193 protein-coding genes, 7 tRNA genes, 1 other RNA gene and 7 pseudogenes (2 of these 208 cut by a window edge) are annotated in these 230,686 nt (G+C 41.1%); 156 read left to right on the top strand and 52 right to left on the bottom strand.

Annotated features, from left to right (window positions below; genetic code table 11):
* The 4 genes from recN to barA form a co-directional block, all read right to left on the bottom strand.
* Positions 1-1,581 carry the 5' portion of a DNA repair protein RecN gene (gene recN, locus H5114_RS01710; protein WP_182722032.1) on the bottom strand. Its footprint begins 78 nt before the window's first position, so only the first 1,581 of its 1,659 coding nucleotides appear in the window; it begins with the start codon at positions 1,579-1,581; the stop codon falls past the left edge of the window.
* Positions 1,582-1,708: 127 nt separating this feature from the next.
* Positions 1,709-2,677, bottom strand: coding sequence for an AEC family transporter (locus H5114_RS01705; protein WP_182722031.1), 969 nt, complete (start codon positions 2,675-2,677; stop codon positions 1,709-1,711).
* Positions 2,678-3,029: 352 nt separating this feature from the next.
* On the bottom strand, positions 3,030-3,626 hold the full coding sequence (locus H5114_RS01700) for a YjaG family protein (protein WP_124017589.1): 597 nt from the start codon (positions 3,624-3,626) through the stop codon (positions 3,030-3,032).
* Positions 3,616-6,474 carry a two-component sensor histidine kinase BarA gene (gene barA / locus H5114_RS01695; protein WP_182722030.1) on the bottom strand — a complete coding sequence of 953 codons (2,859 nt, stop codon included), beginning with the start codon at positions 6,472-6,474 and terminating at the stop codon, positions 3,616-3,618. The genes H5114_RS01700 and barA overlap by 11 nt, the downstream gene beginning before the upstream one ends.
* A gap of 102 nt (positions 6,475-6,576) precedes the next feature.
* Between barA and rlmD the strand changes: the two genes are divergently transcribed.
* The 13 genes from rlmD to rpoS all read left to right on the top strand — a co-directional run bounded on the left by rlmD (position 6,577) and on the right by rpoS (position 20,876).
* Positions 6,577-7,941: a 23S rRNA (uracil(1939)-C(5))-methyltransferase RlmD gene (rlmD, locus tag H5114_RS01690; protein ID WP_182722029.1), complete on the top strand. Its 1,365-nt coding sequence runs from the start codon at positions 6,577-6,579 to the stop codon at positions 7,939-7,941.
* Between the two features lie 192 nt (positions 7,942-8,133).
* A complete protein-coding gene (gene relA, locus H5114_RS01685) occupies positions 8,134-10,341 on the top strand; it encodes a GTP diphosphokinase (protein WP_182697896.1) in 2,208 nt (735 codons plus the stop codon).
* A gap of 107 nt (positions 10,342-10,448) precedes the next feature.
* Positions 10,449-11,270, top strand: a complete 822-nt coding sequence (gene mazG, locus H5114_RS01680) for a nucleoside triphosphate pyrophosphohydrolase (protein WP_124017585.1) — start codon at positions 10,449-10,451, stop codon at positions 11,268-11,270.
* Positions 11,271-11,384: 114 nt separating this feature from the next.
* Entirely contained in the window at positions 11,385-13,022 is a 1,638-nt protein-coding gene (locus H5114_RS01675; RefSeq protein ID WP_124017584.1) for a CTP synthase, read from the top strand.
* Positions 13,023-13,296: 274 nt separating this feature from the next.
* A complete protein-coding gene (gene eno / locus H5114_RS01670) occupies positions 13,297-14,598 on the top strand; it encodes a phosphopyruvate hydratase (protein ID WP_182722028.1) in 1,302 nt (433 codons plus the stop codon).
* Positions 14,599-14,698: 100 nt separating this feature from the next.
* Positions 14,699-15,001, top strand: coding sequence for a cell division protein FtsB (ftsB, locus tag H5114_RS01665; RefSeq protein WP_124017582.1), 303 nt, complete (start codon positions 14,699-14,701; stop codon positions 14,999-15,001).
* 62 nt (positions 15,002-15,063) lie between these two features.
* Entirely contained in the window at positions 15,064-15,762 is a 699-nt protein-coding gene (gene ispD / locus H5114_RS01660) for a 2-C-methyl-D-erythritol 4-phosphate cytidylyltransferase (RefSeq protein ID WP_182722027.1), read from the top strand.
* A gap of 63 nt (positions 15,763-15,825) precedes the next feature.
* Positions 15,826-16,305 carry a 2-C-methyl-D-erythritol 2,4-cyclodiphosphate synthase gene (gene ispF / locus H5114_RS01655; RefSeq protein WP_124017580.1) on the top strand — a complete coding sequence of 160 codons (480 nt, stop codon included), beginning with the start codon at positions 15,826-15,828 and terminating at the stop codon, positions 16,303-16,305.
* 28 nt (positions 16,306-16,333) lie between these two features.
* Positions 16,334-17,407 carry a tRNA pseudouridine(13) synthase TruD gene (gene truD / locus H5114_RS01650; RefSeq protein ID WP_182722026.1) on the top strand — a complete coding sequence of 358 codons (1,074 nt, stop codon included), beginning with the start codon at positions 16,334-16,336 and terminating at the stop codon, positions 17,405-17,407.
* 3 nt (positions 17,408-17,410) lie between these two features.
* Positions 17,411-18,160 (top strand): 5'/3'-nucleotidase SurE, encoded by a 750-nt coding sequence (surE, locus tag H5114_RS01645; RefSeq protein ID WP_182697901.1) that lies wholly within the window; start codon positions 17,411-17,413, stop codon positions 18,158-18,160.
* Positions 18,157-18,792 carry a protein-L-isoaspartate(D-aspartate) O-methyltransferase gene (locus H5114_RS01640; protein WP_182722104.1) on the top strand — a complete coding sequence of 212 codons (636 nt, stop codon included), beginning with the start codon at positions 18,157-18,159 and terminating at the stop codon, positions 18,790-18,792. Before surE ends, H5114_RS01640 begins: the two co-directional genes overlap by 4 nt.
* A 101-nt stretch (positions 18,793-18,893) precedes the next feature.
* Positions 18,894-19,826 (top strand): peptidoglycan DD-metalloendopeptidase family protein, encoded by a 933-nt coding sequence (locus tag H5114_RS01635; RefSeq protein WP_404948306.1) that lies wholly within the window; start codon positions 18,894-18,896, stop codon positions 19,824-19,826.
* A gap of 78 nt (positions 19,827-19,904) precedes the next feature.
* On the top strand, positions 19,905-20,876 hold the full coding sequence (rpoS, locus tag H5114_RS01630) for an RNA polymerase sigma factor RpoS (RefSeq protein WP_124017576.1): 972 nt from the start codon (positions 19,905-19,907) through the stop codon (positions 20,874-20,876).
* A 465-nt stretch (positions 20,877-21,341) separates the two neighbouring features.
* Here rpoS and mutS read toward each other — a convergent pair whose 3' ends face one another.
* Positions 21,342-23,924 carry a DNA mismatch repair protein MutS gene (gene mutS / locus H5114_RS01625; protein WP_182722025.1) on the bottom strand — a complete coding sequence of 861 codons (2,583 nt, stop codon included), beginning with the start codon at positions 23,922-23,924 and terminating at the stop codon, positions 21,342-21,344.
* Positions 23,925-24,209: 285 nt separating this feature from the next.
* Between mutS and recA the strand changes: the two genes are divergently transcribed.
* From recA to H5114_RS01565, 12 genes are all read left to right on the top strand, one after another.
* A complete protein-coding gene (gene recA, locus H5114_RS01620) occupies positions 24,210-25,274 on the top strand; it encodes a recombinase RecA (protein WP_124017574.1) in 1,065 nt (354 codons plus the stop codon).
* A gap of 782 nt (positions 25,275-26,056) precedes the next feature.
* Positions 26,057-28,681, top strand: a complete 2,625-nt coding sequence (gene alaS, locus H5114_RS01615; protein WP_182722024.1) for an alanine--tRNA ligase — start codon at positions 26,057-26,059, stop codon at positions 28,679-28,681.
* Between the two features lie 457 nt (positions 28,682-29,138).
* Positions 29,139-29,336, top strand: coding sequence for a carbon storage regulator CsrA (gene csrA / locus H5114_RS01610; protein ID WP_011636538.1), 198 nt, complete (start codon positions 29,139-29,141; stop codon positions 29,334-29,336).
* 923 nt (positions 29,337-30,259) lie between these two features.
* Positions 30,260-30,351 (top strand) — tRNA-Ser (locus H5114_RS01605).
* A 22-nt stretch (positions 30,352-30,373) separates the two neighbouring features.
* A tRNA-Arg gene (locus H5114_RS01600) sits at positions 30,374-30,450 on the top strand.
* 27 nt (positions 30,451-30,477) lie between these two features.
* Positions 30,478-30,554, top strand: a tRNA-Arg gene (locus H5114_RS01595).
* A gap of 27 nt (positions 30,555-30,581) precedes the next feature.
* Positions 30,582-30,658 (top strand) — tRNA-Arg (locus H5114_RS01590).
* A gap of 8 nt (positions 30,659-30,666) precedes the next feature.
* Positions 30,667-30,758, top strand: a tRNA-Ser gene (locus H5114_RS01585).
* A gap of 71 nt (positions 30,759-30,829) precedes the next feature.
* Positions 30,830-30,906, top strand: a tRNA-Arg gene (locus H5114_RS01580).
* A gap of 601 nt (positions 30,907-31,507) precedes the next feature.
* Positions 31,508-31,750 (top strand): OadG family transporter subunit, encoded by a 243-nt coding sequence (locus tag H5114_RS01575; protein WP_124017572.1) that lies wholly within the window; start codon positions 31,508-31,510, stop codon positions 31,748-31,750.
* A 13-nt stretch (positions 31,751-31,763) separates the two neighbouring features.
* Complete coding sequence (gene oadA / locus H5114_RS01570; protein ID WP_182722023.1) at positions 31,764-33,548, top strand: sodium-extruding oxaloacetate decarboxylase subunit alpha; 1,785 nt, start codon at positions 31,764-31,766, stop codon at positions 33,546-33,548.
* 9 nt (positions 33,549-33,557) lie between these two features.
* The gene (locus H5114_RS01565) at positions 33,558-34,688 is read left to right on the top strand and encodes a sodium ion-translocating decarboxylase subunit beta (RefSeq protein WP_124017570.1); all 1,131 of its coding nucleotides are present in this window, start codon (positions 33,558-33,560) and stop codon (positions 34,686-34,688) included.
* A 288-nt stretch (positions 34,689-34,976) separates the two neighbouring features.
* On the opposite strand, the gene H5114_RS01560 is transcribed toward H5114_RS01565, so the two are convergent.
* Entirely contained in the window at positions 34,977-36,224 is a 1,248-nt protein-coding gene (locus H5114_RS01560; protein WP_182697907.1) for a dicarboxylate/amino acid:cation symporter, read from the bottom strand.
* Between the two features lie 566 nt (positions 36,225-36,790).
* On the opposite strand from H5114_RS01560, the gene H5114_RS01555 reads away from it, so the two are divergent.
* The 6 genes from H5114_RS01555 to H5114_RS01530 all read left to right on the top strand — a co-directional run bounded on the left by H5114_RS01555 (position 36,791) and on the right by H5114_RS01530 (position 44,550).
* Complete coding sequence (locus tag H5114_RS01555; RefSeq protein WP_182697908.1) at positions 36,791-37,219, top strand: YqaA family protein; 429 nt, start codon at positions 36,791-36,793, stop codon at positions 37,217-37,219.
* Between the two features lie 58 nt (positions 37,220-37,277).
* Entirely contained in the window at positions 37,278-40,133 is a 2,856-nt protein-coding gene (locus H5114_RS01550) for a pitrilysin family protein (protein ID WP_182722022.1), read from the top strand.
* 312 nt (positions 40,134-40,445) lie between these two features.
* On the top strand, positions 40,446-42,089 hold the full coding sequence (gshA, locus tag H5114_RS01545) for a glutamate--cysteine ligase (protein ID WP_371696918.1): 1,644 nt from the start codon (positions 40,446-40,448) through the stop codon (positions 42,087-42,089).
* Positions 42,090-42,092: 3 nt separating this feature from the next.
* Positions 42,093-42,527: a hypothetical protein gene (locus tag H5114_RS01540; protein ID WP_182697911.1), complete on the top strand. Its 435-nt coding sequence runs from the start codon at positions 42,093-42,095 to the stop codon at positions 42,525-42,527.
* 74 nt (positions 42,528-42,601) lie between these two features.
* The gene (locus H5114_RS01535; RefSeq protein WP_124017565.1) at positions 42,602-43,219 is read left to right on the top strand and encodes a hypothetical protein; all 618 of its coding nucleotides are present in this window, start codon (positions 42,602-42,604) and stop codon (positions 43,217-43,219) included.
* 152 nt (positions 43,220-43,371) lie between these two features.
* Positions 43,372-44,550 (top strand): methyl-accepting chemotaxis protein, encoded by a 1,179-nt coding sequence (locus H5114_RS01530; protein ID WP_182722021.1) that lies wholly within the window; start codon positions 43,372-43,374, stop codon positions 44,548-44,550.
* A gap of 100 nt (positions 44,551-44,650) precedes the next feature.
* Here the strand turns inward: H5114_RS01530 and purK are convergent, their stop codons facing one another.
* Positions 44,651-45,736 carry a 5-(carboxyamino)imidazole ribonucleotide synthase gene (purK, locus tag H5114_RS01525; RefSeq protein ID WP_124017563.1) on the bottom strand — a complete coding sequence of 362 codons (1,086 nt, stop codon included), beginning with the start codon at positions 45,734-45,736 and terminating at the stop codon, positions 44,651-44,653.
* Positions 45,736-46,227: a 5-(carboxyamino)imidazole ribonucleotide mutase gene (gene purE / locus H5114_RS01520; protein WP_182697914.1), complete on the bottom strand. Its 492-nt coding sequence runs from the start codon at positions 46,225-46,227 to the stop codon at positions 45,736-45,738. Before purE ends, purK begins: the two co-directional genes overlap by 1 nt.
* A 403-nt stretch (positions 46,228-46,630) precedes the next feature.
* On the opposite strand from purE, the gene H5114_RS01515 reads away from it, so the two are divergent.
* From H5114_RS01515 to H5114_RS01500, 4 genes are all read left to right on the top strand, one after another.
* A complete protein-coding gene (locus H5114_RS01515) occupies positions 46,631-48,442 on the top strand; it encodes a VWA domain-containing protein (protein WP_182722020.1) in 1,812 nt (603 codons plus the stop codon).
* 90 nt (positions 48,443-48,532) lie between these two features.
* Entirely contained in the window at positions 48,533-49,081 is a 549-nt protein-coding gene (locus H5114_RS01510) for a sigma-70 family RNA polymerase sigma factor (RefSeq protein ID WP_182722103.1), read from the top strand.
* Entirely contained in the window at positions 49,078-49,860 is a 783-nt protein-coding gene (locus tag H5114_RS01505) for a hypothetical protein (protein ID WP_182722019.1), read from the top strand. The genes H5114_RS01510 and H5114_RS01505 overlap by 4 nt, the downstream gene beginning before the upstream one ends.
* 167 nt (positions 49,861-50,027) lie before the next feature.
* Entirely contained in the window at positions 50,028-53,324 is a 3,297-nt protein-coding gene (locus tag H5114_RS01500) for a S41 family peptidase (RefSeq protein WP_182722018.1), read from the top strand.
* 91 nt (positions 53,325-53,415) lie between these two features.
* On the opposite strand, the gene H5114_RS01495 is transcribed toward H5114_RS01500, so the two are convergent.
* Positions 53,416-53,853, bottom strand: a complete 438-nt coding sequence (locus tag H5114_RS01495; RefSeq protein WP_124017558.1) for an OsmC family protein — start codon at positions 53,851-53,853, stop codon at positions 53,416-53,418.
* Between the two features lie 457 nt (positions 53,854-54,310).
* On the opposite strand from H5114_RS01495, the gene H5114_RS01490 reads away from it, so the two are divergent.
* Both H5114_RS01490 and pulA read left to right on the top strand, forming a co-directional pair.
* Positions 54,311-57,301 carry a TonB-dependent receptor gene (locus H5114_RS01490; RefSeq protein WP_182722017.1) on the top strand — a complete coding sequence of 997 codons (2,991 nt, stop codon included), beginning with the start codon at positions 54,311-54,313 and terminating at the stop codon, positions 57,299-57,301.
* Positions 57,302-57,586: 285 nt separating this feature from the next.
* Positions 57,587-61,924, top strand: a complete 4,338-nt coding sequence (gene pulA / locus H5114_RS01485; RefSeq protein ID WP_182722016.1) for a pullulanase-type alpha-1,6-glucosidase — start codon at positions 57,587-57,589, stop codon at positions 61,922-61,924.
* A gap of 68 nt (positions 61,925-61,992) precedes the next feature.
* On the opposite strand, the gene H5114_RS01480 is transcribed toward pulA, so the two are convergent.
* The gene (locus tag H5114_RS01480; RefSeq protein WP_182722015.1) at positions 61,993-62,643 is read right to left on the bottom strand and encodes a DsbA family oxidoreductase; all 651 of its coding nucleotides are present in this window, start codon (positions 62,641-62,643) and stop codon (positions 61,993-61,995) included.
* Positions 62,644-63,068: 425 nt separating this feature from the next.
* Here H5114_RS01480 and hpf point away from each other — a divergent pair, with 425 nt between their 5' ends.
* The gene (gene hpf, locus H5114_RS01475) at positions 63,069-63,425 is read left to right on the top strand and encodes a ribosome hibernation-promoting factor, HPF/YfiA family (RefSeq protein WP_011636558.1); all 357 of its coding nucleotides are present in this window, start codon (positions 63,069-63,071) and stop codon (positions 63,423-63,425) included.
* 171 nt (positions 63,426-63,596) lie between these two features.
* Here hpf and H5114_RS01470 read toward each other — a convergent pair whose 3' ends face one another.
* Positions 63,597-64,319 carry a YebC/PmpR family DNA-binding transcriptional regulator gene (locus H5114_RS01470; protein WP_124017554.1) on the bottom strand — a complete coding sequence of 241 codons (723 nt, stop codon included), beginning with the start codon at positions 64,317-64,319 and terminating at the stop codon, positions 63,597-63,599.
* Between the two features lie 401 nt (positions 64,320-64,720).
* Between H5114_RS01470 and H5114_RS01465 the strand changes: the two genes are divergently transcribed.
* Positions 64,721-64,966 (top strand): TIGR02922 family protein, encoded by a 246-nt coding sequence (locus tag H5114_RS01465; protein ID WP_182697920.1) that lies wholly within the window; start codon positions 64,721-64,723, stop codon positions 64,964-64,966.
* Between the two features lie 89 nt (positions 64,967-65,055).
* Here the strand turns inward: H5114_RS01465 and H5114_RS01460 are convergent, their stop codons facing one another.
* Positions 65,056-65,652 (bottom strand): TetR/AcrR family transcriptional regulator, encoded by a 597-nt coding sequence (locus H5114_RS01460; RefSeq protein WP_124017552.1) that lies wholly within the window; start codon positions 65,650-65,652, stop codon positions 65,056-65,058.
* 145 nt (positions 65,653-65,797) lie between these two features.
* Here H5114_RS01460 and H5114_RS01455 point away from each other — a divergent pair, with 145 nt between their 5' ends.
* The 4 genes from H5114_RS01455 (at position 65,798) to H5114_RS01440 (ending at position 69,381) form a co-directional block, all read left to right on the top strand.
* Complete coding sequence (locus H5114_RS01455) at positions 65,798-66,841, top strand: alkene reductase (protein ID WP_182722014.1); 1,044 nt, start codon at positions 65,798-65,800, stop codon at positions 66,839-66,841.
* A gap of 247 nt (positions 66,842-67,088) precedes the next feature.
* Positions 67,089-68,411 carry a leucine-rich repeat-containing protein kinase family protein gene (locus tag H5114_RS01450; protein WP_259395214.1) on the top strand — a complete coding sequence of 441 codons (1,323 nt, stop codon included), beginning with the start codon at positions 67,089-67,091 and terminating at the stop codon, positions 68,409-68,411.
* Positions 68,412-68,594: 183 nt separating this feature from the next.
* Complete coding sequence (locus tag H5114_RS01445) at positions 68,595-68,786, top strand: CopG family transcriptional regulator (RefSeq protein ID WP_101085561.1); 192 nt, start codon at positions 68,595-68,597, stop codon at positions 68,784-68,786.
* Between the two features lie 250 nt (positions 68,787-69,036).
* Entirely contained in the window at positions 69,037-69,381 is a 345-nt protein-coding gene (locus H5114_RS01440; protein WP_011636566.1) for a zinc ribbon domain-containing protein YjdM, read from the top strand.
* A 717-nt stretch (positions 69,382-70,098) separates the two neighbouring features.
* On the opposite strand, the gene H5114_RS01435 is transcribed toward H5114_RS01440, so the two are convergent.
* The 3 genes from H5114_RS01435 to H5114_RS01425 form a co-directional block, all read right to left on the bottom strand.
* The gene (locus H5114_RS01435; RefSeq protein WP_310736379.1) at positions 70,099-70,428 is read right to left on the bottom strand and encodes an HNH endonuclease; all 330 of its coding nucleotides are present in this window, start codon (positions 70,426-70,428) and stop codon (positions 70,099-70,101) included.
* A 53-nt stretch (positions 70,429-70,481) separates the two neighbouring features.
* Positions 70,482-71,021 carry a hypothetical protein gene (locus H5114_RS01430; RefSeq protein WP_182722012.1) on the bottom strand — a complete coding sequence of 180 codons (540 nt, stop codon included), beginning with the start codon at positions 71,019-71,021 and terminating at the stop codon, positions 70,482-70,484.
* Positions 71,022-71,350: 329 nt separating this feature from the next.
* Positions 71,351-72,214 carry a hypothetical protein gene (locus H5114_RS01425; RefSeq protein WP_182722011.1) on the bottom strand — a complete coding sequence of 288 codons (864 nt, stop codon included), beginning with the start codon at positions 72,212-72,214 and terminating at the stop codon, positions 71,351-71,353.
* A gap of 693 nt (positions 72,215-72,907) precedes the next feature.
* Between H5114_RS01425 and H5114_RS01420 the strand changes: the two genes are divergently transcribed.
* Complete coding sequence (locus tag H5114_RS01420; protein WP_182722010.1) at positions 72,908-73,435, top strand: hypothetical protein; 528 nt, start codon at positions 72,908-72,910, stop codon at positions 73,433-73,435.
* 551 nt (positions 73,436-73,986) lie between these two features.
* Here the strand turns inward: H5114_RS01420 and ssrA are convergent.
* Positions 73,987-74,342, bottom strand: a transfer-messenger RNA (tmRNA) gene (gene ssrA / locus H5114_RS01415).
* Positions 74,343-74,487: 145 nt separating this feature from the next.
* The gene (gene smpB, locus H5114_RS01410; protein ID WP_124016830.1) at positions 74,488-74,976 is read right to left on the bottom strand and encodes an SsrA-binding protein SmpB; all 489 of its coding nucleotides are present in this window, start codon (positions 74,974-74,976) and stop codon (positions 74,488-74,490) included.
* A gap of 249 nt (positions 74,977-75,225) precedes the next feature.
* On the opposite strand from smpB, the gene H5114_RS01405 reads away from it, so the two are divergent.
* Together H5114_RS01405 and H5114_RS01400 are read left to right on the top strand one after the other, a co-directional pair.
* Complete coding sequence (locus H5114_RS01405; RefSeq protein WP_124016831.1) at positions 75,226-75,663, top strand: SRPBCC family protein; 438 nt, start codon at positions 75,226-75,228, stop codon at positions 75,661-75,663.
* Positions 75,653-75,988 carry an RnfH family protein gene (locus H5114_RS01400; protein WP_124016832.1) on the top strand — a complete coding sequence of 112 codons (336 nt, stop codon included), beginning with the start codon at positions 75,653-75,655 and terminating at the stop codon, positions 75,986-75,988. Before H5114_RS01405 ends, H5114_RS01400 begins: the two co-directional genes overlap by 11 nt.
* 303 nt (positions 75,989-76,291) lie before the next feature.
* Here H5114_RS01400 and H5114_RS01395 read toward each other — a convergent pair whose 3' ends face one another.
* Complete coding sequence (locus tag H5114_RS01395; RefSeq protein ID WP_124016833.1) at positions 76,292-76,795, bottom strand: outer membrane protein assembly factor BamE; 504 nt, start codon at positions 76,793-76,795, stop codon at positions 76,292-76,294.
* A 307-nt stretch (positions 76,796-77,102) separates the two neighbouring features.
* Here H5114_RS01395 and H5114_RS01390 point away from each other — a divergent pair, with 307 nt between their 5' ends.
* The 6 genes and pseudogenes from H5114_RS01390 (at position 77,103) to H5114_RS01365 (ending at position 86,939) form a co-directional block, all read left to right on the top strand.
* Positions 77,103-77,939, top strand: a complete 837-nt coding sequence (locus H5114_RS01390; RefSeq protein WP_182722009.1) for an SAM-dependent methyltransferase — start codon at positions 77,103-77,105, stop codon at positions 77,937-77,939.
* 329 nt (positions 77,940-78,268) lie between these two features.
* Positions 78,269-78,481 (top strand): hypothetical protein, encoded by a 213-nt coding sequence (locus H5114_RS01385; protein WP_124016835.1) that lies wholly within the window; start codon positions 78,269-78,271, stop codon positions 78,479-78,481.
* Positions 78,482-78,487: 6 nt separating this feature from the next.
* Entirely contained in the window at positions 78,488-80,236 is a 1,749-nt protein-coding gene (locus H5114_RS01380; RefSeq protein ID WP_182722008.1) for a GGDEF domain-containing protein, read from the top strand.
* A gap of 1,691 nt (positions 80,237-81,927) precedes the next feature.
* A complete protein-coding gene (aceB, locus tag H5114_RS01375) occupies positions 81,928-83,580 on the top strand; it encodes a malate synthase A (RefSeq protein WP_124016837.1) in 1,653 nt (550 codons plus the stop codon).
* Between the two features lie 91 nt (positions 83,581-83,671).
* Positions 83,672-84,988, top strand: coding sequence for an isocitrate lyase (gene aceA / locus H5114_RS01370; protein WP_182697954.1), 1,317 nt, complete (start codon positions 83,672-83,674; stop codon positions 84,986-84,988).
* A gap of 496 nt (positions 84,989-85,484) precedes the next feature.
* Positions 85,485-86,939: pseudogene (locus tag H5114_RS01365) on the top strand (HDOD domain-containing protein).
* 124 nt (positions 86,940-87,063) lie between these two features.
* Here H5114_RS01365 and H5114_RS01360 read toward each other — a convergent pair.
* From H5114_RS01360 to H5114_RS01345, 4 genes are all read right to left on the bottom strand, one after another.
* Entirely contained in the window at positions 87,064-87,669 is a 606-nt protein-coding gene (locus H5114_RS01360; RefSeq protein WP_124016839.1) for a nuclear transport factor 2 family protein, read from the bottom strand.
* 45 nt (positions 87,670-87,714) lie between these two features.
* A complete protein-coding gene (locus H5114_RS01355; RefSeq protein WP_182722007.1) occupies positions 87,715-88,539 on the bottom strand; it encodes a M90 family metallopeptidase in 825 nt (274 codons plus the stop codon).
* 345 nt (positions 88,540-88,884) lie between these two features.
* A complete protein-coding gene (locus H5114_RS01350; RefSeq protein ID WP_182697957.1) occupies positions 88,885-89,298 on the bottom strand; it encodes a CopG family transcriptional regulator in 414 nt (137 codons plus the stop codon).
* A complete protein-coding gene (locus tag H5114_RS01345; RefSeq protein WP_182697958.1) occupies positions 89,258-90,004 on the bottom strand; it encodes an AAA family ATPase in 747 nt (248 codons plus the stop codon). The genes H5114_RS01350 and H5114_RS01345 overlap by 41 nt, the downstream gene beginning before the upstream one ends.
* 430 nt (positions 90,005-90,434) lie before the next feature.
* On the opposite strand from H5114_RS01345, the gene H5114_RS01340 reads away from it, so the two are divergent.
* Positions 90,435-90,647 carry a DUF3820 family protein gene (locus H5114_RS01340; protein WP_041413444.1) on the top strand — a complete coding sequence of 71 codons (213 nt, stop codon included), beginning with the start codon at positions 90,435-90,437 and terminating at the stop codon, positions 90,645-90,647.
* 192 nt (positions 90,648-90,839) lie between these two features.
* On the opposite strand, the gene H5114_RS01335 is transcribed toward H5114_RS01340, so the two are convergent.
* The 3 genes from H5114_RS01335 to H5114_RS01325 form a co-directional block, all read right to left on the bottom strand.
* On the bottom strand, positions 90,840-91,337 hold the full coding sequence (locus H5114_RS01335) for a GNAT family N-acetyltransferase (protein ID WP_182722006.1): 498 nt from the start codon (positions 91,335-91,337) through the stop codon (positions 90,840-90,842).
* Between the two features lie 57 nt (positions 91,338-91,394).
* Complete coding sequence (locus H5114_RS01330; RefSeq protein WP_124016844.1) at positions 91,395-91,697, bottom strand: NrfJ; 303 nt, start codon at positions 91,695-91,697, stop codon at positions 91,395-91,397.
* Between the two features lie 555 nt (positions 91,698-92,252).
* Positions 92,253-93,989, bottom strand: a complete 1,737-nt coding sequence (locus H5114_RS01325; protein WP_124016845.1) for a bifunctional UDP-sugar hydrolase/5'-nucleotidase — start codon at positions 93,987-93,989, stop codon at positions 92,253-92,255.
* 178 nt (positions 93,990-94,167) lie between these two features.
* Between H5114_RS01325 and H5114_RS01320 the strand changes: the two genes are divergently transcribed.
* The 9 genes from H5114_RS01320 to H5114_RS01280 all read left to right on the top strand — a co-directional run bounded on the left by H5114_RS01320 (position 94,168) and on the right by H5114_RS01280 (position 103,383).
* Positions 94,168-95,289, top strand: coding sequence for a bifunctional tRNA (adenosine(37)-C2)-methyltransferase TrmG/ribosomal RNA large subunit methyltransferase RlmN (locus tag H5114_RS01320; RefSeq protein WP_124016846.1), 1,122 nt, complete (start codon positions 94,168-94,170; stop codon positions 95,287-95,289).
* A 31-nt stretch (positions 95,290-95,320) separates the two neighbouring features.
* On the top strand, positions 95,321-96,106 hold the full coding sequence (pilW, locus tag H5114_RS01315; protein WP_182697961.1) for a type IV pilus biogenesis/stability protein PilW: 786 nt from the start codon (positions 95,321-95,323) through the stop codon (positions 96,104-96,106).
* Positions 96,106-97,068, top strand: coding sequence for a RodZ domain-containing protein (locus H5114_RS01310; RefSeq protein ID WP_182722005.1), 963 nt, complete (start codon positions 96,106-96,108; stop codon positions 97,066-97,068). Before pilW ends, H5114_RS01310 begins: the two co-directional genes overlap by 1 nt.
* A gap of 31 nt (positions 97,069-97,099) precedes the next feature.
* Entirely contained in the window at positions 97,100-98,215 is a 1,116-nt protein-coding gene (gene ispG, locus H5114_RS01305) for a flavodoxin-dependent (E)-4-hydroxy-3-methylbut-2-enyl-diphosphate synthase (RefSeq protein WP_124016849.1), read from the top strand.
* A gap of 96 nt (positions 98,216-98,311) precedes the next feature.
* Positions 98,312-99,586, top strand: coding sequence for a histidine--tRNA ligase (gene hisS / locus H5114_RS01300; protein ID WP_124016850.1), 1,275 nt, complete (start codon positions 98,312-98,314; stop codon positions 99,584-99,586).
* Positions 99,587-99,612: 26 nt separating this feature from the next.
* Positions 99,613-100,233 carry a tetratricopeptide repeat protein gene (locus H5114_RS01295; protein WP_124016851.1) on the top strand — a complete coding sequence of 207 codons (621 nt, stop codon included), beginning with the start codon at positions 99,613-99,615 and terminating at the stop codon, positions 100,231-100,233.
* Positions 100,234-100,245: 12 nt separating this feature from the next.
* Positions 100,246-101,481: an outer membrane protein assembly factor BamB gene (gene bamB / locus H5114_RS01290; RefSeq protein ID WP_124016852.1), complete on the top strand. Its 1,236-nt coding sequence runs from the start codon at positions 100,246-100,248 to the stop codon at positions 101,479-101,481.
* A gap of 103 nt (positions 101,482-101,584) precedes the next feature.
* Positions 101,585-103,051 (top strand): ribosome biogenesis GTPase Der, encoded by a 1,467-nt coding sequence (gene der / locus H5114_RS01285; protein ID WP_011636594.1) that lies wholly within the window; start codon positions 101,585-101,587, stop codon positions 103,049-103,051.
* A gap of 122 nt (positions 103,052-103,173) precedes the next feature.
* Positions 103,174-103,383 carry a DUF3565 domain-containing protein gene (locus H5114_RS01280; protein ID WP_182697964.1) on the top strand — a complete coding sequence of 70 codons (210 nt, stop codon included), beginning with the start codon at positions 103,174-103,176 and terminating at the stop codon, positions 103,381-103,383.
* A 16-nt stretch (positions 103,384-103,399) separates the two neighbouring features.
* On the opposite strand, the gene H5114_RS01275 is transcribed toward H5114_RS01280, so the two are convergent.
* A complete protein-coding gene (locus H5114_RS01275; RefSeq protein WP_182722004.1) occupies positions 103,400-103,801 on the bottom strand; it encodes a hypothetical protein in 402 nt (133 codons plus the stop codon).
* Positions 103,802-103,936: 135 nt separating this feature from the next.
* Between H5114_RS01275 and H5114_RS01270 the strand changes: the two genes are divergently transcribed.
* From H5114_RS01270 to H5114_RS01240, 7 genes are all read left to right on the top strand, one after another.
* Positions 103,937-104,503 (top strand): cytochrome b/b6 domain-containing protein, encoded by a 567-nt coding sequence (locus tag H5114_RS01270; protein WP_182722003.1) that lies wholly within the window; start codon positions 103,937-103,939, stop codon positions 104,501-104,503.
* 131 nt (positions 104,504-104,634) lie between these two features.
* A complete protein-coding gene (locus tag H5114_RS01265) occupies positions 104,635-105,144 on the top strand; it encodes a TlpA disulfide reductase family protein (RefSeq protein WP_124017011.1) in 510 nt (169 codons plus the stop codon).
* Between the two features lie 4 nt (positions 105,145-105,148).
* Positions 105,149-105,388: a DUF4266 domain-containing protein gene (locus tag H5114_RS01260; protein WP_124016856.1), complete on the top strand. Its 240-nt coding sequence runs from the start codon at positions 105,149-105,151 to the stop codon at positions 105,386-105,388.
* The gene (locus H5114_RS01255; protein ID WP_182722002.1) at positions 105,379-106,677 is read left to right on the top strand and encodes a DUF3570 domain-containing protein; all 1,299 of its coding nucleotides are present in this window, start codon (positions 105,379-105,381) and stop codon (positions 106,675-106,677) included. The genes H5114_RS01260 and H5114_RS01255 overlap by 10 nt, the downstream gene beginning before the upstream one ends.
* A 77-nt stretch (positions 106,678-106,754) precedes the next feature.
* Complete coding sequence (locus H5114_RS01250) at positions 106,755-107,633, top strand: FAD:protein FMN transferase (RefSeq protein ID WP_182722101.1); 879 nt, start codon at positions 106,755-106,757, stop codon at positions 107,631-107,633.
* 6 nt (positions 107,634-107,639) lie between these two features.
* On the top strand, positions 107,640-108,299 hold the full coding sequence (locus tag H5114_RS01245) for a response regulator transcription factor (RefSeq protein WP_124016858.1): 660 nt from the start codon (positions 107,640-107,642) through the stop codon (positions 108,297-108,299).
* 78 nt (positions 108,300-108,377) lie between these two features.
* On the top strand, positions 108,378-109,775 hold the full coding sequence (locus H5114_RS01240; RefSeq protein WP_124016859.1) for an ATP-binding protein: 1,398 nt from the start codon (positions 108,378-108,380) through the stop codon (positions 109,773-109,775).
* Positions 109,776-109,871: 96 nt separating this feature from the next.
* Here H5114_RS01240 and H5114_RS01235 read toward each other — a convergent pair whose 3' ends face one another.
* The 4 genes from H5114_RS01235 to H5114_RS01220 all read right to left on the bottom strand — a co-directional run bounded on the left by H5114_RS01235 (position 109,872) and on the right by H5114_RS01220 (position 113,869).
* Positions 109,872-111,371: a DUF3300 domain-containing protein gene (locus H5114_RS01235; protein WP_182722001.1), complete on the bottom strand. Its 1,500-nt coding sequence runs from the start codon at positions 111,369-111,371 to the stop codon at positions 109,872-109,874.
* 142 nt (positions 111,372-111,513) lie between these two features.
* The gene (locus tag H5114_RS01230) at positions 111,514-112,842 is read right to left on the bottom strand and encodes an ATP-binding protein (protein WP_182722000.1); all 1,329 of its coding nucleotides are present in this window, start codon (positions 112,840-112,842) and stop codon (positions 111,514-111,516) included.
* Positions 112,835-113,518, bottom strand: a complete 684-nt coding sequence (locus H5114_RS01225) for a response regulator transcription factor (protein ID WP_124016861.1) — start codon at positions 113,516-113,518, stop codon at positions 112,835-112,837. Before H5114_RS01225 ends, H5114_RS01230 begins: the two co-directional genes overlap by 8 nt.
* Positions 113,519-113,521: 3 nt before the next feature.
* Positions 113,522-113,869, bottom strand: a complete 348-nt coding sequence (locus tag H5114_RS01220) for a PepSY domain-containing protein (RefSeq protein ID WP_259395203.1) — start codon at positions 113,867-113,869, stop codon at positions 113,522-113,524.
* A gap of 292 nt (positions 113,870-114,161) precedes the next feature.
* Here H5114_RS01220 and H5114_RS01215 point away from each other — a divergent pair, with 292 nt between their 5' ends.
* Positions 114,162-115,043 (top strand): choice-of-anchor H family protein, encoded by an 882-nt coding sequence (locus H5114_RS01215; protein ID WP_259395202.1) that lies wholly within the window; start codon positions 114,162-114,164, stop codon positions 115,041-115,043.
* 106 nt (positions 115,044-115,149) lie between these two features.
* Positions 115,150-115,827 carry an OmpA family protein gene (locus tag H5114_RS01210; protein ID WP_182721998.1) on the top strand — a complete coding sequence of 226 codons (678 nt, stop codon included), beginning with the start codon at positions 115,150-115,152 and terminating at the stop codon, positions 115,825-115,827.
* 66 nt (positions 115,828-115,893) lie between these two features.
* Here the strand turns inward: H5114_RS01210 and H5114_RS01205 are convergent, their stop codons facing one another.
* Together H5114_RS01205 and xseA are read right to left on the bottom strand one after the other, a co-directional pair.
* Positions 115,894-116,631, bottom strand: coding sequence for a hypothetical protein (locus H5114_RS01205; RefSeq protein WP_182721997.1), 738 nt, complete (start codon positions 116,629-116,631; stop codon positions 115,894-115,896).
* Positions 116,632-116,673: 42 nt separating this feature from the next.
* Positions 116,674-118,014, bottom strand: coding sequence for an exodeoxyribonuclease VII large subunit (gene xseA, locus H5114_RS01200; RefSeq protein WP_182697971.1), 1,341 nt, complete (start codon positions 118,012-118,014; stop codon positions 116,674-116,676).
* Positions 118,015-118,132: 118 nt separating this feature from the next.
* Here xseA and guaB point away from each other — a divergent pair, with 118 nt between their 5' ends.
* From guaB to tadA, 5 genes are all read left to right on the top strand, one after another.
* Positions 118,133-119,605: an IMP dehydrogenase gene (guaB, locus tag H5114_RS01195; RefSeq protein ID WP_124016866.1), complete on the top strand. Its 1,473-nt coding sequence runs from the start codon at positions 118,133-118,135 to the stop codon at positions 119,603-119,605.
* A 103-nt stretch (positions 119,606-119,708) separates the two neighbouring features.
* Positions 119,709-121,286 (top strand): glutamine-hydrolyzing GMP synthase, encoded by a 1,578-nt coding sequence (gene guaA, locus H5114_RS01190; protein ID WP_124016867.1) that lies wholly within the window; start codon positions 119,709-119,711, stop codon positions 121,284-121,286.
* A 644-nt stretch (positions 121,287-121,930) separates the two neighbouring features.
* Positions 121,931-122,470: a hypothetical protein gene (locus H5114_RS01185; protein WP_182721996.1), complete on the top strand. Its 540-nt coding sequence runs from the start codon at positions 121,931-121,933 to the stop codon at positions 122,468-122,470.
* Complete coding sequence (locus H5114_RS01180; RefSeq protein ID WP_182721995.1) at positions 122,470-122,799, top strand: hypothetical protein; 330 nt, start codon at positions 122,470-122,472, stop codon at positions 122,797-122,799. Before H5114_RS01185 ends, H5114_RS01180 begins: the two co-directional genes overlap by 1 nt.
* Positions 122,800-123,045: 246 nt before the next feature.
* The gene (gene tadA, locus H5114_RS01175) at positions 123,046-123,567 is read left to right on the top strand and encodes a tRNA adenosine(34) deaminase TadA (protein WP_310736378.1); all 522 of its coding nucleotides are present in this window, start codon (positions 123,046-123,048) and stop codon (positions 123,565-123,567) included.
* A 305-nt stretch (positions 123,568-123,872) separates the two neighbouring features.
* On the opposite strand, the gene mltF is transcribed toward tadA, so the two are convergent.
* Positions 123,873-125,297 (bottom strand): membrane-bound lytic murein transglycosylase MltF, encoded by a 1,425-nt coding sequence (gene mltF / locus H5114_RS01170; protein ID WP_182721994.1) that lies wholly within the window; start codon positions 125,295-125,297, stop codon positions 123,873-123,875.
* A 355-nt stretch (positions 125,298-125,652) separates the two neighbouring features.
* On the opposite strand from mltF, the gene purL reads away from it, so the two are divergent.
* The 4 genes from purL to cydX all read left to right on the top strand — a co-directional run bounded on the left by purL (position 125,653) and on the right by cydX (position 133,475).
* A complete protein-coding gene (purL, locus tag H5114_RS01165) occupies positions 125,653-129,534 on the top strand; it encodes a phosphoribosylformylglycinamidine synthase (protein WP_182722098.1) in 3,882 nt (1,293 codons plus the stop codon).
* A 1,101-nt stretch (positions 129,535-130,635) separates the two neighbouring features.
* Complete coding sequence (locus H5114_RS01160; RefSeq protein WP_124016871.1) at positions 130,636-132,192, top strand: cytochrome ubiquinol oxidase subunit I; 1,557 nt, start codon at positions 130,636-130,638, stop codon at positions 132,190-132,192.
* Positions 132,193-132,207: 15 nt separating this feature from the next.
* Positions 132,208-133,347, top strand: a complete 1,140-nt coding sequence (gene cydB, locus H5114_RS01155) for a cytochrome d ubiquinol oxidase subunit II (RefSeq protein ID WP_124016872.1) — start codon at positions 132,208-132,210, stop codon at positions 133,345-133,347.
* Positions 133,348-133,364: 17 nt separating this feature from the next.
* Positions 133,365-133,475 (top strand): cytochrome bd-I oxidase subunit CydX, encoded by a 111-nt coding sequence (cydX, locus tag H5114_RS01150; protein ID WP_124016873.1) that lies wholly within the window; start codon positions 133,365-133,367, stop codon positions 133,473-133,475.
* Between the two features lie 538 nt (positions 133,476-134,013).
* Here the strand turns inward: cydX and H5114_RS01145 are convergent.
* A complete protein-coding gene (locus H5114_RS01145) occupies positions 134,014-136,020 on the bottom strand; it encodes a methyl-accepting chemotaxis protein (protein WP_182721993.1) in 2,007 nt (668 codons plus the stop codon).
* A 375-nt stretch (positions 136,021-136,395) separates the two neighbouring features.
* Here H5114_RS01145 and H5114_RS01140 point away from each other — a divergent pair, with 375 nt between their 5' ends.
* Positions 136,396-136,554, top strand: a complete 159-nt coding sequence (locus H5114_RS01140) for a hypothetical protein (protein ID WP_220492411.1) — start codon at positions 136,396-136,398, stop codon at positions 136,552-136,554.
* 83 nt (positions 136,555-136,637) lie between these two features.
* On the opposite strand, the gene H5114_RS01135 is transcribed toward H5114_RS01140, so the two are convergent.
* Together H5114_RS01135 and H5114_RS01130 are read right to left on the bottom strand one after the other, a co-directional pair.
* Entirely contained in the window at positions 136,638-139,706 is a 3,069-nt protein-coding gene (locus H5114_RS01135) for an efflux RND transporter permease subunit (protein ID WP_182721992.1), read from the bottom strand.
* Positions 139,703-140,824, bottom strand: a complete 1,122-nt coding sequence (locus H5114_RS01130) for an efflux RND transporter periplasmic adaptor subunit (protein WP_182721991.1) — start codon at positions 140,822-140,824, stop codon at positions 139,703-139,705. The genes H5114_RS01135 and H5114_RS01130 overlap by 4 nt, the downstream gene beginning before the upstream one ends.
* A gap of 244 nt (positions 140,825-141,068) precedes the next feature.
* On the opposite strand from H5114_RS01130, the gene H5114_RS01125 reads away from it, so the two are divergent.
* Both H5114_RS01125 and H5114_RS01120 read left to right on the top strand, forming a co-directional pair.
* On the top strand, positions 141,069-141,719 hold the full coding sequence (locus H5114_RS01125) for a TetR/AcrR family transcriptional regulator (protein WP_182721990.1): 651 nt from the start codon (positions 141,069-141,071) through the stop codon (positions 141,717-141,719).
* A 106-nt stretch (positions 141,720-141,825) separates the two neighbouring features.
* The gene (locus tag H5114_RS01120) at positions 141,826-142,770 is read left to right on the top strand and encodes a DUF6268 family outer membrane beta-barrel protein (RefSeq protein WP_124016886.1); all 945 of its coding nucleotides are present in this window, start codon (positions 141,826-141,828) and stop codon (positions 142,768-142,770) included.
* A 123-nt stretch (positions 142,771-142,893) separates the two neighbouring features.
* Here the strand turns inward: H5114_RS01120 and H5114_RS01115 are convergent, their stop codons facing one another.
* Together H5114_RS01115 and H5114_RS01110 are read right to left on the bottom strand one after the other, a co-directional pair.
* Positions 142,894-143,340 carry an LPP20 family lipoprotein gene (locus H5114_RS01115; RefSeq protein WP_182697980.1) on the bottom strand — a complete coding sequence of 149 codons (447 nt, stop codon included), beginning with the start codon at positions 143,338-143,340 and terminating at the stop codon, positions 142,894-142,896.
* Positions 143,337-144,047, bottom strand: a complete 711-nt coding sequence (locus H5114_RS01110) for a FlgO family outer membrane protein (RefSeq protein ID WP_182721989.1) — start codon at positions 144,045-144,047, stop codon at positions 143,337-143,339. Before H5114_RS01110 ends, H5114_RS01115 begins: the two co-directional genes overlap by 4 nt.
* A gap of 268 nt (positions 144,048-144,315) precedes the next feature.
* On the opposite strand from H5114_RS01110, the gene H5114_RS01105 reads away from it, so the two are divergent.
* From H5114_RS01105 to H5114_RS01045, 13 genes are all read left to right on the top strand, one after another.
* Positions 144,316-145,524 carry a flagellar assembly protein FlgT gene (locus H5114_RS01105; RefSeq protein WP_259395201.1) on the top strand — a complete coding sequence of 403 codons (1,209 nt, stop codon included), beginning with the start codon at positions 144,316-144,318 and terminating at the stop codon, positions 145,522-145,524.
* Between the two features lie 69 nt (positions 145,525-145,593).
* Positions 145,594-145,669 (top strand) — tRNA-Arg (locus H5114_RS01100).
* Between the two features lie 214 nt (positions 145,670-145,883).
* Complete coding sequence (locus H5114_RS01095) at positions 145,884-146,786, top strand: hypothetical protein (protein ID WP_182721988.1); 903 nt, start codon at positions 145,884-145,886, stop codon at positions 146,784-146,786.
* Positions 146,787-146,903: 117 nt separating this feature from the next.
* The gene (locus H5114_RS01090) at positions 146,904-147,092 is read left to right on the top strand and encodes a helix-turn-helix domain-containing protein (protein ID WP_182721987.1); all 189 of its coding nucleotides are present in this window, start codon (positions 146,904-146,906) and stop codon (positions 147,090-147,092) included.
* A complete protein-coding gene (locus tag H5114_RS01085) occupies positions 147,076-147,348 on the top strand; it encodes a hypothetical protein (protein ID WP_182721986.1) in 273 nt (90 codons plus the stop codon). Before H5114_RS01090 ends, H5114_RS01085 begins: the two co-directional genes overlap by 17 nt.
* Positions 147,348-147,626: a hypothetical protein gene (locus tag H5114_RS01080; RefSeq protein WP_182721985.1), complete on the top strand. Its 279-nt coding sequence runs from the start codon at positions 147,348-147,350 to the stop codon at positions 147,624-147,626. The genes H5114_RS01085 and H5114_RS01080 overlap by 1 nt, the downstream gene beginning before the upstream one ends.
* The gene (locus tag H5114_RS01075) at positions 147,619-149,457 is read left to right on the top strand and encodes a replication endonuclease (RefSeq protein WP_182721984.1); all 1,839 of its coding nucleotides are present in this window, start codon (positions 147,619-147,621) and stop codon (positions 149,455-149,457) included. The genes H5114_RS01080 and H5114_RS01075 overlap by 8 nt, the downstream gene beginning before the upstream one ends.
* Positions 149,458-149,576: 119 nt before the next feature.
* Complete coding sequence (locus H5114_RS01070; protein ID WP_182721983.1) at positions 149,577-150,056, top strand: hypothetical protein; 480 nt, start codon at positions 149,577-149,579, stop codon at positions 150,054-150,056.
* Between the two features lie 68 nt (positions 150,057-150,124).
* Positions 150,125-152,164, top strand: a complete 2,040-nt coding sequence (locus tag H5114_RS01065) for an ATP-dependent endonuclease (protein ID WP_182721982.1) — start codon at positions 150,125-150,127, stop codon at positions 152,162-152,164.
* Positions 152,161-153,846 (top strand): UvrD-helicase domain-containing protein, encoded by a 1,686-nt coding sequence (locus H5114_RS01060; RefSeq protein ID WP_182721981.1) that lies wholly within the window; start codon positions 152,161-152,163, stop codon positions 153,844-153,846. Before H5114_RS01065 ends, H5114_RS01060 begins: the two co-directional genes overlap by 4 nt.
* Before the next feature lie 119 nt (positions 153,847-153,965).
* Positions 153,966-154,229 (top strand): YHYH domain-containing protein, encoded by a 264-nt coding sequence (locus H5114_RS01055; RefSeq protein ID WP_182721980.1) that lies wholly within the window; start codon positions 153,966-153,968, stop codon positions 154,227-154,229.
* 190 nt (positions 154,230-154,419) lie between these two features.
* Complete coding sequence (locus tag H5114_RS01050) at positions 154,420-155,037, top strand: DUF6988 family protein (protein ID WP_182721979.1); 618 nt, start codon at positions 154,420-154,422, stop codon at positions 155,035-155,037.
* 18 nt (positions 155,038-155,055) lie between these two features.
* On the top strand, positions 155,056-155,655 hold the full coding sequence (locus H5114_RS01045) for a hypothetical protein (protein WP_182721978.1): 600 nt from the start codon (positions 155,056-155,058) through the stop codon (positions 155,653-155,655).
* An 8-nt stretch (positions 155,656-155,663) separates the two neighbouring features.
* Here the strand turns inward: H5114_RS01045 and H5114_RS01040 are convergent, their stop codons facing one another.
* Positions 155,664-156,968 carry a site-specific integrase gene (locus tag H5114_RS01040; protein WP_182721977.1) on the bottom strand — a complete coding sequence of 435 codons (1,305 nt, stop codon included), beginning with the start codon at positions 156,966-156,968 and terminating at the stop codon, positions 155,664-155,666.
* A 692-nt stretch (positions 156,969-157,660) separates the two neighbouring features.
* Between H5114_RS01040 and H5114_RS01035 the strand changes: the two are divergent.
* Together H5114_RS01035 and H5114_RS01030 are read left to right on the top strand one after the other, a co-directional pair.
* Positions 157,661-158,852 (top strand): annotated as a pseudogene (locus tag H5114_RS01035) (IS4 family transposase).
* Positions 158,853-159,155: 303 nt separating this feature from the next.
* A pseudogene (locus H5114_RS01030) lies at positions 159,156-159,344 on the top strand (IS4 family transposase); the annotation flags it as partial.
* Positions 159,345-159,408: 64 nt separating this feature from the next.
* Here H5114_RS01030 and H5114_RS01025 read toward each other — a convergent pair.
* The 10 genes and pseudogenes from H5114_RS01025 to H5114_RS00980 form a co-directional block, all read right to left on the bottom strand.
* Entirely contained in the window at positions 159,409-160,440 is a 1,032-nt protein-coding gene (locus H5114_RS01025) for a radical SAM/SPASM domain-containing protein (protein ID WP_182721976.1), read from the bottom strand.
* Between the two features lie 42 nt (positions 160,441-160,482).
* Positions 160,483-161,541 carry a putative sugar O-methyltransferase gene (locus H5114_RS01020; protein ID WP_182721975.1) on the bottom strand — a complete coding sequence of 353 codons (1,059 nt, stop codon included), beginning with the start codon at positions 161,539-161,541 and terminating at the stop codon, positions 160,483-160,485.
* Positions 161,542-161,565: 24 nt separating this feature from the next.
* Positions 161,566-162,651 (bottom strand): FkbM family methyltransferase, encoded by a 1,086-nt coding sequence (locus H5114_RS01015; RefSeq protein ID WP_182721974.1) that lies wholly within the window; start codon positions 162,649-162,651, stop codon positions 161,566-161,568.
* The gene (locus H5114_RS01010) at positions 162,644-164,185 is read right to left on the bottom strand and encodes a class I adenylate-forming enzyme family protein (RefSeq protein ID WP_182721973.1); all 1,542 of its coding nucleotides are present in this window, start codon (positions 164,183-164,185) and stop codon (positions 162,644-162,646) included. Before H5114_RS01010 ends, H5114_RS01015 begins: the two co-directional genes overlap by 8 nt.
* Before the next feature lie 8 nt (positions 164,186-164,193).
* The gene (locus tag H5114_RS01005; RefSeq protein WP_182721972.1) at positions 164,194-164,445 is read right to left on the bottom strand and encodes an acyl carrier protein; all 252 of its coding nucleotides are present in this window, start codon (positions 164,443-164,445) and stop codon (positions 164,194-164,196) included.
* A gap of 23 nt (positions 164,446-164,468) precedes the next feature.
* Positions 164,469-165,533: a pseudaminic acid synthase gene (gene pseI / locus H5114_RS01000; protein WP_182721971.1), complete on the bottom strand. Its 1,065-nt coding sequence runs from the start codon at positions 165,531-165,533 to the stop codon at positions 164,469-164,471.
* An 11-nt stretch (positions 165,534-165,544) separates the two neighbouring features.
* Complete coding sequence (locus tag H5114_RS00995) at positions 165,545-166,675, bottom strand: Gfo/Idh/MocA family protein (RefSeq protein ID WP_182721970.1); 1,131 nt, start codon at positions 166,673-166,675, stop codon at positions 165,545-165,547.
* Position 166,676: 1 nt separating this feature from the next.
* Complete coding sequence (gene pseG, locus H5114_RS00990; protein WP_182721969.1) at positions 166,677-168,323, bottom strand: UDP-2,4-diacetamido-2,4,6-trideoxy-beta-L-altropyranose hydrolase; 1,647 nt, start codon at positions 168,321-168,323, stop codon at positions 166,677-166,679.
* On the bottom strand, positions 168,324-169,022 hold the full coding sequence (gene pseF, locus H5114_RS00985) for a pseudaminic acid cytidylyltransferase (RefSeq protein ID WP_182721968.1): 699 nt from the start codon (positions 169,020-169,022) through the stop codon (positions 168,324-168,326).
* Between the two features lie 484 nt (positions 169,023-169,506).
* Positions 169,507-169,781, bottom strand: a pseudogene (locus tag H5114_RS00980) (hypothetical protein); the annotation flags it as partial.
* A 506-nt stretch (positions 169,782-170,287) separates the two neighbouring features.
* On the opposite strand from H5114_RS00980, the gene tnpB reads away from it, so the two are divergent.
* From tnpB to H5114_RS00900, 18 genes and pseudogenes are all read left to right on the top strand, one after another.
* Positions 170,288-170,557, top strand: a complete 270-nt coding sequence (gene tnpB, locus H5114_RS20695; protein WP_182722096.1) for an IS66 family insertion sequence element accessory protein TnpB — start codon at positions 170,288-170,290, stop codon at positions 170,555-170,557.
* Positions 170,558-171,117: 560 nt separating this feature from the next.
* On the top strand, positions 171,118-171,384 hold the full coding sequence (locus H5114_RS20405) for a hypothetical protein (protein WP_220492422.1): 267 nt from the start codon (positions 171,118-171,120) through the stop codon (positions 171,382-171,384).
* A complete protein-coding gene (locus tag H5114_RS20400; RefSeq protein ID WP_220492410.1) occupies positions 171,273-171,896 on the top strand; it encodes a transposase in 624 nt (207 codons plus the stop codon). Before H5114_RS20405 ends, H5114_RS20400 begins: the two co-directional genes overlap by 112 nt.
* A 135-nt stretch (positions 171,897-172,031) precedes the next feature.
* A complete protein-coding gene (locus H5114_RS20395; protein ID WP_220492409.1) occupies positions 172,032-172,244 on the top strand; it encodes a hypothetical protein in 213 nt (70 codons plus the stop codon).
* Between the two features lie 93 nt (positions 172,245-172,337).
* A pseudogene (locus H5114_RS00965) lies at positions 172,338-173,028 on the top strand (IS1595 family transposase); the annotation flags it as partial.
* Positions 173,029-173,114: 86 nt separating this feature from the next.
* A pseudogene (locus H5114_RS00960) lies at positions 173,115-173,615 on the top strand (transposase family protein); the annotation flags it as partial.
* Between the two features lie 115 nt (positions 173,616-173,730).
* Positions 173,731-174,875, top strand: a pseudogene (locus tag H5114_RS00955) (IS3 family transposase).
* A gap of 639 nt (positions 174,876-175,514) precedes the next feature.
* The gene (pseB, locus tag H5114_RS00950) at positions 175,515-176,516 is read left to right on the top strand and encodes a UDP-N-acetylglucosamine 4,6-dehydratase (inverting) (RefSeq protein ID WP_182721967.1); all 1,002 of its coding nucleotides are present in this window, start codon (positions 175,515-175,517) and stop codon (positions 176,514-176,516) included.
* Positions 176,517-176,530: 14 nt separating this feature from the next.
* Positions 176,531-177,697, top strand: coding sequence for a UDP-4-amino-4,6-dideoxy-N-acetyl-beta-L-altrosamine transaminase (gene pseC / locus H5114_RS00945; protein WP_182721966.1), 1,167 nt, complete (start codon positions 176,531-176,533; stop codon positions 177,695-177,697).
* On the top strand, positions 177,697-178,383 hold the full coding sequence (gene pseF, locus H5114_RS00940; RefSeq protein WP_182721965.1) for a pseudaminic acid cytidylyltransferase: 687 nt from the start codon (positions 177,697-177,699) through the stop codon (positions 178,381-178,383). The genes pseC and pseF (H5114_RS00940) overlap by 1 nt, the downstream gene beginning before the upstream one ends.
* A gap of 3 nt (positions 178,384-178,386) precedes the next feature.
* The gene (pseG, locus tag H5114_RS00935) at positions 178,387-179,916 is read left to right on the top strand and encodes a UDP-2,4-diacetamido-2,4,6-trideoxy-beta-L-altropyranose hydrolase (protein ID WP_182721964.1); all 1,530 of its coding nucleotides are present in this window, start codon (positions 178,387-178,389) and stop codon (positions 179,914-179,916) included.
* A 25-nt stretch (positions 179,917-179,941) separates the two neighbouring features.
* The gene (gene pseI, locus H5114_RS00930) at positions 179,942-180,988 is read left to right on the top strand and encodes a pseudaminic acid synthase (protein ID WP_182721963.1); all 1,047 of its coding nucleotides are present in this window, start codon (positions 179,942-179,944) and stop codon (positions 180,986-180,988) included.
* Positions 180,989-181,034: 46 nt separating this feature from the next.
* Positions 181,035-181,655, top strand: coding sequence for a pseudaminic acid biosynthesis-associated methylase (locus tag H5114_RS00925; RefSeq protein ID WP_182721962.1), 621 nt, complete (start codon positions 181,035-181,037; stop codon positions 181,653-181,655).
* Between the two features lie 66 nt (positions 181,656-181,721).
* The gene (locus tag H5114_RS00920) at positions 181,722-184,214 is read left to right on the top strand and encodes a 6-hydroxymethylpterin diphosphokinase MptE-like protein (RefSeq protein WP_182721961.1); all 2,493 of its coding nucleotides are present in this window, start codon (positions 181,722-181,724) and stop codon (positions 184,212-184,214) included.
* A gap of 289 nt (positions 184,215-184,503) precedes the next feature.
* Complete coding sequence (locus tag H5114_RS00915; protein WP_182721960.1) at positions 184,504-185,805, top strand: motility associated factor glycosyltransferase family protein; 1,302 nt, start codon at positions 184,504-184,506, stop codon at positions 185,803-185,805.
* Positions 185,806-185,864: 59 nt separating this feature from the next.
* On the top strand, positions 185,865-186,062 hold the full coding sequence (locus tag H5114_RS00910; protein WP_182721959.1) for a hypothetical protein: 198 nt from the start codon (positions 185,865-185,867) through the stop codon (positions 186,060-186,062).
* Between the two features lie 78 nt (positions 186,063-186,140).
* Positions 186,141-186,620 carry a DUF2947 domain-containing protein gene (locus H5114_RS00905; RefSeq protein ID WP_182721958.1) on the top strand — a complete coding sequence of 160 codons (480 nt, stop codon included), beginning with the start codon at positions 186,141-186,143 and terminating at the stop codon, positions 186,618-186,620.
* A gap of 161 nt (positions 186,621-186,781) precedes the next feature.
* Positions 186,782-187,342 (top strand): chalcone isomerase family protein, encoded by a 561-nt coding sequence (locus tag H5114_RS00900; RefSeq protein WP_182721957.1) that lies wholly within the window; start codon positions 186,782-186,784, stop codon positions 187,340-187,342.
* A 132-nt stretch (positions 187,343-187,474) separates the two neighbouring features.
* On the opposite strand, the gene H5114_RS00895 is transcribed toward H5114_RS00900, so the two are convergent.
* The 3 genes from H5114_RS00895 to flgA form a co-directional block, all read right to left on the bottom strand.
* Positions 187,475-187,960 carry a flagella synthesis protein FlgN gene (locus H5114_RS00895; protein WP_124016901.1) on the bottom strand — a complete coding sequence of 162 codons (486 nt, stop codon included), beginning with the start codon at positions 187,958-187,960 and terminating at the stop codon, positions 187,475-187,477.
* Between the two features lie 99 nt (positions 187,961-188,059).
* On the bottom strand, positions 188,060-188,392 hold the full coding sequence (flgM, locus tag H5114_RS00890) for a flagellar biosynthesis anti-sigma factor FlgM (protein ID WP_182697998.1): 333 nt from the start codon (positions 188,390-188,392) through the stop codon (positions 188,060-188,062).
* Positions 188,393-188,465: 73 nt separating this feature from the next.
* On the bottom strand, positions 188,466-189,173 hold the full coding sequence (gene flgA / locus H5114_RS00885; RefSeq protein WP_124016903.1) for a flagellar basal body P-ring formation chaperone FlgA: 708 nt from the start codon (positions 189,171-189,173) through the stop codon (positions 188,466-188,468).
* Between the two features lie 384 nt (positions 189,174-189,557).
* Here flgA and H5114_RS00880 point away from each other — a divergent pair, with 384 nt between their 5' ends.
* The 40 genes from H5114_RS00880 to H5114_RS00685 all read left to right on the top strand — a co-directional run.
* The gene (locus tag H5114_RS00880; protein WP_124016904.1) at positions 189,558-190,478 is read left to right on the top strand and encodes a chemotaxis protein CheV; all 921 of its coding nucleotides are present in this window, start codon (positions 189,558-189,560) and stop codon (positions 190,476-190,478) included.
* 65 nt (positions 190,479-190,543) lie between these two features.
* Complete coding sequence (locus H5114_RS00875; RefSeq protein ID WP_124016905.1) at positions 190,544-191,377, top strand: protein-glutamate O-methyltransferase CheR; 834 nt, start codon at positions 190,544-190,546, stop codon at positions 191,375-191,377.
* Positions 191,378-191,512: 135 nt separating this feature from the next.
* Positions 191,513-191,911: a flagellar basal body rod protein FlgB gene (gene flgB, locus H5114_RS00870; protein ID WP_124016906.1), complete on the top strand. Its 399-nt coding sequence runs from the start codon at positions 191,513-191,515 to the stop codon at positions 191,909-191,911.
* Between the two features lie 2 nt (positions 191,912-191,913).
* Positions 191,914-192,330: a flagellar basal body rod protein FlgC gene (flgC, locus tag H5114_RS00865; protein ID WP_124016907.1), complete on the top strand. Its 417-nt coding sequence runs from the start codon at positions 191,914-191,916 to the stop codon at positions 192,328-192,330.
* Between the two features lie 23 nt (positions 192,331-192,353).
* Positions 192,354-193,139, top strand: coding sequence for a flagellar hook assembly protein FlgD (gene flgD / locus H5114_RS00860; protein WP_182721956.1), 786 nt, complete (start codon positions 192,354-192,356; stop codon positions 193,137-193,139).
* 60 nt (positions 193,140-193,199) lie between these two features.
* Positions 193,200-194,579: a flagellar hook protein FlgE gene (gene flgE / locus H5114_RS00855; RefSeq protein ID WP_182721955.1), complete on the top strand. Its 1,380-nt coding sequence runs from the start codon at positions 193,200-193,202 to the stop codon at positions 194,577-194,579.
* Between the two features lie 250 nt (positions 194,580-194,829).
* Positions 194,830-195,573 (top strand): flagellar basal-body rod protein FlgF, encoded by a 744-nt coding sequence (gene flgF, locus H5114_RS00850; RefSeq protein WP_124016910.1) that lies wholly within the window; start codon positions 194,830-194,832, stop codon positions 195,571-195,573.
* A gap of 11 nt (positions 195,574-195,584) precedes the next feature.
* A complete protein-coding gene (flgG, locus tag H5114_RS00845; RefSeq protein WP_124016911.1) occupies positions 195,585-196,373 on the top strand; it encodes a flagellar basal-body rod protein FlgG in 789 nt (262 codons plus the stop codon).
* A 9-nt stretch (positions 196,374-196,382) separates the two neighbouring features.
* Positions 196,383-197,057, top strand: coding sequence for a flagellar basal body L-ring protein FlgH (gene flgH, locus H5114_RS00840; protein WP_182698003.1), 675 nt, complete (start codon positions 196,383-196,385; stop codon positions 197,055-197,057).
* Positions 197,058-197,067: 10 nt separating this feature from the next.
* Entirely contained in the window at positions 197,068-198,165 is a 1,098-nt protein-coding gene (locus tag H5114_RS00835) for a flagellar basal body P-ring protein FlgI (RefSeq protein WP_124016913.1), read from the top strand.
* A 17-nt stretch (positions 198,166-198,182) separates the two neighbouring features.
* On the top strand, positions 198,183-199,310 hold the full coding sequence (gene flgJ, locus H5114_RS00830; protein ID WP_165870113.1) for a flagellar assembly peptidoglycan hydrolase FlgJ: 1,128 nt from the start codon (positions 198,183-198,185) through the stop codon (positions 199,308-199,310).
* On the top strand, positions 199,310-201,223 hold the full coding sequence (flgK, locus tag H5114_RS00825) for a flagellar hook-associated protein FlgK (protein WP_182721954.1): 1,914 nt from the start codon (positions 199,310-199,312) through the stop codon (positions 201,221-201,223). The genes flgJ and flgK overlap by 1 nt, the downstream gene beginning before the upstream one ends.
* Before the next feature lie 10 nt (positions 201,224-201,233).
* Positions 201,234-202,436, top strand: coding sequence for a flagellar hook-associated protein FlgL (gene flgL / locus H5114_RS00820; protein WP_182721953.1), 1,203 nt, complete (start codon positions 201,234-201,236; stop codon positions 202,434-202,436).
* Between the two features lie 80 nt (positions 202,437-202,516).
* A complete protein-coding gene (locus H5114_RS00815; RefSeq protein ID WP_182721952.1) occupies positions 202,517-203,365 on the top strand; it encodes a flagellin in 849 nt (282 codons plus the stop codon).
* A gap of 233 nt (positions 203,366-203,598) precedes the next feature.
* Entirely contained in the window at positions 203,599-204,444 is an 846-nt protein-coding gene (locus tag H5114_RS00810; protein ID WP_182721951.1) for a flagellin, read from the top strand.
* 113 nt (positions 204,445-204,557) lie between these two features.
* Positions 204,558-204,962 (top strand): flagellar protein FlaG, encoded by a 405-nt coding sequence (locus tag H5114_RS00805; protein ID WP_182721950.1) that lies wholly within the window; start codon positions 204,558-204,560, stop codon positions 204,960-204,962.
* Positions 204,963-205,047: 85 nt separating this feature from the next.
* Complete coding sequence (gene fliD, locus H5114_RS00800; RefSeq protein ID WP_182721949.1) at positions 205,048-206,412, top strand: flagellar filament capping protein FliD; 1,365 nt, start codon at positions 205,048-205,050, stop codon at positions 206,410-206,412.
* A 14-nt stretch (positions 206,413-206,426) separates the two neighbouring features.
* Positions 206,427-206,753, top strand: a complete 327-nt coding sequence (locus tag H5114_RS00795) for a flagella biosynthesis chaperone for FliD, FliT (RefSeq protein ID WP_182721948.1) — start codon at positions 206,427-206,429, stop codon at positions 206,751-206,753.
* Positions 206,754-206,759: 6 nt separating this feature from the next.
* Positions 206,760-207,164 carry a flagellar export chaperone FliS gene (gene fliS, locus H5114_RS00790; protein WP_182721947.1) on the top strand — a complete coding sequence of 135 codons (405 nt, stop codon included), beginning with the start codon at positions 206,760-206,762 and terminating at the stop codon, positions 207,162-207,164.
* Between the two features lie 1,217 nt (positions 207,165-208,381).
* Positions 208,382-209,812, top strand: coding sequence for a sigma-54-dependent Fis family transcriptional regulator (locus tag H5114_RS00785; protein ID WP_182698011.1), 1,431 nt, complete (start codon positions 208,382-208,384; stop codon positions 209,810-209,812).
* A 169-nt stretch (positions 209,813-209,981) separates the two neighbouring features.
* On the top strand, positions 209,982-211,202 hold the full coding sequence (locus H5114_RS00780) for a HAMP domain-containing sensor histidine kinase (protein ID WP_310736374.1): 1,221 nt from the start codon (positions 209,982-209,984) through the stop codon (positions 211,200-211,202).
* A complete protein-coding gene (locus tag H5114_RS00775) occupies positions 211,195-212,544 on the top strand; it encodes a sigma-54 dependent transcriptional regulator (RefSeq protein ID WP_182721946.1) in 1,350 nt (449 codons plus the stop codon). The genes H5114_RS00780 and H5114_RS00775 overlap by 8 nt, the downstream gene beginning before the upstream one ends.
* Before the next feature lie 243 nt (positions 212,545-212,787).
* Positions 212,788-213,129 carry a flagellar hook-basal body complex protein FliE gene (gene fliE / locus H5114_RS00770; RefSeq protein ID WP_124016924.1) on the top strand — a complete coding sequence of 114 codons (342 nt, stop codon included), beginning with the start codon at positions 212,788-212,790 and terminating at the stop codon, positions 213,127-213,129.
* A 71-nt stretch (positions 213,130-213,200) separates the two neighbouring features.
* Entirely contained in the window at positions 213,201-214,880 is a 1,680-nt protein-coding gene (fliF, locus tag H5114_RS00765; protein WP_165870119.1) for a flagellar basal-body MS-ring/collar protein FliF, read from the top strand.
* The gene (gene fliG, locus H5114_RS00760; RefSeq protein WP_124016926.1) at positions 214,873-215,919 is read left to right on the top strand and encodes a flagellar motor switch protein FliG; all 1,047 of its coding nucleotides are present in this window, start codon (positions 214,873-214,875) and stop codon (positions 215,917-215,919) included. Before fliF ends, fliG begins: the two co-directional genes overlap by 8 nt.
* Before the next feature lie 136 nt (positions 215,920-216,055).
* Positions 216,056-217,234 (top strand): flagellar assembly protein FliH, encoded by a 1,179-nt coding sequence (fliH, locus tag H5114_RS00755; RefSeq protein ID WP_182721945.1) that lies wholly within the window; start codon positions 216,056-216,058, stop codon positions 217,232-217,234.
* Positions 217,215-218,555 (top strand): flagellar protein export ATPase FliI, encoded by a 1,341-nt coding sequence (fliI, locus tag H5114_RS00750; protein ID WP_124016928.1) that lies wholly within the window; start codon positions 217,215-217,217, stop codon positions 218,553-218,555. The genes fliH and fliI overlap by 20 nt, the downstream gene beginning before the upstream one ends.
* A gap of 5 nt (positions 218,556-218,560) precedes the next feature.
* Positions 218,561-219,013, top strand: a complete 453-nt coding sequence (gene fliJ, locus H5114_RS00745) for a flagellar export protein FliJ (protein WP_182721944.1) — start codon at positions 218,561-218,563, stop codon at positions 219,011-219,013.
* A gap of 295 nt (positions 219,014-219,308) precedes the next feature.
* Complete coding sequence (locus H5114_RS00740) at positions 219,309-220,904, top strand: flagellar hook-length control protein FliK (protein WP_182721943.1); 1,596 nt, start codon at positions 219,309-219,311, stop codon at positions 220,902-220,904.
* 90 nt (positions 220,905-220,994) lie between these two features.
* Positions 220,995-221,519 (top strand): flagellar basal body-associated protein FliL, encoded by a 525-nt coding sequence (fliL, locus tag H5114_RS00735; RefSeq protein ID WP_404948337.1) that lies wholly within the window; start codon positions 220,995-220,997, stop codon positions 221,517-221,519.
* A gap of 29 nt (positions 221,520-221,548) precedes the next feature.
* On the top strand, positions 221,549-222,577 hold the full coding sequence (gene fliM, locus H5114_RS00730) for a flagellar motor switch protein FliM (protein WP_182698016.1): 1,029 nt from the start codon (positions 221,549-221,551) through the stop codon (positions 222,575-222,577).
* Positions 222,578-222,587: 10 nt separating this feature from the next.
* Positions 222,588-222,971 carry a flagellar motor switch protein FliN gene (gene fliN / locus H5114_RS00725; RefSeq protein WP_124016933.1) on the top strand — a complete coding sequence of 128 codons (384 nt, stop codon included), beginning with the start codon at positions 222,588-222,590 and terminating at the stop codon, positions 222,969-222,971.
* An 85-nt stretch (positions 222,972-223,056) separates the two neighbouring features.
* Positions 223,057-223,458 carry a flagellar biosynthetic protein FliO gene (gene fliO / locus H5114_RS00720; protein WP_371697198.1) on the top strand — a complete coding sequence of 134 codons (402 nt, stop codon included), beginning with the start codon at positions 223,057-223,059 and terminating at the stop codon, positions 223,456-223,458.
* A gap of 14 nt (positions 223,459-223,472) precedes the next feature.
* Entirely contained in the window at positions 223,473-224,219 is a 747-nt protein-coding gene (fliP, locus tag H5114_RS00715; RefSeq protein ID WP_404948336.1) for a flagellar type III secretion system pore protein FliP, read from the top strand.
* A gap of 12 nt (positions 224,220-224,231) precedes the next feature.
* On the top strand, positions 224,232-224,501 hold the full coding sequence (fliQ, locus tag H5114_RS00710; protein ID WP_124016935.1) for a flagellar biosynthesis protein FliQ: 270 nt from the start codon (positions 224,232-224,234) through the stop codon (positions 224,499-224,501).
* Positions 224,502-224,504: 3 nt separating this feature from the next.
* Positions 224,505-225,308, top strand: coding sequence for a flagellar biosynthetic protein FliR (gene fliR, locus H5114_RS00705; RefSeq protein ID WP_124016936.1), 804 nt, complete (start codon positions 224,505-224,507; stop codon positions 225,306-225,308).
* A 9-nt stretch (positions 225,309-225,317) separates the two neighbouring features.
* On the top strand, positions 225,318-226,451 hold the full coding sequence (gene flhB / locus H5114_RS00700; protein ID WP_124016937.1) for a flagellar biosynthesis protein FlhB: 1,134 nt from the start codon (positions 225,318-225,320) through the stop codon (positions 226,449-226,451).
* 137 nt (positions 226,452-226,588) lie between these two features.
* Positions 226,589-228,688, top strand: a complete 2,100-nt coding sequence (flhA, locus tag H5114_RS00695) for a flagellar biosynthesis protein FlhA (RefSeq protein ID WP_182721941.1) — start codon at positions 226,589-226,591, stop codon at positions 228,686-228,688.
* 29 nt (positions 228,689-228,717) lie between these two features.
* Positions 228,718-230,103, top strand: coding sequence for a flagellar biosynthesis protein FlhF (flhF, locus tag H5114_RS00690; protein WP_182721940.1), 1,386 nt, complete (start codon positions 228,718-228,720; stop codon positions 230,101-230,103).
* Positions 230,104-230,107: 4 nt separating this feature from the next.
* On the top strand, positions 230,108-230,686 hold the 5' portion of the coding sequence (locus H5114_RS00685) for a MinD/ParA family protein (protein ID WP_124017021.1). 303 nt of this gene lie beyond the right edge of the window; the window shows 579 of its 882 coding nt (coding positions 1-579); the start codon lies at positions 230,108-230,110; its stop codon lies beyond the right edge, outside the window.

The raw sequence follows: 230,686 nt of genomic DNA, 5'->3' as shown, positions 1-230,686 counted from the left end.
CACCCGTTGCTCTTTATCCAAGGCCTGCATGGTCGTTTCTGTGTTGCCACCCTTATTAAATTTATTCACAAACATGTGCTGATGACCATTACCCGCAACTTGCGGCAAATGGGTGACGCATAACACTTGGGTCGACTCGCCAAGACTGCGTAACATGCGTCCGACGACAGAGGCTGTTGGACCTGAAATACCCACATCAACTTCATCAAATATTAATGTTGGAGTGGCAACTTTTTTCGCCGTGATCACTTGAATCCCCAATCCAATGCGCGATAGCTCACCGCCAGAGGCGACTTTTGAGATCGGTTGCAATGGTTGTCCTGGGTTAGTGGTCACCATAAACTCAATGTTATCGCAGCCATTAACTGAAATGTTGTGCGGATTATGATTAATCTGAATGGTAAACTTACCCTTAGGCATGTTGAGTTCATGAATAGATTGAGTGACTAACTTATCTAATTCCTTGGCATAACGGCTGCGGCTTTGACTGAGTTTTTGTGCATTGGTTAGATAAGCATTTCTGGTGTCTGCAAGTTGTTGTCTTATTTCATCTAATTTAGTTTCATCGTCAGCAAGTTCGGCTAATTCACTCATAAGCGCTTGATGATGTAGCGCTAGCTTGTCAGCACTCACATGATGCTTACGTGCCAATTGCATTGCCATTGATAGGCGTTTTTCTAAATAGGCGAAATGTTCAGGATCAAGCTCTAAACTACTTAAATAACTCTCAATTTCGCTAGCGCTTTCTTGTACTTGAATTAATGCATCATTGATCATAGTGCTAATCGGGCTAAGTGATTCATCGTAGCCTTGAAGCGTATCAGCAATAGTGGCCACTTTATTGAGTAGTGATTCGATATTAGCATCATCATTTTCGGTCAATAAATGCAAGCCCGCTTGGCAACGTTCAATTAGATCTGTGCCATTGGCTAAGCGTTTGTGTTCTTGTTCTATTTCATCAAACTCATCTAAGCCTAAGTTGAATTCATTAAGCTCTTCAACTTGATATTGGAGTAACTGTTGACGAGAAATACGCTCATGCTGAGCTTGCTCAAGATCCTTCAGCTCGTTTTCAACTTGCTTGCAGCGTTGGTAGCTGGCACTGACACTATCGAGTAGTAGTCTGTGATTTGCATAGTTGTCGAGTAGGTTTAATTGATGTTCGCTTTTGAGCATAGCGTGATGAGCATGTTGGCCGTGAATACCAATCAATAACTGGCCGATGGCTTTTAATTGTGTCACAGGAACTGGATTACCATTAATGTAGGCTCTTGAGCGGCCATCACTGCTAATGGTTCGACGCAATATGCATTCATCTTCAGCATCGAGATCGCTATCTTCAAGCCAACGTTTAGCTAAAGGCACATCGACAAGGGTAAACCTTGCACTCACTTCGGTTTTGCTGGCGCCAGGTCTGACAGTATTGGCATCACTACGATTACCAAGACATAACCCAAGTGCATCGATTGCAATCGATTTACCTGCACCAGTTTCGCCGGTGATGCTTGTCATACCGGCTTTAAAATCGAGTTCTAAAAAACGCACGATAGCAAAATTATTGATGCTGAGTTGGCAAAGCATAATGAATTCCTGTCAATAAACGACCAAACCACTGTATTGATAAACAGTATATACTGATTTTATATACAGTAAAGTGGTTGAGGTAAAATTATTATTGACTATTTTATCGTCGAGAGTCGGTTGAACATTAAGCAATGGATTTTAAAAGTGTTTCTATTATAGGCAAACTGATAAAGGTGATTAATGTGCCATATAAAATCCCTTGAGCACTTCCATTGGCATTAATTTGGTATCGTTCAGCCAACAGATATACGCTTGCTGCCGTTGGTAAGGCTGCTAAAAGTACTCCCATAATCAGTAGTTGATGCTCTACGCCAAAGAATTTGAGTAATCCAAAGGCAATCAAGGGCTGAACAAATAACTTGAGTAAGTTAATGAAACTGAGTTCTATTATAAGTCCGAGACTGAACATTTTTGCGAACGATTGATGTCGTAACGCTTTAGCAAGTACCATTCCGATGGCAAATAGTGCACAAGGGCTTGAGGTATTGCCTATTTGATGCAGTACTAATGCCAGACTCTCTGGTAAGGTAATATGCAATGCCGATAGGCTGATACCAATGACGCTGCCCAGTACAATCGGATTTTTGCATAGTGCATTCGCCATGATGACGATGGCATGATCAGTTGATTTTTTGTCACGGCTGGCCAGTTCAATAGAGACCAAGGCAAAGGCAAACATAAACACCGACAGTAAGCTGGCAATGGCAGCGGCAACTAAGGCGATCTTGTTACCTGGGAATAACAAGCTCAGTAATGGAATACCAATAAATGCAGTATTGCCAAAGGTGGCATTTAAGGCGCGCATTGCCGCAACGGTTTGCTGCTTAGGTTTGCGCCACAATGACACAGCAATCACCAATGCATAGGTAATGATCATCGCCAAACTAAAGCCACCAATAAAGCCCCATTGAATAATGTCTTCAATGCGTGTTTCAGCTAATACAATCAGTAAAATTGCCGGAAAGGCAATGTAGTAGACAAATTGATTGAGGATCAGATCGGTGTCGGCTGGCAAAAATCTCAATTTTTGTACAATACTGCCAAGCAGCATAATGATAAATACAGCGATTAGCGGGGTAAGAATACTGGACATCCCACGCAATTCCTTAACAAAATGACAATATGGTCACTTTACTGCGTTTTGCTAGGAGGATGCAATTAGGCTAAAGTTAAACGAGTGTTTATTTTTTACTTTTGGCTCAAACTGACCTGTAATACTTTTGCTGATGACAATATTTCAAGTTCAGTAAAAATGCACTTACTGGATTCAACCCAAAGAAAGAGCCTATTTGCACCAGATAACTAACGATTAAGGTACAATTATCGGTTTTTTATCAGGCTGGATAAAAATGAAACTGTGATAAAAAATTTCATGGCGTGACACTCAATAAAAAGCCTGAATAACATCAGGCTTGGTTGTTTATTGGCAGTATCGGAGTCAGCCCCTATAGACTAATGCCAATATTAGACACACCGGCTTCGATAATCTCTTTACGTAAACCTTTAACCAGTTCGCTGGTGATTTCTGGGTTAGCTTCGATAATGTCGAGTAACATGCCTTGTAGTTCTTTTTCTTCTTCCATTACTGGGTGCGAAAATACAAATTCATCAAGTTCTTCATCCATTAATGATTCATCACTAATTGCTTCAATGTAATTTGCTACAGTGCTTGATGATAACTTACTAATATTAGTAATATCTTCTTCAATTTTCCCGTCTATTGCACCCATTAGCGTTGCAATGGCTACTGCTGCATCCATGGCAGGGTAAGCACCATAGGCTTCAAATTCACTAGGATCTGGAGTATTTTCATCAAGGCGTTGTAAATGCACGTCAATATTGAACTTAAGTTTTTTGTCATACTGGCTTTGCCACAGTAACTCTAAGGCTGTACTGAGCACCTGCGGTTGGCCAAATTCACACACTTCAGAAAATAATTGGTAGTTAGGCAACATTCGTTGGCACAATGCTAAAGCAAAAAGCTGCTTCTGAGGTAACGATAACGCTTTTAGGCGTTTGAAAAAACCGGATTTACTGGTCATGGGGTATATCCACTGATAGCTGGTTTATGACTTGATTTGCTGCTGATTCTACCTTAGTTAACTCATCAAGTAACTCTAGTATTTCAGGTTCTAAGTCATCAATGGCAATTTTATGCTTTAATGCTGACTCAATATCCCGGCACAGTTTTTGTGTAGTAGGTACACCGCAATAACATGTTGCGCCATGCAGTTTATGCACCGCTTGCACAAGTACCTCAGCATTTTTTGCAATTAATGCCTCATTAATCGTTGCGGTGGTTTCAGGTAATGAGTTAACTAGCATCTTTAACATGTCTAATGCTAAATCTGTTTTTTGATTGGCCTGGGTTAAACATAAATCCCAATTGAGCACATGAGTATCAAAATGGGTGAATTTCGGTTTAATTATCCATCGACTGATAACGCTTTTTAGTGACAGTTCATCAATAGGTTTGGGAAGGAAACCATCCATACCACTGGCTAATATGTTCTCACGTTCTTCTGCAATAGCATGTGCAGTAACGGCAATAATCGGCGTATTTCGATTGAGAGATCCTGAACGAATTTGTTTGGTTGCGGTAATGCCATCTGTGCCTGGCATTTGAATATCCATAAAGATTAAGTCAAACACTTGTGTGTTTGCTTGTTTTATCGCATCCGCGCCGTTATTGACTGTGACCACATTATCGACCAACTCTTTGAGTAAGGTATCAATTAGCTTTAGGTTAGCCATATTGTCGTCAACGGCTAATACGGATGCATTTTGGCGTTTGCTAATCTCATGGTTTATTTGTTCAGGTAAAGCCACTAAGGTTGACGGCATTGGAGGATAGATTAAATGATGTGCTAGGGTAAAATCGCTAACCGGAGTGTTGAGCAATACATCTGCATTGACTTTTAGTACATTGATTATCATGTCTTGGTCTAGACAGTCATGCAATAAAATAAGGCAATCAGTATGCTGTCTGGCTTGTTGTAACAAATGAATAAAGGCTGCGTTGTCTGCAAACCCATGACAGCTAATGATGATGTAATCAAACTTGCTGTTTTTACTTTGTAAAACCGATGTCAGGTTTTCGGGATTGGCAACACTAGTGATAATTAATTGCCATGACACTAAGCGACGGTTAAGAGTGTCGCGAGTTAATTCTCGTGGTTCATACAATAATACTGATTTATGTTGCAATACATCCACTGGCAGCACTTCACCAATTTCAAATTGACTGATCCCCAGTGGTAAAATAAACCAAAAGTTTGAGCCTTTATCGGGCGCAGAGGTAAAGCCTATTTGGCCGCCCATTTGGTTAATTAAGCGTTTGGTAATGACTAAACCTAATCCAGTGCCACCAAAGCGGCGAGAAATTGATGAGTCTGCCTGGCCAAATGCCTGAAATAGATACTCTTGCTGACTTTCATCAATGCCAATACCGGTATCAATAACTTCGCAGCGTAAGGTAATATTATCGTCGTCCTGACCCACTAAGTGGATTTTGAGTATCACACTGCCTTTGTCGGTAAATTTGATGGCGTTACCGACTAAGTTGGTAATAATTTGACTCACTCTCATGGCATCACCACTGACGCTTTCAGGAACATTGGCATCGATATCAATGACTAATTCTAGGCCTTTTTCTTGAGCACTTCCGGCAATAATGGTCAAGGTTTCGGTAAGGGTTTCACGCAATGCAAATGGCATTTTCTCTAATACCATTTTGCCGGCTTCTAGTTTTGAGAAGTCGAGAATGTCATTGATAATCCCTAATAAATTACTCGCACTGCGTTCAATAGTTTTAATGTAGTCGAGCTGGCTGGTATGCAATGGCGTTTTTAACAGCTGTCTTGCAAAACCTATGACACCATTAAGTGGGGTACGAAGCTCATGCGACATGTTAGCTAAAAATTCTGATTTTATCCGGCTTGCTTCAAGCGCTCGTTTCTTAGCTATATCGAGTTCTACGTTCTGAATTTCAATTTGTTCAAGGGTTTCGCGTAAATCTGAGGTTGCTTGATCAATATTTTGCTGCATTTCATCGTGGTATTCAGACAATGATCCTGCCATTGCATTGATACCCCGTTTAAGCAGATCGAGCTCGCCAATCAGATTTCCTTCAAGGCGAGTATCGAGTTTACCTTCACGAATTTTGGCAACAACTCGCACCATTTCGGTAATGGGGTAGTTAACGTATTTGACTAAACGGAAAGTGAAAAATAAGTTAAACTGTACGCCAATCAACACAATAATAAATGCGGCAATTGCTGCTCTATGTTGTTCAAGCAGAGCGTTTTCTTTGTTTAATAATACCGAAATATAGCCGAGTATTTTTTCTTGTTGGTTGTTGTAAATCGGCGCAATCATGCCATTGTTTGCCGAGGCATTATCGGTATTAGTGTCATTCTGGCGATTGATGTTGGCAACTGGTTTTAGTTCTAAGCCAGTATGAGATATTATTGGCACTCGAATGACTAAGGTATCGCCAATGGTTTCATGCTCTGTTCCAACCAAGTTAGCCAAAGGTTGCTTATAACGCATGGTTTCAAAATCTTTATGATAGTGCGATGTCACAAAGAGTTGGTTTTTGGCATCAAAAACAGCGATGGAGAGGATCAGGGATGCATTGTTTATCTGTGAGGCGGCGAGTAAAAGTTTAGTTGATTCACGGTCTTGATTAATAATGCCAAATTCACTGGCAATCGCTAACGGTTCGACAATGTTACTGCCTTTTTCAATTAAGGTTTGTTCCAATTCATAAAAGCGGTTTATCGTGAAATAACTTCCAAGTAGAATACCCACGACAATAGTGGGTGCTAACGCAAGTACCAGAACCCAAGAGCGTAGGCTGTATTTGGTCATATTGTTGGCACTTTTCATGTTTGTTAGGTATGTCCCTGTTACTTAATCGCGATTATTGCGTCTAGATTGCCAGAGATGGCGCACTCTTGACTAGTTTTTTATTCAATACCTGAGGCCGAAATGGCACAATTTTTCCAAGCTAAACCGAACAAATCTAAGCAATTATCAACAAAACTAAGCCTCAGTGTGACTCAACTTGACCATTTAGGTGCAGGTATAGCGCAGCATCAAGGCAAAGTGGTGTTTATTCCTGGTGTGTTGCCTGGCGAAACGGCAACAGTGCAATTTGTGGAACAAAAGAAAAGCTACTCTAAAGCTAAGTTAATCGCGATTGAGCTTGCATCTGCTCATCGAGTCAAACCTCATTGTCCGCATTATTATGAATGTGGCGGCTGTGATTTACAGCACATGGACACACAAGCTCAGCGCGAACATAAACAAACGACCTTAGTCGACCTTATGAGTAAATCATCGACTACTTCAGCGATTGAGACCGATGTTGTCGCAGCTCCTATCGTGGGTGACAGTTGGCATTACCGTCGACGCGCTAGACTGGCAACATTATTTGATAAAAACACTCGCCGGTTGCAGTTGGGGTTTCGCGCAGCCAATAGCAATAAAATTGTTTCTATTCAGCAGTGTCCTGTATTAGCAGAGTCTTTATCGGCACTAATTACGCCATTTGCGGTGAATTTAAATCAACTCAAAGCGCGGTCAAGTTTGGGGCACGTTGAACTCACTCAAGCGGATAACGGTAATTTTGCAGTATTAAGAGTGACGAAAGTGTTACCCGCGTCAGATATTCGTTGGTTAACGGGTTTTGCTGAGAAACATCAAGTTAACTTATTATTGCAAGATGATGCCGGTCAATTGACCCAATTATATCCCTTGTTACAAACTGATGATGCGGTGACGTTACCTTATTACCACCTTGCGCAGGAGTCGGTGCGTTGTTCGTTTACCCCGGGTAATTTTGTGCAAGTTAACGGCGCGATTAATCAGAGCATGGTAGATCAAGCTATTGCGTGGTTAGACCCTCAGCCAGGCGAGCGCATTTTAGATTTGTTTTGTGGTGTGGGGAATTTCAGCTTACCTTTGGCATTGAAGGCTGCTGAGGTTGTCGCTGTTGAAGGTGTGCCTGAAATGGTACAACAAGCTAAACAAAATGCTATCGACAATAAACTGGATAACGTCACTTTTTATCATGCAGACTTAAGTGCTGATTTATCGACGCAACCCTGGCTGGGGAAAATTGATAAACTGTTACTTGATCCTGCCAGAGCCGGTGCCTTCGAAAGTTTACAATGGTTACAGAAAATGCAACCTAAGAAAGTGGTCTATGTTTCATGCAATCCGGCAAGTTTAGCTCGCGACAGTAGTGTATTATTAGCTAATGGTTATCGTATTGCTAAAGTCGGATTAGTGGATATGTTTCCACAAACACATCATATTGAAGCCATGGTATTATTTGAATTAGATAAATAAACAGGCCGTTTTAGCGATATCGGAACTTAGGTATGCTAAAAATTTGTTCAACTAAACGCGATTAAATTGACAAACGTATGTAGAGCTTCAAGATAGGTCGTTTAGTTATTGTTAGCGCCATACAAACACAGTTTTACATGTGGCAATATGGTTGAATGTCTGTCAGTCGGTCATGCGGCTAAGGAAGGGTTCATGGTATCTGTTCGCGAAGCACATTTTAACACGCAAGCATTCCAATTAGATGAGTGGGTCGCTCGATATCTCGACGACAAAGATGATGCTCAGAAATTATTATTATTGATCCAGCAAGTTGAGGCCTTACCGGTTAAAAACAAGCTGGCTCATACAGAGTTGCTTGCGCGCGCTCGCGAAATGATTGAGATTTTAGCGCCGCTGAATATGGACATCGAAACCCTCCAAGCTGCGGTGTTATTTCTGCTACTCGATGCAGGTGTGCTCAATGAAGAGCAAATTGTAGAGCAATACGGTGAAAATCTTGCAAAACTTGTTGCCAGTGTTGTCACCATGAATGCTATCGGCGCGTTAAAAGTCAGTCAAAACTCTCGTGATGCAGAACCGCAAATCGATAACATCCGCAAAATGCTATTGGCTATGGTTGAAGACGTGCGCGCTGTGGTCATCAAATTGGCTGAGCGTGTATGTTTGCTTCGTGCGGTTAAAAACGCCGATGAAGAAACTCGAGTATTGTTAGCCCGCGAAATTGCCGATATTTATGCACCATTAGCTAATCGTTTAGGTATTGGTCAGCTCAAGTGGGAGCTGGAAGATATATCTTTTCGCTATTTGCATCCAACGGTTTACAAAGACATTGCCAAACAATTAGATGGTAAACGCCTTGATCGTGAAGTGTTTATCGACAAATTTGTGACTCAATTACAACAACGCTTAGACAGTGATGATATTCGCGCCAAAGTGTACGGTCGTCCTAAGCATATCTACAGTATTTGGCGCAAGATGAAGGGCAAAGATCTCAAGTTTGATGAGCTTTTTGACGTTCGTGCCGTACGTATTGTCACTGAAAGATTACAAGATTGCTATGGCGCATTAGGGGTTGTGCATGATCTTTGGCACCATATTCCTCGTGAGTTTGATGATTATGTCGCCAATCCAAAACCGAATGGATATCAATCGATTCATACTGTAGTTGTAGGCCCAGAAGGCAAAACAGTAGAAATTCAAATTCGTACCGAAGCAATGCATCAAGATTCCGAGCTTGGGGTCGCTGCGCATTGGAAATACAAAGAAGGTGCGAGTAACAGTAAGCAAACGGGTTACGAAGAAAAAATTAACTGGTTGCGTAAAATTCTGCAGTGGCAAGAAGATGTCGCCGAAAGCGGTAATTTAGTTGATGAAGTCCGCAGCCAAGTATTTGAAGATCGAGTTTATGTATTTACCCCAAGTGGTGAAGTGGTTGATTTACCTTTAGGCTCAACCGTGCTTGATTTTGCTTACTATATTCACTCGCAGGTGGGGCATAAATGTATCGGCGCTAAGGTTGATGGCCGCATAGTTCCCTTCACTTACCAAGTGGAAACGGGCGAGCGGATTGAGATTATCACTTCAAAAACGCCTAACCCTAAACGTGATTGGCTCAATCTTAATTTAGGCTATATCAAGTCGTCACGTTCACGCTCAAAAATTCAACACTGGTTTAAGCAACAAGATCGCGACAAAAATATTGCTGCGGGTAAGGAGATGCTTGAATCTGAATTGGCCCGCGTTGGCTTAAAAATCAAAGATGCCGCGGTGGCGGTAGAACGTTTTAATTTAAATTCAATGGATGACATGTTGGCAGCCATCGGTGGCGGCGATTTGCGCTTAAACCAAGTGGTTAATTTCACTGACACCAAAATTCGTAAGGTCGCTGACACAGACGAAAATTTACTTGAAGACATCATCAAGAAAGCGTCACATAAACCTAAAAAATCGAGCAAAGGCCAAGTTGAAGTTAATGGTGTGGGTAATTTAATGAGTCATATCGCTCGTTGTTGTCAACCGGTACCTGGTGATGAAATTTTTGGATACATCACTATGGGGCGGGGAATTTCAGTGCACCGCAGCGATTGCGAGCAAGTCAAAGAGTTAATGCGTGCTCATCCTGAACGTAGCGTCGATGTGATTTGGGGCGAGAACTACTCTGGTGGTTATCGAATTCGCGTTAGGGTGCTATCACATGACCGTAGTGGTTTGTTACGTGACTTAACCACAGTGCTGGCAGCTGAAAAGTCTAACGTGATGGCCATGAGTTCATCATCAGACGTGAAAACTCAAACCGCAACGGTAGAAGTTGAACTTGAGTTGTACAACTTAGACGGTTTATCACGGATCCTCGCCAAGTTATCCCAAGTTGATGGCGTGATTGAGTCGCGCAGACTTTAGTTAACAGACGTTAATTCGCAGATAATCAAGACACAGATAATCACATTATCGCGATCAAGGCACCTCTAACGAAGGTGCCTTTTTACTTATTCAAAGAGGACACTATCGTGGCAGATATTCAATCGTTATTGACCATTATGCAGCAATTGCGCGACCCTAAATCAGGGTGTCCGTGGGATCTTGCCCAAGACTTTACAACGATAGTGCCTTTTACTTTAGAAGAAGCTTATGAAGTGGTGGATACTATTGAGCGCAAAGCATGGCAGGAATTACCTGATGAACTGGGTGATTTATTATTTCAGGTGGTGTTTTATTGCCAATTAGGCCAAGAGCAAGGCATGTTCAACTTTGCCACAGTGATTGAGCGTATTAGTGATAAGTTAGTTCGTCGTCATCCCCATGTGTTTGGCCAACCAGAAACCCAAGCACCTGCGGCAATCACCAATACCGATGATTTAAGCCAAGCCTGGGATAAATTAAAAGCCTCAGAACGTCAGCAAAAGCAACTGCATTCCGCTTTAGATGATATTCCTCATGCATTACCGGCACTCAGTCGAGCACGAAAAATACAACATCGAGTGGCAAAAGTGGGGTTCGATTGGGCCGAGCTTGAGCCTGTGGTGGCTAAAATACATGAAGAAATCGATGAAGTACTGGTAGAAGTTAATCAACGACATCAAGATCCTGATTTTTACCAACCGAGAATTGTCGATGAAATGGGCGATTTATTGTTTGCAGTGGTCAATCTTGCGCGCCACTTAAAGGTTGATCCCGAGCAAGCATTGCGTCAAGCCAATCATAAATTTGAACGGCGATTCAGAGGGGTTGAACAATGTGTTGCCCTAAGTGGAAAACCAATAGAGCAACACAGCTTAGAGCAATTAGACCACTACTGGAATCGTGTAAAACAACACGAAAACATAAATTAAGCTAAAATTAGCGCGTTTAAGTTTGTCGAAACGAGGTGGCTTTGCTATAATATCGCCCCGTCCTAGTGCTTTCTTACAAGCACGTTTATTCCAACACAATTTCTCAGGTTCAGCATGACTACAAGGTATATCTTCGTTACTGGTGGCGTTGTTTCATCACTAGGTAAAGGCATTGCAGCGGCTTCGCTCGCAGCAATTTTAGAGGCGCGTGGCCTCAATGTAACCATTATGAAACTTGACCCCTATATTAACGTCGATCCGGGTACCATGAGCCCGACTCAGCACGGTGAAGTATTCGTGACTGAAGATGGCGCTGAAACCGATCTTGACTTAGGTCACTACGAGCGTTTTATTCGCACTAAAATGAATCGTCGTAATAACTTTACCACTGGGCGTATTTACGAAGAAGTGATTAGTAAAGAACGCCGTGGTGATTATTTAGGCGCAACTATTCAGGTTATTCCTCACATTACTAACGCGATTAAAGAAAAAGTGTTAGCCGGTGGAGAAGGCCATGATGTTGCGATTGTGGAAATCGGTGGCACGGTAGGTGATATCGAATCATTACCTTTCCTTGAGTCTATTCGTCAATTAGGTGCAGAGCTAGGACGTGAACGCACTCTATTTATGCATTTAACCTTAGTGCCATTCTTAGGCGCTGCGGGTGAAATTAAAACTAAGCCTACGCAACACTCTGTTAAAGAGTTACGTTCTATTGGTATTGCTCCAGATGTGTTGGTTTGCCGTGGCGACCGTGCTATCCCTGCGAATGAAAAAGCAAAAATTTCGTTATTCTGTAACGTTGAAGAACGTGCAGTTATTTCGTTAAAAGACGTTGATAGCATCTATAAAATCCCAGCGCTATTGCGTTCACAAGGATTAGATGACTTGGTCATCAAACGTTTTAATTTAGAATGTAACGAAGCTGATTTGTCTGAGTGGGAAAATGTTATTTATCAAGAAGCCAATCCAAATGGTGAAGTGACTATTGGTATGGTTGGTAAATATATTGAATTACCTGACGCTTACAAGTCGGTTAACGAAGCCTTAAAACATGCAGGCTTGAAAAAACGCGTGACAGTGAACATTAAGTACATTGATTCACAAACCGTTGAAGCTAAAGGCGAAGAAGTATTACAAGGACTGGACGGTATTTTAGTCCCAGGCGGCTTTGGTGAACGGGGTGTTGAAGGTAAGATTTTTGCTGCCAAATTTGCCCGTGAAAACAACCTACCGTATTTTGGTATTTGTTTAGGTATGCAAGTGGCATTAATTGAATTTGCTCGTCATGTGGCTGGTTTAGAAGGCGCACATTCAACTGAATTTAACTCGCAAACACCTCATCCAGTAGTGGGGTTAATTACCGAGTGGATTAACGAAGAAGGTGATGTTGAAACGCGCCATGAGTCTTCTGATTTAGGTGGCACTATGCGTTTAGGTGCTCAGTTATGTCATTTGAAACAAGGAACTAAAGCCGCTGAAGCCTACAAGGCTACAACTTGCGTTGAGCGTCATCGTCACCGTTACGAAGTCAACAACAACTATATTGAGCGTCTTGAAAAGGCCGGTTTAGTGTTTAGTGGTTTATCATCTGATCGTAAATTGATTGAGATGATCGAGCTACCAAATCATCCATGGTTTGTGGCAAGTCAATTCCATCCGGAATTCACTTCAACCCCACGCGACGGTCATGCATTATTTGAAGGGTTTATTGCCGCTTCTTATGCGTATCAAAAACGCGATATCGCTTAATGAACTAGCCGCTAATGCATGCATTAGCGGCTTTTTTATGCAGGATACTTGCGTTAGATCAAATAATAGCCTCAATCTTGTATCACAGTAGTCAAAACTAAGTTGATGCAAAGTCTAATTCGATTTATCCTAAGTGATATTCGAATTTAAATTACAAAACTGAAAGTTATATACCAATAAGTCTGCTGTTTTTAGTGTTGTATGTATTTTTATTGGTATTAACTTTTTATTTCTTTTAATTTTTTAATTTACTTACACAAAGTACGAGGGAATTATGGCTAACATTATTAAAGTGATTGGTCGCGAGATTATGGATTCTCGTGGTAACCCAACGGTTGAAGCAGAAGTGCATTTAGAAGGCGGTTTTATCGGTATGGCTGCAGCGCCATCTGGCGCATCGACCGGTAGTCGCGAAGCTTTAGAACTTCGTGACGGCGACAAAGCGCGCTACCTAGGTAAAGGTGTTCTTAAGGCTGTTGCCGCTGTTAATGGCCCAATCGCAGAAGCGTTAAAAGGCAAAGATGCATTGGCTCAAGCTGAACTTGACCAAATCATGATTGACTTGGATGGAACAGAGAACAAAGCAAAATTTGGCGCGAACGCGATTTTAGCAGTGTCTCTTGCTGTTGCTAAAGCGGCTGCTGCGGCTAAACACGTTCCTTTATATGCTCACATTGCTGACTTAAACGGTACTCCAGGTGTTTACTCTATGCCTCTTCCAATGATGAACATCATCAATGGTGGCGAGCATGCTGATAACAGCGTTGATATCCAAGAGTTTATGATCCAGCCTGTTGGTGCTAAGACGTTCCGTGAAGGCTTACGTATGGGCGCAGAAGTATTCCACAGCCTAGCTAAAGTATTAAAAGCTGACGGTCACTCAACTGCTGTTGGTGATGAAGGTGGGTTTGCACCTAACCTAGCCTCTAACGAAGCGGCTCTAGCGGCAATTAAAGTTGCTGTTGCCAACGCCGGATATGAGTTAGGCAAAGACATCACCTTAGCGATGGATTGTGCTGCATCTGAGTTTTACGACAAAGAAGCAAACATCTACGATCTTAAAGGTGAAGGTAAGAAATTTACTTCTGAAGAATTTAACTTCTTCTTACAAGGTTTGACGCAACGTTACCCAATCGTTTCTATCGAAGACGGTCTTGATGAGTCTGACTGGGATGGTTTTGCTCACCAAACTAAACTAATGGGCGATAACATCCAATTAGTCGGTGATGATCTATTCGTAACCAATACCAAAATTCTTAAGCGTGGTATCGATAATGGTATTGCTAACTCTATCCTGATTAAATTCAACCAAATCGGTACATTAACTGAAACTTTGGCTGCAATTAAAATGGCTAAAGATGCAGGCTTTACGGTTGTTATCTCTCACCGTAGCGGCGAGACAGAAGATTCAACGATTGCTGATTTAGCTGTTGGTACCGCGGCAGGTCAAATCAAAACCGGTTCACTAAGCCGTAGTGACCGTGTTGCTAAATACAACCAATTGCTGCGTATTGAAGAAGCTTTAGGTTCAAAAGCACCGTATAACGGTCTTAAAGAAGTCAAAGGCCAAGCATAATATTTTTGCTTTAGCTTAAAAAGGCCACCACTTGGTGGCCTTTTTTGTTGTACTATAACAGTCATATTTTCTAGGGGTTACTTCGACATAACTTAATATTATGAAACAACTAATATTTTTATTGATTTGTTTATTATCACTTTTACAGTACCGGCTTTGGCAGGGCGATAACAACTTTTCAGAATATGTCGTCTTGCAAACGCAAATCGCGGCGCAAGAACAAAGTAATGACAAGCTTGTTGCTCGAAATCAAATCCTTAAAGAAGAAATTATTGATTTAAAAAGTGGCACAGAAGCCATTGAAGAACGTGCCCGTAACGAGTTAGGTATGGTTAAAGAAGGCGAGACGTTTTATCGAGTTGTAGGCAGTGAGCTGCGTGAACGCAACCAATTTAATCGTTAACCTTATGTGGTACTGCAGGTATAACCCTCAATCATATTACTTTCAATCTTGGTACTGCTAATATGCGCAACAATCCTCGTTCTATTATTGCTATTGTGCCTGCTGCAGGTATTGGTAGCCGCATGGGTGCTGACAAACCTAAGCAATATTTAATGCTTGGTCAACAAAGTATTCTCGCTCATACATTAGATACATTATTCGCTCATCCTGAAATAGAACAAGTCATTGTTGCATTGCATCCACAAGATCATTATTTCAGCCAATTACCGCAATCTCAGCATCCTAAGTTAATCCAAGTTGTGGGTGGTGGAGAGCGTGCCGACTCAGTTTTAGCCGCATTAGACTATGTTTATAGTCATCATCCAGACGCGTGGGCGCTTGTCCATGATGCCGCCAGGCCTTGTGTTACCCTAACCGATATCAGTCGATTAATTGAGTCTGTAAACATTTATCCTCAAGGCGCTATTTTGGCGGCACCGGTTCGTGACACCATGAAGCGCAGTGATGCCAGTGGTCATATTGTTAATACTGTCGATCGCACCTTGTTATGGCATGCGCTCACCCCACAATTTTTCCCAGCATCAATTTTACGCCGCCATTTATCAGCAGCATTAGCGGCGCAGGCCCCTATTACAGATGAAGCCAGTGCTATGGAATGGGCTGGTGTTATGCCGGGGTTGGTCAGTGGTCGGGTGGATAATATTAAAGTGACTCATCCAGATGATTTACAATTGGCAGTTTTGTTTATGTCACAACAATAAATTTAACAGATTTAGCTCGAGTCGTTAATATCACCTGATAGTCAGTTAACGTAAGGTTTTGAAATGAATATTCGTATCGGTCATGGTTTTGATGTACACAAATTTGGCGGTGACAGCCCGCTTATTTTAGGCGGGGTGACGGTGCCTTATGAAAGTGGGCTGATAGCTCATTCTGATGGTGATGTCGTTCTGCATGCTATTAGCGATGCCATATTAGGTGCGATGGCATTAGGCGACATAGGTAAACATTTTCCTGATACCGATGCTAATTTTGCTGGTGCAGATAGCCGAGAGTTATTGAAACATTGCTATCAACTTGCACTGCAAAAGCAGTTTGTTTTAGGTAACCTCGATGTGACTATTATTGCGCAAGCACCTAAAATGGCGCCTCATATTGAAGCGATACGTCAGTGTTTAAGTGTCGATTTACAAACCGATATCGATAATATTAATGTAAAAGCGACGACCACCGAAAAACTTGGTTTTACTGGGCGTAAAGAAGGCATTGCCGTTGAAGCTGTTGTGTTGATGAAGAGCCAATAACCTAAAAATATATAGAGAGTTCTGTCACATGAAAGAATTACATTACCTATTTGGTAAACCAATAAGCCAAGCTGATTTACGTACCCATAACAGTGATTTTATTGTCCAAGAAATTTTGCCTTTTACGCCAACTGGCGAAGGTGAACATCATATGCTCCACGTGCGCAAAAATGGCATGAATACGGTTTATGTTGCTGAGATATTAGCTAAATTTGCTAAGGTTCATCCAAAAGAAGTGACTTATGCTGGCCAAAAAGACAAAAATGCCATTACTGAACAATGGTTCGGGATCCGCATTCCTGGTAAAGAAACACCAGAGTGGGCTCAGCTAAATGATGAAAAGCTAACGATTTTATCGAGTAGCCGTCATAGCAAAAAACTGCGTATAGGCGCATTACTTGGCAACCGGTTTGTGCTGACATTACGAAATATTACTGATGCTACCGATGTTGACATGCGTTTACAGCAGATTGCTAAACTGGGTGTGCCTAATTATTTTGGTGAACAACGTTTTGGCCATGATGGTAAAAACCTTATCTTAGGCCGACAAATGCTCAGTGGTGGTCGAAATATAAAAGATCGTCACAAACGCAGCATGTATTTATCGGCTGTGCGTTCCAATATATTTAACCAAGTGGTGTCATTTCGCCTCGCCAATCATCATATCGAGACATTAACAGGCGATTGTGTGATGTTAGCCGGCAGTAAAAGCTATTTTACTGTGGAAGCTTGGGATGCCGTTCTGACAACTCGTTTAGCAGAAAAAGATATTCAACTTGCAGCACCATTGTGGGGCAGGGGAACACCATTAGCACAAGGTGATGCATTAGCAGTAGAAATGATGCCGTTAGCCGAATTTTCAGCTGATCTTCAGGGGCTCGAAGAAGCGGGTTTGACACAAGAAAGACGGCCCTTATTGCTTGAACCTCAAGGAATGAAATGGCAATTTGACGCCGATACGCTAACACTTGAATTTATATTACCAGCAGGGAGTTATGCTACATCAGTGCTTCGTGAACTGGTTGATTATCAAGATGTCCAAGAGTCACAGCGAAAAGTGATGGTTGCAGATCAACAAGCTAAAACAAATGAAGAGTGTTAATGAATGATTAATATTTTAGTCAGTAATGATGATGGTGTTAATGCACCCGGTATTATTGCGTTAAGCCAGGCACTGAGTGAGTTTGCGCAAGTATTAACGGTTGCACCTGATCGTAATTGCTCGGGAGCAAGTAACTCATTAACCTTGACTAATCCATTAAGAATTAATAACTTAGATAACGGCAGTATTTCTGTTAATGGCACACCCACAGACTGTGTCCATCTTGCGATTAGGCAGCTGTGTGATGTCGAGCCCGATATCGTGGTTTCTGGTATTAATGCCGGAGCGAATATGGGCGATGATACCTTATATTCTGGTACTGTTGCAGCAGCCATGGAAGGGCGTTTTTTAGGTTTACCCGCTATTGCTATATCACTGGCTGGTAAATCACTCGTTCACTATGATACCGCTGCAATTTATGCCGTGAAAATCGTAAAAGGTTTATTGTCTCACCCAATTAGCCGCGATCAAATTTTAAATGTTAATGTTCCTGATTTGCCTTTAACACAAATTAAAGGGATTAAAGTCACCCGTTTGGGGGCCAGGCATAAAGCTGAAGGTATGATAAAAACCCAAGATCCAGCGGGTAAAGATATATACTGGCTCGGGCCAGTTGGCAGTGAACAAGATGCGGGTGATGGAACTGATTTTGGTGCAGTCGCAGCAGGTTATGTTTCGATAACTCCGCTAACCGTTGACTTAACAGCATACAATCAACTTGATGGATTAGCCGATTGGATAATAAAAATATGACCCGGGTAGCGTCAACATCAGCACTTAATTTGGCCAAAAAGTTGGCGGAGGCAGGAATTAAAGATCCTGCAGTATTGCATGCTGTCGCGACTACACCACGAGAGATGTTTCTTGATGGTGCGCTAGCTCATAAAGCCTATGAAAATACCGCGTTACCTATAGGGCAGGGACAAACTATTTCACAGCCTTATATCGTTGCTAGAATGACAGAGCTGTTAATGCAGCACCAACCTCAAAAAGTGCTCGAAGTTGGTACAGGATCAGGATATCAAGCTGCCGTTTTAGCGTCATTAATTCCTGAGCTCTGTACTATTGAGCGAATAAAGGCATTGCAAATACAAGCTCGGCAACGTTTAAAGCGTCTCGATTTACATAATGTGTCATTTAAATACGGTGACGGTTGGCAAGGTTGGCCAAATCGCGGTCCATTTGATGGCATTATGGTGACTGCTGCTGCGGCAACAGTGCCTCAAGCCTTGCTTGAACAATTAGCTGAACATGGAGTCTTAATTATTCCTGTTGGAGAAGATATCCAACAATTACTCAAAATTACCCGTATTGGACAGTCATTCCAATCTGAGATTATCGAGGCGGTTAAATTTGTGCCGCTTGTTAACGGAGATTTGGCGTAGTCAATTCGACATAGTTGAGTTTTGGTTAGTGAACAAATGTTCGTTTGGAATAAGCTTGTTTTAGCTTAACAATCATGTATTTTTCTCTGTAAGGATTTTGTTTGATGAATACCGGTTGGCCAAACTTTATGGTCTTAGCAATTATGCTCACAGGATGCAGCTTTCAAGCAGATCGTCCTGCGCCGGTTGACAGTTTATCATCAAAAAATCATGGACCTCGTTACCACAAAGGGTCATTAAAAACCGATAAATATAAAGTACAGCAAGGCGACACCCTTTATTCAATCGCTTGGGGAGCTGGACGCCATTTTGCCGAAGTTGCTCGCTTGAACCATTTATCGGCTCCTTATACTATATATCCTGGCCAAATACTTCATTTAGCGGCCAAAAGTAATCGTCCAACGCCAACTGTTCGTACCCCTCAAACTCAGGTTGCTTCTGTTCAAACTCAAGCCATTAATAAGCCATATATTGCCAGTTCAATTGGTTCAAAATCAGAAACAATAAAGTCAGTAGTCACTTCAAAGCCAGGCACAGCAGCTGTTTCAAGCAGAACGAAAAAAGAGCTTGATCACAAAGTCAAGCCTGCGTATTCTGTAACAACTACCCAACAAACAATTAACCAAAATACAAGTGGTTCTGTCGCAAATTTACCACAACAAGTTCAATTATGGCATTGGCCAGTTAGAGGTCGGATAATCGGGTATTTTTCGGCTTCAGAACAAGGCAATCAAGGTATTAAGATTGCAGGTAATCGCGGTGATATTATTAAAGCCGCTGCAGATGGGAAAGTCGTGTATGCAGGTAATGCACTGCGCGGATATGGCAATTTAGTGATTATCAAACACAATGATGATTTTTTAAGTGCTTATGCGCATGCTGACACGATAGTGGTTAAGGAAAGGCAATATGTGACGGCAGGTCAAACAGTTGCAAAAATGGGCAGTACTGGGACTAATCAAGTTATGCTTCACTTTGAAGTGCGCTTTCATGGTAAGTCTGTCAACCCATTACGATATCTACCTAAACAGTAATTGTTTAGCAACATAAATAACGGAGGATAAGCGAGTGCAGTAGATTAAATAACATAAATTAGGTTTGGGAGAGCAATTATGAGCCGCAAAAATAATACTGCTTCAGCAGAATGTCTTGTCGATCTAGCTAAACAACCACCAGAAGTTGCAACCGATGATGCTAATTTGGTGCAACAACTCGATATTGAAGAAAAAGTCCAAGATGACTTACAGAAAAATTTAGACGCCACTCAATTATATTTAGGTGAAATAGGTTTTTCCCCGCTACTAACAGCAGAGGAAGAAGTATTTTTTTCACGTAAAGCCCTCAAAGGCTGCGAAAAATCTCGCAACCGCATGATAGAAAGTAATCTCCGTCTTGTCGTTAAAATTTCCAGAAGATATAACAACCGCGGATTAGCGTTGCTCGATCTTATTGAAGAAGGCAATTTAGGTTTAATTAGAGCGGTGGAAAAGTTCGACCCAGAGCGTGGTTTCCGTTTTTCTACTTACGCGACATGGTGGATCAGACAAACAATTGAACGGGCAATTATGAATCAAACCCGCACCATTCGCCTGCCTATCCATATAGTTAAAGAATTAAATGTTTACTTACGCACCGCAAGACAGCTGGCGCAAAAACTTGACCACGAACCGACTGCAGAAGAAATTGCAGAAAAGTTAGATGTGTCGACGGGTGATGTCAGTCGCATGTTGAAACTAAATGAACGAATTACTTCTGTCGACACACCACTGAGCGGCGATAATGAGAAGGCTTTATTAGATGTTATTGCTGATGACGATTCAGTAGGCCCGGATTATCGGGTGCAAAATGAAGACTTATCGAATTCGATAGTTGGATGGTTAAATGAGCTTAATACTAAACAACGTGAAGTACTGGCGAGACGCTTTGGTTTGCTTGGATATGAACCTTCAACGTTAGAGAATGTTGGTGCTGAAATTGGTTTAACACGTGAACGTGTGCGTCAAATTCAAGTGGAAGCGCTTAAACGTTTAAAAGATTTATTGGGCGCTCAAGGGCTTTCTGTTGAAGCATTATTCAGAGACTAATGGACAGTGAACGTTTACTGTCATAACTAAGTTACTGTCATAATTAAGTTACTGGTGATTAATTAATTTAACTTGAATCATTTGTGATAGCTAAATTTTGGATAACGTTAACTTAAGCTATTGTTGATATGCGGGTAAAGCCTATATGAGAGATTACTTTTTGCTCATGTGTTTAGGTTTATCCCGACAATCAATACCAACGTGATTGATGTGATTGTGATCGATTGCTCACTATTCGATATGACAATTTAAGCTCAGTTCAGCAACTTGTTAGAAAGACAATCCTATTGTCTTTAGCCTATTTTATGCCTGTCTCACTCCCTCGGTACGTTTATCCTTTTGATGCAGTATATTGCTAACAGCTAATTATTAGCGGGTTTGCGTCAGTTAATTGTAAATATTAAATGGAAGTCTCTGCAGACTTCCACCGTTGTTATCGTCGCGAATAATAACTAGCACTATTTGTTAGCTCGCGTTGTTTAAGCGCTTCAATTCATATAAATAATCTAATGCCTGTTTAGGGGTCAAATCATCAGGATTAATTAGTGCTAACTTTTCCAATACTGCTGATGGCTCTGGCATTGGTGGTAATAAATTCATACTCACTTGAGCCTGATTATGTTGTGGTGAACTCATATCCCTATTTTCAAGTTGATGTAGCTTTTGTTTTGCCGCCTTAATGACCGCAGCGGGAACCCCGGCTAGCGCCGCGACTTGTAAGCCATAACTTTTACTTGCCGCACCTTCTTGCACTGAATGCATAAAGGCAATGGTGTCGTCGTGTTCTATTGCATCTAGGTGCACATTCATTACTGATGGTAACAGCTCTGGCAGTTGGGTGAGTTCAAAATAATGAGTGGCAAATAATGTCAGTGCACTGACATTTTTCGCGAGATATTCTGCAGCAGACCATGCCAGCGATAAACCATCATAGGTTGAAGTACCGCGGCCTATCTCATCCATTAACACTAAACTGTTTGCGGTCGCATTATGCAAAATATTAGCCGTTTCGGTCATTTCAACCATAAAGGTGGAGCGACCAGATGCTAAATCGTCTGATGCGCCAATACGGGTGAATATCCGATCGATTTCACCAATTTGAGCTGAGTCAGCAGGAACAAAACAGCCTATGTGTGCCATTAATGTAATCAGTGCCACTTGACGCATATAGGTTGATTTACCGCCCATATTAGGGCCAGTTACAATAAGCATTTGCCGTTTAGGTGTTAATACCACAGGGTTAGCAATAAATGCCGCTTGACTGACGCGCTCTACCACAGGATGGCGTCCAGCATTGATATGAATACCAATATCCTGCGTCATTTGTGGACATTGATAATTAAGGGTTTCTGCACGCTCGGCAAAATTACTTAATATATCTAATTCAGCCGCTGCGCTGGCAAACTGTTGTAACTCTTGTAATTTAGGTAGCAATAAGTCAAAGAGCTGTTCCCACAGTTGTTTTTCAAGTGCGAGCGCTTTGCCCTGGCTTGAGAGCACCTTTTCTTCGTATTCTTTTAATTCTGGAGTGATATAACGTTCGGTGCCTTTAAGGGTTTGGCGACGTTGATAACTCAGTGGTACTCTATCAGCTTGTAAACGGCTGACTTCAATGTAGTAACCATGGACGCGGTTATAACCTACTTTTAAAGTGTTAATTCCAGTTTGCTGTTTCTCGCGAGCTTCAAGTTCGACTAAATAATCACTTGCGCCTTCACTTAACTTACGCCATTCGTCTAATTCATTATTGTAGCCCGTTCGGATTACGCCACCGTCACGAATTAATACTGGCGGATTATCAACAATTGCGCGTGCTAATAAATCGTGTTGTTCTGGAAACTCACCCAATAATTGAATTAAAGCTGTCAATCTTGGTTGTTGGCATACGGCTAATGTTTGTTGAATTTCAGGTAGCAGTGCTAGCGCTTGCTTTAAACGTGAAAAATCACGAGGTCTGGCGCTACGCAGTGCCAAACGAGCCATAATACGTTCAATATCGCCTAAAACCTTCAGCTGCTCATGTAGGGGTTGATATATATCTTGCTCAATCAACTCGCTTACGGCGTTATGGCGATATTGAATCGTTTGTCTATTTCGAAGTGGCTCATGGATCCAGCGTTGTAACATGCGACTGCCCATAGGCGTGGCAGTATTATCGAGTACCCACGACAGGGTATTTTCACGCCCACCAGATAAGTTTTGCGTTAACTCTAAGTTACGTCGCGTCGCGGCATCTAAAATAATGGATTCAGATTGGTTAAAACGCACAATCGAATTAATATGTGGCAGTGCCATCTTTTGCGTATCTTTGACATACTGCATTAAACAACCTGCAGCTTGTAATGCCAAGCGTGCATCACTAATACCAAAGCCATGTAAATCTTTGGTACCAAATTGACCAAGCAGTAAATTTACGCAAGTATCATAATCAAATTCCCACTCTGGACGGCGACGAATACCTTTCATATTATTGATTAATAACATGTCAGTAAAATCTTCACTGTAGAGCAACTCGGCAGGATTAGTACGTTGTAATTCAGCTTCTAGTGCTTCACGAGTGGGTAATTCAGCAACCACAAAACGACCTGATGAAATATCTAAGGTAGCGTATCCAAAACCGTTTTTACCTTGATAAAGCGCCGCCAGTAAATTGTCGTGTTTTTCTTGAAGTAAAGCCTCATCCGTTAAGGTACCAGGAGTCACAATGCGTACGACTTGACGCTCAACTGGGCCTTTTGATGTCGCAGGATCACCAATTTGCTCACAAATGGCTACAGACTGGCCAATATTGACTAGTTTAGCTAAATAGCCTTCCACAGCATGATAGGGGATTCCAGCCATTGGGATAGGATCGCCGCCGCTTTTTCCGCGAGCAGTAAGTGAAATCCCCAGCATTTCAGAAGCGCGCTTAGCATCATCGTAAAACAACTCATAAAAATCACCCATTCGGTAAAACAATAACATATCAGGATGGGCCGCTTTTAAGCCTAAATACTGACGCATCATCGGGGTGTGTTTTTCTAAATCGCTGGTATCAATCACTGTCATTATGAACACTTCACTATTAATCAATCTTAGGACGTAAATCTTATGAGGTTAATCTTAACAATATTTGCCCCTAGGGTATAAATAGATTCAAACAAAAAAGTATATGGAGATAAAATATTGATGTAAAAAGGCAATTCACTAAGGTTTAAAAAAAATTGCCCTCAGCACTTGATACTGTATGACTATACAGTATACTGATGAACATAATGAAATGGTTTACATCATTTCACCTAAGTCAAAATAGCATTTTACTAAACGTATTGAATGCCTTAAGAGGGTTTTATAATGAAGGTTGATCCAAACAAAGAGAAAGCGCTAGCCGCCGTATTAAGCCAAATTGAAAAGCAATTTGGTAAAGGCTCAATTATGAAGTTGGGCGAAGATCGCACAATGGATGTTGAAACTATCTCTACCGGTTCGCTTTCATTGGACATCGCACTTGGTGCGGGTGGTTTACCAATGGGACGTATCGTTGAGATTTACGGCCCAGAGTCATCAGGTAAAACCACATTAACTCTTGAAGTGATTGCCGCAGCGCAACGCGAAGGTAAAACCTGTGCGTTTATTGATGCTGAACATGCTCTTGACCCAATTTATGCCAAAAAGCTAGGCGTAGATATTGATAACTTACTTTGTTCACAGCCAGATACAGGCGAACAAGCACTAGAAATTTGTGATGCGTTAACGCGTTCAGGTGCGGTAGACGTAATCGTTGTCGATTCTGTTGCAGCATTAACACCAAAAGCAGAAATTGAAGGTGAAATTGGTGATTCGCATATGGGCCTTGCTGCGCGTATGATGAGCCAAGCGATGCGCAAACTTGCGGGTAACCTTAAGCAATCAAACACACTGCTTATTTTTATTAACCAAATTCGTATGAAAATTGGTGTAATGTTTGGTAGCCCTGAAACGACCACAGGTGGTAATGCACTTAAATTCTACGCATCTGTTCGTTTAGATATTCGTCGTACCGGTGCGATTAAAGATGGCGATGAAGTCATCGGTAATGAAACTCGCGTTAAAGTGGTTAAAAATAAGATTGCAGCTCCATTTAAGCAAGCTGAATTCCAGATCCTTTATGGACAAGGTATTAACCGTACCGGCGAACTAGTTGACTTAGGTGTTGCACACAAGCTGGTTGATAAAGCCGGTGCTTGGTACAGCTACAAAGGCGAAAAAATTGGTCAAGGCCGTGCCAATGCTGGTAAATTTTTGACTGAAAATCCAGCTATTGCCGATGAAATTAATATCACTCTTCGTGGCATGTTATTGAATGGTGGGGCTAACTCATCAGACTCAACCACTGAAAGTGATGAGAATATTGACCTTGAAACAGGTGAAGTATTCTAAATTAGCCAGTCATATTTATCGCGGTAGCGCTTCTGCGCGCCGCGAAAATTCCCGCCATAGAGTCGCCTCGTTACACGCACTCACCATCTTTTACACTCACCATATTTTAAAAGCCATCCAGTCTAAATGTTGCAGATAATGGCAAACTCAGAGCCTTTTAAGTGACACTTGTCATGCACAATGGCTAATCTTGCCAGCTATAGTCAACACCGCTTTAAGCAAAAAAATATCTAAAGCCTTTAACACCCTTGGTATGCATTTATTTGTGTTTGCTAATGTTAAGGTGATTGAATCATTTTTAAGTAAAGTTGGGTACATTGAGAAATGTACGGCGACAAGTTGCTCTATCAAATGTCGGTTAGGCTAAATAATATCCTTTTTAATAACATCCTTTTTAATAACATCCTTTTTAATCACATTATTTCTTATCACATCACGATTGTGCTGATTACCAGACTCGCCAAAATGTTAACTATCTTGGTTTCTTATGCGTTTGATTTGGTTGCTTATCAGATTGATTAGTCAAATTATGTCCTAGCTATGATCAACGAGCTTATTTATAGACAAGATAGAAATGCATATTCCGCTTAAATAATCAGTGGATTGAGTTCGCTATCTCCGTCGTTATCGGGCCAGTAGATCGTTATTCTATCGATTTTGTCGAGATTATAATCAACTGACTCAACTCGCTTCTTTCGACAAATTCAGTATATAATGCCTACATTTACTAGCTTGCATATCAAGCTCGTTACTTTTGTATTTTCTCTATTCAGGGCCATTTCATGTTTCAGACTACAGCAGAGTTAAGAAGTGCATTTTTAAAGTACTTTGAAGATAACGGACATCAGGTTGTTGATAGCAGCTCGCTCGTTCCCACTAACGACCCAACACTGTTATTTACCAATGCGGGTATGAATCAGTTTAAAGATGTGTTCCTCGGTATGGATAAGCGCAACTATAGCCGAGCAACAACATCACAACGTTGCGTTCGTGCTGGTGGTAAACATAACGATTTAGACAATGTGGGTTATACCGCTCGTCACCACACTTTTTTTGAAATGTTGGGTAATTTCAGTTTTGGCGATTATTTTAAAGAAGATGCGATCCGTTTTGCATGGACCTTTTTAACTGAAACCCTCAAGCTGCCAAAAGATCGCTTATGTGTCACCATTTATGAAACAGATGACGAAGCCTATGAACTTTGGACGCAAAAAATTGGTGTTGCACCTGAAAATATGATCCGTATTGGTGATAATAAAGGTGGCGCGTTTGCGTCTGATAACTTCTGGCAGATGGGTGATACCGGACCTTGTGGCCCATGTAGCGAAATTTTCTATGATCATGGCGATCATATCTGGGGTGGTCGTCCTGGTACGCCTGAAGAAGACGGCGATCGCTTTATTGAAATCTGGAATATTGTATTTATGCAATATAACCGTCAAGCCGACGGTGAAATGTTGCCATTGCCTAAACCTTCGGTTGATACAGGTATGGGCATTGAGCGTATTGCAGCAATTATGCAAGGTGTGCATTCAAACTACGAAATCGATATCTTTAAACAACTCATCGCAAAAACGGCTGAAATTATTGGTGTATCTGATTTAGAAAATAAATCATTACGGGTTATTGCTGATCATATACGTTCTTGTGCATTTTTAATTGCCGATGGGGTTATGCCATCAAACGAAGGCCGTGGTTATGTATTGCGTCGTATTATTCGTCGCGCAGTTCGTCACGGTAATAAGCTTGGTGCTACCGATGCATTTTTCTATAAGTTAGTCCCAACACTCATTAGCGTTATGGGTGATGCAGCTAATGGGTTAAAACAAACACAAGCCATTGTTGAAAAAGCCTTAAAAGCAGAAGAAGAGCAGTTTGCTCGTACACTTGAGCGTGGCTTAGTGATTTTGGATGGTGCGCTAAATACGCTACAAGGTAATACTTTAGATGGTGAAACGGTATTTAAACTGTATGACACTTATGGTTTTCCAGTTGATTTAACCGCTGATGTTTGTCGTGAACGTGATATTAATGTTGATGAAGCAGGCTTTGAAGTCGCAATGGCGGAGCAAAGAAGTCGCGCACAAGCCGCAGGTAACTTTGGCGCAGATTATAATAGCCAATTAATTATTGATGCAGAAACCGCATTCAGTGGTTATACCGAGTTAACTGGTCAGCCTAATGTGATTGGTTTATATGTTGACGGTAAAGCGGTTGATACTGTGGTTGCCGGTCAAGATGCCGTTGTTGTGCTAGATAATACGCCATTCTATGCAGAGTCCGGTGGACAGGTGGGCGATAAAGGTCAACTGACAGCTGAAGGTTTACTGTTTATTGTTAACGACACGCAAAAGTTTGGCCCTGCTATTGGTCATGAAGGTCAATTAAGCCAAGGCAAATTAGTTATTGGTCAGCAGTTAATTGCGCAAGTGGATCAAAATTTACGTCATCGTACTCAGTTAAATCATTCCGTCACTCACTTACTGCATGCTGCATTACGTCAAGTGTTAGGCTCGCATGTGTCTCAGAAGGGCTCATTAGTTAACCCTGAGCGCTTACGTTTTGACTTTGCTCATTTTGAAGCGGTTAAAGCTTCAGAGTTAAAAGCGGTAGAAGATCTAGTCAATACTCAAATTCGCCGTAACCATGAACTTTGCACCACTGAAATGGCCATTGACGAAGCTAAAGAAAAAGGCGCCATGGCATTATTTGGTGAGAAATACGATGACCAAGTCCGCGTGGTGACTATGGGGGATTTCTCTATCGAGCTATGTGGTGGTACTCATGTTGGCCGTACTGGTGATATTGGGTTATTTAAAATCACTTCTGAGGGTGGTATTGCTGCCGGTGTGCGTCGTATTGAGGCTGTCACAGGTATCGCAGCAATGGCTTATATTGCCGATCAACAAGCAGTATTAGATGAAGCTGCGCAATTACTTAAATCAGACAGTGCTTCAGTTGTGGCTAAGTTAAAAGCCCAGTTAGATAAAGTGAAGCAATTAGAAAAAGATTTGTCGCAGTTAAAAGATAAGTTAGCTGCAGCAGCCAGTGCCGATATGGCGGGTGATGCAGTCGACATCAATGGGGTTAAGTTGTTAGTTAAGCAGCTTGATGGCATTGATCCTGGTTCACTTCGTGGTTTACAAGATGAGCTGAAACAAAAGCTTAAATCTGCGATTATTGTCTTAGGTACGTCTAAAGACGGTAAAGTTAACTTAATTGCTGGTGTCAGCAATGATTTAACTAAAAAAGTTAAAGCGGGTGAGTTAGTGGCAATGGTCGCACAGCAGGTTGGCGGTAAGGGCGGCGGACGCCCAGATATGGCTCAAGCGGGTGGTACTCAGCCTGAGAATTTAGCCGCCGCATTAGCCTTGGTTGCACCTTGGGTAAACGAACGTTTAAGCTAATTAAATCTGTAAATTAACGATTTATCGGCAATTGAGTCATAAAGTCTACTATATGCAGCTTTATGACTTGAGTGCTATCAGTAGATTTGGCATAGTGAACTAACTTGCTAACAGTAAAAGCGTTTAAAAGGATTACCAGTGTCAGACAATGCTTTTTTTTGTGCTCAAGTGTAGTACTCTGATTTGGTATTTGTTTTTCCATTGCTAGCGTTTTTGTTATTGGTTTGCCGTATTGGATTGTTTAACCAGCGAGTCGTATCGTGAATGTGATTAATTGACGGTTAACCTCGTTTCAAAAGATGAAAATCATCAAGTTTTATGATTTCTTAAGAGAATATGCTTTATAAACCGACGTATTCAGAAATTGATACTATGATTTTATGTAAAGCAGACCTTATAATGAGCGCATATTACGGATAAAGCGTGTTATGCAGATTGAACTTAAAGGAGCAGTCGAATGCTAATTTTGACTCGTCGTGTAGGCGAAACATTAATGATCGGTGACGAAGTCACAGTTACTGTGTTAGGTGTTAAAGGTAACCAGGTACGTATCGGTGTCAATGCACCTAAAGAAGTCTCTGTTCATCGTGAAGAGATCTATCAACGTATTCAGTCTGAGAAGTCAGGTACCCCTTCTGAAGGTGGTAATTACTAAGTTCGAGCATATTTGATCGATATCAAAAAGTCAGCATTTGCTGACTTTTTTGTTTTCTGCATGTGAGATATTTCTGGCGGTTAAACAGGGCGGTTAAGTTTATATCCAGTATGGTTAGTCAAAGCGCTGCATATTATTTAAGTTAAGGCTTACTCGCATCTGTGTACCACAGCAGAGTGATTATATTGATAATAGATAGCCCATTCTCAATATACGGGCGAAGACTAAATACAGGAGCGCTCAGGCGTGTTAGTTGCCCTTTCTTCAACGACGAGCCCAATCCGTTATCGTAGTGATCCAATAGGAGGATGCCTATTCTATGTTGCAAAGCAAAATGTTTTGCCTCTTGGCTAACCCTCCAGACGAGGTTGAAGTATTAGCTCTACGCGAGTGATATTAAAAACAGCCTCCATGGCTTTGATTAAGACCTTGTTAAAGTATTTTACTGACACTCTAATATGAGCATTGGAAATCGCTTGGTTTTATTGTGTTGAGTCAGCATTAATCTATCTCAAACGATTTGCCCTAGTTGAGCTGGCATTAAGTGGTCAATTATCGTTCAGATTATCAACTACATAAAAAATACTTAAACCGTTCATGTTAATCATTATGGTCACATTAATTATGACAAATGGCCTGGCGAAATTTTAATCTTCAAAACCTCGTCTAAGTTAGTTAATTGATATGCTGATAATGTCGTTTGTAAAAAAAGTTTTTTATCGCTAAATTTCTAACAGACTTAACAGCGAGATAATGAGATTAAGGAAGATTATTTAAATCAATTTTCACTGAAAAGAACACTGTTTTTGTGACTATTTGAGTCTATTATCCCCAATGTGCTTAAAAACACTCCAAATGAAGTTAGGTTTCCTAAAAAGGGTTTGACTTATTTTCATCAAACAGTAATATGTGCGCCAAGAAACGGAGAGGTGGCCGAGTGGCCGAAGGCGCTCCCCTGCTAAGGGAGTATGGGCTTTAAATCCCATCGAGGGTTCGAATCCCTCCTTCTCCGCCATTTCTTACAATAGATATACGATGCGGATGTAGCTCAGCTGGATAGAGTACCTGGCTACGAACCAGGCGGTCGGAGGTTCGAATCCTCCCATCCGCACCATTATCTATTATAGTGTTAAACATGAATGCGCGTGTAGCTCAGCTGGATAGAGTACCTGGCTACGAACCAGGCGGTCGGAGGTTCGACTCCTCCCACGCGCACCATTCATGTTTCACTAAAACCCAATTTATGCGCGTGTAGCTCAGCTGGATAGAGTACCTGGCTACGAACCAGGCGGTCGGAGGTTCGACTCCTCCCACGCGCACCATATATTGCGGAGAGGTGGCCGAGTGGCCGAAGGCGCTCCCCTGCTAAGGGAGTATGGGCTTTAAATCCCATCGAGGGTTCGAATCCCTCCTTCTCCGCCATTCATTAAGTATAGTTAGCATTTTAATGCTAACTACAGCGATACTGATGAATGGCATGTTGTAACGATTTTGCGCGTGTAGCTCAGCTGGATAGAGTACCTGGCTACGAACCAGGCGGTCGGAGGTTCGACTCCTCCCACGCGCACCATAATAAAAAAGCCCTGCATTATTGCAGGGCTTTTTTTATGGTTCATTTTTAGACTATTTTCTTATCCACGCCTAAGCCCTTTATCAACAAAAGCTGATATTTACATCTTTATTCACTTATCTCCCAAGTCGTGATTTGTTATTCATTTTATCAAGCTGTTAAATCAATAAAATATGACTCATATCGTTGTTCTTATCATGGTTTTACTAATTTAAAGCTTATTAAGCGAAATTCATTGATGATTTAATAAATTATGCCTGTATTTATTGAGATTTATTGATCCAACCTCATCTAATATCACTAATTTGGTAAGACCAATTTACAAAAAGATAGCATTGTGGCGCTAATTTGTTTATATTTTGTGACGGTTTTTTGGGTTTTAATCTCAGTTTGCAGTTTTACCATGAAAATACAACTTCATTGAATACGCGTTCAACATGAATATTTATGCTTTATTGAATAGTTGATGCGCTTTATGTAATCGTTAACGGTGTTCCTGTCTTGGTGCAGGTTTGTGATATTGCACCGCGATCGCGCATTAGCGCACGATACATAATAGCCAGCGTGATAGTTTGATGTTTAATAGAAAAAGTGAGGACACATGACATCGATATCAGAGCAGTTATCTGATGCACTTGGCATTATGGTAATGGGCATGGGCTTAGTATTTATTTTTTTGAGTATCTTAATCATTGGTATTGGCATTGTTGCCAAGCTTTTTCCTGCACCTATCGAGGAGCCTGTCACTGGGCCAGCAACGACAGGTTGTGCAAAAACCGTTGGGATAGATCCTAAGTTGGTTGCCGCTATCACTTCTGCGATACATCAATACCGCGCAAAATAATTTTGGAGTCATTATGATCAAGCCGTTAGCATTAACCGATGTTGTCCTGCGTGACGCACACCAATCAATACTCGCAACACGTTTACGTATTGACGATATGTTACCTATTGCACCACTGTTAGACAAAATAGGCTTTTGGTCTCTTGAGTCATGGGGAGGGGCCACATTTGACTCTTGTATTCGCTATTTAGGTGAAGACCCTTGGGATCGCATTCGTGAACTCAAAAAAGCTATGCCTAATACCCCGCAGCAAATGTTGCTTCGAGGCCAAAATTTATTAGGTTATCGTCATTATGCCGATGATGTTGTTACGCGTTTTGTCGAACGAGCGCATACCAATGGCGTCGATGTCTTTCGTATTTTTGATGCGATGAACGACGTGCGTAATCTTGAAACCGCGGTTAAAGCGGTTAAAAATGTTGGCGGTCATGCTCAAGGAACAATTTCTTTCACTACTAGCCCAGTTCATTCTGTTGATACTTGGGTCGATATGGCAAAGCGTTTAGAAGATATGGGCGCTGATTCATTATGCATTAAAGACATGGCTGGTTTACTTAAACCGATGCAAGCTTACGATCTGATCAGCCGTTTAAAATCGCAAACCGACCTAATGGTGTCGATGCATTGTCATGCAACAACGGGCCTGAGCACGGCTACATATCAAAAAGCCATTGAAGCAGGTGTTGATGTGCTCGATACCGCTATCTCTTCAATGAGCCAGACTTACGGCCACAGCGCCACCGAAACCTTAGTGGCTATGGTTGAAGATACTGACAGAGCAACCGGTTACGATATGGTATTGCTAGAAGAGATTGCCGCTTACTTTCGTGAGGTGCGTAAAAAGTATGTGCGTTTCGAAGGTGCATTAAAAGGTATCGACTCACGTATTTTACGCGCTCAAGTGCCTGGTGGCATGTTAACCAACATGGAAAATCAATTAAAAGAGCAGGGCGCTGCTGATAAAATGGATGCCGTGCTTGAGGAGATCCCGCGGGTGCGTGAAGACTTAGGATTTCTTCCATTAGTCACCCCAACATCACAAATTGTTGGTTCGCAATCGGTGATTAACGTATTAATGGGCGAGCGTTATAAGTCCATGACCAAAGAAACCGAAGGCGTGTTAAAAGGCGAATACGGTGCGACGCCAGCGCCGGTTAATGCTGAGCTTCAGGCTAGAGTGTTAAAAGGCGAGCAGCCTATTACTTGTCGGCCGGCAGATTTGATTGCACCCGAACTCGACAAACTACGTAATGAGTTAGCTGAAATATCTGCAGATCAAGGTATCTCGTTAGCTGAAGACGTTGACGATGATGTAATGACTTACGCCTTGTTCAATCAAATTGGTCTGCAATTTCTTAAAAATCGCGGTAATCCGGATGCATTTGAACCTATACCAAGCGCCGACGATCTTAACGTTAAAGTCGATAGCGGCCCTGCAACGTATCGCGTCAATGTAGAAGGTCAGCATTTTGTCGTCGAAGTCAGCGAAGGAGGGGAAATAAGTCACATTGCGCCAGCTTCCGCTTCAGCCGCGCCAGCAGTTGCAACGCCAACTCAAATTGCCTCACCGCCTGCAGGCGAGGTTAAGTGCACTATGGCTGCGCCATTATCGGGTAATATTTTTAAAGTGCTAGTGAGCAATGGTCAAGCGGTAACAAGCGGTGAAGTGATCATCATCCTTGAAGCAATGAAAATGGAAACTGAAATTCGCGCTCAACAAGATGGTGTTGTCACTCAGTTAATAGTTAAACAAGGTGACAGCGTAACCGTAGGTTCAGCATTGTTATCATTAGCATAAGAGGTCGAGATGGAAGGATTATTGGCCTTTTGGGCAGAAACGGGTATCGCTAACTTTACTGGTGGCCAACTGCTAATGATGGCTGTTGGTTGTTTGTTATTATTTTTAGCAATAATGAAAGGTTTTGAACCGTTATTATTATTACCCATTGGATTTGGGGCAATATTAGCCAACATTCCTAATGCCGGCTTTACTGATGAAGGTGGTTTATTATTTTACGCTTATCATGTTGGGATCGAGACTGGGGTGTTCCCGTTGCTCATCTTCATGGGTGTCGGTGCATTAACTGATTTCGGCGCACTAATTGCTAACCCTAAAACGCTACTACTGGGTGCGGCTGCACAATTTGGTATTTTTGCCACCTTGCTCGGTGCTATTGCCTTAAATTGGGTGCCTGGGTTTGAGTTTAGTATGCAAGATGCTGCAGCCATTGCGATTATTGGTGGTGCAGACGGTCCAACGGCGATTTTCTTAGCCTCTAAACTCGCGCCAGAATTGTTAGGGGCAATTGCTGTTGCTGCATATTCATATATGGCACTCGTGCCGCTTATTCAGCCGCCAATTATGAAACTGCTCACGACCAAAGCCGAGCGTGAAATCAAAATGGAGCAATTGCGTGAGGTCAGTAAGAAAGAGAAAATTATTTTCCCACTGATGGTGCTTGGTTTAACCATTTTGTTTTTACCCGCGGCAACGCCCTTAATTGGCATGTTCTGCTTGGGTAATTTAATGCGCGAATCTGGCGTGGTTGATCGTTTATCAAAAACAGCTCAGAACGAGTTAATCAATATAGTGACGATATTTTTAGGTCTAGCCGTTGGGTCTAAGTTATCTGCGGATCAATTTCTTCGTATAGAAACGTTAGGTATTTTAATCCTGGGGGCGGTTGCATTCAGCATTGGTACCGCTTCTGGTGTATTGATGGCTAAATTAATGAGTAAGCTTTCTGGTGGAAAAATTAATCCACTTATTGGTGCCGCTGGGGTTTCTGCCGTGCCAATGGCTGCCCGTGTGGTTAATAAAGTTGGTTTAGAGGCTAACAACCAAAACTTCTTGCTGATGCACGCGATGGGACCTAACGTTGCCGGTGTTTTGGGCAGTGCTGTCGCTGCTGGTGTGTTATTGGCTGTTTTGGGCTAAAGCGTCTATTTTCTGCTTAAGCAGACTCATCGAAATGCAGCCTAAATCTTAATGGCTTTAGGCTGTTTAGTGAGTCTACTAAGTTGATTTGATTCGTCTGTTTACTGTTGATTATTATGGGGATGGTGGGATTAAAATGGTCTAATTTTGCTTAGCTTTTTTAATCTTTAAAGCGGTTACTGTGGTATTTAGTCGTACGAAGAGAGATTTGTCTTTGCAATTAATAGCAATAAGCCAGCACGATAAAGTGCTGGCTTATTCATTTATACAATATTGTTTTCGGTGTTATTAAGCTGTTTGTTCAATTGGCTTGTCATCCGAGTAAAACTGTTCAACATCAAGCTGACCTTCGCTCTTACCAATAACAACCGCGGTCATCATGTCGCCAGTGACATTCGTTGCCGTGCGGATCATGTCAATAATACGGTCAATAGCCGCAATAAAGGCGATACCTTCAAGTGGTAAGCCTATTACGCCTAATGTCACAGTTAACATCACCATCGCGCTACCTGGCACACCTGCGGTACCGACAGAAGCAACCGTTGCCGTGACTGCAATTAACATATAGTCGGTCATGTCGAGCGGGATACCGTAAATTTGTGCAATAAAAATGGCGGCAATCGCAGGGTAAATACCACCACAACCGTCCATGTTCATTGTTGCGCCCAAGGGTAATACAAACGCACTGTATCGTTTTGATACGCCCATCGCCTCTGAACAACGGGTACTGGCAGGTAAGGTTCCGAAACTTGATGCAGTACTGAAGGCTACGATTTGCGCTGGCATGGCTTTACGGAAAAATTGCACAGGACTTAACCCTGCAGCAAACTTTACTAACCCGCCGTAAACAAAAATGATATGGATGAGTGCGGCAATATAAATCGCCATAATAAACTTACCTAATGGTAATAATGTGCTCAAACCATACTCACCTACAACCCACGCCATTAGGCCAAATACGCCAATTGGTGTCAGTTTTAGCACCATACGGGTTAATTGAAACATCACTTCAGCACCAGCTTCAATAACGTTCTTTAACGGTGCGGCTTTTTCGCCGACTGCATTAATGGCAATACCAACTAGCGCGGCAAATACGATGATTTGCAACACATTGCCATCAGCTAATGATGCAAACGGATTGACTGGGATCATGTTGAGCAACACTTGGGCGAAGCCTGGAATATCACGCTCGCGCACCTCTGTTGTGGCTAAAGCAAGATTGCCGCCCATATCGATCAGACTGCCGACCGTTAAGCCAATAAATGAAGCAATTGTGCCGGTAAACATAAACATGGCTAACGTTTTAAAGCTTAAACGCTTTAAATTACCCTGCGAGCCTAGAGAGGTAATGCTGACCACAATGGCACAAAATACTAAAGGCGCGACCAGCATTTTAATGGCACTAATAAACAAATCACCCAGCGGTTTTAACATTATCGCCGATTCGCCTAATCCGACACCTGTGAGTGTGCCTAAAACAAAGCCAGCAATGACTTTCTGCCAAAAAGGGATGCGTTTGAGGGTTTGCAATATCATGAAAGTTCCAAATTATGTCATTATGGCGCTACTCAATTTGAGTAGACAAGGTCGTTGTGCGAGACTCATTATGTTTATTAATGAGTTATGAATTACTAAAAAGTTAACCCCTCTATTGGCGACATCGTGCGATATTACTGGCTAGTCTTTAAAAAAATAGCCGGTATTAACGCTTAATAACGATCAATTAAATTCGTTAAGGTTAATAAATATTAATCGTATTGTATGAAGTGATCGAATGACAAACAACGTTATTTTATTATAACTTATAAGAATAAATAAATTTGTTATTATAACTTTAAGTATTTCACTCCCTATTAACGTATTTGCATGATAACGACTTTAATTTTGTCAGTTTAGTCAGAAAAGCTTGCGTTTTTTGCGTAATTCATCGTTTTACCACTAGGGTGTTTAGGTCAATATCTTGGCCTGAGATACATCATTTTAAGATTGATGCACCGGATCTTGAGCGAGATATGTTGGGCTTACATTCATATTAAAGGCTCAATAAAAATAAATTGAATAGTGAACATAATGAAACTATTAATGAGTATTAAGGTCTATTGATGACAAATTTATGGTTAATGTTCAGCGGTGCGTTTTTAGCCGCCACCTTACTGCCTGGTGGCTCTGAAGTCTTACTGGTAGCTTTACTTAATCAAACCCCCTCTTCATGGCTTGAATTATTGATACTGGCTAGTATCGGAAATACACTCGGGGCGATAACCAGTTATGGTCTTGGTCGAGCAGGGCGATTAGCCAAAAATCCTCAAGATATTCAAAGCCGACAATATCGTTATGCGCTTGCGTGGATAGAAAAATATGGTACGTGGGCGTTACTGTTATCTTGGTTACCAATAATTGGTGATTTATTATGTTTACTGGCTGGATGGCTTAAAATTCCTATTGTGCCGGCATCATTTTTTATGTTTGTCGGTAAGCTTATCCGTTATAGCCTCATAGTGTTACTGGTGATGTATTCGGTCGATTTTTGATAGCCATTATCTGTGTAACCGTCATGGTTATATTTGTTATAAAAGGAAGGAATCAGTTTTGAAACTAAATGTAAATAAATGGATACTGGCTGCTGCCATCAGCGCAGCGTTGAGTGGTTGTGCATATAACGCTCAGCAAGCATCGAGTTTACCCCAAGGTGTCACCTTAATCGAAATCGCGACCCCGCAAGAAAACCAAGTGAGTATTCCCTATAAAAAATATCAGTTAGCCAATGGTCTAACGGTTATTTTACATCAAGATAAGTCAGATCCTTTGGCTCATGTCGATGTGACTTATCATGTGGGATCGGCGCGAGAACTAGCAGGGCGCAGTGGTTTTGCCCATTTATTTGAGCACATGATGTTTCAAGGTTCACAGCACGTTGAGGATGAACAACATTTTAAAGTGGTGACCGAAGCGGGCGGAACATTAAACGGCAGTACCAATACTGATAGAACCAATTACTTTGAAACGGTTCCGAGTAACCAGTTAGAAAAAATGCTGTGGTTAGAGTCGGATCGTATGGGTTTTTTACTGCCAGCGCTCACCAGCGAAAAATTTGAGGTGCAACGTGAAACCGTTAAAAATGAGCGCGCTCAGCGCATCGATAACCGCCCTTATGGTCGTTTGAATGAACGTTTTAACCAAGCATTCTATCCTGCGAGCCATCCTTATTCATGGCCTGTTATTGGTTGGCCAGACGACTTAGATCGCGCCACAGTCGATGACGTTAAACATTTTTTCCAACGTTGGTATGGACCTAACAATGCCACCTTAACCATTGGTGGTGACATTGATGAAATGCAAACATTGGCGTGGGTGAATAAATATTTTGGGGAAATTCCAGCGGGACCAGTCGTCAAGCCTGAAGCGAAAACCATGGTCACATTGGATAAAACTCGCTATATCTCGATGGAAGATAAAGTACACCTACCGCTTATTTACGTCGGGTTTCCAACCGTTTATGCGCAGCACAAAGACGAGGCAGCCCTCGATTTACTGGCTAATATTCTTGGCGGCGGTAAAACATCACTGATTTATAAGAATTTAGTTAAAGATGGCTATGCAGTGCAAGCTGCGGTCAGTCATCCATGCCAAGAGCTGGCCTGTCAGTTATCACTTTATGCAGTGGCCAATCCCGCTAAAGGTGGCAGTCTTGCCGATCTTGAAACTCGAATTAATCAGACTATCAATGAGTTTGAACAACGTGGCGTAACCGACGATGACTTACAAAAAGTGAAAGTGCAGTTCGAAGCCAATACTATTTTTGGTATGCAGAGTGTGGCCGGTAAAGTGTCCACCCTTGCTGCAAACCAAACCTTCTTTGGTCAGCCTGACATGGTGGCATCTGATTTAGCTCGTTATGCTAACGTCACCAAAGCCGATGTGATGCGCGTTTTCAATACTTACATTAAAAACAAACCCATGGTGGTGATGAGTATTGTCCCTGAAGGGCAAACGCAATTGATTGCTCATGCAGATAATTTTATACCAAGCACTATGCCTATTGCACAAGAAGCGGTCACAGGATTAACCAACATCACTTTTGCAAAGTCTTCATTTAATCGCAATAAAATGCCTTCATCTGCTGCCGCACCTTTGTTAACCGTTCCGCAATTGTGGGACAGCAAGCTTGCCAATGGCATCGAAGTGATGGGCACTGAAAGTGATGAAACCCCAACCGTTGAACTGCTTATTTATCTTGATGGTGGTCATCGATTAGACCCAGCTAACAAAGCCGGTTTAGCAGAATTAACTGCATCTATGCTTAATGAGTCAAGCGAGCTGCGAAGCAGTGAAGATTTAGCAGGCGCGCTTGATATGCTTGGGTCATCCATTAGCTTTGGTTCCAGTGATTCACAAAGTTATATCAAGGTATCGAGTTTGACCGAAAATCTTGATGCTACGCTGGCACTGGTTAAAGAGCGTTTGTTTAGTCCTGGTTTTGTTGCCGCTGATTTTGAACGGGTTAAGCAACAACAATTGCAAGGCTTACAACATCAGCTGTCCGATGCTAACTATCTCGCTAGCACGGGTTTTTCTGCTTTGTTGTATGGTGAAAATAGTCCGTTGGGCATAAGCAGTGATGGTACGATTAACACCATATCAGCATTAACTCTTGATGATGTGAAGCAGTTTTATCATCAGCAGTACAGTGCCGGTAATGCTCAGATAGTGGTGGTATCAGACTTAAGCCAGCAGCAGATCATGCCGAAGTTGTCGATGTTTGCTCAGTGGCAAGGTGAGGCAACGCACTTTGCTGCATTACCTGCATTGCCAACCCACCCTAAAAATATTATTTATTTGATTGATAAACCGGGTGCGGCTCAATCGGTTATTAATATTGGTCAGGTGTCGTTACCCTATGATGCTACCGGTGATTTCTTTAAAGCCTATTTGATGAACTACCCATTAGGTGATGCGTTTAATAGTCGAGTTAATCTAAATTTACGTGAAGATAAAGGTTACACCTATGGTGCTCGCACTCAATTTAGTGGTGGTGAAGATACCGGTAAATTTATGGCTTATGCAAGTGTGAGAAGTGATGTCACAGGCTTATCTTTGGCTGAGTTTGTCAAAGAAATTAACGCTTACCAAGCGTCAGGTATGACAGACGAAGAAAGTGCCTTTATGCGCAGTTCAATTGCCCAAAGCCAAGCATTAGAATACGAAACACCGTATCAAAAAGCGGGCTTTTTAAGAATGATCCAACGCTATCAGTTAGCTCAAGATTTTACGGCTGAGCAAGACCAAATCGTCAACAGTATTTCGACGGATGAACTAAATAAATTGGCCAGTAAGTTACTTAATATCAACGATATGGTTATGTTGGTGGTGGGAGATAAAACCACAGTTGAACCGCAACTAAAAGCGCTAGGATATCAGGTTGAAATGGTCACGCTTGCTGACTAGTTGAACACTTGTTCCTAATAGGGTTAACAGTCGCCTTGAAATAAGTTAATGTTAACCCTATATAGATATAGCCCAAGCTATTTTAAAATAGGTTGGGCTATATCGTATGCTTTAATCGTAATATCATTCTGTGTCGGTTAATGAGTGAATAGCAGAGAATGTTTAAGGATCCATTAACGGTGACATAGAGTGTTGCCGTTTTTAATTTCACCCTCATAAACACGCTAATTATACTGAGTTACACTTTTTTCGCGTTTTCAGTAATAATCTCGTTTATTATCAGGTCCAGCTGTTTACTCGCAATGCGAATCCATAAAAGAGAGTAGTAAATTGAAGTCTTTCAATGAAAAAGTCGAACACTTAAGCGACACTCAAGGCCGTGAGGCTTTATTGGGCATGTCACGTGGTATTGAACGTGAAGCATTGCGTATTGATGAAAATGGCCATCTAGCACAAGACGAACACCCAAAAGCGCTTGGTTCTGCTCTTACTCATTCGCGTATCACTACCGATTATAGTGAAGCTTTATTAGAATTTATTACGCCGGTAAGCCACAGTGTTGATGAGTTATTAGATGGGTTAACCCAAACCCATGCATATAGTGTGCGCAATTTAAACGGCCAAAAATTGTGGCCTGTCAGCATGCCATGTTACGTCGGTGACGTCAGTGATATTCCGGTTGCACGTTATGGTAGTTCCAATAACGGTAAAATGAAAACGCTATACCGCAAAGGATTAACCCATCGCTATGGTGCGTTAATGCAAATTATTTCCGGGGTGCATTTTAATTTTTCTGTGTCGCAAGATTTATGGCAACGCCTGTATGACGACAAAATTGCTAATGGCAATGGCAGCGCTTGTTGCAGTAAAAATATTAGCCTTGAAGATTTTATCTCAGAATCCTACTTCGGCCTTATTCGAAATTATCGTCGTTTAGTGTGGGTATTACCGTATTTGTTTGGCTCGACGCCGGCATTATGCAGTTCGTTTATTAAAGATCAAGATGTCGATTTTGAGTTTCAAAAAACCGGTAAAGGCACCTTGTATCTGCCTTATGCAACGTCACTGCGCATGAGTGATTTAGGTTATACCAATAAAGAACAAGACACGCTGAATATTAGTTACAACTCATTGCCTGAATACCTTGAGGGTGTGGGCGCTGCGATTAAGATGCCCTCGAAAAGTTTTGCTAAAATCGGCATTAATGTCGATGGAGAGTATCGCCAACTCAACAGCAATATATTACAAATTGAAAATGAGTTTTACGCCCCCATACGCGCTAAGCGTGTGACCAAGAAAGGTGAAAAACCTTCACAAGCTTTATCGCGTGCAGGGGTTGAGTATATTGAAGTGCGCGCTTTGGATGTGAATCCATTTAGCCCTGTTGGTATTGACGCCACTCAAGTGCGTTTTCTTGATCTGTTCCTGTTGTATTGCCTATTATCTCCTTCTGAAAATACTGATGAGGTCGGTGAGGCTGAAATTGCCGCTAACTTAAAAGCCGTCGTATTAGAAGGCCGTAAGCCAGGACTTGAACTACAGCGTAATGGCAAAAATATTGGATTAACGCAATGGATGCATGAACTCTTTGCACAATTAGACACTATCGCTAAGCTGCTCGACGGCGATGATAGCTATGCCTACAAAACTGCATTGAATACTTGGTCAGAAGCCATTGATAACCCAAACAAAACGTTATCAGGTCGAGTGATGAATGAGGTCGTCCTTAAAGGTACCGATCACGGCGTGTGGGTTAAACAATTGGCTAATGATTACCACGAGTTTTTAAGCCATTACCCATTAAGTGATGAGATTACAAAATCTTATGAGGATGAGGCGAAAAAATCTTTACTTGAATTACAAAGTTTAGAGGCTCAACCACAAGATAATTTTGCGGTTTTCTTACAAAATTATTTTAATGACGTTGTGCCTGCTGGCACTTTCGAGGCGAAATAAGCGATGCAATTTTATTCATCTTGGCGAGCACTGCTGGTTGCGGGCGCGGCATTGGCTATTCAGGGCTGTGCCTCATCGCCAGATGATATGGTTGAATGTGGTACTGTGTCGAGCTATGTAGAGCCCGACAACAGTGCTAATTTATATCGTGTTGTGGTCACTCATTTAGACGGCGTGCCAGTTATTTCAAGACCGAATTATCTATTATCGCCAGGCGAACATACATTTACTGTGGCAGAACTGATTAACTCACCAGATTTGAAAGTGTCATTATCAGCTCGTAAGGTAAAAATGCTTTCGGTTAATGTCGTTGCCGAGCAGCAATACCATATAGCGGCTAAATTCAATACCGATAAAATCTATATTGGTCAAAATCAAGGCTATTGGCAGCCAATAGTTTGGCAAACCGAATTTCATCAATGTGAAATGAAACGCTAAGCATAATTGCATTGATTTTTAATTGATGTAAAACTAAATCCAGAATCAATATCTTAGGTGCTGGTAGAGGTGTTATGAAGTGTTTTTTAGGTATCGTTAGCGTTGTTTTATCTCTGTCATTAGCGGGCTGTGCCACTTCGCCTCCAAAAGAGCCTGATAATTTATGTTCTATTTTTAAAGAACATCGTTCGTGGTATGACGCAGCGGTTAATACACGTGAAAAATGGGGCGTGCCTGTACATGTTCCTTTAGCGATGATGTATCAAGAAAGTTCTTTCAAGCATAATGCTGCACCACCAATGGAATACTTTTTAGGTTTTATCCCCACAGGACGTGCCAGTGACGCTTATGGATATGCGCAAGCCAAAACCATGACTTGGAACGATTATGTTCGTGAAACAGGTAACAGTTGGTCTAGCCGCAGCGACTTTGACGATGCGATGGATTTTATGGGTTGGTTTATCTACAAAACAAATAAAATTAATGGTGTATCCAAGTGGGATGCTAAAAACCAATACTTAAATTACCATGAAGGCTGGGGCGGTTATAAACGTGGCAGCTATAAAGCCAAAAAATGGTTAGTCCCGGTAGCGAATAAAGTCGATCAACGTTCAAAACGTTATGCTGCGCAATATCATCAATGCAAAGAGAATTTAGATTCGTCATGGTTGTGGCGATTATTTTTTGATTAACCATATAGCCTCCTTGTGAGGCTATTTATTGTGCGTAAAACATCCACTTACTCCTTAAATACACTCGATTGTAATAGTTGTGTTTACATTTTGTTAAATCGTTAATATCCTGCATTGTGTAAAATGTTGTCAACGATATTGCGGATCCCAATATGCAAACTCAAAATAATAATAAATTGCAGTTAAAAGTGGTGCTACTTCCGGCGCTATGCCTGGTGCTAGCAATGTTGGCGATTTTTTTTATGTCAGCGCCAGTTGATCAATCTACGGTGTTAATCTTGCTAGGGTGCACTTTAGTGATCCAGTCAGGGCTTGGCTGGTTGTTATTTAATCAAGCGATTAACCAGCGTTTAGCGGCACTTCAAGATTATTTAGCCTTAGTCGTGAGTACTGAAACCGCACCACAGAAGCGCCTAGTCGATCCGATTGATGATCAACTCGGTCACATAACTAACCAGTTCAGTGCCTTTATTGAAGGCTTAAAAGTCGTTTTAGCTGAGATTAGACAAGATGTACAAACTTTTCACCATGGCTCACAGGTACTCACTGAGCGAATGAGTTTAGCCGAGCAGTCGATTAGCAATAGTCATGGTGAGAACGAACATATCACCTTATCTTTAAACGCCATTACTCAAACCGCAGATGACTTATCCTTAAGTGCTGATGAACTTAAATCGACCTCAGTTAACCTGACCCAGTTATTACAGTCTGGTAATCAAGACGCTATCGCCAATCACCAAAGTATGACTGATTTCACCAATGGCATTGACGTTATGGTGAACGACTTAGATCTACTCAATAAAGACAGTCAGAAAATTGGTAGCGTACTTGAGGTGATTAAAAGTATTGCAGAGCAAACTAACTTATTGGCACTTAATGCCGCTATCGAAGCCGCTCGTGCAGGTGAGCAAGGCCGAGGTTTTGCTGTGGTTGCTGACGAAGTGCGAGCATTAGCCTCGCGCACCCAAGAATCCACCGTCGAGATACAAACCATAGTGGAAGCACTGCAAATTAAAGCTAATAATGCGGTTAATGGCATCAGTAAAAGCCAGCAGATAAGCCAAGTCGGCCTGCAACAATGTCAGCGAGTCACTCAAGCATTTGATAATATTGAAGTGGTATTTACCCAGCTTGACAGTGTCGCCAGCAACATTGCTGATAGTATTTTGGGCCAGCAAGCATCGACTAATTCAATTAATCAACGTGCGGCAAAAATGTCGAGTTTAAGCCAAGATGTTCATGACCATTTAACTGTGATAGCCGAGCGGGCGCAACAGCAAAAAGTCACCGCTAACAAGCTTGATCAAGAGTTAACCCGAGTGTGCGTGTAGTTGTGTTTGCCGCTAAAAAACTGACATAAAAAAGGAGCCTAGGCTCCTTTTTTATTAACGTGTTTATTGCCAAGCGCTTGGCAAATTGACCGGGCAAAATTTACTTGGCAAACTCAGCTAAAATCCAATCTAATGGTGCTTGATACTGTTGTGGCATCCACGTTTTAAGCTGATTGATACTGTCAGTCAGCATAGGGTTATTATGCACAGACAGATTCAAATGACCCACTTTGCGCCCCACGCGAACGTCTTTGTTATACCAAAACAGCTCCGCATTAGGCAGGCTTAACCAGCGATCGTCTTTATCAACGCCGATAAGGTTTACCATCACGCATTGAAAATTCACTTGTGGCTGATGCAAAGGTAAGTTACATAAAGCCCGTAAATGCAATTCAAACTGATTGATATGGCAACCCGCTTGGGTCCAATGGCCAGAATTATGCACCCGCGGTGCTAACTCATTCACCATTAAGTGTTCACCAACACGGAAACATTCCATTGCCATTACACCGACGTATTCAAGACCATGCATGACCTTGCTTAGCATGTCTTCCGCTTCAGCTTGCAAAGGAGCTAGGCGGCTTAATGGCGCGATAGAGGCCATTAAAATACCGTCTTGGTGCAAGTTAAGTGTTAGTGGGTAGAACAAACAGCGGCCATCTTGAGTGCGAACACCAACGATCGACACTTCTTCATCGAAGTTAATCGCTTGTTCGGCAATTGCTTCGTTGCGCCAATCGGCAGGGATGGTTGTCGATTCTGCCTGTTTTAACCAATGTTGGCCTTTACCGTCATAACCGCCGGTGCGACGTTTTAATAATACCCGCTCACCATAAGCCTTATGCAGGGCTTCGGTGCTGGTATTGTCATCGACCAATTGCCAAGGTGATGTGGCGACAGCTAATTCATCGAGCAAACTTTTTTGAGTAAAGCGATCCGCTAAACGACCAAATACTGGACCATTAATAAAATGTGGGTGTTGGCTGAGTTGTAAACTCAGCTGTGACTCTGGCCATTGCTCGCGTTCAGCGGTAATGATGTCATCAGCTTCTAGCGGTAATTGCGCATCTGATGGCGTCATAATATCAACTGGACGCACATTAATGCCTAACGGCTGGCCAGCATGACTGAGCATGGCGCCTAATTGACCGTCACCCAATACCCAAAGATTTTTTGGCAAAGTCATTAGTCTTCTCTCGGATCGGGATTATCAAGGACCGAGCGGGTTTGCTCATCACGAAATGCTTCTAAACGTTCAGCTAAAGCGGCATCGCTAATCGCCAAAATTTGACTGGCTAATAAACCGGCGTTAAATGCACCAGCAGTACCGATAGCCAAGGTGCCAACGGCAATCCCTTTAGGCATCTGTACAATAGACAATAGACTGTCCATGCCAGATAGTGCTTTGCTTTGTACTGGGACACCCAGCACAGGTAAACGAGTTTTAGAGGCGATCATGCCAGGTAAATGGGCTGCGCCACCTGCGCCACCAATAATGACTTTATAGCCTTTATCGGCAGCGGAACTTGCAAATTCCATTAGCTTGTCAGGTGTTCTGTGAGCTGAAACGACTTCAACATGGTAAGGCACTTGTAACTTATCCATAATTTCAGCGGCGGCTTCCATCGTAGGCCAATCACTTTTCGAACCCATTACAACAGCAACTAGGGCTTGCATGTTAACTCCTTAACGTACTTATTCTATTAGTATATTTAGTTAATTCGCTCATCAGGATACCGCGGCGATTAACGTCAATATTAAGGCGATAAAAAAGGTGCTAGATAATAGCATAAGCCGTGCTCTGTTGGCTGCAATTCAGTGTTTTATGAGGCTAACACTCAGTTTCTAAATACGAAAACTAAGCTGGAACATCCAAGTTATCACTCGCTCAGATTTTTATTGGTGCTGGTTTCAATCGCGACGAAATGATCATTTAAATAACCCTTTTTACTTATCTCGTCGTTATTAGTCGCAAACGCCATCTTGTTTGGTTATCGCCAGTAGGCTTATAGCCAATCGAGCGATCACAAATGAGTTGATGAAAAGCGCTTGATAAAAGCAAAATGATGAGGGAAACAGCATGAACACTAAAATAAGTCATAACCTAAGTTATCACTGCAAGCGGTTACAGCACAGTGTGTTAACCATAACGATAAGTGCCATGATTGTTAGTGGCTGCGCACCAGAACCCAAAGAAGGCTCTCAATCTAAGGCGCAAGATGCGACGATTGAAGTTGAATCATCACTTCAGCAAGCGTCAAGCAAACAGGGGCAGATACAGGCTTTGAATGATGCATCACCAGTTTCATACCAACAAGCAGCCAGTATTGTCACTGAAGAACGGCAATTGACACGCACAAAATCCATTGATCATCCAGCTGGTTATAGCAATAATGATAAGTTTGCATCGGTAGTGCAAAACGGCAATATGGTTGCGGGTGAAACACCTGTATCAACCTTTTCAATTGATGTTGATACAGGCAGTTACAGCACCACGAGAAAATTGATTAATCAAGGTCAGTTGCCGCTTAAAAATAGCGTCAGAGTAGAAGAGCTGGTTAATTATTTTAGTTATGATTATCCCGCACCAACAAGAGAGAATACGCCATTTAGTGTGACAACAGAGCTTGCTCCTTCACCTTATAATCAAGATACTCAGTTACTGCGGATTGGTATTAAAGGTTATGACATTGCGCCCGACAAGCTCGGAGCCAGCAATTTAGTGTTACTTCTGGACGTGTCTGGTTCAATGTCATCTAACGATAAATTGCCCTTATTGAAACAAGCACTGCTGATGCTCAGTCAGCAGTTATCGGCGCAAGATAAAGTGTCGATTGTGGTGTATGCGGGATCCAGTGGTGTGGTGTTAGACGGTGTCGCTGGTAATGACTTTAGCGCGATTAACATCGCACTCAATCAGTTAAGTGCGCAAGGCGGCACTAACGGTAGCCAAGGGATTCAGCTGGCGTATCAAATAGCACAAAAGCACTTTATCGAAAACGGCAGTAACCGCGTTATTTTGGCCACAGATGGTGACTTCAACCTTGGTATGACAGATCATCAACAATTAGTTGATTACGTTGCCAGTCAAAGTAAAAAGGGGATTGGCTTATCAACCCTAGGTTTTGGTCTAGGCTCCGGCACTGCCAGTTATAACGACCATTTGTTAGAGCAATTATCAAACAAAGCCAATGGTCAGTATGCCTATATTGATACCCTCAATGAGGCCCGAAAAGTCCTTGTTGACCAACTTCATGCCACCCTGCTAACCATTGCTCATGATGTCAAAATACAAATCGAGTTTAATCCTGCTGTCGTGTCAGAATATCGCTTAATTGGTTATGAGAATCGCATGTTAAATCGCAGCGACTTTAACAATGATGCCGTCGATGCTGGCGAAATTGGTGCGGGGCATACTGTGACTGCTTTATATGAACTGCGTTATAACGACAGCCATCAGCGCTTAGTTGATCCACTGCGTTATGCTCAGAGCCAGTCTGAGTCGGTTAGTGGGGCTAAAGACACTAATGAAAGTCGAAGTGGGCAGTTAAGTACTGTGAATGAAGTGGCATTTTTAAAGTTGCGCTATAAAGCTATTGGCGAACAAGCTAGCCAATTAATAACTTATTCGATCAGCCGTGATCAGCAGTTAACACATTTACACCAAGCCAGTGATGATTTTCGCTTTGCTGCCGCCGTCGCCGGATTTGGCCAATTACTTAATCATAATGATTATGTCCACGATACTGATTATACTAAGTTAATTACGCTTGCAGAGTCAGCTATGGGCCAAGACCATTTTGGTTATCGCCATGAATTTGTGCAAATGCTTAAAACCGCGAGTGTACTTTCCCAAGCGTTAGCGCCGGGTGTCAATCGGCTTAATCAATAAGTGCATAATTAAAAGGATTAAATAGTGTCAACATTGAAACAGCCTACGCAACAGACTTTTGCCATACAAGCCGGCAGTGACGAGCAGCTGATGTTAGATTATCAGGCCGGCGATATGGATGCCTTTGAAACCTTGTACCGTAAGCATAAAGGACCTTTGTATCGTTATTTTGTCCGCCAATTACATCAACAGCAGTTAGCAGAAGATTTATATCAAGATACTTGGGGTAAAGTGATTACTGCTGCAGCGCAATATCAGGTAACGGCTAAATTCACCACATGGTTATATAAAATTGCCCACAACTTATTGATAGATCATGTGCGTGCGGTTAAGCCACTGGACAAGGTGGCTCCACTTGGTGAAGACGAGACTATGGATAGCCTAGAAGCTGATAGCCAAGCCTCACCAGAGTCGCAATTACAGCAACAGCAACAAGTCGATATGATGAAGCAATGCATTGCAAAACTGCCGCCTGTACAAAAAGAGGCTTTTTTACTCAATATCGAAATGGGTATGACCGCTGCCGCGATAAGCGATATTGCTAATGTGACTTTAGAAGCCACAAAAAGTCGTATTCGATATGCTTATCAAAGTATTAAGCAATGTATCGCTAACCAATGGCAGGAGACATCATTATGAGTCAGCAACAAGATCATGATGCAGAGTTCACTGCATTACTAACAGAAATCAAAGATGCTTACCATCAGCAACCTTTAGAGCAGCCATCGGCTGAACTGGATGAGGCTATTTTAGCCAAGGCGCGAGCGGGATCTCATGTATCTGCTCAAGGCAAAAAGTCGACAAAGTCACTGTGGCAACGTAATGCCTGGGCATTTTCAAGTGCTGCATCAGTGTTGCTGGTGGCTGGATTGTTTATGTTAAATCCAAGCATACAGCAGCAAGTGGGTATCGACCTTGAGCCGAGTTCATCGGTGCAGCCTGCTTTATTACAACAGACTAAGAGGCTTTCAGCTGATGCTGCAACCGAAAAGTCGATAGTGGTAGAAGGTTTATCGAGCAGTGCCGAGCGTGGTGAAAATCAACCTCTCAGTCGTGGCGCCGCCAATATCGAGTCCGCCAGTGCTGCGCCAGCACAATCGGATACAAAACAAGCTGTTGTCCCCAAAGGCAATGAAGCCCAATCGCCAAAAAATGCGCATGGATTACAATCGCTTGCTAATAACAACGAGGTGCAATTAATGAAGCAGCAAGATGAAAGTTCACTAAAAGGTGATATTCATTTAGATACGCCTGATGTCGCATTGGCCCGATTAACCGTATTAATGGCAGACAATAAGCTGATTCAGGCGGAACGTTATATGCTCACTATCGATCAACGCTTCCCTGAGCTATCAGATCCGTCGCATCCACTTTATGAGCAATACCATAAAATTAAACTGCAGCTAACCTCTCGATAATTCACGCATAACACTCGTGAAAATACTCTCAATAACCCAACGGCTAAGCAAATACTGCTTAGCCGTTTTTGGTTACATTTTTGTGCTGCAAAAACAGCCATAACTCTGCTAACGTGAAGCGATAAATAAAAACAGTCTATTAGACTTAATAAAGGAAGCTCCTCACCATGAAACTTCGCCGCTCTGTTGCGCATTGTATGCTGGCTTTAGGTACTTTAGCGTGTTCATCAATGATATTCGCCAATGCCTCTAATCAAGGTTATTACCGCGCTCCTGCATTACACGATCAAACCTTAGTGTTTACTGCAGAAGGCGATCTTTGGACTACTGAACTCAGTCAAAACCAGAACCAAACTAAAGCCAGTCGCTTAACCAGTTTGGCGGCAGAAGAGTTGGACGCAACAATTTCTAAAGATGGTAAATGGGTGGCGTATACGGCCAATTATGAAGGCGCAACCGAAGTGTATGTGATGCCTATTGAAGGCGGCGTAGCTAAACGCGTCAGCTTTGAAAACAGCCGAGTGCGATTACAAGGCTGGACCGCATCTGGCGAAGTATTGTATTCCACCGATAACGCCTTTGGCCCAGCTAACTTTTGGGTGCTTAAAACCGTTGACCCACAAACCTTAACCATTACTGATTTACCGTTAGCTGACGCCGTTGAAGGCACCATAGATGATAAAGGCGAGTATGTGTACTTTACCCAATTTGGTCTGCAAGTCAGTGGCGATAATGTCAAAGTATATCGCGGCGGCGCTAAAGGTGAGATTTGGCGTTATAAGCTAGGCAGTAAACAAGAAGCCCAGCAGTTAACCGCAACCCATGACGGCTCAGTTAAACAGCCGATGCTATATAATGGTCGAGTTTATTTTGTTAGTGATCAGTCCGGTAATGACAATATTTGGTCAATGACAGTCGATGGCAAAGATTTTATACAGCACACCAAATATACCGACTGGCAAGTGCGTGATGCCCAACTTAATAATGGTCGTATTGTATTTCAGCAGGGCGCCGACATTAAGTTACTCAACTTAGCGAATTTTACTGAGTCAACATTAGACATCGAGCTTACCAGCGACTTTACTCATCGCCGCGAGCAGTGGGTTAACGACCCAATGGATTATGCCACCTCGACAGTGTTTTCGCATCAAGGCGATAACGTGGTCATTACCGCCCGCAGCCATGTGGCAATTGCCAGTAACGATGGTCGCCGTTTAGTGCAAATAGACTCTCCTGCCGATAGCCGAGTACGCGATGCACTATTAAGCGATGATGGCAAATGGGTTTATGGCATTAGCGATGCATCTGGTGAGCAAGAAATTTGGCAATATCCAGCCGACGGTTCAGCTGGCGCGAAACAGCTCACCAAAGATGGCAGCACCTTACGCACCAGCTTGTTGTTATCGCCAAATGGCCGTTATTTAGTGCATGATGATTACATGGGCAATGTGTGGTTATACGATTTAAGCCGCAACAATAACCAAAAAATTATTCAAAACGGCGAGGGGTTAGGCCCTTATCAAGATATTACCTGGTCTGGCGACAGTCAGTTTATTGCCCTAACCAAGGCAGAAATTGGCAAACAGCGTCCGCAAATTGTGTTGTATTCCATTAACGAATCAAAAGCACAAACCTTGACCTCAGACAAATACGAGTCGTTTTCACCCAGTTTTAGTCACGACGGTAAATGGTTGTATTTCTTGTCTAATCGCGAATTTAAAGCCACCCCAGACTCGCCTTGGGGTGACCGTAACATGGGGCCGATATTTGACAAACGCACGCAAGTGTTTGCCTTAGCATTAGATGCTAAAGCGTCGTTTCCGTTTACCAAACCAACCGAGCTTACTATTATCAAAGACGCTAAAAAAGCCGACAGTAAAGACCAGGATACCCCAGCAAAAGTCAAAGTAGAGTGGGACGGATTAAACCAACGCTTATGGCAAGTGCCAGTAGATGCTGGTAACTACAATAGTTTAATCGCAACTAAAGATAAGCTGTATTTATTGGATGGCAGCCAAGATAAAAGTGAGTTAAAACTGATTAAGTTTGATCCGCTCAATATTAAGGTTGATACCTTTAGCGAAGATGTCGGCCAATATTCGTTATCAAAAGATGGCAGTAAAATTATGCTGCGCAAACAGTCTGACCCTAAAAACCTTTTGATTGTTGATGCCGGAGACAAACTGCCCAGCGATGTATCACGCGCCAAAGTCAGTACTGACCAATGGCAGTTAAGCATTTCGCCACCACAAGAATGGCAGCAAATTTTTGAAGATGCATGGTTAATGCATCGTGATTCGTTTTTTGACCCGAAAATGCGTGGTGTGGATTGGCAAGCAGCCAAAGCCAAGTATCAGCCTTTGGTTGATAGGCTGACCGATCGTAATGAGCTGAATGACATTTTCATGCAAATGATGGGTGAACTTAACTCATTACATTCACAGGTGCGTGGTGGTGATATTGCTCAAGACGCCGATGCCGCCAAAGCTGCTGCATTAGGGGCTAGGCTGACACAAACCGACAAAGGTGTCGTGATAAGCCATATTTATCAAACCGACCCTGAGTTGCCATTGTCGGCATCACCCCTAGCACGAATTGAAGTGGACGCTCAAGAAGGTGATGTGATTGCTAGCCTCAATGGCAAGAAAGTCACTAATATTGCTGATGTAACGCAATTACTGCGTAATCAAGGTAATAAGCAAGTGTTACTGGGTTTAGTTCGTGGGAAAACAGCTCTCAATACCATAGTAACGCCCCATGATATTGGTACCGATGCCAAGCTACGTTACCTTGATTGGGTTGAGCATAACGGTGACAAAGTGGCCAAAGCCTCTAAAGGTAACATTGGTTATTTGCACTTGTATGCCATGGGCAGCGGTGATGTTGAAAGCTTTGCTCGCGAGTTTTATACCAACTACGACAAAGAGGGGTTAATCATTGATGTTCGCCGCAATCGTGGTGGTAATATCGACAGCTGGATTATCGAAAAACTGTTACGTCGTGCGTGGGCATTTTGGCAGCCAACCCATGGCAGCACGAATGCAAACATGCAGCAAACTTTCAGAGGCCACTTAGTCGTATTAGCCGATCAAATGACCTATTCAGATGGTGAGACTTTTTCTGCGGGAATTAGAGCGCTAAACATTGCGCCTATTATTGGTAAACAAACTGCAGGCGCTGGAGTGTGGTTATCGGGTCGAAATTCTGTGACCGACAAAGGCATGGCGCGGGTAGCAGAATACCCACAATATGCCATCGATGGTCGTTGGATTGTTGAAGGTCATGGGGTTGAACCAGACATTGAAGTGGATAATTTACCTTATGCCACTTTTAGCGGTAAAGATGCACAACTTGAAGCAGCGATCAGTTATTTAAAAGATGAACTAGTACAGCAACCTATAAAGCCATTGAGCGGATTACCTATACCTAAAACAGGTTATGCGGCAGACATTAAAACCAAGTAACCTCACATTGGTTTAAGTAAAACAGTAAAAAATAACCCTCTCACGCATAATGCTGAGAGGGTTATTATTATTGATTTATCACAACAAATACTTAGTGTTTTATTTCAACTTCGCATGCTAATGAGTTAGCAATAAAGCAATTTGCATGGGCTTTTTCATGTATTTTAGCTAACGTTTCTTCGTCAACGTCAACCCCTTGTGCAAATGTCACTTTTGGCGCTAATGTCATTTTAACCACGGCCACTTTGCCCGCTTCATTTTTGCCTAAATCAGCAGTGGCATTATCAACATAACTGGCCACAGGCAGCCGCTTTAAATGGGCAATCGCTAAAAAGGTCAACATATGGCATGAAGACAAAGCCGCGAGCAAACTTTCTTCTGGATTCACTTTATCCGCATTGCCTTTGTATTCTGGCGCAGATGACGCTTGAATGCTTTGCCCTGTGCCAAACTTAACCTCATGATCGCGATTAAATTCACCTTCTTCACTAGGTGAAGACTGCCAATTTACCGTTAATTTAAAGCCCATTTTGTACTCCCCAAACCCCATTAAAGTGGTATTTATAACAACTTAATATAGCGTGTATTACCGCTGAACAGCGGGTACTTACCAAACGGTAACACATCTGTATTGATTCAACACCAAGCGTACCCCAATGTCCATTAATTTGATCTGAATAGTCAAATTGAAACACCCACCTAATGTAACTAAATCGTGGTAATCAATGTTGCGAAACCGCTATGCATCAAAGTGAATCAGATAACTTTAAAATCAGTTGCTTACATGGTTAACATGACTATTTGGTTATGTGTTTTAAAACAAGGTTATGTTATCAGTTTGTAATGAATACGTATGCATTGTGTTGTGTGTTATTCAAGCTAATGCCTAGTATATCGGAATAATAAATGTCCAATATTTAGATTTGTCTGCGCGAGATAACTGAGTATTGGGTCACTAATAAGTCGATATGGTGAGGGAAAAACCAATGCTCAAAAGCAAACCCAGTTTATTGTCATTAGCCTTAGTGGCAGCAGGTGTGAGCGTGATGTTCATGCCTCATATTGCAATGGCTAATGATGATGTTAATCCGCTTGAACAGCCAAGTGCCGCTAAACAAAGTATTGAAGTCAATAAGCCTGCGACGACGGCCGATGACGCTAATGCAAGTGAGCTTGTCGCCACCAACGCTGTAGTCAGTCTTGCAGCAAGTGACGAGCCGATTGAACGTATTGCGGTCAAAGGTTACAGCCGCAGTCTCATTGATTCACTTAACTCAAAACGGTTTAGTGACACAGTGTCAGAGCAGTTGTCGGCAGATGATTTGGGGGCATTGCCTGATGTATCAATGGCAGATGCATTAACACGTTTACCGGGGATTTCTGCAGTACGTACTGGTGGGCAGGCGGCAGAAATTAACATTCGCGGCATGTCTGGTGGGTTTGTATTTTCGACCTTAAATGGCCGCGAGCAGGTATCAACCAGCGGTTCGCGCAGTATTGAGTTTGATCAATATCCCTCTGAGTTGATTAGCTCAGCAGCGGTTTATAAATCGCCTAAAGCATCGCTTATAGAAGGTGGCGTTGCAGGTACGGTTGAGTTACAAACCATCAGCCCACTAAGTATCGATAAAGATTATAGCTTTGTTATTAATGCTCGGGGTATGCATAACGATCGTGCCAGTGAAGTGTTTGGCGCAGAAGAATATGGCAGCCGTTTAAGCTTTTCTTACCAAGGTAAGTTTTTAGAAGATACCTTAGGTATTGCAGTCGGTTATGCCCGCCTAGAACAGCCCAGTGTTGCCACCCAATTTATTGGCCTAGCGTACAACGACTCAAAAGAGCTAGATGGTGTGGCAAATGACACTAACGGCCCAGTTGATAATCCAGACTTTGAATACATTAGCGAAGGGTTTGAAATGCAGCATTTAGGTGGCGTTGAAACTCGCAATGGTTACATGGGCGCAATTGAGTGGGCACCCGTTGATAACTTTGTGGTTAAAGCCGATGTATTTATGTCTCGTTTTGACAGCGAATCATTTGCACGAGGATTTCGAGCAAAATTGGGTGGTCGCAATGCCAGTGTCGCCAACCCTGTATATGATGGCAACAGCGTGATTGGTGGTACGTTTAATCGCACCTCCAAAAGCTACACTCGAGTTGAAATTGTTAACGATGACAACCAAGATTTTGATGAAGTAAACAGTTTTGGTGTCAATGCGGATTGGCAAGTTACCGATAAGCTCAATGTCAATCTTGATGTGTCGTTGTCGTCAGCCAAAAGTGACTTCCGTAATGGGTTATTGTGGTCAAATGTGGCCGTCGATGCCAATGCCGACACACCGATATTCGATGAAAATGTGTCAATTAGTTACTTGCTCAATGGTCTAGATTTACCCGACATTGGTTTTAATCAAGCGGAGGCTTTTTCTGATGTAGACCGAGTGATGGTCAGCAAATACGGTATTTATCCTTTTGTGAATGAGGATGAAATGAAAGCCTATCGAGTCGATTTTAAATACGATTTAGAAACCGACATTATATCCAGTGTAGAATTTGGTGCCCGTTATTCAGATCGTACTTACTCTAATAATCGTTCGGTATTTGAATACGGTAACGACGGTGCTTTTTCAAAGTCTGAGCCACCGCTTAAACTGACCGAAGACATGACCACAGTTGTCGATTGGCAAGGTGATTTTAGCTACTTTCCTTCTTACTTAGCGATTGATTTGGACGCAGCATTAAATGCTTGGTTCCCTGATGGTATTCCACAACCGGTACAAACTTGGGGTAATGCTGACGGGGTTGTTGATCCTCAAGGCTATACCACTAACTACTCTTGGACTGTTTTGCAAAGTGGTGAAGTGTATGAAAAAGTGATATCTGCCTATGTGATGGCCAATATCAATACTGAAATTGGCGGCATGCCAGTGACCGGTAATATTGGTGTGCGCATGGTTGATACCGATCAATCTGCCACTATGCTACAAAACGTTGATGGCGATATTAACCTCGGTGCGCAAAATATTACTGACAGTATTGGCATTATCAACCAAAACTATGTGTCGACGGTTCAAGGTATTAGCTACACCGATTACCTACCATCGATTAACTTAAATTTTAAAATCACCGATGACTCTCAAATCCGCGTCGCGGCTGCCAAAGTCATGTCACGCCCGCCAATTAACCGCTTAGCGGGCGATATCAGTGCGTCGGTATCAGACGATGGCAAGATTAATGGTTCGAGCACTAATAACCCATTTTTAATGCCATTTTATGCCGATCAATATGACCTTTCTTACGAGTACTATTTTGATGAAGGCGCCTTTGTTGCGGCGGTATTCTACAAAAATATAGACTCATTTATCGACACTATTGCCATTGAAAACTTCGATTTTCAAGCGAATGGTTTTAACGTGCCAGATTACATTGTCGATGAGATCAGTGGTGAACAAATTGCCACCACTAACGGTACCTATACCACCGCCGTTAATAATGCCAAAGGCGGTTATATTCGCGGCTTAGAACTGGCTTATACCCAAGTGTTTGCCTCACTTCCTGATGCATGGTCCGGCTTAGGCTTTAATGCCAGCTATTCGTATACCGAATCAGAAGTGCAGTCTATTACTAGTCTTGGTGGCGACACCACAACTCAAGACCTACCGGGCTTGTCTAACAACGTGGTCAGTGCAACCTTGTTTTATTCCTATGAAGGGTTTGAAACTCGTGTCAGTGCGCGTTTTCGCGACGAATTTGTGTCTGAGCAAGTGGCCATTAATGAGCAAGTGGTGAACTTTGACGCAGAAACCGTGATCGACTATCAAGCATCGTACCAAGTGAATGACGGCTTAGGCCTGCTGTTTCAAGTCAATAACCTCACCGATGAACCGACTAAAAGTTATTTCGGTAACCAAAATAAAACCGGCACTTTACAGTACTTTGGCCGCGAATTTTATTTGGGGTTCACTTATGCCATGTAACCAACAAGCGGGTTTATTGCTTAATCTGAACTCGGGATGAAGTGTGTATTTATAACGATAATAACCAAAACCTTAACTAGATTTCACTGTCAAACTTGTCATTTGTTTAACTTACAAGGCGAATTAACGCGTCAATAGCGAGCCTATGGCAAATTAATTCAACGTAGTTAGCAAGACAAAGGGCTGTTTGAAAGGCGTTTATTATCTCGAGTTCAGGTTACTTATAAAAACAAATAAAAATTATCCGATTGCCAATGGGCAACATGCGATAGGGAGAAGTCAGTCATGATGACTAAATCAATAATGTCGACGATCAGTGTATTTGCGCTAAGTATGGCCACACTGATGGGGTGTGGTGGTGATTCGTCAGCACCAGGGGAAGTATTATTAACTTGTAATGTACCCAATGTGCCTAATGCCGCGGGAACTGAATGTGTGGCGCCGCCGCCACTAAGCTGCCCAGCACCTAAATTTCCAGATGCTAAAAATGAGAGTTGTATCGTTGGCTACAATTCTGAACTACCTATGCCTGTTGTGTTGGCAGGGCCAAATCAGGCTGTGTTGTATTACAACCGTATTAAAGACAAAGACAACAGCAGCAGTAATCCAAATTATCCCGGTTATAAACTCCACACTTGGAATAACGACACCTGTGATGCCTATGCGCCTCCATATGACTCAAGCGACTGGGCCAATGGTCATTCGTTCGATGGTATCGATCCCAACTATGGTGCTTATTGGCTAATTAACCTAAAAGACGGCTATAGCGACTGCGGTAACTTTATTATCCATGTTGGGACCGAAGGTTCGGGTAAAGCGCTGGGTGACACTGACTTAACCATGAACCTAAAAGCCTATGAAGATGATAGTGCGCCAGAAGCACAGTTTAATCGGGCTAACTTCACTATTCATGGTGAAGGAGATGTGTATGATTATCCTATTTTAGACGTTGGGTTTTCTATTGACGGTGCCAGTGCGCATTGGTTAGATCAAAACACTTTTGTATGGAATGAGCCTGCCGACGGCGTGGCGAAGTTTGTCTTACATCACTCAGCCACTGCGGGTATTGAGGTCGATAACGACGGTAATATCAATGGGGCGCAGCTAGAGTTAATTGAAACTGAACTCAGTGATGCACAAAAAGTATTAGTGCCACATTTAGCAAGTTGGCCAGCCTACCAAGCTAGCTTTACTGCCGATGAAGCGAAAGCCATGGCCAAAGAGCAGCTGGTGCTGGTGGCTTACGATAGTGATAACAAACCCATAGCAGCAACAAATGTGCAGGTCGCTAAAGTGCTCGATGACTTGTATACCAAAGGTGATAATGACGCCGACGAGGCTAATTTAGGTGTGATTTATGACGGCAGCAACATTAGCGCCAACGTATGGGCACCAACGGCAATATCCGTTAATGTAAAGATTTTTGACAGCGCTAAAAAACTCACTAAAACCCACGCAATGACCTTAAATGCAGCAAGCGGTATTTGGTCCTTTAGCGGTGACATGAGCTTAGACCGCCAATACTATCGCTATGAGCTGAAGGTATATCACCCCATTTCGAAGAAAATAGAAACCCTAGAAACCACCGACCCTTACTCATTAAATGTGTCTACTAATGGCCGTTATAGTCAGTTTATTCATTTAAGCGATGCTGATCTCAAGCCCGCTGGGTGGGACGGTCATACGGTAATGACTGTTGAAAATCCTGAAGATATCGTGATATACGAAGGCCATGTGCGTGACTTCAGTGCTCGGGATGAAAGCACTTCTGCAGCGAACCGTGGTAAGTACCTAGCATTTACCGAGACGGGGAGTGCGCCAGTTGAGCATTTACGTCAATTGGCTGAAACAGGGGTAACACATTTTCATGTGCTACCAACAACGGATATTGCCACTATCGATGAAGATGTCACAAAACGCATTGAAATCACCGATACACTCGGCAAATTGTGCACCCAAATTAGCGATACAGCTAACGCCTGTAAAACTCAAGATAAAGCCGCGACAATCGCATCTATTTTAGCTGACTTCTTACCTGGTTCTGCAGACGCACAAGATTTAGTCGGCGCGCTACGCAGTTATGACGGTTTTAACTGGGGTTACGATCCGCATCACTTTATTGCACCAGAAGGCAGTTATGCCTCAAGCCCAGAGGGTATTGCACGAGTTAAAGAACTGCGCGCCATGAACCAAGCGCTGCATGAACTTGGCTTACGTGTGGTACTCGATGTGGTCTATAACCATACTAGCGCATCGGGCCTATGGGATAACTCAGTATTTGATAAGCTTGTACCGGGTTACTACCACAGATATAACGAAATCAGCGGTAAAATAGAAACCTCTACCTGTTGCGATAATACTGCTACCGAGCACCGTATGATGGATAAGTTTGTCACCGACTCTCTGGTGATTTTAGCTAAAGAGTACGGTTACGACGGCTTCCGTTTTGATGTGATGGGGCACATGCCTAAAAGCAGTATTTTAGCCGCGCGTGATGCTGTGCAAGCGGTTGATCCTGATAACTATTTCTATGGCGAAGGTTGGAACTTTGGTGAGGTTGCCGACAATCGCTTATTTGAGCAAGCTGTACAAGCGAATATGGCGGGTTCTGAAGTAGGAACGTTTAACGATCGTATCCGTGAAGCTGTGCGCGGTGGGGCATTATTTGCTACAGACAAAAAAGATGATTACTTACGTGATCAAGACACCTTACGTTTATCCATGGCAGGTAACTTACAAAACTACGTGTTAAAAGACTTTAACGGTAACTCAGCTAAAGGCAGTAGCTTTAGCTGGAACAGCCAGCCAACAGCTTACGCGTTAGACCCTGCCGACAGCATTAACTATGTGTCCAAGCACGACAACGAAACATTATGGGATATTTTACAATACAAACATGATGTTGGTTTATCACTTGAACACCGCGTTCGGGTACAAAACATTGCCGCAACCATTCCATTAATGAGCCAAGGTATCCCCTTTTTACAAATGGGTGGCGACATGTTGCGCTCTAAATCGATGGACCGTAACACCTATGATGCCGGCGATTGGTTTAACTGGGTCGACTTTACCAAAAACAGCAATAATTGGAATGTTGGTTTACCGTTAGCACAAGATAACGAGACTAAGTGGAGTGTGATTAGTGGGATTTCGGCTAACCCCAATGCTGCTGCATCTATGTCTGAAATCGATTTTGCATCATCGGTATTCAACGAGTTCTTGGCCATCCGTCACCAAAGTAAATTGTTCCGTTTAACCACAGCGCAAGACATTATCAACCGAGTGGGCTTTCATAATATCGGTAAAAACCAAAAGCAGGGCGTGATTGTGATGAGCATTGACGACGGTGCAGGCTTAACCGATATCGATCCAAGCGTTGATGCCATTGTGGTGATGGTTAATGGTAGTGCCCAAGAGCAAACTCAGACCATTGCCACCGCTAGCGGTTTTAGCTTGCATGCAAAGCAGCAAGTGTCGATAGACAACGAGGTGCAAAACGCTAGCTTTACTCAAGGAGATGGTGAAGGCACATTTACCGTACCCGCTTACACCACTGCTGTGTTTGTTAAAGTACAAGGCGAAATGCAAGGCGAGGGCTTAACAGCCAATGCGACAGCAGGCGCACCAGATGTCGTCCCTTTTGGCAGTACAGATGTATTTGTGCGTGGCGATATGAATGGCTGGGGTGAGGTTGATAAGCTCACTTATGTCGGTAATGGCGAATACCGTATTGCGATTACCTTAACTGCAAATAGTTATAATTTTAAACTGGCATCAGCAGATTGGAACACAGTTGATTTTGGTGCAATTTCTAGTGATGTGGCCGTTGTTGATGAAAACGTGGCTGAATTGCTTGCTGCCAAAGGAGCTAACATGACCTTTACAGCATCACGTGACGCAACCTACGTGTTCTCATTAAATGCGGCAGATAAGCAGAACCCTGTGTTATCGGTATATAACCAAGAGCCTTTTGCAGACACCCCAGTATATTTACGTGGTGACATGAATGGCTGGTCTACCGATAATGAAATGGTCTATTTAGGTGGCAGTATATATCGTGCTGAAGTTATGGTTACCGCTGGAATCAAAGGCTTTAAAATGGCCTCTAGCGACTGGGATAGTGTCGATTATGGTAGCTTAGATGCAGATGGCACAGTGCAGCTGAGTATTGGCAAGGCACTGGCTGTAAAAGGTGGCAATTTAAGCATCAATATTGAAACAGATGCGATGTACAGTTTTACCTTTGATATGAGTAATCGCAATGCCCCTATTTTGACCATCGACAAAACAGACATGTTTGTCGGTAATACCGTTTACATTCGAGGTGGCATGAATGGCTGGGGCGAAGTAGATGCATTGGCCTATCAGGGATCATCTATTTACCAAGTCGATATTGTGTTAGCCGCCAGCGATAATGAATTTAAAATCGCGACAGCAGATTGGTCGACAATTGATTTTGGTGCCATAGCAGGCGATGACGCTGTTAGTGAAGGTTTGTTGAAAACCTTAGCGAAAAAAGGCGCAAACATGCACTTTAATGCCACAAGCGCCGGTACCTATCGCTTTACGGTAACAGGTCCAAGCTCTGAGTCACCCACTTTATTAGTGACAAAGTTGAACTAGGTTTAGTGATTACCCAGTAAACACAAAACCCAGCGCAAGCTGGGTTTTATTTGTTTAATTAAAACGGTTTAAGCGTCTTCTGTCGTCAGTTTACTAATTAATTCAGCAATAGTGTCGGGATCTTGTGCGCCAGAGATTAAATATTGTTGATTAAACACAATGGCGGGGACAGCTTGGATCCCGCGACTGATCCACAGTTGTTCTTCCTCTTTTACCGCTGTTTCAAAGCGTTTGTCTGTGAGCACTGCTCTTGCCTCATCAGCATCTAAGCCTACCTTTGTGGCTGCTTCAATGAGAACTTCAATGTCATCTGGGTTTTTCTGATCAGTAAAGTAGCTGCTGAACAACGCCAGTTTCAATTCAGTTTGCTTGCCAGACTCCGCCGCCCAATAAAGTAGCTGGTGGGCCTGTAGCGTGTTGTAAATTCGCGATGCGTCAGAAAAGTTAAACTCAAAGCCTAAATCGGCACCCATTTGGGTTAATCGTTGACGATTTTGTGTACTTTGTTCCGGTGTTGAGCCGTATTTCTCGGCAATATGTTCACCTAAGTGTTGCCCTTCAGGCCCCATTGCGGGGTTTAGCTCAAACGGATGCCACTGCAATTTAACCTCTAAATCGTCAAATTGACTCAATGCTTGTTCAAGTCGGCGATAACCAACAATGCACCACGGGCACATTACGTCAGAAATAATATCGATTTGCAGTTGATTCGTTGCCATAGGGATCCTTTATAAAAAATTAATTCGACTTCATTTACTAAAGTCTAAACAGATAAAAAATGTATAGTTGCTTACAAAGTAACTGCTTTTAGTGGTTATTTGTTTGGTTTGTAATCACTTGTGAGAACAAGCCAAAAGTTGCAACCTTTGTGACATTATTGTGTCTATACTTAATCAGTAATCTGATGTTTAATCAATGTAGGGGTTAGGTCAATTTGATATACCCCATGCACGTTTATTAATGGCACAGTGATAAAGTACGCAAGGAGATATAAAACACATTATAGACTTGAGTACTTGTGACGCAAAGCACATGCCCTATGTCTAAATATGTCAGTCTGCATTTGTGCAACACCATTATTTATGTCAGCATGCAGTTGTGACACGCGATAAATTTGGCAAGTAAATTCTTTTAAGGACAATCTATGAAAATAAATCTTTCTGGTCACCATGTTGATGTTACAGACACTGTCAAACAACACGTAGATGAAAAATTCGCTAAAATAGCTAGCCATTTCCCCACGCTTATCTCGCTAGATATCATCATTGCTAAAGAGCATGGTGAATATGATGTTGAAATTAGAACTAACTATGAAGGAACTCGCATTGCTGCTAAAGGTACTGATTTAGTCATGTATCCCGCTATAACAAGCGCTGCTAAAAAACTCGATGCGGCACTAAAGCATCGTAAAGGTCAATTGAAAGCAGATTTACATGAAAAACCAGATGTAACTGCACCAGAAATTGCTTACGAAAAAGTTCAAGAAATGGACTTACGTTAAGTACATTCGTTGATTAAACGACATTAAAAAACGCAGCCTAAGCTGCGTTTTTTAGTTTGGTCTGCTCAAAACACTAATGCTTCAAAACACTAATGCTAGGGAAGATGACGTTTGGATCGCGGCTAAGTCATCTAGTTCCTAGACTTGTAGCGTTTCTCGTTTCAGCGAGTTTTATTCTTCGTTAATCTCAGCGTTGTGATAAACGTTTTGTACGTCGTCACAATCATCAAGAGCGGCTAAGAATTTTTCAAAACTTTCAATGTCTTCGCCAGTAAGTTCTGTCATGGTTTGTGGCACAAATGCTAAATTTTCTACCTTAAAATCAATCTCTGGAAAGGCTTCAGTTAACACAGTGCGGGCATTGTTAAACTCTGACACTGGCGCAAATACGCTGATGATGCCATCTTCAAGCTCTACATCGGCAACGTCGACGTCAGCCATCATAAGCAGTTCTAAAATAGCTTCATCGTCATCACCATCAAATACAAATACTGCTTGATGTTCGAACATATGGCCAACAGTACCAGGGCTACCTAACTTGGCATCATTTTTAACAAATGCTTGGCGAACCTGAGTAAAAGTACGGTTACCGTTGTCTGTTAAGCAATCAACAATCACCATACAACCGCCAGGTCCAAAACCTTCATAGCGGGCGGTATCATAATCTTCACCACCACCGCCACGAGCTTTTTCAATGGCACGTTCAATAACGTGTGCCGGAACTTGATCTTTCTTTGCGCGGGCAATCAAGCTACGAAGAGCTAGGTTACCATCTGGGTCAACGCCACCTTTAGCGCAAATGTAAATCTCTTTACCATAGCGTGAGTAAATTCGTGTCTTTTGGCCGGCGGTTTTCGCCATGGACTCTTTTTTATTTTGATATGCTCTGCCCATCTTAATCTCGTTTTTTAAATGTTTAAGGCTAAAAATTGTCATCGATTCTAACAGGAATAAGTTGTGCTGTTTAGGTGCAGGATCTAAATTTCACGTAAATAGGCTTGATAATACGATAAATATTATTAAATCCAGTATTCGCACCTCGTCTCATTAGTGAATAATTTTTATACTAACATCTCAAGCCTGTTAATTTTATGTATCAATTACTTTGAATCAATAATACAATTTAAACATAATTATCATTTAATGATAAAATACAATAATAAGTTGAAAGGTGTTTTTGTTGTCTAAAATCAATAGATTAAGTGTTTACCTTTTGATAAATAGATGAGTTGATGAGCTAGGTTATCAATATCATTTCTACCCTGAACCAGTATGCTGTAAATGAGAATGCGAATATGAAATCTGAATCTGCTGAAGGTCAAACATCAACTGCCACTGTGACTATTTTGTATTATGAAGCGCCTGTTGGTTTAGAAATGCATAATGCTGTCATGACCGATTTACATGTCAGCAACACAGGACGCGTAATGATCCCAGAATCATTTCGTCGAGGTAAGTCAATTATTGCGGTGTTAGAGGGTGAGTGCAAAATACTTAACTCGTTAGGTGAGCGTGTTTATTCACAGCGTGTATTGAGCTAAGCACTTATTGATTCTAAAACTAAAAAAGACACTATAATGTGTCTTTTTTAGGTTATTGCTATGAGGTTTGCTATTTAGCAATATGGGGATTAATCATTTGATTCACAGCGTAATAAATCATTTAATAGCTTATCTGCCAAAGGCTGTAATACTTGCATATTAGGTTCTGTATGAGCCACCGTTCTTAAACCGTATATTCCCATCACCAAATATTGCGCTAAAAACTGACTGTCGCTGTCTTGTGCGATTAACTTTTGTTTTTTTGCTGTATCAAATACTTGCGCTAACGACTGCTGCCACAGCTGCAAAAATTCACAGGCCATAAGTCTAATTTGCTCGTCTTGCTCGCCCATTTCACTGAGTGATTTGGTCAGTAAGCACGACTGGGTCGCATCGCAGCTTAAACATTCTTGTACGATTAGGGCTAAATATGCACCTAAGTTGTCTACCGCTGAATCATCATTGGCAAATAGCTGCTCAAATTGCTTACTGCGATCTTGTTGATATTGCTCAATTGCAGCAATAAATAAGCCTTTTTTATTATCAAAGGCACAGTAAATTGACCCCGGATGTAGTCCCGTTGCTTTGGTGAGATCTTGCATGCTGGTTTTAGCGAATCCATTCACTAAAAAGGTGCTCATAGCAGCACGTAAAACAGTTTCTCTATTAAATTCAGCGTGTCTCATATCTGGTCACTTCTGGTCAACAACAAAGCGTGATAACTCATCACACTTGAGTCTAACTAAATTTTACCGACTATTCAAAAAATACTTGAATGTCTATTCAAATACGATTAATCTTGAACGCATATTCAAGAATGGAGTTAACCACATGACGGCCAGTTTATTTACCCCTTACAAACTCAATGACACCTTAACACTATCAAACAAGATTTTAATGGCACCATTAACGCGTTGTATGGCGGATGATGACCTTGTGCCAACACTGAAGATGGTTGATTACTATGCTCGCCGAGCTGAAGCTGGTTTAATTATCAGTGAAGCGACAATTATACGCCCCGATGCTCAAGGCTACCCAAACACCCCTGGCTTATTTACTCCAGCTCAAATTGACGGTTGGCGTAAAGTGACCTATGCCGTGCATAAAAGTGGCGGTAAAATCTTTGCTCAACTTTGGCACACTGGCCGTGTCGCACACCCACATTTTTTCGATGGTGGTGATGTACTTTCTTCTTCTGCACAAGCGGTTGAAGGCACAGTGCCTAGAATGCGCGAACTCGTTTATCAAACACCAAAAGCGGCCACCTTAGATGATATTAAGCAGTTAGTGGTTGATTATGCTCAAGCAGCGGCAAATGCGATTGATGCTGGCTTTGACGGCGTTGAAATTCATGCAGCGAATGGCTATTTAATTGACCAATTTTTGCATCATGACAACAATCGCCGTGAAGACGAATACGGCCAAACTCCGGCAAACATGTCACGCTTTGCTTTAGAAGTTGTTGATGCTGTGGTTGCCACAATTGGCGCAGATCGCACAGCTATTCGAGTTTCTCCTGGTGCCTATTTTAATATGGCCGCCGATCCACGCGACCGTGATGTGTTTGACTATTTACTACCTGAGTTGGCTAAACGCAATTTAGCGTTTTTACATGGCGGTATTTTTGACGACTCAATGCAGTTTGATTACTTAGGCGGCAATATATCGACCTATTTGCGCAGTGTTTATACTGGCACCTTAGTGGGTGTCGGTAGCTATACCGCCGAAACGGGCAGTGCAGCCATAACCGACAACAAATTTGATTTGTTGGCAATTGGCCGTCCATTTATTGCCAATCCAGATTACGTGGCAAAAGTGCGTGATGGCGGCGAATTAGTGACATACGCTGACAGCATGTTAGCGGAACTGATTTAACGTTATTTGTTGTTTTAGGTTACTAATGTCAATGGAGGTTAGTAACCTAGTGTGTAGGAATCCATTTCTAAGCCGTACTTTATGTACTAGAAATGGCGCTAAAATTATCAACCCCAATTTGTGTTTTTTAGCCTCCGTTTTGACCACAGCTATTGCTGTGGTTTTTTTTGGTAAAAATTTAGCAGAAATTTGTCTCCGTGGATGCAGTCTATTACTATGGCGACAATTTTCGGCAAAGAGAAACATGATGCAGACACTGCAACAATTAAATGATGGTTTGTTACTGGGTTATCAACGGGTCAGTATCGCTGAACAACTTACGCAATTTCCTACAAAACTGTTTGAATTAGCCGATACCCTAGAAGTACTTGATCTTAGCAATAACCAGTTGTCGTCGTTGCCGGATAATCTTGCCGATTTACATCAACTTAAAATCTTGTTTGTGTCGAATAACCTATTTGAACATCTTCCAGCTGTATTAGGTCAGTGTCCAAAGCTCGAAATGATAGGTTTTAAAGCCAATCAAATTCGCACCGTACCGGAAGCATCCATTCCAAAACAAACCCGTTGGTTAATTTTAACCGATAACCAAATTGAGCAATTGCCAGACAGTTTAGGTCAATGTCATCGGCTCGAAAAGCTTGCGCTTGCGGGTAACCGATTAACAGCATTACCTAATAGCATGGCAAACTGCCATCAATTAGCCCTGATCCGATTATCGGCTAACCAGCTTACCGCTTTACCACATTGGTTATTTGAGTTACCTAACTTAGCCTGGTTAGCCTTTGCAGGTAACGCGTTCAGTCATGTTGAACATTGCGATAATACTCGCGTACCTGTAGTGCCATTAAGCCAGTTTACTTTAGGTCAGTTACTCGGGCAGGGCGCATCTGGACTGATTTACCAAGCTACTCACCATGCTGAACAATCGGATGAGGCAAGCTTTAGCTGCCAGACTGATGTTGCGATTAAGTTGTTTAAAGGCATGGTGACCAGCGATGGTTACCCAGCAGATGAACTTGATTGCTGCTTAACCGCCGGCGAACACCCAAATTTAATCAATGTCGTGGCACAAATTAATCAACCAGAGCAACTGGGTTTAGTGATGCAACTTATCCCGCCAAACTATAGCAATTTAGGTTTACCGCCGTCGTTGCAAACCTGTAGCCGCGACACCTTTGAAGCGCAAACCGTATTTACTTGGGCTCGCATAACTTATATTGCCAGCCAAATGGCTGATATTTTGGTTCATTTACATCAAAATGGGATTAGCCATGGCGATATTTATGCCCACAACATCATGATAAATACCCAAGATAGCGTATTGTTTGGTGACTTTGGCGCCGCCTCAAATTTAAAGCAGTTCACCCCACAGCATTTGCAATTAATGCAAGCGATTGAGGTGAGGGCATTTGGTTATTTGGTCGATGACATGCTAAACCTCATCGATAACCCAAACACACCACAAGCGACAATGTTGCGCCAGTTAGTGCAAGATTGCTTGCAGCATAGTTCATCAACAAGACCGAGTTTTAAAGCGTTGTTACCCCGTTTAGCGAGCATTGTGTAACAGATAAACACACTCGGGCTAAGGCATCATTAGGTTTAACCTAGTTGTTTCTTAACTCGGGTGAATGCCCCAAGCTAATGGCTCTAGCTAATAGTACGGCGAATAAAAAATCCAGAATATGGTCTTTAGCCACACACTGGATTATAATCAGATTATCATGTCGTAATGAAAGGCTAGCCCACTGTGGAAAATAAAACTGCACGTTTTACTGTATTAATGGACCCGCTAAAAAAGCAGGCATTTGAACAACTGTGTGCTGCGCAAGATCTCACCCCATCACAAGTCACCCGTCAGCTTATACGCGAATATCTCGAAAAGCATGATGTGAGTTTTGCTGACAATCAAAGTCGTCCCAATCCACAGGTAAAAAGCTAAGCTTTAATTCGCCTATTGTTAGGCTATTCGTGACGTTAGTGGTAATCCCAATCGTTTCGTTAGCAGGTGAGTGGATCAGCTGGTTTATTATCCTAGGGTAGTCAATTTGTGATAATAGCATTATAATGTCATTACAATATTCGGCAGGGTAGATACTTTTCTACCTCACGCCAATCGATAAAGCCTGTCGAACTGCGTATTAGCGCTGTTAACGTGTTCGACAACTGCCAAGAACACAGAGAGTAAAGATATGAGTGATGTAATCCCGCCATGCCCAAAATGTGAGTCTCCGTACGCTTATTCAGACGGCACATTGTTAATTTGCCCAGAATGCGCCAATGAGTGGAACCCAAATGAAGAAGTGGTTGATCCAGACGCTATCATTTTAAAAGATGCCAACGGCAACTTATTAGCAGAAGGCGACAAAGTCACCTTAATCAAAGACCTTAAAGTAAAAGGTTCATCACTCGTGCTTAAAGTTGGCACTAAAGCAGTGATCAATCATTTTGTCGACGGCGACCACGACATCGATTGTAAAGTGGATGGCAATGGCCAAATGATGCTGAAATCGAAGTTTGTTAAAAAACAAAGCTAATAACGATTGAACTAGTCGTTATATGTGACCATTAATCAGCTTGAGGCTGATTAACAAAAAATCCCTGCAGGCAGCAATGCCAGCAGGGATTTTTTTATGGACAAGGGTTCAAGGCCCGCCGCCACATGGTTAATGTGCTTTGAATTATTTCAAAGGTATTGATCGGGTAATTTGTGGGTTCGATTTTACTCTTATCTCAAGTTAAAACATAACATCAACGTCGTGACGCTTCGCCCACACCAGACCAAGAGGAAATCAACGGCTATTCCCTCTTGGAACTCCCAGCCGCCCCGCAACATTTTCTGAACAGCGAAAAGGTCGCCATGGGGATTGATCTAGCTTTTGACCGCACTTGACTTCGGCCTCAGCCTTATTCGAAAATGCTAACGCTTCCGATGGTACATCCTGTACCGCGAAAGCTAGCGGGCCATCCATGGCCAGCTCACGCTATTTTCTTCAACGGCCTCAAGTTCAAAGCTGAATTTAGGCTTTTTCAATCAAGGAATCTAAATCATTTATGGACATTAATGCGTTAGTGCAAAGGGTCTAAAAATGGGTAGTAGGATTAGTAAATGTATGGGGTTCAATTAAAATTTACACTGCCCCTGCATATCTACCATCGCTGCCGTAGACAAAGCCCGAACCCCACTAAATTAGGTGTTCGGGCTTGTTCAACACTTGGGATAAGGACGCCGCTTCGCCGCGGCCTATCCTTATTTATATTTTAGAACGGAAAACATTTTCTCTATGGTAGGTTAAGAAAGGTATATGACCTCTACAGGTTTCTCTTAATGCCATGTTTGGATTAATGCCAAATATTTTTGCCGTTGTTTCATCAAGATGAGGAGATAATTTTATTTTCCCTCGGTCACAAAATGTTATAAAACCTTTGTCGAAAAGTGCATCATAGTTAGGCATAAGTAGTAAACTATTCATTGGGTCAATAGCCTCATTTGTATCGCAATCTCTCCATGGTTTGATATGAGAAGCAATTAGGAGCTCTATTTTTGTACAACCACTTAACGAGCAGCCCTTCCAATGATTTATACTCCAACTTCTAAATTGCCCCTGACCTAGCCGGGCTTTAACATACCTTTCTTTTATTTATCGAGGAGATTAGATATAAATTCTTTTTTTGAATCAATATCTGTTAAAGCATCAGCATAATATCGTTTTTCTACTATTCCGAGCTGCTCAAGCGCACTTGCTACTTCACTTTTCAAGATCCATTGAAAATGATTATTTTCATCTCGTGATGAGCTAGCATCGCAAATAGTATAAGTCCAACGTAAGTCTTTATCATCATTGAGAAGGGGCTCAAAATTAAGTAATTCGGCTATTTTTCTAGAAAATGAACCATACCACTCATTTCCAGTATTGTATTTATCTCTACCAGCTGCTTTTGCTAGTTTAGTTGCGCTAATCAATCGATTTTGTTCATAGTAATGTGCTTTTAACATCGCAAATCCAGCTTCTACTTTTACACCAGTCTTATTTAAAAGAGACGATAATGCATTCACGTATTCATCAACTGTTAATTCACGCACAAATACCCCCTGAAATATAACGCCGTGCTCTGCGGCAAAAATGGAGCCTGCGGAATTTTTGTCCGACAGCAGCGCCTTGTGTACGCCCATCATGGGCATGAACTAATGATGTGAAGTCCTCTGTAGGAAGATCACCGTTTAAATAACATACTGTTATTAAGAGTTAACTACTAGCGAATAGCAAGGGCTTATCCGCGAGGATCGGTCTAGAGGAAGCCGCTAGCAAATCTGCGAGCTGATGAACAAGAACATCATATGAGGCGTAGGCTAAAGGTGAGTTGGCAAGGTCAGCCCGCGAAGCAAGGGTACAAGACGACGGAACCACGTAATCTAATGGCCACCGCAAATGATGCTGTAGTGCAAAGACAGTCAGACAGTCCATGCTCTTACCTGGGGAGATCTGCTTAACACGCGATTAATATCTAAACCTTCCAACTATTGAGTTCTAGATGGTTCGGATCAAGGTTATATTGCTTGTTCAGCTTAGGGTGATCTTTTATCAAGCTAATCATTTCTTGAATATTATCAATCGGATTTAGGCCATAAGCTACATCAAGCCTTTTCACAACTTCTTTAAAATAGGGCTTTGTCCCATAAAATTTTATAGCCTCATTACTGTGATATCTAGAATCCTGTGCTATAGCTATCATCCAGAACATTGGTCGCCACCATGAATAAGAAAAATCGCAACGCCCAATTACATCAATAGCATCTTTCTGATAGGCCAATATAGTAAAAAAATTTATCAATTCATCAAGCTTGTACCGATCATGCTGCTCACCAACTTTGAATTCATCATAATTTTTATAATGGCTTACTTCTTTTATGCGTTCCCATGAGATTACGTTAAGATGTTTTTGTTCTGCGACAAAAAATCTTGAAACTAAGAAGTCAAAGTATTCTTTACTTGCAACAGCCGGAATTAAGACGTTCATTGAAGAATTTTTAACTTCTTGAAAATATTCACTACAATATGTCCTGAACAGCTCAACAATTGCATTTTCTTTTGCATAATCCGCAGTCATTTTATTTGCTTTGGCGGTTTCATCTAGAACAACTCTAGTATCTTGAAGCTCTTGAATTTGCAAATAAACAGTAAGAATTACCCCACAAAATGCAAAACCGGCAAAAAGAGCATTAATACTGCTAAACAAATCTGCTATTGGTTGATTTGTGAAATTTTTTAATATATTCGGTTGTATCCCTATATACCAAGCACCCAACCATAGTCCCAGAATCAAAGAACTAGATACAGATATTAAAAAAAGTGTGGTTTTTCTCTTCATTTGAGTTCCTATAATAAAATCAATAAATGTTAATAAATCATATAGAAAGTTACGTAAAAAATGATAATTAAAATTTCATCAATATCGATACTTTTGGTTGGCATCTGTGAGTAAATAACGGGATTGCCGTTAAACAAGTATCCCTCCTTACAAAGTGCCTTTGGATAGAAATTGCTCAGAACAGTTAAGGTCTGAGACTTATAGACACTTTTTATGCTTCTTACATTAGATTAATCTTCGATTATTTGATAGTTCTTTGCCCTGTCACGTCTAGGGGCACGAACGTGTCAGCTGCATTCCTCTCACACGTATCTGGACATTTCCGTGTTACAAAGATCGTACAAAGTTTGGTTTTCAGATAACTTCTAGTACCCCAATTACCTACAAATGCCTGGTCAAAACTACTGAACCACTACAACAGGCCTGTATTCAATATTTCTTGGAGGATTTACTAGGTTTAAGCCCCTGAGTATTTCCCGGGGTATTTTTATTGTCACGTCGACGTTGGTCAGGTTTCCCTGTTGAATCCGTAATTGGTTTTGGTCCAGGTTTTAAGAGACATATCATTTGTCCATAAATGTTTATGAGTACATCGTCCACATTTCTGGAGATTGAGAAACTCAAAGTTATGCAAAAAATAGAAAGTTATGTAGTATTCCTTTTCAGTTATTTATAATTTAAATGGTGAAATGGATGTCTAAAATTGTGTTGTCTATTGTGTGTTTATTATTTGTTGCTGGGTGTACTCCTGTACAGCGTAGTCATTATCAAACAACATCGATGCCTAGAGTTGATTGGCCAGTGGACGAATATACTAAAATAGCTAGTAGAACAGGGCAAAACCATGTGTCTGGCCAATGTTTTCTTAAAACAAGAGGGGGTGATGTTAAAACCTGTGCGGGAAATAAGGTAATGCTTAACCCTATTTCTAGTTATTCTACACAATTTGTTAAAGCTGTAATAAAGCAAAATTACGGCGTAGGAGTTGAATTAGGATTAGTAGATAATAGAATTTATAACTATTTGGTTGAAGTTATTGCTGATGGTGATGGTAGATTTTCATTCTATAACGTTCCAGATGGTGATTATTACATTTATTCTACTGTAACTTGGGAAGCTGGTACTGGTTACAATGGCGCAAACCAACTTCAAGGCGGATGGGTTTTTAAAGAAATTTTAGTAGATTCTAAAAGTAGAAATGAACATATTCTAACAAAGTAAAACGACCATCAAGCTTGTAAGTTATTTGTTACAACTGACGTTCACTGATTAGATGAAGTGGCTAATTTATTTTAGCTACTGTTTTGTAAATCAATCTGTGATTATCATTATAAAAAGTTATGCCACTGGTTAAAGGTAATAACTCATTTTGGGGCATAAATGATTTGCATACCTTGCTTGCAATTGGCGTGATTCAACTCTGAACTTGAGGACGTTGAAGAAAATAGCGTGAAGCTCACATGGATGTGAGCTTAGCTTTCGCGGTACAGGATGTACCATCGGAAGCGTTAGCATTTTCGAATAAGGCCGAAGCAGGTTTCAAATGAAGTTAAAAGCTGGAGCAATCCCCATGGCGACCTTTTCGCTGTTTGAAAATGTTGCGGGGCGGCTGGGAGTTCCAAGAGGGAATAGCCGTTGATTTCCTCTTGGTCTGGTGTGGGCGAAGCACCACGACGTTGATGTTAGGTTTAAAAATGAATTAATATCAAGTTGTCATGCAAAAATAGACAAACAAAAAGGGCTTAGCATTGCTGCTAAGCCCTTCTATAAATTGGTGGAGGCGGCGGGACTTGAACCCGCGTCCAGAAAGCCTACATCCTCGGCACTACATGTTTAGTCTCTCTTTTATTTAACCAAGCAGTCTCCGAAAGACAGGATGCTACTTGGTGAGTCCGGTACTGTTTCGCGGTTCACCCCCGGACGGAGTTCCCTCGCTAGCACACTGTAATATGACCATCAGAATCCACTGTCCACGTGCGAAACGTGTGGTTGATGGCTAGCTAGCCTAAGCTGCTAGAGAGTAGTTAGAGTCGTTTGCAACTATAACGGTGCGGCTTTTTACGAGGCCAACCGCCCCTCGACATGCTCCTTGGGTTTCGTGAATCCTGTCGAATCCAGAATCGCCCCCAATTGAGTTAACTATAACGCTTTGTGAGATGAATACCTAGTATCCATTAACAAAATATAATCGTTTGTTCACTATCTGTTCGTTATAGGCCTATGTTCAATAACAACTTATCAGTTTTCATCGTTTCAGTGGCCTATTAACAATATTAAGCGTTTTCTTTGTCTTTTTTCATTACGCGGGCTTTTTCGATTTTCCACTCGCGTTCTTTGGTGTCTTCACGTTTATCGTGATCTTTCTTACCTTTACCTAAGCCTATTTCGACTTTTACCCAGGCACCTTTGCGCCAGTACATTGATAAAGGAATTAACGTATAGCCTTGACGTTCGATTAAGCCGGCAAGCTTGTCAATTTCACTGCGCTTCAATAGCAGTTTTTTGGTTCTGATTGGATCGCATATTACATGGGTTGAAGCAGTATTCAGTGGTTGAATAGTACAACCATGCATAAAAGCTTCACCCTCTTTAATATAGACATAACAATCCGATAAATTGACTTTACCCATGCGAATGGACTTAACTTCCCAGCCCATAAGTTGTAATCCCGCTTCGATTTTGTCTTCAATGCGGTATTCAAAGGTCGCGCGTTTATTGCGTGCGATGCTCGCTGAGGCGTTTGCTGATTTCTTTTTTACCATTATTATTACCGTTCTGATTGCCGTTATTGACCTGAAGGATGGTGCTGGACAACCCGCAGTGAGCCCATTTGATAAACTCTATTATGTTTACTAACTATAATAGATATGGGGGAGATTTATGATATTACAACGATTATACCGAGTTTCTTGATGATTGTGTTATTTCCAACGCGATTTAACACTCTCAGAGATGCCTTTTTTGTTTAACGTGATAAAATCCCGCTATTGTATTAAGGATTGTGATGTCAGATGCCTAAGATTTCCAAAAGTATGCTGGTTAGATTTAGTGCCTTAGAAATGTATGATTTAGTCAATGATGTTGAATCGTATCATGCTTTCCTACCTGGATGTGTTGGGGGTAAGGTACTGGAATTTGATGGCAAAACCATGGTGGCATCAGTTGATGTCAGTAAAGCCGGGATCAGTAAAACATTTACTACTCGTAATCAAGTGGTGCAAGCTAAATCTATTTCACTTGAACTGGAAAATGGTCCCTTTAAGTACATGCATGGTCTATGGAAGTTTACTGAACTAACCGAAGATGCATGTAAAGTTGAGTTTGATTTAGATTTTGAATTTTCAAACATGCTGGTTGATATGGCGTTTGGTAAAGTGTTTAAAGATTTAATGTCGTCTATGGTAATGGCGTTTACCGATAGGGCAAAGGTGATTTATCGTGATGAATGAAACAGAAAAGTTTTCGGTAGATGTTATTTATGCATTACCAAAACAGCAGAAAATTATTTCGGTGATGGTGTCTCCAGGTACCACATTTATTGAAGCCGTTAAGCAAAGTGATATGGTTAAATTTTTTCCAGATATTAACCTTGAAGAAGTTAAGCTTGGGGTGTTTAGCCGCCAGGCCAAACATGATGAGGTGCTTGTTCCTGGGCAGCGTGTTGAAATATATCGCCCACTAATTGCCGATCCTAAAGATGTTCGCCGTAAGCGTGCCGAAAAAGCTAAAGATGAAGGTCGTATTAATAAAATAACCGGTGCTAAAGTTAACTAAACTTAGAATAATATACGTTTATCAAAATGTGCTTTAGGCCTTTGAGTATTATCCTTTGGGTCAATGATGAGTTTATCGCAAGTCAATGGATGCAATAAGCAGGGCAAAGTTTGCAAAATAAATCGTCTATGTTAATTTTTAAATAGGTTAAGCACAGTTATTTGGGCTAATTTATCCATGTGTTAACGCTAGTTTAAGGTTAACTCGATTGATGTGTGGCAATGAAAAAACGCCAAAAAAAAAGCAGGACTCTCATGAGAGGTCCTGCTTTTTTTTGGCATAAATCACATGTTATTGTGTGGCTTATGTTGGTGTATTATCATTTTCTGCCTGGTTCTTTAATGCCGGACGTTGTTCTTCAACTAACGGTTTTGCATCTGGGCGAATTTCAGGTAGTAAAGGCTTCATATCTGGGTCGTTAACGGACGGCAATGAGCTTTGTTCCAGCGGAGTATTAAATTCTTTACTGAGATCGTAATCGCCGCTAACACTGGAAATTGTGTCGCCATTAAAGTGAATGATCAACTCTTTATGAGTAATGCTAGCATCTCGACCACTTTTGAAATGATAGACATAGTACCAAGTGTCATCAGAGAAGCTGTCGCGTAATACTGGGCGACCTAAAATATATTCTGCTTGTGCTTTAGTCATGTCGACACGAAGTTTTTCGACTTGTTGTGTTTCCATGTAGTTGCCTTGTGGCACATCTGGTTTATATATTAACCAGTCAAATACACTGCATCCGCTAAGAGATAATGAAAGCGCTACTGCGCTTACAAGGGTAAGACTTTGTTTTTTGTTTATCATTGTCTGCGCTACTTCCTAAATTCTGTCGGTCATCATACCCAAGCTGTCCCTATGCTGACAAGGGTCTATTAAAAGATGTTGTGGCTTTGAGTCAATTTAGCGCCCTAAGTTCCATTTTTTCAGTAAATAAATCTAAGGTAAATTTTCATATTTATTTAACGCATTACAGCAAATGTTGGTAGGATGTTGTTAAATCGTTCAATTTAAACGACCGAACTAAATTATGTCACTATTAAGTGCTATATCTAACTAAGCATTTATTATTAATAACTTTATCCAAGTTGCAGCGTTCAAAAAAGAAACAACAATGACTATTCAGCAATCGCAAAGTGCAACATTATCCAATGTAAAAAAAGGCCGTCTGATTTGTGTTGGAACAGGATTGCAGTTAGCAGGGCAAATAGGCGCGTTGAGTTTGAGTTATATTGAGTATGCTGATGTGGTGTTTTCGTTAGTGCCCGATGGTTTTTCTGAACGATGGCTAATGTCGCTTAATTCTGACGTGCGTTCGCTGCAGCCTTATTACGCACAATGCGGCGAGATAAAAAACCGCCGTGCTACTTATGCTGAAATGGTTAATGCTGTTTTGCGTGAAGTACGCCTAGGTAAGTTAGTCGTATGCGCCTTATATGGTCATCCTGGAGTATTTGCTTGTGTTGGGCATTTATCCATAAAACAAGCTCGTTTGGAGGGGTATGATGCGAGTATGTTACCGGGTATTTCTGCGGAAGCTTGTTTGTGGGCTGACTTAGGTATCGATCCTGGTAATAGTGGCCATCAAAGTTTTGAAGCGACTCAGTTCATGATTTATCATCATGTGCCCGATCCTACTACGCATCTTTTACTGTGGCAGATAGCCCTAGCGGGTGAACATACTTTGACTCAATTTAGTACCACTAAAGCGAGGTTACAGATTTTGGTTGAGCACTTAACGCAATGGTATCCTCTTGATCATCAAGTGATGATATATGAAGCCGCAAATTTGCCGTTTCAATCACCAGTAATCGAGCGCATGGCTTTGTCGTCTTTACCTGAGGCTAGATTGACCCCAATTAGCACACTATTGATCCCTCCCGCTAAACAGATCACATTAAACCATGACATGTTGGCTAAGTTAGGTATTACCGAATCAGATATAGGTTAAGTATCTGTTAACATTAAAAGGTAATATGGCATAATCGTGCTCTACACTGAACGTTTTGGTTTATATCTTGACCTGATATAGACAGCAGATTAATTGAAGGTGAAGTTGCAATTGTTAATTTTTTTATAGTCAGTTTTTTGTTAAAATTGTTAGCCGATACAAGTTAACAACTATCAGCGTTTGTTGTTAAACTGACTTGAGTGTAAAGTACGCACAAGTTTAAAAAGCTAGTTAAATCAGTTGAATGTACTTTATGTGTTGAATTGTCAGATGTTATGTCATTATGCCCATAAATTAACAATAAAATTATTAAAACAGAGAGTGACAATATGTCAAACATGAGTGCCTTTTTTACTGAGCTTGCGACTAATGCCCTGTTATTAGAAGCATATAAGCTTGATCCTCGTGCTGTCATGAAATCAAATGGATTAACACAAGAAGAGATTGACGCTGTAATGTCGGGAGATAAAGCACGTGTGAGCCAGTTAGTTGGTGATAAAGACATGGCTATGTACATGATTATAACTAACCCTACAGAGTAATTATTCTTGCATCATACATCGAGGTATTTTTTTATTATCATCGTGTTGCTTTTTAGCCGCGCGGCGATAGCTGACAATATCGATTATGATAAAGAACTCGATACTATTGAACAATATTTGGCGACAGATACTGGTTATGCAATTAAAAAGATTGAAACCGTATTAGCCTCTGAATCGTCACTTACCTCATCACAACACAGCCGCCTACATAGGTTGGTCGGTTCCAAAGAGCTTTATTTAGGTCATTTTGTCGCAGCAGATAAAGCTTTCGATGAAGCACTGATAGACGGTCCAACTGGTGAAGAACTCACCAATATTTATCTATTGAAAATCACTGCAAATATTGGGCTTAGCAACTACCAAAAAGCCTTTTCTCTTCTGGAAGAAAATCTTTCTCGTATTGATAACTATCAAAACCAAAGTATCAAAATAAAGTCTTATAACCGTCTGATGAATGTGTATTTACAGCTGGGCGCTTATGATGAAATGTTACGTATAGCAAAATTGTCGCTGAATTTAAATCAAGGTAAAGACCCAAAAGATCAATGTTATTCAATGTTATACCTGTCGGTGGCCCATTCAAAATTAGCTCATTTTGACCAAGCTGATGCATTATTTAAAGACACTCAAGCTTATTGTAAAGATCATGGTCTGCCATTAATTGAGATCATGTCTATTAGAGGCTTGGCTACAGTGCTGTTTGATAAAGGACAATATGCGGCTGCAGAAAGTTTGTATCTTGTTGCTTTAGAGCGTTACCAAAAGTTTAAATTTGAAGTTGAAATCAATGAGATAAGGTCTTATTTAAGTGTTATTTATTTTCATTTAGGCGATTACCAACAAGCTGAAATGTATGCGCAAATGGTTAATGCGTTACCTAATAAACCCAGTAACATGATAGTGAAAAAACGAGTTAACGAAACTCTTTCTTTAATTGCAGGTAAACGCGGGCAATTTGATAAAGCATACCAGTTTCAAGTTGTCGCTTCTGCACTTGGCCAGCAGCTGCTTGATGAGCAGAAAGTCAAAGAAAATGCTTATCAAATGGCTCGCTTTGATAGTGTTGAAAAAAGCCGTGAAAATAGCAGTTTGATCCAAGATCACGAGTTACTGATGAAACAAAAAGATTTGTTTATGAAGGAAAAAAGTTCATCTATCATGTTCTCTACTTTACTTGTAGGTCTTTCTGTCGGTTTATTATTGTTATTGATCTCGGCTTGGCTGCAACGTAATCAATTTATGAAACAAGCGCAGCGAGATGGATTAACCGGTATTTTTAATCGCCGTACTGGACAAGAAATGGCGGAAAATGAATTTATTCAAGCTCAAACAATAGGTGAAAGATTCTCTGTTGTGTTAATGGATCTTGATCTATTTAAAAATATTAATGACCAATATGGCCACGGTACAGGTGACTGGGTATTAAAAAAAGTGACTAATGTCATCGAGGGCATGTTGAAACCGACAGATATTTTTACCCGAATGGGCGGCGAAGAGTTTGCTGTCTTTATGCCAAAGCAAGCCGAAGATATGGCTGTTGATTTTGCCGAACGAATTCGTAATGAGGTAGCCAATATTAACACTCGTTTCTCTGGACACGATTTTACGGTCACAGTCAGTTGTGGTGTAAGCACTGTTACTAAAGATGACTTAAGCCTTGATCCTTTAATTCATCGTGCTGATTTAGCCCTTTACCGAGCCAAACATAATGGTCGAAACTGCGTAATATCTTATGACGACACTATGAAGCCTTAATCATCAGCTAAGCTGAGATCATCATCAAAAGTCATCACACAAGCCCTTCGATAGCGACCATGCGTTCTACAACCTCATCACATTATCAGCAATGCAGTCTATGACTAAATGCACACAGCAACAGTAAATGGCATAGTTGTTAATAGGCTACTTTGAAGTGTATAAGCTCAATTTCTGTATAATTGAAAAGCACTTTTTTAGTGTTTGGTTAGCAGCATCCCACAGGTCATCTTACTCTTTGTGCATTTTATTGTTAAAAACGACGGTAATTGTATCGCTATTACGCCATGTGGCGACTTCATTTTTTACATAAAAATATTTTGTAAATCATGTGGATAGTACCTAAAGCGAGAATAATACCTTACAACAAACACATTCTATTTAAATAGCAAATACCATTTAGCGGATCTCTTCTGGTGGTGTTTATGGCTTATTTTTAGAGCGTCATCGCTTACGAATAAACCATAATTTGGTCTCACAAACTGCGGCAGATATAAATTGCCTTATATTGCGGCAAATATTGCGGCAAAATTTATCTTGAAGGAGCGACTGTTCTGAATAATATGAGGCGAGTGATATATTCTGCTGCTCGTTAACGGGTAAGATCTTACCAGACAGATAATCTCTATTAAGTAGAGTAGGGGCTAAGAATGAACACCCTATGCACCAAATTGCTTCAAAACAACTCTACCAAGTTATTACGACTACGACGAACAAGCACACTCCCTCTTTGATTCATTTCTGTGTCTCGTTATTGTTAATCGGTAAATTATCGACTATTTAAGTCACTTTCTGCCCGACCTCAAGCTGAATTTTGGCTGTTTTTCCTATCATCATGAGTTGCAATGCCATTTTCATTGTTTGGCTATTACTGCAATAAATCTCTGCTATTGCACCATTTTGGTTCTCTATTGCCCCATTTGTGATTGTTTTTAATTTTTTTCAAAAAAAATTCACCTTTATTTAAAACAAACCAATATAGCTGAACTTGTTGATCGGGTGACGTAACTCACATTTTTAATGACATTACCGCTGTATTTTTTAACGTTGACGTAAACGTTAATTTAAAACAGTTGTTTAAATTTGGGTTGTAAATGGATTTGTTTAAGCTTATGTTTTAAAACAATTAAAAGTGATTACGTACGGGTAAGCTAAAAACGTTATCAAATTGTTTCATTCACGAATATAGACTAAAGTTATGTAAAACAATATTTACAGTTAGTTTTTTTATTACAACCATTTTTACCAAAGTAATTTATTGGTCAATTGGTAAGATGAATTTCCAATGATTGATTTAAAGCATAAGCTCTAAAAGTTAAATCTTTTTATAAACAAGTATTTATGTGTGATTTTGTTGTTTGGTATTACCAATTTTCTGTGCTGATGACAGTCGTTTTTAACACGTTTTGGTAAACTGATAACTGTTGCAATTACAAACGTTTTTGGTTAGTTTTTAGTACGAAACAGACATTTGAAAGTTTTTGATTCAACGTCAGCTTCTTCAACGTCAGCTTCAACTTAATCTTATGAGTAAGCGGTTACTGGGCTCGATAAAAAGCATTCAATCGTTAAGTACAACAGTGATTCAGTTGATACAAGAATGTGGCATAAATGAGTTAGCAGTAGATAGCGTTATACAGTGAAGCATGACCACCAATATCAAAACAGACAGCATTTAGGGAGCCATTATTATGACGGCAGAACAACTAGTAGCCCAGTACAGTAAGTCCACAGCAAATGCTGATGATTCGGTTAAAACCGATCTCACTTTTATTGGCCCCACTGTTAATGGCCAAGAAGAGGTTTTTAATTCTGGTGCCGTGGCTTTCCTTGATTCGTTATGTGCCAAGTTTGTTGATGAAGTGCCAGAACTACTAAAACTGCGTAAGCAAAAGCAAGCACGTATTGATAATGGCGAACTACCAGACTTTTTACCTGAAACCCGTGCAATACGAGATGGCAATTGGACTATCCGTGGTATGCCTAATGATTTGACCGACAGACGAGTTGAAATTACCGGCCCGGTTGACCGTAAGATGATCATTAATGCCTTAAACGCCAATGTAAAAGTGTTTATGGCTGATTTTGAAGATTCATTAGCACCGAGCTGGCAAAAGATTGTTGAAGGTCAGATTAACCTTCGCGATGCCGTTCGTGGTGATATTGATTTTACCGCTCCAGAAACCGGTAAGCATTACTCGTTAAATCCAGATCCAGCAGTGTTAATTGCTCGTGTACGTGGTTTACATCTTATTGAAAAACACATTGAGTACAAAGGCACACCTATACCTGGTGGTTTAGTTGATTTTGCGATGTATTTTTATCACAACTACCGCCAACTTTTAGCCAAAAAATCAGGGCCTTATTTTTATATTCCTAAGCTAGAAAGTCATGTGGAAGCGCGTTGGTGGGCTAAAGTGTTTGCGTTTGTTGAAGAGCGTTTCTGCTTAGAACCTGGCACGATTAAATGTACCTGTTTAATTGAGACCTTGCCTGCAGTGTTTGAAATGGAAGAGATTCTTTATGAGCTTCGTTCAAACATAGTCGCACTAAACTGCGGTCGCTGGGACTATATCTTTAGTTACATAAAAACCTTAAAAAATTATCCAGACCGTGTTTTACCAGACCGTCAAGCAGTCACCATGGACACCAAGTTTTTAAGTGCCTATTCACGCTTATTGATTAAAACCTGCCATAAGCGTGGTGCATTAGCGATGGGCGGAATGGCGGCATTTATTCCAGCAAAAGATGAAGCGACTAACGAGCTGGTACTGCAAAAAGTACGTGGTGATAAAGAATTAGAAGCTCGCAATGGCCACGATGGCACTTGGGTGGCTCATCCTGGTTTAGCTGATACCGCAATGAAAATTTTCAATGATTACATTGGTGGTGATAGAACCAATCAATTGCACATTACTCGTGATGTTGATGCGCCGATTTTAGCCAGTGAGTTACTTGAACCTTGCGATGGTGAAAAAACCGAAGCGGGCATGCGTTTGAATATTCGTATTGCATTGCAGTACATCGAAGCATGGATCCAGGGCAATGGTTGCGTACCTATTTACGGTTTGATGGAAGATGCTGCTACGGCAGAAATATCACGCACCTCTATTTGGCAATGGATTCAACATGGCAAAAGTCTATCAAATGGCAAGCTTGTCACTAAAGCATTATTTAAAGATATGTTGAAAGAAGAAATGGCCAACGTTAAGAAGGAACTCGGCGCAGAACGCTTTAATGCAGGCCAGTTCGCTAAAGCATCAACGTTATTTGAACAAATTACTACCTCAGATGAGTTAGTTGATTTCTTAACATTACCCGGATACGAACTGTTAACGGCTTAATGCCAGTAACAGAATATTAATTACAACACCACTGAATTAAGCAAAGTTGAACGATTCACTTTGCTACCCTCACACAGAAAGGAGCGACACTATGACTACACAACTAACTCGTCAGCAACAGGTTGATGCAATTAAGAAAGATTGGGCTGAAAATCCACGTTGGAAATCTGTTAAGCGTCCTTTTACTGCTGAAGAAGTTGTCGCATTACGTGGATCTGTTGTACCAGAAAACACGATTGCTAAAATGGGTGCTGCAAAATTGTGGGAACTGGTTAACGGCGGCGCTAAAAAAGGCTACGTAAACTCGCTGGGTGCACTTACTGGTGGTCAAGCAGTACAACAAGCAAAAGCAGGTATCGAAGCAATATACCTATCAGGCTGGCAGGTTGCTGCGGACGCTAACTTAGCGGGCACCATGTATCCTGATCAATCACTTTACCCAGCAAACTCAGTTCCAGCGGTTGTGAGCCGTATTAATAACTCATTCCGCCGAGCTGACCAAATTCAATGGGGCAAAGAAGTTAACCCTGGTGATGACAATTATACTGATTATTTTTTACCAATCGTTGCAGATGCTGAAGCCGGTTTTGGTGGCGTACTGAATGCTTTCGAACTAATGAAGTCGATGATTGATGCTGGTGCTGCTGGGGTTCACTTTGAAGACCAACTCGCGTCGGTTAAAAAGTGTGGTCACATGGGCGGTAAAGTTCTTGTTCCAACCCAAGAAGCAGTACAAAAGCTTGTGGCTGCGCGTTTAGCTGCAGATGTGAGCGGTGTTGATACGTTAGTTATTGCACGTACTGATGCCAATGCTGCAGATTTAATGACTTCTGATTGTGATGAATATGACCGTGACTTTGTAACTGGCGAACGCACTAGCGAAGGTTTCTACCGTGTTAAAGCTGGTTTAGACCAAGCCATTTCTCGTGGTCTTGCGTATGCTCCGTATGCTGATTTAATTTGGTGTGAAACGGCTAAACCTTGTCTTGAAGAAGCGAAGAAGTTTGCTGATGCTATTCATGCTAAGTACCCAGATCAACTATTAGCTTATAACTGTTCTCCATCATTTAACTGGAAGAAGAACCTAGATGACGTCACGATTGCTAAATTCCAGCAAGAGCTGTCTAACATGGGTTACAAGTATCAGTTCATCACGTTAGCGGGCATTCATAACATGTGGTACAACATGTTCGATTTAGCCTATGACTATGCTCGCGGTGAAGGCATGAAGCATTATGTTGAAAAAGTTCAAGAACTTGAATTTGCTGCGGCTAAGAAAGGTTATACCTTCGTATCGCATCAGCAAGAAGTGGGTACTGGTTACTTTGACCAAGTCACAACCTGTATTCAAGGTGGTAAATCATCAGTAACAGCGCTAACAGGTTCTACTGAAGAAGAACAGTTTTAACCTATAGTCCCAACCGTTTTACAAGTTTAGTCACTTTGTGGCTGTTGTAACCCCGTGCAGCTCACCTACAGGCAGCACGGGATTTTTATCCAAGGATGTTGGATTATAAGTTTTACTTAGTTGTTAATCCTGATTGTTTGGCTACTTCCTACCCGTAAGCTTTTTAACCACATTATTTGTGATTGCGGCTCTTGTGAGCCGTTTTTTTTGCTTAATTTTTATCTCATGCTTGTTACTCTGCACATCAAACAGATTCAACTCAAATTACGTTCACTAAAATATAAATAAAGTGACGCAGTTAGCACATCATTTACTAACCATGAGAGTGATTGCGACTTATTCATTGGTTTATTGCCACGTCATTTGAAAGCAAATATCGTTGTTTTACTTTGATACGTGAGCTAGCTTGCTCTAATGACAATCTCTACAAGACACTGTGTTGAAATTGAGTATACTAAATCAATGTTTGTTACATTTAGGTTAAATTTTGAAGGCGATGACTCAGCAAAAAGGGGCTGATTATTGGACCAAGCGTATCAGTGATCAAGAAATGCCTGCATTATGTTCCACAGTGCGTGATTTAGAAAAGCTGGCTAAAGACGATGTATCTTCATTATCTTTACTCGGTCGAAGTGTCATGCACGACAACGCACTTACCTCGCGAATTTTGCGAGTAGCAAACAGTGCTACCTACAATAAAGGTATTAATCCGGTGTCGACTGTCAGCCGCGCAGCCGTAGTACTCGGATTTGATACTATTCGTAATATTTGCATTACCGCAAAACTACTGACCAGTTTACTCGAAAACAAACATCTGAGTGCCAGTGTTTATCAACGCTTGTTAAAGCTGATGGCGCAATCTTTTCAGGCGGCCATGCTCGCCAGAATGATGATGAGCGATCGATGAGAATCGTTACGTAAAGAAGTTTTTATCGCTTCTTTGTTGTATCGCATCGGTGAAAGTGCTTTTTGGAGCATGGGCGGTGAGCTAACCGAACAGCTAGATAAAAAACTGTTATCAACCGATGATAAAATAGAGCAAAACTCATTGATACGAGCTGAACTTGGTACGTCATTTATTCAGCTTACCCAGAGTATTGCCAGAAGCTGGGGGTTAGGTGACGTGTTAATTAAATCGTTAACGCAGCCAGATGAACGTATGCCCGAAATCCGTTGTATTTTTTTAGCCGATAAGTTATCGGAGATAGTATCGCAACCTAACGTTAATGCTGAAGAGTTGCATAAGCGCTTATCCCAAGCCGCCGATATGTTAGACATCAGTGTGGCTAAATTTACTGAAAAGTTTATTGATTGCAGTGAAACAACCCATAAGCTAGCTATCGAATACGGCGCTAAAGCGATTGTGTCTTATTTACCTCATACCGCTAATGTATTAGACAATATTGATGCCCCAGTTGTGCCTTCTGAGGTGCGTGAAACCAATCACGCTTATCAATTAAGTAAACTGAGGCAATTAACCCATTACGCTGCGGTAAAAACTGATTTTAATCAAATCATGCATACGACATTAGAGGGCATGCTAACCGGTGTTGGTTTAGATCGATGCGGTGTATTGTTATTATCACCGAGTCGTAAACTATTACAGCCAAGAGTGATGATGGGCGATGGCGCTGAATTATTAAAGCAAGCATTTGTGATTGAACTTGATGATCCCCAATCGGTCTTTACTCAGTGTATTGGGCAAAAAAAGAGCTTTTGGGTTAATGCACCAACCAGCAATGAATGCAAAGTACAAGTAGATGATGTGCTTGTGGAACGATTTTCCCAAAATGGATTTCTATTAGCCCCATTATCTGTTGGAAATAAAGTATTAGGCTTGTTTTATGCCGATAGGTTGGGCTCTGGGCGTCATTTTGAACAAGATGATTTTGACAGTTTTACTCACTTTAGTGAGTTGGCAAATGTGTGTTTTGCGGTGTCGATGGCATAACAAGGCTATTTAGTTATTGACTATTATTGGGTGAATTAAAGATTTATCACTGGATATTAAGCATCTGCTATTAAACAAAAGGGTGACCGTGATAATAAACATGGTCACCCTGATGAACTGATGATTATTGCATAATTAAGCTAGTAATACGTTTAGCTTTGTCGTTTGGTATCGGAAAGCTCAAATGATATTGTGCTATTTTCCAACCATCAACCGTTTGAACTAATGCACCTGTTCCTCGGCTAATGCCATATTCTGGGCTATAAAGCTGTTCGTCAAATACAATGGTATCGTCAATTTGTAGTAAGTGGCGAGACTTTACATCGTAACGCCAACCTTGAGTGGGTTTGGCATAGCGTTCAAACTCAAGCATATCCCATCGTTCTGACTTATCGGTACCAATAAACACTGCTTGTGGGTGATAAAGACTAAAATAAGTCGTCCAGTCAGCTGCTGCTGCGCTTTCATGTAACTGGTTTAATAAAGCGCTGACGGCTTGGCTGTCTTTTGCAGATAAACCTTGGCTGTCAATTAATTCATTTGCCTGGCTAATATTCTTAATCACGGCTTCGCTTTCGGAGCTTACTTGTTGGCTCACTTGCTTGTTTTTTGGTTCGGTTTGGCTTTGACCAAGTGAGGTGTCATCGGCTTCTGTTGCATGCAAGTCGAAGGCTGCTACTGTGGTCATTAACACCGCAATAAATCCAAGTCTGTTAATGATTGATTGCATAGTATTCCTTTTACGTTATGAATTATTATTATGTTGATGACTTATCTAATGCCAATTTATTGGATCTAGCTGATAAAACTGGCTCAATTCTTTATATAATTGATTATGTTGTTGGTAAAACTCAATAGGTCGTTCAAAAAATGTTTCACTTATTACAGCAAAAAACTCTGCGGGATTGGTTGCGCCGTAATAATTGAATAATGACGGGATATGCTGTTGAGCGCAATGCTGAAGTTGTTTAAATTCCTGCCCTAGAGTAGCAGACCAAGAACGATATGAGGTGATATCTCGTAAAGGAGGCGCACCATTGGCGCTGCCATCTTCTTGGTCAAGTTGGTGAGCAAATTCATGAATAACCACATTGCTGCCATCAAACGGATCTGCAGCGCCTTCTACAGTGCTGTTCCATGACAACACTACCTTGCCATATTCCCAAGATTCACCCAGCAACACATTACGCTGAGTAGAATACACGCCTGCAATATCAGTGCGGTTTTGATGAACAATAAATGCACTTGGGTAGACCAAAATTTGTTTCAGTTTAGGATAGTAATCAGTTTTTCGGTTGAGCAATAATAAACAGGCTTGGGCTGCTATGGTGACTTTTACTTCGTCATTTATGTCGAATCCGTCACAACCGACGAATTGTTTCTCACTAATAAACACTTGGATATGCTTTTTAAGCTGTAGCTGCAAGTCTGTTGGCATGGCTTTAAAGTAAGGAAAGCGCTTTTTTAATATATTACGCCATAGTGTTGGAAATGGTTTGCTAGCCACTATGCTACGTTGACGATTGAGGCGCCATTGACTACTGGTAATCCATCCAATAGCGGTCATTGATATAATGAGCAATGTTACAATCGCGATCATAGAAGGATCCTAATAGTCAAAAAGGTTTTTTTGGTTTTTATTTCAAGCTTATATCTGTGCTGACAACTTTTCGCACTACTCCGTGATGTTATTCGATAGCTTTAGCTGTGTTTGTTATAAAATATTGCCCTATGTGAGATTAATGGGGCTGTTTGTAAACAAATTCAAGCTTTAGCAAAAATTAACTCTAGGTGCTGGGCAAATATTAACTTGTGCAGCGGTATGAGAGGTTGAGTTTTTAGAAAAAAGCACTGGCTAATAAATATGACCCTCATATTTATTAGCCAGTGAAAGGGTGGGGGGAGAAAGGGGAACATCCTGACCAATCACAAAGTAAATTAACGATTAATCTTTAAAATTAGCTTCTAAGCTTTTTTGTTGTAGTGGCGATAAGCTGAAATATTGTGAAATCAATTGTCTAATCAGTTTTGACTTTGCTATGCCGCCTTGCTGGCTCAGCAAGGCTAACTGAGTGATAGCTGTCTCGCTTAAAGTATAAGTGCAGCGCTTATAAGGTTGCTTTTTGTTGTTGCTATTTGATTTTATTGCCCCCAATTTCTGCGGGTATTTACGCTGTAGAAAATCGATTATATTCGTTTGACTCTCGGTGCCAACAACCTCAGAGGTTGCCGCATGTCGAGACCCACCTTTACCGGCGGCGTAGAGATCTGCAGCTGCAATAAAGTCATCAATTGATACTGCGATGTTATTGGTTTGCTTACATGACGAAGCGTTTTTCTTGAGATCGGCTAGTCCCATAATTTCCTCCCAATGTGGTCACATTCGATGCAGTATTGCGCTGTTTAAGGAGTTGCTTTGCATCGGTAATCTCAAGTAATTCGCAAGCAATACTGCGCATCTCTTCAGCTGCTTTACCTTTGGGTTCTAATTCAAATACTGATAAGCCCGATTCTTCACTGTCGTCATAAATGTTACGACTGTAGTTAACTGCATCTAATACGTTAATATCGTAAGTACGACAAACATCTTTTGCTTCGCTGATTCTACTTGCTTGGTTAGGTAAGCTCGGGCATTGTGTGATTACAAATGATGCTTTCATTTTGGGATTTATCATCAAACAAGTGGACACGATATCGTCCATGTGGCTGACCGTTTTCAAGTCGCGACGTTTTGGTCTTAACGGCATTAATACATGTGATGCAACTGACATAGATGCTCGTAAGGCAAGGTTATCTTGACCACCACAATCGACAATTACATAGTCATAATGTTGCTCTAAGCTGAGGAGGTCATTACGGATTTTGCCATAAAGCTGTACGCAGTTTATCGCCGATAATTTGGGGTTGTTGTTACGAGCCTGGATCCAGTCTGATGTTGTTCTTTGTGGATCGCAGTCGACCATAATCACGCAGGCATCTGCCTCTTGGGTCAGGAACACCGCAATATTTTGCGCTAAACAGCTTTTACCGCTGCCGCCTTTCTCACCACCTACTAATATGATCATCTATACAGCCCTCCCAACCAAGTTTGTTATTTACCTAAAAATAATTCTAAACTCACTTTAAATACTGAATTAGGTTTGGTCAATTAGCTGATTTTTGACAGTTTTTTATAAATGTCGCCTAGATGTTTAATTGACTAAATTAGCTTGTACGGCAAAAAATTGACAACATGGTGTCGCACGGAGGAATGTTATTTAAAAGTTAAACTTTATAATCACTTAAAGCACTTTACTGAGGAACATGTACCCCATTACTGGCCAGCTAATTTGGCATATTATGCTTTCATATCTTGTTGATACACTTTTTACATCTTATTTTTACTTTTGTTATTCGAAATTGATATAAGTAATAGTTGGCGCTATGAGGGACTTTTTTACGGTTTGCAGCGTGTTACACTTGGGTTTTAACCATCAAAGCTGTGGGACCGAAGTCATGAATGAACAACAATTATTAGAAGCGATTAATCAAACCATGCCATTTGGTAAATATGCTGGCCGTAAGTTACTGCAGTTGCCTGAACCTTATTTAGTGTGGTTTCATTCAAAAGGCTTTCCAGAAGGTAAGCTTGGTGAGCAGCTTGCATTAATGTATGAAGTGAAGCTCAATGGACTAGAGGAAATGCTGCAACCGCTTTTAAAGCGGTGACCTTGGTAATAAGCGATGGCAAGCGATAACGAACGTAACAGCCCAGAGGCTAGGGCGGACTGCGTCCTGCTAGATCGCTACGCTGCTAAATAAAGCGGCCAAAGCGTTCGCTCGTTATCATCCTAGCATCTTGGCTTTTAACACTTATACCGTTACCGCTAGTCACCGTCCTTTTGAGGCCTCTCTTGGCGCTCAGAGCGCTTTTTTCATGTAAAAACCGGTGAAAGTTTGGCCACGTTTTTGTTGGTAGCTGACTTGTTGTAAGGCAAAACCCATGGCCTCAAACAAAGCTCTAGATAAATATGACGCATCGACACTGACAAATGGATATTGTTGCTGCTGTGCCCAATGTTCAAGGTGTTGGTATAGCGAGCTTGCTATACCTTGATTTTGGAAGCTGGGGTGCACGTATAAACAGTCAATATAACCTTGGTGGTTAAAATGAGTCTCTAGGCTAATAAAACCGATGACCTGTTGCTTGTTTAATGCAATCCAAGCTTTATTTCGCTTGTATTGTAATTGCCAGAACTTAGCTGAACGGGGGGCTAATGACCATGCATCAAGTTTTAGTTTCGGGTATCTCGGATGTTCAATACCTTGCACAGCAGTATGGTATAACTGGCTTACTTGAGTAGCGTAGGACGCTGAAAAATCAACGATTTGACTTGGTTGATTTATTGAGTTTTTCATAAAAAAGACCAATCGGTAAGATTGGTCAATTATGTAAGATTTTTGCGATAAAACGTACTATTTTTTATTAATGTTGCCAACAAACATGATTTTATCAAATGTTCTGTTTAGGCTTGAACTTTTAAAATCGGTCATCCACATTTGCTCAGACACTTCAACTTTATCGCCTTTATTCACTTCAGTTTGTGGGCCTGCTGCCCAGTATGTTTTGTCGGCTTCTTTTAGCTGAACATAGGTGTAACCGCCACCATTCATAGTGTCGATGACTTCTGCTTGATGCAAAGCACCTTGTGCCCACACAGAGGAAACACCTAAAGCCAAAGTGGCTGCGGCAGCAAATGCGATTAATTTAGCTTTCATGTATGTATTCCTATTTTATCTACAGATGACACTGGATAACGAGATTGGCTCAATTTTATGCTATTTAACCATCTCAGCTGATTATGGTCTGTGATCTAGCACGAATAATTGTTATCTGCCAGCGGTTAGGTATTACCACTAGATGGTTTAATCGTGATGGCTAATGTAGTGAACATTAGCAAATAGTTGCCCACTCTTAAGTTGTCGATATCGGCTGACAAAGTCGTAAAAGGCTCTGGCAGCGTTTGAGTGTGCCAGTGGCTAGGTATTATCACTAGTTGATTTAATCGTGATGGCTAATGTAGTGAACATTAGCAAATAGTTGCACAGTAATAAGCTGTCCATGCTGGCTTGTAAAGTCGTAAAAGGCGCTGGCAGCGTTTGAGTGTGCCAGTGGCTAGGTATTATCACTAGTTGATTTAATCGTGATGGCTAATGAAGTGAACATTAGCAAATAGTTGCCCACTCTTAAGTTGTCGATACCCGCTGACAAAGTCGTAAAAGCCGCTGGCAGCGTTTGAGTGTGCCAGTGGCTAGGTATTATCACTAGTTGATTTAATCGTGATGGCTAATGTAGTGAACATTAGCAAATAGTTGCCCAGTAATAAGGTGTCCATGCTGGCTTACAAAATCGATAAAAGCTTCAGGCAGTGTTTGATTACTAATGGGTTGCTGCCAATGAGCATGTAATAATGCCTCGTATCCTTCTTTACCTGCAGCAGTATAAGAACTTGATACTCCCAAATACAGCTTATTAGGTTCTAGTGTTTGCCATTGATCGTCTTTGTAGATATCAATCTGAGTTATCCTTAAGCCTTTAGCTTGCTTACCGTCATAAAAGTAGCGCAAGCCATAAGGGTAGGGGAAACTGCCTGCGCCTGTACCCATTATGCCGTTATTGGTCGCGGAGTTTATCGCGGACTCTAATGCTTCGATAACGTATTTACCTTGAATTTTATATAAGGTAAGAGGGAGTTCAAAGGGCAAAATGCGCCCCACAACATCGGCTAAAGATAATTGGCCTTTGTTCAGTGACTGTCTTACCCCACCAGCATTGTGCAAGGCAAAATCTATTGTTGGTTCAATATTTTTAGCCGCTTTATACATGCTTCGACTGACCCAGGGGGCGATTTCACTGCCATGAGGTAAGTGTTTGCTTGGTAAGCGTGTATGGACAAAGTCGCGAGGAATATGGCCAAGGATTTGATTTTCTATCGCATCTAATGATGGTCTGTATTGAGTATGGATTACTGAGTGAATATGTTCATCATGTTGTGCGTCTTTAATGCTCGGATGAGCAAAAAGTTGTTTGACTAAGGTTGCGGCAGTATTACTGTCTGTGGCATGACCGTCTTTGGTGGTTACTGTGATGTTTTCATCGACCATAAAATAGTTATTGCCCTGTAACTCAACTATTTTGCCATGTTGATCAAAACATATTTCAGCCAAGCCAATTGTTTCTGCATATTTACCTGCATGTAAAATAGGCGTTGAATTAATCGTTTCTGCATAAGGAATATTACTCCAACCAATATCACTCAGTTGGCCTTGCAGTGTATGAGAATGACCGCCAACAATTAAGCTGATCCCATCAACTTTTGCAGCAAGTTCTCGATCTTGATCTAAGCCTAAATGGCTCAATACTATGATGTGATAGATACCCTGCTGGTGTAAGCGTTGTATTGTCCGCAAAGTCGTGTCGATGGCGTTGGCAAAGTGGGTGTCAGGATCGGGCCGTGCAATTAAGCGCATTTGATCTAATGTAATACCAATAATGGCTAACTTAGTGTCATGAAATGGCTTAATTAATACTTTGGCTGTTTCAGTTGAGTCATCAAAATCGTACAGCATTGGATGGCCATAAAGTCGGCCCGATTTATGTCGGTCTTCTTGGCTGAGGTCCATATTGCCAGCTAGTACCGGAAAATCGATACGGTTTAGAAAAGCTTGAACTGGGCTATTGCCTGCATCGACTTCGTGATTACCTATTACCATAGCATCAGGTTTGAGTAAGTTTAGTAAATGCGCGTTGGCTGCACCTTTAAACTCTCTAAAATATAATGTCCCTTGAAAACTATCACCACCATGCAAAAAAATAAAAGGCGACTGTTTGATTGCTGCTTGTTGCCTGGCGTGTTCAATTTGATAACCTAAACGTGCATATCCGCCAGAATGTGCTTCGAGGGTATATGATTTTTGTTGATTCTCGAGGCTAAACTGAACGGGGCTGGGTTCAAAGTTAGAGTGGGTATCATTAATGTGGGCTAAAGTTAATGTGTAGCGTTGCTTCATAATTTCCCTCTTTAATTGGAAATCGATTCTAACATTATTTTACTCATGTTGGGCGCCAAACCAGGTGAATGTTTGATTTTCGATGCGATAGCAAGGCTATTTGATTACTAGCTAATCTTGGCCAGCATCTGTATAATTTGCCGCCCTGTTAAAGGTTTTGGTGTTTGAGGTTAGGCAGATGAGTGAAAAGAAAATCAATTTATTAGATCTTGATCGTAAAGGACTGCGAGCATTGTTCAGCGAGATGGGTGAAAAGCCGTTTCGTGCCGATCAGTTAATGAAGTGGATTTATCACTTTGGCGTTACTGACTTCGAAGAAATGAATAATATAAATAAAGTATTGCGTGGTAAATTAGCAGCGCGATGCGAAATTGTCGCACCTGAAATTTCTAATTTCCAAAAGTCTGCTGATGGGACCATTAAATTTGCTATTAATGTTGGTCAGGGCCAAGAAGTCGAAACCGTCTATATTCCAGAAGAAGACAGAGCGACCTTGTGTGTGTCGTCACAAGTTGGTTGCGCTTTAGAATGTACTTTTTGCTCTACTGGTCAGCAAGGTTTTAACCGTAATTTAACCGTCGCTGAAATCATCGGTCAAGTTTGGCGAGTGTCGCAATTTTTAGGTTTCCATAAAGACACTGGCGATCGACCAATTTCAAACGTAGTGATGATGGGGATGGGCGAGCCTTTGCTTAACCTTGCTAACGTTATCCCTGCTATGGACATTATGTTAGATGATTTTGGCTTTAGTTTATCTAAGCGTCGAGTGACATTATCAACCTCGGGTGTGGTACCTGCACTTGATAAATTAGGTGATGTCATCGATGTGGCATTAGCCGTCAGTATCCATGCGCCTAACGATAAGTTACGTGATGTGCTCGTTCCGGTGAATAAAAAATACCCATTGCAAGAGTTTTTAGCGGGTATTCGTCGCTATTTAGAAAAGTCTAATGCAAATCGTGGCCGTGTCACGGTTGAGTATGTAATGCTTGATCATATAAATGACAGCACAGATCAAGCACATGAACTCGCTATCTTAATGAAAGATACGCCATGTAAGATTAACTTAATTCCGTTTAACCCGTATCCTGGTTCTCCGTATGGCCGTTCATCGAACTCACGCATTGACCGTTTTTCTAAAGTGTTAATGGAACATGGTCTAACCGTGATTGTGCGTAAAACGCGTGGTGACGATATTGATGCTGCTTGTGGTCAATTAGCCGGTGATATTCGTGATAGAACAAAGCGTTTAGCAAAAAAACAAATGCAACAGAGTCAGATTTCAGTCACAATGGAATAACTCGTTGTTTGCATAGATAATAGGCTTATAAATGAAGCATGGAATGCAAAAGGTTTGTTTAATGACTTTAGTGGCTTTGTCTGCCACTGCTTGTGTTACTGAGCGTACTTACAGTGGTACTGATACCCCTGTAGCTGAACGTCAGTTTGATAAGCAGGGAGCTGCTAGAGAACGTATGCAACTAGGACTGACTTATCTACAGCGTGGTAATAGCGAGCAAGCAAAGTATAATTTAAATAAAGCTGTTGAATATGCGCCGAACATCAGTGAAGTTCATATGGCAATGGCTTATTATTATCAAACCGTTGGCGATATTGAGCGAACGGAAGAGTCATACAAAAAAGCGATTAGTTTGAGTGATGTGACGGGGGATGCGCGTAACAATTTTGGGGTGTTTTTGTGCCAACAAAATAAGTTTGCCGAGTCTGAGAAAATGTTTCTTGCAGCCATAGAGACACCTCAATATACCCGTACCGCATCAAGTTATGAAAACTTAGGTGTATGCAGTCGCAAAGCCGGTAATAAAGAAAAAGCGCGACAGTATTTTAATATGGCGTTAAAGTATGATCCAAGACGTAAAGTCACATTATTAGAATTAACCGAGTTAGCCATGGAAGATGCTGACTACGGCGATGCGCGCGAACAACTCGCAAGATACCATCGAGTTGCTAGTGAATCAGCAGAAAGTTTAGCCTTAGGGATCAAGATTGAGCGGGCGGCGAACGATGTAGAGGCCGTAAAACGATTTGGCATTTTATTAATTGCGAAGTTTCCTGCATCTCCACAAGCCAAAAATTATAGAGCTAACTTGAATTAATGACTAAAGAATTCGAACAAGTAGAACAAGACGAAGAGAACGCGTCATTGTTAACAAATGTTGTTACTGCTGGGGCCATTTTAAAAGCGGCCCGCGAAGCAAAAGGGATCTCAATTGAGACCGTCGCAACTCAACTGCATTTACGCCCCAAGATCATTAATGATCTTGAAAATGACATCTTTGATAATATTGCCTCTACCACTTATGTGCGCGGCTATATTAAAAATTATGCTCGTGCAGTAAGTGCTGATATGAACAAAATTCAGCTATGTTTAAGCCAGCAATTGCCTGAAATTGTTGCCCCTGAAATGCAAAGCTTTTCACGCAAGACGACGCATCAAGCTCGTAATAGCCGTCTAAATTTTGTGACTTACCTTATTATTGCCGTATTGATCGCTATGTTAGTATTGTGGTGGGTTCAAAAGTCATCGTTAATAACCAGTGTTGATTTATCTCAACCAACCGTTGAAGAAATTGCTGCTGGAAGTAACATGGCCCAACCGCAACAATTCATTAGAAGCGAAACTGAACAGTCTAGTGGTAATGAGCCAAGTAACGAAGCCAGTGCGAGTGCGGCAGAGGCTCCTAGCCAAGCTGCAATAGATGCTGAAGATAAGCTTATTCAAACGGCGCAAGATGCAGCTAGTACTTCACCTAGCAGTGTCGAAAGTGATAACGCACAAGCTGCATCAACAAGCTCAAGTTTAGTGAGTGGTGCAAGTGTATTAACCATTGAACTTTCAGGTGATTGTTGGGTTAATGTGACTGATGCCACAGGTAAAGTCATGGTTGATGGCGTGAAAAATTCAGCCCAACGAATTGAAGTTCAAGGTACAAAACCGTTTAAAGTGATCCTAGGTGCACCTCAAGTCGCCAGTATCAGCCTCGATGGCAATAAAATCAGTTTAGCTGAATTTGCCAATGGTCGAGTAGCAAGATTAACCCTGCCTAAAGCGTCATAATGCTTTAGCAACTGCAGTAGAGTACATTTACATGTATAACGAATCCCCAATTATTCGCAGACCATCAACACGTATATATGTGGGCAATGTGCCTATTGGCGATGGTGCACCGATTGCTGTCCAATCGATGACCAATACCAATACTAATGATGTGGAAGCCACAGTTGCACAAATTCGTGCGTTGGAAAAGGTGGGCGCTGATTTAGTGCGTGTTTCTGTGCCAACGATGGATGCAGCTGAAGCGTTTAAAATCATTAAACAGTCAGTGAATGTGCCTTTGATTGCCGACATTCATTTTGATTATCGTATTGCACTTAAAGTGGCTGAATACGGTGCAGATTGCCTGCGCATAAATCCTGGAAATATTGGTAATGAAGAGCGTATTCGCAGCGTTGTTGAATGTGCACGCGATAAAAATATTCCAATCCGTATCGGGGTCAATGGTGGTTCGCTTGAAAAAGACTTAATGGATAAGTATCGCGAGCCAACTCCGGAGGCGTTGTTTGAGTCGGCAATGCGTCATGTGGATATTTTGGACCGTTTGAACTTTGATCAATTTAAAGTCAGTGTAAAAGCCTCAGATGTATTTCTTGCTGTCGCATCTTATCGTTTACTCGCTAAACAAATACGTCAACCTTTGCATTTGGGGATTACTGAAGCAGGCGGTATGCGTGCCGGTTCAGTTAAATCAGCTGTGGGTTTAGGCATGTTATTAGCTGAGGGTATTGGTGATACTTTACGTATTTCCTTAGCAGCCGATCCCGTTGAAGAAATCAAAGTGGGCTTTGATATTTTAAAGTCTTTGCGCATTCGTAGCCGTGGAATTAATTTTATTGCTTGTCCTTCTTGTTCGCGCCAAGAATTTGATGTGATTAGCACAGTCAATGAACTTGAACGTCGTCTTGAAGACATTACCACCGCAATGGATGTGTCCATTATAGGTTGTGTCGTTAATGGTCCAGGCGAGGCATTAGTGTCTGATATTGGTTTAACGGGTGGCCATGCTAAAAGCGGTTATTATGATGGCGGAGTGCGTCAAAAAGAACGCTTTGATAATAACAATATCGTCGATGGTTTAGAAGCTAAGATCCGTGCAAAAGCAAGCATGATGGCCAACCGTATCGCGATAACCGATAAAACCGAATAATCTTAATCCTGTGCATGACAACCTAAAGTTGCCGATGCAGAGGGTGTATTTACATTTTATTAGCGCAAGCTAATTCAATAAGTGGACAAGTTAACAGTGGCAAAGCAAATCCAAGCTATTCGCGGAATGAATGATATTCTGCCTACCCAAAGTCCTATATGGCAAAAACTCGAAGCAGTATTGCGTTCATCTGTTAGTGCATTCGGTTATAGCGAAATTCGCACTCCTATCGTAGAAAGTACCGACCTTTTCAAGCGCTCTATTGGTGAAGTGACCGATATTGTTGAAAAAGAAATGTATACCTTTGAAGATCGTAATAGTGACAGCTTAACCTTACGTCCTGAAGGTACCGCTTCAACTGTTCGTGCGGGTAACGAGCATGGTCTGCTTTACAACCAAGAACAACGTTTATGGTATATGGGACCTATGTTCCGTCATGAGCGTCCGCAAAAAGGTCGTTATCGTCAGTTCCACCAGTTCGGTGTTGAAGTGTATGGCATTGGTAGCGCCGATATTGATGCTGAAGTATTGATGTTATCAGCCCGTTTATGGGACTTGTTAGGGATTAAAGAACACGTTGCACTTGAGCTAAACACCTTAGGCGATCCCGCTGAACGTGCAGCCTATCGCGATGCGTTGATTGCTTTTTTAGAGCAGCATAAAGACATTCTCGATGAAGATAGTAAACGTCGGATGTATTCAAATCCATTGCGTGTACTGGACACTAAAGATCAGCAAGTGCAGGCTATTTTAGCTGACGCACCAGCATTAATGGATTACTTGGGTGAAGAAACTAAGACACATTTTTCAACTTTATGTGAACTCTTAGACGCTGTTGGCATCCAATACACCATCAATCCACGTTTAGTACGTGGTTTAGATTATTATAACCGCACCGTATTCGAATGGGTTACCACCAGTTTGGGCTCTCAAGGTACAGTGTTGGCGGGTGGTCGCTATGATGGTTTAGTCGGCCAACTGGGGGGGAAAGATACTCCAGCCGTTGGTTTTGCAATGGGCCTTGAGCGCATTGTACTATTACTTGAAACGCTTGAGTTAACCAGTGATATTGCCCCTGAAGTAGACATCTATGTTACTGCTATGGGTGATAATTGTGTGGTTGAAGCCATTAAAGTGGCTCAAGAGTTGCGTCAACAGTTACCAACGCTTAAAGTCATGAGTCATTGCGGTGGTGGTAACTTTAAAAAGCAAATGAAGCGTGCCGATAAAAGCGGTGCTCAATTTGCGTTGATCATTGGCGAAAATGAAGTCGCGAATAATCAAGTGGCTATCAAGCCGTTAAGAACAAAAGACGAACAACAATTGGTTACGCGTAGTGAACTCGTAACTAAAATTGCAGAACTGATTTAAGAATTGATTTCAAAGGGGAAGTGCAAGTGGAAATTTATAGCACAGAAGAACAACAAGTAGATGCTATCAAGCAGTTCTGGAAAGATTATGGTACCTCGATTGTCGTGGGTGCCGTGGTAGGCCTTGGTGGTCTATATGGTTGGAATACTTATTCTGATATGAAAGTGACGGCAGCCGAAAAAGCTTCCGAATCGTTTCAGTCTATCGTGACACAGTCAGCTAACCCTGCAGCGTTATTGGTTCAGGCAGAAAGCTTTACATCAGAACATGATCAGCAAGGTTATCAGGCATTACTCGAGTTGATGGTCGCTAAATCAGCGGTTGAAGCGGGTGATTTAGCAAAAGCTGAAGCCTCATTTACCAAAGTAATTGCCGCAGAGCCTGGTTCAGGTTTAGGCATGGTGGCCATGATACGTCTAGCGCGTATTCAAGCTGAGCAAAATAATCTTGGTATGGCATTAGCCACACTAGAACAAGTGACTGATAAAGCATTTGCTTCGCAACGTGAAGAATTAAAAGGCGACTTTTTAGTGCGTCAAGGTGATTTGGATAAAGCCAAATTAGCTTATCAAGCAGCCGTGGATAATGGTGGTGCGATAGCCAGTCCTGCGCTAACCATGAAGTTAGACAATCTAAATAAGGCATAAGGAATTTAGCCAATGAAGTCTTGGTGTAAAAATCTACTTGCCGTCGGGTTAAGTGTTGCTCTTATGTCTGCTTGTTCTTCAAGTGATGTTGAAGAAGAGCCTGTGAGTGAATTAGTTGATATACAAGCAACTGTATTTCCTGAAGTGACTTGGGATACCAGTGTTGGCGATGGCGTAGGTGATTATTACTCGCAACTTCGTCCAGCGGTTCGTTATGGCAAATTATTTGTCGCCGATCGCAGCGGTGTTGTGGTTGCGTTTGATGAAACCAGCGGCAAGGAGCTATGGAAACAAGACTTTAATGATGTCTTTGAAGATAAGCTTGAAATTAAAACCAAAGGAATTCGTTTAGCTGCCGGCGTTACTGCGGCACGTAACAAAGTCTTTGTTGGTGGTGAAACTGGCTTATTAGTTGCGCTAGATGAGGCTACGGGTGACGTAGTGTGGTCTGCTCAAGCTAATGGTGAGTTATTATCGGCACCGACAGTGGCAGAAGATGTTGTTGCAGTAAATACCAGTAAAGGTGCATTTGAAGCATTTAATATCGATAACGGTGAAAAGTTATGGACCTATGAAATGCAGCTGCCAAACCTTACCTTACGAGGTACAGGTTCAGCCGCTTATGAAGCGGGCGGTTTCTTTTTAGGCACAGCAGATGGCAAAGTCGCTGTTGTGGTCAAAAGTAATGGCCAACAAGCATGGGAACAAGCGGTATTTACCCCAACCGGTTCCAATGAGTTTACCCGGATGGCAGATATTGATATGACGCCATTAATTTTGGGCGAAAATATTTATGTTGCGAGTTACAACGGTAATCTCGTGTCTATGGAGCTTCGCAGCGGACGGATTGTTTGGTCACGTAAATATTCAAGCTTTAATGATTTAGCTGCTGCAGGTATTGGCCTGTACTTAGTTGATGATCATAGCCGTATTTATTCGGTTGATCGTCGCAATGGTCTTGAATTATGGAGTAATTCGGTTCTTAAAAACCGTGAATTAACCGCTCCAGCCGTGATAGACAATTACATTGTTGTCGGTGACTTTGAAGGTTACTTGCACTTTATTGACCGTAATAGCGGTGACATTGTTGGCCGCATTGAAGTTGATAGTGATGGATTATATGCCCAACCTTTAGTGGTGGGTGACAACATTTATGTTCAAGGCCGAAGTGGTAAAGTTGCTATTGTTTCCTTGAACAAGCAAGAGCAAATGAATGCTGAGGAAGATACCAAAACTGATGCGGAATAAGTCGTAGCATTATTTTTGCGTTAATTAAGGTATAATATCCTTACTAGAGCCCCTGGAAGCGTTCCGGGGGCTTTTTATTGAAAAGTTTTTTAGAGGCAAAATCATGATCCCTGTAGTGGCCCTTGTAGGGCGACCGAATGTCGGCAAATCGACATTATTTAACCGTCTTACTCGTACTCGTGATGCGTTAGTCGCTGATTTCCCAGGTTTAACACGTGACCGTAAATACGGCCGCGCATTTTTAGCTGGCTACGAGTTTATCGTTGTTGATACTGGCGGTATTGATGGCAGCGAAGAAGGGATCGAAACTAAAATGGCTGAACAGTCATTGGCCGCGATTGAAGAAGCGGATGTCGTATTATTTATGACTGACGCTCGTGCGGGTATGACAGCTGCTGATTTAGCGATTGCTCAGCATTTACGTAGCCGTGATAAAGTCACTTTTGTGGTTGCTAACAAAGTCGACGGTATTGATGCCGATTCAGCTTGTGGTGAGTTTTGGTCTTTAGGTCTAGGTGAAGTATACCAAATGGCTGCCGCGCAAGGCCGTGGTGTGACCAACATGATTGACTACGCACTAACGCCTTATGCTGAAGCTATGGGTATCGTTCGCGAACTCGACGAAGAAGGCGAGCAAGTTGAACGTGAATATACTGAAGAAGAAGCTGAAGCAGAACAAGAACGCCTGCAAAACTTACCGATTAAGCTCGCCATTATTGGTAAGCCTAACGTGGGTAAATCAACACTGATTAACCGTATCCTCGGCGAAGAACGTGTGGTGGTTTATGACGAACCCGGTACTACTCGTGACAGTATTTATATTCCAATGTCACGTGAAGGTAGAGAGTACGTATTAATTGATACTGCTGGCGTTCGTCGTCGCAGTAAAGTGAATGAAGTTATCGAGAAATTCTCGGTGATTAAAACCTTAAAAGCAGTTGAAGATGCTAACGTAGTATTATTGGTTATCGATGCGCGCGAAGGTATTGCAGAGCAAGATCTTGGTTTATTAGGTTTTACCTTAAACGCTGGTCGTGCATTGGTTATTGCGATAAATAAGTGGGACGGTATTGATCAAAAAGTCAAAGACCGTGTTAAAAGCGAACTTGATCGCCGTTTAGGCTTTATCGATTTCGCCCGTATTCACTTTATTTCAGCATTACATGGTACTGGCGTTGGCCATTTGTATGAGTCAATTGAAGAAGCCTACGACAGTGCTACACGTCGTGTGAGTACTTCAATGCTGACTCGCGTTATGCAGATGTCGCAAGATGATCACCAACCACCATTGGTTAATGGTCGTCGTGTGAAACTGAAATATGCTCACGCAGGCGGTTATAACCCACCAATCGTGGTTATTCATGGTAACCAAGTTAAGAAGTTACCTGATTCGTATAAGCGCTATATGATGAACTACTTCCGTCGTTCATTGAAAGTAGTTGGTACGCCAATTCAGTTACGTTTCCATGAAGGTGCTAACCCGTTTGAAGGTAGAACTGAAAAGTTAACCGTGGGTCAAGAGCGTCGTCGTAAGCGTGCAATGAGCCACATTCGCGATCGTACTAAGTAACCTCGTATTGACTTAAGTTATTTATCGCTTAAAAAGCCTGACTTGTTCAGGCTTTTTTGTCGGTGTTAACCGTGCTATTGGAATTGCTATTGGCATTGCTATTAAAGATTAGGTGAACGAGGATGCAGCAAAAAATTATCGGTTATCATCTGGATGAAGAACAGCATTGGGTGGCAGAATTAGGCTGTGGCCATTTTCAACATGTACGCCATAACCCACCTTGGACTGTTCGCCCCTGGGTGACGACGGTAGAAGGTCGACAACAACAATTAGGCATGATCCTTATTTGTAAAAAATGCGATGTCGCGGCAGCGGCAGATAGGCTCGACTAAACTGAGTTTGCCTATCTTAAGACGATAAATCACTGGCGGTTCGACACCACCATAAGTAAGCGGCGATGTAGGTACATATAATAGTGTCCATTACCATTGATGACCAAAATCCATCGACAAAAGGTTGATTGGCATTGCTCAATACTAAGCTAATAAAAAACAGCTTTTCAATTAGCGCAATGCAAAATACTGGTTTGACCCAATCTGAGCGAAACATTGCAATAAAAAAACTGCATCCCACCATCAAAACCATTAATCCCCAATGCTGAATGAAAATTGTATCACTGGCAAAGAAGGGCAGTTGGTTTAGGTTTTCCAGCGCCCATTGGGGAAACAAAGTATACAGTCCACCTAATGAAGTCCCTAGACCGGCTAGAAATAACACTATTTGGCGATATTTAATCAAAATAGTTGTCACGTGTGACCTCTTTCAATGTTTTATGCTGTCATAATGTCATGTTTTAGAATATTTTTCGATTATTGTTATTCATAAGTAATTGTTAAGATTTCGGCGTAATAATAGCCGCATTATCGCAATCCTATCGAGGTTTATATGCAAACACAGACTAATTTCCCACGGCTTCATCGTCTCATTCACTGGGGGCTCGCGTTGACTATGATGGTCATGCTATTAACAGTTTTATTGCGACTTGGCTGGATGGAGAAAAACCATATGGCCGCGATTATTCATCAAGGTTTAGCCAAAATTGACGTCATCATTACTGATAAGCAAGCGGTGAGCATTGCAAGAAGTATTCGTGGTGTTATGTTTCAGTGGCATATTTATTTCGGCTATGCGGTCAGTGTATTTGTGTTAGCGCGTTTTATTTATATGGCTAAATTTGGTCTGCATTACACATCACCTTTTTCGCGCCAAGCAACCACTAAACAAAAGTTTCAAGCGTGGGTCTATTGGCTATTTTATGCGGGTGTCGCCTTGTCAGTTACAACCGGTTTGTTGCTTAAATTTGGCCCAGAATCAATAGAAGGACAGGCTGAAACAATACATGTACTGGCACTTTGGTATTTCATTCCTTTTATCAGTTTACATTTAGCGGGTATTTTAGTGGCTGAATCGGGTCATGAGAAAGGTTTAGTGTCGAAGATGATTGGTGGTTAACCTTAACAATTGTGTGGTCGAGGCAGCATTTGCCTTGGCCAGCTTTTTAAATTGTTCGATCGGTTTACTTAAGTAAACCTTAAGCTTGGTAACTTACTTTGTCCTATATTCAGTCAGTAGGCAAAAATATGATGTCAAAAAAGTTATTTTCACGCTTAAGTAAGTTTAACATTGCCGCGTTAAGTTTGGCGTTAAGCCTTGGAGTCAGTGTTACTGCTTATGCTGCTCCGTCATTAGATAATAAAGTGATGGATCTGCAAGGGCAGTCTGTCAGTTTGCAACAATTTGCCGGTAAGGTCGTTTATGTCGACTTTTGGGCTTCATGGTGTGGCCCATGCCGCAAATCATTCCCTTGGATGAATGCCATGCAAGCTAAATATCAACAGCAAGGTCTCGAGGTTGTAGCGATTAACCTTGATGTTGACACAGCATTAGCGCATGAGTTTCTGAGTAAGCTACCGGGAAAATTTAATCTTCGCTTTGACCCTGAGGGCGATATTGCTCGAGCCTTTGAGTTACAAGGAATGCCAAGTAGTTTTATGTTTAACCGTAAAGGTGAACTGGTACAAACTCACATGGGATTTTTTACCGAAAATACCCCCGCCTACGAGCAAGAAATCCAAATGTTGTTACAGGAGTAAACTCATGACGAAAGCGTTTTATCAACCCTTAGCCAAGGCGGCAGTGGCGTTAGCCATTGTCAGTAGTTTGGCTGGATGTTCAAGCCTAGGTGTACAACCTTGGGAAAAAGATCAATTAGCCAGAGCTGACATGGCCTTAAACAGCGAAAAACTCGATCTTGCCTTAGATGACCATATTTATTTCAGTAAAGAAGGCACCAGCGGTGGTCGTTCATTAGCGGGTGGAGGTTGTGGATGCAACTAACATCTAAGCAAAATATTGCCAGTGCATTGGCGTTAGCAAGCTGCAGTCTACTGAATCAACAGGTGAGTGCTGCTGAAGCCATTCCTGCAAATGATGATTGGAAAGTCGATGCTGCCATTATGTATTATGGTGAGCAAGACCGTGTGCAAGCTGCAGAAGCCATTGGTAATGTGCAAAAAGCCTTTGGCGAAACTTCACTCCTAGACATGAAAATTGTAGTCGACAGCTTAACAGGCGCATCGGCTTCTGGTGCGGTTGCCCAAGACGAAAGCCAAACCTTTACTCGTCCTTCAGGCGACGGCCAATATACCGTTAGCTCAGGTGAAACGCCGCTTGACGATACGTTTCACGATACCCGGGTACAGCTAAGCGCTAATTGGCAAGAAGTGCTTAACCAAGATTGGACGGGTAATGTCGGTGTGTACGGCTCTAAAGAGTTCGATTACCTCTCTATGGGTATTAATGCGGGCCTTGAGCGCAGCTTCAATAAAAACAACACGACGGTGTCGTTGTCGGGCGCGTTCAGTAATGATGTGGTTGATCCTGTTGGCGGTCGCCCAGTAGCCATGTCACAAATGGTGTTTCGGGGTAATTATGCCAGTGATGCCGATTATCAAGCCGCATTTGATCAAACTCGTTTAGCGGGTGATGATACTAAGCAAACGAGCGATATTATGTTCGGTGTCACTCAGATTATTAATCGTAATTGGTTAATGCAGGCTAACTATGGTTTATCCAGTGTGTCTGGTTACATGACTGACCCGTATAAAATTCTTAGTGAAGTTGATGCTAATGGTCAAACACAAGCTTACCGTTATGAAAATCGTCCTGATTCACGCTTGAAACACAGTGTGTTTTTACTTACCAAAGGTGCTTTAGATTCTGGTGTAGTCGATTTTTCATATCGTTACAGTACTGATGATTGGGATATTCAATCACATACGTTAGAAACCCATTACCGCTATTACTTTAGCCCAAGCATCTACGGACAATTACATTTACGTTATTACCAACAGCAGGCTGCTGAGTTTTATCGACCATTCTTAATGAGTGGCGATGCCATACCTGAGTATGCCAGCGCAGATTATCGTATTGGTGATATGACGGCTTATACGATTGGGCTTAAGTTTGGTCAGCGTTTATCCGGTGGACATGAGTTAAGTTATCGTATTGAGTATTATCAGCAAAATCCTGAAAATAATGGTACGCAATTACCGGGGCAGTTACAGAACTATGATTTATTCCCAGCAGTGAAGGCAATTGTAGCTCAAGTGAGTTATTCGTTTTAAGATGGATGTTATATCCATAAAACGAGTCACTTTACGTGCATAAACGGCTAACTACAGTGTTAAAAGCCCCAGAGGCGATGAGCTTACAGACTCGTCCTTGGGGCTTTTTAGGTTCATTTAACGCTATGGCAAGCCCATGCGAATTGTTAATGGCGGTGAATGACGAACATGTAGCTCGGCAAATGCTCAATATTGCTTATGATGAAGCTAAGCGTATAGAAAATAAATTTAGTCGTTTTATTGAAGGTAATGTGGTGTGGCAGCTAAATCATGCTCAAGGTGACACAACAGTCATTGATGCCGAAACCCTTCATTTATTTACCTTTGCGAAACAATGTTTTCAATTAAGCGAGACAGCATTTGATATCAGCGCTTGCCCATTAATGGCCCTATGGCGTTTTGATGGTAGCCATTGTGTACCGCTGCAAACTGAGATTGATAAAGCCTTAGATCAAGTTGGTTTTGAACGTATTACATTGACTAACACTAGCGTTCATATGCCGGCTGGCATGAGTGTCGATTTTGGCGGTATCGGTAAAGAATATGCCGTTGATCGCACCGCAAATATATTGGCTCAACGTTGGCCTGATACGTCGGTATTAGTTAATTTTGGTGGTGATATTGCTTGTCCGGTCTCCAAAGCGGATGGCTGGCAGGTGGGGATTGAAAACCCGCAGAAGCTTGATAATGCTGCAGCACTATTAACTATCCGTCAGGGTGCTCTCGCGACCAGCGGCAATACTCGACGTTATATAGAAGTGAACGGTAAGCGTTATGGGCATATTATTAATCCTCAAAATGGTTATCCGATAGAACAGGCGCCATTATCGGTTACTGTACTCGCGCCAAATTGTGTTATGGCGGGAATGTTAGCCACGATGTCGATGTTAAAAGGGCCAGATGCTGAAGCGTTTTTACAGCAGCAAGGTGTCGATTTTAAGGTATTTAGGGGATAAGTCATCATGCGCGTGTTACTGGTTGAAGACAATAAACTACTCGCCCAAGGCGTGATGCTGAGTTTGGCCAAAGAAGGTATCCAGGTTGATCATCTGCCGTCCTATAAGCAGGCGGAGGTAGCCCTGAATAATGAAGATTTTAGCGCGATTATTCTCGATTTGGGTTTGCCTGATGGCAATGGCGCTGACTTACTAAAACTGTGGCGTCGTAACGGTATCTCGTTACCGATTATTGTACTCACTGCAAACACTGATTTTGATACACGTTTGATGTGTTTAGATATTGGCGCAGACGATTATTTAAGTAAACCTTTTGATGTCAGAGAGCTTATTGCAAGATTACGCGCTATTATTCGACGCCAGCATGGTCTAGACAATAATCAATTTAGTTATGGCGCGCTTAATATTGATTTTGCCCGCTGTGAAGTACATTTTCGCGGCGTGTTAGTGTCACTCTCTCGGCGCGAGTATCAATTATTGCTCGAGTTTGCTCAATCTGCTGGACGGGTATTAACCCGTAATCAACTTGAACAATTAACTTATGGTTGGGATGAAGTCGGCAGTAATTCGATCGAGGTGCATATTCATCACTTACGCAAAAAAACTGCCACCGAATTAATTAAAACTGTACGTGGTATAGGCTACATTTTAACGGAAACGGTATAATCTTTTTCGTGACAAGTCATCAGTAAACAGCGTAACACCTAAATCGCGCTATGATGCTATTCAATACCATAGGACATTATGTTTTCATTACGATTATTATTAAGTTTGCTCATGCTGGTGGGGATTGTCCTCACCGTGACGTTTTCGAGCATCTTGAGCACCCGTGATGCGACGCATGAAGTTGAAGAGTTATTTGATGCACAGATGATCCAAACTTCGAAAATGCTAGAAAAGTTTTATGTTGATCATCTAACGCAAGCGCAATTAGCTCAGCTTGTTCTCAAGCCTATCCTGTTCCATGTTGATGATTCGAAAGTCGACACATTTGCCGAACAAGCTAACCCTATTACCTTATCTTATGAGCATAAGTTGTCATTTCAATTACTGTCTAGCACCGGGCAGTTACTAGCTTACTCTGACAGTTCTGGCGATCAACTATTAACTAATTTTACTCAAGGTTATGATACTCGTCGTATCGGTAATGATTTATGGCACGTATACAGTTTTTTTTCATTGCCGCAGCAGGTATGGATAGTTACCGCACAGCGTGATGATGTCAGACAAGAGTTAGTATCATTAATCATCAGCAATACTTGGCGCTCGCCATTGATCATTACGCCGATCATGATGTTTTTTATGTTAGCGTTAACTTACTACCTATTTAAACCGGTAAAATTATTAGAACGTCATTTAGACAATCGTCCTGCCCAAGACCTAACCCCAATCAATTTCACGTTACCAACAGAGTTAGCGTCGACACAAAAAGCACTTAACAGTTATTTGCAGCGTATTAGCGAGACGATGATCCGTGAGCGTCGTTTTAGCGCAGACGCTGCACACGAGCTAAAAACACCGTTAGCGATTATTAAGTTACATAGCGACGGCTTAAGTGATGTATTGTCCAGCCAAGCCCCAGATGTTCAACTTGCGACCTTGGCGTATATAGAAGCCATAGGTGAGGGCGTAAACCGTATTAATCATATGGTAGAGCAGTTGTTGCTGTTGTCGCGGGTTGATGCGATTGAAGCGTTAAATCAAACAGATTGTAAGCTACAAGACATCATTGATAACGTGATAAATCAGTTATTACACGTGATTGCTGATTATGAATGGCATATTGATATTCCTGCGGACATGACCATTAACGCCGATGCGTTTTACCTTGAGTTAGTACTGAAAAATATTATTGAAAATGCCTGCAAATACAGTCCTGCGGAATCATTAATTACCATTAAGGCTTCTCAGGATGATGAGTACACAATGATTTGTGTGCTTGATCAAGGTCGTGGGATGTCTGCTAAGGAGATAGCCTTAGCCAAAAATCGATTTTATCGTGTTGATGAAAATGCTTCTCAAGGAGCGGGTCTAGGTTTGTCTATTTGCCAGCACATTATCAGCTTACATCATGGGGAGTTGATCTTTAATCAAGTCGATCCTCATGGGCTTGATGTGTGTATCGTATTGCCACGAGTTTAGTTCAATATCGTTAATTTTGATGACGTTAGTTTAAAAAAAAAACAACATGGCAAACACACTTTGCTCATGTTGTTTTTTTCGCAATCGATTAAGTGCTTACTCTCTTTCTCTTGATGGCTTTATATCCCTTGATTGGTTTGTGCGATGTGATGAATTATCATGTTGCTGATTAACCGATCGTGAAACTTGCTGAGATGTGGAGCGGGATGTATCGCGCACTTGCTGTCTCTTTGGTTCGTTTGTGCGTATTTGTTTCACTTGCTGTTGTTGATTGCGCATAGTGTTAACCTGCGGCTCACGCACTTTTTCAACTCGAGTATTACGCTGAGCTTGTTGTAATTCTTGAGTGCGCGGTTTGCTTGTCATATTTGCGACCGGTTTTGCCTCATATTTAGGCCCAGTTTGGGCCACATCGCGCTGACGACTGTAGCTTGACTTCATTGGTTCGCCTTTACGATCAAACGATTTTACCTGTGCAACTGGTTGACGCTGCTGACTTAATTCGCGCTTTAGTTGGGTACTTCTGTGTTCAACAGCATCATTGCGATTGACTCTTTTAAGCGCTGATTTGTCACTATGCTTGTCCTGCTTAGCGTAATTGACTTGATTATGTTGATCGTTCACCTTGGTTGAGTAATGGCGTGGCTCATTGGCTAGCTGGCGCTTAGGTTCGCGTGAATAACTTACTTGCTGGTTACGTTTTTCATAATGGCCATTATAACGTTTGCTGATCACTTGGCTGTGGTACGCCACACCTTTGCGATGTTTAGGCTTATGTTGCCAATGTTGTGCACCATGGCTGTAACTTATTTTCCGTGGCGTGTAGTAACGGTAGTTTTGATGTACAGGTACGGCGATTACGCGGCGGTCATGCCAATGAAAACCACTAAAAAAGAAGTTAAAACTGATGTGTACGCCAGTGTCCCAGTAAATAGCGCTGTGGTTAGGGCGGTAGTGCACATAAGCTGGTGCACTCCAGTAAACGGGCGGGTAACGGTTCCAGCGCCAATCACCATAAACAATGCGACTGTCGTAATAAGGTACATAGACGATTTCAGGGCGAACCGACTCAATAATGATCCGACGCTCAACCCGCGACACTTTGACTTGTTCAAGGTCGGCTAAGTTATTGGCATTATCGGCTTGTTGTCTCAGCGACTGAATGGTATCTAGCATGCGGCCTTCGTCTTGTAAAAAGGCATCTCCTACGCTTTGTGTCCAGGCTAAGTCATCATTTAAGCGTTGCAGTACATTGGGAAATGCCACTAGGGCTTTGACGCTTGGATCCCAGTCTTGTGACTCGACCTCTATCATGATTTGCTTAGTATCACGATCGCCTTGGTTTGATAACCAACGCTTAGCTTGAACAATTTCTAATGGATATGTTGACGCAATGAGGATGTGAGTTAATAAGCTGTCTGGATATAGCGCAATAGGCGCAAGCATTTGTGCCAACTCAGCATCACTGACCGCATCATCTGCAGCTGTGTAAGTGAGGTTATTAGTTGGCTGCGCCGCTTGCACACTTGTTAATGGCATACAAACCAGAGCTAAGGCAAGTAGCGCCTTAGCGGGTGCGTGAATGGCTTTTTTCATGTTATCTCCAGTGTCATTTATGACTGTTAAGCCAATCATAACGAGCCGAAGATGAACATAAGCTGAAGGCTAACCGAGAGAGTTAAACTATATAGTCAGGTTTAGCTAGAAATGAGTTATCTATTCATCAGATTATTAGACACTAATGCGTAAATTCAAATTCAAATTTGGCGCCGCCCAATGAGGTCGATTGACTTACGGTAAGCTTACCGTGATAACTATCGACGAGGTCGCGCACAATCGCTAAGCCAATACCATGACCTTGATCGTATGTATCAGCGCGTATGCCTCGTTCGAAAATTTGCTGCTGCTTGTCTTCAGGTACTCCTGCACCGTCGTCTTCCACACTAATAAGTAGGCTATTAGGCCCTTGCTTAACCGTCAGTTTTACTTGGGCATTTGCGGCTTTACAGGCATTGTCTAACACATTGCCGAGCATTTCTGTTAAATCGGCTTCATCACCTTTGAAACGTGCATTGTGATCGCCTTGGTAATCAATGCTGAGTTGTTGCTGTTGGTATATCTTAGTTAAGGTTCTGACTAATCTCACGCTTATACTGTCAACACTGATCCCCAAATGCCACGCGCTACCCGCAGCACTTTGTGCGCGCCTGAGCTGATAGGCAATAATTTGATTTATGCGGTTAATTTGCTCGAGTGAGGCCTCGCTTAAGTTAGCTTGGGTTTGCATTACCGCCAAAGGGGTTTTTAAACTGTGGGCTAAATCGGCCAGGGCATTACGATAGCGTTTACGCTGATTTTGTTCGGTTTGTAATAAGGTGTTTAATTGCTTAGCGACTTTTTGCAGCTCAACAGGGTAGTGGGTGCTTAGTTGCATCGATGTCCCTTGCTCTACTGCACTCAGTTCTTGGCTAAATTTACCCAAGGGTTTTAGAGTCCATAATAACCAGCTTAATTGCACTATCAACAATAGGGCCGTTAAGATCAGTAACCAAGTCCATAAGGTATTAGAGAATTTTTGGATTTGTTGAAGGTATTCCTGTTTATTTTTTATAATGTGTAGCGTCATGGTAAAAGGCTGTTCGCTGGTGGTAAAACTCACGCTAAAGCTATATATCAACTGAGGTTTATCATTAATTATGATCGAGTCGAAGGTGCTTCTGCCCGTTGCTGGTTTAGGCAGATTAATTGGCGTGTTTAGGCCCAAAAATGAATTTGAGGTCCACAATAGCTGATTGTCTTTGGTGGTGATTAACGCATAAAGACCTGATCCAATGACATTAAATTGGTTTTCAAGTAAATGTGACGGCATTTGTAATTGGTTATTTTCCACTTCGGCCATGGCCAAGACCGAGTAAATATAAGCTTTTAATTGATTTTTGGCGGCGACATTCACCTGGGTCTCAAAGGCATTGTTTACTGTCATGCCAATAATCGGCAGCAACACCAATATTAACAATAAGGCGCTGACAACAATGCGAACTTTAAGCGAGTTGAGTAGATTATGCATTTGGGTCTAATTGGCGCAGACGATAGCCCTGACCGCGGAGCGTTTCAATTAATTGGTACTGATTGTCAGGGTCGAGTTTTTTACGTAAACGGCGAATGAAAACCTCAATCACATTCGAGTCTAAATCAAAGTCTTGATCATAAATATGTTCAATTAAACGGCTTTTTGAATGCACTGAACCTGGATGCAACATTAGGTATTCAAACAGTTTGTATTCAGAACCACTGAGGTTAATGATTTGCTCGCCCTGTTTAATTTCTAAACTGCGAGTATTGATACTAAAGGGACCATTTTGGATAATAGGGCTTGCTTTACCTGCCGAACGGCGAATTAACGCATTAATGCGAGCAACCAGTTCTTCGAGCTGAAATGGCTTACTTAAATAATCATCGGCACCGGCATCTAATCCAACTACTTTATCTTGCCAACTGTCTCTAGCGGTTAAAATGATTATCGGGTAGCTAATGTCTTGCTCGCGTAATTGGCTGATTAATGACAAGCCATCGAGTTTTGGTAAACCGACGTCGATAATGGCGACATCGTATTGATATTCTTGAGCTTGAAATAAGCCTTCTTCGCCATCATTGGCGACATCAACAGTATATTGCGCCTCGATAAGGTGTTGTTTGATGTTCTGTTGCAAGGCTAAATCGTCTTCGACTAATAATAATCTCATGGGTTAGTTCCTTGTCACTGCGCCATTGGTGGCATCGACTAACACGTAGAAAATAACCCCATCATTGGTGAGTAGTTTAATCCGATACCCAGTATGTCCATTAACGTTAGCCGATTGTACTTTTAACACTTTGCCAGAATAACGACTTTGCGCTATTTGTACCGCATGTTGAGCACTTGCCACGACGAGGTTACTGTTCTGATTATTGTTTTGGCGATTATTATTAGGGCCGGGAGAGTGGCTAGCATGGGGCGATGAATACCATGCCGCATAAGACGGTACCGACGTGAGTGACAGTATCGTTAATATTAGGCCGAACATGATGGCATTTATGTTGAGCATACGCTGCATATTGTGATCCCTAATAACCTCAGTATTGTCAGTGTAAAAGATCCCTTTCTATATAGAAACATCTACTTAACCTAATCGATAAAATAGCCATAGGCACAAATAGCTGATTTGTCATCGTAGTATACGTTCTGACAGATGAACATTAGCTGAATCATTTACAGACACCTTGAGGTTTCTTGCTAGCCACGCATAAATAGCTGATTATTTGGCTGTTATGATTAGCCTATGTTCAGCTTATGTTCATTTCCATTAGGTTTTAATGGCCTCAATATCAAGACAGCGAGGAATGAACATGAAGCATAATAAAACTAACATAACCCAGATATCGGTAATGAATACCCAAATGAAATGGGGCTTAGGCTTATGTGTTGCCAGTGCGCTTTGGCTGAGCTCGCCTGTAGCACAAGGCGCCGAGCGCATAGCTGAACAAGGCCTTGGGACTTACAGCCAAGCAAGGAGCATTAACCTTAAAACCCCAGAGTCTGATGCCGATAAGCAAGCTAGGATGATGGTGTTACATGAACAAGCTAAGTTGCAAAACCTTGATGGCAACATCAAGGTAAAAATGACTCGCGAACAGGTACTGGCTAAAAATAAAAAATCTGCGGCCACAGCTGAAAACCAGCAAAAACGAGTATTAGCGCAGCAGAATCAGGTGGTTTACTACGATTTCTCCTTCTACGGTGCCAATTCATATTTACTGGAAGATTACGATTACGACGGTTTTTATCAAACCTTTAGTGTGACTTTTGATGCAGATATTAATAGCAGTGCGGGCGATATTCAGGCCGATGTGTTTGCAGAACTCTATTTGAGTCAAGATGGTGGTCCCTGGATTCATTACTACTCAACCGATGTATTCACCTTACATGCAGACTCTAGCCATGATGACTATGAAGTGCTGACGACATTGGCTAATGGCTATCAAACCGATCATTATGATGTGTTGATCGATTTATATGAGTTGGGGTATGCCGATCCTGTCGCAACGATTAGTAGTGATCAATCTAATGCATTGTATGCTCTGCCGCTTGAAAGTAGTGATCGAGATGCGGTTTATGTTGATGAGGTCTATATCGAAACGGAATATTCTGGCGGGACCTTATCTTGGTTAAGCATTGCATCGCTTGCCGGAGTGATAGGCTTGCGTAGACGTTTCATTAAAAAAATATAACGAAAGCCTTAAGCTTTTCTGAGTTATAATGAATCTTTTTGATTTTAATTAGTTTTTATTGTGTCAGCTTTACTTATCCATGATGGATAAGTCGTTAGGAGTGAGTATGTTAGTAAAGTTAAATACATCATTGTTATGCAGTACATTAATTGGTTCGGCGCTCTTGTTGTCAGGTTGTCAATTACCTAATCCTTATACTGGCGAATCAGAAAACACTAAAGCGACTAATGGCGCTATGATTGGCGCTCTGTCTGGTGCTGCTATTGGTGTACTTTCATCAAGCAAAAGTGATCGCGGTAAAGGTGCTTTAATTGGTGCTGCATCTGGCGCAGCTGTTGGTGGTGGTATTGGTTATTACATGGATGTGCAAGAAGCTGAATTACGTAAACAGCTAAAATCAACTGGCGTGAGTGTAACTCGCAACGGTGACAATATTGTACTAAACATGCCTAATGAAGTGACCTTTGCGGTTGATCAAACTGTATTAAGTGCACGCGCTAAATCAGTATTAAACAGCGTTGTATTAGTGGCCAAAGAATATGATGACACTCGCTTGAATGTAATTGGTTATACCGACAGTTCAGGTTCAGATTCTTATAACTTACGTTTGTCACAAGTACGAGCGAGTGAAGTTGCACAATATATCACTAGCCAAAAAGTCAGTGGTTCACGTGTATCTTCTACTGGTATGGGTGAGTCAAGCCCAATTGCGAGCAACTCTACCGAGCAAGGTCGTTCGCAAAATCGTCGTGTAGAAATTGTATTAACGCCAATCGGTAAGTAAACCCGTTAGTAAGCGTTAACAAATGCCATCGTAAGATGGCATTTTTATATGTGATGCGCCACGGGATCAGTCAACATATCCGCGGTATTGTTGCTTGAATGTACCAGGAATAAAAGCGTTATAAAGTGATTTGAATGACAGTATGCCTAGACCAAATAGGATGAAAAAATATACCAATTGGCCTCTTGTGCGGAAATTTCTCACCTTTGGTGCCATATAATCATACGACAACAACATTTGTTGATTCATTTGCAGTTGATAAATCAATTCATCTTGTTGCCAAATAGATACCCGCATCCCCGATGTTAATGTCGCGGCAATTTGTTTGCATTTTGAACGGTGCAAATTTGGTGCAACAAAAGTATTGGGATAAGCCGAAATGATAATGTCATAGAAATCATTGATTTCACGGGTTTGTTGATTTTCAACAGCGTCCCTACGACATTCAATTTGATCAACCGTGATGTTATATCGATGTAGATTATCTAATGAACTCACCCAATAGTGAGGCATTACCCATGCTAATAGCGCTATATTCGCCAACAAGTAAACTCCGACAAAAGTCATACGCCAAACTATTGGTATCGTGGAAAATTCAAAAATAATTTCGCTTCTTCGCCAGTAATCTCGGTCGAACTCATTTTCTTTTAATTGAGGCTTAAGATTAAAACAGCCAAGTTTTTTACGTCGAGATATTTCGTCGCATAATTGCTTATATCGTTCAGGAAAAGCTTGTTTATTAATGTTGCGCTCAACATCGAGTAACTCATCATCCTTGTATTGCCGATAATCTATCTGTTTCACGCTATGTCCTTGCGCACCATTTTTTCAACGAGATCATGTTGTTTATTTGGTAGAGATATCTGTCACGGTTGAGGTGACACTTCCTTGCTTTAGCCGAGTATGAATCACATCACCATTGCTTAACTGATTGGCATTTTCAACGACATGATCATTGGTACTTGTGATTGAATAACCCCGACTCAATGTTGCCAGTGGGCTGACGGTATCAAGTTTATGTGCTGCTTGTGTAAGTCGTAATTCAGCTTGTTTAAAGCAGTCTTTGCTGGCGTCATTAAAACGTTCAATTAAATATCCAAGCCGCTGTTTTTCTAAGGTTAGGGTATTAATCGGTGAACGTTGTTGTAAGCGATTATGCAATTGCTGATGGCGCAATGTTAAGCGGCTGAATTTATGCTGTAAGGCATTTTCTAGGCGCATTTGCATTTCATCAAAACGCTGCTCAAATTGTTGCAGTTTACGTTGTGGCTCATGACGTTGTAGTTGATGAGATAACTGAGTTAATCGACCATACTGCTGTAATTGATAATGTTTCATACCCTGTTGCAAGCGTGATAACAGCAGGGCTAATTTTTCAGTTTTATTACCTTTGTCTTTTGATAATAACTCGGCACCAGCTGATGGGGTTGGTGCACGCACATCGGCAACATAATCGCTAATAGTGGTATCAATCTCGTGGCCGACGGCACTAATAATGGGTAAGGCGCTGTTATAAATAGCATGGGCTAAATGTTCGCTGTTAAAACACCATAAATCTTCCAATGATCCGCCACCACGGGTAAGCAACAGCACATCAACTTCCATGCGTTGATTGGCAGTGACAATTGCTTGGCAGATTAAGTGGCTGGCCGTTGCACCTTGAACTTGAGTTGGGTATATAACCACTTCAATAGAGGGATCTCGACGTGCTAACACATGCAAGATATCTCGCAATGCCGCGCCTGTTGCCGAGGTGATAACCCCAATACGTTGAATGTTATTTGGAATAGGGCGTTTGGTTTCTAGTGCAAACAAACCTTCAGCAGCCAGTTTAAGCTTTAACGCTTCAAATTCTTGCGCCAGTAATCCATCACCCGCCGGGAGCATAGACTCCAGCAGTAATTGATAGTCACCACGAGGCTCATAGACACTAATGGCACCTTTAACTAAGACTTGTTGACCATTGACGGGTTTAAAGCGCACCGATTGATTACGGCCCTTAAACATCGCACAGCGAACTTGTGAATGAGCGTCTTTTAAAGTCAGATACCAATGCCCTGAACTTGGCGATGAAAAGTTTGATATTTCGCCATTTAGCCAAATTTTACCTATTTGACCTTCAAGAATATGCCGCACTTCGCTATTTAATTGCGAAACACTATAAACATTGTTTTTTGTGGCACTCATGAATATTCTCATTCTAACGTTAATAAAAATCTATTTTCCATTTACCAACTGCAATATGCAAGGTATAATCTCGCCGCAATATTTCACCCAAATCCTACTCAACTAGGGAGATGTTGCCATGCTACGTTTACTGAAAGATGCACTAACTTTTGACGATGTATTGTTAGTTCCTGCCCACTCGACTGTACTCCCTAATACCGCGGTTCTTAAAACTCGTTTAACCAATAAAATCGAATTAAATATTCCACTTGTGTCTGCTGCTATGGACACTGTGACTGAATCTCGCCTTGCTATCGCAATGGCGCAAGAAGGTGGTTTAGGTTTTATTCATAAAAATATGAGTATTGAGCAGCAAGCCGAAGAAGTCCGAAGAGTTAAAAGTTATGAAGCCGGTATTGTTCAAGATCCCGTCACTGTAACGCCAGCAACCACCTTAACCGATTTACGTTTATTAACAGAACGTAATGGTTTTGCCGGTTATCCCGTCGTTAATGATGCGCACGAGCTGGTGGGTATTATTACTGGCCGTGATGTACGTTTTGTCACCGACTGGAGCAAAACCGTTGCTGACATGATGACCCCAAAAGATCGTTTGGTCACAGTGGCTGAAGGCACCAAGCTCGATGAAGTGCAAAAATTAATGCATTCTCATCGTATTGAAAAAGTCTTAGTGGTTGACGGTAACTTCAAACTTAAAGGCTTAATCACTGTTAAAGATTTCGAAAAAGCTGAGCGCAAGCCAAATGCATGTAAAGACGAATTAGGTCGTTTACGTGTTGGCGCTGCGGTTGGTGCAGGTCCTGGTAACGAAGAGCGTGTTGATGCCCTTGTTAAAGCGGGTGTAGACGTATTATTGATTGACTCATCTCATGGTCATTCAGAAGGCGTATTACAGCGTATTCGTGATACTCGAGCTAAATACCCAGATTTACAAATTGTTGGTGGTAACGTCGCAACCGCTTCAGGCGCACTTGCGTTAGTAGAAGCTGGTGTTAACGCCGTTAAAGTCGGTATTGGCCCTGGTTCAATTTGTACGACTCGTATTGTGACAGGTGTTGGCGTTCCACAGATTACTGCAGTTTCTGATGCAGCTGAAGCTGTGCTTGCGTTAGGCATTCCGGTGATTGCTGATGGCGGTATCCGTTTCTCTGGTGATTTAGCTAAAGCACTCGCTGCTGGAGCATCCTGCATTATGGCCGGTTCTATGTTCGCTGGTACTGATGAGGCTCCAGGTGAAACCGAACTTTATCAAGGTCGTGCATATAAATCATACCGTGGCATGGGTTCACTTGGCGCAATGGGCCAAACTCAAGGTTCATCTGATCGTTACTTCCAAAGCGACAATGCTGCCGACAAGTTAGTCCCTGAAGGTATTGAAGGTCGTGTGCCTTACAAAGGTAAGTTGAAAGAAATTATTCATCAACACATGGGCGGCCTACGTTCATGCATGGGCTTAACCGGTTGTGCCACCATTAAAGATTTAAATGAAAAAGCACAGTTTGTAAAAGTGACTTCAGCAGGTATGGGTGAGTCTCATGTTCATGACGTGACCATTACCAAAGAAGCACCAAACTACCGTTCTGGTTCATAATTACTGTGAGGACGACATTTGTCGTCCTTCTGTTATTAGCGTTAATTTGCCCGTATCGATGTGATACGGGGTATTACACTTAATCAATATGTAAAGGTTACCCATGAGTAATATTCACGATCATAAGATTCTAATCCTCGATTTTGGTTCTCAGTACACTCAGCTTATTGCGCGTCGTATCCGTGAAATTGGTGTGTATTGTGAGTTATGGGCCTGGGATGTGAGCGAAGCGCAAATTCGTGAGTTTGCCCCAAATGGTATTATTTTAGCCGGCGGCCCAGAAAGTGTTACAGAAGACAATTCTCCTCGAGCTCCAGAATATGTCTTTACTGCTGGAGTACCTGTATTAGGTATTTGTTATGGCATGCAAACCATGTCTGAACAACTTGGTGGTAAAGTCATTAAAGGCGTGGGTGAAGGCGAATTTGGCTATGCTCAAATTGAATTGCAAACCACGTCAGCCTTATTCAAAAGTATTGAAGATGCTGTCAGTGCTGAAGGCAAACCACTGCTTGATGTGTGGATGAGCCATGGTGATAAAGTCTCCGCTATTCCTGAAGGTTTTGTGACCGTTGCTAAAACAGCTACGTGTCCGTTTGCCGCGATGGCAAATGAAGAGAAAGGTTTTTACGGTGTTCAGTTCCACCCTGAAGTGACTCATACTCGTCAAGGTCAGCGCATGCTAGAGCATTTCGCGTTGGAAATTTGTGCCTGTAAAGCCAATTGGAAACCATCATCAATTATTGAAGATGCGATTGAGCGCCTTAAAAAGCAAATCGGTGACGATGAAGTTATTCTTGGTTTATCAGGTGGTGTTGACTCATCAGTGGTGGCGATGCTGCTTCACCGCGCGATTGGTGACAAGCTAACGTGTGTGTTTGTTGATAACGGCTTATTGCGTTTAAACGAAGCGGACCAAGTGTTAGAAATGTTTGGCGATCATTTCGGACTCAATATTATTCACGTTGATGCTGAAAACCGTTTCTTAGATGCCATGGCTGGCGAAGCAGAACCTGAAGCTAAGCGTAAAATTATTGGTCGGGTGTTTGTTGAGATTTTTGATGAAGAATCAAAGAAATGCGCGAATGCTAAATGGCTAGCTCAAGGCACTATTTATCCTGATGTGATTGAATCAGCGGGCAGTGCAACCGGTAAAGCTCATGTGATTAAGTCGCACCACAATGTTGGCGGGCTACCTGCCGATATGAAGATGGGTTTAGTTGAGCCACTGCGTGAGTTATTTAAAGATGAAGTGCGTAAGATTGGTTTGGAATTAGGCCTACCTTACAACATGCTTTATCGTCATCCGTTCCCAGGACCAGGTTTAGGTGTTCGTGTACTTGGCGAAGTGAAAAAAGAATATTGTGATTTATTGCGCAGTGCAGACGCTATCTTTATTGAAGAGCTACACAAGGCTGATTTGTATAATAAAGTGAGCCAAGCCTTTACCGTATTCTTGCCCGTTCGCTCGGTAGGCGTAATGGGTGATGGCCGTAAATATGATTGGGTTGTATCGCTACGAGCGGTAGAAACTATCGACTTTATGACCGCGCATTGGGCACATCTACCATATGATTTCTTAGGTCGCGTTTCAAACCGCATCATCAATGAAGTCGATGGTATTTCACGAGTGGTGTACGACATATCAGGTAAGCCGCCAGCAACGATTGAGTGGGAATAATGTCATCTCACACAATAGCGAGTGCTAACTTGCAATAAGTGATATTTAAGCCCATATTTTTATGGGCTTTTTTATTTTTATTTTTATTTGTATTTTCTGAACATTTTTAGTCGCACCAAGCCGCTCTAATAGAATATGACTCTGGGAATGATTTTTCGTTACCTTGGTATCTTCAGTGTCCTACTGCTCATGTGGTATATCCAACATCTTGCTAATCATCCATCAGTGACTTTCAGCCAAACATAATGGTTTTCCGGTTAGCCTTTCACACATAATTAAGTTTTATTACGACAGGTTTAATTAATGCTATCTACATGAACTATATATAATTTAATCTATGTATAGAGTGCTGTCTCATGGACTCAGCCCGTGTTACATTGCCAAGGATTTGCAGCGCTTTGGGACGTGTCATGCTTTGAAACATAGGTTTGATCAGGTCCGCGCTGAACCCCTGAACAAAGGGAGCTATTTTGAATCTTGACACTGGTATAGAGCTATTTTTAGCCTCAAACTGATGCGGCAATCAATGGATACGGCTTTGATTTATCATGTCAGTGCGAACGAAGTCTAGGTGATGGGTTATCTCACCCCGCTTAGCTAAATTAACGTCACCATCAATGGCCTGAATTGGAAAATTAAGACTTATGCAACCAATGATAAAACAAAAATTAATAGCGACTTTGGTGTCTTTAACCATACTGATCCCGGCAATGGCATCAGCACAAGAGATCCCAAAGCGGTTTCAACCTACTCTAGATGCCTTTCTTGAGGTAGCCAAATCGGAATGTGCAGCATTAGACAACGGCATATTCGAGGTTGTGGATGGCGGCATTCAATTTTACGCAGATTTCAATCAAGACGGTATCAGTGATCCTATCATCGACACCCGCGCGTTCAGTTGCTCAAGTTCTGCCACGCTGTTCGACGGTGGAACAGGCGGGCATTATATTAATGTATTCGTTTCGGACGATGACAAGAGCTATAAACAGTTCCAGTTTCTTGCCCAAGACAGTGCGGTTATCGCACTCGGCGGTACGGCAGTATTAGTGCTCAAGCACCATGGCACAAGTTGCAACCTTCAAGGACTAAACCCCTGTTTTGCAGCTTATAGCTGGGCAGAAGGAAAGTTTAATACTGCTAATGCAATCATTCACCCACAACAGCAAACAGGAATCGATAAATAATGCCCTCTGATATAGCAAGCGACCCTAATGTATGGACAACAGGGGAGTTAATTAACATAGCACTGTTCGCAATACTGTATTTGAGTTGTTTAACATTAGCTATCCGCAAGACTTTACAAAAAGATCATGGCCGTTTTTACTTTATGGCTTGCGCTGTATTGGTGGTGGTTGGCACGCTCGCTATAGTATTAGAGCCATTTAATTCAACGATGAGCGGTGAGATGCCACCACAAGCTGGCCTCGGAGCTTGGGTCATGTTTCTCGGTTTGTTTGGCACCATTGCCGCTATTGTCTGGGGAGTTACTCGTCGAGTCTTTAGTCAACGCTAAGCCGTGTTTTATACTCAAGATTGCGGGGTCGAGTTATAGCAGCTCCTGCGCTATCAAAATGACTGCCTAACCCTAGTTTGGTGATAGCACTTTATGGCAGTAGATACCTTCTAGCGGGATAAAAAAGGGATGTTTGATACCATTTGCTATGCAAAATTCAGGTTATAATAACCCTGTATGACAATGACCTAGGGCAGTAGAGTGACAAATATTTTAAAGGCAGACCTTGCTGCCAACACCAACTCCATCACTGATATTGAGCATGACACTCAGCAAGCAATTGATAAAAAGTGGATGCGGTTAGCCATGCAACTAGCTGAACAAGCAGAATTAAAAGGTGAGGTGCCTGTCGGTGCCGTATTGGTAAAAGATGATGTGTTAATTGCCAGTGGCTGTAATTTAAGTATTTTAAATCATGATCCTACAGCTCATGCTGAAATGGAGTGTATTCGCCAAGCGGGTAAGGTATTAGAAAATTATCGTATGCTCGACACTACTTTGTATGTCACTTTAGAGCCTTGCACTATGTGTGCAGGTGCCATGATCCACAGTCGTATTGCTAGAGTGGTGTACGGTGCCGATGATTTAAAAACCGGCGCGGCGGGTAGTGTGATCAATTTACTGCAACACCCTGTTTTTAATCACCAGCTTGACGTGACATCAGGTGTGTTAGCAGAAGAGTGCGCTTCACAATTAAGCGCTTTTTTTAAGCGGCGTAGGGCAGAAAAAAAAGCACTCAAAAAGTTAGAGAGAAACTCAACTGATTGAGTGGCATATTTTTCTGTGGTTAACGTGAGATTATGATTCGGTTTGTACCAACAAAAAATGTGCACGTTGACGATTTTGAATACGGGTTTTGTGTACTTTAAGCATGACACGACGTCGTGACATGGTATTGCTTATCGCTCTTCTTCTCATATCGTGATCCTTTCATATTGGGTAACCTCATTGAGGTTACTGATAAACAGCATACTTTACAGTAGGCTTTCTAACGACAGATTCGGTTCCATACTACCTTATATTGATGACGATTGTCGGTCAGCTTGATGACGATAACCCCATCGATAGCACAATTATTGTGCTGATACCTTGGTTTTATCTGCAGCCTCTTCTGCAATCACTTCAACTTGATCTTGGATAACATCGATTTTCTTGGTTTGATTATCAATCCAAACTAAGGTGTCGTAGTAACGACGAATACTGTCGACATAATGCACCGCTTCACTTCCGCGAGCATAGCCATAGCGAGTTTGCTTGTAATATTTAGCTTGCTGCAGCAAAGGTAATACTTTTTTGACGTCACGCCATGCACTGGGATCCATTCCCATTGACTCTGTTAACCGTCGCGCATCTTCAACATGACCTAAACCGATATTATAAGATGCCAGAGCGAACCAAATCCGTTGAGCTTCAGGAATTCTGTCTGGCAATCTGTCCATCATATCTTTTAAATAAAATGCACCACCACGAATACTCTGCTCTGCATCTAAGCGATCATCTACACCAACATAAGCCGCAGTCGGTTGGGTCAACATCATCATACCTCGGACACCAGTTGGTGAGCGTGCGCTTGGGTTCCAATGTGACTCTTGATAACTGGCAGCGGCTAATTTACGCCAGTCTAACTCACCTGAATACTGCTCAAAAAAACTACGGTATTCAGGGAGGATATTGTCAATGGCACGAATAAAGGCTCGTGTGTCGACATAGTCAAAACGTTTCACATGACCAAAATATTTTTCGTTTAAATGTTCAAGGGTGCCGGCACGTCTTTCTTGATGCCAAAAGGCCAGGAGTTGGCTCATTAAGCGGTCACTATTTCTCGGCGGTAACAGCCACACAACTTCAACTTTTTCTTCTAAAATCATTCCTGCGCGTAACTCAGGTAAAAAACGCTGGTTGATCAATAAACTATTTGAATCTGAAATGGTGTAGTTCAATTCTCCGTTGGCGATTAATGCAAACAGTTCTTCATTGTCTTTGTCATTAACTTGGTTCCACATCAATTCAGGATAGTCTTTTTGCAGCTTAGTTAAGGTATTGACCGAAGATGAGTTCGCCATCACGGTAATTTCACCCGACAGAGTGCCAATATCTTTGGGTTCTGGAGTACCTTCTCGATACACCAATACTTGATTAACTTTATATAAGGTCGGTCCAAGTTTAAATTGTTGACTGCGGTTGGGAGTTTTTGCGATGCCAGCAGCAATAATATCAATCTTGTTTTCTTTTAACGCAGCAAATAATTGTTTGCGATTCGTGTATGGGATCATCTCTAGCGGCACGGCTAAATAATCGGCAAAGCGCTGGGCCATTTCAAAGTCGAATCCGCTTTCACCCTGATCTGAATTTAAATAAATCTGTGGACCATATAATGTCCCAACCTTGAGTACGGTCCGTTTTGGGGCAGGCGCTGCAATATCAACCTCATGAATATCAACAGGTTGACAGGCGGATAGCACCCCGCAAAGTAAGATGATGAATAAGGTTTTGATCATATTTATTAATTGGTTATCTTAAGTTGTTTCGTTAATGTCACCAGCGTAATGCATGAGAAACGAATATAATTCCGGTTGAATAGCCTTTAAATATGTAGGGGAGTTTAGGTGTTTTTGGTTACTTTATCAGGAGTTTTCCTAAACGCCTATAGTTGGACAAATAACCCGCTTTTAACGTCGGTTTATTGAACGACAGTAAAGTCGCTGTGTCATAAATATGCATAAGCACAATTGTGGATATTTTCCCTATCAGGAAACACTGTTTTCACGGGTGCTTAAAGGTGATTTGTACTGTGCAATTCCTTATAATAGCGCCAATTCTGACCCAATATAATTTATAAGGTGAATAGACGTGATTGAGATCATTCGCGGAGCCCCAGCACTATCTGCATTTAGAGTTCAAAAACTCATGGAGGCTTGCGAAAATGCAGCACTTCCAGTATCTCAAATTTATGCTGAATATGTTCATTTAGCTAATTTGAGTGAGCCACTAGATGATAATGAGCGTCTACAGTTAGAAACTATTCTTACCTATGGACCCGCTATTGAGTCGCATGCTCCACAAGGTACTCTATTATTTGTTACTCCACGTCCTGGCACCATTTCTCCTTGGTCTTCTAAAGCAACCGACATCGCACACAACTGTGGTTTGGGCAAAGTAAAACGCCTTGAGCGTGGTATGGCTTATTATGTTGAAGCTTCAGAATTAACCGCAGAACAACAAAAACAACTGCAAGGTTTATTACATGACCGTATGGTCGAAATCATATTGCCTGAGTTTGAAGCGGCTGAGGTATTATTTGCCCGCACAGAACCGGCAAAATTTAGCAGTGTTAATATTCTTGCTGAAGGTCGTCGTGCCTTAGAAGTCGCTAACGTTAAGTTAGGTTTGGCTCTTGCTGATGATGAAATTGACTATTTAATTGAAAACTTTGTTCGTCTAAAGCGTAACCCTAACGACATCGAATTGATGATGTTTGCTCAAGCAAACTCAGAGCATTGTCGTCACAAAATTTTTAATGCAGATTGGACAATCGATGGCGAAGTGCAGCCAAAATCATTGTTTAAAATGATTAAGAATACTTTTGAAGTCACTCCTGATTACGTGTTATCAGCTTATAAAGATAATGCCGCGGTGATGACAGGTTCGGTTGCGGGACGTTTTTTCCCAGACCCTGATGGTATTTATAACTATCACACTGAACCAATGCACATCTTAATGAAAGTTGAAACTCATAATCATCCTACTGCAATCAGTCCTTATCCTGGTGCCGCTACTGGTTCTGGTGGTGAAATTCGTGATGAAGGCGCTACTGGTCGAGGTTCTAAGCCTAAAGCGGGTTTATCTGGTTTTACGGTTTCTAACTTAAAAATTCCTGGATTTGTGCAACCATGGGAAGGGAATTACGGTAAACCCGATCGTATTGTGACTCCCCTTGAGATCATGCTTGAAGGCCCACTTGGTGGCGCTGCATTTAATAATGAATTTGGTCGTCCTGCGATTACGGGATATTTCCGCACTTATGAACAATTAGTGTCTAGTCATAACGGTGTTGAAGTTCGTGGTTACCATAAGCCGATTATGATTGCCGGTGGTTTAGGCAATATTCGTGAAGAACATGTGCAAAAAGGTGAAATCACGGTTGGCGCTAAACTCATTGTGCTTGGTGGGCCTGCAATGAACATAGGTTTGGGCGGCGGTGCTGCATCTTCTATGGCATCAGGTCAGTCTAGCGAAGATTTAGATTTTGCTTCTGTACAACGTGAAAATCCAGAAATGGAACGTCGCTGTCAGGAAGTGATTGACCGTTGCTGGCAGCTAGGTGACACCAACCCTATTCAATTTATTCACGATGTGGGTGCCGGCGGATTATCGAACGCATTCCCTGAGTTAGTGAATGACGCTGATCGCGGTGGTGTGTTCAATTTACGCAACGTTCCCTCTGACGAGCCAGGCATGAGCCCGCTCGAAATTTGGTGTAATGAATCTCAAGAACGTTATGTGCTATCGGTTGCGCCAGAGAATTTACAGCAGTTTGCAGATATTTGTGCCCGTGAACGCGCTCCATTTGCAGTGGTTGGTGAAGCGACTGCAGAGATGCATTTAACGCTTGCCGACAGTCACTTTAATAACAAACCGATTGATTTACCGCTCGAAGTCTTATTAGGTAAAGCGCCTAAAATGAGTCGTGATGTGGTGTCGGTAAAAGCGGTATCACCGGCATTAGATCAATCTAAGATTGAATTAAAAGATGCGGTTAAGCGCGTTTTAACTTTGCCAACCGTAGCCGATAAAACTTTCCTAATCACCATCGGTGACCGTTCAGTGACGGGATTAGTTAACCGCGACCAAATGGTCGGTCCATGGCAGGTTCCGGTTGCTGATTGTGCGGTAACCGCATCAAGTTATGATAGCTATAGCGGTGAAGCGATGTCGATGGGTGAACGAACGCCATTGGCTTTACTCGACTTTGATGCTTCTGCGCGTATGGCGGTTGCTGAATCGATAATGAACATTGCTGGTACTGATATTGGCTCGTTTAAGCGCATTAAGCTTTCGGCTAACTGGATGTCGCCGGCGGGTCACCCTGGTGAAGATGCCGGTTTATACCAAGCTGTTAAAGCCATTGGCGAAGACCTTTGTCCAGAACTTGGTATCACTATCCCTGTCGGTAAAGACTCTATGTCGATGAAAACCGCATGGGAAGATAGTGGTGTACAGAAAACGGTAACATCGCCTATGTCATTAGTTATCACCGCTTTTGGCGTGGTACAAGACATACGTAAAACCGTGACGCCACAACTTCGCAGTGATAAAGGTGACACTACATTATTAATGCTGGACTTAAGCAATGGCCAAAATCGTTTAGGGGGTTCTTGTTTAGCGCAGGTTTACAGTGAGCTAGGTGATATTGCACCGACATTAGATGTTACCGCTAACTTAGCGGGCTTCTTTGAAGTCATGCAGCAATTAGTGGCTGAGCAAGCGGTTATGGCATATCACGACCGCAGCGACGGTGGTTTATTTACCACCTTAGTGGAAATGGCCTTTGCCGGTAATACTGGGTTAACTATTGATTTAGCCAGCTTGAATGGTACTGATTTAGAACGTTTATTTAATGAAGAACTGGGTGCTGTCATTCAAGTAGGTGTTGCTGATGCTAAAGCCATTGCCGCGCAATTTGAAGCTAAAGGCGTAGCTTGTCATCACATTGGTGGTTTACAAGCCGCTGACAAGATTAGCATTAACGATGGCCAGCGAGTGATATTTGCTGATAGCCGTACTGCACTGCGCACTATGTGGTCAGAAACCACCTATCGCATGCAAGCTCTTCGTGATAATCCAGAATGTGCACGTGAAGAGTATGAGCTTAAACAACAAGCTGATGCACCTGGTTTAACGGTTAAATTAGGCTTTAATCCAAGTGAAGATGTAGCCGCACCTTATATTCTTAAAGGTGTCGCACCTAAAATGGCTATTTTACGTGAGCAGGGCGTTAACTCTCATGTCGAGATGGCAGCCGCTTTTGACCGTGCCGGTTTTGAAAGCCGCGACGTGCACATGTCGGACATTTTATCTGGGCGTATTAGCCTTGAAGAGTTCCAAGGCCTAGTGGCTTGTGGCGGATTCTCTTATGGTGACGTATTAGGTGCTGGTGAAGGTTGGGCTAAATCGATTCTGTTTAATGATCGTGCTCGCGATGAGTTTAGTCGTTTCTTCGAACGTGATTCAAGCATCGCCCTTGGTGTGTGTAATGGTTGTCAGATGTTATCTAACCTGAAAGAAATTATTCCAGGAAGTGAGCATTGGCCGCGCTTTGTGCGTAACCGCTCTGAGCGTTTTGAAGCTCGATTCAGTTTGGTTGAAGTACAACAAAACCCATCGGTATTTTTTGACGGCATGGTCGGTTCTCGTATGCCTATCGCAGTATCACATGGTGAAGGCTTAGTTGAGTTTGCTAATGCTCAAGCGTTAGCTAATGCTGAAGCATCGGGCACTATTGCACTGCGTTATGTTGATGGCCATGGTCAAATTGCGACTCAGTACCCTGAAAACCCTAATGGTTCAGCGAATGGTCTAACCGGTATTTGTACCACGGATGGCCGAGTGACAATTATGATGCCGCATCCTGAGCGTGTATTCAGAACCGTTGCCAATTCATGGCATCCAGATAACTGGGGTGAAGATAGCCCTTGGATGCGCATGTTCCGTAATGCTCGAGTCAAGATCGGTTAATTTCAAATTAACTATCTAGTTTAGATAAAGTAAAAAGGCGACTCATTTGAGTCGCCTTTTTTATTGGTTAATTCGTTTTATCAACTAATGGCTTTGATGTCGTTGAATAAATAAAACCCCCATAGAGTAGCTGTATGGGGGTTTTATTTCGTTATAGATAGATAATAACGATTGTCGCTTAATATGATTTCTGCGCTAACAAAAACATCTACTAAACAGGGTATAGATAAAAAAGTGAGCGATCTTACTTCACTTCTTTAGCAGTAAACATTTCAGTAAAAACGCGTTTGTACAAGTTGGCAATATTTTCGAATAATTGAGTCATAGCACTTCTCTTTAGGTTAGGTCACTGGAATTAAGACGACGACTCATCGTGCAACCACTGTTCGTTTTCTTAACTGTGTGGAAATTATACAGTTACCTTATTGCTGGCTCAAACGAGAAAAAATGATTCTTGTCATTAGTTAATCTAATGGTTTGTTGGCGTTGTTTTTTTATATTTATTATATTTGAATTATAAGTTATTGATTATTAATATTTAGTTTAATTCATTTAAAATTAACATTATTTAAATAATTTATTAATTATTATTGAGTTGTTGGTTTTTATACTTTCTTTTAACAATAGTGATGAGTTGGGTTTTTTATGGCGACCTATATTTAATCGATTTATCTTCCTAGCAATTGGCTTGTTTTTGTCAATACCTCAAGAGGGGGGTGCGAGAGATGTTCAAAAAGTTTTACAGAAAATATGACCATTTTTTTGATAAATTGTGATCCATCTGACAACAACTGGAGATCATTTAAGAGTGATTTTCACTGTAAAGGCCTGATTTTTTATATCAAAATATTATCCATTCGAAAAATCTAATGTTTATCACATTTTTGACTAAAAAATATGATCTCCTAGGTATTTATACCGTAAGATACAAGGCGTTTAAGATTGCACTTGAAAACACAGGCAAACAGATTAATTTATCATTTTTACTCATTGGTGAGTTATCCACTGCTTCAATATGACCGTTTTCAGGTATAACATCATCATTATAGTAACCCCGTGTTACTGTGTAGTATTTGGTTGTACTGAAGTAAGGAGCCGCCAATGATTATCGAAGAGGTCGTTGAGCTATCGCGTTTTCAATTTGCGTTGACAGCCATGTATCATTTTCTATTTGTTCCACTCACCCTAGGTTTAGCTTTCATCCTTGCGATTATGGAATCACTGTATGTGATGACGAATAAGCAAATCTATAAAGACATGACAAAATTTTGGGGTAAGTTGTTTGGGATTAACTTTGCTCTAGGTGTTTCTACGGGTTTAGCAATGGAATTCCAGTTTGGTACTAACTGGTCCTACTATTCTCACTATGTAGGTGACATTTTTGGTGCGCCTCTGGCCATTGAAGGCTTAATGGCTTTCTTCCTCGAGTCAACGTTAGTCGGGATGTTCTTTTTCGGTTGGGATCGTTTTAGTAAACGTCAGCATTTAGTGGTCACATGGCTTGTTGCCATCGGCTCTAATATGTCAGCCTTATGGATCTTGATTGCCAATGGTTGGATGCAAAATCCAGTAGGTTCAGTATTTAACTATGAAACCATGCGCATGGAGATGGTTGATTTTGGCGCCGTAGTGTTTAACCCTGTCGCGCAAGTTAAGTTTGTTCATACAGTAGCCTCTGGTTATGTTGCTGGTTCGATGTTTGTGTTAGCTATTAGCTCCTACTACATATTAAAAGGGCGTGACTTACCGTTTGCTCGGCGCTCATTTGCTGTTGCAGCAAGCTTTGGTATGGCAGCGATTTTATCGGTTATCGTATTAGGCGATGAGTCGGGTTATAAAGTCGGCGAAGTTCAACGTGTTAAGTTAGCAGCTATTGAAGCTGAGTGGCACACTGAGCCTGCTCCTGCAGCCTTTACTGTCGTTGGTTTTCCTAATCAAGAAACCATGGAAACCGACTATGCGATTAAAATCCCTTATGCCATGGGTATTATTGCAACGCGAACATTAGACGAAGAAGTGACGGGTATTAAGGATCTTATTAAAGATCACGAAGTACGAATTCGTAACGGTATGGTTGCCTACGGATTGCTTGAAAAACTACGTGCTGGTGATAAATCAGCAGAGGTTAGAGAGCAATTTGAAGCGACTAAAATCGATTTAGGTTATGGTTTCTTGCTTAAGCGTTATACCGACAAAGTGGTTGATGCTACCGAAGAGCAGATTAAAGCGGCCTCTTATGATTCTATTCCAACTGTCGCACCTATGTTCTGGAGTTTCCGGATTATGGTGGCAGCAGGGGTGATTATGTTGTTTGTGTTTGCAGCCGCTTTCTGGCAAAGCACTCGTCATCAAATCGCTGAGAAGAAATGGGTACTGCGTGCAGCACTTTATAGCTTGCCACTTCCTTGGATTGCCATTGAAGCCGGTTGGTTTGTGTCAGAGTTTGGTCGCCAACCTTGGACTATTTCTGAAGTGCTTCCGACCTTTATGTCGGCGTCTAGTTTAACCACGGCGGATCTTTGGTTTAGTATTATTTCGATTACGGTGTTCTATACCATTTTACTGGTGATAGAGGCTTTCTTAATGTTCAAGTTTGCTCGTCTTGGCCCTAGTAGCTTAAAGACTGGCCGTTACCATTTCGAAACCCAAGATGCTTAATCTGAGGACCTGATTATGTTTGATTACGAAGTATTAAGATTTATTTGGTGGGCGTTAATCGGTGTATTATTGATTGGTTTCACCGTGACAGATGGCTTTGATCTGGGCGTGGGGATATTGTTACCTATTATAGGTAAAGACGATACCGATCGCCGTATCATGATCAACACAATTGCTCCGCACTGGGATGGTAACCAAGTTTGGTTAATCACTGCTGGTGGTGCATTATTTGCAGCTTGGCCTATGGTTTACGCAGTGGCGTTTTCTGGTTTTTATGTGGCAATGATGCTGGTGTTGTTCGCACTCTTTTTGCGTCCTGTTGGCTTTGATTACCGCTCTAAAATTGAAGATCCAAAATGGCGCAAAACATGGGACAAGGCATTATTTGTCGGCTGTTTCGTACCACCATTAATCATTGGTGTTGCATTTGGTAACTTACTCCAAGGTGTACCGTTTAACTTTGATGAATATTTACGTGCTACCTACCATGGCGGTCTATTCGGTTTATTAAATCCGTTTGGGTTATTAGCCGGTCTTGTGAGTGTCACTATGGTGATAATGCAAGGGTCTACATGGTTACAAATGAAGACGGACGGCGAGCTTCGTGTGCGCAGTGCTAAGACATCACAAATTTGTGGCAGTCTATTAGTGGTTCTGTTTGGTGCAGCAGGCTTTTGGTTGGTCAATGGTATTGATGGTTATGTGATCACTTCAGCTCTTGACGTCGCTGGAGTATCAAATCCAACCACTAAAACGGTAGCGGTTGAAGCCGGTGGTTGGTTGATAAACTACGATAAATATCCTTTGACTATGCTATTTCCTGTATTAGGTTTGTTAATGCCAGTACTAGTGGTATTAGCCAGTCGTTTGAATCGTAGTGGTTTTGCATTCTTTTTCAGCTCGCTTGCTGTTGCGGGGGTGATTTTAACGTGTGGTGCTGCTATGTTCCCATTTGTTATGCCTTCATCATTAGAGCCTAATGTGAGCTTAACTATGTGGGATGCTACTGCTAGCCAAATGTCACTTAAAGTAATGACCGTTGCCGCTATCATCTTCGTACCGACTGTCCTAAGTTATACCATTTGGACTTATTACAAGATGTTTGGCCGCTTAAATCGTGAGTTTATTGAAAACAATAAAAACTCACTTTATTAAATTAAGGAGCAACATTTATGTGGTATTTTGCTTGGATTCTTGGTGTATTGTTAGCGTGTTCATTCGGTATTATCAACGCGTTATGGCTTGAGAATACTGAAAATATGGATCGTAACAGCGACAACTAATCGCGACATCTGTAATTGAAAAACCGTCTTGGTAACAAGGCGGTTTTTTATTGGCTTTTGTTTGGTAGGTAATAAAGCACACTTCTAAACAGGCTTGATAGTAGTCGAATAATCAAGCCAGTTACCAACTTATCTTGGTTATTCATTCAGCCTATAGCTAACCTGATCGAGCAAGTATAAAGTTACTTTACGTTATGTTGATGTCTATAAAGATAGAGCCCAATCGATGTAGGACAAGATGTCTTAGAGGGAGGAGATCGATTTAGGGCGCCGATGTAGGGGATTGATGCAGAAGGCTGAGAAAGATAACTGAAAACGATAACTGAAAACAATCATAACAGTGGGATGGCACCACAATAATAATGCAATCAATATAGTGATAATTGAGTCTTGTAGAAGAGATAAATCGTGCTGTGCTGTACTTGAATATTAGTGATATTTGAGTCGCGTGGTAATCGGGTATCATGGGCCTGAAGAGCATTTTATTGGATCAGAACCCAATCGCTGAGCTCTGATCCCTGTTATCAATTTCAGTCAACTACACGACTTTAAATACTCCAATTTGTTGTTTGATGCTGACCGCAAGTGCGGTTAATTGTTCTGCATCACTGACCGCTTTTGTTGCCCGTTCATCACTATTTTGTGCCAACGTCGCTATAGTATGCAAGCTATGAGACACCTCATCTGCCACTGTGCTTTGTTGATTAGTAGCACTGGCTATACTGGATGAGAATATTGCCATTTCACCGATACTCTGATTAATCTGACTGAGTTGGAGATTGACGATATTAGCTTGTTCAGCTGAAGATGCTCCTAACTGCTGGCACTCGACCATTTGTGTCGCGGTAAATTTTACTTGATGCTGTAATTTAGCTATCGTCGAGCTAATCTCACTAATTGAACGCTGCGTTCTTTGCGCAAGAGAGCGCACCTCATCAGCCACAACGGCAAAACCACGACCTTGTTCTCCTGCTCTAGCAGCTTCAATAGCAGCGTTTAATGCTAGCAAGTTAGTTTGTTCTGCAATGCCATTAATCACTTCAGTTACTTTACTAATAGCTTGGCTCTCACTGCTGACACTTTCAATATTTTTTTGACTTTGGATGAGTTGCTCACTTAAAGATTGCAGCGCTGTGACCTCTTGGCTTAACTGAGCATGCCCTTGAGCTGATGCACTATCAATTTCCTGCGCTTGCTGTGCTCCTTGACTAGCATTTTGGGCGACGTCTTTAATCGAAGAAGACATCTCTTCGATAGCCGTCGCAATTTGCTCTGTTTGGTTTAACAGTGCTTTTGCTTCATGACCATTTAACTTTGATGTTTGTTGGCTTTGATTGGCTTGGTTTTCTAAGCTAATAACCGACTGTTTTAATGATTCAATTAAACTCGCCAAACTCGCAGCCATTTGGGTCACACTGATAGTGATGTGATCAACTTCATTACCACTGCTTTCAGAGCACTGCATGAATGTTTGTGAAAGATCGCCTTGACCTAATTTAGCGATTTGTTGCTGTAGATTTTTTAATGGCTTCATCGCACGATTGATCACCATAAACAGTAAAACAGCAATCAGAACTATGCCTATCAATGCTAAAATCACGTTAATTTTTAGCATAGCTAAACTTTCATTATTTAATTCTTTGGTTGGCACATAGCCAACCATGGTCCAATTCCAACCGGCAATCTTTATTGAATAAGCATACATCTCTTCATCCGATAATGAAGTGTAAACCCAGCTGCCTTTATCTGTGAGTGCCTGTTCAAGCGATAAACCATTAAACAATGATTCAGTAAAAGGCGCTTCAGTGTTCAAATCGCGATGAGAAATAACTTGTTTATCAGAATTACGGATAATGGCATAAGATCCTGACTCTTCGAGTGTGAGTGTTTTAAGTGCATTCTGGATTTGCAGAATTGATTGGCTAATGTCATAACCGATAAAAAGGATAGCATTAACTTTGCCGCTGCTGTCTTTTACTGGGCTATAAATTGTCATGTAATCTTTGCCAAAAAGCTTGGCATAGCCTTCGTATTTTTGACCACTAATTAATTGCTTATAGCCTGGGTGATTAACCCCCAGATAAGTCCCTAGCGCACGGTTACCATCCGTTTTTTTCAGTGATGTTGACACTCGAACAAAATCATCATTATCACGAGCAAATATAGTCGCTACGCCGCCAGTTAGTTGCGAAAAGCGGTCTACATTATTATTTTCATTATTAACTTGTTCATTATCATGTAAAAGAACCGGAGTCTTAACGCCTAACACGTCAACGGATTTATTTTCTATCGAGAATTGTCCTGGATATAAAGTACGAAGAATATCAGAGCTGCGTTTCGCCGAAGACAACATACTGTCGTATTCCAGTTCAAGTAAATGAGTATTACTGTCCATTTGTGATTGTATAGCTTTGATCGCTTTATCATGTAATACAGTGGAAGCGGTTAGATATGAAAAACAAGACATAGCGGTGAAAATAATAACGGATGACAACACGACAAGAGAGCCTATTTGTTTTGAAATAGGCCAGTTTTTATAGTTCATATGCTCTTTCTCATAATTATTGTGATGATTAATCTAAATAGATATGGTTCGCTCAATTTAATATACCGCGTAAATGTAAAGATTGTCTGGTATGAAGCCAAAAGTGTGAAACAAAAGAAGATTCATGTTCTATGGGTACATTTATCGCATAATACGACTAGGAATTTTAAATTTAGACTGTTTTTTTAGGTTAATCAATAACGCTTATGTTAACTATATCTAAATTAGCACCTGCCTTTTTGCTCGGGCCACTACTAGCAAGTATTAAGAGGGTAGAGCTAACCATAATATATTAAGTTGAATTGAATTATTATCTTGTTTATTTGACCAAATTGTCGATTTATACCTAATTGCACGGTGCAGGTTAGGGAAGTCATGTGGCTTATAAGGCTGGACGAGAAAGTATGTTGGGCCGGTGACATGCTCGACAAGTATTCAGATTTAACCTTGGTTGATTATGGCTTTGTTTACCACAGAGACATTAATTTCCCTCAAGACGACACCAATTGGTTCTTGTTAGAGAAAACCGTTTAATTTATGTTTGAGTTTTGTGCTTACTGCCCTAAACCGGATTTTTACTGCCAGTTTAGGGCGAAATCTTTATTTTGTATTGAACATTAAATCGAAATTGGCTTCTTGATAAGGTTGACCTTAGGTTTCATCAACAAGGTATACATTACTGGCACCCAAATCAGTGACAACATGGTCGCCAAAAGCGTACCGCCAGCAATGGCTATGGCAAATGGCGGCCAAAAGCCACCACCTGCAATAATTAGCGGTAAAAAGCCGCCTATAGTCGTGATGGTGGTGGAGCCAATATGACGACCACAACTGCTCACTGTACTGATGATTAACTCAACATTACCATGACGCGCCTCGGGTATATCTTCTAATTCAGCCAAAATAACAATCGCAGCATTAATGGCTAAGCCCATTAATCCCAATAAACCGATAATAACGGTAAACCCAAACGGATAGCCAAATACATACACGGATAATAAACCTAAACCCGCCGATTGAAATGCACTCAGTAAAATGATTGCCGTTAATCTAAATGAGTTAAATGACAGCACCACAGTGGCTAGTAATAAGGTGACAACTAACACTACATTTGACAATAAATTACCCACTGCCTCATTACGTTTTGCACTTTCGCCGCCAATTTCAAGATGATATCCCGCCGGAATAGACAAATTAGCAATGGTATCCTTAACCTCGTTTAATACTTGTGCAGGCAGTACTCCACTGGTGATATAAGCTTCAATAGTGTTGACGCGTTCGCCATTTCTGCGGGGGATTGCGCCGCGACTCACATTGATTTCGTTATAAGATAATGCCGCTAGCGGTATACCTGAACCCGAAGGCGATACCAGATTTATCTCGGCTAAACGTGTGGCTTGTTCGCGACTGTTGTCGCCTAAACGAACACGAATGGGCAGTGATTCTGTTTGCTCTAAAATGCTGCCACCAATTATACCGGTAGTCGCCATTTGAATTTGATTGGCAATATCGCTAAGGCTCAGGCCGCTCATTAAGCTGGCATCTTCATTGACTTGTAACCACACTTTTGGCGCACCAGAACTTAGTGTTGCGCGAGTATGGATCACATCGGGTGTTGCAACTAAAATCCCGCGCACTTGTTCACCCAGTGCTTTCAATGTGTCCAGATTGGGGCCGTATATACGCAACTCTACCGGAGCGTTAAAAGGAGGGCCTTGTTCCAGTTTTCGAACCAAGATTTGGGCTTGTGGAAACTCGACATCAAACTCTTTCTGTAATTGTAAAATTAATCGATTAGCCGCCGCAAAATCGGTTACTTTAATCATTGCTTGGGCATAGTTAGTTGCCCCTTGCTGCCGTTGAGTTAAATTGTAATAGAAAGAGGGCGTGTTACCCCCGACAACCCAAGTCGCAGCCACAATATCGTCAATTTTTTGCAGTTTATTATCAATCAGTTTTACCTGTTCTAGGGTGTTTTCAATGCTCACATGCGGCGCTAAGTAGACTTCAATTTGGAACATATCGCGGTCAGACGGAGGGAAAAATTGTTCTGTCATTTTTCCCGCGGCAAAAAAACCGACAATAGGTAATATACCGATAACAATCGCAGTCAGTATTGGCCGTGTTAACGCAAAGTAAAGGCTGGCTGTATATGCTTGGCTGATTTTGGGAAATGCCATACCTTGTTGATACCAAGCCGTTGGTTTTTCACTGCGGCTAAAGCGCCCAGCAAGGCCTGCGATAATGGTATGCGAAATAATATATGACCCCAGCAATGCAAACATCACCGAAATTGCGATACCACCAACAAACTCACCCGCTGCACCTGGCATTAACACAATTGGTGCAAAAGCTAACATGGTGGTAATGGTTGAACCCGCCAGTGGCAGCCATAAGTGGTGCAGAGTTTTAGATACCGCTTCAAGTTTGCTCATACCTTGCTGACGGCGTTGCGCAATGGCATCAACAATCACAATTGCGTTATCAACCATAATACCCAGCGCAACCACTAACCCTGTTACCGACATTTGATGGATCGGTAGTCCAGTATATTTCATGCAGGTGAGAGTAAACAGTGCGGTTAGTGGTAATGATATTGCTACAATCACTGCATTACGTAGGCCTAATGTCAGCATTAATACCAGTAAAATAATCACAAACCCTTGCAGCAGATTAATCACCAAGTCGCCTAAGCGATCGCTGGTATAGCTTTGTTGGTCAAATAACCATTGCACCTTAATATTGGCCGGCAAGTTTACTGAAAACTCGTCAATGGCGTTGCTCACGTGCTGTTGCCATACATCGACGCGGTTATTATTGAGCATGCGCGCAGAGACTAATACGCCTTGTTGACTGTCGATTAAAGCAATACTCGATGCAGGCGTTTTAGCTTGGCGGCTAATATTGGCCACATCGCCTAAGCGAATAATTTGGCCGTAATCGTCTACTTTTAACGGCACTTGGCGGATACGGTTTTGTGAGTCTAATTCACCAGAAACCTCAACTAAGGCTCTAAACTGGTTGTTATTAATTTCACCGGCGGAAATTTTGCTGTCGGCATTATTTAAAATTGCCGCGATACCTGCGGGAGTTAAATGCAGTTGACTGATTTTATTACCATCTAATTCTACTAAAATCTCTTCTTCAGGTGCGCCATACAACTTTGCAAAGTCAGTACCGCTGAGTAATCTTAAGCGACTTTGTAATTCTTTGGCGTACCGATTAAGAATATCGACTCTTACTGGGCTGTCATCGGCCCAAACCAGTCCTAAAATAGCGGTATTGGCATACCCTAGCTGATCATCTAATACACTGTTTTGTGCTGCAACGGGTAACAGTGATTTACTGTCGGCAATAAGATCTCGTGCCCGTGACCATACTGGAGCGGTATCGGTAACGGTATCTTTTAATTCTAACTGGATCACCGAAATACCCGGTCGAGAAGTTGACTGGACTAGCTTCAACTCTTCTAAACGGCGAAGTTGATTTTCGAGTACTTCGGTCACGAGTGCTTCAACGCGTTCTGCTGATGCCCCAGGGTATTGAGTAATAACCGATGAAAATCGGTTCGTAATATGTGGGTCTTCCGTACGCGGTAAGCTTGAAATTGCTCCTAAGCCAGCAACAATTAATAATGCAATAAATAAACTGGTTAGGCGGCCATTTTCTAAAAATGCTTTAATCATAATGCCCCCGTTTTCTCAGCTTGAGCTAGGGTGACTTTTTGATTAACCACTAACTTATGCAAGCCTTGAGAGACAATGATATCGGTTGGTTTTATGGCGCCTTGAATATACGCTTGTTGTTCATTGGTATAGATAATTTCAACATCGCGACGTTCAATGGTATAAAAACCTTGCTCAGCTTTAACTAAGGCAAACACGTTCCATAACCCGCGTACGCCATCGGTTAATGCCGACATCGGCACCCAGTAACCAGATGCAGGCACATCTTGTTGATAAGCCAAATAAGCTATTTCGCCATTGATTACTCTGGCTGAGTCGGGCAAATGAATACGCAACTGCACCGTGCGACTAATAGTATTGACCTCGGCACTAATACCGGCAATTTTAGCGGTAAAGGTTTGTTTACCTACCCGGACATCTACCATCTGCTCGGCGGCTAACTGCTGTGCAATATCAATCGGTACCCCAATATAAGCTAAAGGCTCACTGTTACCCACTAAGGTAAAAACCGGACTGCCTAGCGCAATCACTTCGCCGACATTATGAAACCGCTGACTGATAGTGCCATTGAATGGGGCTAACAATGTCGATTTTTCAATTTTTAAATGGGTGGCACTTAAGCTGGCTTCTATTCGCTTTTGATTCGCTTGTAAGCTAATGACTTGTTGCTGGGTTTCATCAAGCTGCTGTTCAGACACATAATTTTGTTGTTTTAGTTTTTGAGTGCGAACTAAGGTGCTTTTGGCTAAATCGATATCCGCTTGGGTTTGTAATAAACTGGCTTGCAGTTGCTGTTGTTCGGCCGTTAATAACTCGATATCAAGTAGGGCTAATGTTTGACCTTTAGTCACAGTATCGCCACTGTCGACTGAGATATTGTTGAGCTTACCCGCAAGCTCAAAGCCAATACCTGTGGTATTGGCTGAGCGAATCGTGCCTGTATAGGTTTGCATATGCTGGTAATGGTCATTTAACACTAAGCTTTGCGATAACACCGCTTGATAGTCAATTGTATGCGAATGCTCTTTTACCTCAGAGCCACAACCGCTTAAAACGATTAAGCTTAAACTTAGCGCCCAGTATCGAATGATGGCAGTGAATGTCTTTGACGCGTTCATAAGTTTATTCCTTGCAAAGCAATTAATAGTGTCAATGTTGATTTGTTTTTCGCCGTTGGCATGAAAGATAATAAGTTCATAGGTTTTCAGCACAACGTAAAATGTAACTTTAATGTTAACTAGACTCGATAGTCTAATTTTATAAAACTAGACTGTCCAGTCTATTTTTGGTTACTATTAGGCTAAATGCTGATCAGCAATGCAGAGGCTTGATTTGCTTAATGAGCTAATTTATGGAACCAACATGACAAAACAACACACAGCGCTTAATCCCAGCGGACAGAACCACATCAGCCGCAGTGAGCAAAAGCGTGCCCAGGTGCTCGAGTCTGCGATTGATCTTTTTTGTCATCATGGTTTCCCTAACACCAGTATGGATGAAGTGGCCAAGCATGCCGGTGTATCAAAACAAACTGTTTACTCCCATTTTGGTTCTAAAGACGATTTATTTGTGTCTGCGATTGAATCAAAATGTGTTGTGCATCAACTCACCGACGATGCCTTAATTGATGCCAGCCAACCACAACAGGTTATTTTGTTATTTGCACAGCAGTTTGGTGAAATGATTGTTAGCAAAGAAGCCATGACAGTGTTTAAAACCTGTGTTGCTCAAGCCGATACTCACCCAGAAGTGTCTAGATTGTTTTATAATGCAGGCCCTAAGCATGTACTAGGATTGGTTCGAAACTACCTAACAAAAGTCAATGAACACAACGAATACTTTTTTGAAAACCCTCATGAAAGTGCGGTTAGATTGTGTTTAATGTTGTTTGGTGAGCTAAAATTACGCCTAGAGTTAGGCTTAGAAATAGAAGATTTAATCGTCACCAGACAACAATACCTGCAAGATACCGCCGACATGTTTTTACGAGCACATAAAGTGGGCGTAAAATAAACTCAACCTCAAGTTGAACTTAATTGGCCATATAGCAGTATTACTTGAGCAATTAAGCCAAAGTAATATTCAGTTTATTTCATTATTTGAAGGGAAGCAGATTAGTATGACGCTTTACAACACTAAGGTAATTTCTTCTCCGGCACAGAGTAAGTCACTGAATTTATCTGTACGGTCATTATTGTGCGTATCGGGTCTGCTGTTAAGTCAGCATGCTTTAGCGGCACCAGAACGTTCACCGTTTTCACTCACTGTTGCTCGTACATCAACGGGCACCGCTAATGTAGGCGCAGAGAGTGCTAACCCTAATCAGTTGCAACGAGATACATGGAAAACCAGTTTTTCGGCAAACATGCCACTTAATCGTCAGTGGTCTATAGGGGCAAACTTAGGCTACGATAATCTCGATTATGACTGGGATATTAACCAAAACAGCCTGTTACGCAGCAGTACTCAACCTTGGTCGACCATCCATCAGTACAGTGCCGGTTTGTCACTATCGTATCGCTTAGATAATCATTGGATGTTTCTCATCGCACCCAAATTACAGTATGCCTATGCTGATACGGCATCATCTTCAAATGCACAAAGTTATGGTGTCGTCGCCTCGGGGATGTACCGCTTTGATTCGGGTAATATGCTTGGTTTCGGTGTGGCATATTTAAATGATATTTCAGAAGTGCGCACCTTGCCTTATTTAGCCGTACGTTGGCAGATAAGCGATAAGTGGGTACTTGCTAACCCGTTCCAAGCTGGTTTTAGTGGCCCAGCAGGATTAGAGTTAAGTTATCAATATAATCGTGACTGGGATTTTGGCGTGGGCAGCTCAATGCGAACAGAGCGTTTTTTAATTGCTGACGATGACAAAACCATTGAAGTTGAAGAATGGGTAGGCTTTGCTCGCGCAGGTTGGCAAGCAACGACTAACGTTAGTCTTAATGCTTATGCTGGTTACTATTTTGGCGGTGAAATGCAGTTAAGTTATCCCGATGTCACTGAAGACATGGAAAACCAAGCCGCATTCGGTTTAGTGTTTAAACTGAACTTTTAACGATTAGTGGTAAACCATACAATAAAAAATGCCGCTGATATCAGCGGCATTTCTTGTAAAAGCTAATCTAGCAACTGAGCATTTATCTAATAAAATCGTCTTAACTACTAATGTAAATCGGCCCTAGAAGTAAGTCACTTCTTTTACCCGCTTAGGGCGATTTTGTTGCTCGTATAACTGCCATACTTGTTTAAAATCAAGTGCTAACTCAGTGACATAAAACTCACCGGCTGGGTAGGTTTTTACCACTTTAGCGCCGCGAATAATGCCACTCACGCTAGACTTAACGTTGTCGTCAGTTAATAACCACTCACTCACGTCGCTGTTTGCGGTAATCTTTTGGCCATACACTTGCTCTGCTAACTCACGATATGCAGCAATTTTTGATGCTTGCATTGCCATTAAAATACGATGCGATGGTTCTTTGCTTGGCTGAGTCGCTAAGGGTGCATAACCAATTGCGGTTAGGGTAGGGAACGAGGCTGGAGCTTCGGTTTCCCACTGGACATATTTATCCTTGCTTACACAGCCAGTTAACAGTACCAGCACAATTAACATTAACGACTTCATAGCTTATCTCCTAATACGGTATAACGACTGTCGCCCTTATTTTCGTGGCGATACAGTAAACCATTACGCGATTCAATCATTTCAGACGGTTGTAAATAACCCGATAAGCTCGACGCCGCCACAAATGATTGCACCGCAGAAACCACTCTATTATTGGTCACATTCACTATTCGGCCGTTAAAGACGATTCCTTCAGGTGTTAAGGTCATGGTTGATACCAAAACGTGCGCTACCGGTAAATCGGAACGCAGCAGCTCCCAATTTCGGCTCAACATAAATTCACCTTGCTCTGTTGCGCGTAAATTGGTTGCGACGTTTAAATCAACCAAATTAAACTCATGGGCATGGAATGCAGCAAGCAATCCTTGCTGTAATTGAAGGCCTAACTCATTGGATGTATTTAAATTGCTGGCCATTACCGGCGTAGAAATGAGCAGTGGTTCATCAGGGCGAAGGGCATCATTTTGCAATACTAATTCGTTGACTAACTTTTCTGCCCACACATTGACCTGGCCCTTAGGCGATATTCCAACAGCTTGTATATCATAAGCTAGCTTGTGCTGATAAACCTGATCTTCATCGACCACTTTGACAAATTTACCGTTATTACTAAAGGCAAGATTATTGGCAGCATTAGGCGTTTGGGTGCATGCAACTAACGTCAATGACGCCAGTATGACCGTGGGGACAATAAGCCTATTAATCATAATAATTCCTCTTACAAAAATGCCGCAAGTCTTGGTATAAATGAGCCATTTTATCGCCTTATTTATCGGTAACTAAGGTCAATTTTTTACTCTTTAATATTCGTTCCTTTATATCGGCAAATGCGTTAGAAGCTTTACTATAATTACCCTACATCTAAAAAAAACTATTAAAGCGGTTATAGGCACAATTTTTGCTTTGTAAAATATAGAGTAAGCTTAATTCATTTTATTAGGCCAAATAGACGTTTTTTTGACATTAGGACATCGTATGCTGATCCGACACAGCCCTACTAACCGAGCTAATCCCTTTAGTCATCTTGCTGTCATAGCCATATTATGTGCAAGTGGCTTGCTAGTGACAATGTCTGCATTTGCTGAACAAATTGAGGTGACTGGCAAAGCCAAAATTGTTAACGGCGATATTGATAAAGCCCGCGAAGACGCTATCAGCCAAGCATTAAATTATGCCAGCTTAAAAGCGGGAGTTAACTTTTCTAGCGAACAACAAATTAACCAAGGACGGCTTACTCAAGATACTTTTCAAATGCAGCGTATGGGCTCGGCCAATAATGTTGAATTAATGAGTGAAATGATCAGCGAGCATACTATTACTGTCATTTTACAGCTTGAGCTTAGCGAACAAGAGCCCGATGCCCAATGTAAAAGCCAATCACTCAAAGCTGCGATTATGCTGCCTCAAGCTTATTTACAAGAACGCGAACAATTACGCTATGGTCAATTAGCCCACTTTGAAGAGCGCATCACCGAACAATTAGGCAAAGCGATTAACGCGCAATCGCGATACAGTTTTGCCAGGCTACATGCAGATGAGAAAATTGATAATACCAATCAATTGGTCAATTTTAGAGGTAACCGCATACCCAGTTGGTTAGGTGAACTCACCGACAGCCAATATTTGCTGCAGCCCGAAATTATTGATATTTCAACTGAACCAGTACAAAGCAGTTATTTGGGCTTTGTAGAAGATGATCCACTGAGGCAATTTATCCTTAAATTAACCCTTTATCATGGCATTAGCGGTGAAGTGGTCTGGTCGGAATCATTTGCGACATCAGCCCCTTGGGAATTTGAACGACAAGAAATCGTCTCACCAGCTAATCAACGCTTTTGGCGATCATCTTATGGCCAGGCGATCAGTGATATTTTACAACAAAGCGTTATGTCGTTAGATAAGCAACTCAATTGCCGACCATTACTAGGCCAAATTGTGGCAAGAGATGGTGATCGCATTATCATTAATTTAGGCCGTAAAAATGGCGTTAAAATGGGTGATAAGTTCCAAATCGTCCTACAGAAAAACATCCCCGACAGATTCAACTCTATGCGCGCTATCGCGACTAAAAGTCGGGCGAATGTGGTTATCGAACAAGTGACCGAAGACAGTTCAACGGCAATCTTTGACGGTATCGACAGTGCATATAATATTCAAGTGAATGACATTGCAATTAAGAACTAGTTGGTTGTTAATTAAGCAATTAAATTTAAAAGGTTTAATTCGATTATAAACTCAGTATAATCACTGGGTCTCTCTATAGCTCAACAGGATAGAGCAGCCGCCTCCTAAGCGGCCGATCGGGGTTCGAGTCCCTGTGGGGAGACCATAACACCTCTTTTTACCTTAAAAATCAAACGCTTACTAAAATCGTCAAAAGTTGTGCCGCCTATGTGCCGCCTCTGGAAACCACTTTTTTGGAATTTTTTTTTAAGCATTCTTCAAAACTCCGCTTTTCGATAGTTTGAACCCAATCATGGACTCAAAGCCTATTTTTCGTTAAATTCCATTTAAGTCAAATAGCATGATGCGGTGAACATTAAATGGAAGTTTCAGAGATTAATTTACTGGCGAACAAAGAGTCATTAATCGATAACATTATCGATTTAATGCCCGAATCGTTGATAGGAAATATCGATAAAGACAACTTACCAAAAGAATTAGACATTTATGTAGAGCAAATATTTCGATTTGTCCTCAGTGTAAAAAGCTACTATACAGCCATATCAGATACGGATTCAGATGAAGTTATAGTCAAAGCACTTGCCAAAACTCCCCATGGACTATCAATATTTGATGAATTGCATGAGTCACGCTGTCAAGTTTGGGGCATGTCGATAAAACTATTTATAAGTATCATCGATAGCGAAAGTCCACTTAAGAGCAAAGTTAAAGAGATAGAAGCTACTCAATCGTTCGGCGAAGCATTAAGAGTTTGTTCACCTAAGTCTGAAGCATTTGTAACACCACAAATTAAAACTTTGATTGCTAGATTTACAGGCAAAACTTCAACTGAACACAGGCATGAATTGTTCAGATTGTTTAAGGGTATGTTGGTCTGTCAATTGAGTGGGCTAAATGAGCAAGCGGATATTTTTGCCGATATGTTAATAAAAGCATTTATTCTCAATCAACAATCACACGCCATACTAATGAGAGAGCAGATTATCAAGAATATTGCTGTTCTTGAGCAGAATAAACTAGCTGGTAAGAAAGGCGGAAAAAAAACTCAGCAAGGTTCTTTGGCAACATCGGAGGAAGCGATCGCACTTTTTCTATCTACTAACGAATTCACTTCTTACACTAAAGCTGCTGAGGCACTTTACCCTCAAATTGTAGAAATTGGCAAAAAACATGACTTCATTTTCAATAGTGTAGTTAATGGACATAGAACTGTGATTAATTGGTTTAGATCAACTGAGCGATTTAAAAAACAGAAAGTCTAAAGGTGTGAAAATACAGTCAAGCAGCTTAATGTATTTTTAAGCAGCTTGATTGTACATACACTCTAATCCAATAATTTTATTCTCACTCCTGAAATATATACATTATTAGGAGTTAACATGAATAATCTATTACTTACCCCTGCTCAGGTTGCTGAGTTTTTAGGCGTCACAAGTGGCACTCTTTCTGTGTGGCGTTGTACTGGCCGCTATCCTCTCTGTTTTATCAAAGTTGGTCGTCGTGTGATGTACCGCCAAAGCGATGTTGAAAACTTCGTTAACGGGAGGGTATATGAACACACTGTATAGCTTTTTAGCGGGAATGATTATTTGCTCGTTATTAAATATAAATAGCACTCTTAAAAGATCTGTTAATGAGCTTAAAGTACTTCGTGAACCTAACAAGCACATTATTCTGTTATGGCAACATGAAGCCTGTGAATCGAGCCTGTACCCGTTAACGGAACATGTACTCGTTAACGAGTCCAGTGATGACAATTCTGACAGTATAGAAGTGAACCCGTTACATAACGTAACGGCTTCAGATAGTGAAGGAGGCAAGTAATGGCCGCCTTTACTAATGAACAAGTCACATTCATTGAGTGGTTATCGCAAGATAACCACATCGAGGTTTGTATTGAGATATGTCCCGACCTAGGCAAGATGATCGGTTATGACTCATATACAGGTCATTTTCAAAAACGAACATTACTTAAGTTAAAGGCTAATGGCTTTTTAAGCGAAAGTACCTGTTATATAGCAGGCTTAAGATGGCAATATTGCTCGTTAAATCAACGTGGGTTTGAGTGGCTAAAGCAGCATGGAGTGCAATCTCATGACTAGAGTAGAACTTGATAATGCTAACTTTATTGTTAGGCGATTATATGGCTTACCACAAATTCATAAAAATGCACTTATGCATCGTTACAAACGTTTTTCTAATCACATAGAAGCAAATTTGTACCTATTGCGGACAACTACTGCAATTAGCAAAGTATTAGGCCACAGCAGTAACCGAATGAGCTGTGTTAGTGTTGATGACCGTGATTTTAAGGCAATGTCTAAACACCATGCTCGACAATGCTTGAAAATATCATCACGTGATAATTCACAAAGTTTGTTCAAAACTTACTCTGCAATATTGCGTTATGTTACCTGCTATCAAATAAAACAACACCCGTTAACGGATACTGTATTAAATAATCTTGAGAATGATTGTTTGACCGATGAAGAGTATTCAAAAGTCATGGGGGTGATTCGTCGTGCTTGTGATGAGTCATGGTGGAAGCCAAAACTAAGAAGGCTTCACAATCGGCAAATCGAAACTATTTCACGTTTATTAAATCAAGTGAATAAACATCGTGGTATTTATGCCAGTAACATTACCGTTGAGAATTTTATGTCGCAATGGAAAAGTAGTCGTGAATTACTGGAGAATACCTTAGCCACCAATGAGCTTGATTACAGTGTAAGCCTTGCTGAATTATCAGATCTTAATGTGTCTAATCCCAAAATCCGTAAAGCTGAACTGATGGTTCGCATTCGTGGTTTTGAAGATTACGCCACAAAGCATGGCTACTCAGCTGTATTTCTGACAATGACAACACCGTCTAAATATCATCGTTGCTTTGCCAAATCGGGTGCCGAAAACCCTAAATGGCAAGGCGCCACACCACTAGATGCTCAAGACTATTTAAATCTTACATTTCAGCGTATTAGAGCATCACTTAATCGTGACAAAATTACCCCATTTGGTTTTAGGGTAGCAGAGCCTCACCATGACGGCACACCCCATTGGCATTTATTGTTATTTGTTGAAAATGAGCAGCAACAACAATTAGTCGAAACCTTTCAAGAATATTGCCTACAAGAAGATGGTGACGAACAAGGTGCAAAAGAACGCCGTTTTAAGGTTGAATACATCGATCCTAATAAAGGTTCTGCAACGGGATATATTGCCAAGTATGTAGCCAAAGGAGTTGATGGTGAAGGGATTGATCATGACCTTTACGGAACGGAATCTGTTACCGCGGCAACACGTATTCGTGTTTGGGCTTCATGTTGGGGTATTCGTCAATTTCAGCAAATTGGAGGGGTAGGGGTAACACCTTGGCGCGAATTAAGACGGTTAAGTAAAATAACTGATGAAAGCCTAGAGTGGGTGGAAGAAATTAGACAAGCCGCTGATGACTCCGATTGGGGTCGTTACACTGAACTCATGGGTGGCGTTTTTTGTAAGCGTGATGATCAGCTAATTAGATTGCTATACCAATATAAAAAGCAAAGCAATATCAGATTCGACAACCAAAATTTCGGCAATCCCTATGTCGATACTAAGGGTGTAGGGCATCAGCCTACATTTTGTAGTTTTAGCGCAGCAGGAAAAAATGCGGGGGATGCTACGAATGCAGCGGGAATCAGTACTCAATCAATTTCAGGAAATCCTGAAATAATCCGAGATTCTAATTCGGGAATTTTCGGAAATTCCCGCAATCAAGCAGAAGCTCGTAATTACAAATCTAATCGCTATGGTGATGAGTTTGTCGTGCAGTTAAAAGGCATTGTGGCTTTGGGCTTTGAAATCGTCACTAGGGTACATGAGTGGACGTTAAGCTATTCACAAGCTAATGGTAAAATTGAGCTTAATCGCTCTAACTTGGAGTTCTGTCAATAAGTGTACGTAATCCGAAATTAATAGTTAAATGAGGTCGTAATAAAAATGTTCAACTAAGATAGAAAAAGGAGTATTGTTAGTACGTTATAAAATATTCAACATATGCTTAAGGAAGAGTAATGGATCCATTTTCACAATTTTTTGCAGCTTATCTGCACACGGTAAGCAATAGTATTGCTGAAGTGTATGTTGATTCAATGAACACCACGGTTACCTCGCAAAGCTTAGTATACAACGATACTAATATCAGATTTCAGCATCAGCTATGGAAGATAAAACCCAATAGCGTTTGCTCAGACCTTGAGCAACAAGCCACTCAATTCTCTAAATGTACTCAACAAGCCAAGGCTATGTTCACTGAACTTTGCACTCAGCTATCTAGTATGGAAAATCTGAATCAGAGAGGGCGAAGCTTATCTAATATGTATTGCAATGCATCACTTACTTATAAACCTATGGTTGCCTATATCAGTGAACCAAAGCAAAAGTCTGAGCAAGAATTAAAAGAAAAAGAATGTAATTTAATGATTTTGAAAGTAATGCAAAATAATAGTGATGAAATAATTAAGCAAAAAAATAAAACATGTGGTTCTTCATAGCATCTTTATTTGTCTGGAAATAGCACTACGAGTTGATTGATTAAAATACCTCAATAAAAGAGATGACAATGTTACTAAAAAAACTAATGGTCTCAGGATATAAAAGCATTTCAACTGATACGCCACAGATAATAGATTTTGAGCCTGATGTAACTGCATTTATTGGACATAACGGAACTGGTAAAAGTGCTGTTCTTGAAGCTTTGAATAAGCTTTTCTCTATTGATCATTCCTTACGGGGGATTAGCGCTTCTGATTTTCATTTGAAAGAAAATGCAGACAAAGGTGATCCAAGATATTTATTTATTGAAGCTTGGTTTACGCTGTCAGGTGGAGGAGACGCCCCTTCTATTCCCTATTTAATTAATGGGTTGACAGCTTCAAGCGTTAGTGGAGACATTATATTTAGAGTTCGTTTAGAAGCTAGTTTGAATTTTGATTACAACCCATTAGGTGATGTCGATGAAAATATATGGGTTGTCGATGGTGATATGGATAATCCCCAAGAAGATAATAAACATCGATTATCCGCTACACAACGAAACGCAATTCAAGTCAACTATATTCCAGCGAATAGAGACCCATTAGTTCAATTAAAGTATTCTTCAAAAGCCATTCTGGGCCGATTACTTAAAGCTATAAAGTGGTCTGAGGGTGAACAAGAGTCATTTGAAGTACAAGCTCAAAAATTAAATCAACTAGCAACAGATAATCCAGCTTTAGCACAAATTACTAATGCAATAAATATAAACTGGAAAGAGATTTATAAAGGTCGTCATCTCAATCAAGCTGGTCTTAACTTTCCTGTGGGAGAAATAAATGAAATATTGAGATTGTTGCAACTCCAGTTCATGCCTGATGCCACAGGAAATAAAGTTGATACAAGCCGACTTAGTGATGGACAGAAGTCTCTAGTCTACTTTGCTTTGACTAAAGCTCTATTCGATATAGATAAGGCCACACGAGAAGCCATAATTAGTAAGCAACCTTCAAATTTTGATGCTGATAAAATGAAGTTGCCTATATACAGTTTAATTGCATTGGAAGAACCAGAAAACCACCTATCACCACATTATCTGGGGCGCATTGTTAAGTTAATCAAAGAGTATGGAGCTAGTGAACTTTGCCAATCAGTTGTTTCTACTCACTCAGCTTCATTAGTAGGCAGAATTGAGCCAACACAAATACGTCATTTTCGGTTAGATAATGAAACTAAAAGTACCCATATACAAGCGCTATCATTGCCAGAAGATAGAGACGAGCAGGCAAAGTATATAAGTGAAGCAGTAAAGGCATACCCTGAAATTTATTTTGCAAAACTAGTCATTCTCGGAGAAGGTGACAGTGAAAAAGTTATTATACCCAAGCTATTAGAGCAGTATGGTCAAGATGTAGATGCACATTCTGTATCTGTAGTTCCGTTAGGTGGGAGACATGTAAATCATTTCTGGCGACTACTTAATACTTTAAAGATACCGTTTGTTACTTTGCTAGATTTTGATATTGATCGAAATGGTGGGGGGTTCGGTCGTATGAAATATGCGATTGAACAGTTACTTGAGATGGATGTGGTAGCTAGTCAATACATAACCAATAAAGTGCCAGTTTTAATTCCGGATTGGACAGATCAGAGAGATCCTAATTTATTTAATCTAGTTTACGGTACAGAAGTTAAAAATATTGTTTCTGAGTTAGAGAGGTGCAATGTTTTTTTCTCTAGTCCATTAGATATTGATTATTCGATGATTTGTGCATTTCCTGAAGTTTTTTGTGAAAAAGATGAGACTTATGGTGAACGTGGCCCTTCAGAAGGAAAAGAAGATGAAGAAGATGACGATCGTGTAAAAAGAGAAGAGGCATTAATCAAAGCAGTTCTGAAAAAGGGGAATGCTGGCAAACGATTTAAATTTGGAACTGATTGGGAGCGCAACTTTATATGGTATCGATATCGTTTCTTATCAAATAAAAGTAAACCTGCCTCTCACGTTAGAATGTTCGCTAAACTTGAAAAAAAATATAATCCTGAACAAATAAAAGAAAAGTTGCCAGCGGAGCTAATTCGTTTAACTGAACGTATTATCAAGCTTGCTGAACAGGTTGTTGAATGATGAAAAAATGGCTTCCGTCTGAAGGGATTCAAGCTACTGATGAACTTATGGATATAATTATCTGTGATAAGTCTATTTTAGTTTTAGCAGGTGCCGGAGCAGGGAAAACTGAACTGCTAGCTCAAAAAGCTAATTATTTATTTTTCACTGGTAAATGTGTGTGGCCTAAAAGAATATTATCGCTAACATTCAAAACTGAAGCTCAGCTAAATATAAAGGAAAGGGTTAATAAGCGTTGCGGTGTAAAATCAGCACGCTTCGATTCCTTCACATTTCATGCATTTTGCAAGAGCATAGTTGACAGATTTAAAAATGTCCTACCAGAAACTGAACGGCCAATAAATAATTACGATATTGTATTTAGAAAAAATGAAGCTAGAGGTAATTACAAAATATTAATGGATGATTTAGTTGTATTAGCCATTAAAATATTGAAATCTAGAAATGATATTCGAGATGCTTTTAAGAATTCATATGCTTATGTCTTTATCGATGAGTTTCAAGATACAACAGATAGTCAATATGAACTTCTTAAATTACTATTCAAGGATACTGACACTAATATATTAACCGTAGGTGATATTTATCAGAGTATAATGTTATGGGCAGGGGCAAAACCAACAGTATCGAATGATTTTTTAGTCGATTTTATCGCGACCAATAAATTCCTTTTGAAAAACTATAGAGCATCAAAAGAAATTCAAGATGTACTAAAAATTACTCTTCAGTACATAAAAGATGATACTAATCCTATAAATGGGTTCTCAACTCAGCCAGAAAATTGTTCAGTACATATTTTCGCTGATGAATTCCAAGAAGCATCTTTTATTGTAGGTAATGTTAGAGATGTTATCGCCACTGGAGTAAGTGAAGGAGATATTTGTATTCTGACAAAGCAACTATCCTCACAATATACTAGGATACTAAGAGCTGAGCTATCTAAAGCTGGAATAAATAATCTTGATATGAATGATTTGCAGGATGCATTGAAAGAGCCCTTAGGGAAGCTTTTTTCTCTATATTTAAAAGCATTGTTTTTTCCTGAGCCCAAAGTAATGACAGAGCTTTATGAGATCAACTTGGCTTTAAATAAAATAGAAGTAGGAGATGAAAAAGAAGAAGAATTGACAAAAAAAATAGTCAATTTCATAACTTTAAATAAAAACTTAGTCACGGTAGATACTACAGTGGATGAATTACTGTCGTATATCCAGAGTTTTGTTCACTTTCTAGGAATTCAAAAAATTAAAGGGCGTTGGAAGCAGTATAAATCTTCTGAGTATTATAATTTAATATGGCGAAGTCTTGAACTTCATTTGAGGGATATGTGCTCTCAATCGAGCACGATAGAAGCTGCGATAATACTATTTAATGCAGAAAATTCAGTGCAGATAATGAATGTTCACAAGTGTAAAGGTCTAGAGTATCATTCTGTATATTTCATAGGTTTAGAAGACCAGGCTTTTTGGAATTATGAAAATGAGCCTTTTGAAAACAACTGTGCAATCTACGTTGCCTTATCTAGAGCAAAAGAGAAATTATGTATAACGTACACTAAACGTCGTGAACACCGAATTAATCAATGGCATGATAACAGAAGTTCTACCTATAAAGTTTTAAGGTCAATATTTGATTTGTTCCTTAACAAATGTAAGTTTTTGCTAATAAATCATACTAAATAAATAGGTGCGTAAAATAAGGTTTTAGTTTTTTTAATTTAATCTAAAGTAATAGTACATCTAATTTTAGGTTGGTTTTTAAGTTAATTTATTATAATAGCTGTTTAGCTTAAGTAGAGGATATGAATAAAATAATTTTAAGTTCGCTTTTGTTTTTTTTGATAGTACCAACATCATTTGCTCATAGTGGACGAACTGATAAAAACGGTGGTCACAACTGTAGTCAAGCATCAATAGATAAAGGACTTTGTACTGGTTATCATTATCACAATGGGATTGCAAAAACTGATACTAACAATCAAGAAAAGCATTCACATGACGGTATTCTTCATACACATAAAGTTGAAGAAGTTAAAACTGAAAAAGTTGTTGCTATTAAATCATAGTTTAAAATAGCTTACTCAATAGCTCTCTTTTTACTTCGAGAGCTTTTCTATTTATCTCACTAAGCTATCTACTTTCTATAAATTCTGAAAAATGTGGTTATGATATTGCTATCACCTAACAATACTCGTAGCTCCTGTAATTAATATTTAGTAAACTTGAACTAATCATATATGAATAATTAGGTTAAGCATGGATCAGCTTCTCTCTCGCTCTGCTGAGTTCGAAAACTTTGTTAATGGACTGCTAGCACATCCTGAAGCACAAAAGTCAAAACGAACTGAAGGTGCTCGTGTTCTCTGCGCAGTTGTTATGGAGCATGCTCTGAGTATTAAAATTCTAATGCATGCTAATGCCTTTACATCAGCATTAGGTCTACTAAGGCTCCAATATGAGGCTTTAGTCAGAGCGCATTGGTTAATTTTCGCGGCATCAGACATTATGGTGGATAAATTACTTTCAGAGCTTACAAATGAGTCTGCTCAAGCGGCTAATTCAATACCTATGGTTGGTGAAATGATGAAGGCAATGGAAGGCAAAGCACCACAAAATGCACTTCAACCACTACTTGAATTCAAAGAAAATTCATACAGGTCTCTCAGTTCTTATATCCATGGTGGCATACATGTCATCAGCCGTAAGAAGCAGGGCTACCCAGTCATATTGTTGGAAAATGTCCTTAAAAATTCTAACCAACTCAGCGGAGTCGCAGGGTACTTTTGGTCTCATCAGACTCAGAATCCGCTGATTATTGCTAATGCAATGGCTTCTTTTAAAAAATATCAGGATTGTTTTAATTACGTGCAATAAACTAATTAGGAATATTAAATGGAATTAGATGTAGTTTCGAAGTTGATTACTTTTGTAGGTGCAATTTTTGGTATTGCATTGACTATCTCTCACCTATTAGCTCAAAAAAGTACAGGGAAGCTAAAAAAATTTGATATTTTCAAAGAAATTAAAACATACCTTGATGATTCACCTGACAAGAACTTTTCAGCAATCTGTGTAGCTATTAGCTGTATTTGCAAAAGGGAGTTGACATTACAGGAGGTTAAGTGGTTTATCATGACGCCACATGCCTTTGATTATCTTAAAGCATATAGTGATCAAGAAAGGTATATCGAACTATCAGAAAACATGGATTCTTTTAGGTATTCAGGTAAATATCAATCAAAAATAGTTAGAAACATAGAGCATCTTGCTTTAGTTTTGGCTTACATAGTCTTAGCCAGTATTGGTGTATTTATTTTTATATACACACAATCAAAAGTTGAAACACTTTTAATGTCTATTAGTGGTTATATTTTTGGTATTATTTTCATTATGTTCGGTATTATGGCTTTAATTCAAAAAGGTCATTTAACCAGTAGTAAATCAACTGTTCAGCGAAAATTTTGTTCTGTCATGGCGAATGAGCAAGATTAAGCATTCAGCTAAAACTTTTCAAACAGCTCTCTTTTTTCTTCCTCTGAGAGCTGTTCTATTTCCCTAGCCAGTCTATCCACTTTCGATTCGTGCTGAAAAGTCCCTAACAAGTGAGCGGTAGTAATTCCCAATTCAGCCCTAACTTGTTCAATATCTAAATGAGCATAGGTGCTGGCTGTGATGCTGATATCGCTATGGCCTAATAGTTTACTCGTTGTTTGAATGTTACCTCCACGCATAACACTCCAACTTGCGATGGTTCGCCTTAAATCGTGAATGGTGACGTTATCACCTTTTTCAGTACCGCGAAGCTCTGCGCGTTCTGTGATGCGATGCCAAAAGCTGCCTTTACCTGCCTTTTCGATAATATGGCCTGATTGACTGCGCTCACTCGGGAATACAAAGCGTTCACCTTTAGCTGCTTCTTGGCTGCGTCTGGTAAGAATGTCCATCGCTTCTTTAGTGAGTGGCACAGCATGAGGCTTTTTAACTTTCATTTTGCTGGTGGGGATAAGCCAAATACCACGTTGATGATCTATCTCACGCCATTCCATACTGAACACGCAGCTTTTGCGCTGGCCTGTTAATAGCAACATCATCACCACATCACGGTAAATAGGCAGTTCTAACTCTAAGGCTTCTAGTAATCGCTTAACTTCATGCTCGGCTAAAATACGTTCTCGCTTTGTGCCTGCTAGTTTTTTGATATGCACAAACGGGTTTAGCGGTTGGTCGTTGAACATCGATTTGAGCAAGGTTAGGCACTTGTTTCTAATCGCGGCTGAATTTTTGGTGATAATCAGTTTTATGAAATTGTCAGCATCCGTTTTAGAAATGCTTTCAACTCTTAAATGACCAATGCGCGGTTTGATATGTTTGTTCCAAATGGAATGAACATCATCTAATGACTTTTGGCGGCGTTCACCAGATTTAATCTTGATGATGAACTCAGCAACGTATGCGTCAAATAATTGTTGAACAGATAAGGATAGGGCATCTTCAAGGGCTATCGCTTCTTTGGCTTGCCGTTTAGATTCGTTGGGGTTAATACCTTGGGAAATGTCTACCGCGATTAATTTAGCCTGCTTGCGTGCCTGCTCAATGGTCAAATTGGGGAAGAGGCCAATAGTGACGGCAACGTCTTTGCCTAAGTGCTTGCGTCTAAAGCGAAAATACTTTTGGCCTGATGGCATAACTTCTAAAATTAGGCCTTTAACTGACTCTCTTTGCTCTAAATCGGCAATTCTATAGCGTTTTGTGCCGCTTTTTAGCTGTTCAAAACACCGTTTTGTGAAGGTAAATTCTTTAACCATAATCACTTAGCCTCAAAAATTGTGCCGCCTATGTGCCGCCTCTGGAATCTATTTTGACTAATTTACAGTAATTTTGGTTAATGTCAAAAACGTATTTATTGAATTAAAGTATTGATAAGTAACGTTTAGTTTATTTTGGTTAACTTTGGTTAAAGTCGACCAAACTCTCCTGTGGGGAGACCATATAGCCTATTTTTACCTTTTTATCAATAATTTACTAAAAACCTAAAAAAGTTGTGCCGCCTCTGGAAACCCCTTTTTTGGAATTTTTTTAAGCATTCTTCAAAACTCCGCTTTTCGATAGTTTGAACCCAATAATGGACTCAAAGCCTATTTTTCGTTAAATTCCATTTAAGTCAAATAGCATGATGCGGTGAACATTAAATGGAAGTTTCAAAGATTAATTTACTGGCTAACAAAGAGTCATTAATCGATAACATTATCGATTAATGCCCGAATCGTTGATAGGAAATATCGATAAAGACAACTTGCCAAAAGAACTAGACGTTTATGTAGAGCAAATTTTTCGATTTGTCCTCAGTGTAAAAAGCTGCAATACAGTCATATCAGATACTGACGAATCCCCACGAAATAACAAAAAAAACAGATAGATATTTAAATTAAGATAGGAAAATTCATGGCATTTGGTGATCAAATCTATCGCCAAACAAAAATAACCACGGATAAATGCCATGAATGCGAGACAAGTTTTATCAAAATGCCTTTCGATTGTCACTCCATCAATGCACAAACATTGCAGAAAGTTTGTTCGCCACCATTGAGTGCGTGATGAGTGGTTCATTGTTATCTACTGCGAACTTAGGCCGCAATTTAGACAGTGATGCCAGAGGAAAGCATAAAATTAAACGTGTTGATAGGCTATGTAACAATGGCCATCTACACCGCGAGATTGAATCCATTTACACCAGAATGGCATACATCTTGGTGAACAACTTTAATCGACCGATTATCCACATTGATTGGTCTGATTTGGATGACCGAAAACAGCATTTTCTCATTCGCGCATCACTGGCGGCTCAAGGCCGTTCATTAACGCTTTATGAAGAAATACACTCAGTCAAATACAAAGAAAAACCCGCAACCCATTTGCTGTTTATGACAAGACTCAAAACCATGCTACCTAAAGACTGTAAGCCCATCATAGTCACCGATGCAGGCTTTCGTAAACCTTGGTTTAAAATGGTGTTGTCGCTCAACTGGGATTATGTTGGAAGGTTCAGAAACCGCACCCATGCTAAGAAAGTGTCAGAGCATTCTTGGTATCCAGTCAAAAAACGCTATGAACAATCCAATTCTACAGCGAAAGATTTAGGGACTTATGAGCTAGGTGAACAAGTGGCTTTTAAGTCCCGCTTAGTGATATTCAAACGCGAACATAAAGGACGAAAAGACAAAACAACAACGGGTGATCGAGCAAGACGCAATAAGCATTCAAGAGCCAATGCTGTGCGTGAAAAAGAACCGTGGTTACTGGCTACCTCTTTGAGTAGAGCAGATTTAACCCCTAGAAAAATTGTCAGTATTTATGCGACTCGAATGCAAATTGAAGAAAGCTTTAGATATATGAAGACGGGGCTGAAACTGAATGATTGCGGCTCTAGAATCACGCTTAAACTGACGGTATTACTGATGATAGCAAGTCTCGCTCAGTTTTTGCTTTTCTTATTTGGTCTTAGTGTGAAAACGGCAAATATGCATCGACAATATCAAGCTAACTCCATCAAATACCGTAATGTACTCTAAAATCAATTTATCGGATTAAGAGCCTATAAAGACAGGAGATTGAAGCTTGCAAAAGCCCATTGGTTAGCAGGTATTAGTGCGTTGAATAAAATTATACGCGAACCACAGGCAAGCTTTTAAATTCATGGGGATCCCTCACTATCAGATACGGATTCAGATGAAGTTATAGTCAAAGCACTTGCCAAAATCCCTCATGGATTATCAATATTTGATGAATTGCATGAGTCTCGCTTGAAGCTTGGGGCATGGCGATAAAACTATTTATAAGTATTATCGGTAGCGAAAGAGCAAAGTTAAAGAGATAGAAGTGGTAAGGCCTTACCATACTAAGTCTAGCTTTGTCACCCATTGCAAACTTGTCTTTACGGCCTTTTGCATTACGTTTGAAAATGACTCAACGTGAGTTGAAAGACATTTTTTCACCTAACAAAAAATGTGGACGTTTGGCTGCTGCCGATCTTTGAATGTATCGGTCATCGGGCCTAGTCAGAAATAACAGTAACGTTAGACTGGGCGGTTTGCTATATAATAAAAAACGCACAAAAGTCACAACAGAGAAAATCTATAAAAGACATAACGTTAAATGGGTCGTTTGCAGGTCTTAATACTTAAGGTCCAGTGTATGTTTCGCTTATAGCCGTGATCTAGGTTGCTGTTTCTTACTGTGATATGCAACTCATTTACTCTGTTCAGATAGTATAGAGTTTAATACCTGCTCACGCTTAGATCTATCTTTATTATCAACAGTGCACGTTCTCTCATAACAGAGATCACATGGAGACTTTTTAGGGCCAAATGTGATCAGCGATTTACGCCAATTTTGCATTATCTGCGAAGCATATAAATCAAAAATACTTAGCTCTGATTCAAGATGACCAATTGCGAGCTTATTCCCTTCATCAAGATCTGGCATTATATTACAACACGGGTAAACATAACCATTGTGATAGACAGTGAACTCTCTAAATGGTCTAAAACACGGATAGTCTCTTAGCTCTTTAATGATAAGATGTTCTATTGCTCCAGCGCGGGAATGACCCACCTCTTCGTAATTTACACAACTCACATCAACACGCATGCTGTTATACATAAAATGACTACGAATGGATTCACCAACCACTTGAGACTCCAAAATAAGTGATTGATTAACTTTCTCATAAAACTCTACTAAAGCGGCATATCTATCATCATGTTGATAATCCCCTTTCGGATGCAAAGTCACATTAATACCCGTTACTCCAATTTGACTAAGATCATCAAGAGCTTGTATATCTAAATAATCACCGTTAGAATTAAAAAACAACCTAGCCTTGGGCAAGTATTGTGTTGCGTAACGTAGTTTATGATAAAAAAGTTTTTTACTTGCTAAAGGTTCATTATAAAGGTTGTACACTAGCTTTTCACTATAATCGATAATTGATAAATTACTGATAAGCTTATGATAAACCTCATCTGACATATGTTTTATTTTACCCCTTCTTTCATCAAGAATAGAAACAGGGCAGTAACTGCATTTACGATTACAGAAATTAAATGCCTCAATATTAATTACAGATACATAATTTCTAAATAATTGCTTTTTTTGTTCATCAGAACATGAACCAATGAATAGTGCAGGATCTATATCTTGTTGATTAAGCAATTTACTCCAATAATCAGCGCCATTAGCACTTGCTGGTCGATTGTCTTGGATATGTATTTTGCTCATAAAAGATCCTTGTAAAAATAGTGGTGACTTCTTATTGCTGACTTAAGCGTTACGCTTATACAAACGTAATTCAGAATTATAGCCATCGATGGTTTCGAAACCAAATGGGTGCACATTTGTTGATAGAAGTTGATATTTAGGTAAAAAAGTGTCGTAATCGTCAGCCTTAATTTGTTGCTTTACACCAGCCTGGTTACCATTTTTTGCCAGCTGTTTTCCTTCTTTTAAGTTTCTCAGCAGCACATATTTACAGTTCAAACGTGATACATGTTCAAGGTAATTTTTAACAATGTCAGGTTCCATTTCTTGGAACGAGATAAAATTAATAAATAAGTCTAACTCTCCAGTCACTTCAGGCAGTTGCCAAGGGCATATAACTGCACCTTTATAAAGACTTGATAAGTTAGATAACGACAATTCAGCTATCGATTTTATCGCCTGATAATCGGCAATCTTGTCACTACCAAACAGAGATTGCAAATAGTACGTTGAGAACAAACATGTAGGTGCAATATCAACATTCAAATAAAAAGTATCATTACGGTCATCACTTAGCAGTATTTCACCCAGAGAACCAAAACCGCCGCCAATCTCTAACACCGTTTTAATTGGCACGTCACCAATTTGTTGCTTTAGGAAGTTAAGCCCAAGTAAGTAATTCAAACTAGAGCGGCTAAACTTACGTTCATCAAACTCAAATTGTTCAATCGGTGCCCCGATTAGGCTTTCACTAAAGTGTTCGGTAAACGGCTGCTTTTGTATTTCGCTGGCTTTATATACCCGAAAGTCGCTTCTAGCATGAGCTTCACCAGATAGAAAATCTTGCATCGATAATAAAGCTTTACGATCACCAGCTAGCTGCGCTTGGCACATTGTCATCATATCTTGATATTTTTCAGGACAAGTTGCCCAACCATGAAATAAGTAAGTAGGAACAAAAAACGATAATGCGCTCGTCAAGCTTCGAAAACTCTCAATACCATAGGTTTCAATATCTTGTTGCAAGCCTTTTGCCCCAAATTGCCAGAAGCTCGTAGGCAAATATTTGGGATCGACTTGTTGCATATCTTGGCTAATGATTTCTATCTGTTTAGTCCACATCGAAAAACTTCCTTAAGAAACCTACTACTTGATGTTAGTTTGCTTTGGTACACAATAAAGTACAGTTTCTAGCAACATGTCACTATATACTCGCAAGTACATGTCATAATTAGGATTTATTTTCATAACCAATGCTGGTATTTGCCAAAGATCACTCGGTTTATGATAAAGACAGATTGCCAACACAGGAGAAAAGTCTCTAATAATGCCCTTGCACCCTTGCAAAGCAGCTTGCTCTGCACCTTCAACATCCATCTTAATAAAGTTGGGTTTAGCACCATAAACCACATCGTCTAAGGCGACGCAACTAATTGTTTCCGCGTCGATACTGCCCAGCGACAGCTTGCTGGATGTGTTACTTTCAGCCTCAAATTTGAGCTGAGCACTTTCACTCCAAACCCCTGACGGATAAACAAAGATATTTGCACTTTGTTGTGGAGTAGATAGAGTAAAAACAGCCTGTTTTAAACCTATTAAATTGCTTGGGTCTGGTTCAAAACTAGCACAATATTCAATGGGAATTTGCTTAGATTTTGCAACTTCAAATAACTGATTAAGCGTATCACCGTTATATGCACCAGCATCAATAAAACGTATGCTTTTTAGCGAGCTTAACGCTGGAACATCTTCAGCAAAATATTGACGTTGCTTATCAGGATCTATGTAATTTCCGATATTGAAATCGGTTCTAAATCGAACAATTTTACTCAGTAACGCTCTACTTACATCATCTGCTAACCAAGCGTTGAACTGCGCAATCTCATGCTCATTAACGCGTTGTGAAAGCGCATCGCTATACCACAAACTATGATGCTTCAATTCATCAATAATCCCTGGGAACGCTTGTAAAGACTCAGTAAAATCAAAGGCACAGCTAAAGCCTGATTCCATTAACTGTTGTTTTATTCTTCGACTAATCAAACCTACCGATATATAGATATTAGTATGCTTATCAGTGATATCTTCGGGTTTTACAACCGCAATGCCATCGATATCACTTTTTGAGGTGAAGCTGTCAATAATAGCGACCACATTTACGCCAGCGGCTTTCATTGCTTTAAGAAAAATGCGACCCTGAATACCAGCACCAAATAAATAGACATCACTCATTAGCTTGCTCTCCATAAAGCATGACTCTAAGCATATCTGTCCAACCGTCATTCTGCTTATTGTATTGTTCTCTTAATAAGAGCTTTGACACCTTACCTGTGGCTGTTAACGGTAAAGAATCGAGGAAGAAGTACTTCAGCGGCCTTTGAAAGGAGGCCAGAGATTGATTCGCTATTTTCCGCAATTGAGATTCTATATTGACGGTATTTTCAGTGATACAAACAGCAATAATCACTTCACCAAGTAAACTGTCTTCAACACCAACAACAGCAACCTCATTAAGTTGCTCATGTTGCAAAAGCGCAACCTCAATATCTTTAGGATATATATTAATTCCACCTGAAATAATAATATCTTTTTGGCGGCCAACATAGGTCACAAAACCATCTTGATCAATTGATCCAATATCTCCAGTAAGAAAATATCCATCGATAAAGGCGGCCTGAGTCAATTGCTCATTGGCATAGTACCCAGAAAAACGCAGTGGCGTTTTAACAGCAATTTGACCCACTTCCTGAAAGCCAACTTGCTGCATGTCATGTGATAAAACAACGATGTCAACTTGCTCATATGGTTTGCCCACTGTTCGGTATTTTTCGCTGGCGTACACTGGGGCCAAATTCGTTGCAACAGCGATTTCTGAGGCGCCATATATTTCATGAAAGTCGCAACCAATGGCATTAAAAACTTGGGCTTTAAACGCCGAATCTATTGGCGCAGAAGAAGTCACAATGGTTCGTAAACTTTGCAATGCGGCAACATTAGATAGCAAGCTGCTTTTTAATGCATATAGATGAGATGATACAGAAATAACAAAGCTGACACTTTGGCTCTGGACCAAGGCTAACCATGCCGATGGAGTAAAGCGCTCAAGATGAACCAGCCCTGCACCTAATAACAAGGGCACAAATGTTAGTCGCTGCCCCAAAGAGTGAAAAAAGGGTGAAGCACACAGTACTGTATCACTAGCTGACAATTGATATAGCGCCCAAGTTTGCTCAGCTCTGGCAAGCTTTACTGTCTGGGAAATCATAATCGGTTTTGGCTGACCCGTTGATCCCGAGGACAAAGTAATTAAGTAATCATCTTCAGCTAACCAAAGAGCAATAACGGCTGCTGGCAGAGTTTTTGAAATCACAGTTTGCTTACAGCTAACATCATCAGTAAATAAAGGGGTTAACTCCAAGTTATCAAGAGATTTTTCGATTAAATTCTGCTGTCCAATAACCATATTCGCATCAACGGCTTTGCAAGCTGATTGCAGTTGTGCGGGTAACATATGTGCATTCATGGGTACGCAGCAACCGCCTAATTTAGCCAATGCTAAGCTAACGCATACGTTATCAATGTGTTCATTGGTTATTAAAGCTACACGAGGCCGAACCTCAGCACAGAGCTCAAAAATGTTCAATGCTAGTCTATCAACCATTTGCAATAGCTGTAGGTAGCTGAACTTCTGCCCGTTATCGTATAATGCGATTTTATCAGGTGTAGAATTTGCAACAAGCTCAAAGCGAGTATAGATAGGAGACATGATTAGCCTTAAAATGCCAGTTTGTCGCAAACAGCTTGAGCCAAACCCTTAACCTGTTGCAATTCGAGGTTTGCTAACTCTATGGGCTTAAATTTGATCTTAAACTCTGACTCTAAAGTCATAATCAAACTTAAAATCGCAAATGAATCCAGTAAGCCTTGAGTCACAAAGTTACTTGTTTCATTAACGCTGTCATTATTATGCTGCTGAATATATTCTACAATAACTTCAACCACATGTGAAAAGTACTCGTTATTCATATTTATTTACTCTTTATGCTTGCCTACGCAATCACATCCCAACTTAATCTATCACCTGCATGTAAATCCTGAGACACCTTACGACCAAGCACTAATGGCAGATATTTAGGTTCAAGCCCATACCCTGGCCTTACAGAGCGAATATTTGACTCTGTTATGGTTTCACCAGCCTTAATCGTTTGGGAAACATAAAGGGAACGGCGACCATTGCTATTTTTTGCAGCTTCAGGAGTTAAGCTATACTCCACTTTTCCGATAGCAAGTTCCGCCCGCCTGATCTCAGAGATCATATTTTTAAACTCATTAATGGTGAGTGAAAAAAAGCTATCGACAGTCTCTTCTCCGTCATCCAATTTGATGTGTTTTTCAATGACACACGCCCCCATAGTTACCGCAGCGATAGAAACACCTATGCCAACGGTATGGTCTGATAAACCCACTGGGCAACCAAATGCCTGCGCAAGACTTTGAACCGTTTTAAGGTTGACCTCTTCTGGCGGGGTTGGGTAGGCTGTGGTGCACTTAAGTAAAATGACATCTTTACATCCGTGCTCTGTCAAACAATCTACAGCGCGGGCAATATCACCTAAACTGGCAAGCCCTGTTGATACAATCACAGGTTTGCCTGTTGCTGCGACTTTTTTCAACAAGCCTAAATCAACAATCTCTGGTGATGCTATTTTATAGGCTTTAACGGGAAACTGTTCTAATTCATCTACTGAGCTGTTATCAAACACAGAGCCAAACAACTCTACGCCTAACTTTTCAGCTTCAGCAAATAAACTAGGTAACCATTCCCAAGGTGTATGGGCATATTCATACAAGTTGTACAAATTCTTATACTTTGCCCAGGCATTGTCTTCAGGGATAGCAAAATCCCCGTGACTCACATTTAAAGTAATGGTATCAGGACGATAAACTTGCAGCTTAATAGCATCAGCTCCAGTAGATGCGCCTGCGCGCAAAAGTGCTAATGCCTTATTTAAACTGCCGCCGTGATTGCCTGAAAGCTCGGCGATAATGTATGCCGGTAGGCCGCTACCAATTAAACGCTCACCAATATTTACCTTTGGAGATAAACTTGTCATAAATAACTCCTTCATGTTAAATCTATCCATTGCTGTTGTTGATGTGATCGCGTTGCAGCATCAAGCAACACTAAGCCGTCATGGGCATGTTGCCATCCAAAAACATAAGGAGACTGATGAGAACCGGTTTGCTTATACTCGATTAACGCATGCCCAATATCTTGATAGAGATTTGCAAAGGCTTCGATAAACCCGCCAGGGTGTCCAGGTTTAAAACGCTCTCTTATTTCATCAGCAAAACGGCAATTACCTCTGTTATAGGTCGTCTCGACAGATTGCTGATTAAATAGGTGCAGCAATTCAGGCTCTTCTTGTACCCAATGACCACTTCCTTTATCACCAAATACTGAAATTTTTAATCCATTTTTATAACCAATAGCGGTTTTACTCACCCAGTAAGAAGCTCGAATACCCTGCTCACATTTAAGCCAAATATTAGCGTCATCGACGATACCCTCAAAAACTGAAAAGTGGTTAAAATCAGCATTGACGCTAAGTGGCTTACAGCCTGTCACAAAATCACTGATATGATGCACATGCACAGCTAAATCAAGCAATAACGTCGGAATATCTCCATCTACTAAGCGCCATGCTTGAGGAGCCATACTACTTATATCTTGAATAAATCCATCAGATGGCATCTCAACACGCACTTGCAGCACATTACCTAAATCACCCGCTTCAACATGACGCTTCAGCACTCTTAACATTGGATAACCACTGTAGTTAAAAGTCACAGCAAGAAAACCGTTTGTCTCTTTAAGCGCTTGTTGTATAGATAATGACTGAGATACGCTTGCTGCCATGGCTTTCTCACAAATCACCGCAATACCGGCATAGAGTAATTGGCAAACAATTTCTTCGTGACTCGGGGTTGGAGTCAACACAACTACAGCATCTAACATTTTACCCTGCTCTTTGATGTATAGTTGCCAGTCACTGTAAATAGAGGAAACTTCAATTCCCCAAAACTTGCCTGTTTCATGACTTTTTTCAATATCACGAGAAAAGCACCCAGAGGTCAATGTCCAAAAACCATCAAGCTGGCAAGCTACGCTATGCGCATAACCCACAGCGGAGCCATGAGAGCCTCCGATAAAGCCTATCTTTAGCGGAGTCCTGTTAAGATTTACTTGCAGCATATCAATCCTTTGAAAAGGTTAATGGTGACAACGGATCAGACACAGTCTCTCGCATCACATAATAAAAATCATCTATCGATGCTCTAGCAAAAATTGAACCAATTGCATCAAAGTACTCGTGTTCTGCTGGCACTTCTTTAAAGCCTAAATAGTCATTCATCAGCTTAACGTAGCGATTTTTCCTATGGATCACCGCTATCCAAGGTAAATTGGGCCAATGCTTGTCGCAATGCTCTAACTGCCAATTTAATGCTAATAAAGCATCTTGGAATGAGGTATCCTCTTGACACACAAACCAACCACCGATAAGAAATTGACGCTTTTTATATTGCTGAACTTGATGCCAAATATAGATGTTCGCTTGTTTATTTTTTTCAAGCAAGAAAGAGTCTCGCTCGGTATTAAACCACCAAGCATAATGACCTAATCTCTCAATAGGCTTAGATTCAATCATATTTTGAGCATTAGCAGGTAAGTTTCGGCTATCCAAATAATGATTGATATCAGCATCAACAACAGCACGGATAGAGTAGTCTTCATTAAGCTTTTCATAAGCTATATCACCATCGTGCTCTGGTTTTATAAACTCTCTTAACGCTGAAGGTTTCCCACCAAGCATATAGGCAACAACTCTAGAAACACCGAGGCCATCGATGTTAATCGCCTTACTGCCCATATTTGTGACACGTGAATAATGTGCCGAAATTGTCGCCACAAGTGCCGCGAGTCGGTCTACATCAAAACCTGAATCACAATGAAAATAATGACCTATTCCTTCTAAGTCGACTAATGAGGTTTGTTGGTTGGGAGCCAGTGAAAAAGTAATCGCTGGTTTGTTCAACGCGAGTAATTGATATAACACCCCACCAGCAGCACCGACATAGAGGTCACATTCAATTAAGTGAGGATACAGGTCATAACAATCTACAATGGGTTTTACATTAGGATGATCAGAATACTTATTTAATAACTGTTGCTTATTTTCAGTAAATGGGCCAAGAATTGGCTTTATGATATAATGGCTCGATTGAGTCAGCTGTAATAATGCCGAAATTATTTCGATGCTTATGAGACTATCGCTTCCACCACCAACACCAACAAGCACTGTGAAATTAGCATGACTAGAAGCGATAACATTTTTTTTCTGGTATTGATTAGCCAGTAAAGCATATTGCGGTCCAATTAATCTTTCCGCGATTGTTGGGATTAAATTATCATAAGCTTCTGAGGTTTGTTCACCACGCCAACGCATATCGAGCAAGGCATCACAGATATGTTCTCTGCATAGATCATCGATAACCAATAATTTGATCTTAAGTCCAACAACTTCCGCTTCCCACTCTTTTCCTAAGCTATAGTCATCGACAATTAGCCAATCAACGGATTGTCCCTTTAAAAAATTAATGGTCAATTTTGCATCTAATTTCCAGCCCTTATCAGTTGCTAAATTTATTAATTCCTCATCGTTATAAAGATACCGATAATCAAATCCATCAAGAAAAGGCAAAACAGCCGCATCAAAACTAGCTAATAAAAAAATACATTTGTGCCCTAATGTTTGTAATTGTGTCGCTAGGCAACAACAGCGAGCAAGGTGGCCGACGCCAGAACCCTGACCTGCATTAACGCGAAAAACTATCTTTTTCATCTATCCTAGCTTCCCGATCATTATTTGATATAGAAACTCAGCTCTTTTCCAATCATCTAATGTATCGATATCTTGTACTTCATGACATGGTAAAGGATAAGGAAGTGAATCACTAGAAAACATCCCTTTGCTATCGAGAAACCGTTCTGTTATTCCCCAATAAAATTGTCCTGCATCATGATACGCTTTCTCTAAATCTTGAGAGCGTGAATTAAAATGTTCAGGAAGAAACATTTCTACATCACCAGATTGTGTTATTTTAAATGCTCGCTGAATAGGCGCAGGAAACTCAGTAACACCAAAGCAAAAGCTTTTATTGGTATTTTGTTTTAACAAAGATAGTGAATCGCTTAAAACTGATGAACGTATAAAGGGAGCTGTCGCATACATTACGCATACATACTCTGGCTTTTGACCTTTTTCTATTAACCAATTTATAGCATGAGATATAACCACTGCCGTTGTGGCAAAATCATCAGCTAAATCTGTAGGTCTTAAAAATGGCACTTCTGCGCCGTATTGCTTAGCTATCTCTGCAATTTCTTTGTCATCGGTTGATACAATCACCCTATCAATGCAACCACTCTCAAGTGCCCTTTTAATGGAATGAGCAATAATCGGTATACCATCAAATAATTTTATATTTTTCCTAGGAATACGTTTGCTACCCCCTCGCGCTGGTATGATTGCGATATTCAAGGGAAAACTCCTTTAAGTTCTGACGCATAAAGCCTTTCTGTTCTAATAATCAATTTATATACAGTGAAGGCTTAAATAGAATTGATGATAAAGTTCTGCTTGAGGGAAGTCTACATTTTTAAAATTCAGGGAGTTACACTTAGCCAGAACAACCCCCACGAATAAATCAAACGTGACAAGGGGTTCAGCTTGCCCCTCTAATTAATCCATTAACTCGTCAGTTCGTCAAAAGATAAATCACGCGCTATATTTAAACATATTGATTAACTCTTCTGCCAAAAAACGCACGAAAGACGCCAATTATTAACTAACACCACCCACAACCTAATTAAACGATGCATGTTAGCTATCCATACTACTGACAGTGCTTGTTTAGCTTAGTTCTATCATCTCAAACGTGAATGCACTATTAATAAAGTTGACTGTTACTCAGTATTATAAAGCTGGGGGTATGGAGACGGCCTTGTTGATCTAATCATTCGTTTTAAAAGGCTATCCTATAGGCTTTCCAAGTATTAGCTGAGTGGCTGACGGATAGACATACCGAGTCTAATACGAGTCCTATGATTTTGTTCATGACCTTCACGCCAGCTAATCCCTCACAGACTTGGCCGTTATAATTTCACAGACTCAACTTATCACTGATGAGTTGTTTATAACGGTACATACCCATTCCCGAGAGTGAACGTTCGTGACAATCATTATCTTTTCCCATTGTTTTAGCTCATCATTCTTCAATACCTTGACCGCCTCATTTTTTGTGAGCTTACGGCAGCATAGTTCAACTTCTATCTTTTAAACTGATTTAATGATCGCAACTAATAACCAGGATGCAATCATGTCAACATCAGATCCCTTATCAACCCTCACAGCAGATTTTTAGTGCTGACGTAGCAACAGGAATAGTCGTCAGGCTCCCCCCCCAATTCATTGCGCGAACAAGCCGTCGGATTACTCGAACATTATTCTTCTAGCAAAATAACATCTGAACTACGGATAAGTGGCGGCCAGCTTAAATAGTGACGAAATAGCGTGAACCCTCAACTCAGTCGCCACCAATATGTGTATCTACCCATTTCAACATCATCTGCTCAAACCACTTTTAACGTAGCGCTCCAATTTGCTCACGGAGACATCATGACTTTATCTGGCGTTGATGATCCACAAACTCTTATTTCGCTGATCAGGGCGTTGAAATCATGATACATCTTACCGTTGATACGCATATCTTAATCGCCATTGCACCTGTCGACTTTCGTTAGGGAATTGATGGTTTAGCGGCACTATGCTGTTATACATTAGCGGATAACCCTTGCTCTTGCTTGGTGTTCGTCTTTATTAACCGAAATAAAATCATGGTGCGTGCATTATCATATTATAGCAGCGGCTTTTGGTTGATGACCAAACGGTTGTCAAAAGGCAAGTTTGTACATTGGCCTGGCTCAAAGCAAATGATTGAACCGTTCATCGCCAAGCTGTCAAGGCAGCTGTTGCCGAACTATGATCCAGTGTGGCAAAAACACGATCTTATTTAAGTCAAAAAGCAGTGATATTAGTGCTTGATTTTTAATGTTATCGGATCATCATCCTTCCCCATAACAACTTAGACTTCAGCCTAAACGATGTGGATAGACCGTGAGTGAATCCTTTTTCGATATAGATGTACCCTTGAATCGCTGATATCGCGAGTCAGTGAGACCAAAGAGACCAAAGAGAACAACCTCGCGTTAAGTCCAGAGGATTGTCAGTTATTACTTGATGCGTTTCTGACGTTAGCCAGCATGCAAGACCGATTCGCCAACCATTATGTCACAGTGCATAAACTGCGAAAATTGTTGGATATTGACAAAGTCATCTAAAAAGCTTGGCAGCGTACTTGAGCAAGCGAGGTCATCAGGTAAGAAAAGCAAAAACCGTCAACACGATGAAGTTGAAGGTTTGACACCCGTTAAGCCCGTCGTTAGCGTTCACGTAATGACTAATGTAGCTAAAGGTGACACCTGTCGGGGGCTTAACCGGCAAAGTGTATAAAACCTAGCCTGGTAGTTTACTGCGTATTAAAGTGTAAAGCCCGTTCAAGCCTGAGCAGCATGTGATGGAGCGTCTTCGCTGTAATACTTGCGGTGCTTATTTCAGTGCTCCGCTGCCAGATGATGTCTTCGCCGGTGCAAGCCAGCAACAATATGGCTACTCCGCAGGGTCACTGACGGCTATTTACAAATACTTTGCAGGATTACCTTTTTATCGTCAGTGCAGTATTCAAAAGCTACAGGGAGTAAAATTACCGCTTCAACGGTCTTTGATCAAGTTGAGCTGGTTTGTAATGATATTTACCCAGTGTACCAGCAGCTTTTTAATTTAGCCTCAGACGCCGAGCATTATTATCTGGATGACACGACGCACCGAATTTTAGACGCCAAACCGGTCGAGAAAGCTGTCAGCAATAGTGATAAAACGCGACTGCATAGCGGTATTTATACCTCAGGTGTTATCACACTGAATACCATCATCTTGTTTGAAACAAACATCGGCCACGCAGGTGAATTCATTGACAGCATTTTGCATAAACGCAGTCAATCATGTGGCAAGTCCGTTATCATGAGTGATGCATTACCGAGTAATAGTCCCACGGCAACAGAGGCAACCATGTCAATGTGTAACATCCACGCCAGACTACAATTTGTTGATGTGATTAATCATTTTCCAGAGGACGTTGAGTATGTGCTTGTACGCAATGGCGAAATTTGGATGAATGATGACTATGTCAAAAGCGAGCAGTTATCTCCTTCGGCTAGGCTTTCCTATGATCAGACTCACTCATTGCCCATCATGGAAGACATTAACTTATGGGGGCGAAGCGCATATAGCGAATGACACGGTCGAAGAAAATAGTGGTCTGGGTAAAGCAATTCTCTATTTCCTTAAACACGATGTTGGCCTCAGTTATTTTTGCAGTATGAAAGGCGTGAAAATCGATAATAACCTATAGAATCGATTCTAAAAATCATCGTGCGAGACGGAAAAAATGCGATCTTCCACAAAACATTACTGGGCGCAACGATTGGTGATGTGGTTACTTCCGTTATCGCAACGGCAAGTGAGGCTGGCATTAATGTATTTGATTACTTCACCACATTACAGCAGGAAAGTGAGCAGGAAAAGCCCACCCAGAAAATTACTTACCGTGGAATTATATCACCAAAAGTTAAGTCATTTAGATAAACCCCACCTAAACAGATTAATTTAGGCTTAACCGCCTAGGTCAAGCTCTACCTGCACATTGATGATGTCACGCTGTACTGCCGTAAGCTCACATTTGAATACACTCAATTTCATAAACAAACATCGGTCACAACAGATATATTATTCCACGGAAGCCGTATTTCTGTCACTAAGTGGTTTTGGACTATCTACTTTTTAGGCTCAGATAAAAGCAGCATTTCGGCATTAAGACAGAGTAAGCTCATTGAAGTCAATTGGCGAACAGCACGCTTAATATTGCATAAGCTGAGAACAGCTATGGATCATAGATACAGTCTATATCGGCTTTCTGTCACCATTGAAATCGATGATGCCTTGGCCGGTTGCAAAAGGAAGGGTAAGCGTTGACGAGGTGCAGAAGGAAAAATACTTGTTTTAGTTGACGTTGAAAGCAAAGGAAAAAGAATTGGATTTATTGCTATGCAAGCCGTGAATAGCGTTTGCCATGATAGTGTTGAAAAGTTTGTTGCCAAACACTTAACAATACAGAAAAAAGTGCGCACCGACGGCTTACCTGTTTTGAACATTATAGATAAGACACAAGAGCATGAAGCGAGGGGGTCATATTGCCATTGGTAATTTGAAAGCATTATTGCTTGGGACATTTCATGGTGTTTAGGGAAAGTACCTGCAAGAATACCTTAGTGAGTTCTGTTATAGGTTCAATCGCAGAAAAATGGAAAGAGAAATACCTAATAGATTGTTAAATATAGCAATCATCCACAAGTCTGTGCATTCTTACTGAGCCAAGTGCATGAGCATGTTATAAATTTAACTTTTAGAACAAGTCGTGATCAGATCAAGGGATAATAAATTCCTTGGTAAATGAAAATGAGCATTACTTTTTTGACACATTTTAATTGGATTACAGACTCTCGCATTGAACGCTGTAAAAAACATCAACTCATCGATATCCTTTTACTCGCCATCAGTGCCGTACTATCTGGGGCTGAAGGTTCGGAGGATATTGAGGACTTTGGTACCTCAAACTTGATTGGTTAAAAAAGACGGTACTTTCTGGGCTGATATACCAAAGCATGACACCATCGCATGTGTCATCGCCATTGATGGTAAGATGGCTAGACGTTCATTTACCACCAAAGACAGAAAACCGAACTGCACACCTTTAGTGCGTGGAGTTGCCTGCATCAATTAGTACTAGGGCAAACTGCCGTTGATAATAAAACCGATGAGATTACTGCAATCCCTGAGTTACTCGCCATGTTAGATATTCACGACAAATCGGCTGGTACAGATACGATAGAAACACGTTGGTATATAAGTTTATTAACCCTAAATGCAGAGCAAGCACTCGATGCGGATCGAAGTCATTAGCAAGTTGAAAGTATGCACTGGATACTAGACATGAAGTTTAGAGAGGATGTGACGTGGTTTAATTGATACGACTAACCCAGTTAAGACATAATTGATCTAACAGGAGATTCAAATGAAAACACGTAAATCCTATTCAAAAGAATTCAAGCTAGATGCCATTGCACTGGTAAAAGAGCAACATTAAGTATTGCTGAAGCCGCTAGAAATATAGAGGTCACTTCTCAGCTACTCGGCCGCTGGATAAAAGAAATAGAAAAATGATGATGGTCATGCATTTCGAGGCAATGGCAAGCTGACATCTGAGCAGGAAGAGATTCGCAAGCTCAAAGCACAAGTAAAGCGCTTAAAAATGGAGCCTGAAATACTAAAAAAGCGACAGTCTTCTTTGCCAAAGAAACGAAGTAAAATACGCGTTTATTGCCCAAAATAAGAAGCTCTGGTCGGTGATATTAATGTGTCACGTGTTGGGTGTGAAAAATAATAATGACTATAGTTATCAAAAGCGGAAGTCTCTGGCACCTGTTGATACAGAGCATCAAGAGATGTTGCAGTGGGTGGTTTAGCGATAACACCTATGGACAAAGACGCATTTAAAAGGCATTGAATTCACTTGATTACTCTGTTGGGCGTAGGAAAACAGTGCAACTGATGAAAGAAGCAATCGTTTGGGTGCGCTATAAAAAGAAGTACAAAGCAACAACTAACAACGATCACAAGAAGCCTATATATGGAAATGAGCTTGAACAGGATTTCGATGTTCAATGCACTAATCAAGCGTGGGTTCAAGATATTACGTAAATATGGACTGCTGAAGGATGGCTGTATTTAGCAGTCGTAATCGATCTTTATTCCCGTAACGTTGTTGTTTAGAGTACGGGTAGCAGAATGAAAGCACAGCTGGTTTGTGATGCATTAACAATGGCTATATGGCAACGAAAACCTAAAGCTGGATTGATAATACACTCAGATCAAGGTGTTCAATATGCTAGCCATCAATACAGACTGATACTGAGGCTACATAAATTTGTAGGCAGTATGAGCAAAAAAGGATGTTGTTGAGATAATGCAGTAGCAGAAAGCTTTTTCGGCAACTTGAAACAAGAATGAGTTCATTGGAGCAATTATCGAACGCGTTATGCAGTTCAACAAGATGTCTTGAATTAAATCACGATGTGGTACAACGGCCAACGGATGCATTCATATCTCAATTATCAAAGTTCTAATGAATTTGAGTGTATGGGTAAGCCGTTAAAATAAGTCGCTTAACGAACTTAACTAGGGTGATCGAATTCAGTTGACCAGGTCAATCAATTGATAATATGGAAACAACAAGGTCCACTGGTCTTTAATGTGATGTGGGAAATAGCCATGGCTTTATTTAAGCACGATGCAAGCAAGTCAGCGAGCATGGGTAGGAAAAAGAAAATGGCAGAGTTAGACGATGAATATCGCTCAACCCTGTTGGAGCCAGGAATTAAATGCGCTAGCCGTGGTTGTCTTACAATATAAGAGGGTTCTTATCTAATTTTAGAGTCTATGATGTGTCAATATATTGCCGTTTATACAGTGTAAGTAACAAGTTGATATTTTGCCTAATTCGTTAATAAAAGAGTAATACTCATAGTTGGCAAGTTGAAAGCCAGCAGAGTTATTAATCCATAAACGACAGAAAAAAGATCCAAAAATGAATTAAGTAGTTCATATTATGTGATTTTGTAGAATAATCTATTAGAGACTGTAACTAATTTTGTGTATCGATAGATTATCGATTATTTTATACTTAGGTAGTGCATTGTGAATTTGGTCTAAATTGTGCATTTAAAATAAATAATAAGTAGTTAACTATTGAATGTGGTTTTAGTGGCACTGTTGATTTATGGACAGTAAGGGGACATTATGTTTGACAACAAATCTATAATTATCACCGGTGGTACTGGGTCATTTGGCCATAAATACACTAAGACTATCCTTGAAAGGTATAAACCCAAACGTCTGATTATTTTGTCGCGAGATGAATTAAAACAATACGAGATGCAGCAGAAGTTTAACGACCCTTGTATGCGCTACTTTCTAGGCGATGTAAGAGATGGCGACCGATTAATGCAGGCTTTCAGAGGGGTTGATTATGTGATCCACGCTGCAGCACTTAAGCAAGTTCCCGCAGCTGAATACAACCCTATGGAATGCATTAAAACCAATATTTATGGTGCAGAAAACGTTATAAAAGCGGCAATTGCGAATAACGTCAATAAAGTTATTGCGTTATCGACAGATAAAGCGGCTTCACCTATTAATCTTTATGGTGCGACAAAACTGGCCTCTGATAAATTGTTCGTTGCCGCAAATAATATGGTTGGTCAAGGGCAAACTCGTTTTGCTGTTGTTCGCTATGGTAATGTGGTCGGCTCACGAGGATCAGTCGTGCCTTTCTTCAAACAACTTATTGCCAACGGAACAGATCATTTACCTATTACTCACCAAAGTATGACTCGATTCTGGATCACTCTGCAAGATGGTGTTGATTTTGTTCTTAAAAACTTTGCCCGTATGTATGGTGGCGAAATTTTTGTACCGAAGATCCCATCTGTGCGGATTGTTGACTTGGCAAAAGCTTATGCTCCAGATCTTGAATTGAAGTTGATTGGTATTCGTCCTGGTGAGAAATTACATGAAGTGATGTGTCCTGCCGATGACTCTCATTTAACTCTAGAGTTTGATGATCATTATGTTATTTGTCCTAGTATTAAATTTTATAACGACGACCATAATTATTCACGTAATCTTATCGATGAAATTGGTCACACCGTAGAGCAAGGTTATGAATATCATTCTGGAAAAAATCCGCATTTCTTAACGCCTGAAGAAATTATTGAATTTGATAGAAAAGCGGAACTATAGAGAGCATATATTCCATGATTCCATACGGAAAGCAGGATATTTCACAGCAGGATATTGATGCTGTCATTGAAGTACTGTCATCGGATTTTTTGACTCAAGGACCTAAGGTTCCAGAGTTTGAATCTGCATTAGTCAGTGTGACCCAAGCTCAGTATGCTGTTGCTGTAAACAGTGCGACTTCCGCTTTGCATATTGCTTGCTTAGCATTGGGAGTTGGTCCTGGTGATGTTATATGGACATCACCAATCACTTTTGTTGCCTCGGCTAATTGTGGACTTTATTGTGGTGCTAAAATCGACTTTGTTGATATTGATCCATGGACATACAATATGTGCCCTAAGCAATTGCAACAAAAATTGATTAAAGCCAAAGCGCAAGGAACATTGCCTAAAGTAGTGATACCTGTTCATTTAGCTGGCCAATCATGTGATATGAAAGTTATCTATCAGCTAAGTAAACAATATGGTTTTAAAATTATAGAAGATGCCTCTCATGCAATAGGAGGTAAATATCATCAACATCCAATTGGATCATGTGAGTTTGCTGACATCACAGTATTTAGCTTTCATCCTGTAAAAATTGTCACCACAGCGGAAGGTGGAGCGGCATTAACGAATAGTGAAATGTTAGCTGAAAAAATGCGCTTATTAAGATCTCATGGTATTACCCGTGACCCAGATAAAATGTACGGCCCATCTGATGGAGCATGGTATTACCAACAAATCGACTTAGGTTTTAATTATCGCATGACCGAGTTACAGGCAGCTTTGGGGATCTCACAGCTAACTCGATTAGAACAGTTTATCCAAACTCGCCACTATTTTGCTGAGCGTTATAACAAAATGTTAGTCAATTTACCTGTTATTTGTCCCTACCAGTTAGAGGATACTTACTCAGGTTTACACCTATACATTATTCGTCTTGAGCTAGACAAAATAACTAAAAATCATTCACAAGTATTCGATGAGTTGAGAGAATCGGGTATCGGGGTTAATCTTCATTATATTCCTGTATACAGACAGCCTTATTATCAAGCTATGGGGTTTGATAAAGCAGATTTTGTGGAGTCTGAACGTTATTATCAAGAAGCTATTTCATTACCTATGTTTGCCGCAATGACCGATTCAATACAAGATGAAGTCGTGAATGTGTTAAGTTTGATACTGAAGTCGGGGGATTAATGCGAATAGCTTTGATTCCTGCTCGAGGAGGCAGTAAACGTATTCCTCGAAAAAATATAAAGCTTTTCCATGGTAAGCCAATTATTGCTTATTCTATTGAAGCTGCTATTGCATCAGGATGTTTTGATAAGATTATTGTGTCTACTGATGATGCTGAAATTGCTGAAGTCGCTCAACAATATGGTGCAGAAGTTCCTTTTATGCGCCCAGCATCCATTGCTGATGATTATGCAACGACGATGATGGTAATTCAGCACTTCATTTCATGGTGTGAAGCCAAAAAGTGGCAACTTGAATTTGTGTGTTGTATTTACGCCACGGCACCATTTATTCAACCGAAAGATATACAGCTTGGTTTGAAACAGCTTGAAGCTTCTGATTGTGATTATGTATTTAGTGCTACCCCGTTTGAATTTCCGATCCAAAGAGCCATCTTATTGTCAGACGACTCTAGAGTTAGTATGTTTCAACCTCAATATTTGAATGCACGCTCTCAAGACTTAATAGAAGCATTCCATGATGCAGGACAATTTTACTGGGGGAAGGTGTCAGCATTTAAGTTTGGACAGCCATTTTTTTCAGAAAGATCCGAAATAGTTAATCTCCCTAGAAAAAGAGTACAGGACATCGATACTACTGAGGATTGGGAGTTTTCTGAGGCATTATTCATAGTATTAAATGGTTAGCTGATGAACATTGTTATTAGAGCGGATGCTTCTATATTTATTGGTAGCGGTCATATTATGCGCTGTTTAGTTTTAGCTGAAGGGCTAAAACAGCAGAATTATAATGTTATTTTTGCTTGCAGAAGACAACCTGGTGATTTAGTTGACTTGATCCGTAAGCGTGGTTTTAAGGTACATGAACTTAGTCAGCCAAAATATTGGATGACGCCTGTTAATGATCATGATTATTCATCATGGCTTCAAGTGACTTGGCAACAAGATGCAGATAGTCTCCTTTCTAAACTAAATCATGTAGATTTGCTTATTGTTGATCATTATGGTCTTAACTTTGAGTGGGAAAAGTATCTTAAAGTAGCACTAAAATGTCATTTATTTGTTATTGATGATTTGGTTCGGGAGCATTACTGTGATTTATTGTTAGATCAAACATTAAGTCGTACTTCCACTGAGTACACTCAAAAAGGATCGGTTAATAACGTTTTGGCAGGATGTGATTACGCACTACTTTCATCAGGTTTCTCTGTCGTAAGAGGTGAAATATTATCGAGCTCATTAGCATCAATAAATCCCGTATCCGTAAAGTTGTTACTTTCAATGGGAGCGATAGATTTGCCAAATGCGACAATGAGTGTGTTGGAAAGCTTTAGCAAGTGCATAGCAAATGAACGCCCAAAAATAACTGTTTTACTTGGTAGTAATGCTCCTGAATATAAACAGGTGAAGGACTTTTGCTTGAATAATCTAGATTGGATTACGCATATAGATTATGTCGATAATATGCCTAGATTAATGACTCAATTTGATATTGCAGTAGGGGCCGCTGGTATTACTTCATGGGAGAGAGCATGTTTAGGGCTCCCCTGCATTGTAATCCCGCTAGCTGAAAATCAACGTTCGGTATGTAAAAAATTAGTTGCACAACAAGCTGTCATTAAAATCGAACTTGATGAAATAAGCAATCAACTCATTGAACGTTATACCTACTTAGTGAAAAACCTACCAGCGTATAGATTACGAAATTTAATATTATGTGATGGACTTGGTTTAAAGCGCGTTGTTATGGAGCTTACCCGTTTATTGGATGGCAAATCGAACTGTATATCGCTTCGAAAAGCGTGTGTTGAGGATATTCATTTAGTGTATGGCTGGCAGTGTATGGAGACGACTAGACTTTATGCTTTGAATACTATTAAACCTAGTTTTGAACAGCATCAAAGATGGATGCTTAACAAACTTTCTAGTGTACATGACTATTTTTATATTTTAATGGATAGAGAACAAAATATTAATATTGGCGTAGTCCGTCTAGATCGAATTAACAAAGCTGAATATGTAATTTCCATTTTCATTGATTCTGCTCACTTTGGTAAGCGATATGCTAGTCAAGCACTTGCTATTATCGATATTATTCATGGTGATAGTACGATCCATGCAACAGTGTTAAGTAATAATAAAGTGTCTCACAAATTATTTACTTCTGCAGGTTACCACCCATTATCGGCAGAAACATACATACGAGAGCCTTTATGTTGAATTACCTGATAATGAGCCACAATATATGAAGTCAATAAATATAGATGGACGCCTAATTGGCAACCAGCACTCACCTTATATCATCGCTGAGCTTTCGGCTAATCACAATGGCGATATTAATCGAGCATTACAAATTATTGAAGCGGCTAAAAAAGCCGGTGCTGATGCCATTAAGTTACAAACTTATACTCATGACACAATCACAATTGATTCTAATGCTGACGAGTTTCAGATCCATGGTGGTCTGTGGGATGGTAAGTCACTTTATCAACTGTATAAGCAAGCTCACATGCCATGGGATTGGCATAAGCCATTGTTTAAAAGAGCTAAAGAGATAGGTATTACTATTTTCAGCTCTCCATTTGATTTTACTGCTGTTGAGCTACTAGAATCGCTTGACGCCCCAGCATACAAAATTGCTTCTTTTGAGCTGGTTGATTTGCCTCTGATTAAACGTGTTGCTCAAACCGGTAAACCTATGATTATGTCTACAGGTATGGCCAATGACGTCGAGATCAAAGAAGCCATTAATGTGGCAAGAGATAATGGCTGTAAAGAGCTAGTTATTCTGCACTGTGTTAGTGGCTATCCTGCGCCAGCAAATGAATATAACTTAGCTACCATTGCCGATATGACTCAGCGTTTTGATGTTCTTGCAGGGTTGTCTGATCATACCATTGATAATGCAACTGCTATAGCGGCTGTAGTTTTAGGTGCATGTGTTGTAGAAAAACATGTCACTCTTGATCGTAATGGCGGCGGTGCTGATGATAGCTTCTCAATTGAACCTTTAGAACTGGCACAATTATGCAAAGATACCAAAACAGCTTGGTCTGCATTAGGCCATGTTAATTATCAAAGGACTCAAGCTGAAATAGGTAATATTAAATTTAGACGATCGTTATATATTGTAAAAGATGTCATTAAAGGCGAAAAGTTAACGGCAGAGAATGTTAGAAGTATCAGGCCTGGTTTTGGTCTTGCACCTAAATTTTATGAGCAAGTATTAGGGTGTAGAGCTAATCAAAACATACCAAGCGGAACCGCATTATCATCTGATTTATTTGACTAAACTATCAACTTATACGCACTTGCACTTTGCAAGTTAGGAGAATTATGTGACTTACAAGACTGAACAAGAAGTATTTTGGGCTGGTGAGTTTGGGGATGAATACTTAAAACGAAATCAAGGAAAGCATACTATTGCAGCTAACATAGCATTATTTTCTAAAATACTTGCTAATGTACATGCTCCTCAATCTATTATTGAATTTGGTTCTAATATCGGATTGAATCTTGAGGCATTATCAATACTGTTACCTGACGTTAAATTATCCGCGATTGAAATAAATAAAAAAGCGGCTGAAAGTTTACAGCGTTTCGATAACCTTACCGTTCACCATTCGTCTATCTTAGATTACACGCCACAGATAACGCATGATATTGCATTGATTAAAGGTGTATTAATTCATATAAATCCTCAAGAATTACAAAATGTATATGAACGCTTGTATCAGTCTAGCCACCGTTATATCTGCATTGCAGAGTATTACAATCCATCACCAGTTGAAATTGGCTATCGAGGTCATGATGGTAAGTTATTTAAGCGCGATTTTGCCGGTGAACTGTTAGATAAATATCCCGATTTAAAATTAGTTGATTATGGTTTTGTTTATCACAGAGATATCAATTTTCCACAAGATGATGCAAACTGGTTTTTATTGGAAAAGATTTTTTGAAAAACGCTTTTAAGTAGTAAGATTGATTTTTATTATGTTATGAAATTATAGAGGGAAGAGTAGGAGATGGTAAATGTCAATACTACAAGTTTTGTTGATAATGAGTTATTCATTCCGAATACTTTTTCCATAAGTCGATTTGGAGAGTATTACCTTTCTGGAGTGAATCGACATATTTTTGAAACGATTGACTCATCATCACTCTATGATAAACATTTTAAATATTCATTTTCTGCTAAAGATACATTAAATATTGTAGTTGGCCTAGATTCTGGATTATTGGCTAACTATGTGTTAAATCAGGCAGTGTCTGATGGCACGCGTTTTTTATTTGTTGAGTTGAATGAGATTATTGAATTTTTGACGATCGATATACCTGACTCTCATAAGAATAAAGTTACAGTATGCAGTCAGTCAGATTTCTTTGATTTAATAGATGATGATGAGTATGAAATATATATATTGAAAAGCAAAACTATATTGCATTCATCAATGGCTGTAAATTCTGGGCATATTGAACAATATGTCGATTTATTTAACGATATTGAAAAGGCATTGGAAGATAGAGCGAGTAATAATGCAATTGATTTTTCTCAAAAAATATTTACTAAGGCTCAATTTGAAAATATAGGTGAAATGCTCAACTCTTCGAGTATGTTGAGATCTATATTTGTTGGTCGTTCGGCTATTGTCATTGGGGGCGGGCCATCAATGACTGAGCATTTAGCATGGGTTAAATCAAATAGGAAGTCTTTAATTGTAATCGCAGTCTCTAGAATTGCTAATGAATTAATAAGGAATGATATCATTCCTGACTTTGTTGTTTCTGTCGACCCTCAAGATAATAGTTTCATCGTTAACCGTGAGCTAATGCAGCATTATGAGAAAACTATACTCGTTTACTCTTATCATATTTGTCCGAGGATCATTAATCAATGGCGCGGTAAAAGTCTCTATTTAGGAGACCGTTTACCTTGGAATGATGAAAATAATATACCTACAATTGGTCCTACTGTAAGTAATAGTTCACTTAGACTTGCTATAGAAATGGGTTGTCAGCAGGTATTTCTATCTGGAGTAGATTTGTGCTATTCAAGCACAGGATTAACACATGCTAAAGGTACTATCGAAGAAAAGCTAGGGCCAAACTTAGGCCATATATGTGAGTGGGTTGATACTTATGCAGGCACTAAGGCTGAGACTCCGATGCCGCTCTTATTTGCTATTCAGTCCTTTGGAACTGAGGCCTCATATTATGAGGGGGTTGACTTGGTTAACCTATCTAAAAATGCGGCAAAAATAGATGGTGTAAGGTATTCATCAGTAGATGAGATTGAGATCACTGGCGGTACTTTACCCATTAAAACAATTCTAGACTCACTACCTATATGCAGTGATGAAAAAAGCAAGATTATCTATTTGACATCTTTAATTAGAGATGTTGAGGATAAAAAACACGCTTTTAATCATATTTTGGATAAAATTAGTTTAGTTTTATCGCTAGTAAAAAATATGACGTCAGCTAAAAATAATGCAAAGACGATTTTGTCATGTTCGAAAAAAATGGAAATAATTGAAAATAAAATAAATATAAAATTTCCTGAACTTGTGACTTTGATAAAGAAATTTGGTTATTATGAGTTTTCTCGTAGCCTTGTTGAAAAAGACAGTTCTGAATGGTCTCAGGATACGATTAATGGTATGCATGAAGGTTATTATTCTGCATTTTTTAATATAACAAAGAACATTTGTGAACTATTGGATAGTACCATAGAACGTCTTAACTCTAGGTTGTCAGAGTTGAAGTTTGATGCAGATGTTGAAAGGCTTTCTTTACAGTGGATCAAAGATAATCAACCTGGACGAGTATTGGTTTGGCAGGATTTTCATGTTGAAAAGAACTTAACGAACTATGATGAACATAAAGAAATTATTTCATCCCTGGTATCAATGTATAAGCAGCAATTAAATGCTGCTGTTCCATCATATATTGAAAAGATTAACAATATTCACGGTGTTAGTTCTGGTTTTAGGAAGGTGTCATATTTAGTTAAAACTAAAAGTACTCATGGTCTTGACTACATGATTTCATGTATTTCTCCTTTATTGGGTTCTTCTAAGGATATTGATAGGCTTTATTATTTTGCTAGTGCAAAGAGACTGGAACTGGATAAAAATTATGCGAAAGCATTAGAAGTCATGTTAGAAATGCCTGCTAGCTTATTGTCTGAAAATGAGATGAAACTCATTATTAAATTATCTCTATCTACGCAAAATTTAGATGTAGCTGAGAAGTTTTTGAAAAAAATATTAACAATTACATCTGAATATATGCCTCAGTTTGCACATTTGTTAAGACTCAGAGGTAATATCAATGCTTCAGTTAATGTGTATTTAGATTATCTCGAACACTACCCTGATGATATTGTAACCTGGCTTAAGCTTGGTCAATTCATGGTTGATGTTAATCAAGTTGAGTTTGCAAAAATGGCCTTTAAAAATGTCATTGAAAAAGACAGTTGCAATAGAATTGCAAATGATTTTTTTAACAGTCTGTAATGAGTGTTTTGGTGAGAGAAAAGTGTTAAACCCAGATAAGGTATCTGCAGACAACGTAATAAATGCAGCTAAATATTTGAGCAAAGAGGGGGCGGCCACCTTGAAAAAAACGCAGGATACTAAATGGCTAGATATATGTGGTGAGTTATATTTAAACAATAAATCATATAGTAACTGGGCTTAATTATAGCTGTCCAGACAGTGTCTATCTTCTGTTGATGCTTAATCTTAATTTTACCAGAACATTTTTTTAGTGGTAGCGTGAGCTTTTTCCAAGTTGGAGAGTAAGATGAGTGAGTTGTTTCAGCTAAATATTGAAGTGATTAAACAGCGTTGGCCAGAGATTGCGACACGCATTCAAGCTCAAGATATCACTCAACTGGATGCCGTTTTAGTCGAAGGCGTACAGCAGACAATCAGTGTTAATGGTATTCAATTGAGTAGCCGTTATGATCGCATTGCTGAAGCTCAGTTATTTATTGATACCTTGCCTACTAAATTGGCCCTCAATGTCACTGTTTATGGTGTTGGCATGGGGGACGTTCCTAGTTTGCTGGTCGAACAAGGAAACATCGATAGCATCAAAGTTGGACTGTTTAATCTAGCGCTTTTTAGCCTATTAATTCACTACACAGATCAGACTCAATGGCTTAGCTGTGAGCAACTGGAATTGGTCGATTTACAAACAATGCAGTTTTTAGATTCAGTGTACATTGCCATCACGCCTGAGCTAAGGCTGGTTAGCGATCATAATGCCCGTTTACGGGATCTCATCGTATTTGAGCAAAACCGAGAATACGCTAATAAGCAGCATCACCTAGATGATCCAAAATTAATGGCCCGTCTAGAGACCAGTTTACCTTTTTTGCAGCAAGATCCCGATGCCGCTGATCTTAGCAAAGATCATAACTGTGATAAGGCCTTGGTGATAGGCTCTGGCCCCAGCCTTGAGCAGCATTATGATTATTTAATCGTCCAGCAAGGGCGTCCAAAAGGGCAAAGACCACTCATTATCGCGGTTGATACCTCAGTTAACGCTCTGATGAGTAGAGACATAGTTCCCGACATTGTTGTTAGCATAGAATATAATATTGCCCTCAAGCATTTCCCTGAACCTCTTCCTAAGCGTGCCGCGTTAGTGTATTTTCCTCGTTTGTCGGCTGAAGTATTGCAGGCTTGGCCCGGACCTCGTTTTAGTGCTTATTCTCAAAGTCATTTTTACGATGCACTAAATACTTCCCATCCAAAACTAAGACTCTTCACTAATGGCAGCGTACTTCATCCTGCTGTAGCATTGGCCGTTTACTTACAGGCCACAGATATCACCTTATTAGGCTGTGATTTTAGCTATCCCTTTAATAAGACTCATGCATTTTGGGCTGATGGTTCGCTAGGGCCTTCGGCTGCCCATAACAAGAAACACTGGGTGTTAAATGGGCTTGGACAAAGGGTTGCTACAGACATTAATTTTATCGGTTACCTCAGAAGCTTAGAACACTTCATTGAGTCTCAGCCCCAAGTAAATTTTTATCAGTCGAGTTTAGCTGGTGCAAAAATTCAAGGAGCAAGTTACCGAGAGTGTACAATATGAGTATGGCAAATAAACAACTCTTAATGGATAGGTTGTTAATAGCGGCTAAGGAATTTCGATTGGGGAAAGAGGGTCAAGCCAATGAGTCTTTAAGGGAGTGCATCGATTTGTTGACGCCAATGATGCAACAGTTACCTCCAGATATAAATCCCTATCTCTGTGCCATTCTTGAAGCTCAAGAACGCCATGACTGGTTAGGGGTAGCAGATGGTATAGAGTACGAAGTTTTAAAGTTAATCTCTAAATTAGATGTCTAGTATCTAAATTATTTACTTAATACTACCCGATTTTAACGCTATAATTGCACCTCATTTTTAGTTGCTAGGAGCAGTTGTTTGTCACATTCATATATTCCGTTTGATCTTTATAAGCGTAAGTGGATTTTTAACCATAAAGATTTGCCTGTATCAGATGATGATAAGGCTTTGATTAAACCACTGAACGATAAAAGTGCCATGGAAGTGTGGGATAAGTGGATAAGCAATAAGAGCAGTCGTGCGGAATTATTTGAGAAAGGCGATTGGCCAATAAAGCAAGACGCTTGGACGGCAACAGAACATTGGCAATCGGCGTGGGACTCACTGGACAACGCGATGCCTGAAGCTGTTAGTACACATATTCAATGGCCTGATGATGTGGTGGTGTATTTTTGTTATGAAAAGTACCAAATCATTGAAACGCGTTGGGATGTCTTTGTGCGTAATTGGAAGTGCTTCTTGTTTTTCGATGATGGTCCAATTTTAATTTCACCTAAGCACAAGCAAGCGTTGATGTTTAATCAGAATGGCCAATTTAAGTTAGGTGTTCGTGGTTAACCCCTTATTCAACCTCGAAGTGCAATACTCGGCAAATAAGCTATTAACGGTTAATCGCTGAGTTTTAGTATGTGATTTGGTTGCGGTATATATTGCCAGGCATAAAACCACTTTTTATTCTTTCTGTGGTTATTTTTGTGGCGTTTTTTTAGAGAGTTTATATGAAGTTATTAGCTTTAATGGGTATGAGTTTAGTGTTGATGCTGCCGTCATTCGCGCACGCTAAAGTGATTGGCGATATTGATGTGGTAGAGCAAATGACGGTTGCTGAGCAACCATTAATACTGAATGGCGCAGGAGTGCGCAGCAAATTTTTTATTGACTTATATGTGGGCAGTTTGTATTTACCGACAAAAGTGCAAACCTTAGATGATGTATTGGCGCAGCCGATTGCGGTTATACAGTTAACCATTACCTCTGGAATGATTACCTCAGATAAAATGCGTGATGCAATTACTGACGGTTTTGATGCTGCTACCGACGGTGACACTCATTCTATCGCCAAAGATATTGAGCATTTTACCCAGTTGTTTGCTGACGAGATTGTTGAAGGTGATCGATTCACTTTTGTGACTCAAAAAGGCAAGGGCGTGAGCAGCATTAAAAATGGTATGGCTCAGGGTGATATTGCCGGTGAAGCATTTCGTCAGGCATTACTTAAGATTTGGTTAGGTGAACATCCTGCGCAACAAAGTTTACTTGAGGCCATGCTCGCTCAGTAAATCTCCTGCTAAGAAACGATAACAAGTGATAACAAGCGAACGCTGCGCTCACGGAAAGAAGAGTCTAACAGTTGGCACTTGGCTCGTTATCGCATGTCATCGCTCGTATCGCTTGCCACCAAGATTTTAACGCTAGGCTGAAAAGTCATTCCCTAGTGTTGAAATGGTCGACGTTTTGCCTTTGTCATTGTAGGTCAAGCTTGAAGCGTTGCGGCTAGCTTGTAATGCTTGTGCGAATCTATTGAGGCTGGCGATATTGAGCTCAATTAAACTGGCATTTTGGCTATTGATGTCTTTGCACTCAGCGAGTATCGATTTTGCTTGAGCAACTTTTTGTGCCAGTTCAACATCTGTGGTGATCAGCGTGTGGTGTGGATGATTAGCCAGTTTTTCGTCAGTGGTTTTCATATTGAATAAACACTGGGTTTTATCTTTGGAAAGTGCCAATAATTGATCGGCGTCTTGCTTTTCTAACGCAGCTTTCTCTGCTGAAATCAGCTGTTTTAGTTGAACTAACGTCTGATTTTGCGTATCAAGCAAAGTATGCAGTTCTGTGAGTAATTGCTTGTTTTGCGGATCGTTGGATTGTCCTGAGGATTGTACGTTTACTTGTGTCATAAGTTACTCTTGTTTTTTTAACTAACACTTCTCTGTGATGCAAATGCGCACCTATTATTCTAGTGTTGTTAAAGCAAATTAAAGAGTAACGTTTAACGGTTACTCTTTGTCAAATGATAGACTGCCTAGCTCTGCTTCAAAACTAGCAATATTAGCCGCAAGTTTTTCTGGGTCGACTTTATATCGTCCTTCAGAGATAGCGAGTTTAATTTCAGCGACCTTTTTTTGGTCTACTTCAGGCAATGATGCCATTTTAGTTTGCGCGCCCTGAAGCTGTTGAGCTTGAGAGGTAATGCTAACCGAATCAGTTTTAACTGGAGTCGCTGTTTTTTGCGCCACAGCTGCAGTATCAGATTTGGTATTAGACTGCGTTTCACGTGCAGTGCGCAGTTGTGTATTAGTAGCAGTGTTATGCTTAATGTCAATTGCCATGGGAGGCTCCAGCGTAATTATCAGGTTTTCCAAACAGGCTATCGGCAGTGCAGGAAAAAACTTTAACTCTATTTTACATTCTTACTTCAACTTCGCCAATGCCAATTACAACAGCATCAAATTGTTTGCTCGTATTACTATTTTTTACTCTGATAACGTCATTGAGATTACCGTCCCGTAAAGCTTCACCAAGGGTTTTAATTTCAATATTAGCGGTTTTAGCATAAATAGAAATCGTGTCTCCTTTGCAAACAAAACACAAGTTATTACTTAAGACTGGAGAGTCTTTCGCAACCCGACGTTTTACTCTTGAACCAATTAATGAGTTGATATCTGAAAAAAATTGGCCTTTTAGACTATATTGATCAATATACATAATGTGTAAATGTTGTTGGTCAATAATTTGGTCTGGTGACAGTATCTGGTTTGCCGCGACAACGGGGTATTGAATTTCAACTCGAACTGAGAGATACATTTGCCATGGGTAGTCATAGTCTGGACTATCACAGCTCAGTTTTACCATATTATTGCGACTAATCGCTCGTTCACTGGCAAGCTCAGCCGTTATTGGTGGATAGCACCGCGGAGGATTGACACGACCTTCAAGGTTTTGTGGGGTGATTTCGACCTTAGCTTTTGAGTCTGCTTCGATTTTTTTTTCTATCGTCTCTTTAGCTAAGTCATAAATGGTCGATAATGAGGGTGTTATTATCTCTTCGCTAGCAAATGCTGGCAAAAAAAATGTTATTGAACATAATAAACATAAAAAAAATACTTTCATAATGAAGATACTAGCTTGTTTTGCCAGAATACACCTATACTTTTAAAAACGGAAAATATGCGGGCTATCTCTGCATACACAATAAGCTAAAAAATATGTACCGATGACATAATAATTTCATTATGTCCCCGTCAAAAAAGTGTCAGCTCACCGTGTGTGAGTTAATTAATACAAATTAAAGCAAGTTGTATGCCCACTTTTTTAATTTAATGAATAGATAAGTATTCGCTGGGTTGTTGATGGTTTACACTCAAGGTTGATATGTCTTTAGCGATAAATGAGCTAGATGTAATGAGCTAACGTATTGTGTTGAACCTAGGTTTACTATAATTTCAATGAACAATTTTTATCCTTTTGGGTGACAGTTAACTACAAGGTCGTGTTATGTCGAGCATTTTAGATTCAGTCAATAAACGTACTCAGCTTGTCGGGCAAAACAGACTCGAGTTACTATTATTTAGGCTTAACGGCCGCCAACGGTTTGGGATTAACGTGTTCAAAGTGAAAGAGGTTTTACAATGCCCACCACTGACAACCTTACCGAAATTAAATCGTTATGTTAAAGGTGTTGCTCATATTCGTGGCGCAACGATTTCTGTTATCGATTTAAGTGCTGCAACGGGTGGTCGTCCACTGACATCAACTGAAAATTGCTTTATTATCATTTCCGAATACAACCGAAGCATTCAAGGCTTTTTAGTGAGTTCTGTTGAACGTATTATCAACATGAATTGGGAGGCAATTATGCCGCCTCCACAAGGTTCTGGTCGTTCTTCATATTTAACCGCAGTGACAGAGATAGAAGGCGAGTTGGTTGAGATTTTGGATGTTGAAAAAATTCTTGATGAAATTTCACCGGTTAAGACTTCGATCAGTCAAGAACTCAACGAAACTTTAACGATTGATAGAGAACAGCATTATCATATTATGGTTATTGATGATTCTGCAGTTGCACGTAAACAGATTATTCGTTCGTTAGAGTCTTTAAATCTGCAAATCGATACTGCCAAAGATGGTAGAGAAGCGTTAGAGATGTTGAAAAATATTGCCAAAGAAATGGATGATGTATCAGTGGAAATTCCGTTGATTATTTCTGATATTGAAATGCCTGAAATGGATGGCTACACTCTAACAGCAGAAATTCGTGATAATCCAAAGTTAAAGAATATAAAAGTCGTACTGCACACATCGTTAAGTGGTGTGTTTAACCAAGCGATGGTACAAAAAGTTGGGGCTAACGATTTTATTGCTAAGTTTAACCCCGATGAATTAGCCGCAGCGGTTAACAAACATTTGAGTTTATAATTGTTTAGAATTGAATAATATTGAACGTTCGGTCGGCTCATCGGCAAACATATTAGGAAGATAATGTGACAGATAAATCACTTGCTGAAGCAGAGTACAATCAATTTAGGCTGTTTTTAGAGCAGCATAGCGGTATTGTGTTAGGTGAGAACAAACAGTATTTAGTTCGTAGCCGTTTAGCGCCACTGATGGGAAAGCATAATTTGCCTTCTCTATCTGAGGTGGTTAAAAAGTCGATGAAACCGATAGAGCGTCAATTACGCGCCGAAGTGATAGATGCGATGACTACTAACGAAACCTTATGGTTTCGAGACCGTTATCCATTTGAGTTGCTGAGTAATTCTTTGTTGCCTGAATACAGCAAGTTGGGCCGACCATTAAAAATATGGTCTGCTGCTTGCTCATCTGGGCAAGAACCTTACTCTTTAGCTATGACAGTGTTGGAATATCAACAGCGTAAACCCGGTGCTTTGCCTGGGGGCGTGACAATTCAGGCAACAGATTTATCACCTTCTATGTTAGAGCGTTGTAAGAATGCTGAATATGATGGTTTAGCTCTGGCTCGTGGTTTGTCTGAAGAGCGTAAACGTCAGTTTTTTGATGCTTTACCGTCTGGCAATATGAAAGTGAAAGATAACGTAAAACGTTTAGTGAACTTCAGAGCACACAATCTACTTGAAAGTTATAGCTTATTAGGCAAGTTCGATATCATTTTTTGCCGTAATGTATTGATTTATTTTGCGCCAGAGGCAAAGGCTACCATTTTGCGGCAATTTGCTGCCGCACTTAATCCTAAAGGTATCTTATTCTTAGGTGCGTCAGAATCTCTTGCGGGGTTAACCGAAGAGTTTAATATGGTTCGCTGTAATCCCGGTATCTATTACCAGAAAAAAACCTAGCTAAAACAGTTGATTAGGTTCACCCCATGCCGACGATCGTCGGCATGTTAGTTTTTTTATTTTATTCTCCCATTATAAAAATTGTTGGCATAACCTTTGCTTTATATCTATCAGTTAGCTGATGGAGGCAATTTTATGGCGATTAATTTCGATAATGCATTAGGTGTTCACCAATATTCTTTGGGCGTACGAGCTCAAAGAGCTGAAGTGATTTCAAGTAACATCGCCAATGCCAATACTCCTCATTATAAAGCTCGAGATGTTAATTTTGCTTCTGCTATGCAAGCAGCAAGCTCACATCAGAAGGGTTTGAGCATGAGTCAAACCACAGAAAAACATTTCGATTTAACAGCGTTAAGTCAACAACATGTCCAATATCGTGTTCCAAATCAAGCCGATACAGGTGACGGTAATACTGTTGATACGCAGAAAGAACAATCAGCATTTATGCAAAATGCGCTCGAATATCAAATGTCATTAGGCTTCCTTGAAGGTAAGTTTAATGGCATGCGTAAAGCTTTGCGAGGTGATTAATCATGAGTTTATTTAATATTTTCAATGTGTCTGGATCAGGTATGTCTGCGCAGTCAGTGCGTTTGAATACCACTGCCAGTAATATTGCCAATGCGGATTCTGTATCAAGCAGTGTTGATAAAACTTATCGAGCACGTCATCCCATTTTTGAGGCTGAAATGCTTAAAGCTAATAGCCAGCAAAATAGTTCGCCGGGTGTTAACGTCAAAGGCATTGTTGAAAGTGATAAACCATTAATAAAAGAATACTCGCCAGATCATCCGATGGCTGATGGTGATGGTTTTATTTATAAACCGAATGTCAATGTGATGGAAGAAATGGCCGATATGATTTCTGCATCACGCTCTTATCAAATGAACGTTCAGGTGGCTGATGCAACTAAGTCTATGTTGCAACAGACGTTAAGGATGGGTAAATAGTATGATTATTCAAGGAGGTAACAATGAGCCTCGTTAATTCTTACAGTCAGTCTTTACCGCAACAATCCAGTAGCACATCAAATACAAGTGCTACCACGAAAAGTTCTGTACAGACAAATACAACCAGCACTACTACGGGGAACCCTTTCCTTGACGGAATTCGTTTACCCGAAGAAAGTGCGATCCCTGAATCAAAAGATCAGATGTTAAAGCAAGAAGATTTTTTTGCTTTACTCAGTCAACAGTTGTCTATGCAAGATCCTTTTAAACCGGTTGATAATGATCAAATGATTGCCCAAATGGCATCGTTTTCGACGGTTGATGGTATTTCAAATCTGAATGATGAGATCCTTAACCTCAATACGGTAATGAGTTCTAGCCAAGCGTTACAAGCATCAGGCTTAGTAGGTCGAAAAGTACTTATCCCTTCTGATACCGGGGCGATTTCTACTGAAAGCCCTGAGATTAAAGGTGTGATCAGTACGCCATCTGCAATTGAAACGATTACGGTGAAAATTGAAGATGAGTCGGGTCAGCTGATCAAGAGCTTTAATGTTGATGGCAGTGAAGGCGGCAATGTTGATGTGACATGGGATGGCTTAGGTAAGGATGGCCAACCCGTTAAAGCGGGTAATTACTCGATAAAAGCCAGTGGTAAAGTTGATGGAACGTCGGAAGATTTAGCGGTATCAACTTATGCACATGTGACAAGTGTGTCACTGGGCACTGCAGCGACTGGGGCCATTTTGAATTTGCGTGGAGTAGGCGGAATTAAGTTATCTGACGTACTCGCAGTATCTGAAACATAGTAAGGCCTGTATTGAATTATTGGCTTTATTGATAAATGAATTAATTGTGAGAGGTGAACTATGTCATTTAACATTGCACTGAGTGGTATTGCTGCCGCGCAAAAAGACTTAAATACAACCGCGAATAATATCGCAAACGTGAATACTATTGGTTTCAAAGAATCACGAGCCGAGTTTGCTGATGTGTACGCAAATTCTATTTTTTCGAACAGTAAAACTGCTGTCGGTGGTGGAGCAACCACCACTCAAGTGGCACAGCAATTTCATCAAGGTAGTTTGCAATTTACCAGTAATTCACTGGATATGGCGATCAGTGGCGGTGGTTTCTTTGTTACGTCGTCTGAGTTAGGGTCGCAAGATCAGTCATATACACGTGCAGGGGCATTTAAAGTTGACTCGGCCAACTATATGGTCGATTCAGCGGGTAACTTTTTACAAGGTTTCCCTGTTGATGAAGATGGTAACTCGACTTCTGTGAGTTTAACCACAACCCAACCGATTAAGATCCCAGACACTGCTGGTAGCCCTGTGCAAACCGGAAATGTTGGTTTGCAAATGAACCTTAATGTGGGGGAAACCGCATTAGACCCAGCTAATTTTAATCCAAACGATTCTGATACGTTTAATAATTCTACCTCGGTGACGATTTACGATTCATTAGGTGAATCGCACATTATGACCACTTATTTTATTAAACCGACCAATGGTTCATTTACAGGTGAAAGTAATTGGGTTGCCTTTTATGCAGTTGATGGCGATCCCGTTGATGTTGCGGCTGGCGCTGGTACTTATTCAACAGATACCAATGGTGATGGCACTGCTGATGCGACGGGTACAGCATCTGCTGCTAATCCCGATGGATTAGGTGGAGTCTGGTCAGGAGCTGTGCTTAAATTTAATTCTGTTGGTGCTTATACGGGCAGTGATCCGGCTAACATTACCACTGAAGCATTAGGTTCTGGCGGTGCAGGTGCTTTGGGCCCTGGAGCCGATGGCACGCAAACACTTACAATAAAATTTAATAATCCAACTCAGTATGCTTCTCCATTTGAAGTCACTGAATTGACTCAAGATGGTATTACCGTAGGGCGATTAACCAATGTTGGTATTGGGTCTGACGGTCTGATTACCGCCAGTTACAGTAATGGTTCAACTGTGCCGTTAGCGCGGGTGGCATTAGTACGTTTTGCTAATGAGCAAGGTCTTACTCAGGTGGGTAATACGTCTTGGAAAGCCAGTTTAGATTCAGGTGCAGCATTAGCTGGTGAGGCAAATAGTGGTACATTTGGTAGTATTCGCTCTTCTGCACTTGAACAGTCAAACGTTGATTTAACCACTGAGCTGGTCGATTTAATCTCAGCTCAGCGTAACTTCCAAGCTAACTCACGTACGCTTGAAGTTAACAATACCTTGAACCAAACGATATTACAGATCCGCTAAATGATCCTTAGGCTATATAGGTGTTGCCGTTTACGGCAACACCTTGCCTTCTCCACCTCGTTACTTGTCCCCGTTATTACACACCTCGCGTCGATAGAAGCTTTTTTGACACTCATGCGCTACCCATTAATTTTATTGATTAACTGATTCATACAGTTACATCTCAATCCTCTCACTTAAAAATCGTTGGCATGATGCTTGCTTGTTCTGTGTATATAGTGTTTTTGCAGAAAGTTTGACGGAGCAAAAAATGGACAAATTTCTTTATATTGCCATGAGCGGCGCAAAGCAAGGGATGAATGCCCTAGCAGTGAGTGCGAACAATCTTGCTAACGCGAATACTGATGGATTTAAAGCTGACATGGTCCAAGCCCGTTCAATGCAGGCATTTGGTGAAGGTTTGCCTACACGGGTATTTTCGATGATGGAAAGCCCAGGCAGTAACTTTAATGGCGGCCCCATTAAAACTACTGGTCGCGATCTTGATATTGCGGTTAAAGGAGATGGCTGGCTTGCTGTGCAGGCAGCTGATGGTTCCGAGGCATATACCCGCGCTGGTAGTCTAAAAATTGACAGTACCGGCTTGTTATTAAATAGCCGTGATCGTCCCGTTATGGGCGCTTCAGGTCCCATTGTGTTACCCATTCCAGTTGAAAAAATAGAGATTTCGGCCAACGGTATTATTTCTGTACGCCCTCAAGGGGCAACCGCAGAGGTAATAGAAGAGGTCGGAAGGATTAAGTTAGTTAATCCTGGTAACGAAAACCTTATGCGCGGTGAAGATGGTTTATTTCGTCTTATTGCCGGTGGCAATGCGCCAAACGACCCAGGCGTTCAAGTTGAAAGTGGTGCGGTCGAAGGCAGTAATGTTAATTCTGTGCATGAAATGGTCGCCATGATTGATATTCAACGTCAATACGAAATGCAAGTCAAAATGATGAAGAACGCTGAAGAGATTGATCGAGCGTCCACTTCTTTGATGAGAATTAGTTAGGAGTAATTATTATGCATCCAGCGTTATGGATAAGTAAAACCGGTGTCGACGCCCAACAAACCAATATTGCGGTTATTTCAAATAACGTGGCTAACGCCAGTACCGTTGGATTTAAGAAAAGTCGTGCAGTATTTGAAGACCTTCTTTATCAAACGGTTAACCAAGCTGGTGGCATTAGCTCAGACAATAGCAAGTTACCTAATGGTTTAAACATTGGTGCGGGTACTAAAGTGGTTGCCACGCAAAAAATGTTTACCCAAGGCAACATGCTGACCACAGATAACTCATTAGATTTAATGATTGAAGGTTCGGGCTTTTTTGAGGTGCAAATGCCAGATGGTACAGCAGCCTACACCCGTAACGGCCAGTTCAGCTTAGATGATACCGGCCAAATCGTCACACCAGGTTCTGGTTATGTGGTTCAACCGCCTATCACTATTCCAGAAAACTCCACCAGTATTACGGTGTCGGCCTCGGGTGAAGTGTCAGTGCAAACCCCAGGTACAGCTGCCAGTCAGATTATTGGCCAGTTAACCATGACCGATTTTATTAACCCTGCTGGTTTAGATCCATTAGGGCAAAACTTATACACCGAAACAGGTGCGAGTGGCACGCCTATTCAAGGTACTGCATCACAAGACGGTTTAGGTTCTATCCGCCAAGGCGCATTGGAAACCTCTAACGTTAATGTGACAGAAGAATTGGTTAACCTTATTCAAGGTCAACGTATTTACGAGATGAACTCCAAAGTTATCTCGGCGGTTGATCAGATGCTGTCTTATATTAATCAGAATCTCTAAGGAGCTAACATGATTAAATACATTGCGTTAGCGTCAGTATTGTTATTGGCTGGGTGCAGTTCTACGCCCAAGAAACCGATTGCTGATGATCCATTTTATGCGCCGGTATACCCAGATACTGTACCAACGCAAGTGGTGCCAACGGGATCTATTTATCTTGATAGCCAGGCATCAAGCTTGTATTCCGATATTCGTGCGCATCGGGTCGGTGACATCATCACTGTGACCTTAAAAGAATCAACCCAAGCGAAAAAAAGTGCCTATAACCAAATCAAAAAAGGCACCGACTTAACCGTCGAGCCTATTTATGCTGGTGGCAAAAATGTGTCTATAAGTGGTATCCCGCTCGATCTTGGTTATAACGACAGCATGAATACCAAGCGAGAATCAGATGCCGATCAATCAAACAGTTTAGATGGCAGTATTTCAGCCAACATCATTCAAGTACTTAGCAACGGCAATTTAGTTATCCGTGGTGAAAAATGGATTTCGATCAATAACGGTGATGAGTTTATTCGCGTCACTGGCATGATCCGCAGTGAAGACATTAACCCAGATAATACAATTGATTCTACACGAGTGGCTAACGCTCGTTTTCAGTATAGCGGTACCGGTACGTTTGCTGACTCCCAAAAAGTCGGTTGGCTGAGTTCATTCTTTATGAGTGACTGGTGGCCTTTCTAAGGAGTAATGCATGAAAACTAAATTGATCGTGTCGCTTGTTGCGTCGATATTAATGCTCAGCGCTTCTGCAAATGCAGAGCGGATTAAAGATATCGCCAGTATTCAGGGAGTACGAAGTAACCAACTAGTGGGTTATGGCTTAGTTGTTGGTTTGCCTGGTACCGGGGAGAAAACCCGATATACCGAACAAACATTTAGAACCATGCTAAAAAACTTTGGCATTAATTTACCTGAATCAGTTCGTCCAAATTCAAAGAACGTAGCCGTTGTTGCTGTACACGCTGAAATGCCAGCCTTTATCAAGCCGGGTCAAAATCTTGACATTACCGTGTCTAGTTTAGGCGAGGCAAAAAGTTTACGTGGTGGCACCTTATTGCAAACCTTCTTAAAAGGGGTTGACGGCAATGTGTATGCCATTGCTCAGGGCAGCTTAATTGTGAGTGGCTTTAGTGCCGAAGGGCTTGATGGCTCTATGGTGATTCAAAATACGCCAACGGTTGGTCGTATTCCAAGTGGCGCCATTGTTGAACGCAGTGTGATCAGTCCGTTTGCTAGTGGTGATTACCTGACATTTAATTTACGTCGCTCAGATTTTTCTACCGCCAAACGTACTGCCGATGCGATTAACGATTTACTTGGCCCAGACATGGCAAAAGCTATTGATGCTACTTCTATTCAAGTCAGTGCACCGCGCGACGCATCACAGCGGGTATCGTTTTTATCGACATTAGAAAACATTGAGGTTATTCCGGCTGAAGAGTCAGCCAAAGTCATTGTTAACTCACGTACTGGCACCATTGTGGTTGGTCAAAATGTCAAGTTACTGCCTGCGGCTGTGACCCACGGTGGATTAACCGTGACTATTGCCGAAGCTACGCAAGTATCACAACCCAACCCCTTAGCGGGTGGTAATACGGTTGTTACCACCAACAGTACGATTGATGTGTCAGAAAAAGATCGTCGTATGTTCATGTTTAATCCAGGCACCACTCTTGATGAGCTTGTCAGAGCCGTGAATCTAGTGGGCGCAGCACCATCAGATGTTCTTGCCATACTTGAAGCGTTAAAAATGGCAGGCGCTTTGCATGGTGAACTTATCATCATCTAAATATTGTCGGAATGACTATGGAAAAGTTGTCAGCTTCATCGAACTTTCTGGATCTAGGAGGACTAGATTCACTTCGTGTCCAAGCCCAGAAAGACGAGAAGGGGGCACTTAAAGAAGCGGCTAAGCAATTTGAAGGGATCTTTATTCAAATGCTCATGAAAAGCATGCGAGATGCCAATGCCGCGTTTAAGTCAGACAATCCAATGAACAGTGAAACAACAGCATTTTTTGAACAAATGCGTGATCAACAAATGTCTGTCGATTTATCCAATAAAGGCATGCTAGGGCTGGCTGAAATGATGGTGCAGCAATTAGACCCAGAAAATAGCCCTATTACTCCGGCATCAGTATTACGCGGTAATAGCGACTACAAAGTAAACCCGAGCATGTTTGTTGCGCCAGCAACAGAGTTAGATAAAGACACTTTAGATGCTATAGCACCAAAAGATCAAATAGCGGCATCGCATTCAGTTATTGATCATGCGCAGTCTATGCAACCTATGACGGCCAAGCTTTCTCGGGTGTTATCTGGTGATCAATTAGACAGTGTGTTACGCGGCGAGCAATTAACCAGCCAAGCGTTACAAACGGGCAAAAGTTTGCCGCCGGTTGATACCCCTATGGCAAAAAGCAAAGGTATTGCGGTAAGTCAATTTACCAGTCCAGAACATTTTATTTCGGTGTTGTATCCCCACGCTGAAAAAGCGGCTAAATCCCTGGGTACCTCAGCTGAAGTGTTAATCGCTCAATCAGCACTCGAAACCGGCTGGGGCCAAAAAGTGGTACGTCGTAATGACGGCACTATGAGTAATAACTTATTTAATATCAAAGCTGATAAACGTTGGCAGGGTGACAAAACCTCTGTCAATACATTGGAATTTGAAAAGGGCATAGCGGTGCAACAAAAAGCGGATTTCAGAATGTATGACAACCTTGAACAGAGCTTTAACGATTTTGTGTCGTTTATTAGCCAAGGTGATCGTTATCAAGATGCGCGTAAAGTTGCCGCAGAGCCGACTCAGTTTATTAAAGCACTGCAAAAAGCAGGCTATGCCACCGACCCTCAATATGCCAATAAAGTTATCAATGTGATGAAGTCGGTAAAAGAAGGCCTTAAATCTGTATTACCTGTGGAGACTAAATAATGTCGATTGACTTACTCAATATCGCTCGCACAGGCGTTCAAGCATCTCAAGCGCAATTAGGTGTCACCAGTAATAACATCGCCAATGCAAATACTGCTGGTTACAACAGGCAAGTTGCTACCCAGTCATCATTAGAATCACAACGCTTAGGCAATAATTTTTATGGCACCGGCACTTATGTGTCCGATGTTAAGCGTGTTTATAACGAATTTGCCGCGCGTGAGTTACGCATAGGTCAAACCAGCATGAGTGCGGCTGAAACCTCTTATAGTAAGTTGAGTGAGTTAGACCAGATTTATTCTCAAATTGGTAAAATGGTACCAGCAAATTTGAACAATTTTTTTGCTAGCATCAATAATGTAGCCGATTTACCGACCGATTTAGGTATTCGTGGCAGTAGTCTCAGCTCTGCAGAGCAGTTAGCCGCTGGTCTAAATCAAATGCAGTCGCAACTCGATGGTCAGGTAAAGCAAACCAATAGCCAAATTGAATCCGTTACCACTCGTATAAATGAGATAAGCAAAGAATTAGGCAGCATCAATTTAGAATTGATGAAATCTCAAGGCGATGACAGCCAAGTGCTAGACAAGCAAGACGCACTCATTTTAGAGCTCAGCCAGTATGCTCAGGTGAATGTTATTCCATTAGATACTGGTGCCAAATCAATTATGCTGGGCGGTTCAGTGATGTTGGTGTCAGGTGAAGTGTCGATGTCAATTGGCATGAGCCCAGGCGATCCATATCCAAATGAACCGCGCATTAATGCTTCTATTGGCGATAAAACCCTTAACATTGATCCGTCTAAATTGGGCGGTCAACTTGGCGCATTATTTTCATTTAGAGATGACACTTTATTACCGGCTAGCACTGAGCTTGGCCAATTAGCCTTAGGTATTGCAGACACCTTTAACGAAATGCAATCCAAAGGTTTTGACTTAAACGGTAACGTCGGTAGCGATATCTTTCGTGATATTAACGATCCATTAATGGCTTCAGGCCGTGCAGCAAGTAATTCTACCAATACTGGTACAGCAGCAATGTCGGTCAATATTGATGATGTGGGGGCATTATCAGGTGGCAGCTACGAGTTGAGCTATACCATCGCAGATGGTTACCAATTAAAAGATACTAAAACTGGAGAGCAAACCACATTAACAGTATCGGGTAGTCAACTTACCGGTGGTGCAGGTTTTAGCATTAATATTGCCAGTGGTGCCGTAGCGGATGGTGATAAATTTGAAATCCGTCCAACAGCAGGCGCAGCCTCTGGTTTAAAAGTGGTGATGACCGATCCCGAAGGCATTGCTGCTGCTGGGCCTAGTTTAAGTGCCGACGTTGCCAATTCTGGTAATACTTCTATCAGTTTAAATAACATGAACTCCAGCGCTGCGGGTTTCCAGGGTGTTGGATCGTCGATTACTTTTCAACTCAATACAGCAGCCAATACTTACGAAGCATTTGACAGTGCTGGTGTGTCGTTAGGAGTAGGTGCTTACACTGGCAATAACATTAACGCTTTTGGCATGGACTTTAATATTACCACTTCAGGTACTGCGACTGGCGAACGTTTCACGTTTGATTTGTCATTTGCAGAAGGCGACAACAGTAATGCAGTTGAAATGGCTAAATTGTCTGATGCTAAATTGATGAATAACGGCACTGGTACCTTAAACAGCGTATTTGAAAATACTAAATTGGATATTGGTAGCCAAACTAAGTCTGCTGAAGTGCGAGTGGGCTCGGCAACGGCAATATATCAACAAGCCAGTAACCGTGTGCAAAGTGAATCTGGTGTCAACCTTGATGAAGAAGCAGCAAATTTATTGCGTTTTCAACAGTCTTACCAAGCCTCCGCCAGAATAATGACAACTGCACAAACCATTTTCGACACTCTATTAAGCTCGGTTCGCTAGGAGATACATTATGAGAATTTCTACCGGACAAATGTTCCAGCAAAGTACTAAGAGTATTTTAGATAAGCAATCAGCAACAAATACTATTTTAGCGCAGATTACGAGTGGTAAAAAAGTCAATACAGCAGGTGACGATCCTGTTGCAGCCATTGGTATTGATAACTTAAAGCAAAAAAATGCCTTGGTGGATCAATATTCAAAGAATGTTGATTATGCAACTAATCACCTGTCTATCAGTGAAAGTAAAATTGGTAGTGCGGAGACGTTAATTTCATCTATGCGTGAACAATTATTACGAGGTGCAAACGGCAGCCTTAGTCCCGTTGAGCGGCAAATGGTTGCCGATGAAATGAGAGCGAGCCTCGAGGAGCTAGTCTCAATCGCTAATAGTCAGGATGAATCTGGTAACTACATGTTTGCAGGAAACAAAACCAATTCACAACCTTTTGCTTTTGACATCAATAATGAAATTGTTTACAGCGGTGATTCTGGTGTCAGAAAAAGTGTTGTGGCATCTGGCGTTGCGATACCGACAAATATTCCCGGTGATTTAGCCTTTATGAATTCGGTTAACCCTATTGGGGACTATGGTGTCAATTATTTGTCTCCTCAGCAAGGTGACTCTGCTGTTTCAAGTGCCAAAATAACGAATCAAGCAACGCATGTTTCTGATACATATACATTTAATTTCACTCCCAATGGCACTGGGGTTGATCTCCAAGTATTAAATTCAGGGGGCGGTACAGTTACTACCGTAACTAATTTTGATGCTACCAATCCTGTTTCTTTCAATGATATAGAGGTGAAATTAAACGGAACTCCAGCAGCGGGCGACTCTTTTACCATGGAACCAATGGAAACTGTCAGTATCTTTGATTCATTTAGCAAAGCATTAGCATTGTTAGAAACTCCTGAGTCGACAAATAGTCCTCAAGGGAAGTCGAAGTTGGCACAACTATTGAATGATATTGATAGTGGTCAAAATCAAGTCAGTACGGCAAGAGGGATCGCTGGTAATAATTTGAAAGGTTTAGAGAGTATTTCTACAAATCATTCAGAAGAGAAAATTATTAATAGCAGCACGTTGTCTATTCTTGAAGATTTAGATTATGCCGAGGCTATGACCGAGTTTGAAAAACAACAGCTTGCACTTAATGCGGTATCGAGTGTGTTTAGTAAAGTGGGTTCGCTTTCATTGTTTGATTACATCTAACAATAAGCAATCACGTTAAATTGTAAAATTTAGCCAAGCTCCACAGTCTTGGCAACAAAACTAGGAATGAGGAATTATTTATGGCTATTACAGTTAATACCAACGTTACTTCTATGAAAGCACAGAAGAATTTAAATACATCAAGCCAAGCACTGTCTACTTCGATGGAACGTTTATCGAGTGGTTTGCGCATTAACAGCGCTAAAGACGATGCTGCAGGTTTAGCTATTTCTAATCGTTTAAACTCCCAGGTTGGTGGTTTAGAAGTAGGTATGCGTAATGCTAACGATGCAATTTCAATTGCACAGATTGCCGAAGGCGCAATGCAAGAGCAGACTAATATGCTACAACGTATGCGAGATTTAACTATTCAGAGTACCAATGGTGCAAATAGTACTGCTGACTTGAAATCCATTGCCGCAGAAATAAACCAACTTGTCACGGAAATTGATAAAGTTGCAACTACAACGGCTTTTGGTACTACGAAACTATTAAGCGGTGGTTTTGCCGCGGGCAGGACATTCCAAGTAGGGGCTCAAGCGGGGGAGAATATTTCTGTTTCAGTTGCGAATACTACAGCAGCAACCTTACTAATTACAGGTATGTCAGTTGGTGAAACACTTGCAACCGGCGCAGCGGCAGGCTCAACGGCACGTTCGACTGCTTTAGGTAAAATTGATGCTGCAATAAAGACGATCGATACTAATCGAGGTAAGTTAGGTGCGATACAGAATCGTTTAGCCTATAACATCAGTAACAGTGCTAACACTCAAGCTAACGTTGCTGACGCTAAAAGTCGCATTGTCGACGTCGACTTTGCTAAAGAAACATCAACAATGACCAAGAACCAAGTGTTACAACAAACAGGTTCAGCGATGTTAGCTCAAGCTAACCAGTTGCCTCAAGTTGCATTGTCATTATTGGGTTAGTAATAACTCACTTATAAAATAGGCTTCTTAATAGAAGCCTATTTTATATTATTATAAGTAACTAATAATTTAAGTTTTTTTTAAATTTTTATAAATTTATAAAAAAAGATTTAAAAAAAACTAAAGATAAAAAGATTGTAGCCGTTAAATATATTGTAACGAGCAAGACCTGTTTGACTTGAGATAAAGCATGCAGGCATCTCTCAAGTCAGAAACAATATGAGGAAGCAATCATGGCTATCACAGTAAACACTAACGTAACGTCGTTAAAAGCTCAGAAAAACTTGAATTCATCTAGTGGTGCACTTGCAACTTCTATGGAGCGTCTATCCAGTGGTTTGCGCATTAATAGCGCTAAAGATGATGCCGCAGGTCTTGGTATCTCTAACCGTTTAAACTCTCAAATTAACGGTTTATCAGTTGGTATGCGTAATGCCAACGATGCGATTTCAATTGCACAAATTGCTGAAGGTGCGATGCAAGAGCAGACCAATATGCTGCAACGTATGCGAGATTTAACGGTGCAGAGTAGCAATGGTACAAATAGTACTGCTGACTTGACATCCATTGCCGCAGAAATTGGACAACTTGTCACGGAAATTGATAAAATCGCATCTACAACGGCATTTGGTACTACCAAACTATTAAGCGGTGGTTTTGCCGCGGGCAGGACATTCCAAGTAGGGGCTCAAGCGGGTGAAAATATTGCTATTTCAGTTGCGAATACTACAGCAGCAACCTTACTAATTACAGGTATGTCAGTTGGTCAAACACTTGCAACCGGCGCGGCGGCAGGCTCAACGGCACGTTCGACTGCTTTAGGTAAAATTGATGCTGCAATAAAGACGATCGATACTAACCGAGGTAAGTTAGGTGCGATACAGAATCGTTTAGCATATAACATCAGTAACAGTGCTAACACTCAAGCTAACGTTGCTGATGCAAAAAGTCGTATTGTGGATGTTGACTTTGCAAAAGAAACTTCAACAATGACTAAAAACCAAGTACTACAGCAAACTGGCTCAGCAATGTTAGCCCAAGCTAACCAGTTGCCTCAGATCGCTCTATCGCTACTTTAGTTAGTTAATTAATTATTAGCTATGCTTTAGGGAGGTCCATTATGGAACTCCCTTTGTTGTTTAAGCATAATAGAGATTTATACTCTATTATCTAAGGTAAATTGAGGTGTATCATGGAAATTAACAATAATACTGCTCACTTTGCTATGAATACTGATTTTAGTAAGGTTGATGTAGCTACTCAGTCAGCTACAAACCAGCCAGCTTCTGCACAAAGCAAAACTAATGATTTGTCTTCTGTGAATACGATTAACAATAATGAGTCCACGACTCAGTTAATGCAAAAAGAGCCTAATAACGAACAGTTGAAACAAGTCGCCGCAGATTTGACCGATATGGTTGCTATGATGCAAAAAGGGTTAAAGTTCTCGGTTGATGATGATTCAGGTAAACAAGTTATTAAAGTTCAGGATATTGAGTCTGGTGATATTATTAGACAGATTCCGAGCGAAGAAGCTTTAAAACTGGCGCAAAAAATTAGTGAGGTTTCAGGTGTTTTGATGAGAATTGAAGTTTAATTCTTTGTATAAATACTGACTTTAGTTTTAGCTTTGATTTATGCAGCTATTATTTAGATGATTAACTGGTTCAACGGAGGCTTCAATGGCTTTAACTGCGACAGGTATTGGTTCTGGGTTAGATATTTCAAATATCGTCAGTGTACTTGTCAACGCTGAGAAACAACCCAAAGAAGCCTTGTTTACCCAAAAAGAAACTCAACTAAATGCGAAAGTCTCCGCTATGGGCACTTTAAAAAGCGGTTTATCAAACTTTCAAGATGCGATTAAAAAACTTCAAAGCGGTGAGTTACTCAATTCTCGGATCGTATCAACGGGAGATAGTGCATTTTTTACAGCTAAAGCTGATCAATATGCTCAACCAGGTAACTATTCCGTTAAAGTCGAACAACTTGCTCTTTCTCACAAAGTTGCGGGGGCAAATGTCGCCGATCCGTCTCTTGCTGTGGGCCAAGGCAGTATAGATTTATCTGTGAATGGTACAAGTTTTTCAGTAGCAATTGATCCTGCTGATAACCTTTCTGCTATTGCGTCAAAAATTAATAATGCCTCAGATAACTCAGGTGTTACTGCCACATTGATTAAAAGTGATGCAGGAAGCCGACTTGTTTTTACCGCCAATGATTCTGGAACCGATAATCAAGTTTCAGTGTCAGCCGTAGACTCTAGCGGTACTGGATTATCTGATATGTTTAATGGTGCTAATCTAGAAACTCTGCAAAGTGCCGCTAACTCTATTATTTATGTTGATGGACAGAAATTAACCTCACAAAGCAACGCTATAGATGGTGCAATTACAGGCGTCAGTCTATCTTTGACTAAAGCAGATGTCGGCGCTACTTCAACACTATCGATTAAGCAAGATACTGATTCAGTTAAAAAGAATATTGAAGGTTTTGTTGACGCTTACAATACCTTGATTTCATCTATCGATAAATTGTCTTCTTATGATGTTGATAAAGATAAAGCTTCAGCCCTCCAGGGCGATTCTATTATTAGGTCATTAGAGTCTCAATTACGAAAAACGGTTAGTGAAAGAGTCAGTGTCGATGGAGTCGAATCTGCATTGTATGAGCTTGGTATCTCTACCGATAATAAAGGTAAATTAAAGATTGATGACACTCGCTTAACCAATGCGGTTAATAACAATATGTCACTTGTTGAGGGGGTATTTTCAACAAGTGACACGGGTTTAGCTTACAAATTTGATGAATTAGCAAAAAGTTACACCAAATCTGGCGGTGTTATTGATAATCGTAATAACTCATACACCGAAGAAACGAAAAGACTAACTGATCAGCGTGAAGTCTTTAGTCTGAAAATGGAGCAACTACAGTCTCGTCTTCTTAAACAATTCAACGCTATGGATTTGATTGTTGCCCAACTAAATCAACAAAGCTCTGGTTTAGCTGATAGATTGAATTCGCTCCCTGGTGTAGTGAGAGCATAATAGGAATACATAGATTGAACGCTGAACTTGAACTGATTAACGAGACTATTGAAGATACGTTAAATCAAATTGAGAAAATTCCTGCCGAAAATGACCAATCTGATAAGTTGGTATCATTATTGCTTGACTCTATAGGAGATCGTCAATTATACATTGATTCAATGATACATGATGCGGTTGATGATACATTTGCGAGTTCCTTGTCTGAACAATTATTATTGACTGACACCTTTATTAGCAGATGTTTAAAAGTAATGTCTCATCGACAAAGCTTATTAAATTTAAAGCGAACTCATGAACGACAAATTAAGGTTTATCAAAATATTGATTCAAATAGGTAGGTTATTATGAGAAGTTCTTTACAGTCATATCGTAAGGTTTCGTTGGACAGCGAGATATCAGTTGCTTCGCCACATCGTATTATTCAGATGATGTTTGCCGGTGGTTTAGAAAGACTTGCTCAAAGTCGTTATGCTATTGAAAATGGTGATATGATCAATAAAGGTCTGTTTATTGGCAAAGCAATAGGCATTATTAATGGACTTAACAATAGTTTGAATATGGATGAAGGCGGAGAGATTGCTGGAAACCTAAGTAAGTTATATGATTTTATCATTTTAAAAGTAACCGAAGCCAATTTGAGAAATGACGCACAAGCAATAGATGATGCAGTAAGTGTGTTACGAACTCTCAAAGAAGGTTGGGATGCAATTCCTCAAGATAAGCATCACATAACTTCTGAAGCAAGTTAAACGCAACACTATATCTCGTATAAAACTAAAATGAGACTTAGCGTATAAGGCCATTCACCTAGGGTGAGTGGCTTTTTTATAACGGAGACACAGGTCTTATGCCTCATAGTAATGCTTTTCTTATGAGGACGATACACAGCCTTTTTATAATTAATGTTAAAACCATTTAACCATGAGCTAGGTTGTATGTTTATAAAAAAACAATCTATTTCCTATTAACTCTTACAATCAGCCTGTTAGTCTTAATATTTTGATTAATTAGATATTTCTGCTAAATTTCACCTCATTTAATTCTCTGTATAAACCAAAACCTATTGAAATGGTATCGCATTAAGCGAACCGTTAAGGTTAATATTTATTCTCGTTAGCATAAATTGTTGTTTGAAATCGAAAGTTTTTGTATTGCTCTGGAGGTTACTTTTAACGCCTAGGTGTGTAGCTTTTCTGACGATTATTATAGTAGTAAAACTGATGAGTAAGAATGATTTTAATCAGCATAATTAAGGTATATTCATAGCGAGACTTTTAAAGTTGAAGTGACATTTCATCGTATAGCTAAGTGACAGAGAGCGATTGTTAAATTTACCTTTGAGGATTATCACTGCAACGATGATTGCTATAAAACCTCCTTTTGTAAATGACAATTAACGGTCATGTTAAGGCCATTCAAGGCGATGATACTGTCTACAGTAGACCACTTATTTATAAAAGGAGACCATTAAGAGTTCGAACAATTTTATGGTAGTAATTCATTGGTATACAAAGTGTAAATCTATAAAAAATGTCAGTTAACATGCACCTGGAGTTGAGTGGTGAGTTTAGACTGATTTAGATTAGTATTATTACTTAAGGTGTTTTTAGGTTTGCGACTCAATTAAGCTGAAATTTTTACTACGGTATATTGATGCATTAAGATGATCTAACTTGGTTCATTAGATTTTTCGAATAAAAAAACAGCATATTGCTATTAAAATGTGGCTCAATGTAGATAAAATGTAACTGGTGCTTGCTTATGGTGAGCTGATAATACAATATTTATCCCTAAGTTCGTTTTTCTACCCAGAATTTTGCGGATTTACGATCATGTTTTAGGAATAATGCTAGAATACTGTCAGTGTTGTCAGCTGTTATGGCTGCAATGTACTTTGGTTTTTGTTGCTGTGTGCGACGCAACCATTCCGAATAAATACCTATAACAAGAGCTTTTGGCCTTCTGAATGATGCAAATAGAACAACGAATTTTAATTGTCGGTACCCCATCAGAGCGCGTGACCCGTTTGTGCTGTATTTTAGAATTCTTAGGCGAGCAATGTGACATTGTTTCTAATGAATCTTTAGCAGCCTTAGTCGAGCTTTCTCGGTACCGAGCAGTTGTCATTGTGAATGAAAATATCGATGTCGATAGTATTAAAAATATTATCGCTGCAGCTCCTTGGCAACCCATACTCTTGCTGGGTGATATTGATATTCATCTATCAAATGTGCTTGGGCTGATCGAAGAACCGATAAATTATCCGCAACTTACTGAGTTATTGCATTTTTGCCAAGTGTTTGGTCAAGCAAAACGCGAGCATACCTTAACAAACGGTAATCAGACTAAGTTATTCAGAAGCCTAGTGGGGCGCAGTGAAGGTATTGCTAACGTTAGACACTTGATTAGTCAAGTATCTAGTTCTGATGCAACTGTATTAGTGTTGGGGCAATCTGGCACAGGTAAGGAAGTGGTTGCACGTAATATTCATTATTTGTCTGAACGACGTGATGGCCCATTTATTCCTGTTAACTGTGGTGCGATTCCTGCTGAGTTACTTGAAAGTGAGTTATTTGGCCATGAGAAGGGCTCTTTTACCGGGGCAATATCTGCACGTAAAGGTCGTTTTGAAATGGCTGAAGGCGGTACGCTATTTCTCGATGAGATCGGTGACATGCCATTGCAGATGCAAGTTAAGTTGTTGCGTGTATTGCAAGAAAAGGTTTTTGAGCGTGTTGGTGGCAGTAAAACGATTGCCACAGATGTACGTATTGTGGCTGCTACGCATCGCGACCTTGAAACCATGATTGTAGATAATGAATTTCGTGAAGATTTGTTTTATCGATTAAATGTGTTCCCAATCGAAATGCCGGCTTTAAGTGAGCGACGTGATGATGTGCCGTTACTGCTGCACGAACTCGTTAACCGAGTGTTTAATGAAGGCCGCGGTAAGGTTCGCTTTACTCAACGAGCCATTGAATCATTAAAAGAGCATCCTTGGTCCGGTAATGTGCGTGAATTATCAAACTTAATTGAGCGCTTAACGATTTTGTACCCAGGCGGACTGGTTGATGTCAACGATTTACCGCATAAGTATCGTTATATTGATGTGCCAGAATATTGTATTGAAGTCAGTGAAGAACAGCTAGAACGTGATGCGTTAGCGTCGATATTCAGTGATGAAGAGCCTGTCGAAATACCCGAAACTCGCTTTCCAAGTGAATTACCGCCGGAAGGGGTTAATTTAAAAGACTTACTGGCCGAATTAGAAATCGACATGATCCGTCAGGCACTCGAACAGCAAGATAATGTTGTCGCAAGAGCGGCTGAGATGCTGGGTATTCGCCGTACCACATTAGTCGAAAAAATGCGTAAATATGGTTTAAGTAAAGAATAATTAAACTGTAATTAATTGATATTGTAATGAAAACACACTAAGAGTGTGTTTTCTCGTTTGCGTAGCTTGCTGAGGAACCGTGCACCGATGTTTCAGCTACGACAAAATGTTTTCTTGGCACGGTAAATGCATTGGGTTAGTCAAATGTTATTCTTTTGACGGAGCGACCATGTATTCAGCACGAGCGTTAACCCAGACAGACGATTCATACTTTGAATTATCTGCGTCAGCTTCGTCTTTCGCTATCACTGATGCGGAAACACAAACGTCTGCAATTGACGTGAATTCAAATGTACAAAGTCATACCAATCAGGGACGTGTTCACTCAAGCTCATTCATTGCCACAGGCATAGCAACGTCTCTCGTCAGTTCATATTCCAGTAAGGCCGCCAATATGTCGAATCAAATGGCGCATATTCTTCAAGCTATGCCATCTGGCGTGGTGATCATTGATGGTGATGGTGTTGTGACGTTAGCTAATCCGGTTGCAACAGAGCTATTAGGCCGACCTCTACAAGGATTACGTTGGTTTGATATTATTCATCGTGCTTTTGCACCTCAAGATGATGATGGACACGAAGTGTCGCTAAAAAATGGTCGACGGGTAAAGTTGGCTATTACACCGTTAGCCCCAGAACCTGGGCAGTTAATTGTGTTAACTGATCTTACCGAAACCCGTTTACTGCAGAAAAACCTATCTCATTTACAACGATTATCGGCGTTAGGGAAAATGGTGGCCACGTTAGCACATCAGGTACGCACCCCATTATCTGCAGCGCTTCTGTACGCTTCTAATCTTGCTAGTCCTAAATTAACCAATTCTGCACGGTCGAAGTTTCAATCTAAGCTGGTTGACCGACTCAATGAACTCGAGCGTCAAGTAAATGACATGTTACTTATGGCTAGAGGACGCCAAGATGGAATGGCTGAATCTGTTTCAATGGATGAGATAATCAGCCAAGTGATGGCCAGTTGTGAACCGATTGCAGATAAAAAACATTGTCAGCTGGTTGTTGAAGATACTTCACATTCATTGATGCTTGCCAATGCGAATGCGCTCAGTTCTGCGGTAAATAATTTAGTGATGAACAGTATTGAAGCTGGCGCCACAAAAATAAAAGTCAGCGCCAGTGAAACGCCTGATGGTCTATTATTGGATGTTATTGACAATGGCAAAGGGCTTGAACCGTCAATGCAGCAACAAATACTTGAGCCGTTTTTTACAACAAAGAGTCAAGGTACAGGTTTAGGCTTAGCGGTTGTGCAGTCGGTAGTACGAAACCATGGTGGACAGATACAGTTGTCGTGTAAACCCGGTATGGGTTGCCATATTCGTTTGAGCTTTCCGCACATTAACAAAATGAGTGATCAGGAGGTGGCGCGTGGCTGAAGCAAATATTCTATTAGTTGAAGATGATGCTGATTTACGTGAAGCATTGCTTGATACACTGATGCTTGCCCATTACGACTGTGTTGATGTTGGCAGTGCTGAAGAGGCTATATTGGCCTTAAAAGTAAACCACTTTGATATGGTGATTAGCGATGTGCAGATGGATGGCATCGGTGGTATGGGCTTGCTGAGTTATTTACAACAACATCAACCTAAAGTGCCGGTATTATTAATGACCGCATATGCCACGATTAACAGTGCTGTTAGTGCGATGAAATTAGGCGCAGTAGATTATCTTGCTAAGCCTTTTGCACCAGAAGTGTTATTAAATCAGGTATCACGCTATTTGCCTTTAAAACAAAATCACGACAATCCCGTGGTTGCCGATGAGAAAAGTTTAGCATTGTTAGCGCTGGCTCAGCGCGTTGCGGTGTCAGATGCTTCGGTCATGATCATGGGCCCGAGTGGTTCAGGTAAAGAAGTACTGGCACGTTATATTCATCAGCATAGCCAACGTAATGAGCAGCCATTTATTGCGATTAATTGTGCGGCAATACCAGAAAACATGTTAGAAGCCACCTTATTTGGTTATGAAAAAGGTGCATTTACTGGTGCTTATCAAGCTTGTCCAGGCAAGTTCGAACAAGCTCAGGGTGGCACCATATTGCTTGACGAGATTTCTGAGATGGAACTTGGCTTACAAGCAAAGTTATTGCGAGTATTACAAGAGCGCGAAGTAGAGCGTTTAGGTGGCCGTAAAACCATAAAATTAGATGTGAGAGTTCTCGCAACCTCAAACCGCGATTTGAAATCGTTGGCGACGTCTGGCGAATTCAGAGAAGATTTATATTACCGCATTAACGTATTTCCACTGACGTGGCCAGCACTAAACCAACGTCCTGCGGATATTCTTCCGTTAGCACGTCATTTATTGGCGAAGCATGCTAAAGCATTGAATATGACGTCTGTGCCTAAACTTGATGATGCGGCAACTCGACGGTTACTGACTCATCGCTGGCCGGGTAATGTGCGAGAGTTAGACAATGTTATTCAACGCGCCTTGATATTACGAGTAAATGATGACATTGGTGTCAATGATATTATTATCGACTCTGCTGATGTGAAGTTAGTTGCCACAGAATATGCAGAGACAGAGCCGTCTATTGAAGTAGATGGCTTAGGTGACGAATTAAAGGCCCAGGAACATGTGATTATTTTAGAAACCTTGAATCAATGTCAGGGGAGTAGAAAAAAGGTCGCTGAAAAACTCGGTATAAGTGCTCGAACATTACGTTATAAGATGGCCAAAATGCGTGATATGGGCATTCAACTTCCTGCTTAGCGTTATCTGTAATTGGTTAATTAACCTTATGATTTATAGTCTAATTAACTTTGCTTATTTATTGCTAACATCTGTCAAGATGCAAAAAGTAACCTGTCCTATCTAATGGAACGGTTACTTTTTCTCTATTTCCCGCCATTTTATCTACTCATATTATATTTCTTCTAATATTGGCATCTAAATTGCTTTAACTCTTTATTAGTTATTATTGTCGTCAAAAAGTCGACGAAAGGGAGTTACATCATGCAGATTAGCGCAAATCCATTAATGCAAGAAATGCAGTCACTTCGTGGCGAAATAGCCCCTTCGATTGGCTCATCTATTCGACCTAATCTTACTCAGCAAGTGAATAACACTACAGGCGTCGATTTCAGTCAGTTATTGTCTCAGGCTGTGGGCACTGTCAATGAGTTACAACAAAACTCGTCCAATTTAGCCACTCGTTTAGACATGGGCGATACGACGGTTACCCTTTCTGATACGGTTATTGCGCGTGAGAAAGCCGGTGTTGCCTTTGAAGCAACGGTGCAGGTACGTAATAAACTCGTTGAAGCATATAAAGAAATTATGAGTATGCCTGTTTAGCTGCAGATAGCGTTAAGCACTAAATAATATAACTACATTAGATATAGCAGGTACGTATTGTGAGCACAGACATGATGGTAGGTTCAGATTCAACAGTTGATGGCGGCGTCCAGCAAGAGAATAAATCTGGGCTGCTTGGCGGCATCGGTGGTGCAGATATGATGCGCCAAGTGATCATGATTTTGGCACTAGCGATATGCCTAGCGCTCGCTGTGTTTGTGATGATGTGGGCACAAGAGCCAGATTATCGACCACTGGGTAAAATGGAAACAGCTGAGATGATCCAAGTCTTAGATGTGCTTGATAAAAACCAAATCGAGTATCAAATCAACGTCGATGTTGTGAAAGTACCTGAAGATAAATATCAAGAAGTAAAGTTACTGCTTAGCCGTGCGGGGATTCAAAGTAGCACTCAAGCTAACGATTATTTAAGCCAAGACAGTGGTTTTGGTGTTAGCCAACGTATGGAACAAGCGCGCTTAAAACAAAGCCAAGAACAAAACCTAGCCAGAGCTATTGAAGAATTAAAAAGTATTAGCCGTGCTAAAGTTATTTTAGCGTTACCAAAAGAAAATGTTTTTGCCCGCAATGCTTCTAAGCCAAGTGCTACAGTAGTGGTGAGTGTGCGCCGCGGTGGTTTAGGCCAAGAAGAGATTGATGCGATTGTTGATATTGTTGGTTCGGCTGTTCAAGGGTTAGAGCCTTCTCGTGTAACGGTAACTGACTCCAATGGGCGTTTGCTGAATTCAGGTAGCCAAGATGGTACCTCAGCAAGAGCACGTCGTGAGCAAGAGCTCGTGCAGCAACAAGAAGCTGAATACCGTAAAAAAATTGACTCAATTCTAATGCCAATCTTAGGCCCAGAGAACTTTACTTCTCAGGTTGATGTTAATATGAACTTTACTGCAGTAGAGCAAACCGCAAAACGTTTTTCACCAGATTTACCGGCTATTAGAAGTGAAATGACCATTGAACGTAACTCAACGGGTGGAAGTTCTGGTGGTATTCCTGGTGCGCTAAGTAATCAACCGCCGATGGAGTCTGATATTCCGCAAGTTGCAGGTGAAGCGACTGCTTCAACCGTATCTGGCGATTCTTCAAAAGAAGCGACTCGTAATTATGAATTAGATACAACTATCAGCCATACTCGTCAGCAAATTGGTGTGGTACGCCGTGTGAGTGTGTCAGTAGCGATTAACTTTAAACCTGGGCAAGTAGATGAAAATGGCCAGGTCACTCGTGTAGCGAGAACTGAGCAAGAGTTAACTAATATTCGTCGTTTACTCGAGGGCGCTGTTGGGTTTAGTACCCAGCGTGGTGATGCTCTTGAAGTGGTAACCGTTCCCTTTATGGATCAGCTAATTGAAGAGTTACCTGAACCTGATATGTGGGAACAACCATGGTTTTGGCGTGCAATTAAGCTAGCATTAGGTGCGATTGTTATTTTAGTGCTTATCTTGGCTGTGGTTCGTCCTATGCTTAAGAAGCTAACCAATCCTAATGGGATCAACATGCCAGATGATGTTCGTCCTGGACATGAGTTAGCAGAAATTGAAGATCAGTATGCAGCAGATACCTTAGGTATGCTCAATACTAAAGAGGCGGAATACAGTTATGCTGATGATGGCTCAATTCATATACCTAATTTGCATAAAGATGATGATATGATTAAAGCAATTAGAGCGTTAGTGGCTAACGAGCCTGAACTTTCCACTCAAGTAGTTAAAAACTGGTTACAAGACAATGGCTAAAGACAAAGTAGAAAAAGCAGAGAAATCAACGGCATTTGACCCAGATTTAGTTACTGGTGTTGAGAAAACAGCCATTTTGTTGCTCAGTTTGAGTGAAGCGGATGCTGCGTCAATTTTGAAACACTTAGAGCCTAAGCAGGTACAAAAAGTGGGTATGGCTATGGCGGCGATGGATGACTTTGGTCAAGAAAAAGTCATTGGGGTTCACAAGCTATTTTTAGATGATATTCAAAAATTCTCTTCAATTGGTTTTAACAGTGAAGAATTCGTCCGTAAAGCGTTAACCGCGGCATTGGGTGCAGATAAAGCTGGTAACTTAATTGAACAAATTATTATGGGCAGCGGGGCTAAGGGGCTTGATTCATTAAAGTGGATGGATGCCCGCCAAGTGGCGACCATTATTCAAAATGAACATCCTCAAATTCAAACCATTGTGTTGTCTTACTTAGAACCGGATCAAGCGGCTGAAATTTTTAGTCAGTTCCCTGAAAATACCCGTTTAGATTTAATGATGCGTATTGCCAATCTTGAAGAAGTTCAGCCAGCAGCATTGCAAGAGCTAAACGACATCATGGAAAAACAATTTGCGGGTCAAGGTGGTGCGCAAGCAGCCAAAATGGGCGGCTTGAAAGCTGCAGCCAATATTATGAACTACCTCGATACTGGTATTGAGAGCCAAATAATGGAAACTATGCGTGAGTCTGACGAAGAGATGGCGCAACAAATACAAGACATGATGTTTGTATTTGAAAACCTCATTGACGTAGATGACCGTGGTATTCAGGCATTGTTACGTGAAGTACAGCAAGATATCTTGATGAAGGCACTTAAAGGTGCAGATGAAGCTTTAAAAGAGAAAATTCTGGGGAACATGTCCAAGCGTGCTGCAGAATTACTGCGTGATGACTTAGAAGCCATGGGGCCTATTCGTATCAGTGAAGTTGAAGTAGCACAAAAAGAAATTCTGTCTATTGCACGTCGACTCAGTGACAGTGGTGAAATTATGCTAGGCGGGGGGGGCGGTGACGAGTTCTTGTAATCTTACGATTAGGTATGTCTGAAAGATATACCTAATTTACTTGCCTAATTCGTTTGTTGTCAGTAAAGCTAATACATTGTACTCCTGTTATTATTTTGTTTTGAGCCAATGTTTTCAATAACACAAGTGACCAATTATGTCTGAATCAAAAGTGCCTAAAGATGTCACCAATGCCGATAATGAGCATGAGTTTAGCCATTGGCAATTACCTGATATTACCAAAGACAGCAGTCACGATCCTTCAAATTTATTTGGTCAATTTTCTGAAGCTCATCGGCCAAGCCCCGTTTCTGGCCCTGAGAAGTCTATGGCGCCGCCTACGATGGCACAAATCGAAGATATTCGCGCAGCGGCAGAGCAAGAGGGGTTTGAGCAAGGTCAACAAGAAGGTCATCAACAAGGGCTGGAACAAGGGCGTTTAGAAGGGTTAGAGCAAGGTCATCAGCAAGGTTTTGCTCAAGGCGAACAACAAGGTTATGAGGCTGGTCAAACTAAAGTTAATCAGTTAGTTGAACAACTTAATCACATTATGACTCAATTTGAGTTGCCATTATCAATAGTTGATAACGAAATTGAAGCCGAGTTGCTCGCCATGACAATCAGCTTAGCAAAGTCGGTAATTGGTCACGAACTAAAAACGCATCCAGAGCATATATTATCAGCGTTACGCCAAGGTGTTGACGCCCTACCATTAAAAGAACAACTGGTTAAATTACGCTTAAATCAAGCCGATGCTGAAATCGTCAGCCAATGCTATAGTGCTGAACAATTACAGAAAAATAACTGGCAAATTGATATCGATCCTACTTTATCAAATGGCGACTGTATTATTGAAAGTGTCCGCTCCTCCGTTGATTTACGCGTCGAGCAACGTATCAATCAAGTATTTAGTGAATTGGATGCTCAGTCGAATCAGATAGCTAAAAATGTACAACAACAAAAGTCTACTCATCCACAATATCAAACAACATCAGTCGATAATTTGACAGAGTATCAACAAGCCTCTGAGTCTGCTGATGGCATTAAGGCAATCGACGATCAAGCCGCTTCAGATACTGCTCCCGACCAAGATAATCAGCTCGAGACTGGACAAACAGATGTTGCTCAGAAGACTAATGCGACTGAATCTTTTGCTGAAAATGTTCTAGATTGCTCAGCTGCATCACTCAATGTTGAGCATGATACTAGTGCCACTGTCGATAACGATATAACGCTCAATACAAGTGCACCAGCGGGTAGTAGCGCAGGCGATGACGATCAGCAACAGAACAAAGGTCTATCTCAAGGAAATATCGATGACCACCCGTCAACATAAACTCCTCAATAAACTGTCGGTGCATCATAAACACGTGTTACCGCTTAGACCCGTCGCTAGCGGCCAGTTAGTTAGGGTTGTTGGTTTAACCTTAGAAGCGACAGGATGTCGTGCGCCTGTGGGCAGTTTATGTTCCATTGAAACTATGGTTGGTGAGTTAGTTGCTGAGGTGGTTGGCTTTGATGACAAACTGTTGTATTTAATGCCTATTGAAGAGCTGCGAGGTGTCTTGCCTGGCGCACGGGTTCAACCCTTGGGTGAGCAATCTGGATTAAATGTCGGATTAGCATTGTTAGGTAGAGTATTAGACGGTAGCGGCGTGCCGTTAGATGGTTTGGGGCCACTGAATACGGATCAATACGCAGCCCGTCATGGTCCTTACATTAATCCATTGTCTCGACGTGCCATTACCGAACCATTAGATGTCGGTGTTCGTGCCATTAATTCGATGTTAACCGTAGGTAAAGGTCAGCGAATGGGGCTGTTTGCTGGCTCTGGGGTAGGTAAAAGTGTGCTTCTAGGCATGATGACCCGAGGTTCTAAAGCCGACATTATTGTGGTGGGATTAGTCGGCGAGCGTGGCCGCGAAGTTAAAGAATTTATTGAAGAAATTTTAGGCAAAGAAGGTCGTGCCCGCTCGGTTGTAGTGGCTGCCCCGGCAGATACTTCGCCATTAATGCGTTTACGAGCCTGTGAAACATCGACTCGTATAGCCGAATATTTTCGTGATTTAGGCTACGATGTTTTATTGTTAATGGACAGCTTGACACGTTATGCCCAAGCGCAACGTGAAGTGGCGCTTGCGGTAGGAGAACCGCCAGCAACCAAAGGCTATCCACCCTCTGTGTTTGCTAAGTTACCCCGTTTAGTTGAGCGCGCCGGTAATGGCGGCGCTGGACAAGGTTCTATTACGGCTTTTTATACTGTATTGACCGAAGGTGATGATCAACAAGATCCGATTGCAGATGCTTCTCGAGCGATTTTAGACGGCCATATCGTGCTATCTCGTCAACTTGCCGATTCGGGTCATTATCCCGCGATTGATGTGGAAGCATCAATTAGCCGTGTTGCGCCAATGGTGATAAGTGGAGAACACTTAGAGGCGATGCGTAAAGTTAAACAGATGTATTCTTTGTATCAGCAAAATCGTGACCTGATTTCAATTGGCGCGTACTCACAAGGCAGTGATCCTCGGATTGATAATGCGATACGTTTACAACCTGCAATGAATGCTTTTTTACGTCAAGGGTTTAAAGAACCTGTCTCATTTGAAGAAAGCCGAGTGATGTTGACTCAAATTGCCGCTCAATGTCAGGGATAACCTAGATGACTCGCACAGACCCATTATTAACGGTATTGAAGCTAGCGACTGCTGCCGAGGAACAAGCGGCATTGCAGCTCAAGTCGGCTCAATTTGAAAAACAAAAACGTCAAGGGCAGCTCGATGCGCTAAACAATTACCGTTTAGATTACATGAAGCAGATGGAAGGGCACACGGGCACGACATTACGTGCTAATCAGTACCATCAGTTTCATCAGTTTATTCGTCAAGTTGATAGCGCTATTACCCAACAAGTGGCAGCGGTTAAAGATGCCGAAAAACAAGTGGGTTACCGTCAAGTTCACTGGCAAGAAAAACAACAAAAACGCAAAGCGGTAGAAATGTTACTCGCTCAGAAAGCCAAAAAGGCTATGGTCGTAGAAACAAAACGTGAACAAAAAATGTCAGATGAGTTTGCTATGCAACAATATTACCGTCAAAAATCAATTAAGTCATAGCCTCCAAATCTATCACTCGTTTTACCGCAGTCCCTTTTGATTGGTTCGCATTCAAACTCTATTTATTCTCTAAACTTTATCAACTAATATTTATTGGCACTTAAATTGCTTAATATAAATTTAAGTTTACATTGGAATAGAAATCGTCAGCGAAGCGACAGTGGAAACCTCATGATGAGGTTTGTAATGACTCTATTGATATTACCTAATATCGACATATGATTCATCGAGGTAATTTGATAGCTGTTTGTTAGACGATAATGACCTAACTTTGTTTGATTGAGTGGAGCTGATTATGCAGCAGATGAGCAATATCTTACTTGGAAATAGCAGTAAATCTGCTGATCTTAGTACAAAAGGAAATATGCAAGGTGTTGAAAATACATCATTCTTGTCTGCTTTTAATCAAGCGAGTGAATCCGAACTTGCTTCGCGGCCTACCCCCAATAGTGCACCTGTATCGTTAGACGCTGAAATGGATCAAGTCGATGCTGCCAATGACCTTGATATATCTACTGAAGAAAATGCTGATGACCATGATTTACCTACTGAAGAAAATGCTGATGTTGAATTGATTTTTGCTCAGCTTAATATGGCTGATGCATTAAATAAACGTCATTCCTCTGGCGGAAATGAATTGCCGCATGTGGATACATTAGATATTGGTTTTGACGCGATATCTTTGATCGACCCTAACAGTAGTATTATTGATGAGCTGAATAGCGATAGTCAGTCAGAGATGGAGGCGTTACTCACTGATGCTATTGATTTACCCGCTGACTCTCTTTCTACCAAAGAAGCTCTTTCTCAGCTTAGCCCTGAAGATATATCCAGCTTAATGGCATTTGCCAATTCATCTGAAAATGATTTACAAGCACTAGACATTAAGGGTTTAAGCGAGTTAATTAATGACTTTAATTTACAAGCGCCTGTTGTTGATGAATCCATTCTAGCGATGGTGTCTGCAGATATAGACAGTAGTGACGATTCCCCAAAAAGTATCCTTAGATCTGAAGAACAAAACCAAATTGATAAATCAATTGCCGCCAGTGTCACCGTTCCAGGCCAAACTGGCTCTGCGGGTCTTAATTCTGCGGTTGTTAAATTAGATCGCACCGGTTTTTTGGAGGCTAGCTCCACTCTTGCATCTTCTTCAGCGATATCTGCCGACCCTAAGACGATTTTAGGTGATAGCACTGGTATTGATGGCAATATTCAATCAGATACTGATAATGCCAAAATACTGGCAAAAGCTGATTTTTCTGTGGTCCTAGATGATTCCCTAGCGACCAAGCGTACATCAGGAGAACTGTCAGCCAATATAAATTCGGCTAACTTGGGTTTAGACGCAGTGAATGATATCGGTGATACCGACACTAAGGCTTTACAAAATCAGAGTAGTTTTACTCCGATACATAAAAGTGATGTACCACAATTTCAGTTATCGTTGAAACCGCAAGGCGATCATGGTGCGCAAATGCAAGAGATGATCCAGCGCTTTTCTCCGGTCATGAAGCAGCAGTTAATTACTATGGTCAGTAATGGTATTCAGCAAGCTGAAATTCGTTTAGATCCGCCGGAACTTGGGCATTTAACCGTTAAAATTCAAATTCATGGTGATCAAACCCAAGTACAGTTTCATGTTGCTCAGTCGCAAACCCGTGATATTGTTGAGCAAGCAATGCCTCGATTACGCGATATGCTTGCCCAAGAAGGATTACAACTAACAGACAGTCAGGTTTCTCAAGGCGACGGGGGACGTGATCAGCAAGGACAATCTGGTGATCATGCCGCTGGAGATACGCAACTGGATGAAATTTCAGCACAAGAGCCTAGCTTGATGACAAATCCATCAAGGAGTTTACATTCTGCTATAGATTATTATGCTTAAGCAGGTAACCTATAGCACTAATATATCTTTTCAAGAATAACGAGTTATTCAGTTAAGTTATAATGTTAATCACAATGTTGATTAGGAACCATAATGCCTGAACAAGAATTAGAGTTAAACGACACACCTAACGCCGGTAAAAAAAACAAGAAACTATTCATCTTTGGTGGCATTGGTTTAGTATTAGTTTTGCTTATTGGCGGCGGATTGTGGTTTTTTATGGGCTCGGACGAGCCTGCCGCTACCGACGTCAGTGGTGATGCATCTGCCGATCCCGCTGCGCCGATAGTCAGTTCTGAAGCAGAGTATGTCGGTATGCCAAGACCTTTTTTATTTAATTTACCAGGCGCTGACCGTGCTCGTTTAGTTGAAATAAAAGTCCAATTAATGGTGCGTGGTGAAAGTAATAGTGTATTGACCCAAAAACATATTCCTTTAATTGAAGATGCGTTATTAACGACCTTTAGTGCTGCTGATGTGCAAAAGCTTAGTACCCAAGCCGGTAAAGACGAGCTGCGCCAGTTAGCCTTGCTCAATGTTCAGAATACGCTGCAACCAATAACAGGAACTAAAGTGGTAGAGAAAGTCCTGTTTACTGGTTTTGTCATGCAATAACTAAAAGCGTTAACTGCTAAGGCGATAATGTGAGTGATTTATTAAGCCAAGATGAGATTGATGCGCTATTACATGGTGTCGATGACGATGATGATGATGACATTGTAGAAGATAGTGCTGATGCACGATCGTATGATTTCTCATCTCAAGATCGTATTGTGCGCGGTCGTATGCCAACGCTTGAAATCGTCAATGAGCGATTTGCTCGGCATTTACGCATCAGTATGTTTAACATGATGCGTCGCGCTGCAGAAGTGTCAATTAATGGCGTACAAATGCTTAAGTTTGGTGAGTATGTACATACGCTATTTGTTCCAACGAGTTTAAATATGGTGCGTTTTAGTCCACTAAAAGGCACAGCGTTAATTACCATGGAAGCAAGACTAGTCTTTATTCTCGTCGACAACTTCTTTGGTGGTGATGGCCGTTTTCATGCCAAAATTGAAGGTCGTGAATTTACTCCAACAGAACGCCGAATAGTCCAGTTACTGCTTAAAATTATTTTTGAAGATTACAAAGAAGCATGGGCGCCGGTAATGGACGTGGAGTTTGAATACCTCGATTCTGAAGTGAACCCTGCCATGGCCAACATTGTCAGTCCAACAGAAGTGGTGGTGATTAACTCATTCCACATCGAAGTCGATGGTGGGGGGGGAGACTTCCACATCACTATGCCGTATTCGATGATTGAACCAATACGTGAATTACTCGATGCCGGTGTTCAAAGTGATAAACAAGATACCGATATGCGCTGGTCGCAAGCATTACGTGATGAGATCATGGACGTGCAAGTTGGTTTTGATGTCAATGTGGTTGAGCATGAAGTGACTTTACGTGATGTGATGGGATTTAAAGCGGGTGATATTATTCCGATTGATTTGCCTGAACATATTATGATGCGAATAGAGGGCTTACCAACTTACCGCTGTAAAATGGGTAAATCACGCGATAACTTAGCATTAAAAATCAGTGAGAAAATCCCGCGGCCAGAAACGGTTAAAACAGAGCTGCAATTAGTGACTCGCAAAGGCAAGTCGCGTGATATTTCAGACTTATAAGGTGAAGTAAATGAGTACAGAAGATACTGGCGATGACTGGGCTGCAGCAATGGCTGAACAGGCTTTAGAAGAAGCGGAACATGTCGAATTAGATGAGTTAGTCGACGAGTCCAAGCCTATTTCTAAAGAAGAAGCGGCAAAATTGGATGGTATCCTAGATATTCCTGTGACCATTTCTATGGAAGTTGGAAGAAGTTTTATTAGCATTCGAAATTTACTCCAGTTGAACCAAGGCTCTGTTGTTGAGCTTGACCGCGTCGCAGGTGAGCCTCTGGATGTTATGGTTAATGGCACCTTGATTGCCCATGGGGAAGTGGTGGTCGTTAATGACAAATTTGGTATTCGTTTAACTGATGTTATTAGCCAGACTGAACGTATTAAAAAGTTAAAATAACCATTTACACTAACGAAGCAGAGATCAGTATTCATTGAGTCTTTGTTTAGTGGGTTAACTATCACAAGGAATCACAGTGGCTAATATGATACCAATGCTCGGCATCATGAGTGAGGCATTAAGCGCCCCTGCAATGTCTAGCACTTTAGCTAGTAACACCTTAGTTCGGCCCGCCGAAACCTCTAATGTTGCAACCTTAGCGAATATGGTTGGTGGATTAATCGTCGTTTTGGCGCTGATTTTCTTGTTAGCGTATATTGTGAAACGTCTTAAGTTAGTCCCATCAAATGGTGGAATCATTAAAACGATTGCTGTGACGCCCATTGGACAGCGTGAAAAGGTGGTATTGGTGGAGGTCAATGGTCAGCAATATTTACTTGGCGTGACTTCGCAACAGATTAATCTTATCGATAAGTTATCTACCCCTGTCGACGTTCCACTTTCCTCGTTTGCCAGTCGCCTAAAACAAGCCAAGGAACAGCAATAATGAATAAGTACATAATGGTATTGGTGTTGGCGATACTGACGTTAGTGGCCGTTGTTCTATCACCCTCTGCACTGGCTCAAGACGGGGTATTACCTGCGTTGACGGTTACAACTGGTGCTGATGGAACCACTGAATATTCGGTAACCATGCAGATTTTATTGCTGATGACGGCAATGAGCTTTATTCCTGCCATGGTGATTATGCTAACCTCTTTTACCCGTATTATTGTGGTGTTATCGATATTAAGACAAGCTTTGGGGTTACAACAAACACCGTCGAATCAGGTACTGATTGGGATTAGCTTGTTTATGACTTTTTTTATTATGGCGCCCGTGTTTGATAAAATTTATGCTGAAGCGGTAGAGCCTTATATCAATGAAACCATGACATTAACCCAAGCTTATGACGTTGGCAAAGAGCCAATTAAAACATTCATGCTGTCGCAAGTTCGCACCACAGACTTACAAACTTTTATTGAAATATCAGGCTATAAAGACATTCAATCTCCTGAACAAACGCCAATGAGCGTTGTTATTCCTGCATTTATTACTAGTGAGCTTAAAACGGCATTCCAAATTGGCTTTATGCTGTTTGTGCCTTTTTTAGTACTAGACTTAGTGGTTGCCAGTATTTTAATGGCGATGGGGATGATGATGTTGTCACCAATGATTGTGTCGTTACCCTTTAAAATCATGCTGTTTGTACTGGTTGATGGTTGGGGTCTTGTGATGGGCACATTAGCGAATAGTTTCGGAATATAAGGCCTCGTATTTATGTCTCCAGAATCGCTCATTGATATCTTTCGAGAAGCACTCTCCGTTATCGTACTGATTGTGTCAGCGATTATTTTGCCTGGCTTATTTATTGGTTTGATTGTGGCGGTCTTTCAGGCGGCGACTTCAATTAACGAGCAAACCTTAAGTTTTTTACCACGTTTGCTCGTGACCTTATTTGCATTGATGTTTTTAGGCCACTGGCTAGTGCAAACTATGATGGATTTCTTCTATGAGATGGTCAACCTCATCCCACAGGTTATAGGTTAAGTTGTGGATATTTTGTTTGATGAAATCAGTCAAACAATTGCGGCCTATCTTTTGCCTTTTTTTCGTATTTCATCCATGCTCATGGTAATGGCTGTGTTTGGCGCTAATACTACTCCCGCTCGAGTTCGACTGATGTTATCTGTTGCGATAACTATGGCCGTTGCGCCTATGCTGCCTCCTATTGAAAATATCGAGTTAATGGCATTAAGTTCCGTTTTTGTCATTGCTCAGCAGATTTTGATCGGGGTCACTATGGGTTTTGTCACCTTAATGGTAATGCAAACTTTTGTGTTAACGGGGCAAATTATTGGTATGCAAACCAGTTTAGGTTTTGCCTCTATGGTAGATCCGGGATCCGGTGAGCAAACACCCGTAGTGAGTAACTTTTTTCTATTGCTCGCCACATTAATTTTTTTAGCCGTAGATGGACATTTATTGATGTTGCGGATGTTGGTAGCCAGTTTTGAAACGATTCCAATTTCAAATCAAGGCATATCAATTGCTAATTACCGTGCCCTTGCTGATTGGGGCAGTTTCATGTTCGGTTCAGCCTTAACGATGTCGATTTCTGCGATTATTGCTTTACTACTAATCAATTTATCCTTTGGTGTGATGACTCGTGCATCACCGCAATTAAATATTTTTTCGATTGGTTTTCCGGTCACTATGGTTAGCGGTTTATTGATTTTATGGTTAACGTTAGCCCCGATCATGGCGCATTTTGATGAAGTGTGGCTGGCTGCACAGCTGCTCATGTGTGATCTATTGCTACTTCAATGTCAAATTGATGGTTCAGTGGTTTTTTAGGGGGCATAAATGGCAGAAAGTGATAGCGGTCAAGAACGCACAGAAGACCCCACAGGAAGGCGACTTGAACAAGCACGTGAAAAAGGTCAAGTCGCTCGCTCTAAAGAGTTAGGTACTGCAGCTGTATTGCTTGCTGCATCGATAGGGTTTTCGATGACAGGACCTGCTATCGCCAAAAGTCTCTATACCATTATGAAGCAAGTTTTTTCAATGGAACGCGATCAAATTTTTGATACTAATTCCATGTTTCGGGTTTGGGGCGTTGTTGGCAATGAGCTTGCTTGGCCGTTGATCAGCTTTATTGCTTTATTGGCATTCGTGTCTTTTCTGGGGAATATTGCCTTAGGCGGCATGTCTTTTTCAGTCAAAGCCTTTATGCCAAAAGGCAGTAAAATGAACCCAATGAGCGGCTTTAAACGCATGTTTGGTACTCAAGCCTTAGTTGAACTTACAAAGGGTATCGCTAAATTTTCTGTGGTAGCGCTATCTGCATATTTCCTTCTTAGTTTTTATTTCTATGATATTTTGACTCTGTCTAGCGATCATCTTCCTGGTAATGTTTATCACGCCTTAGATTTGTTGATTTGGATGTTTATTTTACTGTGTAGCTCTATGCTATTGATTGTTGTTATTGATGTGCCATTTCAAATTTGGAATCATAACAAACAGTTAAAAATGACCAAGCAAGAAGTTAAAGATGAATATAAAGACACTGAAGGTAAGCCTGAAGTTAAAGGCCGCATAAGACAAATGCAGCAAGAGCTGGCGCAACGACGCATGATGACCGAGGTACCTAATGCTGATGTTATCGTGGTCAACCCTGAACACTATGCTGTGGCGGTTAAATACGATGTAAGTCGTTCTTCTGCACCCTTTTTAATCGCTAAAGGGGTCGACGATGTTGCTTTTAAAATACGTGAAATTGCTCGTGAACATAATGTTGCTATTGTTTCTGCTCCACCACTTGCCCGTGCTATTTACCACACAACTAAAATAGACCAGCAAGTTCCAGAAGGCCTATTTACTGCAGTAGCACAAATACTCGCGTATGTTTTTCAGCTAAGACAATATCAAAAAGGCAAAGGTCGTCGGCCTAAACCCATTCCTATTAATCAACCTATTCCTGATGATTTAAAACATTAATCAACCCTATATCAGTCAAATCGCGACGTTATGAATGATGCTATAACTAATAGTGGCTTAGTTTTTGCTTTGTAGATTTATTAGCGTCAAATAAAAACATAGTATTTCGCAATAGACTATACAAAGGGTTCCCCTCTATGGATGCAAAAGCAGCTTTCGGGCAGTTTAAACAAATAAGACCATCGACATTTAAAGGTATCGGTACACCTTTATTGGTACTTGCTGCGCTTGGGATGGTAGTTTTACCCATTCCTGCTTTTTTACTCGATATCCTATTTTCATTCAATATCGCGTTAGCATTAGTTGTGTTACTTGTTGCTATTTATTCAGACAGACCCCTTGATTTTGCTGCATTTCCGACAGTCTTACTGGTTGCTACTTTATTAAGACTCGCGCTTAACGTTGCCTCCACCCGTATTGTATTGCTCGAAGGTCATAATGGTGGTGATGCTGCGGGTAAAGTGATTGAAGCCTTTGGTTCTGTGGTTATTGGCGGCAACTATGCGGTTGGTTTAGTGGTGTTCATTATTCTTATTATCATTAACTTTGCTGTGGTAACTAAAGGTGCGGGGCGTATTGCTGAGGTGAGTGCTCGATTTACCTTGGATGCTATGCCGGGTAAGCAAATGGCCATTGATGCTGATTTAAATGCTGGCACTTTAACCCAAGACCAGGCGCGTATTCGCCGTGCTGAAGTGACTCGTGAAGCCGACTTTTATGGTGCGATGGACGGTGCTTCAAAGTTCGTTAAAGGTGATGCTATCGCCGGTATTATGATTCTTGTCATTAATATACTCGGTGGCTTTGTGATTGGTATCGTTCAGCATGATCTGGATTTTTCTAGTGCAGTAGAAATTTATACTTTGTTGACCATCGGTGATGGCTTGGTTGCACAAATTCCCGGTTTATTATTATCAATTGCAGCCGCGTTAATGGTAACGCGTCAAAATGAATCTGGTGATATGGGCCAAATGATGTTTAGTCAGATGTTTGACAGTCACAAATCATTAGCCATTGCTGCTGGGTTACTGTTTATCATGGGTATTGTGCCTGGAATGCCTCATGTGGCATTTTTGACCTTCGCATTGATTACTGCTGGTGCAGCGTACTTTGTCTACAAGCGGAATGTTGACAAAAAACAAGCGGCACTGACACTGGCGACCAAAGGGCCAGTAGAAGCTAGAGATAAAGAACCTAAAGAGTTAAGTTGGGATGATGTGCGTCATGTTGATACTATCGGTCTGGAAGTGGGATATCGGTTAATTCCATTGGTTGATAAGTCTCAGGGTGGTGAGTTATTAGGCCGAATCAAAGGTGTGCGTAAAAAATTGTCACAAGAATTAGGTTTTTTAGTGCCAGCGGTGCATATTCGTGACAATCTAGACTTATCGCCAAATGCATATCGTATTTCCTTAATGGGTGTGGTGGTAGGTGAGGCTGAAGTTAGACATGATTGTGAGCTAGCGATCAATCCTGGTCAGGTTTACGGTAAGCTTGACGGTATTGACACCCGTGACCCCGCTTTTGGTTTAGAGGCGGTGTGGATCACACCAGAGCAACGTGAACATGCACAAACATTAGGTTATACCGTCGTTGATACCGCAACGGTTGTGGCAACGCATATTAGTCAGTTATTGAGTAATAATGCAGCCAAACTATTAGGTTATGAAGAAGTGCAGCAGTTAATGGATATGCTGAGTAAGAACTCGCCTAAATTAGTTGATGGTTTTGTACCCGATATTATGCCGTTGGGTTCGGTTGTTAAAGTCATGCAAAACTTACTTAACGAAGGCGTCTCGGTTCGTGATTTACGCACCATAGTGCAGACATTATTAGAGTACGGCACCAAGAGTAATGATACCGAAGTCTTAACTGCAGCAGTGCGTATAGCACTAAAACGCATGATAGTACAAGAAATCTCTGGGCCTGAACTTGAAATACCTGTCATTACATTGGCGCCAGAGTTGGAACAGATGTTGCATAAGTCTATGCAGGCGACTGGCGGTGAGGGACCGAATATTGAACCCGGCCTTGCAGAACGCATGCAGCAGTCATTGTTAGATGCTGCACAGAAGCAAGAAATGGTAGGGCAACCAGCCATTTTATTGACCTCTGGTATGTTGAGGTCAACGCTGTCCAGATTTGTTAAATACACTATTCCAAATTTACGAGTGATTTCTTATCAAGAAATACCCGATGAGAAACAAATTAGAATTGTTTCTGCTGTTGGCCAATAGTGATAACGTCAGTTTATTGAGGTGCATAAGTGAAAATTAAACGATTTTTTGCCAAAGATATGCGCGAAGCATTGGCTCAAGTAAAAGAGACCTTAGGCTCTGACGCTGTCATTATGTCAAACAAAAAAGTTGCAGGCGGAATCGAAATTGTCGCCGCAGTCGATTATGATGAACCTAAGGCCTCTATTGCATCGCAAGCGCCGACGACTAGCTTTATGGATGTCAGTGAGGATCGCGTCTCAATAGGCGCTAAGCCTGTAATGAAAGCTCAATCTAAGGTAAATCCGCCACCGGAAGCAGATTCTCTTCAAGCATTGCTTGAAAAACAGCATAATCGCATGAAACAACAAATGTCTGTTCGCCAAGATGAACCTGAATTACCTGAGTGGGCGCGTCAATTACAAGGGGCAAAGACTGCTAAGCCAACATCAACGTTAAAAGCGCCGGTCGTGCCTGAACACACTAAAAAAACTAATAGAAATCAATCTGATGATATGGACGCGTTACGTGAAGAAATGGCTTCATTACGTAACTTATTGACCCATCAAGTGTCATCGTTAATGAAAGACCAAAAAAAGCGTACCGATCCAGTTGGTGCTATGCTTGAAAGTAAATTGATTGCCGCAGAGTTTTCTCCTGCAGTTGCTGCTAAACTAGCAGGATTGAGTCAACATTATACGCCAGCCGACTTAGTAAGAGCGCTACCGCAAAGCTTAGCTAACTTACTCGACAACCAAGGTGATGATATTGTCAAACGTGGTGGTGTGGTCGCTTTTGTTGGCCCAACAGGTGTAGGTAAGACGACTTCTTTAGCTAAAATAGCAGCTCGATTTGCTGCCCATCATGGCCCCGAGCAGGTGGCATTGATTACCACAGATCATTATCGTATTGGTGCCTATGAGCAATTAGCAACTTATGGCAAAATAATGGGCTGTCCGGTGAAGCAAGCACATGATTTAGCCGAATTAGAACAAATTCTTTATCAATTTAGGAATCGTAAGTTAGTATTAATCGATACCGCCGGTATGGGGCAGCGAGATATGCGCTTATATCAGCAACTTGATAATTTGACGGCAAATAGTAGGATCCCCATTCGGAGTTACTTAGTCTTGTCAGCGACAGGCCAGCGCCGTGTCTTACAAGATGCTGTAGAACATTTTAAACGTATTCCATTAGCGGGTGCGATTTTAACAAAATTAGATGAATCAATATCAATTGCAGGTGCATTGAGCGTATTGATTCAAAATGAGTTACCATTAAGCTATGTTACTGACGGTCAACGTGTTCCTGAGGACATGAAAGTCGCAGATACACTAGAGCTAGCCAAGAAAGCTCTCGCGGCGTTAAATGAAACTGAACAACAATTATCACAAGACACAGTGTGGTCTAATGACACAGCCTATGCATTTGAGTAAAGATATGACTCGGGATCAAGCAAGTGGTTTACGTATGATGAATCAACCAAATAACGATAAAGTTAAAGTAATTGCCGTATCCGGTGGTAAAGGCGGAGTTGGTAAAACAAGTGTGTCAATTAATACTGCGGTAGCATTAGCCGAAAAGGGCAAACGTGTATTAGTACTTGATGCCGATTTAGGTTTAGCCAATGTCGATGTGATGCTCGGGATACGTGCTGAGAAAAATTTATCTCATGTTTTGTCAGGTGATGCCGAATTAGATGACATCATTGTACGCGGACCCAAAGGTATCGGTATTGTTCCTGCTACATCAGGTTCACAAGCGATGGTTGAATTGACACCAGCACAACATGCCGGCTTGATCCGTGCATTTAGTGAAATGCGGACTCAGTTTGATATTTTAATTGTTGATACTGCTGCCGGTATATCAGATATGGTGCTGAGTTTTTCTCGTGCATCACAAGATGTATTAATAGTGGTTTGTGACGAACCAACATCGATTACCGATGCTTATGCGTTAATTAAGATACTAAGTCGTGAACATGGTGTGTTCCACTTCAAAATTGTGGCAAATATGGTA

The sequence above is a fragment of the Shewanella sp. SR43-8 genome (genome assembly GCF_014163775.1).
Taxonomy (GTDB): Bacteria; Pseudomonadota; Gammaproteobacteria; order Enterobacterales; family Shewanellaceae; genus Shewanella; species Shewanella vesiculosa.
This window is presented reverse-complemented; position numbering and strand designations above follow the sequence as displayed.

Coding starts and splice junctions, on each gene's coding strand:
- H5114_RS01705 (WP_182722031.1), bottom strand. CDS start 2,677: ATGTCCAGTATTCTTACCCCGCTAATCGCTGTATTTATCATTATGCTG.
- H5114_RS01700 (WP_124017589.1), bottom strand. CDS start 3,626: ATGACCAGTAAATCCGGTTTTTTCAAACGCCTAAAAGCGTTATCGTTA.
- barA (WP_182722030.1), bottom strand. CDS start 6,474: ATGAAAAGTGCCAACAATATGACCAAATACAGCCTACGCTCTTGGGTT.
- rlmD (WP_182722029.1), top strand. CDS start 6,577: ATGGCACAATTTTTCCAAGCTAAACCGAACAAATCTAAGCAATTATCA.
- relA (WP_182697896.1), top strand. CDS start 8,134: ATGGTATCTGTTCGCGAAGCACATTTTAACACGCAAGCATTCCAATTA.
- H5114_RS01675 (WP_124017584.1), top strand. CDS start 11,385: ATGACTACAAGGTATATCTTCGTTACTGGTGGCGTTGTTTCATCACTA.
- eno (WP_182722028.1), top strand. CDS start 13,297: ATGGCTAACATTATTAAAGTGATTGGTCGCGAGATTATGGATTCTCGT.
- ftsB (WP_124017582.1), top strand. CDS start 14,699: ATGAAACAACTAATATTTTTATTGATTTGTTTATTATCACTTTTACAG.
- ispD (WP_182722027.1), top strand. CDS start 15,064: ATGCGCAACAATCCTCGTTCTATTATTGCTATTGTGCCTGCTGCAGGT.
- ispF (WP_124017580.1), top strand. CDS start 15,826: ATGAATATTCGTATCGGTCATGGTTTTGATGTACACAAATTTGGCGGT.
- truD (WP_182722026.1), top strand. CDS start 16,334: ATGAAAGAATTACATTACCTATTTGGTAAACCAATAAGCCAAGCTGAT.
- surE (WP_182697901.1), top strand. CDS start 17,411: ATGATTAATATTTTAGTCAGTAATGATGATGGTGTTAATGCACCCGGT.
- H5114_RS01640 (WP_182722104.1), top strand. CDS start 18,157: ATGACCCGGGTAGCGTCAACATCAGCACTTAATTTGGCCAAAAAGTTG.
- rpoS (WP_124017576.1), top strand. CDS start 19,905: ATGAGCCGCAAAAATAATACTGCTTCAGCAGAATGTCTTGTCGATCTA.
- mutS (WP_182722025.1), bottom strand. CDS start 23,924: ATGACAGTGATTGATACCAGCGATTTAGAAAAACACACCCCGATGATG.
- recA (WP_124017574.1), top strand. CDS start 24,210: ATGAAGGTTGATCCAAACAAAGAGAAAGCGCTAGCCGCCGTATTAAGC.
- alaS (WP_182722024.1), top strand. CDS start 26,057: ATGTTTCAGACTACAGCAGAGTTAAGAAGTGCATTTTTAAAGTACTTT.
- csrA (WP_011636538.1), top strand. CDS start 29,139: ATGCTAATTTTGACTCGTCGTGTAGGCGAAACATTAATGATCGGTGAC.
- H5114_RS01575 (WP_124017572.1), top strand. CDS start 31,508: ATGACATCGATATCAGAGCAGTTATCTGATGCACTTGGCATTATGGTA.
- oadA (WP_182722023.1), top strand. CDS start 31,764: ATGATCAAGCCGTTAGCATTAACCGATGTTGTCCTGCGTGACGCACAC.
- H5114_RS01565 (WP_124017570.1), top strand. CDS start 33,558: ATGGAAGGATTATTGGCCTTTTGGGCAGAAACGGGTATCGCTAACTTT.
- H5114_RS01560 (WP_182697907.1), bottom strand. CDS start 36,224: ATGATATTGCAAACCCTCAAACGCATCCCTTTTTGGCAGAAAGTCATT.
- H5114_RS01555 (WP_182697908.1), top strand. CDS start 36,791: ATGACAAATTTATGGTTAATGTTCAGCGGTGCGTTTTTAGCCGCCACC.
- H5114_RS01540 (WP_182697911.1), top strand. CDS start 42,093: ATGCAATTTTATTCATCTTGGCGAGCACTGCTGGTTGCGGGCGCGGCA.
- H5114_RS01535 (WP_124017565.1), top strand. CDS start 42,602: ATGAAGTGTTTTTTAGGTATCGTTAGCGTTGTTTTATCTCTGTCATTA.
- H5114_RS01530 (WP_182722021.1), top strand. CDS start 43,372: ATGCAAACTCAAAATAATAATAAATTGCAGTTAAAAGTGGTGCTACTT.
- purK (WP_124017563.1), bottom strand. CDS start 45,736: ATGACTTTGCCAAAAAATCTTTGGGTATTGGGTGACGGTCAATTAGGC.
- purE (WP_182697914.1), bottom strand. CDS start 46,227: ATGCAAGCCCTAGTTGCTGTTGTAATGGGTTCGAAAAGTGATTGGCCT.
- H5114_RS01515 (WP_182722020.1), top strand. CDS start 46,631: ATGAACACTAAAATAAGTCATAACCTAAGTTATCACTGCAAGCGGTTA.
- H5114_RS01510 (WP_182722103.1), top strand. CDS start 48,533: ATGTTAGATTATCAGGCCGGCGATATGGATGCCTTTGAAACCTTGTAC.
- H5114_RS01505 (WP_182722019.1), top strand. CDS start 49,078: ATGAGTCAGCAACAAGATCATGATGCAGAGTTCACTGCATTACTAACA.
- H5114_RS01500 (WP_182722018.1), top strand. CDS start 50,028: ATGAAACTTCGCCGCTCTGTTGCGCATTGTATGCTGGCTTTAGGTACT.
- H5114_RS01495 (WP_124017558.1), bottom strand. CDS start 53,853: ATGGGCTTTAAATTAACGGTAAATTGGCAGTCTTCACCTAGTGAAGAA.
- H5114_RS01490 (WP_182722017.1), top strand. CDS start 54,311: ATGCTCAAAAGCAAACCCAGTTTATTGTCATTAGCCTTAGTGGCAGCA.
- pulA (WP_182722016.1), top strand. CDS start 57,587: ATGATGACTAAATCAATAATGTCGACGATCAGTGTATTTGCGCTAAGT.
- H5114_RS01480 (WP_182722015.1), bottom strand. CDS start 62,643: ATGGCAACGAATCAACTGCAAATCGATATTATTTCTGACGTAATGTGC.
- hpf (WP_011636558.1), top strand. CDS start 63,069: ATGAAAATAAATCTTTCTGGTCACCATGTTGATGTTACAGACACTGTC.
- H5114_RS01470 (WP_124017554.1), bottom strand. CDS start 64,319: ATGGGCAGAGCATATCAAAATAAAAAAGAGTCCATGGCGAAAACCGCC.
- H5114_RS01465 (WP_182697920.1), top strand. CDS start 64,721: ATGAAATCTGAATCTGCTGAAGGTCAAACATCAACTGCCACTGTGACT.
- H5114_RS01460 (WP_124017552.1), bottom strand. CDS start 65,652: ATGAGACACGCTGAATTTAATAGAGAAACTGTTTTACGTGCTGCTATG.
- H5114_RS01455 (WP_182722014.1), top strand. CDS start 65,798: ATGACGGCCAGTTTATTTACCCCTTACAAACTCAATGACACCTTAACA.
- H5114_RS01450 (WP_259395214.1), top strand. CDS start 67,089: ATGCAGACACTGCAACAATTAAATGATGGTTTGTTACTGGGTTATCAA.
- H5114_RS01440 (WP_011636566.1), top strand. CDS start 69,037: ATGAGTGATGTAATCCCGCCATGCCCAAAATGTGAGTCTCCGTACGCT.
- H5114_RS01430 (WP_182722012.1), bottom strand. CDS start 71,021: ATGATGGGCGTACACAAGGCGCTGCTGTCGGACAAAAATTCCGCAGGC.
- H5114_RS01425 (WP_182722011.1), bottom strand. CDS start 72,214: ATGAAGAGAAAAACCACACTTTTTTTAATATCTGTATCTAGTTCTTTG.
- H5114_RS01420 (WP_182722010.1), top strand. CDS start 72,908: ATGTCTAAAATTGTGTTGTCTATTGTGTGTTTATTATTTGTTGCTGGG.
- smpB (WP_124016830.1), bottom strand. CDS start 74,976: ATGGTAAAAAAGAAATCAGCAAACGCCTCAGCGAGCATCGCACGCAAT.
- H5114_RS01405 (WP_124016831.1), top strand. CDS start 75,226: ATGCCTAAGATTTCCAAAAGTATGCTGGTTAGATTTAGTGCCTTAGAA.
- H5114_RS01395 (WP_124016833.1), bottom strand. CDS start 76,795: ATGATAAACAAAAAACAAAGTCTTACCCTTGTAAGCGCAGTAGCGCTT.
- H5114_RS01390 (WP_182722009.1), top strand. CDS start 77,103: ATGACTATTCAGCAATCGCAAAGTGCAACATTATCCAATGTAAAAAAA.
- H5114_RS01385 (WP_124016835.1), top strand. CDS start 78,269: ATGTCAAACATGAGTGCCTTTTTTACTGAGCTTGCGACTAATGCCCTG.
- aceB (WP_124016837.1), top strand. CDS start 81,928: ATGACGGCAGAACAACTAGTAGCCCAGTACAGTAAGTCCACAGCAAAT.
- aceA (WP_182697954.1), top strand. CDS start 83,672: ATGACTACACAACTAACTCGTCAGCAACAGGTTGATGCAATTAAGAAA.
- H5114_RS01360 (WP_124016839.1), bottom strand. CDS start 87,669: ATGCAATCAATCATTAACAGACTTGGATTTATTGCGGTGTTAATGACC.
- H5114_RS01355 (WP_182722007.1), bottom strand. CDS start 88,539: ATGATCGCGATTGTAACATTGCTCATTATATCAATGACCGCTATTGGA.
- H5114_RS01350 (WP_182697957.1), bottom strand. CDS start 89,298: ATGGGACTAGCCGATCTCAAGAAAAACGCTTCGTCATGTAAGCAAACC.
- H5114_RS01345 (WP_182697958.1), bottom strand. CDS start 90,004: ATGATCATATTAGTAGGTGGTGAGAAAGGCGGCAGCGGTAAAAGCTGT.
- H5114_RS01340 (WP_041413444.1), top strand. CDS start 90,435: ATGAATGAACAACAATTATTAGAAGCGATTAATCAAACCATGCCATTT.
- H5114_RS01335 (WP_182722006.1), bottom strand. CDS start 91,337: ATGAAAAACTCAATAAATCAACCAAGTCAAATCGTTGATTTTTCAGCG.
- H5114_RS01330 (WP_124016844.1), bottom strand. CDS start 91,697: ATGAAAGCTAAATTAATCGCATTTGCTGCCGCAGCCACTTTGGCTTTA.
- H5114_RS01325 (WP_124016845.1), bottom strand. CDS start 93,989: ATGAAGCAACGCTACACATTAACTTTAGCCCACATTAATGATACCCAC.
- H5114_RS01320 (WP_124016846.1), top strand. CDS start 94,168: ATGAGTGAAAAGAAAATCAATTTATTAGATCTTGATCGTAAAGGACTG.
- pilW (WP_182697961.1), top strand. CDS start 95,321: ATGAAGCATGGAATGCAAAAGGTTTGTTTAATGACTTTAGTGGCTTTG.
- H5114_RS01310 (WP_182722005.1), top strand. CDS start 96,106: ATGACTAAAGAATTCGAACAAGTAGAACAAGACGAAGAGAACGCGTCA.
- ispG (WP_124016849.1), top strand. CDS start 97,100: ATGTATAACGAATCCCCAATTATTCGCAGACCATCAACACGTATATAT.
- bamB (WP_124016852.1), top strand. CDS start 100,246: ATGAAGTCTTGGTGTAAAAATCTACTTGCCGTCGGGTTAAGTGTTGCT.
- der (WP_011636594.1), top strand. CDS start 101,585: ATGATCCCTGTAGTGGCCCTTGTAGGGCGACCGAATGTCGGCAAATCG.
- H5114_RS01280 (WP_182697964.1), top strand. CDS start 103,174: ATGCAGCAAAAAATTATCGGTTATCATCTGGATGAAGAACAGCATTGG.
- H5114_RS01270 (WP_182722003.1), top strand. CDS start 103,937: ATGCAAACACAGACTAATTTCCCACGGCTTCATCGTCTCATTCACTGG.
- H5114_RS01265 (WP_124017011.1), top strand. CDS start 104,635: ATGTCAAAAAAGTTATTTTCACGCTTAAGTAAGTTTAACATTGCCGCG.
- H5114_RS01260 (WP_124016856.1), top strand. CDS start 105,149: ATGACGAAAGCGTTTTATCAACCCTTAGCCAAGGCGGCAGTGGCGTTA.
- H5114_RS01255 (WP_182722002.1), top strand. CDS start 105,379: ATGCAACTAACATCTAAGCAAAATATTGCCAGTGCATTGGCGTTAGCA.
- H5114_RS01250 (WP_182722101.1), top strand. CDS start 106,755: ATGAGCTTACAGACTCGTCCTTGGGGCTTTTTAGGTTCATTTAACGCT.
- H5114_RS01245 (WP_124016858.1), top strand. CDS start 107,640: ATGCGCGTGTTACTGGTTGAAGACAATAAACTACTCGCCCAAGGCGTG.
- H5114_RS01240 (WP_124016859.1), top strand. CDS start 108,378: ATGTTTTCATTACGATTATTATTAAGTTTGCTCATGCTGGTGGGGATT.
- H5114_RS01235 (WP_182722001.1), bottom strand. CDS start 111,371: ATGAAAAAAGCCATTCACGCACCCGCTAAGGCGCTACTTGCCTTAGCT.
- H5114_RS01230 (WP_182722000.1), bottom strand. CDS start 112,842: ATGCATAATCTACTCAACTCGCTTAAAGTTCGCATTGTTGTCAGCGCC.
- H5114_RS01225 (WP_124016861.1), bottom strand. CDS start 113,518: ATGAGATTATTATTAGTCGAAGACGATTTAGCCTTGCAACAGAACATC.
- H5114_RS01220 (WP_259395203.1), bottom strand. CDS start 113,869: ATGCAGCGTATGCTCAACATAAATGCCATCATGTTCGGCCTAATATTA.
- H5114_RS01215 (WP_259395202.1), top strand. CDS start 114,162: ATGAAGCATAATAAAACTAACATAACCCAGATATCGGTAATGAATACC.
- H5114_RS01210 (WP_182721998.1), top strand. CDS start 115,150: ATGTTAGTAAAGTTAAATACATCATTGTTATGCAGTACATTAATTGGT.
- xseA (WP_182697971.1), bottom strand. CDS start 118,014: ATGAGTGCCACAAAAAACAATGTTTATAGTGTTTCGCAATTAAATAGC.
- guaB (WP_124016866.1), top strand. CDS start 118,133: ATGCTACGTTTACTGAAAGATGCACTAACTTTTGACGATGTATTGTTA.
- guaA (WP_124016867.1), top strand. CDS start 119,709: ATGAGTAATATTCACGATCATAAGATTCTAATCCTCGATTTTGGTTCT.
- H5114_RS01185 (WP_182721996.1), top strand. CDS start 121,931: ATGCAACCAATGATAAAACAAAAATTAATAGCGACTTTGGTGTCTTTA.
- H5114_RS01180 (WP_182721995.1), top strand. CDS start 122,470: ATGCCCTCTGATATAGCAAGCGACCCTAATGTATGGACAACAGGGGAG.
- mltF (WP_182721994.1), bottom strand. CDS start 125,297: ATGATCAAAACCTTATTCATCATCTTACTTTGCGGGGTGCTATCCGCC.
- H5114_RS01160 (WP_124016871.1), top strand. CDS start 130,636: ATGATTATCGAAGAGGTCGTTGAGCTATCGCGTTTTCAATTTGCGTTG.
- cydB (WP_124016872.1), top strand. CDS start 132,208: ATGTTTGATTACGAAGTATTAAGATTTATTTGGTGGGCGTTAATCGGT.
- cydX (WP_124016873.1), top strand. CDS start 133,365: ATGTGGTATTTTGCTTGGATTCTTGGTGTATTGTTAGCGTGTTCATTC.
- H5114_RS01145 (WP_182721993.1), bottom strand. CDS start 136,020: ATGAACTATAAAAACTGGCCTATTTCAAAACAAATAGGCTCTCTTGTC.
- H5114_RS01140 (WP_220492411.1), top strand. CDS start 136,396: ATGTGGCTTATAAGGCTGGACGAGAAAGTATGTTGGGCCGGTGACATG.
- H5114_RS01135 (WP_182721992.1), bottom strand. CDS start 139,706: ATGATTAAAGCATTTTTAGAAAATGGCCGCCTAACCAGTTTATTTATT.
- H5114_RS01130 (WP_182721991.1), bottom strand. CDS start 140,824: ATGAACGCGTCAAAGACATTCACTGCCATCATTCGATACTGGGCGCTA.
- H5114_RS01125 (WP_182721990.1), top strand. CDS start 141,069: ATGACAAAACAACACACAGCGCTTAATCCCAGCGGACAGAACCACATC.
- H5114_RS01120 (WP_124016886.1), top strand. CDS start 141,826: ATGACGCTTTACAACACTAAGGTAATTTCTTCTCCGGCACAGAGTAAG.
- H5114_RS01115 (WP_182697980.1), bottom strand. CDS start 143,340: ATGAAGTCGTTAATGTTAATTGTGCTGGTACTGTTAACTGGCTGTGTA.
- H5114_RS01110 (WP_182721989.1), bottom strand. CDS start 144,047: ATGATTAATAGGCTTATTGTCCCCACGGTCATACTGGCGTCATTGACG.
- H5114_RS01105 (WP_259395201.1), top strand. CDS start 144,316: ATGCTGATCCGACACAGCCCTACTAACCGAGCTAATCCCTTTAGTCAT.
- H5114_RS01095 (WP_182721988.1), top strand. CDS start 145,884: ATGGAAGTTTCAGAGATTAATTTACTGGCGAACAAAGAGTCATTAATC.
- H5114_RS01090 (WP_182721987.1), top strand. CDS start 146,904: ATGAATAATCTATTACTTACCCCTGCTCAGGTTGCTGAGTTTTTAGGC.
- H5114_RS01085 (WP_182721986.1), top strand. CDS start 147,076: ATGAACACACTGTATAGCTTTTTAGCGGGAATGATTATTTGCTCGTTA.
- H5114_RS01080 (WP_182721985.1), top strand. CDS start 147,348: ATGGCCGCCTTTACTAATGAACAAGTCACATTCATTGAGTGGTTATCG.
- H5114_RS01075 (WP_182721984.1), top strand. CDS start 147,619: ATGACTAGAGTAGAACTTGATAATGCTAACTTTATTGTTAGGCGATTA.
- H5114_RS01070 (WP_182721983.1), top strand. CDS start 149,577: ATGGATCCATTTTCACAATTTTTTGCAGCTTATCTGCACACGGTAAGC.
- H5114_RS01065 (WP_182721982.1), top strand. CDS start 150,125: ATGTTACTAAAAAAACTAATGGTCTCAGGATATAAAAGCATTTCAACT.
- H5114_RS01060 (WP_182721981.1), top strand. CDS start 152,161: ATGATGAAAAAATGGCTTCCGTCTGAAGGGATTCAAGCTACTGATGAA.
- H5114_RS01055 (WP_182721980.1), top strand. CDS start 153,966: ATGAATAAAATAATTTTAAGTTCGCTTTTGTTTTTTTTGATAGTACCA.
- H5114_RS01050 (WP_182721979.1), top strand. CDS start 154,420: ATGGATCAGCTTCTCTCTCGCTCTGCTGAGTTCGAAAACTTTGTTAAT.
- H5114_RS01045 (WP_182721978.1), top strand. CDS start 155,056: ATGGAATTAGATGTAGTTTCGAAGTTGATTACTTTTGTAGGTGCAATT.
- H5114_RS01040 (WP_182721977.1), bottom strand. CDS start 156,968: ATGGTTAAAGAATTTACCTTCACAAAACGGTGTTTTGAACAGCTAAAA.
- H5114_RS01025 (WP_182721976.1), bottom strand. CDS start 160,440: ATGAGCAAAATACATATCCAAGACAATCGACCAGCAAGTGCTAATGGC.
- H5114_RS01020 (WP_182721975.1), bottom strand. CDS start 161,541: ATGTGGACTAAACAGATAGAAATCATTAGCCAAGATATGCAACAAGTC.
- H5114_RS01015 (WP_182721974.1), bottom strand. CDS start 162,651: ATGAGTGATGTCTATTTATTTGGTGCTGGTATTCAGGGTCGCATTTTT.
- H5114_RS01010 (WP_182721973.1), bottom strand. CDS start 164,185: ATGTCTCCTATCTATACTCGCTTTGAGCTTGTTGCAAATTCTACACCT.
- H5114_RS01005 (WP_182721972.1), bottom strand. CDS start 164,445: ATGAATAACGAGTACTTTTCACATGTGGTTGAAGTTATTGTAGAATAT.
- pseI (WP_182721971.1), bottom strand. CDS start 165,533: ATGACAAGTTTATCTCCAAAGGTAAATATTGGTGAGCGTTTAATTGGT.
- H5114_RS00995 (WP_182721970.1), bottom strand. CDS start 166,675: ATGCTGCAAGTAAATCTTAACAGGACTCCGCTAAAGATAGGCTTTATC.
- pseG (WP_182721969.1), bottom strand. CDS start 168,323: ATGAAAAAGATAGTTTTTCGCGTTAATGCAGGTCAGGGTTCTGGCGTC.
- H5114_RS20405 (WP_220492422.1), top strand. CDS start 171,118: ATGGAGCGTCTTCGCTGTAATACTTGCGGTGCTTATTTCAGTGCTCCG.
- pseB (WP_182721967.1), top strand. CDS start 175,515: ATGTTTGACAACAAATCTATAATTATCACCGGTGGTACTGGGTCATTT.
- pseC (WP_182721966.1), top strand. CDS start 176,531: ATGATTCCATACGGAAAGCAGGATATTTCACAGCAGGATATTGATGCT.
- pseF (WP_182721965.1), top strand. CDS start 177,697: ATGCGAATAGCTTTGATTCCTGCTCGAGGAGGCAGTAAACGTATTCCT.
- pseG (WP_182721964.1), top strand. CDS start 178,387: ATGAACATTGTTATTAGAGCGGATGCTTCTATATTTATTGGTAGCGGT.
- pseI (WP_182721963.1), top strand. CDS start 179,942: ATGAAGTCAATAAATATAGATGGACGCCTAATTGGCAACCAGCACTCA.
- H5114_RS00920 (WP_182721961.1), top strand. CDS start 181,722: ATGGTAAATGTCAATACTACAAGTTTTGTTGATAATGAGTTATTCATT.
- H5114_RS00915 (WP_182721960.1), top strand. CDS start 184,504: ATGAGTGAGTTGTTTCAGCTAAATATTGAAGTGATTAAACAGCGTTGG.
- H5114_RS00900 (WP_182721957.1), top strand. CDS start 186,782: ATGAAGTTATTAGCTTTAATGGGTATGAGTTTAGTGTTGATGCTGCCG.
- H5114_RS00895 (WP_124016901.1), bottom strand. CDS start 187,960: ATGACACAAGTAAACGTACAATCCTCAGGACAATCCAACGATCCGCAA.
- flgM (WP_182697998.1), bottom strand. CDS start 188,392: ATGGCAATTGACATTAAGCATAACACTGCTACTAATACACAACTGCGC.
- flgA (WP_124016903.1), bottom strand. CDS start 189,173: ATGAAAGTATTTTTTTTATGTTTATTATGTTCAATAACATTTTTTTTG.
- H5114_RS00880 (WP_124016904.1), top strand. CDS start 189,558: ATGTCGAGCATTTTAGATTCAGTCAATAAACGTACTCAGCTTGTCGGG.
- flgB (WP_124016906.1), top strand. CDS start 191,513: ATGGCGATTAATTTCGATAATGCATTAGGTGTTCACCAATATTCTTTG.
- flgC (WP_124016907.1), top strand. CDS start 191,914: ATGAGTTTATTTAATATTTTCAATGTGTCTGGATCAGGTATGTCTGCG.
- flgD (WP_182721956.1), top strand. CDS start 192,354: ATGAGCCTCGTTAATTCTTACAGTCAGTCTTTACCGCAACAATCCAGT.
- flgE (WP_182721955.1), top strand. CDS start 193,200: ATGTCATTTAACATTGCACTGAGTGGTATTGCTGCCGCGCAAAAAGAC.
- flgF (WP_124016910.1), top strand. CDS start 194,830: ATGGACAAATTTCTTTATATTGCCATGAGCGGCGCAAAGCAAGGGATG.
- flgG (WP_124016911.1), top strand. CDS start 195,585: ATGCATCCAGCGTTATGGATAAGTAAAACCGGTGTCGACGCCCAACAA.
- flgH (WP_182698003.1), top strand. CDS start 196,383: ATGATTAAATACATTGCGTTAGCGTCAGTATTGTTATTGGCTGGGTGC.
- H5114_RS00835 (WP_124016913.1), top strand. CDS start 197,068: ATGAAAACTAAATTGATCGTGTCGCTTGTTGCGTCGATATTAATGCTC.
- flgJ (WP_165870113.1), top strand. CDS start 198,183: ATGGAAAAGTTGTCAGCTTCATCGAACTTTCTGGATCTAGGAGGACTA.
- flgK (WP_182721954.1), top strand. CDS start 199,310: ATGTCGATTGACTTACTCAATATCGCTCGCACAGGCGTTCAAGCATCT.
- flgL (WP_182721953.1), top strand. CDS start 201,234: ATGAGAATTTCTACCGGACAAATGTTCCAGCAAAGTACTAAGAGTATT.
- H5114_RS00815 (WP_182721952.1), top strand. CDS start 202,517: ATGGCTATTACAGTTAATACCAACGTTACTTCTATGAAAGCACAGAAG.
- H5114_RS00810 (WP_182721951.1), top strand. CDS start 203,599: ATGGCTATCACAGTAAACACTAACGTAACGTCGTTAAAAGCTCAGAAA.
- H5114_RS00805 (WP_182721950.1), top strand. CDS start 204,558: ATGGAAATTAACAATAATACTGCTCACTTTGCTATGAATACTGATTTT.
- fliD (WP_182721949.1), top strand. CDS start 205,048: ATGGCTTTAACTGCGACAGGTATTGGTTCTGGGTTAGATATTTCAAAT.
- fliS (WP_182721947.1), top strand. CDS start 206,760: ATGAGAAGTTCTTTACAGTCATATCGTAAGGTTTCGTTGGACAGCGAG.
- H5114_RS00785 (WP_182698011.1), top strand. CDS start 208,382: ATGATGCAAATAGAACAACGAATTTTAATTGTCGGTACCCCATCAGAG.
- H5114_RS00780 (WP_310736374.1), top strand. CDS start 209,982: ATGTATTCAGCACGAGCGTTAACCCAGACAGACGATTCATACTTTGAA.
- fliE (WP_124016924.1), top strand. CDS start 212,788: ATGCAGATTAGCGCAAATCCATTAATGCAAGAAATGCAGTCACTTCGT.
- fliF (WP_165870119.1), top strand. CDS start 213,201: ATGATGGTAGGTTCAGATTCAACAGTTGATGGCGGCGTCCAGCAAGAG.
- fliG (WP_124016926.1), top strand. CDS start 214,873: ATGGCTAAAGACAAAGTAGAAAAAGCAGAGAAATCAACGGCATTTGAC.
- fliH (WP_182721945.1), top strand. CDS start 216,056: ATGTCTGAATCAAAAGTGCCTAAAGATGTCACCAATGCCGATAATGAG.
- fliI (WP_124016928.1), top strand. CDS start 217,215: ATGACCACCCGTCAACATAAACTCCTCAATAAACTGTCGGTGCATCAT.
- fliJ (WP_182721944.1), top strand. CDS start 218,561: ATGACTCGCACAGACCCATTATTAACGGTATTGAAGCTAGCGACTGCT.
- H5114_RS00740 (WP_182721943.1), top strand. CDS start 219,309: ATGCAGCAGATGAGCAATATCTTACTTGGAAATAGCAGTAAATCTGCT.
- fliN (WP_124016933.1), top strand. CDS start 222,588: ATGAGTACAGAAGATACTGGCGATGACTGGGCTGCAGCAATGGCTGAA.
- fliO (WP_371697198.1), top strand. CDS start 223,057: ATGATACCAATGCTCGGCATCATGAGTGAGGCATTAAGCGCCCCTGCA.
- fliP (WP_404948336.1), top strand. CDS start 223,473: ATGGTATTGGTGTTGGCGATACTGACGTTAGTGGCCGTTGTTCTATCA.
- fliQ (WP_124016935.1), top strand. CDS start 224,232: ATGTCTCCAGAATCGCTCATTGATATCTTTCGAGAAGCACTCTCCGTT.
- flhB (WP_124016937.1), top strand. CDS start 225,318: ATGGCAGAAAGTGATAGCGGTCAAGAACGCACAGAAGACCCCACAGGA.
- flhA (WP_182721941.1), top strand. CDS start 226,589: ATGGATGCAAAAGCAGCTTTCGGGCAGTTTAAACAAATAAGACCATCG.